Below are 223257 nucleotides of genomic sequence, written 5' to 3'. Positions count from 1 at the left end.
ATTCGGCGGTGCGGTCACGGCGCCAGCGCAGGATGCGGGGGAAGCGCACGGCCAGGCCGCTGCGGTGGCGGGAGGAGCGCTGCAGGCCCTCGAAGCCCAGGGTGAAGACCTGCAGCGGTTCGACGGCCCGCACCGGACCGAAGCGCTCGGTGGTGTGGCGGCGGATCCAGCGGTCCAGCTCGGTGATCTCGCCGTCGTCGAGCCCCGAATAGGCCTTGGCGAAGGTCACCAGGCGGCCTTCGCCGTCCCAGAGGCCGAAGGTGTAGTCGGTGTGGAGGTTGGCGCGGCGGCCGCTGCCGGCCTGGGCATAGAGCAGCACCGCATCCAGCTCCATCGGCTCCAGCTTGTGCTTCCACCACAGCCCGCGGCGCCGGCCGACGCCGTAGGCCGAATCGAGGGCCTTGAGCATCAGCCCCTCGGCGCCAACCGAGCGGGCCTGCTGCCGCAGGGTGTCCAGCTCCTCCCAGCTCCCCAGCGGCAGCACCGGGGAGAGGCGCAGGAGCCCGGCGGCGGGGGTGGAGACCGCCTCCGGCAGCCCCCGCACCAGATCCTCCAGGGCGGCGCGGCGCCGGCCCAGGGGCTCGGGGCGCAGGTCGCGGTCCCCCTGCTCCAGCAGGTCGTAGGCGACGAAGGCCGCGGGACACTCCCGCAGCAGGGCTCCGCCGGGTTTCTGCCGCCCCAGCCGCCGCTGCAGGGGGCCGAATCCGGCGGGCTGGCTCGCCCCAGCCGGCCAGACGGTCAGCTCCCCATCCAGCACCGTGCCCGGCCCCAGCAACGCGGCGACCCCCTCCAGCTCGGGGAAGCTGCCGTTGATCAGTTCCTCGCCCCGGCTCCAGAGAAAGGTCTGGCTGTCGCGGCGGATCAGCTGGGCCCTGATCCCGTCCCACTTCCACTCCACCTGCCAGCCGGCGGGGTCGGTGGCGGCGAGGCGCTCCGGCTCCAAAGGGGAAGCCAGGCAGAAGGGATAGGGCCGGCTGATCGGGGCGGCCGCGCCGGCCTCCAGCGGCGCCAGCAGGGCCTCCATCGTCTCCAGGGAGGGTTCGAAGCCGCCCATCAGCCGGTGGGCCAGCTCCGCCTCCTCCAGCCCTGCCACCTCCGCCAGGGCCCGCGTGACCAGGCCGGCCGCCACCCCCACCCGGAAGCCACCGGTGAGCAGCTTGTTGAACAGGAAGACCTGCCCCTCGGGGAGCCCCGCCCAGACCGCCAGCACCGCCTCGGCCTGCGCCTCGCCCTCCAGGGCGGCCAGGGCCGGCAACCGCGTGCCCATCCACGCGGCCAGGGGCAGCTCCAGGGGCGGGGCCGGCGGCAGGGCCAGCCGGGGGAGCAGCAGGGCGATGGTCTCGGCCGAATCCCCCACCTGGGCGTGGCAGGAATCGAACAGCCATTCGGGCAGACCGGAGCCCTCCAGAGCGATCTGCCGCAGCCGCCGGCCTGTGATCAGCCGCCGGCGCCGCTTGCCCAGCAGCAGGGCCAGGGCCCAGGCGCCATCGGCCGGATCGGCCACCCGGAAGAAGCCGGTCAAAGCGGCCACCCGGGCCCGGGTGCCGCTGCTGTGCTCCAGGGTTTCGATCAGCTCGGCAAACAGCTGCATGGCCTCAGCCCCAGGTTCAGAGGGCGACCACCCGGTGGCGGCCGGCGGCCTTGGCTGTGTACATGTTGCGGTCGGCCCGCCGGAGGAACAGATCCGCATCCTCCCCGGCCCCGTGCAGGGCGATGCCGATCGAGAACGAGGGCTCGAGGGTGGCGTCACTCCAGGTGATCGGCTCGCTGATGCTGGTCTGGAGGTCTTCGGCGAAGGCGATCGCATCCTCCAGATGCTCGATCCCCTCCAGCAGCAGCAGAAACTCATCACCGCCGATCCGGCCGGCATGGTCACCACGGCGGGTCCGGGCCTGGATCCTGCGGGCCACGGTTCTCAGCACCGCATCACCGCAGGCATGGCCATGGCGATCGTTGATGCCCTTGAAGCCGTCACAGTCGCAGAAGAGCAGGGCCAGGGGCTGGGCGCTGTGGGCTCGTTCATCCAGGAGCAGCCGCTCCAGCCGCTCGAGGATGGCGGCGCGGCTGCAGAGGCCCGTGAGGGGATCGGTGTTGGCGCGCTGCAGCAGCAGGCGTTCCTCCAGGACCTGCTCATCCACCGGCTGGAGCGTGATCACATAGCCATGGGCCAGGCTCAGGGGGGCCCCGACCGGATCCACCTCGCCACTGGTGTCGACCCCCTGGGTATCGAGGCTGCGCAGCTGGTCGCCGTCGAGCCTGCGGACGCTCAGCTGCACCCAGCTCCAGCCTCCGCCGGGATCGGCCAGCCGCAGACGGCCCTGGCGGATCGGGCCCGACTCCGCCAGCCACTGGTCGAGATCCACCGGCCCGGGTGGCTCCTCGGCGGAGGCGAACAGATCCCGGAACCTCCGGCCGTGCCACTGCTTCTGCTGCCAGCCCGTCATCGGCTGCAGCGACGGCGACACCCACACCACCTGCTGGTGGTGGTTCAGCAGCAGCATCACATCGACGATGTTGTCGGCGAGCAGTCGGTAGAGGGCCGCCACATCCGCCAGGCTGCGGGCGGCCTGGTCCTGCTCGGTCACATCCCGCCAGGTGACCGCGAGCATGCCGCGCTCCGGGGTGATCTCGATGTCGAACAGGCGACGGCCCGTGGCCATGGGCCCATCGGTGGCGGCAAAGCCACTGACGGCGGTGGGGACGTTGCGCATGGCGGCATCGCCATACAGATCGATCAGGCCCTTCTGGCCCATCGACGGGCTGATGGCCAGCAGGGTCTGGCCCAGGATCGCCTCGCGGTCCTGCTGCAGGTGGGAGCAGACGGCTCTGTTGACATCCAGAACCCGGAAGTCTTCGATACTGCCGTCATGGCGATGGACCGACTGCAGCAGCAGAAAGAAATCGCGGCTGGCGTCCACGGCCGTTCGCAGCAACGTGAGCTGCTCGAACGTGCCGGGCAGATGGGCCCCATCCGTCGGCAGGCTGGACGGGGCTTCGCTGCCCTGCGGCGCGCTCGACCAGCGCTCCGGGGGAGGCATCACGGCGGCGTCCGGATTCAGGAGCAGGGCCTCGAAGGCCTCCGGTTCCAGTGGAGGGCCGCACAGGAAGCCCTGGAAGCAGTCGCAGCCAATATCCTGCAGCATCCGGCGCTGCTCCTCGGTCTCCACCCCCTCGGCGGTGCATTCCATCCCCAGGCCATGGGCCAGGGCGATGGTGGTGGCCACGATGGTCTGATCGACGGGGGAGGTCGCCAGCGCCTGCACGAAGGTGCGATCGATCTTGAGCCGATGGACCGGCAGGGTCCGCAGCAGTTCCAGGGAGGAATAGCCGGTTCCGAAGTTGTCGATCGCGATCCGGAACCCCTGATCGGCCAGCACCCGCAGCTGTTCACGGGCCAGCAGGGGATTGCGGATCAACGCCGTTTCCGTGATCTCGAGTTCCAGCTGCTCCGGCCGCAGCTGGTGCTCCGCCAGGGTCTCCAGCATGGCGCCGATGAAGCGCCCGTCCGGCAGCTCCAGCTCCCGCGGGGAGACGTTCAGGGCCAGTCGCGGGGGGCGGAGGCCCGCCGCCTGCCAGTCGCTGATCCGCTGGGCGGTCTGACGCAGGACCCAGGGGGAGAGCTGCAGGATCAGACCGCTCTCCTCGGCCAGCGGCAGGAAATGGCTGGGCGGTACCGAGAGGCTCAGATGGTTGGTCCAGCGCAGCAGGATCTCTCCGCCGGCGAGCGCGTTGGATGGGGTTCGCTGCGGTTGAATCAGCAGCCGGAACTGTTCGCGATCCAGCGCCTGGGAGAGCTGCAGGCTCAGCTCCATGCGCTCCTGAATCTGGCGGCTGATCGTGCTGGAGTACGCACACACCTGAAGGCTTCCCTGGGCCTTCGCCTTCATCAGTGCCGTGTTGGCGCACTGGATCAGCGTCCGGCTCTCCTGGGCGTGCTCGGGATAGGTGGCGATGCCCACGGAAAAGGTCGGGTCGAGGGGCAGGTCCTTCAGTAACGGCTGCTGCTGGCCCCACGCCTGCTGCAGACGACGGGCGGCGCCCATGGCATCACCGATGGAGCGGACTCCCTCCTCCATGAGGATCAGAAACTGGTCGCTGCCCAGCCGCGCCAGCCAGTCGCCCGGGCCGATCAGATCCCGCAGCCGGCCGGCCATGGCGCGGAGCACCCGATCGCCGACATCGGATCCGAAGTGGTCGTTGATGTCCCCGAAACCATCCACATCCAGGCTCAGGACCGCCATCGACGCGTTGTAGCGGCGACCGCTCAGGCGTCGGTTCAGCTCCTCCAGGGTGGCGAGCTTGTTGGGAAGTCCGGTGAGGGGGTCGCAGGAGCGCTCGCCCGCCACAGCCTGCATCAGGGCCTGCTCGCCGGTGACATCCCTGAGGGTCCCCACCATGCGCGCCGGCGCTCCGCTGTGGTCGTAACTGAGGTGACCCACAGCCTCCACCATCACCTCCGTGCCGTCCCCGAAGCAGAGCCGATGGCAGCTGCGGAACACATCGCCCCGGGTGACGGCTCGCCGCACATCCATGTGCCAGCGGAGCCGGTCGTCGGGATGCACCAGGGCGCCGTAGTCCCGGAGCGAGGTGTGCTCACCGCTGCGCTGGCCTTTGCAGAGGCGCCGGGTCTGCTCCGACCAGCGCATGCGGCCGTCACTGAAGCGCAGATCCCAGACACCGATGCCGCTGATCGAGGATCCCTCCTCCAGCAGGGAGAGGGTGTCGGCGAGTTGGATTTCCCGATGGCGCTGCTGGGTTTCGTCGCTGACGCAGCTCACGATCAGTTGCTGCCCGTCGATCTCCAGGACACGGCTGCGGACGATGACATCGCGGATGGAGTCATCGCTGCAGCGATGACGGGTGTGCATGGTCCCGCCGCCGGCGGCGATCAGCTCGCGGCGACGCTCGGCCACCCAGGCAGCGTCGTGATCGGGATCGGCCTGGATCGCTTCCGGGGACAGGGCAAGCAGTTCCGGGATGCTGTACCCCAGATGGGTGTGGGCTGAATCATTGCAGGCGAGAAATTCGCCGCTCAGCGCATCGGAGGCGAGCAGGTCGGTGTCGGTGAGGTCGGCGATCAGGCAGAAATCGGCCAGGCGATCGTGGAGGGTCGCGATGTGGTCTGCCGATCCCCCACGTTCACCCATGACGCCACCGTCCCTTCCTGAAGAACGCTAAAGGCGAGCTGCCCCCGTCACCCCGGACCTTCAACAGTTATTGATTCCCTCGCCGCCCATACTGCGGTTCCATCGCGAACATTCAGTGGTCCTTGATCTCTTCAAGGCTTCAGGCCGGTAATGCTTCAGGCCGGTAAAGCTTCAGCCTGGCAAGGCTGCGGCCACCTCTCCCTCCTCGTTGCGCTGCCCCTCGAAGGCCCGCCCCAGGGGGTCCGCCGCCAGTCCCATCTCCTCGCGCAGGTAGCGGGCCAGTCCGTCGCTGTTGCCGTGGGTGACGTAGATCTGCCGGGCGCCGCAGTCGCGGACCGTGGCCAGCAGCCCGTCCCAGTCGGCGTGGTCGCTGAGGGCGAAGCCCCGCTCGAAGCCGCGCCGCCGCCGCGCGCCCCGCACCGCCATCCAGCCGCTGACGAAGGCGGTCTGGGGGGTCGTGAACCGCCGCATCCAGGGCGAGCGGTGGGCCGAGGGTGGCGCCAGCACCAGGCGCCCCGCCAGTGCGGTGTTGCGGGGGAGTTCGCTCAGCGGTCGCGTCGGCGGCAGCACCACGCCCTGGCTCCGGTAGGGCTCCATCAGCGCCTGCACCGCCCCGTGCAGCAGCACCTCCTCCTCCACCCCCAGCGCCGCCAGCTCCGCCAGCAGTCGCTGGGCCTTGCCGAAGGCGTAGGCGAACAGCACAGAGGGGCGGTGGGGTGCCCCGCGCCACCAGGCCAGGATCTCGGCGGCCACCCGGTGGCCGGGCCGCCAGCGGTAGATCGGCAGCCCGAAGGTGGCCTCGGTGATCAGCACGTCGGCGCTCACCGGCTCGAAGGGGTCGCAGCTGGGGTCGGCATCGCGCTTGTAGTCGCCGCTGATCAGCCAGGTTTCGCCGCCGGCGGTGATCCGGATCTGGGCCGAGCCCAGCACATGGCCGGCCGGATGGAACGACACCAGGGCCTCGCCGATGCGGCGCTCCTGGCCATAGGCCACCCCCGTCAGTTCGATGCCGGCCCCCAACCGCTGGCGCAGCACGCCCTCACCAGGGGTCGCCGCCCAGTAGGCGGCGCTGCCGGGCCTGGCGTGGTCGGCATGGCCGTGGGTGATCAGGGCCCGGCTCACCGGTCGCCAGGGGTCGATCCAGGCCGCCGCCGCCGGGCAGTAGAGCCCCTGGGGGGTGAGCTGGAGCAGGCCGTCGGGCGGCAGGGCCATGGCGCGCTGGTGCCGCTGCAGGGGGATGGCGGCATCCTGGCGGCCCCGGGCCCATTGACGGCGTGCGGGCTCACCACTAGCCATGGGGACAGCCGTCGCCCCTGGCCCGATGTCACTCGACACCCATCGCGAGGAGCTGGAGGCCACCGCGGCCGCCCTGGCCCGGCCGGGCACCGGCCTGCTGGCGGCGGACGAATCCACCGGCACGATCGGCAAGCGCTTCGCGGCGATCGGCGTCGAGAACAGCGAGGAGAACCGCCGCGCCTACCGCACCCTGCTGGCCACCACCCCCGGACTCGGAGAGACCATCAGCGGCGTGATCCTCTACGAGGAAACCCTCTACCAGGAGGCGGCCCCGATCCCGGGCCGGCCGGCCGGATCGATCGTCGATCTCTTCAAGGAGCAGGGGCTGGTGGTCGGGATCAAGCTGGATCTCGGTGTCGAGCCCCTGGCCGGAGGCCTGGCCGGCGAGACCTGGTGCACGGGCCTGCGGGGGCTGCAGGAGCGGGCGGCCCTGGCCTACGCCCGCGGTGCCCGCTTCGCCAAATGGCGGGCCGTGCTGCGCATCAGCGCTGACGGCTGCCCCTCGGAGCTGTGCGTGCGCGAGAACGCCTGGGGGCTGGCCCGCTACGCCCGCACGGCCCAGGAGGAGGGCCTGGTGCCGATCGTGGAGCCGGAGATCCTGATGGACGGCGACCACGACATCCTCACCACTGCGGCGGTGCAGGAATGGGTGCTGCGCAGCGTCTACGAGGCCCTTGGCCGCAACGGCGTGTTCCTGGAGGGCACCCTGCTCAAACCCTCGATGACCCTGCCAGGCGCCGAAGGCTCCGACCGTCCCGGCGCCGCCCAGGTGGCGGCCTACACCGTCCGCACCCTGCGCCGCAGCGTGCCCCCGGCCGTGCCGGCGATCCTGTTCCTCTCGGGGGGACTGGGGGAGGAGGAGGCCAGTGTCCTGCTCTCGGCCATCCATGCCGCCGACCCGGGCGCCCCCTGGCACCTGGGGTTCTCCTACGGCCGGGCCCTGCAGCATTCCTGCCTGAGTGAATGGAAGGGGAGCGACACGGCGGCGGGCCAGGCGGCCCTGCTGGCCCGCGCCCGGGCCAACGGCGCCGCGGCCCGCGGGGCCTATGTGGCCGGCTCCGAACCCTCCGGTGATGCCGGCTCGCTGTTCGTGGCCAACTACAGCTACTGAGCCGCTGCCGAGTCCAGGGGTCCGGGCCGGCCCCTCAGGCGCTCATCGCCAGCATGCGTTCGATCGGCACCAGAGCCCGCAAGCGGATCTCCTCGTCGAGCTCGATGGCCGGCGCCATGGTGTGGAGGCATTGCCACAGCTTCTCGAGGGTGTTCAGCCGCATGTAGGGGCAGGCGTTGCAGCTGCAGCCATCGGCCCCGGGCACCTCATGGAAGGTCTTCTCCGGTGCCCGCCGCCGCATCTGATGGAGGATGCCCGGCTCGGTGAGCACGATGAAGGAGGGGGCCGGGCTGGTCTGGGTGCGCTGCAGCAGCTTGCTGGTGGAGCCGATGAAGTCGGCCAGATCGAGCAGGTGCTGCTGACACTCCGGATGGGCGATCACCTCGGCCTCGGGGTGTTCCTGGCGCAGGCGCAGCAGGGCCTGCTCGCTGAAGGTCTCGTGGACGATGCAGCTGCCGGGCCAGAGGGTGAGCTCCCGGCCGCTCTGGCGGGCCACCCAGCGCCCCAGGTTCTGGTCGGGGGCGAACAGGATCGGGCGATCGGCCGGCAGCTGCTGCACCAGGTGGACCGCGTTGCTGCTGGTGCAGATCAGGTCGCTCTGGGCCTTCACCGCCGCGGAGCAGTTGATGTAGCTCACCACGACGTGGTCGGGGTGGTGCCGGCGGAAGTCGGCGAAGGCATCGGCCGGACAGGCGTCGGCGAGGCTGCAGCCGGCTTCCAGGTCGGGCAGCAGCACCGTGCGGCCAGGATTGAGGATCTTGGCGGTCTCCGCCATGAAGTGGACGCCGCAGAAGACGATCACCTCGGCGTCGGTGCTGGCGGCGCGGCGGGAGAGCTCGAGGGAATCGCCGATGAAATCGGCGCAGTCCTGGATGGCGTCGTCCTGGTAGTAGTGGGCCAGGATGATGGCGTTGCGCTCGTTCTTGAGCGTTTCGATCGCGGTGGCCAGCTCAGCACGGGGCGGGCAGGCCTCAGGGCTGGGTTGGGGCGTGTGGGTCAGCGTCTGCGTGAAGACCAACCGATGCCCCTTCTCATGCACGATGATCCCACTCTAGGAAGCGGTCGGTATTGGCTGAGCTGAACATCGCCATCGCGGGGGATCTGCACGACCAGTGGGATCGCAGTGACCACGACGTGCTGGATCGGATCCGTCCGGATGCCCTGCTGCTGGTGGGCGACCTCAGCGACGGCAAGTGCCGCATCCCCGAACTGCTCGCCACCCTGGAGCTGCCGATCGCCTGCGTGCTCGGCAACCACGATGCCGGCAAGGACGGCAGCGGCCGCACCCTGCGCCGCCAGCTGGAGTTGCTCGGCGAGCGGCACTGCGGCTGGGGTCTGAGGGAGCTGCGCCCTCCCGGGCTGGCGGTGGTGGGCGCCCGTCCCGGCACCGCCGGCGGCGGCTTCCACCTCTCGAAGGCGGTGCGATCGGTCTACGGACCGGTGGGCCTGCAGGAGTCCGCCGAGCGCATCAGCCGGGCGGCCCTGGCCGCCGATCCCCAGCTGCCGCTGATCCTGCTGGCCCATTCCGGCCCCAGCGGCCTGGGCACCCAGGTGGACGACCTCTGCGGCCGGGACTGGAAGGCACCCGCCTGCGACTGGGGGGATCAGGATCTGGCCCTGGCGGTGGACCAGATCCGCCGCCGCCGCCGCCTGCCCCTGGTGGTGTTCGGCCACATGCATCACGCCCTCTGCCATCACCAGGGGGAACGGCTCAGCTTCCGCCGCGACGCCCAGGGCACCGCCTTCCTCAACACCGCCTCTGTTCCCCGCCACGGCGTGGATCAGCAGGGACGGGCCCTGCGTCACTTCAGCTGGGTCGTCTTCTCAGACGGCGATCTGCGCCACATCAGCCACCGCTGGTACGGCATCAACGGCGCCCTCCATTACGAGCAGACCCTCTGGACGGCGTCCCTGCCGGCGGCGGGGGTGCTGAGTCCTTGCTGATCCACGCCTGCGTCAGCAGCCATGGCTTCGGCCACGGATCCCGCACGGTCTCGGTGCTCTCTGAACTGGCCGCCCTGAGGCCCGACTGGCGGCTGGTGGTCTCCACCGGGCTGCCCCAGGGGTTCCTGGAGCTGTCCTTCGGACGTGTGCCCTACGAGCTGCGCCCCTGCCGCTGGGACGTGGGGGTGATCCAGGCCGATGCCCTCGGAGCCGATGCCGTCGCCACCCTGGCCGCCCTCGAGCGGCTGGAGGAGGAGCTGCCGGCGCTGGTGGAGCGCGAGGCCCGCTGGCTGGAGGACCAGCGTCAGCCGGTCCTGGTGCTGGGGGATGTGCCTCCGGCGGCGGCCCTGCTGGCCCGTCGACTGCAAGTGCCGCTCGTGTGGCTGGCCAGCTTCGGCTGGGACGTGATCCATGCCCCCATGGGCCCGGCCTTCCGTCCCTGGGCCGATCGCCACCGGCAGCTCTACGGCCAGGGGGATCTGCTGCTCCATTGCCCCCTGTCCCTGCCGATGGACTGGGGGGTACCGGAGGTGCGGCTGGGCCTGACCTGCTCCCGGCCCCGGCTCGATGGCGAACGGCTGGCCCGGGAGCTGGACCTGCCGGCGGACCGGGAGCGGGTGGTACTGGTCAGCTTCGGGGGGCTCGGCATGGCGATCGACCCGGCGCTGCTGGCCCGCTGGCCCGAGCATGTGTTCATCGGGCCGGAGCCGCTGCTGGCCACGGTGCCCAATGGCCGTTGCCTGCCGCCGGGGGTGCGCCCCCTCGACCTGATGCCCCTGGCCGGACGGCTGATCACCAAGCCCGGCTACAGCAGTTTCTGCGAGGCCTTCAGCCAGGGGGTGGGCATCCATCTGGTGCACCGGAGCGGCTTCGCCGAGGCGCCGGTGCTGGAGGAGGACCTGCGCAACCACGGCTGGCACCGGCTGCTGAGCCAGGAGTCCTTCCGCCGCGGCGACTGGGAGCTGGACCAGCCCCTGATTCCCCCCCGGCGCGGCCCCCTGGCGGACGACGGGGCGTCCACCGCCGCACGGACGCTCGTGACCTGGCTGGAGGGACGATCAGCACTGCCTATGGGGCAGGCCTTCAGGATTTGATCATCTGTTCATCGAATCCGGGAGATATCAGTCCCTGGCTGTAACCGGAATGCAAAACGTCATTCTTGATACAAGTAGACAGTTGTTCGACCGTCACAAATAAGGAATCGATTCTGCTGATTCATCGGCAAATTACCGCCAAGTCTCGGCGGCATGAATTCAATTACTCTGCCACGGGATCACTGGTTCTTCCTGTTGTCGTTCTCCAGAAGACCTGGTCACACCAAGCGCATCAAGCCGGATTGACTCTGTTGTTACTGCAACGGGTCTTCCCCCACTTGTCCTTCACGACCTCTCCTCTTGCCGAACCTTCAGCGCACCCCCCTGCTTCTCGCCCTCGCCGGACTGGGTCTGAGCCTGGCCGGGCCAGTCAGGGCCGCCGAGGGCTCCCAGGGCTGGGGGGCCAGCAGCGCCGCCTCCGCCGGCCCCACGCGGGTCGCGATGCTGACGCCGCTGCCGGCCGCCCCCCGGGTCTTCGCCATCACCCCCGAGCGGCGCGCCCTGCTCAACACGATCCGCTACGCCGAGGGCACCTGGGCCAATGGCCATGAAATCGGCTACCGGATCCTCTTCGGCGGCAGCCTGTTCGACTCCCTCGAGCGCCATCCCAACCGCGTCATGCGCACGGCCCGCTACGCCAGTGCCGCCGCCGGCGCCTACCAGTTCATGCCCCCGACCTGGGACATGGTCACCCGGGCCCTCGGCGTGCGCGATTTCGGACCGGAGTCCCAGGACCAGGCCGCCCTGTTCCTGGTGCAGCGCCGCGGTGCCCTGCACCTGGCCGACCGCGGCGAGCTGAGCTCCGACCTGGTCGCCCGTCTCGCTCCCGAGTGGGCCTCCTTCCCCACCCTGGCCGGCCGCAGCTTCTACGGGCAGCCCGTGAAGCGCCTGAACGACCTGCGCCGCTTCTACGAGCAGAACCTGGCCCAGCTCCGTCGGGAAGCCGCCGCCGTCTGGGAGGACGTGGCCATCCGTCAGGTGCCCCCGGCCTGCAGCGACGAGAGCCTGTCCTGTCAGCTGGAGCGCGTCAGCACCCCCGCCACTTCCGCTCCCTGAGCACTCAGCCTTCCCCCTTGCCCTCCAGCCGCACCCCTCCGAGGGTCTTCTGGGCGATCAGGTAGGCCAGCACCGCCGCTCCGAGGAAGCCCAGCACGTTGCGCAGCAGCGGCAGCACGTCGTGGGTGCGCGTGATGATCGGTCCCATGCCCAGGGCGACGAACAGGATCACCCACAGGGGCGAGAGCAGCAGCACCCAGGTCCACTCCACCCGTCGACCCTCCTGGCGGGGGAAGGCGGCGAACCCCACGATCAGCCCGCCCAGGATCGAGGTGCATAGGGTCAGGATCCACTGCTCCTGGGGCAGGCCTGGCACCACCTGGCAGCCGCCGATCGCCAGGCACCCCTTCACGGCGTGGATGGCGGAGAGGATCGAGCCGTCCTCGCCGTGGTCCCGCACATAGAACTGGTTGCCGTAGCGGGTCTGGAGTTCCACCCAGAAGGTGCGGGGCATCAGGGCGAACAGGGCTTCGCCCACGTTGAAGTTCAGCAGGTTGCCGCCGCGGGGATCGGCCACCAGCAGCAGGCTGCGCTCGTCAAGGTCCCAGAAACCCTTGACGGCCAGGCCGGGCGTGCGCTCGTACTGGGTCAGCACCCGCAGCTTCCAGCCGCTGGTGGCTTCGAAATCCTCGAGTTCGCTCTCCAGGGCGCCCCGCTCGCCATCGGTGAGGGCCTTGGCCAGGTCGATCACCGGGGTGGGGTGATCGGGCAGCAGCTGGGGGTTGTCCGCCGCCACGGCGGGGCCGCCGCCGCCCGGCAGCAGCCAGGTGGCGAGCACGAGGCAGACCGTGGCCAGGGCGGCCCCGAGCCGCCGCCCCAGGGGGCCGCTTCGCGCGGGCCTGCGCCGTTGCGGTGCCTGAACCGTCTCCGCCGTCACCGCCACCGATCCCGCTGCCCCATCTGCCGCCATTCGCATCGTTCCGTCGTCCATCGGTCAGCATTCTCACCGAGTCCCCCTACGCCGCGTGACCACGTCCCACCCCGGCTCCCCGGCGGCTCCTGACTGGCTGGCCCAGCGCCTGCGGGCGGCGGGCGGCTCGGTGCCGTTCCTTGACTACATGGAGTGGGTCCTGCACGACCCGGACCATGGCGCCTACGGCAGTGGCAGGCTCCAGATCGGCCCGGGAGGCGATTTCGCCACGGCCCCTTCCCTGGGGGAGGAGTTTGCCCGCCTGCTGGCCCCCCAGGTGGCCCAGTGGCTGGCCCAGCTGCCCGCTGACGAACCCCTGGCCCTGGTGGAGACCGGACCGGGGGAGGGGCAGCTGGCCCTGCAGCTGGCCGAAGCGCTCCACAGCGGCTGGCCCTCCCTGGCCAGGCGCACCGAGCTGGTACTCGTCGAGCCGAATGCCGGCATGGCCGAGCGGCAGCGCCGGCGGCTCGCCGCCTGCCCCCTGCCCGTGCGCTGGGCCGACTTCCGCACCCTGGCGGACGCCCCGGTGCGCGGGGTGGTGCTGGCCCACGAGGTGCTCGACGCCCTGGCCGTGGAGCGGTTCGAGCGCCGGGGTGGGCGCTGGTGCCGCCAGCGGGTCGTCCTGGAGGGCGACGGCCTGCGCCTGGAGGCCGGCGAGCCCCTCTCAGGGGCCCTGCTGGAGCCCCTGGCCGACCTTGGACTGCTTCCCCTCGATGAACGCCGCCCCGAGGGCTGGTGCAGCGAGCTCCATCCCGGTCTGGCCCCCTGGCTGGCCGCCTGTGGTGAAGCGCTCGCCCAGGGCTGGCTGCTGGTGATCGACTACGCCCACCAGGCCTGCCGCTACTACGCGCCCCAGCGCAGCAACGGCACCCTGATGGCCTACCGGCGCCAGCGGGCCAGCGACGACCCGCTGCAGGAGCCGGGCCACTGGGACCTGACCGCCCACCTCTGCCTGGAGAGCCTGGAGGTGGCCTCCCGGGCCGGAGGCTGGCAGACCCTGGGCGTTTGCCGTCAGGGGGAGGCCCTGCTGGCCCTCGGGCTGGCCCAGCGTCTGCATGGCCTCCAGCAGCAGAGCGGCACGCCGCTGGCGGAGCTGCTGCAGCGCAGGGAGATCCTGCTGCGGCTGGTGGATCCCGCCGGGCTTGGTGAATTCCGCTGGATCGCCCTGCGCCGCGACGGTGAGCCGCCGACCCCGTTGACGGAGCCCCTGTTCCTGCTGCCACCCACGGTGTGAACCCAGGGTTCCAACGCAACTGAGCGTTACATCTCAACGCAGCGTTACAACTCAAGCCTTCAACACCTCAACCGCCGCCGTTACATCCCCTCACAAAGGATTGAGCATTCCTGCTCAATCCTTCAGGCGCCATCAGGCGATGAGGTTAGGTTGAAAAGACTTCCAGAGGAGCGGCCATGGACAGGGTTCTGGGTGATCGCGTGGCTGATCGGGCTGCCGTTCGGTCGGCGGATCAGCTTGCTGTCAATGGCACCTCGAACGACGATCCCGTCGAGCGTTACTTCGCCTGCATCACCACCTGCTCCCTCGACGACGGTGAGTGCATCACCATCTGCACCGAGGAGTTGCGGGAGAGCCACTGAGGCTCCTCAGAACCACTCCGACTGGGCCTCTTCGCGCGGATTGACGTTGGCGTGGGGGGTGGTGCGGCGGAACTCCATGGTGATGCTGCGCTTCTGCTCGCCATCGGCCGCCAGGGCCTCGATCGGGTAGAGCTGCTGGCCGTCACGGAAGGGGACCTGCAGGCGGAAGGTGCCATCGGCGGAGAGGGGAACGGCCTCACCGCCGATGCTGAGGCTCGCCGAGGGGTCGGTGGCGCCGTAGACGATCAGCTCGGCGTCGGCCACCAGCCAGAAGGAGCGCTGGCGGGGGGCCACCCCACCGATGCCGGAACCGCTGCGGCCGGAGGCCCAGGGGCCGGCGCCGGAGGCGGACAAGGCACCGCCTGCGGCGAGACCAGCGGCGGAATCCATCTCGTGGAAGGCCTCCGAGCCACGGCCGAGGCGACGCCAGGGGCTGGTGGCGCTCTGGTAGAGCCGCTCGTGCAGATCGTTGACGATCTCCCGACCCGGCATGGCTCCAGGAGCCGGCTCGGCGGCGGGCGGCATGGAGAAGGCCACGAAGGGATCGGGCGTCGTCAGGGCCGGTCCGTCCAGTTCCGGCACATGGGCGGTGGCGGAGAAGGCCATGGAGATCCAGCCGCCACTGCCCCCCTTGCGGAAGCCCAGTTCCACCCTGTAGTCGCGTCCGGAGAGGGGAACCGGCAGATACCACTCGCTGGCCTGGCTGTCGACGACCACCTCCTGCAGGGTGTGGGGATGGGTGGATCCCCCATCGAGGCCCGTGACGTCGGCGACGCGCAGGCACAGCTGGGTGGCCCCTTCGGCCTGGGCCCGCTGGCGGTCGGCCGGCTCGATGAACCAGCGCACCTGGGACCACTGGGGATCACGGGGCACGAAGGCCACCCAGCTGGCTCCACCGCCGGTCTCCTGGGGCGCGGGGTCAGGGGTGGAGGGCGCCTGGGCCGGAGCCGCCGCCGCCGGAGGCTCCGCCACGGGAGCGGCGGATGGGTCGGGCTCAGCGGTCTCTTCCTGGCCGCCGAGCCCGATGGTTCGGGCCAGGGCACCGAGTCGTCGCAGGGGCTGGCTCAGGAAGTTGTTGAACCGGCTGGGACGACTGCTCATGGGCCGTGGTGAATAAAACCTTCCGGTGATGGTCTCCGATCCGGGGGGATCGCGCCTTCCCTGTCAGCGAAAGACCACGATTGAACCCCTTCCCTGCGGGGCATGGCCGGCAGGAACCCCCCGGATCGGGCCGCCATGTCAGGGGGCGCCGATCGAACTGGCGACCGCCAGGGCGGCCCTGATGGTGGCGGGTTCGACGTCGTCGCGGATCGTGACCGAGCCCACACCGGTGGGCAGCACGAAACGCACCTTCCCCTGGCGCACCTTCTTGTCCGCCTGCAGGGAGGCCAGCACCGCCTCCGGATCGAGGGCCGGCCAGTCCATGGGCAGGCCGGCGGCGGCGATCAGGCGTCGCTGGCGGTCCTGATCCGCCTGGCTCCACAGACCCATGGCCACGGCGATGTCGCCGGCCGCCAGCATGCCCAGCCCCACGGCTTCGCCGTGCAGCCAGGTGCCGTAGCCGCTGAGGTTCTCCACCGCGTGGCCCAGGGTGTGTCCGTAATTGAGGATCGCCCGCAATCCCCCTTCCCGTTCGTCCGCCGCCACCACGCGGGCCTTGGCGGCTGCCGAGCGCTCCAGCAGCCGCTGCAGGAGCACGGGGCCGAGGGCTTCCCGGCTGGCCAGGCCTCCGCGGGGGTCCCGTTCGGCGGCCGTCTCCAGATCCCGGAAGAGGATCCCGTCGCCGATGACGGCGTACTTGATCACCTCCGCCATCCCGGCTCGGAACTCCCGTTCCGGAAGGGTCGCCAGCACCAGGGGGTCGATCAGCACCAGCTTCGGCTGGTGGAAGGCGCCGATCAGGTTCTTGCCACCGGGATGGTTCACCCCGGTCTTGCCGCCGATGGCCGCATCCACCATCGCCAGCAGTGTGGTGGGCACCTGCACCACGGCGATGCCCCGCAGCCAGGTGGCGGCGGCGTAGCCCGCCATGTCCCCCACCACACCGCCGCCGAGGGCGACGATCAGGGAGCTCCGCTCCAGGCGGTGGGCGAAGGCGGCGTCGTGGATGGCGGCCACGGTGGCGGGGTTTTTCTGTTCCTCCCCGGCCTCGATCACCAGCGTCTGAACCACAAAGCCGCTGGCCTCCAGGCTCTGCCGCGCCAGGGCGCCATGGAACCCCTCCACGTCGGGGTTGGTCACCATCAGCACCCGGGTGCCGCTCTGGATTCCTCTTTCGAGCAGGAAGGACCCGAGGCCCCCGAGCAGGCCTTCACCGATCAGGATCGGGTAGGGATCGGCAGCGAGGGACACCGTGATGGTGCGGTACTCCTGCAGCACGGAGGAAGGGGCGAGGGTGGCCCGAGGCTAGGCCTGGGGCGACTGGCGCCGGACCACCTCCAGCACCGCCTCCCCGTAGCTGGCCAGCTTGGCGTTGCCGATGCCGGTGAGACCGGCGAGTTCCTCAAGGCAGGCGGGGCGGCGTTCGGCGATGGCCACCAGGGTGCGGTCGTGAAAGACCACATAGGGAGGCAGGCGCTGCTGCCGGGCCTGCTCCAGCCGCCAGGCCTTCAGGGCCGCCAGGAGTTCCGGATCGGCGGACTCCGCGCTGGCCCCTGGTGTGGCGTTCCCGGAGGGGCGCCCCCCACGCCGCTCCCGGGCCGGAGGCGGCAGCCGGACCTCAAGCCGCGACTCCCCCCGCAGCAGCGGCCGCACCAGGTCATCGGGGCCGAACTGCAGGCCGCCGTGGCCATCGGCGGCCGCCACCAGGTAGCCCCTGGCGGTGAGCTGGCGGAACAGGCTGCGCCACTGCAGCCGGTCCAGTTCCCTGCCGATTCCGTACACCCCCAGCTGGTCATGGCCGAGGCTGCGGACCCGGGCGGTGTCGCCCCCCAGCAGCACGTCCACCAGATGGGCGGCCCCGAAGCGGCCGCCGGTCCGGTACACGGTCGAGAGGGCCTTGCGGGCCGGCTCGGTCACGTCCACGCCCTGGTTCGGCTCCAGGCAGACGTCGCAGTTGCCGCAGTCGGCGCTGCCCGTTTCGCCGAGATAGTCGAGCAGGATCCGGCGGCGGCAGCCGGAGGTCTCGGCGAAGCCGATCAGGGAGTCGAGCCGGCCATGCTCGATGCGCTTCTGGGCCGGTTCGGCGTCGGACTCCTCGATGAAGCGGCGCAGCGGCGGTACGTCGGCGGCGCCGTGCACCATCCAGGCGATGGCGGGCAGCCCATCGCGGCCCGCCCGGCCCGTCTCCTGGTAGTAGGCCTCCAGGCTCTTGGGCAGGTCCACATGGGCGACGAAGCGCACGTCCGGCTTGTCGATGCCCATGCCGAAGGCGATGGTCGCCACCACGATCACGCCGCTGCCATGGCGGAACCGCTCCAGGGCGGCGCTGCGTGTGTCCGCCGCCAGGCCGGCGTGGTACGGCAGGGCGTCATGCCCCTCGGCCGCCAGCAGGGTGGCGAACTCCTCCACCCGCTTGCGGGTGCGGGCGTAGACGATGCCGGCGTGGCCCCGCTGGCTGGCGAGAAACTCCAGCAGCTGGCGTTTCGGCTCGCTCTTGTCCCGCAGCAGGTAGCGGATGTTGGGCCGATCGAAGCTGGCCAGGAACACCGCTGCCTGCTGCAGGCCCAGGCGCGCCACGATCTCGGTCCGGGTGCGGGGATCGGCGGTGGCCGTGAGGGCGATGCGGGGTACGGCCCCGAAGCGCTCGGCGAGCACCGCCAGCTGCAGGTACTCGGGCCGGAAATCGTGGCCCCACTGGGAGACGCAGTGGGCTTCGTCGATGGCGAACAGGGCCAGGGGCAGATCGGCGAGCCGCTCGATCAGATCACCGTTCAGCAGCCGCTCCGGCGACACGTAGAGCAGATCCAGCCTCCCGGCCTGCAGCTCCCGCCAGGTGGCCGCCGCCGCCTCGCCGCTCTCGGCCGAGTGCAGGGCGGCCGCCCGCACGCCTGCCTGCCGCAGGGCCCCCACCTGGTCCTGCATCAGGGCGATCAGGGGCGACACCACCACGGCCGTGCCCGGCCGGCAGAGGGCCGGGATCTGATAGCAGAGCGACTTGCCGCCACCGGTGGGCATCAGCACCAGGGCCGATCCCCCCGCGCAGACGTGCTCGACGATGGCGGCCTGGGGGCCGCGGAAGGCGTCGTAGCCGAAGACCTCCCGCAGCACCTGCTTCGGCGTCGGCGTTGGGGTCATGGGGAAAGGGGTGGGGCGGCACCAAGGGGGCTCCTGCCTCGGTTCCGATTGTGCATCGCCCCGGCTCCGGCAGGATGCACCCATGGCCCCACCCACCCCCGCCGCACCGGCTGCCACCCGCTCCGCCTGGGCGTTCCTGACCCCCGCCCTGGTGCTGCTCGCCGTGTCGGTGCTGATCCCGGCGGCCATGGCCCTGGTGATCAGCTTCACCCGGACCGGGCTGGATGTGGGCGAGCCGCTCACCTTCGTGGGCCTGGCCAACTTCCGCCGCCTGCTGGCCGACCCGATGCTGCTGCGGGTCACGGGCACCACCTTTCTCTATCTGGTGGGGGTGGTGCCGCCGATCGTGCTCGGATCCCTGGCCCTGGCGGTGCTGGTCAACCGACAGCTGCCGGGCATCCACTGGTTCCGTGGCGCCTTCTATACCCCGGTGCTGGTGTCGCTGGTGGTGGCGGCGATCGCCTTCCGCTGGCTCTACGCCGAGAACGGCCTGGTCAACGGCTGGCTCGGTGCCCTGCTGGGGGATCGCTTCTCACCGATCGGCTTCCTCACCTCCACCGGCCTGGCCCTGCCCTCGGTGATGCTCGTGACCCTCTGGAAGGGCCTCGGCTATTACATGGTCATCTTCGTGGCCGGCCTGCAGGGGATCTCCGCCGATCTCTACGAGGCGGCGGCATTGGATGGCAGCGAGGGCTGGCGCCGCCATCTGGACATCACCCTGCCCCTGCTGAGGCCCTACATCACCCTGGTGGCGGTGATCTCGGCGATCGGGGCCACCAAGGTGTTCGAGGAGGTCTACCTGATGACCCAGGGGGGGCCGGCCGACAGCACCCGCACGATCGTCTATTACGTGTACGACCAGGCCTTTTCCGAGCTGGAGATCAGCTACGCCTGCACCGTCGGGCTGGCCCTTTTCCTGATCGTGCTCCTGCTCAGCCTGCTCCGTTACGCCTTCGCCGCCGAGAACCCGCTCCAGTGATCCCCCGCTGAGCTCCCGCCTGGGACCCCAGGCGAGAAGGCATCGACGCTGTAGTGGCAGGCTGGTTTCCGCTTCGAGCCACCAACCCCAGGGTGCAGATCATCGCGGACCCCCTTTCCCAGACCACGCCGGCACCGCTGGATGCCATCGGCATCGTCGGCGGCGGCCAGCTGGCCTGGATGCTGGCCGAGGCCGCCCGGGATCTCGGTGTCGCCCTTCACGTGCAGACGCCCGGCGCCGAGGATCCGGCCACCCGCGCCGCCGCCAGCGTGGTGCTGGCGCCGGTCGAAGACGTGAACGCCACCCAGGAGCTGGCCGGCCGCTGCGGCGCCATAAGTTTCGAGAACGAGTGGATCCCGCTCGAGGACCTGCGGGCCCTCGAGGGGCCCGCCCTGCAGTTCCTGCCGGGTCTCGACGCCCTCCAGCCCCTGGTCAGCAAGGCGGGCCAGCGGCGGCTGCTTGGCGACCTGCATCTGCCCGCCCCCCGCTGGTGCCCCCTGGCCGATGTGCTCCAGCCGGAGCCGCCCCTCACCCAGGCTCGCGACGCGGATGGGCTGCCGCTGGTGGCTCCCCCGCGTCCCTTGCAGGCGCCGGCCCTGCCGCGTCTCCCTGAAGGCTTCGCCTTTCCCCTGATGGCCAAGGCCAGCCGGGGGGGCTACGACGGCCGGGGCACGGTTCCGGTGGCCGACCTGGGGGCCCTCGAGGAGCTGCTCGAGCGCGTCGAGCCGGACGACTGGATCCTTGAGGAACTGGTGGGCTTCGAGCAGGAACTGGCACTCGTGGCCTGCCGTGACCGGCAGGGGCAGGTGGCCTGCTACCCCCTGGTGCAGACCCACCAGCACAGCCGTGTCTGCGACTGGGTGCTGTTCCCGGCACCGGTGGACCATCGGGTCGAGGTGTTCGCCCGCAATGTGGCCGCTTCCCTGCTCACCGCCCTCGACTACGTGGGGGTGCTGTCGATCGAGTTCTTCTACGGGCGCTCGGGGCTGCAGGTCAACGAGCTGGCCCCCCGCACCCACAACTCCGGCCATCTGACGATCGAGGCCTGCCGCACCAGCCAGTTCGCCCAGCAGGTGCGGATCGTCGCCGGGCTGCCGATGGGTTCCACCGATGCCGTCGTGCCCGGGGCGCTGATGGTCAACCTGCTGGCGCCGGAGACGGGCGATGACGAGCAGCTCGTGCGCCGGCGGGCGCTGGAGGCGCTTCCGGGCGCCCATCTGCACTGGTACGGCAAGCGGGGCGGTGGGGTGGGCCGCAAGCTGGGCCATCTGACCCTGCTCCTGGATGGCAGCACCGCGGAGGAGCGGGAGCTGCAGCGGCAGCGCCTGCTGGCCGAGGTGCGGGCCATCTGGCCGCTCCCGCCCCAACCCGCCTAGAATGTGATCGGACTGCTGTGTTGGTGACTGCCTTTCACAGTTTTCTGATCTGACTCCCTTTCGACATGGGGAGTCTTCAGCGACGGCAACGTAGACCGGCTTCATTGCCGGAAACGAAGCCCCGCCCCTGACTCCCCTTCTGGTTCATCCAGGTCGAACACTGGGGCAAGACGGCACGGCGGTCCACCCTTTTCAGCCCATCCCGATCACACCCGGCCCGGCATGCTGGGGAGACGCCCCCCCCCTGCCGCCGTGAACAGCGAGCCCTCGAGCTTCCTGCAGGCCTTCGAGCGCCTGCTCGCCCGCGCCCCGGGTCCGGTGTTTCCCAGAGCCCGGGCGCTGTACCTGCAGAAATACCCCCTGGAAGGCGAGTCCGGGGGCGATTTCCGCACCTTCCTGCTGGAGGAGGAGATCCAGGAAAGTCCCGCCGGCGCCCTGCGGATCCGCGCCCTGGCCCTGGCGATCGTGGCCTGGGGCCAGCCCCGCTTCGATGCGGCCGCTGCATCGGCCTACCTCGAGCAGCGCTGGGGACTGCACCCCAGCGATCTCCAGGTGGTGGAAGGGGCGAACTGGTTCCGCGACAGCGGCGCCTACGGCCGCTTCGGCACCCCGGCCGTCTACGAACGGGTGGCCCCCACCAGCCTGCTCAGTTCGTCAACCGATCCAGCTCCTCCTGCAGCTGATCCCGGCTCAGCCGGGTGACGACGAACACCTCCTGGGCCGTGCTGCCCCGGCGGGCCAGCAGCTTGTGGCCTCCGGTGATCGGGGTCGACACCCGCAGCCGCAGGCCGACGCTGCGGCCCCTGACCCGGGTGATCACCGCCGGGGTGATCGTGTCGATCTCCTTCAGGGTCGCCAGCCTTCGCAGCAGGGGGATCAGGCCCTCCACGTAGGTGCTGTGGGTGATCACCAGCCGGGCCATGGGTGCCGCTCAGCCGTGGCCCAGGGGCGCCATCGTCAGCCCTTCGGCGGAGAGCAGCTGGTGGTAAAGCTCCCCCTGCTCAAGCGGTCCGCTCCAGACCACCGCCGAACCCTCGCCATCGATCCGGTGGGCCAGCTCCCAGGCCCGGTCGGGCTGCATGCCGGGCAGGTGGCGCACGAGCACCGCCACCACGTGCTGGAAGGTGTTGACGTCGTCGTCGAGCACGATCACGTTGACGCTGGGGTAGCCCTCAGACCGGCGCTGGGCGATCGGGGCGGTACTTCTCGAGGGAGCGACGACCATGGGCCCACAGAGGCTGCCGGTCACCAGCGTAGGTAACATGCGCGCAGTCTTGAACCGGTCCCGATGTTGATCACCCTTGGTTGGTCCGCCCTGGCGGCCATCTTCAGCTTCTCGATCGCCATGGTCGTGTGGGGCCGCAACGGTGACAACAGCATCGGTTTCTGATCTGGCCTTCCCCACCACCACCCTGCTGGCGGGCCTCGCCTCCGCCCTGCTGCTCTTCGTGAGCGTGGGCGTGATCTATCTCTCCACCGTCGAATGGCGGGACAAGCGTCGGCGCCGCTCCAGTGAGGGCCGCAACCGCTGATGGGATCGCCCACGGCGGCTCTGGCCCTGCCGCGTCTGCCCCGCAGGCTTCCGCTGCCGCCCCTGCCGCTCACCACGGTCACGCTGCTGCTCCTGCTGCTCCTGCCGGGCCTGGCCCTGTGGCGCTGGCCCCGGCCCCGGGCCCAGGGGCTCGAGCAGCTGATGGCGGTGAGCAGCCTGCTGCAGAGCTTCCCCGCCAGTCCCGAGCGGCCGGTCCCGGCCCTGTGGAGCGAACGCCTCGGCGAGGCCACGGCTACCCGCCTGTGGCGCGAGCAGCGCCGCACCTGGTGGCAGTTCTGGGGACCCCACACCGATGGCGGTGCGTACCTGGTGGTGCAGGAAAACGCCGGAGCCGGAGCCGGTCGGCCCCTGCCTGCCGATGCCCTGCGGGTGGGCAACCTGCTGGTGGTGGCACCCGATCCCCTCTCCCGGCGCCTCCTGCAGGACCAGCTGCGACCGGACCAGCGGGCCGGCCGCGGGTTGTTCAGCGCCTGCCTCCCCCGGCTGGAGACCGGCCAGGGGGTGTTCTGGAACGCGTCCGGCCTCGGGGCGCTTGTGGGTCCCCTCGCCCCCCTGCTGGAGGCCTACCAGGAGGGCTGTCTGTCCCTGTCGCTGCAGTCCTCCGAGGTGCGCTGGCGCGGCGAAGCCTCCGACAGGCCCGCCGCCGTCGGCCCGGCCGGCAGCCTGAGATCCCCGGATCTGCCGGCCCCATCCAGGCCGCCCCTGCCGGCTGATCAGCTTCTGGAACTCCAGGGCTCCTCCCTTGAGCAGCTGTTCCGCGGGCTGCTGGCCCGCCAGCTGATCCGCGATCCCCTGGCGGCCCGCTACGGCATCGACACCAAGGGTCTGGCCCTGCTGCGGCGTTCCCCGTTCCGCCTGCGGCTCCAGCCCCAGGCCACCGGTCCCTTCCAGGCCTCACTCGAGCTCCAGGTGGCGGTGGGGCCCGATCGCCAGGGCTGGCGTCAGCTGCTGCTGGGCCTGGCCAAGGCCCTGCAGGCCCAGGGGCTGGAGGATGGCCCCGGCAGCACCACGACCTCCCAGGCGCAGGCCGCCACCTGGAGCCGGCAGGACGGCGTGGTGCTGGGGGGATGGCGCTGGATCGGCGAGAGCGGGCCTTCGCCCCAGCTGCTCCTGTTCCTCGGTCCGGTGCCAGGCCGGTGGCAGCCCATGGCGATCGCGGGGACGAGTGCCCCCGCCAGCGGCGAGCTCTGGTTGCGCGTCCGGCCCCGGGGCCTCGACCAGCTGGGCCTGCTGCCCGAGCCGATGCCGGAGCTGGTCCGGCGTGCCGACCAGCTGTGGATGGAGGCCGTTCCCGGTGAATCCGCCAGCGGCGGCGCTGGGCTCAGCTGGCTGAAGGGACGCCTTCAGGTGAGCCGCTGACGGCCTGACGCTCTCGCCGCCGCCGCTCGGCGGCCACGGTCTCCTCCATGAGCTCAACGGCCATGGACATCTTCTCCAGGTTGCTGGCGTAAAGGGCCAGGTCCTTGTCGAGCCGGTCGCGCAGCAGGCCCATCGACGCGCCGATCTCGTGGGCCAGCTGGCGCAGGGCCTGGGGCTCCATGGCGTCGTCGGCCAGGGCCTGCTCCAGCAGGGCCAGCAGGCCGACGGCCATCAGGCGGGAATAGTGGAAGTCGGGCCGGCGGATGCCGGCCAGGGCGGTGGCCACCGGCGGCGGAGCCCCCTCCCCCTGTGCCTCGATCCACTGGCGCACCTCGGCCTGGCTGTGGCGCCCCATGGCGGCCAGGGCGTCGTTGCACTGGCGACGCAGGTCGGGCCCGTCGAAGCCGGAGGAGGCGCACAGGGCCTCGAAGAGGGGGCCCTTCTGGGCCTCGGGGCGGTATCCCCGGGCAAAGCCATCGAAAACCTGCACGACCCCGACGGCGAACAGGGGATCAGCTTGGAAACCCTTCTGACGGCTCAGCAGGTGGAGCTCCACCAGCAATTCGTCGACCATGCGCCGGTAGAGGGGACCGATGACATGGGGGAAGGCGCCATGGAAGGCGCGTTTGCTGTCGGCGACGGTGAGAGCAGCGCTCACGCGGTTGGATTCTTCGTTGCTGCGACCTTAGCGCTGCAGGCACTCGACCCGATCGGCGGCTGGGTAGGATCGTTTCAATCGCCTGTCTGGAGCCCATGATCCCGATCGTCATCGAGGAGTCGGGTCGCGGTGAAAGAGCCTTCGACATCTATTCACGCCTGCTGCGCGAGAGGATCATCTTCCTCGGCGAACCGGTGACGGCGGAGTCCGCCAACCGCGTGGTGGCCCAGCTGCTGTTTCTGGAGGCCGAAGATCCTGAGAAGGATATCTTCCTCTATGTCAATTCCCCGGGCGGTTCGGTTTACGACGGCCTCGGCATCTTTGACACGATGCAGCACATCAAACCTGACGTCCAGACCGTCTGTGTCGGCCTGGCGGCCAGCATGGGTGCCTTCCTGCTCTGCGCCGGCGCCAAGGGCAAGCGCAGCAGCCTGAGCCACTCCCGGATCATGATCCACCAGCCCCTCGGCGGCGCCCGGGGCCAGGCCAGTGACATCCGCATCCAGGCCGATGAGATCCTCTATCTCAAGGACAAGCTCAACCGGGAACTGGCCGGCCGCACCGGTCAGGATCTCGAGCGGATCCAGATCGACACCGACCGGGACTTCTTCATGTCCCCGGCCGAAGCGATGGCCTACGGCCTGATCGACAAAGTGATCGAGAAGCGGCCCGTTCGCCCCGTCTGAGCCGAAAGCAAAGACAAAAAAAGGGCCTGCCGGAGCAGGCCTTTTTTCATGGCCAAGGGCCGGCCCTCAGGTGGCCTCGCTGGTCTCGGCGACGATGGCACCCTCATGCGAGGCAGCAGCCAGGTCGGCGGCCGTGAGCAGGGGAGAGAAACGATCCTTGTCAGGAATCGAGGCGAACTCGGAGACGATCAGGCGGAACTCATCGCCATCCAGGCTCTCCTTCTCGATCAGCAGTTCCACCAGCCGGTCCATGCAGGCACGGTGGTCGGCCACCAGCTTGACGGTGTCGGTGTAGCAGCTCTGGACGATCTGCCGGACGGCCTCGTCGATCTTGTGGGCGATGGCATCGGAGACATCGCTGCGGGTCATCAGGTCGCGGCCCAGGAACACCTCCTGATTGCCGGCCTCCAGTGACATCGGACCCAGGTCGCTCATGCCGAAGCGGGTCACCATCTGGCGGGCCATGGAGGCGACCTGCTGGATGTCGCCGCCGGCACCGGTGGTCACCTCGGCGTGGCCAAAGACAACGTCCTCGGCGGCCCGGCCCCCCAGGGCGCCCATGATCCGGGCCCGCAGCTGCGCACGGCTGACGAGCATCTGCTCCTCGTCGGGGGCGAACCAGGTGAGGCCCTGGGCCTGACCCCGGGGGATCAGGGTGACCTTCTGCACCGGGTCGTGCTGCTTAACAAGAGTGCCCACCAGGGCATGGCCCACTTCGTGGTAGGCGATCAGGCGCTTGCTGCGGCCATCGGTGAGGGGTTTGCCCTCCATGCCGGCGATGATCCGGTCGACGGCGTCGTCGATCTCGGCCAGGCCGGTGGCCTCCTTGCGCCGGCGGGCGGTGAGAATCGCCGCCTCATTAAGCAGGTTGGCCAGGTCGGCACCAGTGAAACCGGGGGTACGGCGGGCGATCATCTCCAGGGAGACGTCGTCGGCCAGTTTCTTGTTGCGGCTGTGGACCTTGAGGATCGAGAGCCGTCCCTTGATGTCGGGGGCGTCGACCTGCACCTGGCGGTCGAAGCGGCCGGGGCGCATCAGGGCCGAGTCAAGGACGTCGGGGCGGTTGGTGGCAGCGATGATGATGATGCCGCTGTTGCCCTCGAAGCCATCCATCTCGGTGAGCAGCTGGTTGAGGGTCTGCTCCCGCTCGTCGTTGCCGCCGCCGATGCCGGCGCCGCGCTGACGGCCGACGGCGTCGATCTCGTCGATGAAGATCAGGCAGGGGCTGTTCTCCTTGGCCCGCTTGAACAGGTCGCGGACCCGGCTGGCGCCGACACCGACGAACATCTCCACGAACTCCGAACCGGAGAGGGAGAAGAACGGCACACCGGCTTCACCGGCGATGGCCTTGGCCAGCAGGGTCTTGCCGGTGCCGGGGGGGCCCACCAGCAGCACGCCGCGGGGAATCTTGGCCCCCACCGAGGTGAATCGCTCGGGGGTCTTGAGGAAGGTGACCACCTCCTGCAGATCCTGCTTGGCCTCCTCCACCCCGGCCACGTCGTCGAACTTGACGCCGGTTTCAGCCTCCATGGCGAACCGTGCCTTGGACTTGCCGAACTGCATCGCCTGGCCGGGGCCGCCCGGCATGCCGGAGGAGCGCCGGGCCAGGAAGATCAGCGAGCCGATCAGCAGGAGCGGGAAGAGCAGGTTGCCCAGCAGGCCGAGGGCCGGAGGGGTGGACTTGGGCGGATGGACATCGAAGCTGATGCCCTGGTCCTTGAGTTTGTTGATCAGCTCCGGCGCCACGCCGGGCAGATCGACCCGCAGGCGCTGGACGCGGTTGTCGAGATCGGGATCCACCGCCTCGATCACTGCGGTGCGGCCCCCGTCAAAGATATCGACGGCGGTGACGCGTCCGGCTTCCACGTAATCAAGGAAGCGGCCGTAGCTCATGCGGGCCACCGCGGCATTGCGGGGCGCCGTGGTGTCGCCGCCGCTGTCGGCGGGGGCCAGACGCCCCCCGGAACTCAGCAGCTGCCAGCCCAGGAACAGGGCCACGGCGACCGGCAACAGCCACAGGGCAAGGACACGCCAGCGCTGATTCATGGTTGTGAAGCTTTCGGACAACCTTAAGAGCGCAGGGCCCGGAACCGGGAGCCCGGGACCCCCGGCGCGGAGGGCTCAGCCGGCCTGGAGCCAGGGATTGAGCTCAATGCCGCCGCCGGCGGCCTCCGGCACCGGCGCCGATTCCATGATCAGTTCGCGGGCCTCGATCGATTCGAGCAGCTCCGGACCGCCCAGGCCGTGTGTCCAGATCTCCACCTCGCTGCGCTCCGGACACTGAAAGGTCAGGAGTTCGAAAGGAAAGACGACCCGTTCGAGGAAGAAATGCTCCGGCCCGATGCAGCGCAGGATGACCATGCGGTCGGAGCCGTTCCGGTAACCGCAATCCACCTGTTCCGTCCTGGCCAGTTGATCCAACACCTTCATGCGGCGACGTCCATACCATCAAGCCATTGCGGCTGTGGGGATTCGGTGACGAAGGCGACGGATTGCCAGTCTTAATCTTTTCTTCTGTTCTCCCCGGACCAAGGCAAGGCTAAGGCCCGCAACCGGCCAGGCCGCCCTGGCCCCGCAGGGTCGTCCCCGGGGTCCGGCGGGTCCGCGAGCCCGAACGCCTTCAGAGACTCCTGAGGGCGGCGATCGGATCCAGCCGGGCGGCCCGGCGCGCCGGCACCACCCCGAAGAACAGACCGATCGAGCCGGACAGCCCCACCGTCAGCAGCACCGTGCCGGCCTCTATGGTGGCCGGCAGGGGGGTGAACGCCGCCACCAGGCCGACGGTGCCCAGGCCCAGGGCACTGCCGATCACCCCGCCGAGGCTGGCCAGCACCAGGGATTCCACCAGGAACTGGAGCAGGACGTCGCTGCTGCGGGCGCCGAGGGCCTTGCGCAGGCCGATCTCCTCGGTGCGTTCACTCACCGACACCAGCATGATGTTCATGATGCCGATCCCGCCCACCAGCAGGGACACGGCACCGATGGCGCCGAGCATCAGGGTGAGACCGCCCGTGATCGTTCCCACGATCGTGAGGGCATCCTTCTGGGAGCGCACGGCGAAGTCGTCCTCCCGCAGGATGCGGTGGCGCTGGCGCAGCAGGTTGGTGATCTGGAAGGCGGCGGCGCCTGTGCTGGCCTCATCCTTCGCCTCCACGCTGATGAAGGTGAGGCTGATGCCGAAGGTGGGATCCCGCCCGCTCAGCTGGCTCACCATGGTGGTGAGGGGGATGTAGGCGTTCTCGTCCTGGTTGGAGCCAAACACCGCCCCCTTCGAGGCCAGAACGCCGATCACCTCAAAGGACTTGTCCCGGATGCGCAGCTGGCGGCCCAGGGCCTCGCCGGTGGGCATCAGCTTCTTCTGCAGATCGGGCCCGATCACCACCACGTTGCGGGCCCCCTTGAGATCGCGCTCGTCGATGAAGCGGCCCCGGGTCACTTCGAAGCTGCGCACGGGCAGGAATTCCGGCGTCACCCCCGAGACCGAGACCGATGAGCTGAAGCCACCGGCCTGGGCGACTTCGTTGAGGGTGATCTGGGGGGCGACACGACGGACGCTCGGCACCTGCTCGGCGATCGCCTTGGCGTCCTCCAGCACCAGGGTCCGCGGCATCTCGATCCCCTGGCGTCGGGTGTCGTTGTTACCCGGCACCACGAACAGCACGTTGGCGCCCAGGGTGCTGAGCTGACTCTCGGCCAGGTTCTGGGCCCCGCGCCCGACCCCCACCAGGGTGATGACGGAGGCGTTGCCGATCACGATGCCGAGCATGGTGAGCAGGCTGCGCAGACGGTTGGAGCGCAGCGTCAGCAGCGCCATGGACACCGTTTCGCTCAGGGGCAGCTTGGAGGCCATGGCGGCGCAACCGGAGTGGCTTCGGTTCTAGAGGAACGAGGGCACCGACGAAGCGTGGGCACTGCGGGGGCCCCGGTGGACCACACCCTCCTGAATCTCGAGGGTGACCACCTCACCCATGCGCAGTTCGAGGGTGGCGTTGGCCACACCGACGATCACGGGCACGCCCAGACGCTCGGCGATCACGGCGGCGTGGCTCTGGCGGCCCTCCTCCTCGGCGATCACTCCGCGGGCCTTGCGGATCGCCTCCAGGTAGGCGGCGCTGGTCTCGCGGACCACCAGGATCTCGCCGGCCTCCAGGCGGGCCGCATCCTCGGGCGAGCTGGCCAGCCGCACCTTGCCGCTCACGGTGCCGCTGCCGATGCCGACACCGCGACCCATGACGGCCGAGACGATGCCCACCTTGACCAGGTCGGTGGAGCCGCTCACCCCCTCCAGGGTGCCGGCGGTCTGGACCACCAGATCACCGGCTCCCAGCAGGCCCAGCTGCTGGGCCGTGGCCATGGCGACGCTGAAGGTCCGGCTGCTGCTGGACTGGTCCTGGATCAGCAGCGGATTGACCCCCCACACCAGTTGCAGCTGGCGGGCCACCGTGACGTCGGAGGTGATGGCCAGGATCGGGGTGCTGGGGCGGAACTTGCTGACGTTGCGGGCCGTGGAGCCGGTCTTGGTCAGGGGCAGGATCGCGGCGGCGTTGAGCTGGCGGGCGATGCTGCTGACCGCCTGGCAGATGGCGTTGGGGATGGTGGTGGCCATGTGGCTGTCCAGCACCCGCTGGGGATAGTCGCGCTCGATGCGGCGGGCGATCTGGTCCATGGTGGCCACCGCCTCCACGGGGTAGTCGCCGACGGCCGTCTCGTTGGAGAGCATCACCGCGTCGGTGCCGTCCAGGATGGCGTTGGCCACATCGCTCACCTCGGCGCGGGTGGGCCGGGGGCAGGAGGCCATCGAATCCAGCATCTGGGTGGCCGTGATGATCGGGATGCCGAGGCTGTTGGCCTTGCGGATCAGCTCCTTCTGCAGCAGCGGCACCTCCTCGGCGGGCATTTCCACCCCGAGGTCGCCACGGGCCACCATCACCCCGTCGCAGAGGGGCAGGATCGCGTCGATGGCGTCGATGGCCTCGAACTTCTCGATCTTGGCCACCACGGGCGTGTCGTGACCGTGGCTGCGGATCAGCTCCCGGATCTCCAGCATGTCGGAGGGGTTGCGCACGAAGCTGAGGGCGACCCAGTCGACCCCCTGCTGCAGGCCGAAGGTCAGGTCGCGGCGGTCCTTGGGGGTCAGGGCCCGGATCGACAGCTGAACATCGGGGAAGTTCACCCCCTTGTTGTTGGAGAGCACCCCGCCGACGGTGACCTTGCACTTGAGGGTCTGTTCGGGGCCGTCCACCTCCACCACCACCATCTCGACGCGGCCGTCGTCCAGCAGGATGCGGCTGCCGCTGGTCACCTCGTCCGCCAGCCGGTCGTAGGTGACCGTGGCGATGGTGTTGTCGCAGTTGACGGCCCGGGAGGTCAGCGAGAAGGGATCCCCCTTGGCCAGGGTGATGGGACCGGCCTGGAAGCGGCCCAGGCGGATCTTGGGACCCTGCAGATCCTGGAGGATGCCGATGTGGACGCCCATTTCGTGGGCCACCTGGCGGATGGTGGCGATCCGATCGGCGTGATCGCTGTGATCGCCGTGGGAAAAGTTGAGACGGAAGGTGGTGGCGCCGGCGGTGATCAGCTGCCGCAGCACCTCGGGTGACTCGGTGGCGGGCCCGATCGTGGCCACGATCTTTGTGCGACGCATGAGATCGTGAGGGGCCATTGGACGACCTTGTACAAGGGCGGAAACTACCATCCGGGCTTGCCAGGAGCGCGCTTGAAATGGACTTTCAGGACTACCAGCAACGCTCCCGTGAGACGGCGCGCTACCCGGAGGCGGGTGCCAACATCCTCTACCCGACCCTGGGGCTCTGCGGCGAGGCCGGCGAGGTGGCCGACAAGGTGAAGAAGGTGCTGCGGGACCGGGGCGGCGTGTTCGGCCCCGAGGTCCGCGACGACCTGCGGCTGGAACTGGGCGATGTGCTCTGGTACGTGGCCCAGCTGGCCACGGAGCTGGGGCTCGACCTCGACGATGTGGCCGGCGCCAACCTGGCCAAGCTGGCCGACCGCGCGAACCGTAACGTGATCGCAGGCAGCGGCGACCGGCGGTGACTCAGCAAAGGACCGTCGTTCCAGGGCCAGGAATCTCGTCCAGGGCCTGGGGCCGGATCGGGCCCGCCAGCCTGGTGGTGGCGGGAGTCCGGCTGCTGGTGGGGCTGTCCCTGGTGCTGCTGGTGCTGGTCGGCGCCCCCGCCCTGGCGGGCGCCACCGACCTGAAGGTGTCGGAGGTGATGCTGGAGCCCTGCCCGGCCGAAGACCTGGGCACCCAGCCGACCCTGGCCCGCCCCAGCGGCGCCACCTGCTGGGCCCTGCGCGGCGTGGTGGTCAACCCGGGATCGAAGCCCGTCGTGGACACCGATGTCTTCGGCCTGATCCTCGATGCCAGCGGCGAGCCGGTGCTGCCCAACCGCACCAGGGTGGGATCCATCGGCGACGTGCCCCCCGGCCGCTCCAGCTTCGCCCTGCGGCTGGCGGTGCCCGCCGGCACCCCCGGCCCCCTGGGCACCCGCAGCGTCAAGGCCCGGGGCTTCAGTGCCCCGGTGCGCACCCGTGCCGGCGTCGACGACGAGCTGCTGCCCCTGGAGGAGGCCCTGGCGGCGTCCCCGGCCGCCGACCCTCAGTAGAGGCCGCCGGAGAGGGAGGCGATGGAGGCCCCCAGAAGGCTCTGGGCCAGCTGCAGGGCGATGAAGGCCACCAGGGCCGAGAGGTCGATGCCGCCGAGGGGCGGAATCAGGCCCCGGAAGGCGTTGAGATAGGGGTCGGTGATGGCGCTGACGCTGGAGAGCAACGGGTTGCTCCAGTCCAGGTTGGGGAACCAGCTGAGCAGCACCCGGACCAGCAGCACCAGCAGGTAGATGCTCAGGGTCTGGGCCAGCACCTGGAGCAGGAAGACGAGGATGCTCATGGAAGGGGTCGGGGGATGGGGCTGCAGGCTTGCGCCGTCACTTGGTCCAACTCTATGGATCCGCCTCTTCGTCGGGTGGTGGCGGGGTTCCGGCCGTCTCGGCGGCCGCCAGGCGTGAGCCCAGGGCGGCCAGATCATCGGCCTTCAGGGAGAAGGTGCGGTGGAACTTCTCGCTCAGGCTCAGCCAGTAGGAGCGGCCGTCGCTCTGGCGGCGGCGTTCGATGAAGTCCTGGGCCAGCAGCTCCCTGATGTGGTCGTAGGCCCCTGAGCCGCGCAGCTCCACCAGCTCCGACTGCAGCAGGCGCTTCTTGAGGGCGATGGTGGCCAGGGTCCGCAGGGCGGCGACAGAGAGGTCCACCGGCAGCAGGTTCTGGACCAGGTCCCCCAGGCCGGCACGCAGCTGCAGGGCGTAGTGCTGGCCCTCCTGGTGGATCTCCAGGGCGGTGTCGCGATGGGCGTAGTCGGCCATCAGGGTGATCAGGGCCAGCTCGGTCTCGTCCCGGCCGATGCCGGCGATGGCGGCCAGCTCACCCAGCTCCAGGGGCCGACCCTTCAGGTAGAGAATCGCCTCGAGCCGGGCCGGCAGGGACAGACCCGGGGTGGCCGCCACCGAGCGATCGCCTACGGGGGTCTCGCGTTCAGGAGGCTTGCCTTCGGGAGGTAGTGGGTCGGGTTCAGCCATGGGGACGTCCGGCACGGCGTGGCGGCAACGTATCGCAGGCCTCAGACCCCTACCAGCCCGCCGGGACTGGCCAGGGACCGTCCCACCTCACCCAGGAACAGCCGGTAGGCCGGATTGGACGTTTCCTCCCAATGCTGGTAAGGGAGATCAGCGAGGAAGGCCTGCCAGGCCTCCAGCTCCGCTGGCGGCACCTGCACCCCGACCACGATGCGGCCCACGTCGGCGCCGTGGTTGCGGTAATGAAAAATGCTGATATTCCAGTTGGGGTGCAGGGCGTTCACGAAGGCCATCAGGGCTCCGGGCCGCTCCGGGAACACGAAGCGATACAGCCGCTCCTCCCCCTGGTTCAGGGCCGCCCCCGCACTGGCCGGCAGCCGTCCGCCCACCATGTGACAGAGGTGGAGCTTGGCCAGCTCGTCGCCGCTCAGGTCGAGACAGGGAAATCCCTGGGCCTCGAGGGCGGCCATGAGTTGGCGGGTGTCCTGGTGGCCGCTGATCTGCACCCCCACGAAGATGTGGGCCAGCTGGGGATCGGCGAGGCGGTAGCTGAACTCGGTGAGGCTGCGCTGGCCGAGGACGGCGCAGAAGCGCGCCAGGCTGCCGGGCTTCTCCGGGATCTCGACCGCCAGCAGGGCTTCGCGCTCCTCCCCCAGCTCGGCCCGCTCGGCCACGAAGGCCAGCCGGTCGAAGTTCATGTTGGCGCCGCAGGCCACCGCCACCAGGGTGCGGTCCCGCAGCTGCCTCTGGGCCACGTCCTTCTTCATCCCCGCCACCGAGAGGGCGCCGGCCGGTTCCAGGATCGAGCGGGTGTCCTCGAAGACGTCCTTGATGGCGGCGCAGATCTCGTCGGTGTCCACCGTGACCATCCGGTCGACGCAGCGCTGGGCCAGGGCGAAGGTGTGCTCGCCCACCTGCCGCACGGCCACCCCGTCGGCGAACAGGCCCACCTGCTCCAGCCGCACCCGCTTCCCCGCCGCCAGTGAGCGGGTCATGGCGTCGGCATCGCTCGGCTCGACCCCGATCACCTCCACCCGGGGCCAGAGGCTCTTGACGTAGGCGCCGATCCCGGCGATCAGGCCGCCGCCGCCCACCGCCACGTAGATGGCATCGGGGGGATCGGAGCACTGGCGCAGGATCTCCAGGGCGACCGTGCCCTGGCCGGCGATCACGTCGGGATCGTCGAAGGGATGGATGAAGGTGAGCCCGCGCTGGCGCTGCAGGCGGTGGGCTTCCTCACAGGCCTCGTCGTAGGTGTCGCCGTGGAGCACCACCTCGGCCCCCCGCGCCGCCACCGACCGCACCTTCATCTCCGGCGTCGTGACCGGCATCACGATCACGGCGGTGCAGCCCAGCCGCTGGGCCGCCAGGGCCACCCCCTGGGCGTGGTTGCCGGCGCTGGCGGCGATCACCCCCCGGTCGAGCTCAGCGCGCTCCAGGCCCGCCATCTTGTTGTAGGCGCCGCGCAGCTTGAAGCTGAACACGGGCTGGAGATCCTCCCGTTTGAGCAGCACCTGGTTGTGCAGCCGGCGGGAGAGGTTGGGGGCGGGATCGAGGGGGGACTCGATCGCCACGTCGTACACCCGGGCCCGCAGGATCCGCTGCAGGTAGGCGGTCGCCCCGGGGAACGCGTCGTCGTCGGCCATGGTCATCGCTCCAGTGTCGCAACCCGACCCCGGAACGGTGGCGTCCGTCGCCGTGGGTCGGGGCGAACCCCGTAGATTGGCCACCTGGAAGCAAGGAAGGGCATGCATCTGAGCGAGCTGAGCCATCCGAATCAGCTGCACGGCCTGAGCACCGCAGAACTCGAGGCCATGGCTCGCCAGATCCGCGAGAAGCACCTGGAGGTGGTGGCCACCAGCGGCGGGCACCTGGGTCCGGGCCTGGGGGTCGTGGAACTCACCCTCGCCCTCTATCAGACCCTCGACCTGGAGCACGACCGGGTGGTGTGGGATGTGGGCCACCAGGCCTATCCCCACAAGCTGGTGACGGGCCGTTACAAGGATTTCCACACCCTGCGCCAGCAGGGCGGCGTGGCGGGTTACCTCAAGCGCAGCGAGAGCCGCTTCGACCACTTCGGCGCCGGCCACGCCTCCACCAGCATCTCGGCCGCCCTGGGCATGGCCCTGGCCCGCGACCGTCGCGGTGAAGATTTCAAATGCGTCGCCGTGATCGGTGACGGCGCCCTCACCGGCGGCATGGCCCTGGAGGCGATCAATCATGCCGGCCACCTGCCGCGCACCAAGCTGCTGGTGGTGCTGAACGACAACGACATGTCGATCTCACCGCCGGTGGGGGCCCTGTCCACCCACCTCAACCGCATGCGGCTCAGCAAGCCGGTGCAGTTCCTCTCCGGCAGCGCCGAGGAGGCGGTGAAGCACCTGCCCTTCCTGCACGGGGAGCTGCCCAACGAGCTCAAGACCCTCAAAGAGAGCATGAAGCGGCTGGCGGTGCCCAAGGTGGGGGCCGTGTTCGAGGAGCTGGGCTTCACCTACGTGGGCCCGATCGACGGCCACGACATCCCCGAGATGGTCCGCACCTTCCAGGCGGCCCACCGCTGCGAGGGCCCGGTGCTGGTGCACGTGGCCACCACCAAGGGCAAGGGCTACCCCTACGCCGAGGCCGACCAGGTCGGCTACCACGCCCAGTCGGCCTTCGACCTGGCCACCGGCAAGGCCTACCCCTCCAGCAAGCCCAAGCCCCCCAGCTGGAGCAAGGTTTTCGGCCAGACGCTGGTCAAGATCTGCGAGCAGGATTCCCGGGTGGTGGGCATCACCGCCGCCATGGCCACCGGCACGGGCCTGGATCTGCTGGAGAAGGCCCTGCCCCAGCAGTACTTCGACGTCGGCATCGCCGAGCAGCACGCCGTCACTATGGCGGCCGGCATGGCCTGTGAGGGCCTGCGGCCGGTGGTGGCGATCTACAGCACCTTCCTGCAGCGGGCCTACGACCAGCTCATCCACGACGTGGGCATCCAGAAGCTGCCGGTCACCTTCGTGCTCGACCGGGCCGGCATCGTCGGCGCCGACGGCCCCACCCACCAGGGCCAGTACGACATCAGCTACCTGCGGGCCGTGCCCAATTTCACGGTCATGGCCCCGAAGGATGAGGCCGAACTGCAGCGCATGCTCGTCACCTCGATCGCCCATGACGGCCCCTGTGCCATCCGGATTCCCCGCGGCGAAGGGGAGGGCGTGCCGCTGATGGACGAGGGCTGGCAGCCCCTGGAGATCGGCCGCGGTGAGCTGCTCACCGACGGCGATGACGTGCTCATCGTGGCCTACGGCGCCATGGTGGCTCCGGCGATGGCCACCGCCGGTCTGCTGCAGGAGAAGGGTCTGCGGGCGGCGGTGGTCAATGCCCGCTTCCTGCGGCCCCTCGACGAGGCGCTGATCCTGCCCCTGGCCCGCCGCATCGGCCGGGTCGTGACGATGGAGGAGGGGGCCCTGCCCGGTGGTTTCGGTGCCGCCGTGGTGGAATCCCTCAACGACCACGATCTGCCCGTGCCGGTCCTGCGTATCGGCATCCCCGATGTCCTGGTGGACCACGCCAGCCCCGACCAGAGCAAGGAGAAGCTGGGGCTGACCCCCTCCCAGATGGCCGATCGCATCCTCGAACGCTTCGGGCCCGTCTTCCGCGCCACCGTTCCCACCGCCCTTGCCGTCTGAGTCGTCCCTCCGCTGCCAGGTGCTGGTGGTGGGGGCCGGACCGTCCGGCGGTGACCTGGCCCGGCGTCTGGCCCTCCAGGGGGTGGATGTGGTGCTGGTCGACCGGCTCGACGACCTGAGCCGCTCCGCCTTCAGCAGCGCCGCCCTGCCGATCGAGACCATGACCAGCCTGGGCCTGCCGGCGGAGGTGGTGGGCAGCCGCTGGCGGGAATGGCAGCTGATCGGGCCCGGGGCCGCCACCCGGCGCTGGGCCGCCCCGCATCCCCTCGGGGTGGTGCTGGATTTCGGCGCCCTGCGCCGCTGGCAGGCCGAGCAGTGCCGCCGCTGGGGCGGCCGGGTGCACCTTGGCCTGCACGCCTGCTCCAGCCGCCAGGAGGGCGAGCAGGTGGTGACCATGCTGCGCCGCTCCGATGGCAGCACCCTTGAGGTCAGCAGCGAATGGACCGTGGATGCCAGCGGCCACGAGCGGGCCCTGCTGGGGGATCCGCCGGTGACGGACCGCCGCCGCGATGCTCTGGTGCGGGCCGCCGGCCTTGAGTGGCTGCTGCGAGTGTCCCCTTCCTGCTGGGAGCGCTGGGCCGACCGGCTCAGCTTCTGCCTGGGCAGCGACTGGGTGCCCCAGGGTTACGGCTGGATCTTTCCGATGCAGCCCGGGGTGCTGAAGCTCGGTGTCTGCCGGCTGGTGGATGGCCAGCGGCGCCAGCCGCCCCTGGGAGGTCTGATCGCCGACCTGGGCCGCCGGCTGTTGGCGGACGAAGGGGCGGGCGGCGAGCCCTTCGAGGTGCTCGACCGCCACGGCGGCCTGGTGCGCAGCACGATCCGGCGCCGGGAGCCACACCAGCGGGGCCGGCTGGTGGGGCTGGGGGATGCGGTCAGCACCGCCAACCTGCTCGGCGGCGAAGGGATTCGCCACGCCCTCACCAGCAGCGCCGTGCTGGCGCCCCTGCTGCAGCGGGCCCTTACGGCCCCGGAGCGTTCCTCCTCGGGGCAGCAGGCTCAGCGGGCCCTGCGGGACTACGCGCCGCAACTGCGTCGAGCCTTGGGCTGGCGCTGGTCGCTCAGCGGCCGGCTGGCACGGCGCACGTGGCTGGGCCTGAACAGCCCCGGGGCCGATGGCCGTCTGGACCGGGTGTTGCGGGGGCTGGAGAGCCGCAGGGCGGAGGATCTCTCAGCCCTGCTGTTCGGTTATCGGTTCGAGCGGTACGGCCTCAGGGCGCTGCCGTACCTGCTCGGCTGGCGCTGAGAGCTCAGAGGACGCCGCGGGAGGCCAGACCCAGGATCGCGCCCATGCCCAGGATGTGGCCCAGGCTGGTGGTGCCGAGCATGGCGCCATGGCTGAAGCCGCCGAAGAAGTTGTCGCTGGGCAGCTTGAGGCCCTCTTTCTGCTGCTGGATGGTGGCCTTGCCGATGGCGATGGCGATGACGTTGCAGACGATCATGACCAGGGCCACCTTCGGGGACCAGCTGATCGAAGCGGGAGCCATGGCCAGGAGAGGAGCGATCATGATGCACTTGCCGACGCCCCATCTTCCGGGTCAGGGCGACCTGTGCCCCGCCCACTTAAGACTTGTTGACCTGGGTGCCGGCAGAACCCGCCGCCGGGGGTTCCGCAGGGAGCAGCCGGAACCCCAGCAGCACCACCAGGTTGCTGAGGGTCAGGAAGGCTTCGGCACCGCCGTGCAGGGGATCGACGTCCGCCAGCTGCCGGCCGTAGACCTGCTGGGCCACCACCGCGGCGGCGATCGTGACCGCCACGAACAGCAGCGTCAGCTGGAATCCCCGCAGCGCCAGCCGGGGAAAGGCCCGCACCTGGCGGGCCCACCACAGGAAGGCCAGGTAAGGGAGCAGGGAGAGCACGAAGAACGGGGCCGGATCGATGGCGCCGAGGCCCTGGAACCAGGCGGCCAGGGGCAGGGTCACGAGGCTTCGTCCTCCGGGGAGAGCCGCTGCTGGCGCAGCAGGTTCCAGGCGGCCAGGGCCATGGCCCCGTTGCCAACGGCGGTGAGGGCGGCCTGCAGCACCACCAGGCCCCTGAGGGCCTCGCTGTTGTCGAACAGATGCCAGGTGCAGGCGGCCATGGCGCTCACCAGCGCCGGCACCATCGCCAGGGCCAGCCAGCGCCAGCCCCCCTCCCGCCGCCGGCTGCCGAAGGCCTGCACGGCCAGGATCGCCAGCATCCACTCCAGCACCGAGGTGATGTGGATCCACCAGGTGGGCAGCGACAGCGCGTGCATGGGCGGGGCCTGGTGCGATCCGTAATGTACGGAGCCGGAACCACCGCTGCGTCGGATGCGTGCTCTGATCTGCGGCTATTACGGAGAGCACAACCTCGGTGACGATGCCCTGCTGGAGGTGCTGCTGGGTCAGCTGCCGGCCGGTTGCCGTCCCCTGGTCACGGCCCATGACCAGGCCCTGGTGCGGGAGCGTTTCGGGGTGGAGACCACCGACCGCCGCCGCCTGAAAGGGGTCCTGGCCGCCCTGGGCCGTTGCGACGCCCTGGTGCTCGGCGGCGGCAGCCTGCTCCAGGACGCCACCAGCTTCCGCAGCCTCCTGTACTACGGCGCCCTGATGCTGGCCGCCCGGAGTCGGGGCAAGCCCGTGCTCCTCTGGGGCCAGGGGCTGGGCCCCCTGCGCCGTCGCCGCAGCCGGCTGCTGGTGCGGGGACTCCTGCCCCTGGCCACGGCGATCAGCTGGCGGGACCCGGCTTCCGCAGCCCAGGCGAGGGAATGGGGGGTGGCGGCCGGCGTGGGGAGCGATCCGGTCTGGGCCCTGCCCGCCAGGGTCTGGAACGGCAGGGGCGGGCCGATCGTGGTCTGCTTCCGGCCGGTGCGCCAGCTCGATGCCGCGGCCTGGCGGCCCTACCTGCAGGCCCTCGAGGGGCTGGTGGTGGCCGCCGACCGGCAGGTGCTCTGGCTGCCCTTCCACCAGGACCAGGACCGGGGACTGCTGGCCGACCTCAGCGGGCAGGGTCTGGTGGGGCCGGCCCTCGCCGCCCGCAGCCGGGAGCTGGCGGCCGCGACGCCGCAGGAGGCCATGGACGCTTTCGCCCAGGCGGGCCTGGTGCTGGCCATGCGGCTCCACGGCCTGATTCTGGCGGCCCTGGCGGGCAGCCCCTGCGCCGCCCTCAGCTACGACCCCAAGGTGGCCGCCGCGGCCGCCGGCATCGGTTGCCCCTGCCACGACCTGGAGGCTGCGCCGCCCCCAGGCCTCCAGCACAGCTGGGCCGCCGTGCTCGACCAGCCACCGGATCCGGCCGGCATCGCCGCCCTGCGTCAGGAGAGCCAGGTGCACCGGGCGGTGCTGGACACCCTGAAGGGCTGACGGCTCAGCCCGCCGTCTCCCCCTGCAGGCGGACCAGTTCGGCGAGCACCTCCTGGCTGTGGCCGGACGGTCGCACCGCCACCCAGCTGGCCCGCAGCACCCCGTCCGGGTCGATCAGAAACGTGTGACGCGCTGAGAACGGCGCCAGCCAGGAGCCGTAGCGGCGGCTGGTGGCCCCGCCCGCATCCGACAGCAGCGGGTAGGCCAGACCCTCGCTGCCGCAGAACGACAGGTGCGCGTCCGGGTCATCGGCACTCACCCCCACCACCTCGGCGTTGCGGGCATGGAATCCCTCCAGGTCCCTCTGGAAGCCGCGGGCTTCGAGGGTGCAGCCGCTGGTGAAGTCCTTGGGATAGAAGTACAGGGCCAGCCAGCGGCCCCGGAAGTCCGCCTGGCCCAGGTGCGTCGGCACGACCGTGCCGTCCACAGACGGGGCAACCCCGTCAAGGTCGAAGGCGGGGGCCGGCTGGCCGATCTCGGGAAGGGTGCCGCCCATGGCCTTGGCCCGGTCCGGCCGGACCAGCAGGCTGAGGGCGGCCAGCAGAGATCCCCCCAGAAACGTGCGGCGGTCCACAACCAGAGCTTCGATCAGGGCCGGACCCTAGCGGGGCCGGCCGGGGGATCCGTTCAGATCTTGGCCAGATTGACGCCGAGTTCCTTGGCGTAGGCGCCGAGACCCTTCTTCTGGATCGTCTTGAGGGCGCGGGTGGACACGCGCAGCTTCACGAAGCGGTTGCCCTCGGCCCACCACAGGCGTCGCTCCTGCAGATTCACCTGCTGCAGCTTCTTGGTGCGCACGTGGGAATGGCTGACGGCCATGCCGTTGTTGGCGCGCTTGCCGGTGAGCTGACAGACCCGGGACATGACGATGTGACGACGGTGGACGATGCAGGCCTGAGCCAGCCTGCGACTTTACCAAACGGGCCCCTGGCCATGGAGCCGGGCGCCGCTGAGGGGGTCGAACCAGAGTTCATGCTGCCGCTGCCAGCCCAGGCGCGGTTCCGTCGGCAGCGTCACCTCGGGGTCGCAGAGCACCCGCAGGGGACCCCAGCGGCTGTCGAGCCAGAGAAGCTGCTGGTGGCCCCACCATTCGCGCCGCAGCAGCCGGGCCGCCAACGGCCCGTCCTCGGCCAGGTGCAGGTGCTCGGGCCGCAGGCCCAGCTGGCGCCCGGGCGCGATCGCCAGCAGGTTGATCGCCGGCCGCCCCAGGAAGCAGGCCACGAAGCGGTTGGCCGGATCGGCGTAGAGCTCCCGCGGGCTGCCCACCTGCTGCAGCCGGCCGGCGTCGAGCAGGGCGATGCGGTCGGCCATGCCCACGGCCTCCTGCTGGTCGTGGGTGACGTAGATCACCGGCTGCTCCCGGCCGCACAGCAGCCGCCGCAGTTCCGGCCGCAGCTCCTCCCGCAGCTGGGCGTCGAGGTTGCTCATCGGCTCATCCAGCAGCATGATCCGCGGCTGGCGCAGCAGGGCCCGGGCCAGGGCCACCCGCTGGCGCTGACCGCCGGAGAGCTGGGCGGGCCGGCGCTGTCGCAGCTCCTCGAGCTGCAGCATCTCGAGCACGGCCCCGAGGCGCCGCTGGCGCTCGGCGCCGGCCACGCCGCGCACCTTCAGCCCCAGTTCCAGGTTGCCCTCCACGCTCAGGTGGGGGTAGAGGGCGTAGCTCTGGAACACCATCGCCACCTGCCGTTCGCCCGGGCTGAGGGCGCCCAGGTCCTGGCCGTCCAGGAGCACCTGGCCGGCACTGGCGGGATCCAGCCCCGCCACCAGACGCAGGGTGGTGGACTTGCCGCAGCCGCTCGGCCCGAGCAGGGCGAGGCATTCGCCGGGGGCGACGGCCAGGTCGAGCCGGTCCAGCAGCCGGCGCCCCCCCACCTCCCGGCACAGCTGGCGCAGCTCCAGACCGGCTCCGATGGCTGTGTTCATCCCTTCACCGCCCCGCGGGTCAGACCCGAGACGATCGGCCGCTGGGCCACCAGCACCAGCAGCAGCAGGGGCAGGCTGCCCAGCACCGTGGCGGCGGCGAAGGCGCCGTAGGGGATGGTGAACACCGAGCCGCCGCCGATCCGGGCGATGGCGATCGGCAGGGTGAGCAGGTCGTTGCGGCTGATCCAGGTGAGGGCGATGGCGTACTCGTTCCAGCTGGCCAGGAACACCAGGATGCCCGTGCTGGCCAGGGCCGGCCCCAGCAGGGGCAGCAGCACGTGCCGCAGCCGTTGGCCGAGGTCGAGCCCCTCCAGCCGGGCCGCGTCCTCCAGCTCGACGGGAAGGTCGGCGAAGGCGGCCCGCAGCAGCAGCACCGCCAGCGGCAGCGACAGGCCCGCGTAGGGCAGGCTCAGGGCCAGCAGGTCATTGGCCAGGCCGAAGCGGCGGGCGATCTCCAGCAGGGCCAGGAACAGCAGCACGGTGGGGAACATCGCCGCTCCCACAAGTCCCAGGCCGACGCCCCAGCGCAGCAGGCCGCGCTGCTGCTGCAGTCCGTAGGCGCAGGGCACCGCCAGCAGCAGGGTGAGCAGGGTGGTGGCCAGGGCCACCAGGGTGCTGTTGCCCAGGTAGCGCCAGAAGGGCGGGTCGCCGGAGAGCACCAGCTGGTAGTTGGCCAGCGTCCAGGGGTTCCCCTCCAGCAGCGGCGCCACCAGTGCCTCGGGGCGCAGCAGGGAGGTGCGCAGCTGCCAGAGCAGCGGCCCCAGGCTCCAGAGCAGCACCAGCAGCCTCATGCGGCCCGCTCCCGCCGCCACAGCAGCCAGCCGCCACCGAGCAGCACCAGGAGCAGCAGGAAGGTGGCGAGCATCACCGTGGCGGCATAGCCGAAGTCGAGGAAGCGCATGGCATTGAGGTAGGCGTAGAGGGCCAGGCTCTCGGTGCTGCCGGCCGGGCCGCCGCCGCTGAGCACCTGGATCAGGTCGAACACCCCCAGGGCCTGGGCCAGCCGGAACAGCAGGGCCAGGGTGAGGTAGGGCACCAGCAGCGGCAGGGTCAGGCGGCGCAGGATCTGCAGACGGCCGGCGCCCTCCAGCCGCAGGGCTTCCTCCAGATCCTCGGGAATGGTCTGGAGTCCGGCCAGGAGCAGCAGGGCCACGAACGGCAGGGTCTTCCAGACATCCGCCAGGACCACGAAGAACCAGGTGGTGGCAGGGGTGGAGAGGAAGCCGTAGCTGCTGCCGCCAAGGGAGCGGATGGCGGCGTTGAGGGGGCCGTGGGGATCATTGAGGATCCAGCGCCAGCCCAGGGCCATCACGGTGGTGGGCAGGGCCCAGGGCAGCAGGGTCAGGGCCCGGAGGGTCCCCCGGCCCCGCAGGGGGCGATGCAGCAGCAGGGCCAGCCCCAGGCCCCCGGCCAGTTCCAGCGCCACCGAGCAGACGGCGAAGCGCAGCGTCTGGAACGCATCCGTCCAAAAGCGGGCGTCATCGAGCAGCCGCCCCCAGTTGGCGCCCCCGTTCGGTACCGGCTCCAGCCCGGTGAGCACCGAACTGGCCTGGAAGCTCAGCCAGCCGTAGCGCAGCAGGGGGTAGACGAACACCGCCGCCAGCAGCAGCAGGGCGGGAGCCATCAGCAGCAGGCTGGCCGCGCGGGCTTTCATCGGTCCACGGCAGGGCGGCCCCCTGCACTCTCGCCTGCAGTGTCGCCCGCCGGTCCCGCCAGCGAGCGCAGCACCTGCAGGCTCTGGCGCTGGGCGGCCGCCATGGTCGGGCCGGGGCCCCCCTGGCCAGTGAGCATGCCGTTCACCTGCCGGGCCAGCAGATCGCTGAGCTGGGCATAGGCCGGCGTGGGCGGACGCAGCTGGGGATGCTGCAGGGCCTGGCGCTGCACCGTCAGCAGCGGGGCACGGCGCTGCAGGTCGGGATCGTCATAGAGCGTGCTCCAGGTGGGGGCATAGCCCTGCTCGATGGCGAGCTGGCGCTGCACGACCGGACCGGTGAGCCAGCGGATCGCCGCCACTGCTTCCTCGGGATGGGGGCTTCCCTTGATCAGGGAGAGGCCCCAGGTGCCCAGGGTGCCGCCCCCCTGCTCGCCAGGCGCCCCCACCATCGCCGTGACGCCCACCTTGCCCTTCACCAGGCCCCCACCCTTCTCGATCTCCCGCCAGGCGTAGGGCCAGTTGCGCAGAAAGGCGGCATCACCGGCGGCGAAGGACTGCAGGGCGTCGTTCTCGGCGTAGCTGGCCACCGCCGGTGGGCTTACCCCGTCCTGCAGCAGTGCCGCGAGCCACCTCGCCGCCGCCACGGCCTCAGGACTGTCCAGCTCCGTGCGCGCGGTGGAACCGTTCCACCAGCGGGCGCCGAAGCCGTGCAACACCTCCACCATCACGCAGCTCAGCCCCTCGTACTGGCGCCCCTGCCAGAGGTAGCCCCAGCGGACCCTGCCGCGGCGCTGCAGGTCCCGGGAGATCGCCACCAGCTCCTCGGTGTCGCGCGGGGGGCGCTCCATCAGATCGGTGCGCCAGTAGAGCAGGCCGGTGTCGCCGGTGAGGGGCATGCGCCAGAGGTGGCCGTCGAGGCCATTGCCCAGGCGGGCGCCGGGCTCCATCGCCGCCAGCACCTCCGGCCCGAACCAGCGCTCCAGGGGCTCGAACCAGCCGGCGGCCACGTACCTCGCCAGCCAGCTGACATCCACCAGCAGCAGGTCGAAGGGGGCCTCCCCCAGCAGCAGGCTGCCGGTGGCCAGATCGGAGATGGTCTCGGTGTCCAGGGGCCCGCGGATCACTTCCAGCGCAATGCCGGCACCGCTGGCGTTGAACTGGGCCACTGGAGCGGCCACCGCATCGGCCAGCGGAGCCGGCATCAGCACCCGGATGGTCACCGGCTCGGCGGCCGCCGCCGGGATGCCCGACTGACCCGCGCTGGGCAGCCCGGAGCTGGAGAGGCCGGATGCGGGCAGCAGCACCAGCAGGCACATCGCTGACAGCAGGGCCAGCAGGGCGTTCGTCAGCAGCTTCGGGAGCGACCGCCACCGCCGCAGACTCGAGAGGGGGGGGCGGGCCGCCATGGGGGCAGGTTAGGCGGGCTGCCCCGCCAGACCCGCCAGACCCGCCGGCCTCACAGGCCGCGCTGCATCAGCTGTCCCATCAGGTCGGCACTGCGCTGCTGGAAGCCTGCCAGCTGGTTGGGTTCCAGGCCCCCCACGGCCAGGCGTGCCATCTCGTAGACGTGGCGACTCAGATCCTCGGCCAGCTGGAGGCTGGGGGAACTGCCGCCGCCGGTGATCACGGCACCGGAGGACAGCTTCAGCAGGCCCTCCACAAGGGGATGACGGCGGTTGACCAGCAGCACGTGGTGGTCGGGCAGACCCGGCAGCCGCTGCTCCATCAAGGCCCCCATGTCGTTGAGGCGGCGCATCTGCTCAGGCAGCAGGATCAGGGCGGCCGGGGAACCCTCTCCCTTCAGCGACTGCACCTGGACGGTGATCTTGTCGTTGGCGAGGGCGGCCTTGAACAGACCCCGCAGCTTCTCGCCGTTGTCGACGCCGTCGGCATCCGCCAGCTCGCTCTCCGGCTCATGCAGGCTGTCATCGAGTTCGGCGTCGACCCGCTGGAAGCGGAGGTCACCGTGGCGGGCCTCCAGCCAGGGGATGAACTGGGAATCGATCAGGGTGTCGGCGAGCAGCACCTCGGCCCCCTGCCCCTTCCAGAGGGCCAGGGCCCCGGCCTGACCGGCCTCATCGGTGCAGTAGAGGATGCGGGTGGCGTTGTCGGCCGGCAGCCGGCTGCGGTAGCCGGCCAGGGTGGTGTAGGTGCGGCCGTCGGTGGCGACGGGATCGGGGGCCACCTCCGCCTCCCCCTCCGCCGACGGCTCGCTGGCCGCCGCGGTGGTGCCGAACAGGATCAGGTCGGCCACCTGGTCGGCGAACTTGTCGTCCTCCATGGCGCCGATCTTGATGAAGGGGGCCAGGGAATCCCAGATCTCGGCGTAGCGGGCCGGCTCGTCGCGGTGCAGTTCCTTGAGCCGGTCGCCCACCTTCTTGGCCACGAAGCCACCGATCGAGCGCACCCGGCGGTCGGTCTGCAGGGCGCTGCGGCTCACGTTGAGCGGGATGTCGGGCGAATCGATCACGCCGCGCAGGGGCAGCAGGTAGCGGGGCACCACCTCCTTGATCGAATCGCTGACGAACACCTGGTTGCAGTAGAGGCGGATCTCACCCTTCTCCCAGTCGGCCCGCCCGGTGATCCTGGGGAAATAGAGAATGCCCTGCAGGTTGTAGGGGTAGTCGGTGCTGAGATGCACCCAGAGCAGGGGATCCCCCTGGAAGGGGTAGAGATAGCGGTAGAGGGTGATGTAGTCGTCGTCGCCCAGATCCCGGGGGCTCTTGCGCCAGGGGGCCTCCCGCTTGTTGACGGTTTCGCCGTCCAGCTGCACCGCCACCGGCAGGAAGTCGCAGTAGGTGGTGATCAGGGTGCGGATCCTGGAGGGCTCGATGTACTCCAGCTCCTCCTCCATCAGATGCAGGATCACGTCGGTGCCGGGTTCGGACCGTTCCGCCCCTTCAAGACTGAAGTTGGGCGAGCCGTCACAGCTCCAGCGCACCGCCTCGGCCTGGGGCCTGGCGCTGAGGCTGACCAGCTCCACCCGGGAGGCCACCATGAAGCTGGAATAGAAGCCCAGGCCGAAGTGGCCGATGATGGCGTCGCTCTCGCTCTTGTATTTCTCGAGGAAGTCTTCGGCGCTGGAGAAGGCCACCTGGTTGATGTAGCGCTTCACCTCATCGGCGGTCATGCCGATGCCGTTGTCACTGATGGTGAGGGTCTTGGCTTCCCGGTCGATGCGGATGGAGATCGTTCCCTCATCCCCTTCGCTGCAGTCGCCGGCCATGGCGGCCATGCGCCGCTTGCTGATGGCATCGACGCCGTTGCTCACCAGTTCCCGGAGGAACACCTCATGGCCGGAATAGACGGCCTTCTTGATGATCGGGAAGATGTTCTCGGTGTGGATCTGAATCTGGCCCTGTTCCAGCACCGTCATGGCGAAAGAGAAGAATCGCCCTGAACCTAGGTGGGGGTGCCCGGCGGCTCAAGACCGGTGAGGGTGGGGTCCCCGAACCAGGGGGACATCAGCCGCCGGGCTTCTGCAGGTCGGGCCGCTCCTCGGGCAGGATCGCCCCCGCCACCGGACACACCTGCAGGCAGATGCCGCAGTCGATGCAGGTGTCGAAGTCGATCCAGTAGAAGGCCGTGCCCTTGCTGTTCGCACCCTGGCCGGGGTGGATGCAGGCCACAGGGCAGGCGTCGACGCAGTCGGCCACGCCCTCACAGACGTTGGTGACGATCGAATGGGCCATCGACGCGAAAGAGCGAGCGGCCGGATCCTAGGCAGCCAGCCACAGGGCACCGCGGCAGCCCCGTTCCGCCGCCAGCCGGTCCGCCGCCGCCTGGTCGGCGCAGGGCTGGGTGCAGAGTTCGGCGGCCTCGCCGCCGCCGTGCAGTTCCGCCATGCGGCGCAGGGCCGCCCCGAGGCCGGCGGCGGTGGCGCTGGCCACCAGCCACGGACCCGGGGGCTCCACGGCGGCCGTGGCGGTCGTCGCCGAATCGAGCAGATCCCGGATGGCTTCCACGTCGAAGCCGAAGCCGGTGCCGGCCGCCTGGGCGACGTCGCTGCAGAAGCGGCCCACCAGACCGTCGTAGCGGCCGCCGCTGGCGATCGCCACCGGGGCATCGCTGCCCTGGCAGACGAGCTTGAACACCAGCCCGTCGTAGAGATCGAAGTGGGGCTGGAAGGTGGGATCCAGCTGCACCCGCACCCCCAGGACGTCGGCCGGTTCCTGGACGCTGGCCAGGGTGGCGGCGAGGGACTCCAGCAGCGGCACCGGTCCGAGCCACTGCTCCAGCTGGTAGAGCACCCGCACCGGCTCACCCCGCAGGCCGATCAGGGCCATCAGCCGCTGGCGCTGGCTGTCGGGCAGGGAGAGGGCGGCGAGGGCGAGGGGATCGAAGTCGGTGAGGGCATGGCGGGCCGCGGAGCGCTGCTCCGCCGGCACCTGGCTCAGCAGGGCGCTGAGCAGGCCGTGGTGGCCCACCAGCAGGGTGGGGCGGTGCTCAGAGGCGAGCCCCAGGGTAGCCACGGCGGCCAGCAGCAGATGCAGCAGTTCCGTGTCGGCGGCAGGGGAGGGCTCGCCGAGCAGCTCCACCCCGCTCTGCAGCTGTTCGCTGATCCGCTGACCGCCGCCGTCGCCGATGAAGCTGCGGAAGGTGGTGCCGCTGGCCCAGAGCCGCAGGGGGCGGGGGCGGCCGAGCATGCGGGTGCTGGCGGCCCGGGCGATCGGAGCGGTGAGCTCCGGCCGCAGGCCGAGGGGCTCATCGGCCGCCAGCCGCACGAGCTCCCGTTCGGCAATGGCGCCGCCGGCCTCGAGGGTGTCGAGCCGCTCGATCGTGGGCGGTGCCACCTCCTGGTACCCCCAGAGGCGGTACACCGTGGCCAGCAGGTCGCAGAGTCGCCGGTTGCTGTCCACCTGACCCGGGTTCAGGTCCCGGGCGCCGGCGGCAGGTTGGAGGGCCATGGAGGGGAAAGCTCGGGCGGTGGGGTGGGGAGGGGCGGATCCTATGGAGCGTCGGCCGCGCCGCCGGCCGGGTCTCCGGCGGTGGCATCCAGCTCCGGGGCGCCGAAGCTGGCCCCGGTGAGGGGACGGCACTGGGCCAGTCCCTCGATCAGGGGCTGACGCAGGGCGGGGGTGCAGGCGATCACCCGTCCGTCGGCCAGGTCGAGGGGACCGCCGTCATAGGCGCAGACCTGCCCACCGGCCTCCTCCACCAGCACCACGCCGGCCACCAGGTCCCAGGGGGAGAGGCCCCGCTCCCAGTAGCCATCGACCCGGCCGGCGGCGACGAAGGCCAGATCGACCGCCGCTGCCCCTGCCCGGCGCACCCCGTGGCTGCGGTGGGTGAACCAGGCGAACTCGGCGTAGTTGTTGTCGAGGCGCCGCACCCGGTCGTACGAGAACCCGGTGGCGAGCAGGGAGTCGGCCAGGGCGCGGCAGTCACTGACGCTCAGCCGGCGGCCGTTGCACCAGGCCCCCCGACCCGGGGCGGCCCAGTAGTGCTCCTCCAGCACCGGCACCTCCAGGGCGCCGAGCAGGGGCAGGCCCCGCCAGCTCAGCCCCACGGAGGTGCCGAAGAACGGGAAGCCGTGGGCGTAGTTGGTGGTGCCGTCGAGGGGGTCGACGCACCAGAGCAGATCCCCCTGGCCGGCGAGCTGGCCACTTTCCTCCGCCAGCACGGCCACGGTGGGGCTTCCGGCCGCCAGGACCGCCAGCACGGCCGCCTCGGCCGCCAGATCCGCTTCGGTGACAAGGTTGCCCGCCGTGCCCTTCTCCTTCACCTGCTCCAGCCGGCCGAAGTGGCGCCGGAGTTCACGGCCGCCGGCTTCCGCTGCTTCACGGGCCACCTGCAGGAGCCGCTCCAGCTCGGGGGCATCAAGGCCGGACCCCTCCAGGGCCCGTTGGCAGAGGGAGCTCATTCGTCGTCCAGGGGCAGGCCGGGACGCACCAGACCGCGGGCGAAGAAACGGCCGAACTGGCGGTCGTAGACCTCGTCCTCGTCCTGGGTCTCCACCTCCAGGGGGCCGGTGGCCCGGGCCACGCACAGCAGGCCGTAGCCCTCCTCGCGCAGCTGCTTCGAGAGGCCGAGGGCCTCCCGCTGGTCGATGCTTCCATCCAGCACCCGCACGGCGCAGGCGGTGCAGCAGCCGTTGCGGCAGCTGAAGGGCAGCGGCTCTCCCTGGGCCTCGAAGCTGCGCAGGATGTACTCCCCTTCCGGAACGTCGAGACGGATGACACGGTTGGTCTGTCGCCAGTGGACCGTGATCGGGTGGGTGCGGGTCATGGGGCGCTGGGGGGCGTGGTGCAGCCCCTGCTACATTGCCATCTGCCCCATTTCGCCGCTGGAGAGGTGGCCGAGTGGTCGAAGGCGCAGCACTGGAAATGCTGTATAGGGGCAACTCTATCGAGGGTTCGAATCCCTCCCTCTCCGTTTGATGAAGCCGGTCCCCAGGGCCGGCTTTTTTTTCGCCCTTCGCTACAGGAGTCGACACAGGAAAATCCCGCCAGCCCTGGCAGCGAGCGGGATGTCTGGGTTGGTTTGCTGATGCCGCCTCCCCGCATCGGGGGTTCAGCCGAAGCGTCCGCTGACGTAGTCGAGGGTCGACTGCTGGCTGGGGGAGTTGAAGATGTTCTCGGTCTCGTTGAATTCCACCAGATAGCCCACCTTGCCGGTGCCACCTTCAACGGCCTCGGCATTGAAAAAGGCCGTCATGTCGGCGACACGCACCGCCTGCTGCATGTTGTGGGTGACGATCATGATGGTGTAGCTGCGCTTCAGTTCGTGCATCGTCTCCTCGATCTTGAGGGTCGAGATCGGATCGAGGGCCGAGCAGGGTTCGTCCATCAGGATCACCTCCGGTTCGGTGGCGATGGCCCGGGCGATGCAGAGGCGCTGCTGCTGGCCGCCGGAGAGGGAGAAACCGCTTTCCTTGAGCTTGTCCTTGCACTCGTCCCAGACGGCCGCCTTGCGCAGGGAACGCTCCACCAGTTCGTCCATGTCGCCCTTGTAGCCGTTGATCCGGGCACCGAAGGCGATGTTTTCGTAGATCGACTTGGGGAAGGGATTGGGTTTCTGGAAGACCATGCCGATGCGCCGTCTCACCTCCACCGGATCCACCCGCCTGTCGTAGAGATCGTGCTGATCGAAGATCACCCGGCCCTTGAGGCTGCAGCCTGGAATCAGGTCATTCATGCGGTTGAGAGCCCGCAGCACCGTGCTCTTGCCGCAGCCCGAGGGTCCGATGAAGGCGGTCACCTTGCCCTTGGGCAGATCCATGTAGACGTTCTTGACCGCCTCGAAGCTGCCGTAGGAGATGGTGACGTCCTGCAGGGACATGCAGACGTCGCTGGCCACGGTGGAGGAAGGGGAAGCAGTCATGTCAGGGATGGGGTGAGACGGAGCCGGAGGGGATGGGGAAGGAGAGGACGTCAGGTGCGCGACACCCGGCTGATCCAGCGGGCCAGCAGGTTGGCGCCGAGAATCATGATCACCAGCACGAAGGAGGCGGCCCAGGCCAGCTCGTTCTGGGCCTCATAGGGCATGATCGCGAAGTTGAAGATCAACACCGACATGGTGGCGATCGGATTGAACAGCCCCTCGGGCCAGAAGGGGGAGAACAGGGCGGTGAAGATCAGCGGAGCCGTTTCGCCGGCGGCCCTGGCGATCCCCAGCACCACCCCGGTGGCGATGGGGGTGAAGGCGGCCGGCAGGGTGATCCTGGTGATGGTCACGAAGCGGGAGGCGCCGACGCCGTAAGCCCCCCAGCGCAGTTCCTGCGGCACCAGCAGCAGGCCCTCGTAGGTGGTCTTGATCACGGTGGGAAGCATCAGCACCGAGAGGGCGATGCCGCCGGCCATGGCGCTGAAGCTCTGGTCGAAGAAGATCCGGGTGGCGACGATCAGGGAATAGATGAACACGCCGCAGATGATCGAGGGCACCCCGGCCAGCACGTCGTTGCCGAAGCGCACGAAGCGGGAGAACCAGCCGTTCTGGGCATATTCCGAGAGGTAGACACCGCCCCCCACCCCCACCGGAATGGCGATCAGGGAGGCGACCAGGGTCACCACGATGGTGCCCAGGATGGCGTTGCCGATGCCGCCGCCTTCAAGGCCGGGGGCCGGGGGCAGTTCCGTCAGCAGTTGAAGGCTGAGCAGCCGCCCCCCCTGGAACAACACGTAGATGATCACCAGGAACAGGGGAATCACCGCGACCACCGCGAAGAATCCGGCGATGGCGGTGGCGATCTGGTTGAAGCGGTTGCGCTTCAGGGACGGGTCGTAATGGAGGGTGAGCCGTTCCGTGAAGTGACGGGTCGTCGGCGGAGTCGAGACGGACATGGCCAGGGAACGTCGTGAACGCGGGTGGGTGGGATCGGAAGGGTTGCGGCTCAGTAGCGCAGGCTCAGGCGCCGCACGATCCACTGGGCCATCACGTTGACGACGAAGGTGAGGATCATCAGCACGACGGCCGCGTACATCAGGGCAGAGACCTGGATGCCATCCGCTTCGCCGAACTGGTTGGCCAGCATCGAGGAAATGGTGTTGCCCGGGGCCAGGAGCGAGACGCTGAAATTGAGGGAGTTGCCGATGATCATCGTCACCGCCATCGTCTCGCCCATGGCCCGGCCGAGGGAGAGCATCACGCCGCCCATGATGGAGGAGACGGCGGCCGGCAGGATGACGTTGAAGATGGCGCCCCAGCGGGTGGTGCCCACCCCATAGGCCCCCTGGCGCAGCTCGATCGGCACCTGGTTGAGGGCATCACGCGAGATGGCGGTGATGATCGGCAGCACCATCACCACCAGGATCAGGATCGCCGGCGCCGTGCCGGGACCCTGGGGTGCGGTGGCGAAGAACGGTGTCCAGCCCAGGGTGGAGTGGAGAAAGCCAAGGAAGGGGCGGATCGCCGGCTCCATCACGAAGATGGCCCACAGACCGAGCACCACCGAGGGAATGGCGGCAAGCAGTTCCACCATCAGGCCGATCAGATCCCTGACGCCACGGGGGAGCAGGTCCTCGGTGATGAAAATCGCCGTTCCCAGACCGATGGGCACGGCGATGAGCAGGGAGAGGATCGAAGTGACGAGGGTGCCGTAGATGGCGATCAGGGCCCCGTAGTCCTCGTTGACGGGGTCCCAGGCGGAGGTGGTCAGGAACCTGAGGCCGAAGGTGGCCATGGCCTCCTTGGCGCCGCTGAACACCGTCACGAAGATCGCCACAAGGACGACCCCCACCGAGGCGGCCAGCACGAGGGTGAGCTGGCGGAAGCCGATGTCGACCAGCTTCTCCTGGGGTGGCCGCCGTCTGAGGGTGAACGCGTCGGTGGAGGGGGTGCTCCTCATGCAGCAATGATGCCGGTCGGCATGGACGTTGCACCTGATCTCAGCACGAGTTTCAGTCGGCCCGTTTAAGCTCGGTTTAACGGTCGACGGGCTCCGGTAGCGTTGGGCCGCCATCAGGACTTCCATGGGGCGCATCGTCGGCATCGATCTGGGCACCACCAATTCGGTGGTGGCCGTGCTCGAAGGCGGCAGGCCCCAGGTCATCGCCAATGCGGAAGGGGGGCGCACCACCCCTTCGGTGGTGGGGTTCAGCCGTGACCAGGAGCTGCTGGTGGGCCAGCTGGCCCGGCGCCAGTTGGTGCTCAATCCCCGCAACACCTTCGCCAACCTCAAGCGCTTCGTCGGCCGCAGCTGGGACGAACTCGACGAGGGCAGCCTGGGCGTGCCCTACAGCGTGCGCGCCAACGACCAGGGCAACGTGCGTGTGATCTGCCCCGCCACGGAGCGGGAGTACGCCCCCGAGGAGCTGGTGGCCTCGATCCTGCGCAAGCTGGTCGACGACGCCACCACCTACCTGGGCGAAGCGGTGGAGGCGGCCGTGATCACGGTGCCGGCCTACTTCAACGATGCCCAGCGCCAGGCCACCCGCGACGCCGGTCGCCTGGCGGGCATCACGGTGGAGCGGATCCTCAACGAACCCACCGCGGCGGCGCTTGCCTACGGCTTCGATCGCAGCACGGTCAAGCGGGTGCTGGTGTTCGACCTGGGCGGTGGCACCTTCGATGTGTCCGTGCTGCGCATCGCCAACGGCGTCTTCGACGTGATGGCCACCAGCGGCGACACCCAGCTGGGCGGCAACGACTGGGACCGCCGCATCGTCGACTGGGTGGCCGAGGCCTTCCTCGCCGAGCACGGCATCGACCTGCGCCGCGACCGCCAGGCCCTGCAGCGGCTCACCGAGGCCGCCGAGAAGGCCAAGCAGGAGCTCTCGGGCGTGCAGAGCACGCCGCTGTCGCTGCCCTTCATCGCCACCGGACCCGACGGCCCCCTCCACATCGAGACCACCCTGGAGCGGGGCACGTTCGAAGGCCTCTGCCCCGACCTGCTCGACCGGCTGCTGCGCCCGGTCCAGCGGGCCCTGCGGGATTCGGGCCTGAGTGCCGACGCCATCGACGATGTCGTTCTCGTGGGCGGTTCCACCCGCATGCCGATGGTGCAGGAGATGGTGCGCACCCTGATTCCGCGGGAGCCCTGCCAGTCGGTCAACCCCGACGAGGTGGTGGCGATCGGCGCGGCGGTGCAGGCCGGCATCCTCACCGGCGAGCTGCGCGACCTGATGCTCAACGACGTCACCCCCCTCTCCCTCGGGCTGGAGACGATCGGTGGGGTCATGAAGGTGCTGATTCCCCGCAACACCCCGATTCCGGTGCGCAAGTCGGATCTGTTCAGCACCTCGGAGGCCAATCAGTCGTCGGTGGAGATCCATGTGCTGCAGGGGGAGCGGCAGATGGCTGCCGACAACAAGTCCCTCGGCCGCTTCCGCCTCTCCGGCATCCCGCCGGCCCCGCGCGGCGTGCCCCAGGTGCAGGTGTCCTTCGACATCGATGCCAACGGCCTGCTGCAGGTGTCCGCCACCGACCGCACCACCGGGCGCCAGCAGAGCGTCTCGATCCAGGGGGGCTCGAACCTCAGCGAGGAGGAGATCAACAAGTTGCTGGAGGAGGCGGAGCGCAAGTCGGTGGAGGATCGCCGCAAGCGGGCCGTCATCGACCGCCGCAACCGCGCCCAGACCCTGGTGGCCCAGGCCGAGCGGCGGCTGCGGGATGCCGCCCTGGAGCTGGGCCCCGCCGGTGCCGACCGCCAGCAGCGCGCCGTGGAGCTGTCCCTGCGCGATGTGCAGGACCTGCTGGCCCAGGAGGACCCCGCCGACCTCGAACTGGCCGTGAGCCAGCTGCAGGAGGCCCTGTTCGGCCTCAACAGGCGCCTGCTGGGGGAACGGCGGGCGGAGAGCGGCCCGCTCCAGGGTCTCAAGAACACCCTGGGGTCCCTCAAGGACGAACTCTTCTCCGACGACGACTGGGACGACTGGGGCGGATCGGGCCGCTCCGACCCCTGGTCGAGCCCGCCCCGGCCGCTGCAGCGGGATCCCTACCCCCTTGGCCGCTTCGCCGAGCGGGAGGCCGGCTACGACGACGACTCCCGCCGCTGGGACAACGGACGCTCCTGGGATCGTCAGGAGTCCTACGACCGTGAGGTCTCCGGCGAACGGCACCGCCCACGCCGCGGCGGCCGCTACGACCAGGACGATCCCTGGGCCGACGGCTGAGGGTCGTGAGCCAGTCCCCCACCTCGGACCCGGTGGCCAGCGCCGCCCGTGATCACTGGCAGGTGCTCGGCCTGGCACCGGGCGCCGACGCCGCCGGCATCAAGCGGGCCTTCCGCCAGCAGGCCCGCCGCTGGCACCCGGACCTCAACGGCAACGACCCGGTGGCGGAGGCCCGCTTCAAGGAGGTCAACGAGGCCTACGCGGTGCTCTCCGATCCGGTCCGCCGCCGGGCCTGGGAGGCCGGGGAGGGTCAGGACAGCGCCGGGCTCGACAGCGACCCCTTCGCCTCAGGCTTTCCCCGCTTCGAGGACTACCTGGCGGAGCTGTTCGGCCAGGAGCGCCGCAGCCCTCGCGACTGGGAGGAGGAGCCCGTCGAGGAGGAGCCCGCCGCGGCCGGCGAGGTGGCAACGGCGCCGGCCTCACCGCCACCGGTGATGGCCGCCACCGACGAGGAGACCCTCGTGACCCTCACCCCGGAGCAGGCCCTCAGCGGACAGCGGCTGGAGCTGGAGCTGCGCGACGGCACGGTGGTGGAGGTCTGGACGCCGCCTCTGGCGGGCGATGGCTGGCGGCTGCGGCTGGCCGGGGTGGCGGCCGGCGGGGCCGACCACTTCCTGCAGCTGCGGGTGCGCACCGAGGAGGGCCTGCGCATCGACGGCCTGCGGGTGCATTACCAGCTCGATCTCCACCCCGCCGATGCCGCCCTCGGCTGCCAGGCGGTGGTGCCCACCCTGGAGGGCCCCGTGCGGCTGCGGGTGCCTCCCGGATCCTCCAGCGGCCGGCTGCTGCGGCTGCGGCAGCGGGGGCAGCGCCAGGGGGACCAGCGGGGCGACCAGCTGGTGGAGGTGAGGATCCTCGTTCCGGAGCGGCCGACGGAGGCGGAGGAGGCCCTGTTCAGGCGCCTGCGGGAGCTGGACCGGGAGCAGAACGGCCCCAGGGACGGGGACTGAACCGCCCATCGACCGCCAACGGATGAGACACTGGCCTGCGCCCCACCCCTGACGATGTGACAGACGGCGGTCTCCCACCCAACCCGGTGCATGTCCTGCTGTTCGATCCGGGCAGTGACCAGGAAGGCATCCACTCGCTCGAGCTCGGCGGCCGCACGGTGGTTCTGTTGTTTGAGAACCCCGACGACGCTGAGCGCTACGCCGGGCTGCTTGAGGCCCAGGACTTTCCGGTGCCCTGCGTTGAGGCCCTCAATCGCCAGGATCTGGAGGATTTCTGCGCCGAGGCGGGCTACGAGGCCCGCTTCGTCCCCGCCGGCTTCATGCCCGAGAGCGAGGAGGAGCGTCTGCTGCTCGCCCCGCCCGAACGCAACATGGAAGTGACGGGCTGGAAGGAGGAGCCGACGGCCGCCGAGGTGGAGGACCCCCATGGCCCCGCCGGCGATGCGGAGCTGGAGGCCTTCCGCCGTCGCCTCGAAGGTCTGCTTTGAGCGGCACCGGCGACGACAGGGGCCACCTGCTCACCGAGCGGCCCAACCCCGCCAGCGAGACCCTCGACCAGCTGCCGACGGCAAGCCTGGTGGAGCTGTTCTGTGCCAACGACCTGCTGCCCCAGCAGGCGGTGGCCGCCGCCGCGCCGGCCCTGACGGCCGCCATCGACGCCATCGCGGCACGCCTGGCGCGGGGCGGGCGCCTCTTCTACCTGGGGGCGGGGACCTCGGGACGGCTCGGGGTGCTGGATGCGGCGGAGTGTCCGCCCACCTTCTGCAGTCCCCCGGAGCTGGTGCAGGGCGTGCTCGCGGGTGGAGCCGCGGCCCTGCTGCGCAGCTCCGAAGGGCTCGAAGACCTGCTGGAGGCGGGCCGCGACGACCTCATCCAGCGGGGCTTCGGCCCGCATGATGCCCTGGTGGGCATCGCCGCCGGCGGCACCACCCCCTACGTGCTGGGGGGACTGGCCCACGGCCAGGCGATCGGGGCCCTCACCGTGGCCATGGCCTGCGTGCCCGCCCAGCAGGTGCCGATGCCCTGCGACATCGACATCCGCCTGCTGACCGGGCCGGAACTGCTGACCGGCTCCACCCGGCTCAAGGCGGGCACCGCCACCAAGATGGCGCTCAACATCCTCTCCACCGGCGTGATGGTGCGCCTGGGCAAGGTCTTCGGTAACCGGATGGTGGATGTGGCCGTCACCAACAGCAAGCTGGAGGACCGGGCCCTGCGCATCCTGCGGGATCTGGCCGGCGTTCCCCGCGAGCAGGGACTGGGCCTGCTGGAGCAGGCCGGGGGGTCGGTGCGGCTGGCGCTGCTGATGGCCGCCTCCGGCCTGGAGACCGGGGCGGCCCGTGCGGCCCTGGAGAGCCACGGCCCCGGCCTGCGCCAGTGCCTCGAAGCCCTCGGGGTCAGCCTGCCGCCGTCGTCGCCCCCTCTTCGCTGAACGGTCCCCAGTAGGGGGCGGTGAACAGCTCGGTGCGGCGCCGGGTGGCCGGCGGCACCTGGGCGGCCGGCGTCATCAGGGCATCGCGCAGGGCCTGGTGGGCCGGGCTGGGGGGCCGCAGGGCCTGCACCCGTTCGGCGGCCAGCCGCACGATCTGCTGGGCGAGGGCCGCATTGGCCCGCAGGTTGTCGATCACCAGCTCGACGGTGACGGCGTCATGCATCGCATGCCAGCAGTCGTAGTCGGTGACCATCGCCAGGGTGGCGTAGGCCATCTCCGCCTCCCGGGCCAGCCGTGCCTCGGTGTGGTTGGTCATGCCGATCACCGTGCAGCCCCAGGAGCGGTAGAGCTCGGATTCCGCCCGGGTGGAGAAAGCCGGCCCCTCCATGCAGAGATAGGTGCCGCCGCGGTGGAGCTGGCGCCCCTCCGGCATCAGGCTGTCGCTGACGTCGCCGAGGACCCGGGAGAGCACGGCGCAGTAGGGGTCGGCATTACCGACGTGGGCCACCAGGCCCTCCCCGAAGAAGGTGAGCGGCCGCTGCATGGTGCGATCGATGAACTGATCGGGCACCACCATGTCGAGGGGCCGCACGTTCTCCTGGAGGGAACCCACGGCGGACACCGACAGGATCCAGCGAACGCCGAGGGAGCGCAGGGCCCAGAGGTTGGCCCGGTAGGGAACCTCGCTGGGGGTGAAGGTGTGGTGACGGCCGTGACGGGCCAGGAACACCACCTCCAGATCGCCGATCCGGCCGATCCGCAGGCTGTCGGAGGGGGCTCCGTAGGGGGTGTCGACCGTCAGTTCGCGCACGTCCTCGAGGCCCTCCATGGCATAGAGGCCGCTGCCACCGAGCACCCCGAGGCGGGCCCGGGAAAGGTCGGACGTCGGCAGACCGCTGGCCTGGGTCGATGGGGAAGGGGGCTCGGTGGTGGCCATGGATGCGGGGTGCCCTGGACGGATACAGTCGAAGTTTGCCTCCTCGACCGTGCCCAAGGCCCTGATGGACACCGACGCCGGACTGATCACCATCGATCTGTTCGACGCCGATGCCCCCGGTACCGTCGCGAACTTCGTGAAGCTCTCGAAGGACGGCTTCTATGACGGCCTGGCCTTCCACCGGGTGATCAACGGCTTCATGGCCCAGGGAGGTTGTCCCAACAGCCGCGAGGGTGCCCGCGGCATGGCCGGCACCGGTGGCCCCGGCTACACGATTCCCTGCGAGATCAACGCCCAGAAGCACAAGGCCGGCAGCCTGTCGATGGCCCATGCGGGCCGCAACACCGGTGGCAGCCAGTTCTTCCTGTGCCATGGTCCCCAGCCCCACCTGGATGGCCAGCACACCGTGTTCGGCCACACCGAGAACATCGATGTGGTGCTGGCCCTGAAGAACGGCAGCCGGATCCGCAAGGTGACGATCGAGGACTGATCGAGGACCAGGCCGCGCCAGGCCTCACCGATGCTGCGCGACTGCGTCGGCTGGCCTGGCGATCACGTTTTCTGATCGATGCGATGGCGCTGCAGGCGTCCAGGCCCCTGAGTCCGCCCTTCCCACCCCAGGGATCGGGCGCGGCAGGGGCTGTGGACGATTCAGGGGCATGGCGCCCCGGACCACGATGGCGGTCGGGACGGGGAGGATTGTCTGCTCCACGGGAGGGAGCACCGTCGACGCCGCCGGCGGTGGGTGATGAACGGCTGAATCAGTAACAACCAAGACAGATCAACCGATCTGCGGAGCCGCGACGCGGCCGGAGTCCAACTCCATTGGACGGCTGTGGCATGGCGTTCATGGGCTTCGGACGCTCCCCTCGGCTCTCGTGGGGGAGGGAAATGATGGCAGCTCGGGGGATAGATCCTGATTCGGCACATCTCCCTTTCCCTGATCACTACAACGCTGTTGAGAAGAGTCACGGCATGTTGAGATCATGCAGATCTGCAGCACATGCGCTAACTCGTAACTATTAGGCACATCATCTTCCGGGGTCGAGTAATGACAACGGTGGTAGGAATGAAGAGCGGCCCGGCTGAGCATCTCTGCCTTGCCCTCCTGGGATTACAGGACATAAAGACCCTTCATCCTCACGACTCATGACCGCCACCAACATCACCCGCACCGTCGGGATCGACAAATCCTCCATTGAAGTCGGCACCAGCACAACGGTGACGGCGTCGGCGGATTCCACCACACCCGCCATTGATGACGTCGTTTCCGGCGACGCCAGTGCCACGGCGGCCACCACGGCCCAGGCCGCCATCCTCAACAGCCGCATCAAGATCGGCACCGCCGGCACACTGAATGCCGTCGAGGAGGGAACGGTGGGGGCCGCAGCCACCACCACCAGCGGCAATGCCACGGCCAGCGCCAGCAACAACGGCCCCACCGGCGGGATCATCAACACCTGGCACCATCCCAACCAGATCCAGGTGGGCACCAATGCTGTGGTGTCGTCCACCGCCACCAATGACGCCCTCGCGGTCGCCGAAGCGGTGGACGGGGCCTCCAGCGCCTCGGCCAATGCCGGCAAGGTGTTCGGGATGAAGAACGTGGGACTCAATGCCGGCCAGGGCACGAGCCTGGCGGCCAGCGCCACCGGGACCAGCACCGCGGCGGCCGAATCGGTGGGACTGCCGCCGGGAACGGGAGCGTCCACCGCAACGGCCGGTGCCTACGACGCCAAGGTGGTGGGCATCTACGCCAGCGGTGCCAAAGGCGGCGAGGTGCCTCCCCCGACCGATGAGGACGCTGCGAGCGCGTCCTATGGCGGCGAGAAGAAGCCCCTGACGATCTCCTTCGGCAGCACCGGAACCGTCTCGGCCTTCGGCACGGGCGCCTTCGACGCCTCCGCCACCAGCGTGACCGGGGCGGCTGACGCCCAGAGCCGGGCCAAGCTCGTGGCCGGCATCGCCGTCGGCCGCGACCGGTTCTCCAACTCCAACGGCGCCAGCGAGAGCGAGAGCGCACCGGAGATGACGTCCCCGGGTGGTCTGGTGATGAGCTTCGGGGAGAACGGGGCGGTGGCCGCCCAGGGCTCCGTGGGCAACGGCGGTGTGGGTGCCAGAGCGACGGCTGAAACGGTGACCGGCCCGGCGGCCGCCACCGTGGGCATCAAGACCATCGGCGGCATCGTCGATGTCAACCGGCTGGGCAATCAGAGCCTCTCCAATGGCCCCGGCTCCAGCTCCATCCTCACCGTCGGCAAGGACGGTGACATCCAGGCCGCCGCCGTTGGCAACAGCGCCGCCTCCGCCAAGGCGGTGACCGCCCCTGCCAACGTCGACGTGTCGGCCACCACCAACCACAACAACGTGGTCGGCATCGCCATCGACAAACTGGCCATCGGCGAGAACGCCACCCGCCTGTTTGCCCAGGGCTTCAGCCAGCAGGCGGCCACGGCCCAGAGCACCACCTCCGGCGGTGATCCGATCGCCAGTGCCGCCAATGGCGACTTCGTCGCCGGCGTGCACGCCACCACGATCACCGTGGGCCGCAACGCCACCGACCCCGTGGCCGATGCCTCGCTCAACGCCAGCGCCACGGCCGGTGCCGTCACCACGACCGCCGGCAGCACCGCCCTGGCCGGCAACGGTTCCACGGTGGTGGGCTTCAACCAGAGCAGCCTCGCCATCGGCGAGAACGTGCTTGGAACCGGCGTCTTCAGGGCCACCGCCGCCTCCGATCTGGCTGCCGGCGCCACCGCCACCACCGGTGACACCACCGCCCGGGCCGGCGGCAGCGGCTCCAGTGTGATCGGCCTCAACGCCTCTCCGGTCACGATCGGCAAGGCCGGCAGTGTGGCGGGTTCCGCCAGCGGCACCGTGGGGGCCACCGCCGCCTCGGTGACCGGCGACGCCGTGGCGGAGGCCGCGCAGAAGGCGCGTGGGATCAAGGACAGCAAGATCGCCATCGGCACCGACGGCAACGCGACCGGCACCGCCGGCCTGACCGGTACGGCGTCGGCGACCACCACCACCGGTGACGCCGACGCCGCCACCGATCTGTCCGCCAAGGGGATCGACAACGACGTCACGATCGCCATCGGCAAGGCGGGCAACGTGACCGGCACCGCCACCGTCACCGACAGCCGCACCCTGGCCTCCGCGGTGACCGGCGCCACTGATGCCAGTTCCGACCTCAAGGCGATCGGCATCCACCTCGGCAACACCAAGGTCACGATCGGCACCACCGGCAACACCACCGGCACCGCCACGGCGGCCGCCCCCAGCGTCCTGTCCACCACCACCACCGGTGATGCCAGCGTCGGGGTCGAGCAGACCGCCATCGGCATCAAGGGCAGCGGCTACGACGGCATGGGAGCCCTCAGCAGCTCGGGCGGCAGCGCGATCAGCGCAGGCCTGGCCGGCAACGTCATCGGCCGGGGCACCGGCAGCGCCCTCGGCACCGCCAACACCATCACGGGCGACGCCCTGGCCGGTACCGAGGCCTTCATCGCCGGCATCAAGAAGGTCGACCTCTCCGCCGACAACGTGACCGCGGAAGCGCAGGGGACCTACGGGACCAATGCGATGGCTGTCACCGGTGATGCCACCGCCAGTTCCGACGTGAAGGTGGCAGGTCTGCTGGGGAACTGGAACAACGCCAGCCTCAACGGCGATCTCAGGGCCACGGCGCGTCTGGTGAACGAGGTGATGGCCTCGACCACCACCGGGATGGCCACCGCCACCGCCAACAGCGATGTGGTGGGCATGAGCGGCTACCAGATCAACATCCTCCAGAGCGGCAACATCACCGCCTCGGCGGTGAGCGAGACCCTGGCCCAGGCCTCCACCGTGACCGTCTGACGTCGCTGCGGAGCGATCTCTCCTCCGGGGCCGGATCCACCGATCCGGCCCCTTCCCCTGACTCCCTTCCGGTCCCTGCGCCCCGTTGCCCCATGGCGATTCCACCCATCACCACCGCCCTGTCGCGGGCCCTGGCCCTGCGGCTCGACCAGGGCAGCACCTATCTCGGCGGCAGCCTCCAGCTCACCATCGCACCCAGTGCCCAGGCCAGCAACCGGGTGCTCCTGCCGGCGCCGGAGCCGGTCGGCTCCATCGCCACAGCCCTTGGCCTGGGCCTCGGCTCCAGCCGGTTCCTGGCCAGTCCCGCCGACGCCGCCTTCTTCGACAGCCCCGGTCTGTCGATCGTCACCGGGGGCGGCGCGATCGCGGGAACGGCGGCCGCCACGGCCACCACGGTCGGCCGCAACACCAATCTCGCCGATGCCACGGCCACCAACATCGGCCTGGCCAACCTCGACGTGGTCACCCGCGGCGGCGGCGCCCTGCGGATCGGCACCCCCGCCGACCCCCTGCGGGCGGCGGCCTCGGCCGCGACCCGGTCCCTGCTGCCCGCCGGGGGCCTGCCGTCACTCACGGCCCAGCTGTCTGCCCTCGCCACGGTGCGGGGGCTGGAGGGTGCCCCGTCCGCCGATTCCCCCGCAACGGGCGCCCTCCCCACCTTCTTCGGCCAGCCCAACGCCGCGGTGCTGGCCTCCGCCACCCTTGACGCCGATCCGGGACCGACGACCAGCGCCGCCCGCGCCGTGGCCGATGCCAGGGGCATCGAGGGCTACCGGGTGATGGCCCTGCCGGCGGCGGCGCCGGGGTCCCCGGCCCAGATCAGCGGCATCGCGGCCGCCAGCCTCTCCCTGGCGGGCGCCCCACCCAGCGGGGCCCAGCCGGCCGAGCTCTCGGCGACGGCCATCGGCATCGATCACGCCGTCCTGCGGGGGCCTGTGACTGGAGCGGTGAGCGTTCAGGGATCGGGCCTGGCCCAGCTCGACACCGCCAGCACTCCGCCACCCGGCTCCCTGCGGCTGAACAGCCTGCAGGGCATCGGTCTGCTGGCCGTCGATCTCCAGAGCAACGGCGGTGCGCCCATCACCAACGAGGGGGCCACCGTGGTGGGCATGGGGGGCTTCGCGTCGCCCGGAGGCAGCGGATGGCTGCCGGCCATGGACGCGGCGGGCATTGATCGCTCCACGATCCTCACCGGCTCCGGGAACGACGTGGTGATGGGCCGCATCCACACCGAGCTGAGCTCGGGGCTGGACGCCGACGGTGACGGCGTTCAAGAAGCGGATGTGTTTCTGGATGCCTCCGCCCTGATCGGCGGGCCCGGTGGCTTCGACGGGATCCGCGACAGCCGGATCAACACCGGACTGGGGGACGATGTGGTGGTCGGCGCCGCCAGCCGCAGCCGGATCGAGGCCGGCGGCGGCGACGACGCGATCCTCCTCGACCGTGCCCGCAGCTCCTCCCTCGATGGCGGCTTCGGCGACGACGCCATCGCGGTGATGGGCCTGGCGCTCGCCAACAGCCTCCAGGGCGGTTTCGGCAACGACAGCCTGAAGGTGGCCGCCGGCGACGGCAACCGCCTGGACGGCGGCTTCGGCCAGGACCTCACGGTCGGCGGGACTGGCTCGAACACCTTCCTGCAGTCGAATGCGGGTTCGGCGCTCGATGCCTCCAGCAGCGACGCCTTCGCCCAGCGACTGGCGGATCCGGCGTTCTGGGGATCGCTGGGGAACCAGCAGAAGCAGGAGCTCTGGGAGCAGGGCGCCCTGGTGCAGGGCGGCCAGACGCTGGGACTCCTGGACACCATCAGCAACTTCGACGCTGCCCGGGGCGACGTCCTCGAACTCAGCAGCACCCTGGGCTCCCTCACCCAGTCCCTCTGGCAGAGCCAGGGGGCGATCTTCGGGATCCAGGGCGGCCAACTGGTGGTGCGTGACGGCCCCCAGAACAGCCAGATCGGCGTGGTGGTGGGAAGCCTGGCGGACATCCGCTCCCTCGGCATCGGCTCGCCCTCGCTGGCCTACGCCACCGACACCCGCCAGCTGCTGTTCGATGCCGACGGCGACTGGTCGAAGGGCAGCCGCAGCCTCGGCACCGTGACCATGGCCGATCCGGGCGCCCTCACCAAATCCAGCATCCAGTTCGGCGGCGGCGGCTGACCCGGGGCGATCGCGCCCGTTCCCATCCATCCCCGAGGGAGTGACCCATGCCTTCCGTTCCCCAGCTTCACCATGAGCTCGGCCGCGCCCTGGAGGCCATGGCCCGCCTCCCCCTCCACGATGTGCTTGAGCAGCGGGGGGTCCTGCGTGCCCTGGCCCGGGAGCTGGCGCTCGAAGGCCTCCGGCAGGAGGCCCGTTTCTCGTCGGATGAGGTGGGCGAGATGGGGGCGCAGCTGTGGGCGGGACTGCCCGGCGACGCCCCCAACGTCCCGGAGACCGACCTGGCGGGGGACTGGATCGGCAGCCTGCCCGAGGACGTGCGGGGGAGGGTCCGCCAGCGCTGGGACCATCTGCGCCTCCAGAAGGTTCTGGAGGATCGCTACGGAGAGCGGGTGGAGGCCCACTACCTCGAGCGGCGGGCGGATCTCGAGCAGGTGGTGCTGCGCCTGATGCGCCTGCCCCAGCAGGGGCTCGCCGAGGAGCTCTACCTGCGCCTGATCGACGACGGGGCCAGCTTCGGCGCACTCGCCAGTCGCCATTCCCTCGGCGACGAGAGCGTCACCCGGGGGATCGTCGGTCCGATCGAGCTCTCCCAGCTGCACCCCACCCTGCGCGGTGTGCTGGCTTCCCTGGCCCCCGGTGACATGCACCCTCCCTTTGTGCTCGAGGCGTCGATCCTGCTGGTCCGGCTGGAGCACCGCCGGCCCGCCAGCCTGAGCGAGGCCCTGCGACACCGGCTGCTGGAGGAACTCCTGCAGCCGGATCTGGAGAGCTGGCTGGACAGCGCCCTGGCGGAGCTGCGCCGCACCCACGCGGCGGCCCCGCTCCCGCCGGCTCCCGTACCAGCCCTGGCGGGAGCCTGAGCCATGACCACCGCCCCAACCCTCGACGACCTGCTGCGCTGCTTTCCCTTCCTGGCCGACCAGCCGCCGGAGCTGCTCGGGCGCCTCTCCGCCGAGGCCGAGCTGCAGCGCTTCCAGCAGGGCCAGCCCATCTGCCGCGTCGACCACCCGCCGGCCCGGATCTTTCTCCTTCTGGAGGGCACGGCCCGCTCGGTGGTGTTTTCCCGTCGTCTGGCCCGGGGCGTCAGCACCCTGCAGCGGCTCCAGCCGGGAGCGGTGCTGGGTTGGACCCTGATCAGCTGCGGCCGCTGCTGGGAGACCCTGATCGCCTCCACCGATCTGGTGGTGGTCGCCCTGCCCCACGAATCACTGCAACGGGAACTGGAGCACCATCCGCTCCTGGCGGAACGGGTGCGGGGCGGCGTCAGCCCGTCCGAGCTGTTCGCTGTCCTCGATGCCCACCTGCTGGACTACCCGCGGGCCCTCTCCCAGGAGGTTGTGGCGGCCGCGAACCAGCTGGCCGATGGCACGGAGGTGCGCACCTGGAATCCGGCGCAGCCGGCCGCCTTCGTGGCTGAGACCGAACGGCTGTGGCTGGTGGCGGCGGGGCCGCTGCCCCTGGGCACGGCTGTGGTGGACACGGAGCCCTCCGAGGCGCAGGAGCCCCTCCGTCTCCTCGGCATCGACCGCCAGGCCCTGGCGGCGATCCTGGAACCGACGCCGCCGGAGCAGGCCGAAGTCACCGGTGATGGCTGGCGAGCCAGGCTCCTCGCCCGCTGGGAGCGGCAGCGCCCGGGCCTGGAGCCCGCCGCGATCACGGCCGCCGAGCCGATCGACCTGACGGCGCCGGCCCCCGGGCGCGTGTCGGATCCCCAGGGCCCCGAGGCCTTTCCCTGGGTGCGGGGCACCGGTCCCCTGGAGTCGCCGATCGCGGCCTTCCAGATGCTCAGCCAGCATCTCGACCTGCCCTTCCGGCGCGAGATGCTGCGCCGGGTGTTCGGCGACCAGGTGCAGCGGCACGGCGAGGCGTCCCTGCCGCTGGCGGGTGCGGTGGCCGAATCGATGGGGCTGCAGACCCAGCTGCTGGAGATTCAGGTGGGTGCTCTGCCGCGGCTGACACCACCGTTGATGATCCGCTGGGGCAACGGTCTGGCGGTGATCTGGCGCTGCACCGGCCGGTCGGTGCTGCTGGGCATTCCGGCCGTCGGCAACCAGGAGCTCTCCCTGGCGGACTTCCGGGACCAGTTGGGCGAGGCCGGGGATGTGCTGACGCTGAGGGTCAACGATCTGACGCCGCGGCGCCGGTTCGGTTTCCGCTGGTTCCTGCCGGCCCTGCGGGAGCACCGCACCGTGCTCCTTGAGGTGCTGCTGGCCAGCTTCTTCGTGCAGCTCTTCGGCCTGGTGAACCCGCTGCTGATCCAGCAGGTGATCGACAAGGTGATCATCAACAACAGCCCCGGCGCCCTCGGCGTGCTCGGGGTGCTGCTGGTGGTCTTTGCCCTGTTCGAGGGGCTGCTGCTCTGCCTGCGCACTTTCCTGTTCGTGGACACCACGAACCGCATCGATCTGAGCCTGGGGACCCAGATCATCGATCACCTGCTGCGGCTGCCCCTCAGCTATTTCGATCGCCGACCGGTGGGGGAGGTGAGCAGCCGCATCGGCGAGCTGGAGAAGGTGCGCGGCTTCCTCACCGGCACCGCCCTGACCACCATCCTCGATGCCGTCTTCTCGGTGCTCTACATCGGGGTGATGCTGATCTACAGCTGGCAGCTCACCCTGCTGACCCTCGCCGTGGTGCCGTTCCTGGTGCTGCTGGTGCTGGTGGTCTCACCGATCGTGCAGGTCCAGCTGCAGAGAAGGGCCGTCGCCCATGCCCGCACCCAGAGCCACCTGGTGGAGGTGCTCAGCAGCATGATGACGGTGAAGGCCCAGAACATCGAACTGCGCAGCCGCTGGAAGTGGCAGGATCTCTACACCGACTACGTGGCCGATGGGTTCGATAACACCCTGGTGGGCACCACGGCCAGTTCGATCAGTGGATTCCTCAACAAACTCTCCGGTCTGATCGTCATCTGGGCCGGCGCCGGCATGGTGCTGTCGGGTGCCCTCAGCCTGGGGGAACTGATCGCCTTCCGCATCATCGCCGGCTACGTCACCGGGCCCTTGCTGCGCATGACGTCGATCTGGCAGTCCGTGCAGGAAACCGCCCTCTCCCTGGAGCGGCTCAGCGACGTCATCGATCACCCCCAGGAGGCCCCCGAGGACAACGCCAGGCGCCTGGTCATGCCACCCATCCAGGGGGAGATCCGCTTCCGCAACATCTCCTTCCGCTACCAGCCCTCCTCCCCCCTGCTGCTGAAGGGCCTGAACCTGACCATTCCCCACGGCACCTTCGTGGCGATCGTCGGCGCCAGCGGATCGGGCAAGAGCACCCTCACCAAGCTGCTGGCACGGCTGTACACCCCCGAAGAGGGCGTGGTGCTCGTTGATGGGATCGACGTGGCCAAGGTGGAGCTCCATTCGCTGCGCCGCCAGCTCGGCATCGTCCCCCAGGACACGGTCCTGTTCGATGGCTCCGTGGAGGAGAACATCACCCTCACCAACCCCGACGCCAGCACCGAGGAGGTGATCGAGGCCGCCCGGATCGCCGCCGCCCACGACTTCATCATGGACCTGCCGGCCGGTTACTCCACGGAAGTGGGGGAGCGGGGCAGCAGCCTCTCGGGTGGCCAGCGCCAGCGGATCGCCATCGCCCGCACAATCCTGCAGAAGCCGCGGCTGCTGATCATGGACGAAGCCACCTCCGCCCTCGACTACCAGACCGAGCGCGTGGTGAGCGAAAACCTGATGCAGGCCCTGGCGGGCTGCACAGTGCTGTTCATCACCCATCGCCTCTCCTCGATCGTGAAGGCGGACATGATCGTCTGCATGGGGCAGGGGGCTGTCCTGGAGGTGGGCCGCCACGACGAACTGATGCAGGCCCGCGGTCCGTACTACGCCCTCTTCCGCCAGCAGGGGCGTTCCTCCCCGACCCAGTCCCCCGAAGCCGTTGCCCCGCCCGTCGTGGCCATGCCGCCACAGGCCACGGAGCCGGTCATCGCCGCAGGAGGAATGGCACCATGACCCCTTTCGCCGACGGCACCACCAGCACCAACGGCCACGGCCTGGCCGCCGCCAACGGCCATGGCAACGGGCACGGCCCCACCGCCACGATGGCGCCCGGGCAGGCCCCCCCCGCTGAGCCGGCGCCGCCTCCGGTGCGTCTCTCCCGCCAGCGCCGCCGCACCCATCTGCCCCGCTCCACCAGAGGCTGGAGCCGGGCGATCATCTGGAGCCTGATCGGCCTGACAGGTTTCGGCGTCGTCTACGGCGCCGTGGCCCGCATTGATTCCTCGATCAGCACCACCGGCAAGCTGCGTCCCGTCGGTGGCAGCCTCGACGTCCTCCCGCCGTTCACGGCACCGATCCGCCAGGTTCCGGTCCGGGAAGGCCAGTCGGTCAGGGCCGGCCAGCTGCTGGTGGCGTTCGACGCCCGGGAAGCCTGGCGCGAACGGCGCGACCTGCTGCTGCAGGCGGATCTCTGGCGCCGGCAGGTGAACCAGGCGGCGCAGCCGCTGGGCCTGCCGTCCCTGCCGGGCGGAAGCCGGGAGGAGCGGCAGGTGCTGGCCCTCGATCGCCGGGACATCGAGCTGCGCCGGCGGGTGGCCCTGCAGCGACTGCGCCGCAGCCAGGCTGGCGAACGGGAGCAGACCGATGTGCTGGCGGCGCTGCGGGCCCGCTTCGCCCTCAACGCCAACATCCGCGAGCGGATGGCCCAGCTCGCCCGCGAGGGGGCGATCTCCCACCTCGAACTCGAGCGCCAGGACGAACGCCAGCTGGATCTGCTCAGCACCATCCGCCGCACGGAACAGCAGCGCGCCGCCGCCGGCAGCGGCGTGGTCGAGAGCCTGACGAACCAGGAGCAGGTGGGCACGGACAACGCCCGCCGCCTCTGGGATCGCTACGACGAGGCCCGCCATCGGCTGCTGGAGACGTCCACCCGCCTGGGCCAGGTGGAGGAACGGCTGCGACTCGGCCGGGTGGTCGCGCCGCGCGCCGGCAGGGTCTTCGATCTTCAGGCCAGGTCGGGGGAGATCTCCAGCCCGGGCCGTCCCCTGCTCCGGCTGGTCCCCCAGGGACCCCTGGAGGCGGAACTGGCGATCTCCAACCGGGACATCGCCTTCCTGCGGCCGGGGATGGCGGTTGATGTGCGGGTGACCTCCCTCCCCTTCACCGACTACGGCTCCCTCAAGGGGACCGTGGTGCGGGTGGGGGCGGATGCCCTTCCCCCCGACCCCCGCAGCGGCGAGGAAACCTTCCCCGTGCTGGTGCGCCTGGAGCAGAGGCCACTGGGACGGAACGGCCGCAGCTACCCCCTGCAGGCGGGCATGGCCGTCACGGGGCTCGTGCAGCTGGGCACCCGGCCGGTGCTGGCCCTGCTCAACGACCGGTTCGGCGGCGTCCTCGACGCCACCCGCACCATGCGCTGAGCCCCCTGCAGTGGCTCAGGCCGCCGCGGCGGCCCCCGGCACGGTGCCTGCGGCGGAACCGGGATCGGGTGAACGCAGGCCGGGGAGTTCGGCGATGGCGGTGACGCTTCTGTCGGACCCCAGCAGCACCAGCCGGCTGCCCAGGTCCCCGGTGGCGATCGCCAGCTGGTCCACTCCGGTGGGCCGGGTTCCCATGCCGCTGACCAGTTGCTCCAGGGGGGCGATCGGCAGCAGCCGGGGCTCGCCGATCCCCTCCAGACCCGCCGGCGTCAGGTCGACCGGAACCGGCTCCCCCGCCCGATCGGCGAGGAGGCCGCCCAGACGCCAGGCGATGGCATCGGTCAGGCCGATGCCGCCACCAGGGCTCCACTCCAGATCCGCCAGCACCGGCAGGGCACGGTCGTTGCCCTGGGCCCGCATCCGGATGGCCTCCATCCCGGCCAGCACGAAGCGATCGCGTCCTGCGCCGCCGCTGACGACCAGCGGTGGCGCGCCCGCTCCGGCGGGATCCTCCAGGGCCCCCAGATCCAGCTCGAACCGGTCGTCGCCGGCCCCGGTCCGCAGCGTGTCGAAGCCGCTGATCCCCCCGAGGATGCCGCTGGCCTCGCCACGGCCAAGATCGACCACCACCCCCTCCAGCCAGGCGCCGTAGTCGAGCCCGTCGCGGCCATCGCCACCCTGCAGGATCCCGTCGAGCCTGCCGGTGGCCCCCACCGTCACCAGGGCATCCCCATCGCCGAGGAACAGGTTCTCCCAGCCGCTGAAGTCGAGCGAGCCGATCGTTCCGCTCCCGATGGCCTCCAGGTGGACGGCCATCACCCCTTCCCCCCTGGCCACCCCTTCGTCCCCAGGGGCGTTCACCAGGGTGTCGAAGCCGCCGCCGCCGTCGAGGGAGCCGGCGAGCCGCGCCAGGGGAGCATCGATCCGGTCGTCCCCGCCCGCCGCCGCCAGCCTCAGCTGCGCCGGGGCCTCCCCCGCCAGATGGAGCGACAGGGTGTCGTCCCCCTCTCCGAGGCCGACGGCATTGCTGGAGTACGCCACAACCGTCAGCGTTGAGCCGGTCACGGGTCCGTCGAAGTCGAGCCGGTTGGTGCCAGGGCCCGCGGCGATGCGGGAGCCGGTCACGGCGCCCTCCACGCTAAGCCGGTCGTCCCCTTCCCCCAGGTCGACATCGGAATCCAGCAGGGCGACCCTCTCGGTGACGGCCTGCCAGGTCAGGTCGCGCCAGGGCTGATCGAGCCAGGTCCGGATGCTGACCACATCGTCGCCTCCGCCCACCTGCAGCCGGCTGTTCACCAACCCGAGGGCCCGGGCCCGCAGCTGCAGGGAAGCATCGGTTTCCGCCGGATCGGCGGCGGCCGGCAGGGTGATGCTCAAGCCCGGGCCACCACCCTGGGGATCCCGGAAGCCACTGGCGATCAGCACCCGGTCGTCCCCATCCCCCAGGAGGATGGCGCTGTCCTGCATGGCCTGGGCGAGCAGGTCGATGCCGATCTGACGCTTCACCGCGCTCGCCGGGGAGTGGAGCTGGAACCGGGCCAGGCTGCTGAGTTCCAGCGTGCCCCCTCCGCCCGCGTCCTCGAGGCGGCTGTCCAGCATGCCGATCAGGGACTGGAGAACCTGCCCCCGGGCCAGGCCGCCGGCCACCAGAGCCAGATCGATGGCGTCCGAGACCCGCAGAAGGATGTCGTTGGCCTCTGGCCCCAGCTGAAGACTGGCCCGGTTCATGCCGGTGGTGTGGGTCGCCAGGCTCAGGTCGGCATCGTCGAGCACCGAAAGGGCCAGGAGTGTCAGCTCGCGATCGGACCCCACCTGCACCCGGGGGGTGCGGATGTCGCGCAGATCGATCACCGTGTCGCGGAGGGCGTCGAGGGTCTGGTGGTAGCGGCTCTCGGCCCCCCCTTCCACCGATCGGCTGACGATGCTGCCGTCGCTGCGGACGACGACCCGGAACGTCGGGATCTCCGGCGGCGCCACAGACCTCGCCATCATCGGCTGTTCCGGGCCGTCCCCGGTCACGTCGCTGGTCGCCTCACTGGTCGCGTCGCTGGACTCCAGGGCAACGCTCCGCTGCTGGCGCCGGGCGGCAGCGGGGGAGCCGGTCCAGGGCAGCCCGGAGCCGGCGGCGACCGGTGAGCGGAATCCCGACAGCGGCCCCTCCTGGGCCCAGGTGTTGGCCATGGCCGCCGCTGCCGCCTGGCCAGGCGGCGAGAGGCCACGTTCCCCTGCGCTCACCGGGCCAGAAGGGTCGGCAGGGGCGAGCCCTCGATGGGCGCCACCGGATGCGGCCGAGCCGGGCTCCCACCCGGCCGGGGATCCTGCGTCAGCACCAACCCCACCGGCCGTGCCCGCCGCCCGAGCGCTGTCCTGGCCGGCAGCGCCTGCCCCCGGCCCGTTCTCCGGCGACGGCCCTCCCCCAGTGGCCGCCGCCATCGCCCCGTCCTGCATCAGATAGAGGAACGTCAGCCACAGGGCCGTTCCGGTCAGTCCGGTCTCCAGGGAGAGCCGGCCGGGATCGCTGCGCAGACTCATCGCCCTGCGGAACTGCTGGATGGCCTGACCCATCGACTCCCCTTCTCGCCGAGCGCTGCCTCACCACTAGCCCGGTTTCGATCGGCGCCGGACGCGGTGGTGCAATGACGCTGTGAACCTGCGACCCGGCGTCACCGTCCTTAAGGACGCCGCCCCGCCGGCGCCTCAGGACCAGACGATGAAGGCCCCGGGGGTGAGGTTGAGCAGGGGGCAGGTGAGGGTCAGCCCTGACTCCCCGCTGCCGCCCCCGTCCACCGGCCCGCCGCCATCCGCCGCCGACGGAACCAGGTCGGCCAGCTGGCGGCGCTCCGGCTCCAGGTCGATGCTCGGATGGCCCTTGCGGCGGGCATCGGGCGCCAGCAGCAGGTTGACGCCGGTGGTGCCCTGCCAGCGGGCCATCTCCATCAGCGGCCCGGCCAGGTCGGCGGCGGTGAGCTGGCGCGACTGGTGGGCCGCCAGCAACAGGGCCAGCCCGGGACCGTCGAGCAGGGCGAGCAGGCGGGGATCCTCCTCTCGCTCCAGCAGTAGCCCCTTGCGCCGGGCCCAGTCCCGCAGCACCTCCAGACGGTTCGCCACCAGCAAGGGATCCTGGGGGCCTTGCCAGCCCAGCACCGCCGTCAGGCCATGGGATTCGGTCTCCATCAGGTGGCCCAGCTTGGTGCGTTTCACCCGCAGGTAGGCAGCGTTGTGGAGGCCGGGGTCCATCACCAGGGGCACCCGGTCGACCACCTCGAGCCCGTAGCCGCCCAGACCGGCGATCTTGCGGGGGTTGTTGGTGATCAGGCGCAGCCGGCGCACGCCCAGATCGCTGAGGATCTGGGCCCCGACGCCGTAGTTGCGCAGGTCGGCGGCGAAGCCCAGGCGTTCGTTGGCCTCCACCGTGTCGAGGCCGCCGTCCTGGAGGCTGTAGGCCTTGAGCTTGTTGATCAGGCCGATGCCGCGCCCCTCCTGGCGCAGGTAGACCACCACCCCTTCCCCGGCTGACTCGATCATGCGCAGGGCCGCCTCCAGCTGGGGGCGGCAGTCGCAGCGGAGCGAGCCGAAGGCATCGCCGGTGAGGCATTCGGAGTGCACCCGCACCAGCACCGGGCCGGTGCCCCGTTCCGGGTACCCCTTGACGATGGCCACGTGCTCGCTGCCGTCGAGTTCGTTGCGGTAGCCGATCGCCCGGAACTGGCCGAAGCTGCTGGGCAGGGTGGCCTCCGCCTGGCGGGCCACGAACCGCTCGGTGTCGAGGCGGTAGCGGATCAGGTCGGCGATGCTGATCAGCCGCAGGCCGTGGTGCCGGGCGTAGTCGGCCAGCTGGGCCAGCCGGGCCATGGAGCCGTCGGGATTCTGGATCTCGCAGATCACACCGGCGGGGTACAGACCGGCCAGCCGCGCCAGGTCGACGGCCGCCTCCGTGTGACCCGCCCGCTGCAGCACCCCGCCCTGGCGGGCCCGCAGCGGGAAGATGTGGCCAGGCCGGCGCAGGTCGCCGGGCCGGGTGTCGGGATGGATCGCCACCTGGATCGTGCGGGCCCGGTCCTCCGCCGAGATACCCGTGCTCACCCCCCGCTCCGGGCCCGCATCCACGCTCACGGTGAAGGCGGTCTGGTTGCTGTCGGTGTTGCGATCCACCATCAGAGGCAGATCCAGGGCATCGAGCCGCTCGCCCTCCATCGCCAGGCAGATCAGGCCCCGGGCATCGGTGGCCATGAAGTTGATCTGCTGGGGGGTGGCGAACTGGGCCGCGCAGATCAGGTCGCCCTCGTTCTCCCGGTTTTCGTCATCGACCACCACGATCGATTCACCGTTGCGGATGGCCGCCAGGGCATCGGCGATGGCATCGAAGTGAATGCCCGTGGACTGGCGTGGGCCGGACAGGACGGTCAAGGGAACGTGATGGAAGGGGAAGTTCCGCGCCGGCTGCGGCGAAGAACGTGGCCGATCGCTGAAGGGATCGAACCTCATTTATAGGGTGCCGGTACGATCCAGCGTTCTTCTGCGTTCCGCATGGCTGGCAAGCGCGTTGCGGTGATCGGTGCCAGCGGCTACGGGGGACTGCAGACCCTCAGGCTGCTGCAGGGCCACCCGGATCTCACGGTGAGCTTTCTGGGCGGGGAGCGCAGCAGCGGCAGGCGCTGGAGCGAACTGGTGCCGTTCCTTCCCCTGCAGGACGACCTGGTGGTGCGCTCGCCGGATCCGGAGGCCATTGCCGCAGCCGCCGATCTGGCGGTGCTGAGCCTGCCGAACGGCCTGGCGGCTGGCCTTGTCCCCGAACTGCTGCAGCGTGGCGTGAAGGTGGTGGATCTCTCTGCCGATTACCGCTACCGCTCCCTGGCCCAGTGGGAAGAGGTCTATGCCGCCGAAGCCCGCCAGGCCGCCCGCCAGGATGACGATCTCTGCCGGGAAGCCGTCTACGGGCTGGTGGAGGTGGCGGAGGCACGGATCCGCGAGGCCCGCCTGGTGGCGGCCCCCGGCTGTTTTCCCACCGCCAGCCTGCTGGCCCTGCTGCCCTTCCTCGAGCAGGGGCTGATCGAGACGAGCGGCATCGTCATCGACGCCAAGACGGGCACCTCCGGCGGCGGCCGGGCCGCCAAGGAGAACCTGCTGCTGGCCGAAGCCGCCGAAGCCGTCGCTCCCTACGGGGTGGTGGGCCACCGCCACACCAGTGAGATCGAGCAGCTGGCGGGCCAGGCGGCGGGACAGGCGATCCAGCTGCAGTTCACGCCCCACCTGATGCCGATGGTGCGGGGCCTGCTGGCGACGGTGTACGGGCGCCTGCGGGACCCCGGCCTGACGGCGGAGGACTGCACAACCCTTCTCAAGGCCGCCTACCGCCACAGCCCCACGGTGCAGGTCCTGCCGGTCGGGGTCTATCCCTCCACCAAGTGGGTGCGCAACACCAACCGCTGTCTGTTGTCGGTCCAGGTGGACCCGCGCACCGGCCAGCTGATCGTCATGAGCGCCATCGATAACCTGGTCAAGGGCCAGGCCGGCCAGGGGGTGCAGTGCCTCAACCTGCTCAGCGGTCTGGAGGCGGGAACCGGTCTGCCGCTGCTGCCCTTCTACCCCTGAACCAGGCGCCGCGCGGCCAGGCTGACGGCCAGGGGCAGGATCCGGTGCTCCTGGCGCTGGATGCGGGCGTGGAGCCGGTCCCGGTCGTCATCCGGCAGCACCGGCACCGCCGCCTGGACCAGGATCGGCCCCGCATCCACCTGCTCGGTCACCAGGTGGGCGGTGCAGCCGGCCAGGGTGACCCCGGCCGCCAGGGCCTGCCCCACCCCGTCGGCGCCGCGGAAGCTGGGCAGCAGGGAGGGGTGGATGTTCACCAGACGCTCCGGGAAGGCCCCGATCAGCACCGGGGTGACGATGCGCATCCAGCCGGCCATCACCACCAGATCGACGCGGTGCGCCTCGAACAGGTTGATCAGGGCCCGGTCGAGGGCCTCCCGCGAGGGCTGGTGGCGGTGGTCGATCACCTCGCAGGGGATGCCGAGCCGTTCAGCCCGCTCCCGCGCCCCGCAGTCCGCCCGGTTCACCGCCAGAACGATCACCTGGCCGTGCAGCCGCCCATCGCCGCAGGCCTGCACCAGGGCTTCGAAGTTGCTGCCCGTGCCTGAGGCCATCACCGCCAGTCGCAGCCGGGCCTCGGCGGCCGGAGGCGGCTGTGGCAACGGCCACTGGAGAGACCCGCCGGGATCGCTATGGTCAGCGGAATCGGGCATTGCGTCCATGTCCCATCTCTCCATCCTGCCCACCGTTCTGCGGGATGCCGAGGCCTTGGCGGCCACCCTCGCCAGCCTCGGCCTCCCCTGGCGGTGGGGGGGTGAACTGGTCGGGTTCGCCGGCGAGCGCCAGGCCGTGACGCTCCAGCTGCGGCTCAAGGACGGCCAGGGCCTGGGCTGGGCCCTCCAGGACGATGGATCCCTCGCCCTGGTGGGCGATCTCCAGCGCATCAGCCGCAACACCGCCCTGCAGCGGCTGCTCGGCCGGATCACCCGGGCCTATGCCGCCCGGGCGGCCCTCCAGGAGGCTCGCCTGGCCGTCCCCACGGCGTCGATCGAGCTCCGTGTCTGACGACCCACCCCAACCCGACACGGCCGCCGGGCCGGTCGTCCAGCTCGACCTGCGTGAGCCCCACCGCCATCGGGTCCAGGTCACCCTCCATCTCACCCCCCGGTCTCTGCGGACGGAGCTTCAGCTGCCCGCCTGGACGCCGGGCTCCTACCTGATCCGGGACCACGTCCGCCACCTCGAGGCGCTGGAGGTGGTTCAGGGGGAGAGCCACGTCATCCCGACACGGGTGGCGGAGGCCCGCTGGTGCCTTTCCCTCACCAGCCTCGCCCCCCTCGTCGTCCGCTACCGCCTCCAGGCCACGGAGCTGAGCGTGCGCACCTGCCACCTCAACGCCGACCACGCCTTCCTGGCCCTGGCGGGTGTGGTGCTGGAAGCCACGGGCGAACGCTGGAACCCCCACCGTCTGGAGCTGCGGCTGCCCGAGGGCTGGCAGGCCTTCGTTCCCCTGCCAACCGCCGGCGACGGGTCCTGGATCGCTAGCGACTACGACCGTCTGATCGACGCGCCCCTGGAGGCCGGCCCCCATCCCAGCCACCGGTTCAGCGTCGCCGGGGTGCCGCACCGCTGGGTCACCTGGGGGGGCGATCTGCCCGTCGAGGATCCCGCCTGGCTGGCCGATGTGGAACGGATCGCCCTGGCCTGCTGCCGCCTGATGGGGGAGACCGCCCCCGCCAGCGACGACTATCTGTTCGTGCTGCACCTGCTGGAGGCGGGCTTCGGCGGACTGGAGCACGACCACGCCAGCGTTCTCCAGTACGGCCGCCGGGCCCTGGCGGCTCCCGGTGGTCGCCGCAAGCTGCTGCAGCTGGTGGCCCACGAGTACCTGCACCAGTGGAACGTGCGGCGCCTCAAGCCCGCCGAACTCACGCCGCTCGACTACGGCCGGGCCACGATCGTGTCCGGTCTCTGGTTCGCCGAGGGGGTGACCTCCTACCTCGACCTGCTGGTGCCCCTGGCGGCCGGCGTGGGAACGGAGGCCGACCTGCTCGAGGACCTGGGGGCGGACCTGAGCCGCTACCTGCTCACCCCCGGTCGCCGGGTCCAGGGGCTGCGGCAGAGCGCCGAGGAAGCCTGGGTGAAGCTGTACCGCCAGGATGCTTCCTCGGCCGACAGCCAGATCAGCTACTACCTCAAGGGGGCCGTGGTGGCCCTGGTCCTCGACCTGCACCTGCGGCGGCACGGCTCCAGCCTGGGGGTAGTGCTGCGGGGCCTGTGGCGCAGCCACGGAGCCGTGGGGCGCGGCTACACCAACGGTGATCTGATCGACGCCTTCGCCGGCCAGGCCCCCGACCTGGCGGAGCTGCTGCCCCACTGGCTGGAGAGCACCGACGATCCCGACCTCGACGCCTACCTGGCCGATGTCGGGCTGGCGCTGCGGCCGAAGCCCACCCAGGAGCCCTTCCTCGGCTGGCAGCTGGACGAGGCCGCGGGGGGCACCATGCGCCTGAAGCGGGTGCACCGGGACGGTCCGGCGGAGCGGGCGTGCCTGCAGGCGGGCGATGAGCTGCTGGCCCTCGATGACCTGCGCCTGCGCGGCCCGGAGGACCTGGCCCTGGCCCTCGCCATCCCCACGGCAGCGGCGGAACGGCAGCTGCTCTTCTGCCGGGAAGGCCGGGTGCGCAGCACCGGCCTGCAGCCCGATCCGCCGGCCATCGCCAGCTGGCAGCTGGTGATCGATCCCGACCGCGACAGCGCCCACACCCGCGACAACCGGCAGCGCTGGCTGTCGCTGCAGCCATGACCTCGTCCCTGCGCCCCCTGGTGCTGGCGGTGGCCGGTGCGGGTGTGATCAGCCTGGGGGGACTGACCTGGCTGGGTCGTGACCTGTTCGGCGCCCCGGGCAATGCCGGTGGCCGTGCCTCCCTTCTCGATCTGCTGGAGGAGGTGCGCCAGTCCCCCCCCGATGGGGGGACGTCGCCGCCACCGCCGGAGCAGGTCCTGCCACCGCCCCAGGCCGCCTGGCGTGCTCCCCTGGGGGGGGCCTGCCAGGCCGACCCCGCCCTGCGCGCCCGTCTGGCGGGCCTGGCGGAGCGACTTCGCTACGACACCGTCCGGCTGCGTATCGACCCAAGCAACTACGGCGAGCGTTTCCGCCGGGATGCTTTCGGCCAGACGCTCGACACCACCCCCCAGGTCGTCGTGCTGCACGAGACCGTCTTCGGCATCAACTCCGCGATCAACACGTTCATGACGCCCCACCCGCGGGACGAGGACCAGGTGAGTTACCACACCCTGATCGGCCTCGACGGCCAGGTGGTGGAGGCGCTGGACCCGGCCAAACGGGCCTTCGGTGCCGGCAATTCCGCCTTCAACGGCCGCTGGGTGGTGACCAACCCGGAGCTGGCCGGTTCGATCAACAATTTCGCCCTGCACCTCAGCCTGGAGACGCCCCTCGACGGGGAGAACCAGGGGGGCAGCCACAGCGGTTACACGGCCGCCCAGTACGACGCCCTCGCGGTCGTCCTGGCCCGCTGGATGCGCCGCTACGGCATTCCCCCCAGCAACATCACCACACACCAGCACGTGGATCTGGGCGGGGAGCGCATGGATCCGCGCAGCTTCGACTGGGGGGAACTTCAGGTGCGGCTGGCCGCCCTCGGGGTGCTCTGCTGATCGGGACGCGCTGGGCCCAGGCTCAGATCAGGGGGCCGGCTCAGATCAGGGGGCTGGTGATCGGTTTGCGGGTGCCGTAGAGCAGGGCGTGCAGCTCCGGGTCCTGCATGTAGCGGAGCACCCGTCCGGGGTAGTCCAGCTTGCCGTTGTGGAGGTAGGCCAGGGTGGCGATGGCCTTGGCATCGGCGGGGGAGGTGCTGGCCATCAGCAGGGCGTTGTCGGAGAGCCCCAGGGCTTGCTTCAGGCGAACGAACTTGCCCACCAGCAGCCGCACGTTGCGGTCGGGGTCGAGGAGCTCCATGCGCGCCTCATCGATCTGCTCCGGGGTGGCATCGGCGGGCAGGAGCCCCTGTTTGACGAGCTCGCCGACGCTGAGCTGGGCGGGGCCGTGGGTGCTGAACAGGCCGCTGCGGGCCGCCAGGGGCAGGTCTTCACCGGGCTTGGCGTGCTGCAGCTCATCGAAGAGCACGGCGGTGACCAGCATCGGATTGATGTGGTGGCGGCGGCTCTCGTTGAGGATCACCGGCCTGAGCTCCTCGAGCCGGCCGAGGGTGTGGCTGCGCAGGGGCTGGAGCTGGTCGATGCCCTCGGTGAACAGCTGGGCCAGCCTGGGCTGGGGGCCGTGGACGCCGAAGCGGCGGTTGAGCTCCCGCAGTTCCTCGGGACTGAAATCGACCGGATCGGGCCGCAGCCCTTCGCTGGTGGATGGACTGATCAGGGGGAAGGCCTTGTCGTCGCGCTCGCCATCGGTGAGCAGGAACGGGCTGCGGGATCGCACCTGGGGTTCCCGGCTCAGCGGGATCAGGGCCAGGCCGCCGGCCACCAGAAGCAGTCCCAGCTTCATAGCGTGGCCGTACAAGCCGCGTCGCAGTGCGTGGCTCCGCTGGCGAGCCTGGGGCGCGACCGCCGGCTGGTGGCCGGAGCGTCGTGGCTTAGTTCCGGCGAGGCGGGACAGCAAGCGGAATGGCGTTCTTTAGATCAATTGTAACGAACACGGCCGGATTCTTCCCGCTCCGGGGGCGCTCCGGTGGCCGGCCCCGTGGTGGAAAGCGCGCATCCGCCGATCCGCTTGCCGAACGTGGAGGCTGATGGATACGGTTCGGGGGCCCGTCACGGCGTCCCAGGAGCCATGTCCCCGCTGCCGCCGTTGAACGGCCAAGACTCCGCTGCCCTCTGGGAGCGATTCCGCCAGCTGCTCTGGCACGACCCTGATCTTGCCCTCTGGCTCGACGTCAGCCGGATGGCCCTGGAGGAGAAGGACCTGGAGGGCTTCGAAGCCCCCTTCGCCCGCGCCTTCGCTGCCATGGAGGCCCTCGAGGGCGGTGCCATCGCCAACGCCGACGAGGGACGGCAGGTGGGCCACTACTGGTTGCGGGCCCCGGAACTGGCCCCCGATCCGGCGGTGGCCGCCGCCATCGCCGCGGAGGTGGATCGGCTCGAAGCCTTCGGACACGAGGTGCTGGCTGGAACGGTCACGGCCCCCGGCGGACGGCCCTTCACCGACGTGCTCTGGATCGGCATCGGCGGTTCAGGCCTCGGCCCGCTGCTGATGCTCAGGGCCCTGGAGCGCCAGGGGGTGGGACTGCCGTTCCACTTCTTCGACAACGTCGACCCCGACGGCATGGCGCGCACCTTGGCCGCCCTGGCCGACCGTCTCACCACCACCCTGGTGATCGTGGTCAGCAAGTCGGGGGGCACCCCCGAACCCCACCTGGGCATGGTGCAGGCCCGGGCGCGGGTGCTGGCCGCCGGCGGCGACTGGAGCGCCCAGGCGGTGGCCATCACCATGGCGGGGAGCCACCTGGATCAGGAGGCCAAGGTGGCCGGCTGGCTGCGCCGTTTCGACATGTTCGACTGGGTGGGCGGACGCACCAGCATCACCAGTGCCGTCGGTCTGCTGCCCGCTGCCCTGATCGGCGCCGACCTGCGCGGCTTCCTGGACGGGGCCGCCGCCATGGACCGGCTGACCCGGGTGCCGGACCTGCGCACCAACCCCGCCGCCCTGCTGGCCGCCTCCTGGCACGTGGCCGGCGGCGGGCAGGGGCGTCGCGACATGGTGGTGCTCCCCTACCGGGACCGGCTGGAGGTGTTCAGCCGCTACCTGCAGCAGCTGGTGATGGAGTCGCTGGGCAAACGGCTCGACCGCGACGGCGTTGTGGTGCACCAGGGCCTCGCCGTCTACGGCAACAAGGGCTCCACCGACCAGCACGCCTACGTGCAACAGCTGCGGGACGGTCTCGACAACTTCTTCGTGACCTTCATCGAGGTGCTGGAGGACCCGGCGGAAATCCCCACGATCGACGGCGAGTGCCCCGCCGATTTCCTCGAGGGGTTCCTGCAGGGCACCCGGGCGGCACTGGCCGAACAGGCCCGCCAGAGCATCACCATCACCCTGCAGCGCTTCGACGCCCGGGCCCTCGGGGCCCTGATCGGCCTGTTCGAGCGGGCGGTGGGGCTCTACGGCGAACTGGTCAACATCAACGCCTACCACCAGCCCGGTGTGGAAGCTGGCAAGAAGGCGGCCGCCGGCATCCTGGGTCTGCAGAGTCGGGTGGAGGCCCTGCTCGCCGATGGCCAGGCCCGCTCCTTGGCCGCCATCGGGGCGGAGCTGGAGCTGGAGGCGGTGGAGCCGGTGTTCTGGCTGCTGCGCCACCTCTGTGCCAACGACCGCGGCTATGGGGCGAAAGGCGACTGGGGGCAGCCCGACGGACTGGTCTTCCAGCACACTTGAGGGGCCTTCTCCCTTAGCCATGGTCCGATCCCGCGCCGCGGTCGCCTGGGCCGCCGGTCAGCCCCTGGAGATCACCGAGATCGATGTGGAGGGCCCCCGGGCCGGTGAGGTGCTCCTGCGTGTAGTGGCCACCGGCGTGTGCCACACCGATGCCTTCACCCTCTCCGGCGCCGACCCCGAAGGGATCTTCCCGGCGGTGCTCGGCCACGAGGGCGGGGCGGTGGTGGTGGAGGTGGGCCCGGGCGTCACCTCGGTGACCGTTGGCGACCACGTGATTCCCCTCTACACGCCCGAGTGCCGCTCCTGCCGCTTCTGCCTCTCCGGCAAAACGAACCTCTGCCAGGCGATCCGCGGCACCCAGGGCAAGGGCCTGATGCCCGACGGCAGCAGCCGCTTCTCCCGGAACGGCGAACGGATCTTCCACTACATGGGCACCTCCACCTTCTCCGAGTACACGGTGGTGCCTGAGATCGCGGTCGCGAAGATCGCCCCGGAGGCGCCGCTGGAGAAGGTGTGCCTGCTGGGCTGCGGCGTCACCACCGGCATCGGCGCCGTGATCAACACCGCCAAGGTGGAACCGGGCAGCAGCGTGGCGGTCTTCGGCCTCGGCGGCATCGGTCTGGCGGTGATCATCGGGGCGGTGATGGCCGGGGCGGAGCGGATCATCGGCATCGACACCAACCCCGACAAGTTCGCCATCGCCGGCCAGCTCGGCGCCACTGAGTGCCTCGATCCCAGGGCCTTCGACGCCCCCATCCAGGAGGTGGTGATCGACCGCACCGACGGCGGCGTGGATTACTCCTTCGAGTGCATCGGCAACGTCCAGGTGATGCGCGCCGCCCTGGAGTGCTGCCACAAGGGCTGGGGTGAATCCACGATCATCGGCGTGGCCGGAGCGGGCCAGGAGATCGCCACCCGGCCGTTCCAACTCGTGACCGGGCGGGTGTGGCGGGGCTCCGCCTTCGGCGGGGTGCGTGGACGCACCGAACTGCCCGGGTATGTGGAGCGATTCCAGCAGGGGGAGATCCCCCTCGACACCTTCATCACCCACACCATGGGGCTGGAGGACATCAACCGGGCCTTCGACCTGATGCACGCCGGCCAGAGCATCCGCTCCGTGATCCACTTCTGACCCCCCTGCGACCCCGGAGGTCGGCGTCCCCATGCTCGAGCTGCTCAGCGAGAACCGCAGTTTCGGCGGCCTGCACCGCCGTTACAGGCACCCTTCCTCCGAGCTGAACGGGCCGGCGAATCTGGCGGTGTACCTGCCCCCCCAGGCCCTCGCCGGGGAGCGGGTGCCGGCCCTTTACTGGCTCTCAGGGCTCACCTGCACCGACGAGAACGTGATGCAGAAGGGCGGCGCCCATCGCCTCGCCGCCGAGCTCGGCCTGGCCCTGGTGGCCCCGGACACCAGCCCCAGGGGTGCGGAGGTGCCCACCGACCCCGATGGCGGCTGGGATCTGGGGCAGGGGGCCGGCTTCTACGTCGATGCCACCGAGGCCCCCTGGGACCGCCATTACCGGATGCACGCCTATGTGGCCGAGGAGCTGCCCGATCTGCTGGAAGCGGAGCTGCCCCTGAGCCAGGCCCGCGCCATCAGCGGTCATTCCATGGGGGGCCACGGCGCCCTGGTGACGGCCCTGCGGCACCCGGGCCGCTACCGCTCCGTGTCCGCCTTCGCCCCGATCTGCCACCCCTGCGCCTGTCCCTGGGGCCAGAAGGCCTTCGGGGCCTACCTGGGGGCGGATCCAGCGGCCTGGGCCGCCTGGGATGCCACGCTCCTGCTCGCCTCAGCGGTGGAGCGGCTGCCCCTGCTGGTGGACCAGGGCACGGCCGACCCCTTCCTCGAGACCCAGCTGCGGCCCGCCGACCTGGCGGCGGCGGCGGAGGCGGCGGGCCACCCCCTGCGGCTCCGTTACCAGGAGGGCTACGACCACAGCTACTTCTTCATCGCCAGCTTCATCGACGACCACCTGCGCCACCACGCCGCGGCCCTCAGGGCACCAGGTTGACCAGCTTGCCGGGCACCACGATCACCCGCCGGGGAGGCTGACCCTCAAGCCAGCGCTGGGCCACGTCGCTTTCCAGCGCCAGCTTCTCGAGGGTGGCCGCATCGGCGTCGGCGGGCACCTCGAGGCTGCCGCGCATCTTGCCCTTCACCTGGATCACCAGGGGGATGGTGTCGCGCACCAGTGCCGCCGGATCGACGGCGGGCCAGCGCTGGGCATGGACGCTCGCCCCGGCGCTGATGGGCTGCTCCTCCCCGTGGCCGCAGAGTTTCTGCCAGAGCTCCTCGGCCAGGTGGGGGGCGAACGGCGCCAGCAGGATCAGCAGGGTGGCCAGGGCCTCGGTGGCCACGGCCGGGCCGGCCGCCTCCAGATGGGCAGCCAGGGCGTTGCTGAGCTTCATCAGCTCGGAGACGGCGGTGTTGAGCTGCAGCTCTCCTTCGAGGTCTTCGCTGATGGCGGCGATGGCGGTGTGAACGGCCCGGCGCAGCTCCCTTTCGCCGTCGCTGAGGGAAGCGGCATCCGCCGCCGGATGGGGTGCGTCAGGTGCGGGCAGCCGCAGCCCGCGGCCATGGGCGCCGTCCACCAGGCGCCAGAGGCGCTGCAGGAAGCGGTACTGGCCTTCCACATCGGCGTCGTCCCACTCCAGATCCTTCTCCGGAGGGGCCTTGAACAGGATGAACATGCGGGCCGTGTCGGCCCCGTAGCGGTCGATCACCACCGCCGGATCCACGCCGTTGTGCTTCGACTTGGACATCTTTTCGTAGAACACCTCCAGCACCTCGCCGCTGATCGGATCGCGGGGGTCGCTGGGGTCGGCCACCTGGGCCGGGGCGACGTACTGCCCGGTCTGGGCGTTGCGGTAGGTGATGCCCTGCACCATGCCCTGGGTGAGCAGGCGGGCGAAGGGTTCCGAGAAGCCCAGCAGGCCCCGGTCCCGCAGCACCTTGGTGAAGAAGCGGGAATAGAGCAGGTGCAGGATGGCGTGCTCGATGCCGCCCACGTACTGATCCACGGGCAACCAGCGGTCGACGGCATCGCGGCCAAACGGGCGCTGGTCGTTGTGGGGATCGCTGTAGCGCAGGTAGTACCAGGACGAACACATGAAGGTGTCCATGGTGTCGGTCTCCCGCTTGGCGGGCGCACCGCAGCTCGGGCAGGGCACGTTCACCCACGACGCCAACTTGGCCAGGGGGGTGCCCCCCTTGCCGCTCAGGGGGATGTCGCGGGGCAGTTCCACCGGCAGCTGGTCGTCGGGGACCGGCACCACACCGCAACTGTCGCAGTGGATCACGGGAATGGGGCAACCCCAGTAGCGCTGGCGGGAGATCAGCCAGTCGCGCAGTCGGTACTGCACCCGTCCCTGGCCCCAACCCTGCTCCTCGGCCCAGGCGACGATGGCCGACTTGGCCTCGGTGGTGGTCAGGCCGTCGAAGGAACCGGAGCCGATCAGCACACCGCCTTCGGTCCAGGCCTGGCCTTCGTAGGCGTGGGGGTCGGACCCTTCCGGGATCACCACCCGGAGCACCGGCAGTTCGTACTGCCGGGCGAAGGCGAAGTCGCGCTGGTCGTGGGCCGGCACCCCCATCACGGCACCGGTGCCGTAGTCGGCCAGCACGTAGTCGGCGATCCAGACGGGAATGCGTTCACCGCTGGCGGGGTTGCGGGCCCAGGCGCCGATCGGCACGCCCCGCTTGGGCCGGTCCTCGGCCGTCCGCTCCTGCTCGCTCTGGCGGCTGACCAGATCGCAGAAGGCGGTCACCGAGAGGCGGCAGTCGTCCGTGGTCAGCTCGGCCACCAGGGGGTGGTCCGGAGCCAGCACCACGTAGGTGGCCCCGTGGATCGTGTCGGGTCGGGTGGTGAAGACGGTGATGGCGGCACCGCTCTCCGTGGTGAAGGTCAGCTCGGCCCCGAGGGAGCGGCCGATCCAGTTGGCCTGCATCGTGCGCACCCGCTCCGGCCAGCCCTCCAGGGAAGGCAGATCGTCGAGCAGGGCATCGGCGTAGGCGGTGATCTTCAGAAACCACTGGCGCAGCCGGCGCTTCTCCACCTGGGCACCGGAGCGCCAGGAGCGACCCTCCGCGTCCACCTGCTCATTGGCGAGCACCGTCTGGTCGATCGGGTCCCAGTTGACCGTCGCCTCCTTGCGGTAGGCCAGGCCGGCATCGAGGAACTGCAGGAACAGCCACTGGGTCCAGCGGTAGTAATCGGCGTGGCAGGTGGCCACCTCCCGGTCCCAGTCGATCGAGAGGCCGAGCCGTTTGAGCTGGTCCCGCATCTGGGCGATGTTGCGGTCGGTCCAGTCCCCCGGGTCGACGCCCCGCTCGATGGCGGCGTTCTCCGCCGGCAGTCCGAAGGCGTCCCAACCCATGGGATGGAGCACCTGCCGTCCCCGCAGACGGGCCGCCCGGGCGATCACGTCGGTGATGACGTAATTGCGGACGTGGCCCATGTGGAGGCTCCCCGACGGGTAGGGGAACATCGAGAGGGCGTAGTAGGGCTCGCCGGCGCCGTCCTGCGGCTCGGGGGTGACGTGCAGTCCCAGCTGCTCCCACTGCAGCTGCCAGCGTAGCTCGATCGCTTCGGGCCGGTAGCGGGAAGAGTCAGTCACGGGCCACAGGGAATGGGGGTGATCGTGTCACAGCCCACGGAGAGGCTCAGCTGAGGGCCCGCAGCGAAGCCACGGCGGCCAGGCTGATCAGCAGCAGCGGCGTGCCGGGTTCGGTGCTCATCGCCAGGAAATGGCTGTCCTGCCAGCGGATGATGCCATCGAACTCCTTGCCGGACAGCAGGACGACGTTCACTGGGGTGCGGATGCGGATCAGCTCCTGGACGTGCCGCACACTGGGCAGGGTCGTGTCGAGCCTGGGTCCCCGTTTTTCAAAGAAACTCTGCATAGGATCGACCCCAATCTCCAGGTCTCACGGAACGGTGCTACAGGTGCTCCAATTCAGTAAATACCAGGGTCTTGGAAATGACTTCTTGCTGCTGGACGGCCGCAGCTTAGAGGATCCTGAGGGCCTCTTCGGCCTGACTCCCGACCGGGTGCAGCGGCTCTGCGACCGCCGCTTCGGGGTCGGTGGCGATGGTGTGATCCTCGCCCTGCCGCCGAGGGAGGGCGGTGAGCTGCGGATGCGGATCTTCAACGCCGATGGCACCGAGCCGGAGATGTGCGGCAACGGCATCCGCTGTCTGGCCCGATTCCTGGCGGACAGTGACGGCGACGAGGCTCCCCGCAGCTGGGAGATCGAGACCCTCGCCGGTCGCATCGTGCCGGCCCTTGCTGAGGACGGTCGCATCCGCGTCGACATGGGCCCGCCGTTCCTGACCCCCGAGACCGTGCCCACCACCCTGGCGGTGGGGGAGCAGGGGCTGCCGGTGGGCGAGCTGGAGGTGCTGGGCCAGCGCCTGGCCGTGGCGGCCGCCGGCATGGGCAATCCCCACGCCGTCGTGCCCGTCGCCGACGTGGCGGCGATCGATCTGGAGGGCCTCGGTGCCGCCCTGGAGGTGCATGGGGCCTTCCCGGCCCGCACCAACGTCCACTTCGTCCAGGTGCTCGCTCCCGACCATCTGGTGATGCGGGTCTGGGAGCGGGGGGCGGGGCCCACCCTGGCCTGCGGCACCGGCGCCTGCGCCACCCTGGTGGCCTGCCATCGGCTCGGCCTGGCCGCCCGCCACGCCCGGCTCGACCTGCCCGGGGGGCCCCTGGAGATCCACTGGGACGAAGCCAGCGGCCACGTGTTCATGACCGGTCCGGCCGAGGCGGTGTTTGACGGAGTCGTGGCCCCGTCGCTGTTCGACGAAGACGCCGCCCTCCCTGCCGCCATGGCGGTGGCAGCGCCGTCCAGCGCCCCGGTGGAGAGCGGGAGCGCCCCCCGCGGTGGCGCAGGCGTTGCCGCCATCGATTGCGCCACCGCCTGCGTCAACGGCTGCCTGCGTCCGGAGGCCTGCCCCAGCGCCGAAGCCCGGGCCCGCGTCACGGCCCTGCTGGAGGGGCGCTCCCTCGACGATCTGGTGGCCCTGGCCGGCGAATCCCTGGAATCCCGCACCCGGGGCCGCCTCTCCCGCGATGCCCCCGCCCCCTGAGATCTACCTCGACGCCTGCGCCACCGCCCCTCCGGCGGCGGCGGTCCTGGAGACCATGGCCCGTGCCCACCGTGAGGCCTGGGCCAACCCCTCCAGCCTCCATGGCCACGGCCTGGCGGCGGCGGAGCGCCTGGAGCGTGACCGTCAGGCCCTCGCCGCCCGGCTCGGCTGCGGTGGGGATGAACTGGTGTTCGTTTCCGGGGGGAGCGAGGCGATCCACACCGCCCTGGTCGGCTCCGACGGTCCGCTGGAGCCGGGTCGGGTGCTGCTCTCGGCGGTGGAGCACCCCGCCAGCTATGCCGCCGCCGCCGCCCTGGCGCGCCGGGGTTGGGAGGTGCAGCTCCTGCCCGTGGACCGCCGCGGCGTGGTCGATCTGGAGGACCTGCAGCGCCTGCTGACGCCGCCGACCCGAATGGTGTCGGTCCTCTGGGGCCAGAGCGAGGTGGGAACGCTCCAGCCGATCGAGGCGATCGGTGCCCTCTGCCGCCAGGCCGGGGTGCGGTTCCACGTCGATGCGGTGCAGGTGGTGGGCCACCGCCCGGTCGATTTCAGCCGGCTGCCGGTGGACCTGCTGAGCTGCGCGGCCCACAAGCTGCAGGGCCCCCGCGGCGTGGGGGCCCTGCTGGTGCGGCGCGGGGTCCGGCTTGAGCCCCTGATCGGTGGGGCCCAGGAGGGGGGCCGTCGCGGCGGCACCGAGCCGGCTGGCGGCGCCGACCCCATGGCCTCGCTGCGCGATCCCCTCCTGGCCGACCTGCGTCGCCTGGAGGGCGTGCGGATGAGCGGCCCGGAGCCGGACGACCCCGCCGGGCGCCTGCCGCACCACATCAGCCTGCTGGTGGACGGGCCCGAGGGCCGGCCCCTGGGCGGTCGGCGTCTGGTGCGGGAGCTGGCCCGCCAGGGTTATGCCGTCAGCAGCGGTTCGGCCTGTGCCAGTGCCGGTGGCGCTGCGGGCACGGCCGGCACCAGTGCCGTGCTGCTCGCCATGGGCTATGGCCCCGCCGAGGCGGCCAGCGGCCTGCGGATCAGCCTGGGCCCCTGGCTCACCGCCGCCGATCTGGCCGGCCTGCCGGCGGCCCTGGAGTTGGCCCGGCGCAGGGTGGCGGAAGCGCCTGGGTAGGGTCCGATCAGCCCTGCCGCCAGCCGATGCTGCCCGCCGACCTGCGCACCGCCGAAGCCGAAGCCCTCCAGGCCCTCCAGGCGGCCCTGGCGGCCGGATCGGGGGGACGTTGGACCGTGGAGTTCCGCTTCGAAGGACTGCGCCTGATGCCGGTGGTGCTGCGTCTGCTGGAGGGGCTGATCGCGGAGCGACCAGGGGTGCGGCTGCTGTTTCCGGATGCCGGTGCCACCGCTCTGGCCCGACGGGATGCTCCGGCCCTGGCCGAGCACATCGGCAGCTTTTCCGACCAGCGGCGGCGCCAGCAGGAGGAACCCTCCAGCGGCGTGCTGCTGCTGGTGGGGGCGAGCCAGGCCGAATACGAGCTGGTGGAGGCGGTGTGCGGCCGCCACAGCGACGCCGTGGTGCTCGTCAATCCCGCCCTGGAGGATGCCGCCGTGGGCATCGGCAGCGTGGCGCGCCAGCGTCGCCGGGGCTTCCTGGCCGGCTGGCGGGCCGCCTATGCCCTGCTGCCCAAGGCCGACCGCGCCCTGCGCTGCGCCTACCCCGGCGAATGGGAGCTCTACCGGCTCGACCACGACGGCTTCCGGCTGGCGGGCAGTTTCGAGCAGAAGCCCGATGCGGAGCAGCAGGACCTGGCCCTCAGCGGCCGCGAGGAGGCCGGTCTGGGCAGCAACCTGCGGGCCCTGGGCCAGATGATCGAGGACCTGCAGAACTGAGACGCCGGTCCGGGAGGACCCCGACCGGGGCGGCTGGTGCATCCCGGAAAGGCTGCGTACACTTCGCGGGCTTTCCCATGCCCATGCCCAGCGAATCGCCCCGGTCCCGTTCCTTCAGCCTCGTCGACGTCGGCGCCGCCGTCGCCGCCCTGCTGGCGATCGGGGGCGTGATCTGGAGCCCCCGGCTCAGCGGGGCCGTGGCCCAGGCCACCGGCGCCCTCGAGCCCGTCACCGTGATGGTGGACGTGCGCGGTGCCCCTGCTGCTTCACCCGTGCAACTGCTGCAGCAGGCCCGCGCCGAGGGCAAGGTGGCCATCGTGATCCGCAACCAGCCCCACGGCAGCGTGGCGGTCAAGGAGATCGTCCCCTTCGACCGGATCATCTCCACCCTCACCCCCGACGGGAAGGTGGTGAGCGCCCCCGATCCCAACCAGAAGACCTTCAGCACCTTCGATGGACGTTTCGTGCTGGAGGGCCAGGGGCGGCGCACCGCCGGTGGTGTCGTCTTCGGCAACCAGACCATCAAGATCGGCGCCCCGGTCGAGTTGGAAGGCACCAACTACCGCTTCAACGGCACCGTCACGGACCTGAAACTCGGAACCTCCTGACATGACTGCGTCCGCCCGCCCCGGCCACCGCCTCCCCTGCACCGTCCAGCACCGCCTCCGCCGCCCCCTGAGGCTGGCGACCCTGCTGCTGGTCGTCGGCGGCACCTCCCCGGCGGGCCTGGCGGCGTGGGCCCAGACCGAGCCGGCCCTCCCCTCGGCCCGCAGCCAGCGACCTTTGCCAATGGCGGCCCTGCCGGTGGCTCCCCCCCCGGTGGGCATGCCGCGGCTGGCCACCGAAATCACCTGCCCCAGCCTGCAGCGCCAGGTCGCCCTGGTGCTGGGCGACGAGCGTTCCCGCTGGAGCGTCAGCGTCGCCGACGGCAGCGGCCGGCTTCTGGCCGACGTCAACGGGCGCCAGCCCCGGGTGCCGGCTTCCAACCAGAAGCTGGTGAGCAGCGCCTTCGCCCTCGATCGCCTCGGCCCCGACTACCGGCTCACCACCCAGCTGTGGCGGCTCCAGGACGGCACCCTGCGGCTCACGGGGCAGGGGGATCCCGACCTGGCCCTGCCCCAGCTGCAGCGTTTCGCCCAGCTGGCCATGGCCGCCGGGGCCAGCTCCCCGGTGGGAGGCGGTCCGGTCCGCCTGGAACTGGCGGAGGAAGCCTCCCAGAACTGGTGGCCCAGCGGCTGGCATGTGGCCGACCGGGCCTACGCCTACGGCGCCCCGATCACCCGCCTGGCGATCACCAGCAATGCCATCGACGATGCGGTGAGCAATCCCCCCTCCCGGCTCCAGACGCTGCTGCGTCGAGCCATGAACCAGGGCGGCGGCTCGCCCCTGCAGCTGACCCTGGTGTCCGCCCGCCAGCCCCTGCCCGCCGACGCCGTGCTGATCCACGAGGAGCCCTCCACCTCGATGCACGGCCTGATGAGCCTGGCCAACACCGAAAGCCACAACTTCACCGCCGAAGTGCTGCTGCGCCAGGCGGCCGGCACCTGGGACGTGGCCGAGGCCAGCCGCCTGAACACCCTCTGGCTGGTCGAACAGGGCCTGCCCATGGAGGGGGTCCGGGTGGCGGACGGCAGTGGCCTCGACCGCGCCAACCGGGTCACCAGCCGCTTCCTGGTGGCCCTGCTGCTGCGCATGGACCACCACCCCTACTCCCGGGACTACATCAGTTCCATGGCCATCGCCGGGCGCCGCGGCACCCTGCGCAACCTTTACAAGGGGACCAGCCTCGATGGCCGGTTCTTCGCCAAGACCGGCACCCTCACGGGGGTGCGCTCGATCAGCGGCGTTCTGCAGACGGCGGACGGGCCCCGTTACGTCAGTGCCGTGTCCGCCGGGGCAGGGGCTCCGAACACCACGATCGGCCGGGTCCTGCGGGAGGTGCAGGCCGTGGGGGCCTGCCCTTCTCCGATCTGAGGCGGCTCCGAGGCGAACGCCTCAGCTGGCCAGCCCCCGGCTGGCGGCACGGCGCAGACGGCCGGCGGCGCGACGGGCCCGGTCGACGGCGGCGTTCTCCAAAGGAATGGGGGCTTCGGGGGGACGGCTGGCGGCCTGGGTCTCCTGGGACTGCAGCCGCACCAGCTCCCGCCGGCCGCCGAGCACCACCTGGCTGAGCTCCTTGAGACGCACCTCCAGTTCCCCGAGCACCTGCTCGGCGTAACGGTTGGCGCCCTCCTGGATGGCGGCCGATTCCTGACGGGTGCGGGCGATCAGGGCATCGCACTGCTGCTGGGTCTGCTGACGGAACTGCAGGGCGTCGGCGTGGAGACGCTCCGCCTCCGCCTGGCTTTCCCGCTGGACCCGCAGACCCTCCTGGCGGATGCCCTCCAGTTCCTGCAGAGCCTGGGCCCGGCTGCGTTCGTGCTGCTCGACCAGCTGGCGGTTGCGCTCCGCCGCCTCCTGCTCCAGCTGCTGGCGCCGCTGCTGGGCCTCCTGCTCCAGCTGCTGCCGGCGGCCGGCGAACTGCTGCTCGAACTGGGCCATGCGGGCCTGGTGTTCCTGTTCCGTCTGGGCCACCTGCTGGCGGGCCTGCAGAACCATCTGCTCGCACTGCTGACGGGCCAGTTCCCGCTGTTCCGTCACCTGGCGCTCCGCCTCCTGGCGGATGGCGGCGGCGTTGATCAGCTGCTCCCGCTCGCGCCGCGCCTGGGTGACGATCTCCTCGGCCTGCACCCGGGCCTTCTCGATGAAGCCCTCCCGCTGCCGGATCAGGTCCTCCGCCTGGGAGATCTGGCCGGGCAGGGCCTCCCGGAGCGCATCCATCATCTCGATGGCGTCCTGCTCGTTCACCAGACGGCCGCCGCTGAAGGGGATCCGGCTGCCGTCGAGAACGATGTCCTCCAGCTGATCCAGCTGATCGAGGACGGTGAAACGGACCTCAGCCATATCGGGTTCCGGGAGCTGCCTGTCGATTAAAGAGCCTCTCCAGGTCGATCGCCACTCCCGGCGGGACCATATGACCCACGTCCCCGCCGAATCGGGCCACCTCCTTCACGACCGAGCTGCTGAGAAAGCTGTGGTGGGCTGCGGTGGCCATGAACAGGGTCTCGACCCTGGGGGCCAGGGTCCGGTTGGTGTGTGCGATCTGCAACTCGAACTCGAAGTCGCTCATCGCCCGCAGGCCCCGCAGGATCACCTGGGCGCCGCAGGCCTGGGCGTAGGTCACGGTGAGGCCGTCGAAGTGGCCCACCTCGATGCCGGCGATCCCCTCGGTGGCCAGGCGGATCTGCTCCAGCCGCCGCTCCAGGGGGAAGGCGGGCTGCTTGGAGGGGTTCATCAGCACCGCCACCACAACCCCGTCGAAGAGGCCGGCCGCCCGCTCGATCAGGTCGAGGTGGCCCAGGGTGAGGGGATCGAAACTGCCGGGATAGAGGGCTCGCATCCGACCAGCCTATGGAGACGGGCCCATGGCAGGTTCCCGACCCGGGCGGGTTCCTAGAGTCCAGCGATCCCTTCCGCCCACCCCATGACCGACGTTGCCCTGGACGCGGCCGCCAAGAAGACCCTGCTGCGCAAGATCCCCCACGGTGTGTTCATCTGCGGGGTGGCCGAGGGTGAGGAGGTCAACGGCTTCACCGCCAGCTGGGTCACCCAGGGCTCCTTCGAGCCTCCCCTGGTGGTGATGGCGGTGCGCGCCGACTCCACCAGCAACGGCATGATCCAGCGCAGCGGGCGCTTCTGCCTGAACGTGCTGGCGGCCGATCAGAAGGACCTGGCGGCGGTGTTCTTCAAGCCCCAGAAAGGCGTGGGGGGACGGTTCGATGCCGCCCCGTTCCACCTGGGGCCCCTCGGCCTGCCGGTGCTCGACGACGCCCTCGGGGCGGTGGAGTGCACGCTGGTGGGGCAGGTGGCCCACGGCGACCACACCGTCTTCGTGGGGGAGGTGAAGTCGGCGACCCTGCACCGCGACGCCGCCCCCCTGGAGCTGTCCGCCACGGGCTGGCAGTACGGCGGTTGAGGCCGGGCCATGGCTGAGCCGGGCGGCGATGTGGTCGGACCGCTGCTGCTCCAGCGCGAGCGGCTGTCGGCCCGGCTGCGGGAGCTGCCGGCGGAGCCGGGCTGTTACCTGATGCGGGATGCCAGCGACCGCATCCTCTACATCGGCAAGTCGAAGAGCCTGCGGGCCCGGGTGCGCAGCTACTTCCGCGACTCCCACGACATCAGTCCGCGCATCGCCCTGATGGTGCGCCAGGTCTGCGAGATCGAGTTCATCGTCACCGACAGCGAGGCGGAGGCGCTGGCGCTCGAGTCGAACCTGATCAAGAACCACCAGCCCCACTTCAACGTCCTGCTCAAGGACGACAAGAAGTACCCCTACCTCTGCATCACCTGGAGCGAGGCCTACCCGCGCATCTTCATCACCCGCCGCCGCCGGCTGCGCAGTCCCCTCGACCGCTTCTACGGGCCCTACGTGGACGTGGGCCTGTTGCGCCGCACCCTGGCCGTGGTCAAGCGGGTGTTTCCGCTGCGCCAGCGTCCCCAGCCCCTCTACCGCGACCGCACCTGCCTCAACTTCGACATCGGCCGCTGTCCGGGGGTCTGCCAGGAGAAGATCGGCTCCGACGACTACCACCGGATCCTGCGCAAGGTGGCGATGGTGTTCCAGGGCCGCAACGACGAGCTCCTGGATCTGCTGCGGCAGCAGATGGAGCGCTACGCCGAGCGGCTCGATTTCGAGGCCGCCGCCCGGGTCCGCGACCAGCTGCAAGGCCTCGACCTGCTCACCGCCGACCAGAAGATGAGCCTGGGGGACAGCTCCGTCAGCCGGGATGTGATCGCCCTGGCGGCCGATGATCGCGTGGCGGCCGTGCAGATCTTCCAGATGCGTGCCGGCAAGCTGGTCGGGCGTCTGGGATACACCGCCGATGCGGCCATCGCCACCCCGGCGGAGGTGCTGCAGCGGGTGATCGAGGAGCACTACAGCCAGGTGGAGCCGGTGGAGATTCCGCCGGAGCTGCTGCTGCAGCACCCCCTGCCCGCCCAGGATCTGATCAGCGACTGGCTGGCGGAGCGGCGGGGACGCAAGGTGCGTCTGGCCGTGCCCCAGCGGCGCCAGAAGGCGGATCTGATCGAGCTGGTGGAGCGCAACGCCGGTTTCGAGCTGGCCCGGGCCCAGCGGGGGGCGGAGCAGCAGTTGCTGGCCACCGAGGACCTGGCCCAGCTGCTGGAGCTGCCGGTGCCCCCCCGGCGAATCGAGGGCTACGACATCAGCCACATCCAGGGCAGCGATGCGGTGGCCTCCCAGGTGGTGTTCATCGACGGCCTGCCGGCCAAGCAGCACTACCGCAAATACCGGATCCAGAGCAGCAGCATCCGCGCCGGCCATTCCGACGACTTCATGGCCATGGCGGAGATCATGCGGCGGCGTTTCCGCCGCTGGTCCCAGGCGAAGGCGGAGGGGGCCGACCTGGCCGCCCTGCGCCGCGCCGGCGCCTCGGCCCTGCACACCGATGGCCTCAGCGACTGGCCGGACGTGGTGATGATCGACGGCGGCAAGGGCCAGCTGTCGGCGGTGATGGAGGCCTTGCGGGAGCTGGATCTGCACGAGGAACTGACGGTGTGTTCCCTGGCGAAGCAGCGGGAGGAGGTGTTCCTGCCCGGCGCCCGCGAGCCCCTCGACACCGAGGCCGACCAGCTGGGGGTGGTGCTGCTGCGGCGGCTGCGGGATGAGGCCCACCGCTTCGCCGTCAGCTTCCACCGCCAGCAGCGGGGTGAGCGGATGAAGCGCTCCCGCCTCAGCGACATCGCCGGTCTGGGTCCGAAGCGGGTCAAGGACCTGCTGGCCCACTTCCGCTCCATCGACGCCATCCAGCTGGCCAGCCCCGAGCAGATCGCGGCCGTCCCCGGCATGGGGCCGGCCCTGGCTCGCCAGGTGTGGGAGCACTTTCACCCCCCCATGGACACGGCCGACGCTGCCGAGGCCCGCCACGGGGAACCCCTGGAGCTGGCGGGATGAGGCCAGCCGTGCGGGCCTGGGGTCTGGGGGGTTGGGCTGGCCTGCTGCTGGCCCTGCTGCTGCTGGCGTTTGTCCCGGCGCCGGTGGCGGCGGCTCCGGGGCTCTGCGTCGGTCCGGTCTGCGGCGACGAGATCAGCCGCAGCGCCAAGCACCACTGGCAGCTGAGGCTCCGGGTCAGCGACCAGGAGAGCCGGCGGGAGCGGATCGTGGTGGATTGCCGCGATGGCGGCATCAGCCCGCGGCAGGGCCCCGTGGACCGGGCCTACAGCGCCGCCGTGGCCCGCCGCTGCTGCCGCCTGGTGGGGGAAGGCTGAGCCCGGCCCACCCGATGGCGATGAACCGCAGCACGGCGACTAACTTGGCGGTCCGTCGCCCATCGCCCTCCCCCGGGCCCTGACATGACGCTGCCGCTGTCCCTGCCCCTGACCCTGGCTGTGACCTTGCCCCCCGAGGCCTACCTCTGGTTCAAGACCCTCCACATCGTCGGGGTCGTGGTCTGGTTCGCCGGCCTGTTCTACCTGGTGCGCCTGTTCATCTACCACCGGGAGGCCGCCGAGCTGGAGCCGTCCCTGCGCCAGGCTTTCGAGGAGCAGTACGGCCTGATGGAGCGGCGCCTGGCCAACATCATCACCACCCCCGGCATGGTGGTGGCCGTGGCGATGGCGGTGGGCCTGCTGCTGGTGGAGCCCCTCTGGCTGAAGCAGGCCTGGATGCACGCCAAGCTGGCCGTCGTGGCGGGCCTGCTCGTCTACCACCACCTCTGCTACCGGCTGATGGGGCAGCTGCAGCGCGGTGAGTGCAACTGGAGCGGCCGCCAGCTGCGGGCCCTCAACGAACTGCCCACCCTGATGCTGGTGCTGGTGGTGATGCTGGTGGTCTTCAAGAACCAGTTCCCCACCGGTGCCGCCACCTGGTTCCTGGTGGCCCTGGTGGTGTTCATGGCCGCCTCGATCCAGTTCTATGCCCGCTGGCGGCGGCTGCGCGCCGAACGGCTGGCCCAGCAGGAGAGTGGCGGTGCTGCGGCCTGAGGCTCTCGCCCATCCCCTCACCCCGGTGTTGCGCCAGGTGCGGGCCGACAGCTGCCCGGAGCGGTTCAACTTCCACTGCCACACGATCTGCAGCGACGGCAGCCTCCACCCCGACGATCTGGCGGCCGAAGCGGTGGCCATCGGCCTGGAACACCTGGCCGTGACCGACCACCACGGCCTCGCCGCCCATGGCGCCATCAGCGCCGCCCTGGACGACCACCGCCGGCGGGGGGCAGCCACGCCGACCCTCTGGCGCGGGGTGGAGATCAGCTGTCTGCTGGAGGGCTGCCTGGTCCATGTGCTGGGGCTGGGCTTCGCCGCGGAGCACCCCTCCCTCCACCCCTACCTGCAGGGCACCTCGGTGGTGGGGCCGGCCCTGCGGGCCGAGGCGGTGGTGGCGGCGATCCGCGCGGCCGGGGGCCTGGTGCTGCTGGCCCACCCCGCCCGCTACCGGCTGCCCCACCAGCGCCTGATCGCGGCAGCGGCGGATCTGGGCTTCGATGGCGCCGAGGTCTGGTACGACTACGCCATGCAGAGCCGCTGGCAGCCCACGCCGCTGGTGTGCGAGGCGATGGCCGCCGATCTTGAGCGCCGGGGCCTTCTGATGAGTTGTGGTACGGATACCCATGGGCTGGTGCTCCGCGGCCGCTAGGGTTTGCTGACACGTTTCTCCTTGCGTCGATGGGCCTGCTCGATCGTCTGTTCGGTTCCCGTGCTGCCTCGGTGACCAAGCCTGAGGCTGCCGCCAAGGCCAAACCCAAGGCCGAGACCTTCTTCCTCGATCCCGAGGCCTCCACCAGCCTGGGCGATGTCAAGTTCATGAAGCGGTCCAACACGATCCGCCACACCTTCCCCGGCAACGCCGACAGCCCGGGTGAGAAGGAGATGGTGGCGGAGGTCGCCTCGATGGAGGCCCGGGTCGAGAAGATGACCCCCGGTCTGGCCGGCATCCAGCCCACCGAGAAGGGCGCGGTCAACCTCACCGGCGGCATCCCCAAGCCCGTCAAGAAAACCTTTGCTCAGCAGATGAGCGCCGCCGAACTGGGTCAACGCATCAAAGGCGCGGCCGTGACCCCCACCAACTTGCCGGGAGGTCCGGCGGCGGCCAAGCAGAAGAAGGAGGCCGAAGCCCAGGCCCAGCCGGCCAGCTCCCAGCAGGCGGCCAAGCCCGGCACCACCGATCCCTTCCGCTCCATGGTGAGGGATCTGGAGCTCTGATCCCGCTGGCGCCGGGAGCCTGGTTCAGCGCTGCTCCACCAGGCTCTCGCTCTCCAGCACCAGCTGCCGCAGCCGCTCCAGCCGCTCCGGATCGGCCCCGTCCCAGAGGCCGCGGTGGTGCGCCTCCAGGAGCCGTTCGGCCATGTCCCGCAGGGCCCAGGGGTTGGCGCGCCCCAGAAACTCCAGCACGGCCCCGTCCTCCAGCCAGGCGGCGCTGATGGCGCCGTAGCCCCAGTCGGGGACCCGCCCGGTGCTGGCGTCGTAGGCGAACAGATAATCGAGGCTGGCGGCCATCTCGAAGCCCCCCTTGTAGCCGTGCTCCTGCATGGCGGCGATCCAGCGGGGGTTGAGCAGCCGGGAGCGCAGCACCTTGTCGAATTCCCGCTCGAGCCGGTGCAGCCGGGGCCGCTGGCTGCGGGAGTGGTCGCCGAACCAGAGGGCCGGGGCCCGTCCCTGGAGCTTTTCAGCGGCGGCGCTCAGGCCCCCCTGGAACTGGTAGTAGTCGTCGGAATCGAGCAGGTCGTGCTCCCGGTTGTCCTGGTTGTGCAGCACCACCTGCACCTGGGCCAGGCGCCGTTCCAGGCCGGCCCGATCCGCCGTGGCCTCGATGGCGCCACCACTGGCGGCATCGCCAGGATCACCGTCGTAGCGCCAGGCGCTCCAGTTGAGGAAGGCGTCGCCGAGGTCGCCGCGCTCCTCCCAGTGGCCACTGTCGATCAGGCCCTGCAGCCCGGCCCCGTAGGCGCCGGGCGCTGAGCCGTAGATGCGACCCCCATGGCCCTCCTGCCGGGCCGAGGCCGCCAGGGGGTTGTCTTCGGGGGCCTCTTCGAGGCCGGCCACCAGGCGGGTGGCCCGGTTGAACCAGCCCACCAGCTGGGGGAAGGCATCGCGGAACAGGCCGGAGATGCGCAGGGTGACGTCCACCCGCGGCCGGCCGAGCAGGCGCAGGGGGATCACCTCCACGTCCACCAGCCGGCGGGTGGGGCCATCCCAGACGGGCCGCACCCCCATCAGGGCCAGGGCCTGGCCGATGTCCTCGCCGCCGTTGCGCATCGTGGCGGTCCCCCAGACCGAGAGGGCCAGGGTGCGCAGGTCGTCGCCCTCCTCCTGGAGATGGAGCTGCAGCAGCAGCTCGGCGCTGCGCCGCCCCAGGTCCCAGGCGGCCTCCGTCGGCAGGCCGCGCAGATCGACGCTGTAGAAGTTGCGCCCCGTCGGCAGCAGATCCGGCCGACCGCGGGTGGGCGCCCCCGAGGGCCCGGCGGCGATGCGGCCGCCGGCCAGGCCGGTGAGCAGGGCCTGGCGCTCCGCCTCGCCGCAGGCCAGCAGGGGCGGCAGCAGGGCACGGCGCAGGTGGCCAAGGGCGCGTTGGGTAGCCGCCCCCGCCCCCGGTCCCTCGGGCGTCTCCGGTGAAGCCGTCGGTGTTCCGGGGGCTCCACCCAGCACCTCCTCCACCAGGTCCAGGGCGAGGGCCTCCAGAAAGGCCACCCCGTCGCCGATGTGACGCAGCACGGGACCACTCGCCCTGAGGAGGCTGAGCCGCCCGTGGTCGCCGGCGGAGAGGGGGGCCTCCTCGGGATCGGACCAGGGGTCCAGATCCAGCCCCAGATCGAGGGCGAGGGCCTGGGTGAGCCCGGGCACCCCCGCCTGGGGAGGGCGGGCCAGGCACAGCAGCAGCTCGGCCAGCTTGGCCGGCGGCGGCAGGGTGCCGAAGGTGTGCAGCCCAAGGCGGATCTGGGCCTCCTTCAGCTCACAGAGGTAGCCGTCAGCGGCTTCCAGCTGGCCGTCCAGATCCGGCAGGGCCGTGGCGGGCAGCTGGAGCTCCTCCAGCCGCTGGCCGAGGCGCTCCCGCAGCAGCGGGGCCCGGGCGCTGCCCAGCTGGCGCGCCTCCCAGTACTCATCCAGCAGGGCCTCAAGGCCCTGCAGATCCCCATGCAGCCCGGCCCGTCCCAGGGGCGGGGTCAGGTGGTCGAGGATCACGGCCTGGGCGCGGCGCTTGGCCTGGCTGCCCTCGCCCGGGTCGTTGACGATGAAGGGATAGAGATGGGGCAGGGGCCCCAGGGCCCATTCGGGGAAGCAGTCCTGCGACAGCCCCAGCCCCTTGCCCGGCAGCCATTCCAGGTTGCCGTGCTTGCCCACATGCACCACCACCTGGGCGCCGAAGCTCTGGCGCAGCCAGAGGTACTGGGCCAGGTAGGCATGGGTGGGGGGCAGATCGGGACTGTGGTAACTGAGGCTGGGATCGCGGTCGTAGCCGCGCTCCGGCTGGATGAGCACGAGCACCCGGCCGAAGCGCAGCCCGCGCACCGGGAACGCCCGGCCGGTGCTCCCATCCGCCAGAGCCACCGGTTCCAGTCCCGCGTCAGTGTCGGGCGGCCCCCAGACCGCCTCCAGCCGCTGGCGCCCCTCCAACGGCAGGGTGGCGTACCAGGCCCGGTAGGTGTCCAGGGGCAGGTGGTCGAGGGGCGGGCGATGGCCGCTTTCCGGGTCGTTGCTGCGGCCCTCCAGCAGCCGGTGGATGAGGGCATCGCCATCGGCCGGCAGAGCAGCCGACGCCCCCAGGTCGTAGCCGGCCTCCGCCAGCCAGCCGAGCATCAGGGCGGCACTGGCCGGGGTGTCGAGGCCGACGCCGTTGGCCAGGCGGCTGTTGCGGTTGGGGTAGTTGGCCAGCACCAGGGCCACCCGACGCCCGGCGGCCGGCGTGCGGCGCAGGTCGATCCAGGCGCCGGTGAGGCGGGCGACCCAGTCGAGGCGCTCCCGGTCGGGCACATAGCGGTGCAGGGCCGTGGCCAGGCTGTCGCTGGTGGCGCTCCATTCCTTGAAGGCCCCCACCCGGGTGGTGAGGCGTCCGTCAAGCTCCGGCAGGGCCACCTGGAGGCTGAGGTCCATCGGTGCCAGGCCGATGCTGCTGGCGCGCCAGGCTTCGCGGCTGCGGCCGCTGCAGAGCACCTGCAGCACCGGCACCCCCAACCGTTCCCACAGGGGCGCCCCCAGCCCCGCCTCCTCGAACGACACCGAGGCGAAGCCCGTGCCGCAGAGCACGGCCTCCGCCCCCTCCCGGGCCAGCAGATCGGCCACCCCCCGCTGCACGGCCCCATCGCGCAGGCTGCTCACCCACAAGGCCCGCGGCGCCAGACCCTGGCCGCGCAGGGCCGCCAGCAGCGCCTCCATCAGGGCCAGATCCCCCGCCTGCCAGAGGGCCCGGTAGAGGATCACCCCCACCCGCGCGCCGGGCTCGTCGCGCCAGTCATGGGGGAGGGGATCGGCGGCCGGTACGGGCCACGGCGGCTCGGGATGCACCCCGGCCAGCAGGGCGGCCAGGGTGCGCAGCAGCAGGCGCAGGTTGGCCGGGCCCCCCTCCCGCAGGCAGGCCGCGCAGGCCGACGCCAGGGGCCCATCGAGGTTGCCGAGGCAGGCCAGGGCCTGCTCCTCCTCGGCGGTGCCGGCCAGCACAAGCAGCTGGCGGCCTGCCGCGGCGCCGGCCCACTGGCGCAGGCACTCCAGCCCATAGCTCCAGTGGCCGCGTCCCCCCAGCAGCCGCACCACCACCAGCCTGGTGCTGGCGAGGCTGCTGGCCACGTAGTGGTCGATCACCGCCGGGTGCTGCAGGGCCGAGAGGTTGAGGGCCCGCAGCTCCCCGGGCAGCAGGTCCGGCTCGGCCTCGAGCAGCTGGGCCACCGCCAGCAGGTCCGTGTCGGCACTGCTGAGCAGCACCACCGGGGCCGGTGGCTGCTCCACGAAGAGGCCGCCGTCGTCCTCCGTCCTGTCCCCGGCGATGGACGCGAGTCGATGCATCACCCCATCCTGCCGAACGCGATGAGAAGATCGCATCGTCGCCACCGCCTTCCATGCACCAGTTCCTGCCCTATGCCTGGTTCGGCGGACAATGCGTCCCCTTTGCCGAGGCCACCCTCTCGGTGGCCACCCATGCGCTGCATTACGGCACGGGCGCCTTCGGCGGCATGCGAGCCCTCCCCAACCCCGCCGACAACAACGAGATCCTGCTGTTCCGTGCCGATCGCCATGCCCGTCGCCTCAGCCAGAGCGCCCGGCTGCTGCTGACGGAACTGCCGGAGGAGACGATCCATAACGCCATCCATGCCTTTCTGCAGGCCAACCGGCCCACCTGCCCGATCTACCTGCGGCCGTTCGTCTACACCAGCGATCTCGGCATCGCCCCGCGGCTGCACAACATCCAGACCGACTTCCTCATCTACGGGATCGAGATGGGCGACTATCTCTCCCCCGAGGGTGTCAGCTGCCGGATCAGCAGCTGGTGCCGCCAGGAGGACCGCTCCCTGCCCCTGAGGGGCAAGATCAGCGGCGCCTACATCACCAGTTCGCTGGCCAAGACGGAAGCCGTCAAGAGCGGCTTCGATGAGGCCCTGCTGCTCAACAGCCGCGGCAAGGTGAGCGAGGCCAGTGGCATGAACCTGTTCATCGTCCGGGACGGCGTGCTGATCACCCCGGGGGTCGATCAGGACATCCTCGAAGGCATCACCCGGGCCAGCATCATGGAGCTGGCACGCTCGATGGACATCCCCGTGCTCGAGCGGGCCGTCGACAAGACCGAACTGATGATCGCCGACGAGGTGTTCCTCAGCGGCACCGCCGCCCGCGTCACCCCGGTGCGCCGGATCGAATCCACCGACCTCTCCAGCCACCGGCCCGTGATGGAGCGTCTGCGCGACCGCCTCACGGCGATCACGGAGGGCCGCGATCCCTCCTATGACCACTGGGTCACCCGCATCCGCATCGACGCCTGATGGTCGTCACCGCCGCCATCCACCACCCCACTGACCGCATCGGCTTCCTCGACTGGCTGCACGGTCCGACCCGGCCGGTGCTCGTCTTCGACGGCGCCACGGGCACCTCCCTGCAGGAGATGAACCTGACGGCGGAGGATTTCGGTGGTGCGGCCCTGGAGGGCTGCAACGAGAACCTGGTGTTCACCCGGCCCGATGCGGTCCAGGCGGTGCACCGCCAGTTCCTGGAGGTGGGTTGCGACGTGATCGAGACGGACACCTTCGGGGCCGCCTCGATCGTGCTGGCCGAATACGGACTGGAGGACCAGGCCTTCGCCATCAACCGCCGGGCCGCCGAACTGGCCCGCGAGATGGCCGCCGCCTACAGCACCCCCGACAAGCCCCGGTTCGTGGCCGGCTCGATGGGGCCCACCACCAAGCTGCCCACCCTCGGCCACATCGACTTCGACACGATGAAGGCCTCGTTCCGGGAGCAGGCCGCCGGCCTGATCGCCGGGGACGTCGACCTGTTCATCGTCGAGACCTGCCAGGACGTGCTGCAGATCAAGGCGGCCCTGCAGGGCATCGAGGAGGCCTTTAGCGCCGCAGGAGAGCGGCGGCCCCTGATGGTCTCGGTGACCATGGAAACCACCGGCACCATGCTGGTCGGCTCCGACATCGCCGCCGTGGTGGCGATCCTGGAGCCGTTCCCGATCGACGTGCTCGGCCTCAACTGCGCCACCGGCCCGGAGCAGATGAAGGAGCACATCCGCTATCTGAGCCAGCACAGTCCCTTCGTGGTGAGCTGCATCCCCAACGCGGGGCTGCCGGAGAACATCGGCGGGGTGGCCCACTACCGGCTCACCCCCACCGAGATGCGGATGCAGCTGATGCACTTCGTCGAGGATCTCGGGGTCCAGGTGATCGGTGGCTGCTGCGGCACCACCCCCGCCCATATCGGCGCCCTGGCGGACCTCGCCGCTGGCCTGAAGCCCGCCCCCCGCGAGGTGCGGCAGCCCCGGCAGCGGCTGGAGCGGCCGCCGCTCCACTACGAGCCGGCGGTGGCCTCGATCTATGGCGTCACCCCCTACTTCCAGGACAACTCCTTCCTGATCATCGGCGAGCGGCTCAATGCCAGCGGCTCCAAGAAGGTGCGCGAGCTGCTCAACGCCGAGGACTGGGATGGCCTGGTGGCAGTGGCCCGGGGCCAGGTGAAGGAGAACGCCCACGTGCTCGATGTGAACGTCGACTACGTGGGGCGCGATGGGGTGAAGGACATGCACGATCTGGTGAGCCGGCTGGTCACCAACGTGAACCTGCCGCTGATGCTCGATTCCACCGAGTGGCAGAAGATGGAGGCGGGCCTCAAGGTGGCCGGAGGTAAATGCATCCTCAATTCCACCAACTACGAGGACGGCGACGAGCGCTTCTTCAAGGTGCTCGAACTGGCCCGTGACTACGGCGCCGGCGTGGTGGTGGGCACGATCGACGAGGAGGGCATGGCCCGCACCGCCGATCGCAAGTTCGCCATCGCCCAGCGGGCCTACCGGGATGCGCTCGAGTTCGGCCTGCCGGCCCACGAGATCTTCTACGACCCGCTCGCCCTGCCCATCTCCACCGGCATCGAGGAGGACCGGGCCAACGCGGCGGCCACGATCGAGGCCATCCGCCGCATCCGCCAGGATCTTCCCGGCGTGCATGTGGTGCTGGGGGTCAGCAACGTCAGCTTCGGGCTGTCCCCGGCCGCCCGCATCGTGCTCAACTCGGTGTTCCTGCACGACTGCTGCGCCGCCGGCATGGATGCGGCGATCGTCAGCCCGGCGAAGATTCTCCCCCTGGCGAAGATCAGCGAGGAGCATCAGCTGATCTGCCGCGATCTGATCCACGACCGGCGGCGGTTCGAGGACGGCATCTGTGTCCACGATCCCCTCACCCTGCTGACCACCGAGTTTGAGGGCGTCAGCGCCAAGGAGGCCCGGGCCTCAGGGCCTTCGCTGGCCGATCTGCCCCTGGAGGAGCGGCTCAAGCAGCACATCATCGACGGGGAGCGCATCGGCCTGGAAGCTGCCCTGCAGGAGGCCCTGGCGGAGCATCCACCGCTGAAGATCATCAACACCTTCCTGCTGGATGGCATGAAGGTGGTGGGCGAACTGTTCGGCTCGGGCCAGATGCAGCTGCCCTTCGTGCTGCAGAGCGCCGAAACCATGAAGGCGGCCGTCGCCTTTCTCGAGCCGCACATGGAGCGCAAGGAAGGTGAATCCAGCAGCAAGGGCAAGTTCCTGATCGCCACCGTCAAGGGGGACGTTCACGACATCGGCAAAAACCTGGTGGACATCATCCTCACCAACAATGGCTATGAGGTGGTGAATCTGGGCATCAAGCAGAGCGTCGACGCGATTGTTGAGGCCCAGCGCCAGCACGGGGCCGACTGCATCGCCATGAGCGGCCTGCTGGTGAAATCCACCGCCTTCATGAAGGACAACCTTGAAACCTTCAATGACGTCGGCATCTCCGTACCCGTCATCCTCGGCGGGGCGGCGCTGACGCCGCGGTTCGTCAACGGCGACTGCCGCGCGGCCTACCGGGGCCAGGTGATCTACGGCCGGGACGCCTTCGCCGACCTGCGCTTCATGGACGCCCTGATGGACGCCAAGGCGGCCGGCCGCTGGGACGACCTCCAGGGTTTCCTCGACGGCGCTCCCGAGGGCCTGGGGCTGGGCGAGAACGCAGCTTCCGCGACGCCCGCCGATTCGGGCGAGGCGCACGCCGAGCCTGGGGAGACTCCGGCACCGGTCGAGCCTGTGGCGGCGGGCAGCGACGAGCGCTCCGCGGCGGTGCCGGCCGAGCCGGCCATCGCGCCCCCGTTCTGGGGCACCCGGGTGCTCACCGAGGCGGAGATCGACCTCGACGAGGTGTTCGCCTACCTGGATCGCAACGCCCTCTTCGCCGGCCAGTGGCAGCTGCGCAAGACCCAGCAGCAGAGCCGGGAGGACTACGAGGCCATGCTCGCCGAGAAGGCGGAGCCGGTGCTGCAGGAATGGCTCGGACGCTGCCGCCAGGAGGGTCTGCTCACCCCCCGGGTGGCCTATGGCTACTTCCCCTGCGGCCGCGCCGGCAACTCCCTGGTGGTGTTCGATCCCGGAGCGATGGCCGATGGGGCAGCGCCCGCCAGCGGCGGCGGCGAGCTGGGGCGCTTCGCCCTGCCGCGCCAGCGCAGCGGCAACCGCTACTGCATCACCGACTTCTACCGCGACCTGGAGCCGGGCCCGGACGGCGCCCTGAGGCCGACGGATGTGCTGCCCATGCAGGCGGTCACCATGGGCGAGGGGGCCACCAGCTTCGCCCAGGAGCTCTTCCGGGCCGACCGCTACAGCGACTACCTCTATTTCCATGGCCTGGCGGTCCAGATGGCCGAGGCCCTGGCCGAATGGACCCACGCCCGCATCCGCCGGGAGATGGGGTTCGCCGCCGGCGAGCCGGCCGCCCTGCGGGACGTGCTGGCCCAGCGCTACCGGGGCAGCCGCTACTCCTTCGGCTACCCCGCCTGCCCCAATGTGGCCGACTCCCGCCAGCAGCTCGCCTGGCTGGGCACCGACCGCATCGGCCTGACGATGGACGAAAGCGACCAGCTGGAGCCGGAGCAGAGCACCACCGCCCTGGTGGCCCTGCACAGCCAGGCCAGGTATTTCAGCGCCTGAGGCCCGCCCCCCGGCCATGGCAGGCTTTGCTCACCCTTCGCATCCCTGGCCATGGCCATCGCAGGACCCGGCGGCGTTGATGACGCCATCGCCGCGGGCGTGGATCTGGACGGCTCCCCGATCCCGGCCGCCATGCTTGCCCTCTACGGCGAAGTGATGGAACTGGAGAGCCGCCGGGCCCGCAGCGGGGTGAAGAAGTCGATGCGCAACCGCATCGTCCGCACCGGAGCCAAGCATCTCGATCGGCTCACCCTCGACCAGCGCCTGCGGGAAGCCGGCTGGGAGGGCCTCAAGGACAAGGAGATCGCCTTCTTCTACGGCTGAGCCCTCCCGACGGACCCAGCGCCGGAGGGGCTCAGCTGCAGAGCTCCTCCAGGCTGTCGATCACGTCCTGCTGGAAGGCATCGAGAGCGTCGGAGTCGCTCAGGTCGATCCCCTCACCGGCGGCGTTCTGGGTGAGCTCCTGGAAGTGGAAGGCACCCTCGCCATGGGCCAGAAACTCCATGGCGGAGGGCTCACCGCTTTCCTTGTAGGCGTCGCAGAGGGCCAGGAAGGCCGCATCCTCGGTGAAATCCCAGCTCATGAAGGGGGTCGTGCTGAAAGACCTTTAACCCCTCTCCCCCGGAATTCGTCAACCTCCTGGGGGCAAATTGTGCCAGTCCTCCGTCAGACTCTCCCCGTTCCTGCACCGCCCCGGCCTTGGTCGCCTCCCCCCTGCAGCCCCCTGCCGAAAGCCGCAATGTGCTGGGAGAACCACTGCAGGAGTGTGGGTGTGCGCCGCTCACCGGTTGGTTCAGGGATGGCTACTGCCATGCCGATCCCGGTGATTTCGGCCGCCACACGGTCTGCTGCGTGGTGAACGAGTCGTTTCTGAGCTACAGCCGCGCCCAGGGCAACGACCTCTCGACCCCGATGCCCGCCTACAACTTCCCCGGCCTGCGCCCCGGCGACCACTGGTGCGTCTGCGCCGCCCGCTGGCTGGAGGCCTATGAGGACGGCATGGCCCCGCCGGTGCGGCTGGAGAGCTGCGCCTTCTCGACCCTCGAGGTGATTCCCCTGGAGGTCCTGCGCAGCCACGCCGCCTGAGCGGCGCCCGGTATCCCCCGCCTCACCAGGGCACCGGCGAGCCGTCCCAGGCGAGGAAGGCACCGCTGCCGCCGGCCGTCTGGCCCTCCAGCACATCGAGCAGGTGAGAGGCGGCCCGCTCCGGGCTGAACAGGGCCGTGGGAGGCACGGAGCGGCCGAAGGGGGCCGAGAGCGTGGTGGCGGTGGTGCCGGGATGGAGCAGGGTCACGCAGGCCAAAGGGAGCCGGCGCTGCCATTCGATCGCCAGGGTGCGCAAGAGCTGGTTCTGGGCCGCCTTGGCCGCCCGATAGGCGTACCAGCCGCCGAGGCGGTTGTCGCCGATGCTGCCCACCCGGGCCGAAAGGCTGGCGAAATGCACCGGGAGGTCCCTTGGCAGGGCGGCTTCGATCGCCTGGGCCAGCAGCAGGGGGCCGAAGGCGTTGACGGCGAAGCTGCGCTCCAGGGCCTGGCGGTTCACCTGGGAGAGGCGCTTCTCCGGCTGCAGGGGGCCGTCGTGCAGCAGCCCGGCGGTGTTGATGACGACCCGGAGGGGCGCGAGCTCACCGGCGGCACGGGCAGCCAGCGCGGCAAGACTCGGGTCATCGGCGAGATCGAGCGGGATCTCCGCCCCACGGCGGCCGGCGGTGCGGATCCGCAGCCCGGGTGCCCGCCGGGCCAGCTCGGCCGCCAGCGCCAGGCCGATGCCCCCCGGGCCCACGATCAGGGCCTGACCGTCCCAGTCCTGCCAGTAGGGGTTGGTGGGGGTCGGCATGGCGGACACGGGGATGGCGCATGATGGCGGTTCCTTCCGGGGAACCGCCCCGCGCGTCGGTCCATGAGTCTGCGCATCACCGTGCTGGGTCGGGGTGCCTGGGGCGGCACGTTGCTGCGGCTCTGGGAGCGCCAGGGTCACCATCTGCGCAGCTGGTCGCGCCGGGATGGGTCAGACCCGGCGGCCGTGCTGCAGGACTGCGACCTGGTGGTGGTGGCCGTGTCGATGGTGGGGGTCGCCCCCCTGGGCCTGAGCCTGCGGGGGCGCTGGCCGGAGGGCCTGCCGCTGCTGAGCTGCAGCAAGGGCATCGATCTGGACAGCCTCTGCACGGCCAGTCAGCTCTGGCGGCGCCACCTGCCGGCGGTGCCGCTGGCGGTGCTGAGCGGCCCGAATCTGGCGGAGGAACTCGACCGGGGCCTGCCGGCGGCCAGTGTGCTCAGCAGCGACGACCCCGGGCTGGCCCGCCGGCTGCAGGAACAGCTGCGGACCCCACACCTGCGGCTGTACACGAATGCGGACCCCATCGGCACCGAGGCGGCCGGGGCCCTCAAGAACGTCATCGCCCTGGCGGCCGGCATCAGTGACGGCCTGGGCCTGGGGGCGAACGCCAAGGCCTCGCTGCTTTGCCGGGGCCTGGCGGAGATCGCCGTCGTTCTCCAGGCCCTCGGCGGCCAGTCGACCACCCTCTACGGCCTGGCCGGCCTGGGGGACCTGCTGGCCACGGCCAACAGCAGCCTCAGCCGCAACTACCGCTTCGGCAGCCTGCTGGCTGAGGGCTGTGACGAAGCCACCGCCCTCGGCCGGATCGGCGCCACCGTGGAGGGGCCCCGCACCGCCCGCGCCACCCTCGCCCTGGCCGAGAGGGAGGGCTGGCAACTGCCCATCTGCGGCCAGGTGGTGCGCCTGCTGGCGGGCGAGCTGGAGGCCCGCCAGGCCGTCCAGGAGCTCATGCAGCGCGACCTGCGAGCCGAAGCGGCGCCCTGAGCCGAGACGCCTGTCCCGGTGTGGCGGCACGGTGCAATGGGGCGACCGTCCTGCGCCGGGCGGCGAGGGAGCCGGATTCTCCGGCATGATCCTCTCAATCCTTTGTGAATCCTTGCCGTGAGCCGGCACGTCAAGGCCGCCATCACCGCCCTCCGGGCCATGGGCCGGCGCCTGCTCCACGGTTGCCGCCGCCATCCGATCCTGCTCACCGCTCCCCTGGCCGTCTTGGCGGTGGGGGCCGGTTTCGCCGCCCAGGAGCTGATCCCGGCGGGGGCCTCCCGCTCGGATCCCGATCTCCTCGAAGCCCTGATCGCCCAGCCCCGGGAGGTCTCCCAGCAGGCCGCGGACTCCAGCGAAGCCCCCGACAAGGATCTGCTGGCGGCGGCCTCCCTGCAGGCCCAGCGCACCAGCCTCAGCCATCCCGACCCGGCGCTGGTGGAACCGGAGGCCGGGGCGGAGGTCCCCCTCGAGATCCGGGTGGCCCTGCTAGGCGCCTCCCCCTCACCCCGACTGGGCGCCAGCGGCTACTGGCGACTGGTGGACCGGGACGGACGCCCCGTTCAGGAGGGCGGCCCCGCTGACGCGCCTGACCTGGCGACGGCCATGGCCGGACGGGCCGAGGTCTGGATGGAGACGGGGTCCGACCATGTCCTGCAGGTGGACGGGCGCCCCTACGAAGGCCGCCTGAGGGTGCTGCGCGGATCCCAGGGCCTCCAGGTCGTGAACCACGTCTCCCTGGAGCGCTACATCAGCTCGGTGGTGGGTGCCGAAATGCCCAGCAGCTGGAACATGGAGGCCCTCAAGGCCCAGGCCGTGGCGGCCCGGTCCTACGCCATGGCCCACATGGCCCGTCCGGCCAGTGCCCACTGGCACCTGGGCGACACCACCCGCTGGCAGGCCTACCGGGGCCTGGGCAGCGTCACCGCCCGCACCCGCCAGGCCACCGCCAGCACCTCCGGGGTGATCCTCAGCTACCAGGGGGGCATCGTTGAAAGCCTCTATGCAGCCACCACCCGCATCACCCAGGAGGCCCACGGTCACCTGGGGGCCAGCATGAGCCAGCACGGCGCCCAGGATCTGGCGGAGCAGGGCCTGCGGTACAACGAGATCCTCGGGCGCTACTACCGGGGCGCCTCCCTGGCCCGACTGCAGGCCGGTGCGAGCTGAGCGCCATTGGCAACGGGCCCGTGAGGTCTCGGAGCTGGCCCGCCGCCAGGGAGCCCTGGTGCCCCTCGACACGCGCATCCTGCCGGACCCCGGCATGGAGCCTTTCGTTCTCCGCGAGCTGCTGTCCTCCACGCCCCGCCATCTGCGCCAGGGAGGGCCCCGGCCCAATCCCTTCCTGCCCTGGGACAGGCCCCTGCAGGTGGACCTGCTCGAGCCTGCCCATGTGCTGCTGCTGAACAAGTACCCGGTGCAGGAGGCCCACCTGCTGGTGATCACCCGTAACTGGCGCCCCCAGGGCGGCTGGATCGAGACCTTCGACTGGCAGGCGGTGGCGCAGGTGGGCCGGGACACCGGCGGCCTGTGGTTCTTCAACAGCGGCGCCCGCTCCGGCGCCAGCCAGCCCCATCGCCATCTGCAGCTGCTGCCACGCCGGCCCGGTGAGCCCAGCTGCCCCCTGGCGCCGCTGTTCCTGGAGCAGCTGGAGACGGGGGAGCACGCCTGGAGCTGGGCCTACCGCATCAGCCGGCGCAGCGATCCGCTGGGTGGGTCCGATCTGGAGGGGCTGTACCACGCCCATGCCCGGGCCTTGGAGCTGGGGGAACCGGGCCGCGACGGCGAGCCCCTGCACCCCTACAACCTGCTGTTCGACGACGACTGGTTCCTCACCGTGCGCCGGGTGCGGGAGCACGGGGCCGGATTCAGCGTCAACGCCCTGGGCTTCGCGGGCTTCCTGCTGATCACCAAGGGCTCCGACAGGGGCTGGCTGGAGCGCCACGGTCCCTGGGCCCTGCTGAAGGACGTGGCGGCCCCCCGGGCCTGAGGCTTCGCATCCGGGGGCCGGGTCCTGGATCGGGAAACTTCCGTGGTTCCACGGTTGTGCGTTCCGGTCCTCCTGGCCCTCTCTGGAAAAAGAGCGCACCGCCAGCCGTCAATGGCGCCGCGGCACGCCCTGCTTCCACGACATCGACGACCCAGGCCCCACGACCATGGCCCCCTCCCCCACCAGCCGCCAGACGCTTCCCTCCAGCGCCGCCCGCCGCAACCGGCGCGTGGAGCAGTACCGGGCGGTGGTACGCCCCCTGGCGCTCCACTATTCCCGCTGCAGCCGTGAATCCTTCGAGGATCTGCTCCAGGTGGGCCTGATGGGCCTGATCCGGGCCGCCGAGCTCTACAGCGAGGATCGCCGGACACCGTTCGAGGCCTTCGCCCGGCCCCACATCCGCGGAGCGATCCTCCATTACCTGCGGGATGCCGCCCCGATCGTGCGGCTGCCGCGCCGACAGGCCGAGCTTCAGGAGCGCTTCAACCGCCTCAGCCGTCACCCCGTCCTGCTGGAGGATCCCGGCCGGGCGACCACGCAGCTGAGCCGGACCCTGGGGGTCACCACGACTGAATGGCGCCGGCTGGAGGTGCAGCGGCTGCTGGCCAGGCCCGCCAACCTCGACGATCCGGCACTGGTCGAGGCCGTGGCCGCCAGCACCGCCAGTGAGCCCTGCCGCCAGGAGGAGCCGGGTCCTTCGGTGGCCATGCTGCTGGCCCTGCTGGAGCCCCGCCAGCAACTGGTGGTGCGCCAGGTGGTTCTGGCCGGCTGGAGCTACCGGCGCCTCGGGCGCCAGATGGAGGTCAGCCCGATGACGGTGAAACGCCTGCTGCACAAAGGCCTGGAGCAGCTGCGACTGGAGCTGGATGCCCGCGGGCTCAGCCCTGCGGATCGGCCTGATCGCGGTGCATCTGCTGTTCCAGGGTGCTGATGGCGGCGTTCATCGCGGCCAGCTGCCGCTCGATGCCATCGCGCCAGAAGCTGAGCAGGCGCAGCTTGCGTTCCTGATACCGCCGCAGGGCGCTGGCTCCGGACTCCGACCCGGAGCAGTACCCGAAGGGAGGAATCATGACAAAATCTGCAGAGTGGGTCCGTTCTAGCGAGCCCGTCGTTCCATCCGGGGCTGCCCAGGTCCACGCACCCCCTAACGGTTGGGACGGTCGCATCCCGCCTTACCGTCCTCTGGCCACCCACACCACCAGCCTGTCGCAATTTGAGATCAGTCCCCTCCATTGGTCCCATCGGTGTCTGGCTGACGCTGGGTCTGGGCCTGGTGCTGGCACAGCCCGCCCACGCCTACGTGGCCCTGATGGCCGGTCAGAAAGCCCGGCCCCTGAACGGCACCTTCAACAGCGTGCCGGTGCTGCACTCCAACCAGCCGGAGGAGGTGGAGGGGCCGGGGATCCTGATCAACACGGCGCCCGGCTACGCCTATGCCGCCGAGACGGGCCAGGCCCTGCGCAATGCCGAGTACACCTTCAACGGGGAATTCGGCATGCACCTGCACCACAAGTACTTCCCACCCAACCGGCGCTCCATCGCCCCCGGCAGCCGCCGCGCGGAGCTCACCCTGGCGGCGGTCCTGATCAATCCGGGGGTGCGCCCTGTCCACATCCGCTTCTCCAAGGGGGCGGTGCGCAACAGCTTCGAGGCCCCTTACCTGGCCAACAACCTGATGGGGGTCAAGCCGCTCGGTCCCCGGCCCTGGAACACCGGCCCCGGGGACGCCACCGCGGTGCAGATGCTCCGCGGCCGGCTGGACAGCCGCCTGACCGACGAGATCACGATTCCGGCCCGCAGCCGCATCGTGCTCTTCCAGACCCAGCTGCCGGCCCTGGGGATCGCCAACGCCCTGCTGCGCGGCCGCAGTGACGGCCCCTTCCAGATCGCCGTGGTGGCCGCCAAGGCGGAGGACTCCTACAGCCAGGTGCTGGCGGTGCTGGATGAGGGCCGCCTGGCCCCGGGGAGGGTCTATCTGAGTCGCATCAACGACATCCACAACCGGCGGATATTCTCCCGGGTGGGCGGCGTGGCCCTTGGCGATGCGTACCAGGCCTCGATCACCCACGATCTCGACGCCAAAGGGCCGCTGCACGTGCCCTTCACCAGCACCGACCGGCACCATTTCGGCACCCGGGACGTGCAGGTCAACGCCCTGGCCACTCGCATGGTCGATTCCTCCCTCGACAACGTCGGCACCTACGGGGTGCGCTTCGACATCGACCTGAACCTCAAGGGCAACGGCCCCTACGAGCTGGTGATGAGCCACCCCACCCTGATCGGCGGCCAGCCCTTCACGGCCTTCCGGGGCTCCATCCAGATCCAGACCCCCGCCGGCCTGCGGGAGGTGCATGTGGGGCTGCGCTCGGGGCAGAGCCTGTCCCTGGGCCAGATCGATCTCACTCCAGGGGTCGTGAACCCCGTGCGGGTCAGCCTCGTCTACCCGGCCGATGCCACCCCGGGCCATCTGCTGAGCGTGGTGAGCGCCAGCCAGCTGGCCATGGTCCAGGAACGGGAACGGCAGCTGGAACTGGCCCGGGCCGGTGCCAGCGTCCGGCCGGCCCCGCCGCCCGTCGCCCCTCCGGCGCTCACCGTCCTGCCGCCGGCCGCCACCATCACCCCGACGCCGACGGGGGGCGGCACCGGTCCCCTGGTGCCGCCGTCCCAGATGCTCCGTCCGGCGCCGGCCCCGGGCTGGCTGACGCCGCCACCGCCGCTGCCCTCAACCAACCGGGGCGTCCTGGCCCCGTCCCCCATGATCACGCCGATGCGCAGCCGCTCCGGCACCGCCGCGGGCGGCGGATCGCTGGTCGATCGCTACAGGGAGGCCGTGGAGGCCCAGCAACAGTTCCTGCGGGATCAGCGGGGACCCTGACCAGCCGTCCGATGCCAGCGAACCCAGCACCGATGGAGGGCTGCCGTGGCTGAGAAGTCGAACGACGCCCGACAGCGGATCAGCCTCGACCTCACCAGGGAGCTGGTGGCCCACCTGGATCACCTGCGGCGGGAGTGGGGCATCCGCAGCCGGGGCGATGTGCTCGAGCGTCTGCTCGACGATCTGTTCGGCTCCGGTGAGGAGGGGGACGGTGAGGCTGACGGCGATGGCCTTGGTGTTGGCGATGCCGGTGGGGGCCTTGGTCAGGCGCCGGAGGGCCGGTCAACCCAGCGTCACGACGATGACGAGCGGGACCTGGAGGAGCAGGGGGCCCTGGTGCTGGTGGGCCGGGGGGCGATGGACACCCTGCAGGCGGAATTCGAGTGGGAAGCGCCGGCAGAGCATGCCCCGCGGCCCCAGCCCGCTGGCGGGGGCATCGATCTGCCCGGGTTCGTGCGTCGCCGCTCCGATGTCCTCAAGCGCAGCCTGCGGCCCACGGCACGGCAGAGCGCCGGGCCCCTGCCCCTGACCCCCCTGCCGCCCCTCGGCGGGGAGGTGGTGCAGCAGGCGATGGAGGAGGCCGGCAACCACTGGCGCACCCTCTATGGGTCGCCGGCCAACGAAGCGGTGCTGGAGGCGGCCATGCTGTGGCTGGCCCAGGACATCTGGCCCCAGTCGGACCAGAGTGATGGGCGGACGTTCACCTGGTCCGGCGCCTGCCAGGTGATGCAGCAGTTCGTTCCCGGCTGGAGCGATGGCCCGCCGACGTTCGAGCGGGTGATGGTCACCGCCGGTGTGCTGGAAGACCCCTTCAGTGGTTCGACCCTGAGCCTGCGGATCCCGACCCTGATCCGGCGCTTCGTGCACCGCTTCCGCCGCCGCCGCCGCGGCACGTCCTTCCAGACGCTGGAGCACACCATGACCCTGCACGGCGCCCTGCGGCTGCTGCAGTTGCCCACCGATCCCGGCCAGCGCCTGACCCTTGCCCAGATCCGCGAGGCCTACCGGGACATGGCCCAGAGCCACCATCCTGACGCCGGCGGGTCGGTTGAGGCGATGCGACGCCTCAACGAGGCCTATCAACTGCTCAAGGAGCTCTATCGGCAGGGCGCTGCGAGCGACCGCTGATCTCACCGCGCGCACCGATCAGGGGCGTCGTGAGTTGCCCAGGCATCTCGGATGAGACAAGGACCTGGTCTAACACTGTGTCCCAGGTAGGCAGCATGGGATTGAGGGCTCCCCATCCCCATGACGCTTGCATCTCAGGCGACCCAGATAAGACCAGCTGCGTGTCTCGGCACTGGACTCGCACGCTATCCGCAAGACCGTGATTTTTCGTCGATTTCATTTGTGGCGACCGACCTCCTTCACCTTGTGACCTCTGCCGACAGTCGACGACCGATGGATCGCAGGCGCAGTGGCTGTCCAGGGGTGCCTGCCCAGGCCGATGGCCATGTCCATGGTTTGGACACCGCCTGAAAAGCCTTGGAACTACTTGGTTGCGAATCCTGGCGTATCTGTCTTTGCCACAGATACGCAAACTGAACCGATGGCCCGAAGCGACCGATCCCGCGGAAACCGCTCGAAGACCCCCAGATGGAGAGCCATCTTCAAAGGCTGGTCCATCCACACGCACAGACCCTGCAGCATGCTCATCAGAAGTCTCAGCTGAGTGTTGTCATAGGACTGGTCATGGGTCCCATGTGCGACAACTGAGGAGCTTCCGCTGGATCCGCTTCCCACGCGCCATGGCGGCCCCATCTCCGACCAGGCCATCGCCTTGCGGACCAGGCATGCCGTCCAGCACCTGGACCACGAACCGCCAACCCATGAAGCAGCCAGCACCGCCGGCGCCCCAGATGTCGCATCTGGGCGGTACGGGTCTCAGTACGGGACAAGGAGCGAGTCCCGCATGAGAACCATGGTTCACCCTTGCCGCTGCCCAGGTGATCGTCCGTGCCACCGGCGGGCATCGCTCCCATCGCAGAAGGCCATACAAAAACCCCGTCACGAACGTGGCGGGGCGAATGGCTCGAAGGCTTACGGGAATTTGGTTGATCGTCTCATGTCGGACCCACTGTCAGACCAGTGATTGGACCAGAGTGAGACGATCGGGCCGCTCAGGTGGAGGTCTGGAGTCCCTGGATCAGGTAATCGAAGTAGGGGCCGGCCAGAGTGGCTTCATCAGCACCCAGCAGCACCAGGGCCGCCTCCTTGAGGGTGCGCATCGCCTCCACCATGCCGGGGAGGGGAACGCCCAGGCTGTTGTACATCTCGCGGGCACCCACCACGCCGATCTGCTGAATCAGCTCGGTGCTGCCGGCCAGGATTCCGTAGGTGACCAGCCGCAGGTACCAGCTGTAATCACGCAGGCACTGGGCCCGTTGCTTCTGGCCGAAAGCATTGCCTCCGGGGGCCACGTAGTCCGGCTTGCGCAGGAAGAGCTGTTTGGACGCTTCGGCGATGATCTTTTTCTCGTTGTCCGTCAGCACCCTGACGACACTCAGCCGGCGGGCTCCACCGCTGAGGAACTCCACCATCGTGCGCAGCTCGCCGCCGGTGGGGTAGCGGAGCTGATCATCGGCCTGGAGGATCAGATCGCGAACGACGCTCATAGCAGCGACCACAGTCCGGCGAATCCTATCGAGCCCGAAGCCTCCGCCAGGGCTCCTGGCGCAAGGTGTAACGCCCCTTTGCACGACCCCCGATAGGGTCGCTGCAGTGCTGCGGAATCCAGATGGCCTCGGTGGGCGACAGGCTCGAGCTGGAGATCATCGACCTGGGCCATGACGGGCAGGGGGTGGGGCGCCACGACGGGCTGGTGGTGTTCGTCAGCGGCGCCCTGCCCGGCGACACCGTGCAGGTGCGCCTGCAGGCGGTGGCGCGGCGCCATCTGGTGGGTCAGCTGCTGCGGGTGCTGACACCCTCTGGCGACCGCCGCCGGCCCCCCTGCATCCTCGCTGACAACTGCGGTGGCTGCAGCCTCCAGCCCCTGGCGGACGGGGCCCAGGCCGCCTGGAAGCAGCGCAGCCTCGAGCAGACCCTGCAGCGCATCGGCGGCCTGAGCGCCCCTGTGCGGCCGCTGCTGGTGGCCGATCCGACCCTCGGCTACCGCAACCGCGCCCTGATTCCGCTGGAGCGCCGGGCCGATGGCCGCCTGCGCGCCGGCTACTACCGCCGGGGCTCGCACCAGATCGTCAACATGGCCCGCTGCCCGGTGCTCGACCCGCGCATCGACGCCCTGATCGCCCCCCTCAAGGCCGACATCGAAGCCAGCGACTGGCCGATCGATCGCCACGGCAACGACCCCGAGGCCGTGGAGGGTCCCGGCCTGCGTCACCTGGGCCTGCGGGTGGGGGCGGCCACCGGGGAGCTGCTCATCACCCTGATCAGCAGCCATGACGACCTGCCCGGCCTTGAGGCCCTGGCCGACGCCTGGTGCGAACGCTGGCCCGAACTGGTGGGTGTCTGCCTCAACCTCCAGCCCCTGCCCACCAATCGCCTGATGGGCGACGAGACCCGGGTGATCCGCGGCCGGGAGTGGATCCATGAAGGCTTCGCCGGCCTGCGCTTCCGTATCGCCGCCGACACCTTCTTCCAGGTCAACACCCGCCAGGCCGAACGGCTGGTTCCCCATCTGATCGAAGCTCTCGGCCCGGCCCCCGCCGGCGGCTGCCTGCTCGATGCCTACTGCGGCATCGGCACCTACAGCCTGCCCCTGGCCGCCGCCGGCTGGCAGGTCAGCGGACTGGAGCTGCACCCCGGTGCCGTGACCATGGCCCGGCTGAATGCCTCCGCCAACGGCCTGGAGGATCGGGCGAGCTTCGAGCAGGCCGACGTGCCCCAGGTGCTGGAGGAGCGCCTCCAGGGCCAGCAGGCCCTGGTGCTGGATCCGCCCCGCAAGGGGCTGAACCCCTTCGCCACCGCCGCGATCCTGGCGGCGCGACCGGAGCGCATCGCCTACGTGAGCTGTGATCCGGCGGCCCTGGCCCGCGACCTGGCCCAGCTGTGCGGCTCAGGGGTCTACCGGCTGAACTGGGTGCAGCCGGTGGACTTCTTCCCCAACACCAGCCACGTGGAGGCCCTGGCGGCCCTGGAGAGGCTCTAGCGGCGCTGTTCGGCGCCGAAGCGGCGCTCCAGGGCCTCGCGCACCCGCCCATGGGCCACCTCCACCTCCTCGTCGGTGAGGGTGCGGGCGCTGTCGCGGTAGCGCAGGCGGAAGGCCTGGCTGCAGCGGCCGGCCTCCACCTGGGCGCCCTCGTAGCGGTCGATCAGCTCGGCCTGCTCCAGCAGCGGCTTGCCCGCCTTGCGGATCGCCGCCAGCAGGTCGGCGGCCGTGGTGTCGGCGGCAACGACAAGGGCCAGATCGCGTTCCGAGGCCGGCACGGTGGGGTAGGCGCGGAAGCTGGGCTGCCAGCGGTTGCGGCGGGTGCCGGCGCTGAGCAGGGGCTCCAGTTCGAGCTGAAACACATAGGTGGCGGCCGGCAGGTCGAGGGCGTCGGCCTCGGCCGGGTGGAGCTGGCCGAACCAGCCGGCGGGCTTGCCTTCCACCAGCAGCTGGGCGGCGCGGCCGGGGTGCAGCAGCGGGGCGTCGGTCAGGGGGCGGTCCTCCAGGGGCAGGCGCAGGGGCTCCAGACCGGCCTGCAGCACGCCGCGGGCCTGGAAGTAGTCCGGGGGGGCGGGCTTGCCGGAGCTGCGCCAGCGTTCGGCGCGCCGCTCGCCGGCGATCACCCCCACCAGCAGGGTGCGTTCCCCATGGCGCGCCTCACCGCTGGCCCCACCACCCGGGAACACCCGGCCGATCTCGAAGCCCCAGAAGCCCCCCAGGGAGGCCTGCAGGTTGCGGCGGGCGGCCTGGAGCAGCTCCTGGTGCAGGTTGTCGCGCAGGTGGCCGTAGTCGGCCAGGAGCGGATTGGCCAGGGGCACCCGGCCTGGTGCCGCCGCCACCAGCGACAGGGAGACGATCTCCTGCAGGCCGGCGGCGCAGAGCGAGCGGCGCAGGCGGCGTTCCAGCTGCTGGGCCGGCTCCAGGCCGCCGGGGATCAGGGGATCGGGCAGGTGGGCGGCGAAGTGGTCGTAGCCCACCAGCCGGGCCACCTCCTCGATCAGGTCGACTTCACGCCTGAGGTCCATGGCCCGCTCGGGCGGCACCCGCACCTGCCAGCCCTCCTCGTCCTCCTCCAGGACGCAGCCGAGGGCCTCGAGGGTGGCGGTGATGCGTGCGTCGTCCAGGTCCTGGGCCTCGCCTTCCACCAGCACCGGCCCCAGCAGGTTGTGGAGGGCGTCGCGGCGCAGGGCAAGGGGCGGCTGGGGAGACGGGGACCGCTGGTGCAGCCAGCGGCCCGCCACGCTGGCTCCGGCCAGCTCCTGCAGCAGGGCCACGGCCCGGTCGGCGGCGGCCAGGGTGATCTCCCGCGGCACCCCCTTCTCGAAGCGGCTGCTGGCCTCGGTGCGCAGCCCGACGCTGCGGGCGGAGCGGCGCACCGCCTGGGGGGCGAAGACGGCCGCCTCGAGCCAGATGGCGGTGGTGGCTTCGGTGACGGCCTCGGCGAGACCCCCCATCACCCCGGCCAGGGCAATGGGGTGGCCCGCGCAGGTGACCACCAGGGCCTCCTCGCTCAAGGTGCGCTCCTGGCCGTCGAGGGCCACGAAGGCTTCCCCGGGGCGGCCCTGCCGCAGGCCGATGCTGGCCGGCTCGGGGGTGCCGCCCGTGAGCACCCCCAGGCGATCCCGGTCGAAGGCATGCAGGGGCTGGCCCGTCTCCAGCATCACCAGGTTGGTGATGTCCACCACGTTGTTGATGGGGCGCACACCGGCCCGCTCCAGGCGCTGGCGCAGCCAGTCCGGGGAGGGACCGACTTTCAGGCCGTCGAGGGCGGTGAGGCTGAACAGCCCCCCCGCCTCGATGGCCTCGCGGTCGGCCGCCGCGGCGGCCAGGGTCTGGGCGGCCACCACGGGCGCCGCCGCGGGGAAGGTGGTGCTGCCGCCGCTGAGGGCCGCCACCTCGCGGGCGATGCCGCGCATCGACAGGCCATCGGGGCGGTTGGCGGTGATCGCCAGTTCCAGCACCTGATCATCCAGGCCCAGCAGGGGGCCCACGGGCGTCCCCAGGGGGGGCACGCTGGTCAGCAACTGGTCGAGTTCGGCGATGCCATCGCTGCCGTCGTCGAGGCCCAGCTCCCGCAGGGAGCAGATCATGCCGCTGCTGGCCACCCCCCGCAGTTCGGCCGGCTTGATCGTCAGCCCCACCGCCGGCAGGGTGCTGCCCACCAGGGCCACGGGCACGTGCAGGCCCTGGCGCACATTCGGGGCACCGCAGACGATCTGCAGGGGCTCGCCAGCCCCCACATCCACCTTGCAGACACTGAGCTTGTCGGCATTGGGATGGGGATCGCGCTGCACCACATGGCCCACCACCACCCCGGCCGCCCGGGCCGCCAGATCCTCGATGGCCTCCACCTCGAAACCGGCGATCGAGAGGCGCTCCGCCAGGTGCTCAGGCACGAGAGCGGCCGGTTCCACGCTGACCAGCTCCCGGAGCCATTGGAGCGAAACCAGCATCGGAGGGTTGCACAGCAGCCGCCCACATTAGGAAGCGATCAGGGCCCTCCCCATCGGGAGGTAAGGTGCAGGATCGTCTCTCTGCAACGCATCCGCGGCGCAACGTCCTTCCATGGCCAAGAACAAGGGCGTCCGGCTGGTGATCACCCTCGAGTGCACCGAATGCCGGTCCAACCCCGCCAAGCGGTCCCCTGGCGTGTCCCGTTACACGACCCAGAAGAACCGCCGCAACACCACCGAACGGATCGAACTCAAGAAGTTCTGCCCCCACTGCAACGCCTCCACCGTCCACAAGGAGATCAAGTGAGGCTGGATTCCCTGCGGAATCCCATCCCCTGATCGTCCCGCGGCCCCTGCAGCGGCAGTTATCTCCTTTCGTTCCCCCACTCCGTTCCCATGTCCAGTTCCTTCTTCAAGAAGCGCCTGTCGCCGATCAAGCCCGGTGATCCGATCGACTACAAGGACGTCGATCTGCTCAAGAAGTTCATCACCGAGCGCGGCAAGATCCTGCCCCGCCGCCTCACCGGCCTGACCGCCAAGCAGCAGCGCGACCTCACCAATGCCGTCAAGCGGGCCCGGATTGTGGCCCTGCTGCCCTTCGTGAATCCCGAAGGCTGAGTTGCCCTCCGCCTCGCGTCGCTTCACGGCGGGTGACCTGGTCGGCCTCCACGACGACAGCCGCAGTCTGCTGGCGGTCGTCGTGGCCGAGAAAGGTACGCGCCTCGATCTCAAGGTGGGTTTCGAGGCCAAGGCCGTCCAGCGGGGGGTCCGGCAGCTCGATCTGCTGGCCGCCCTCCCCGGCGATCAACCGCCCCCCACACGCCTGTCCCAGCCCCCCTGGGGTCTGAGTCCGGAGGCGTTGCAGCAGGCCGCCCCCAGCCCCCGGGAGCTGGGTGCCGCTTGGCTGTTGCTGCTGGACGACCCGTCGTCCCTCGAGCTGGGGGACTTCGTTGACCTGATCGGCGACGGCGGCAATCCCATCCAGCGGGCCGCCTGCTGGCTGTGGCTGCAGGGCCCCCAGACCCTGTTCCGCTGGCGCCAGCAGCAGGTGGAGCCCCGGCCGCTGGTGGATGTGCGCCGGCTGCGGCGGGACGCCCGCCGCGAGCAGCTGGCCGAGCAGCGCCGTCGCCAGTGGCAGGACGCCCTGCGCCAGCGCCGCCCGATCGATCCCCAGCAGCTCGATCCCGAACAGCGCCAGCACCTGGCCCTGCTGCGGGAGTGGGCCAGCGGCGAGACCAGCCGTCCCCTGCCCGACGACCTGCACCGCGCCCTGCAGGCGGCCCACTGCGCGATGGAGTCGGCGCCGATCCGGCACCTGCTGGTGGACCTGGGCCTATGGGAGCGGCACCATCTGCCCTCGCTGGAGAACACCACCTGGCAGGCGGGCTTCAGCGAGGAGCTCGAAGCTGAGGCCCGGCGGCTGGTGACGCTGGCCGCCACGGAGCTTCCCGGTGACGGGCGCCGCCGCGACCTCACCGGCCTGCACACCGTCACGATCGACGATGCGGACACCCGCGACATCGACGACGGCCTCTCCCTGGAGCAGGGGCCCGATGGCACACCGCGGCTGTGGATCCACATCGCCGACCCGGGCCGGCTGGTGGCAGCGGACAGCCCCCTCGACAGCGAAGCCCGGCGCCGGGCCAGCAGCCTCTACCTGGCCCGGGGGCCACTGCCGATGTTCCCCGAGGTGCTCAGCACCGGCCCGATGAGCCTGCGCATGGGTCAGCGCTGCCCGGCCCTGAGCCTGTGGGTGGAGCTGGCCGATGACGGCGCCGTGGCCGCCCATGGGCTGGAGTCCAGCTGGGTGCGGCCCGCCTACCGCCTGAGTTATGCCGATGCCGATGAGCTGATCGAGCTGGCCCCGCCCCAGGAGCGCTATCTCGAAGAGATTCATGCCTTGATGAAGCGGCGGCGGCGCTGGCGGCTGGCCCGGGGGGCCCTCGATCTGGACCAGCCCGAGGGCCGGATCCGCTGCAACGAGCTGGGGGCCCAGCTGGAGATCACTGAGCCGTCCCCGTCGCGCACCCTGGTGGCCGAGGCCATGATCCTGGCCGGAGCCGTGATCGCCCGACACGGCCAGGAGCAGGGTCTGGCCCTGCCCTATCGCAGCCAGCTGACGGCGGAGTTGCCGCCTGAGGCGGAACTGGCGAGCCTCCCGGCGGGTCCGGTGCGCCATGCCGCCATCAAGCGCTGCCTCAGCCGGGGCCATCTGGGCACCACTCCGGCCCCCCACTTTTCCCTGGGCCTGCCCTGCTACGTGCAGGCCACCTCACCGATCCGCCGTTACAACGACCTGCTGGTGCAACGCCAGCTGCTGGCCCATCAGCAGGGGCAGCCGGTGCTGGAGGAGGCGGAGCTGGGGGCGCTGCTGGCGGAGCTGGAGGGGGCCATCCGCCAGGGACTGCAGATCGCCCGGGAGGACCAACGCCACTGGCAGCAGGTGTGGTTCGAGGCCCAGGAGCAGCACCAGTGGCCGGGGCTGTTTCTGCGCTGGCTGCGGCCCCAGGACCGGCTCGGCCTGGTGCACCTGCCCGATCTGGCCATGGATCTGGCCGCCGAGTGCCATGGCGACCCCGGTCCCGGCGACGCCCTGCTGGTGCGGCTGCAGCAGGTGGATTCCCTGCGGGACCTGCTGCGCTTCACGGCCGCGGGCTGACCCCGGCGGCCTCAGGGGCTGAGGTTGTACTTGCCCATCGCCTGCTGCTTGCAGATGGTTTCGGCCTGGGCAATGGAGGCTCGGGCGTTGACCTGCTGGGCGACGCAGGTGCACGTGTCCTTCGCCAGGCCGGCCGGCACCGGCTTGCCCGCCTTGGTGAAATCGGCATTCACCGCCAGGGTGCAGTAATGGATGATCAGCTGGTCGCGCATGTTGTTGAGGCCCTGGGCCCGGGCCGGCAGGGCGGCCAGCAGCAGCGCCGAACCCGCCACCGAGAGCAGCACGGGCAGGGGCCGGAGGGCGGATCCTGGGTTGGTGGAAACCATGGGGCAACGGCGCTGATCAGCCCATCCTGACCGAACTCAGGCCGGCTGGCCCAGGCGCTGCAGGCGGCGTCGCCGCCAGAGCAGGAGCACCACCACCCCCACGCAGGCCAGGCCCACCGCCGCCGGGAACAGGGCCGTGGTCAGCGTCAGCCGCTCTAGGGAGAGCAGCACCAGCAGGTTGCGCAGCACGAACAGGCTGAAAAAGCCGATCCGTTCCTGCTCCGGGTGGCTCCAGGCGCGCCGCAGGGTGGGGCCGAAGCCCAGCAGATCCACCAAAGTGAGCACCACCACGGCCCCGAGCGGGTCGGCGGTGAGGAACCAGAAGGGCAGGGCCGAGGCGGCGCCGGCCAGAAACAGCCAATCGCTTGTTGTGATCGCCCGATCGGCGCCATGGGTGAAGGCCAGCCAGGCGATGGAGAAGGTGATCAGGGCCGACACGCCGGTGGGCCAGGCCCCGACCCCGCCGCCGGCGGCCCAGGTGGCCAGGAACACCAGCAGCGTGGTGACCCCCCAGATCAGCCAGGAGAACACATGGGGGCGGGTGCGGCCGGCCCGTATTGAGACGATGTAAGGGAGGAAGGCCGCGAAGGTGAGGGCGATGGCGGCGCCACTGAACAGCAGCTTCACGTCACGAGCCTTGACACCCGCAGCCAGGGGCCCCAGGGGTTGGCACAGCCGATCAGGGCCACAGGGGTGGGGCGATCGAGGCTAAGGAGCCAGTGGTGCAGGGCCGGCTCCAGGGTGATCACCGGCCAGGCCCCCGCCTCGCCGTGGAGCACGTAGCCGCCCTGGCCGTCGGGCACCAGCTCCCCGCGCCAGAGGCGCTCTCCCGGCTCCGGCGGCGGCGCCCAGCCCGACAGTGCCGCCAGCTCCGCCGCCTCCAGTTGGCCGTGGCGATCCAGACGCTCCGGGGCCTCCAGCACCTCCCGCTGCCGCTCGCGCCAGCGGGAGTGGTGCCAGGGGGTATCCCACAGCGGCACCACACCGGCCGGAGCCAGCGGATCGCCGATCAGGGCCTCCTGCAGACGCCGCACCGGCAGGGCGGCCGGCTCCACTCCATCGAGCACACACAGGGCCGCCGCCAGCCCGGCGGCCTGGCCGATGTTGAGCACCAGGGGCTGGAGCCGGGTGGCTCCGTTGGCCATGTGGCTGACGCCGAAACCCTTGTCGGCCGCCAGCAAGTTGGTCACCCCCTCACTCACCAGGGCGCCGTAGGGGATGGTGAACGGGGTGCCGCTCCAGCGGCCGCCCCAGCGGCAGCTCTTGGGGGCCAGGGGCCAGTCGCCGCCGGGGTAGTGGTGGTCGTTGGCGTAGTTGCCCACGGCGATGCAGGTCAAGGCCCCATCGGCGGCGCGGCTGAGGGGGGCGATGCAGGCACCCTCCCCCTGGGGCAGCAGGTGTTGCTCCAGCACCAGCTCCCGGGCCACCAGCCGGCGGCCCTCCCGCCAGTAGGGCATCAGGGCCAGGGATCCGGCGCCGCTGAGCCGCCCGGCCCTGGCCTCCTCGGGTGTAGGAAACACCGCTGCGGGGCCCAGCCAGCCGCCGCTGGCCTGGCACAGGGCTGCGGCGAAGGCCTCGCTGTGGTCGCGCATCGCTGCGAGCAGCTCCCCTTCGACCGCAGCGACGTCGGCGGCGGCACCTCCGGCGAAGCATTCCGGAAAAGCCCGCTCCAGACCTTGGTGCCAGTCGTTGCCATGCAGGGGCCAGTTCAGCATCACCAGGCCCCCGGGCAGGCGGCCGTAGGTGAGGGTGCGCTCCAGGCCGAAGGACTCGGTGGCCGCCGCGAAGGGCTCCGGCAGGGGAGGGGGGCTGCGGCGCCAGGCCTCCCTATCGGGGGCCACCGGTCCCCCCCTCTCGTCCAGCTGGCCCAGGCACACCCAGGTGGGCGACTGCACCGGCTGCCGCTGGAAGAAGGGGTCGTTCCCGAGGCGCTCGGCCGTGGGGGCGCTGGGTTCCTGCCAGAGCTCCCTGGCCTCCCAGCCGAAGCGGAAGGGGGCGCCGGCCAGGGGATAGAGCTCGCCCCGGTCGCTGCCATCGATCACCACCGTGGGCCGCAGGCGCCGCTGGATGCCCCTGTGCTGCACCGTCACGGCGCCGATGCGGTCGCCGTCGCGCTCCACCGCCTCCAGCCGCACGCCGGACCACCACTCCAGCCGTTCCTCGGCCGCCACCCAGCGGCGCAGGATCCGCTCGGCACTGGCGGGGCGGTAGCCGAAGCAGCTCACCCAGTTCTGATCCAGACCCTCCGGCTCGATCCATTGCAGGGCCCGCAGCAGGGCCCCCCACAGGCCGCTCTGCCAGGGGCTCAGCTCGTTGCCGTCGGGGGCGCACACCCCGGCCGCGCTCACCATGCCGCCCAGCCACGGCCCGGGCGTGAGCAGCAGGGTGTCGGCGCCGGAGCGGGCGGCCTGCAGCGCCGCGGCGACACCACCGCTGCCGCCGCCCCACACGAGCACGTCCGCCCTGCGATCGAATCCCGTGCGCATCGGGGAGAAGGGGCCGGGGTCAGGGGGCCAGCATCCCATCCCAAGGCCATGGGTAGGATCCGGGCCCCGGGCCTGGGCCCTAGGGCGTCACGGGGGCCGTCACGGGACACCCACCTGCCGCCGGCGGATCCGGCCGACGTCGCCTGCCGATGACCTATACCCTCACCACCCCCCTCTATTACGTCAACGACCGCGCCCACCTGGGCAGCACCTACACCACCCTCGCCTGCGACAGCATTGCCCGCTTCCGACGGCTGCAGGGTGAGCGGGTCACCTTCATCACCGGCTGCGACGAGCACGGCCTGAAGATCCAGCGCTCGGCCGAAGCGGCCGGCCTCACCCCCCAGGCCCACTGCGATGCCATCAGCGGCGAGTACCGCGACCTGTGGCGCCGCTGGGGCATCAGCAACGACCGCTTCATCCGCACCACCGACCCGCGCCACCGGGCGATCGTGGAGCAGTTCTTCGCCCGGGTCGAGGCCAGCGGCGATGTGGTGGAAGGTCGCCAGCAGGGCTGGTATTGCGTCGCCTGCGAGGAGTTCAAGGAGGAATCGCCGGCGGCCACCGAGCCCCACTGCCCCATCCACCTGCGTCCCCTGGAGTGGCGCGACGAGCTCAACCTCTTCTTCCGCCTCTCCCGCTACCAGGAGCCGATCGAGCAGCTGGTGGCCAGTGACGGCTTCATCGCGCCGCGCTCCCGGCGCCGGGAGGTGGAGAACTTCGTCGCCGGTGGCCTGCGGGACTTCTCCATCTCCCGGCTCGATCTGCCCTGGGGCATTCCCGTGCCCGGCTATGACGGCCATACCTTCTATGTGTGGTTCGACGCCCTGCTGGGCTACCTCTCAGCCCTGCTGGAGCCGGACGATCCCGCCGACCTGAGCCTGCTGGCGAAGCGGGGCTGGCCCGCCCAGCTGCACGTGATCGGCAAGGACATCCTGCGTTTTCACGCCGTCTACTGGCCGGCGATGCTTCTGTCGGCGGGGCTGCCCCTGCCGGAGAAGGTCTTCGGCCACGGCTTCCTCACCCGGGAGGGCCAGAAGATGGGCAAGTCGCTCGGCAACGTGCTCGATCCCGACGTCCTGCTGGAGCGCTGCGGCACCGATGCGGTGCGCTGGTACCTGCTGCGGGACATCCCCTTCGGCGATGACGGCGATTTCCAGCAGCAGCGCTTCAGCGATCTGGTCAACAACGACCTGGCCAACACGATCGGCAACCTGCTCAACCGCACCTCCTCGATGGCGCGCCGCTGGTTCGACGGCGGCGTGCCGCCGGCCGGCGCCGCCGCCACCCCAGACCATCCCCTGGCCCTGCGCTGCCTGGCCTGTGCCCAGACCGTCGACGGGGCCCTCGAGGGGCTGGATTTCCGCACGGCAGCCGCCGCGATCTTGGAGCTGGCCGAGGCGGCCAACGGCTTCCTCAACGATCGCGCCCCCTGGAAGGCGATCAAGGCCGAGGAGGGCCGCGACGGTGTGGCCGAAGACCTCTATGCCGTGCTGGAGACGAGCCGCTGGGTGGCCGTGCTGCTGGCCCCGCTGCTGCCGGATCTCTCCGGGCGCATGCTCGAGCAGCTGGCCCAGCCGCCACTGGTGGCCGACAGCGGCTGGACGGCGGCCCGACACTGGGGGAAGCTGGCCAGTGGTCTGGCCCTGCCCGAACCGACGCCGGTGATGCACCGACTGGAACTGGATTCCCCCCTTTGACGCTTTCCCTCCCCGCGCGACCCTGGCGCCTGTCTGCTCTGCTGGTGCTGCTGCTCGCCGGCTGCGGCCGCGGCGACGTCGCCCGCGAGACGGCGCCCACCCCCTTCGTGTTCCGTTCCCTGGATCTGCGCCAGCAGGACGTGTTCGGACGCCCCAACTGGGAACTCACCAGCCCCGAGGCCCGCTACGACCTGCGTCGCCGGGTGGCCCGGGCCCTCCAGCCCCGCGGCGTGATCTACAGCGACGGGAAGCCGGCCTACCGGGTGGAGGCCTCCACCGGCACCGTGATCAACGACGGGGCCGTGATCCTGCTGGAGGGGCGGATCCGGCTGCAGCGCCTCGGGAAGGAGCCGGTGATGATCCAGGGCTCCCGGGTGCGCTGGCTTCCCTCCCGCAACCTGATGGAGATCGACCGCCATCCGGAAGGGTTCGACCCCCATACCCGGCTCTCCGCCGAGCGGGCCACCTTCCGCCTCGATAAGGACACCCTGGAGCTGCAGGGCAAGCCCCAGCTGCAGCGCTGGGCCCAGGCGTTCGATCCCTTCAGGGCCAACCCCGTCGGCGACCCCCAGATCCTGGTGACCGTGACCTCGGTGCTCTGGCAACCGGGCAGCGGTGCCCTCACCGCCCGCGGCCCCGTGCTGGGGGAACGGCGGCCGCCGGGCTCGGCCTCCACCCGCCCGCTCCAGACCCTCACCGCCACCTCTCTGGTCGGCAACACCCAGACCCAGCTGTTCAATCTCGGACCGCCGGTGCTGTTCAGCGACCCGGCGGTGGCCGGCGGCGCCAGCGCCCGGGGCAAGGCCCTGCAGGTGGATGCTGGTCAGCATCTGGTGCGGATCCCCTCGGGCTGCTTCCTCCAGCAGGACGGTGCCAGCCTCGAAGCTCAGAGCTGCTCCTGGAACTGGCAGACCCAGGCGGTCACCGCCGATGGCTCGGTGCTGCTGCAGCGGCCCGCCAGCCGCCAGCTCACCCGCGGCAGCGTGCTGCGGGGCCAGCTGGGCAACAAGGGGACCGTGGTGGTGACCAACCCGGGAGGCCGGGTGTTCAGCCAGTTCCAGGTGCCGCCGTCGACGACACCTCCGCGGCCGGTGGCGCCGCGCCCGAAACCCGAGCCAATTCGCCTGTGAGCCTGCGGGCCCAGCCCTCGACCCACACCAGATCGCTGCGGCTGAAGCAGCGGGGCGACCAGCCGCCCAGCACCAGCACCCCCTCGCTGCCGAGGGGCTGGACCACCACCGCCGGCAGGCCCGTGGGCAGGCTGCTGAACTCGTCCCTACCGGGGTAGAGCTTCAGGTCCACCAGGGATATCGCCTTGCCGCTGGCCATGCTGCGGGCGCAGATCGCCCCGGGGAGGAAGTCGCCTCTGCCCAGCACGCCCCGCTCCAGCAGGGTGTGGCCGCGCCAGTGCAGCAGCACCACCGCCGCCGGCGTCGCCGTCAGCAGCATGGTGCTGCCCCAGCCCAGCTCCTCGGCCAGGGAAGCCTCGAGATCCGGCGCCAAGCGCAGCCCTTCGGGGCCCTCCAGCGCCACCCGCTCCGGAGCCACGGGCTCCACCCTCTGCCAGAGCAGGGCCACCAGCAGCAACAGCACCGCCAGGATGCTGGCCAGCACCGAGGCCCGCTCCAGGGGCGGCTCCAGGCTCGGGGCCGTCATCTGATTGAGCACGGCCAGGGCCAGGCCCGTGGCGCCGCAGGCCAGGACGACGCGGGTGGGGGCGGACATCGTCATCGTGGCGTCCGGCTCCGAAGCTGCCTTCAGGATGCCGGAACGGAGCCGCAACGGCAGACTGGTGGCGTCTTGCACGATGGCCTTGGCTTCAGTGACGCCTTCGGTGGCGGCAGTCCACCCCGGCCCCACCCGCCGCTCCGGGCTGCTCCGCTCCCTGCTCTCCCTGGTGCTGGCCATCGGCCTGGTGCTGGCGGCTCCGGTCGCGGCCGCCCGGGCCCTGTCGGCGTCGGATCTGCCCGCCCGTCCACCGGCCGAGCACGTGCTCGACGGCGCCGACGTGCTCAGCCGGGCGGGCAAGGCCGAGATCGAGCGCCAGTTGCAGGCCTTCAGCGCCGAACGGGTCGATGCCCGCCTGATCACCCTCACCCGGCTCGACTACGGCCTTGACCTCAACACCCTCGCCGGACAGCTGCTGGAGCGCTGGACGGCCGATCCCCCGGCCGGCAGCAGTCCCGATCCCTTGCTGCTGCTGCTGATCGATACCCAGACCCGGGCCACGGCGATTGCGGCCCAGCCCCCCCTCGACCGCCAGCTGCCCAGCGAGCTGCTGAAGAGCACCGCGGCCACCACGATGGCCCAGCCGCTGCGCAGCGGCGACCGCTACCGACAGTCGGCCGTCGACGCCCTGCAACGTCTTGCCACCGTTCTCCAGGGCGGGGAAGATTCCGGCGAACCTGTCATCGAGGAGACGGCCGCCGTCGTCAGCAACATCCCCACCCGGGAGGAGACCTCCAGCAGCAATGCCTTCACCTGGGTGATCGTCCTGCTGGTGGTGGGCACCGTGGTGCCGATGCTCACCTGGTGGGTCTTCTCCCGCTGATCCCCCCGCTACCCGCCTCCCCATGGGACTGACGAACTGGATGGGTACCTTCGGGCGGGCCCGCTCCCTCGACCTGAGCTCCGATCTTGAACGCGGCTATGAAGCCGCCCTGCTCATCCAGAGCATCGAGATGGAGCACTACAACGACCGGCCGGTGCGTCCCGAACTGGAGCTGAGCATCCCGCGGGCGATGCAGTCCCAGGTGCTGCGCCGCTTCCGGGCGGCCCTGCAGGTCTGCCGCCAGTCCAGGGGCGTGCTGGCCCCGTACCGGCAGGAGCTCTCCGGCCAGGAACTGCGCCAGTACCAGCTGATCGACACGGTCACCGCCCGCTATGCCGTGGCCCGGGAGGAGCTGCCGGCCCTGAGCCGCACCCCGGAGATGCTGCCCCGCAGCCTGGTGAGCGTGGTCGACCAGGTGCGCCGCCAGCTCGACCCGGAGGCGGAGGCCAGCGTGGTGGCGGGCTTCCGACGCCGCCGCGATTCCACCCTGGTGTCGCTGCGGATCCTGCTGCTGCTGGTGCTGGTGCCGGTGCTGGTGCAGCAGGTGAGCCGCACCTACGTGGTGTCGCCCCTGGTGGATCGCTTCGCCCCCGACAACGCCTTCCTCGCCTACCCGAAACCCCACCTGGAGGAGCGGGCCGTCGAGAAGCTGCGGGTGTACCAGGCGGAGATCGAATTCGACGCCCTGCTGGCGGGCAAGGCCCTGCCCAGCCGCGAGGACCTGCAGACGGAGCTGGCCAAGCGGGCCCAGGAGCTCAAGGAGGAGGCCGACCAGGAGAGCACCCATGCCATCAAGAACGTCCTGGCCGATGTCTGCGGTTTCATCGGCTTCGTGGCGGTGGCCATCGCCGGACGGCGCGACATCCAGGTGCTGCGGGGCTTCATCGACGAAATGGTGTATGGCCTGAGCGACAGCGCCAAGGCCTTCGCCATCATCCTGTTCACGGACATCTTCGTGGGATTCCACAGTCCGGAGGGCTGGACGGTGCTGCTCGATGGTGTCGCCCACCATCTGGGATTACCGGCCCAGGAGAATTTCGTGATGCTCTTCATCGCCACCTTCCCGGTGGTCCTGGCCACGATCTTCAAGTACTGGATCTTCCGTTACCTCAACCGCGTCTCGCCGTCCTCGGTGGCCACCCTGCGCAACATGAATGGTGGCGGCTGAGGTGGCGGCTGAGCCCCCGACCGGGGTCCAGCGCCATCCGCGCCTCACCCTGGTCAGTGGACCTTCGCGGGGCGGCAAGAGCCGCTGGGCCGAGCATCTGGCCGGCGCCAGCGGCCTGGCGGTGATCTACCTGGCCACCGGGCCCTCCCTGCCCGACGACGACGCCTGGCAGGAGCGGCTGCGGCGCCACCGCCTCCGGCGTCCCCCTGAATGGGGCTGCCGCGAGGTGGGCGGTGAGCTGGCCGCCGAGCTGGAACGTCTGCAGGTCGGGCAGCTGGGGCTGGTGGATTCGCTCGGAACCTGGGTGGCCGCCCACCTGGAGCTGGAGGCGCCTGACTGGCGGCTCCGCTGCGACGAGCTGCTCGGGGCCATCGGCGCCTGCCCGGCGCCCCTGGTACTGGTCTGCGAGGAGACCGGCTGGGGGGTGGTGCCGGCCACGGCGGCCGGATCCCGCTTCCGCGACCGGCTCGGGACGATGCAGCAGACCCTCCAGGCCCACAGCGAGGCGGCCTGGCTCGTCCTGCAGGGGCGTGCCATCGACCTGCTGGCCCTGAGCCAGCCCGTGCCTCCCGGCTCCTGAGGACCGCCCCGGATGCCCCGCGTCGTTCTCTACCAGCCCCAGATCCCGCCGAACACCGGCAACGTGGCCCGCACCTGCGCCGCCACCGGCTGCGAACTGCATCTGATCGAACCCCTGGGCTTCACGATCAGCGACCGCCATCTGCGCCGGGCCGGCCTGGATTACTGGCCCTGGGTGTCGCTGCACCGCCACGGCGACCTGGAGCGCTTCCAGGCGGAGCGACGGCGGCGGGGTGGCCGTCTGGTGGCCCTCAGCAGCCAGGCGGAGGCGTCCTACACCGATTTCCGCTTCCATCCCGACGACTGGCTGCTGTTCGGACGGGAGACGGACGGATTACCGAACGACCTGCAGGCGTCGGCCGAGGCGCGGCTCACCATCCCGATGGCCTGCCGGGCCCGGGACGGCCAGGGGGGCGTCCGCAGCCTGAATCTCTCGGTGTCCGTTGGCATCGTGCTGTTCGAGGCCCTGCGCCAGATCGGGCCGGCCGCAGGCAGCGACTCCTGAGACCCAAGGGGGACCGTCCCGATGTCCCGACCGAGTTGTGCCTGAGGAACCTTGCCGCCTGTGGTTCATAGCGCTACTCTCTGCCGGACCCGCAGATGTTGGCTTCTCTGCTGGGTTTTGTCCGCTGGATGTGAAATGCATGAAGCCTTTCCGCTTGATTCTTCCCTTTCTGCTCTCCACACCGGCCGTCGTGCCGCTCGTGGCCGTTCTCGCTGACGATTCCCCCAGCACGGTGTCCACCGAGACCCTGCTGGCCTCCCTGCCTTCCGCCACCGACCGGCTCTGGGTCAAGGTGCGCCGTCCGGTGTCCATCGAGGAGCTCTCCACCGCCCTCGACCTCGATGAGAGCCGCCTGGCCCGCCTCAATGATGTCGATGAAGACCACCGCTTCGGCAACGGCGACTGGCTCGTGGTGCCGTCCCGGGGCAAGGAGCGCATCGGCCGCATCGCCTCCCTTGACGCCTCTGCCCAGCGCCAGAGCCCCCCTGTCTCCACCCCTCCGCCAGTAGAACGGGATGGCGTCGTCCGCTTCGGCGACACGGTGCTCAAGCTGGCCCAGCGCTACGGCCTGAGCGTGGCCGAACTGGTGCGCCTCAATCCGGGCCTGGAAACCGCCCGCCTGGTGGTGGGCAGCCAGGTGCGACTGGCCCAGTCGGCACCGGGCCGTTCCCGCATGCTGCTGGGCCTGAAGCCCTCCGTGAGCGGCGGCATCAGCTGGCCCGAGCTCCCCGAGTTCGGCGACCCCCAGCCCCCCTTCGAGGGTGGCACCACGGCCCCCTCCACCAGCTGGATCTGGCCCACCCGCGGGGTGTTCACCTCCGGGTTCGGCTGGCGCTGGGGCCGGATGCACAAGGGCATCGATGTGGCCAACAACGTCGGCACCCCGATCATGGCCGCCAGGGAGGGCCAGGTCGTCTTCGCCGGCTGGCATGACGGCGGCTACGGCTTCCTGGTGGAGATCGCCCACCCCGACGGCAGCCGCAGCCTCTACGCCCACAACAGCCGCCTGCTGGTGGCCAGGGGCGAGACGGTGACCCAGGGTCAGGTGATCAGCCAGATGGGCAGCACCGGCCGCAGCACCGGTCCCCACCTGCACTTCGAGATCCACCCCCCCGGCCGCGGCGCGGTCAACCCACTGCAGATGCTCCCCCCCCGGGCCTGACCCGGCCGGGGGCCGAGCAGGCCATCGTCTAAAGTCAGATGGATTGGCTCGGTAGCTCAGCTGGTTAGAGCGTGGGATTCATAACCCCAAGGTCGGGAGTTCAAGTCTCCCCCGAGCCACTTTTCCCTGGGTCATTCGTCCCTCAATCCTTGTAACCAGGGTGGAGACATTCCCCCCTGGTTACAGCAACGTTGACGCCCTCTCGACGCTGCGGGTTCAGCGCATCTCGATGGCGTTGAGCCGTTCACGGAAGCTGCGGGCATTGGCCGCCTCCTGGCTTTCCACACTCTCGACCGGGGCCGGCAGCGGAGCGATCACGGGCAGGGCAGGCGCGGCGGTGACGACGACGGGCTGGGAGCTCTGGACCGAGCGGCGGCTGCGGCCGTAACCCCCGGACTGGGAACGGTTCTGCAGGGCACGGGTGAGGCTCTTGCTGCGGTTGGCGGCGCCCACGGTTTCCCCATCCTTGGGGCGGATCAGGGGATTGCCCTTGAGTTCGGAGCGCAGCTGATTGATGAGCCGGAAGTGGCCGGTGGTGTTGTATTTCCGCAGAACGGTTGGATCCCAACCCATGGCAGAGGCATCGCTACTTTGGACAGCATCGTAGGGCCAGACCCACCATGACCAGCAGCGGCAGGCTCGTGGGCCTCGAAGCCCCTGACTTTCGCGCCACCGCGGTGGTGGATCAGGAGTTCCGGGAGGTGTCGCTGCGCGACTATCGCGGCAGGGATGTGGTGCTGTTCTTCTATCCCCTCAATTTCACCTTCGTCTGTCCCACGGAGATCACGGCCTTCAGTGATCGCCACGGGGAATTCGCCCGCCTCGGCGCCGCCATCCTGGCCGTGTCTATCGACAGTCCCTATAGCCATCTGGCCTGGGTACAGACCGAACGAAAGAGCGGGGGGCTCGGGGATGTGGCCTACCCCCTGGTGTCGGATCTCAACAAGGAGATCGCCAGGGCCTACCACGTGCTGGACGAGGAGGCCGGCACGGCCCTGCGGGGACTGTTCCTGATCGACCCCGATGGGGTGATCCGCCACAGCACCGTCAACGATGTGGCCGTCGGCCGCAGTGTGGACGAAACCCTGCGGGTGCTGCAGGCGTTCCAGCACGTGCGGAACCAGCCGGGCCAGGTCTGTCCCGCCGACTGGACGCCCGGGGCCCGCACCCTGGCCCCCGATCCCCGTGGCAGTCGCGACTACTTCGCAGCCCTGGACTGAGCCTCAGCCCAGCAGCGATTGCAGCAGGCGCCGGCCGTCGAGGCCGCCGGTGACCGGATCACAGGCCCGCTCCGGATGGGGCATCAGGCCGAGCACATTGCCGGCGGGATTGGTCAGGCCGGCCACGTCGCCCCGTGATCCATTCGGATTGGCGACGTAGCGCAGCACCACACAGCCCTGATCATCGAGGCGCTCCAGCTCCTGGGGCTCCACCTGGTAGCGCCCTTCCCCGTGGGCGATCGGCAGGCTGATGCGCTCGCCGGCGCCGTAGGCGCCCAGCCACCGGCAGGCCCCGGGCTGCACCTCCAGGGGGCTGCTTTGGCAGAGGAAGTGCAGATCCCGGTTGCGGGTGAGGGCTCCGGGCAGCAGGCCCATCTCCGTGAGCACCTGGAAGCCGTTGCAGATGCCGAGCACGGGCCCACCGCGCTCCGCGAAGCTGCGCACTTCCTCCAGCACGGGGGCGAAGCGGGCGATGGCGCCGCAGCGCAGGTAGTCGCCGTAGCTGAACCCCCCCGGCAGCACGACGGCCTCGAGGCCGGAAAGGTCGCGCTCCTCATGCCAGAGGAAACGAACGGGGATGCCCAGGCAGCCCTCCAGGGCCCAGGCCACGTCCCGGTCGCAGTTGGAGCCGGGAAACACAACAATGCCGACGGTCATCGATCCGCTCCCCTCAACCCGCTTCGGCCAGATCCAGTGACCAGTCCTCGATCACCGGATTGGCCAGCAGGCGGTCGCTGAGCAGCTCGAGCCGGGCCTGGGCGGTGGCCCGGTCCGGCGCCTCCAGGTCCAGCTCGATCGCCTTGCCGATCCGCAGGCGCTTCACGCCCTCCACCCCGAGCCGGGCGGCGGCGGCCCGGGTGGCCTCCCCGGCGGGGTCCAGCACGGAGGGGCGCAGGGAAACCTGAACGCGGGCGTTGAAGAGCGGCACCGGGGGCACGGACGTTTGTTAAATCTTGGCAGCACGCCCCACCACCCCCCCGGCGCAGCACCAGCCTGGAGTTGATGCTCCGCACCGCTGGTCGTGGTGCCCTCCCTGCGACGGTTTCTGCTGGATCCGCTGGGGCCCGGATTGCTGGCCTGGCTGGCGGGCCTGGCCCTGGCCTGCACGGCCCTGCAGGCCCACTCCCTGCCGGGGCTGGTGTCGCTGCAGTGCCGCGTTGCCGATGGTCCCTGGCAGGAGTGCCAGATGCAGGTCGAGGAGCTCGGCCTCCACTGGTTCCTGCTGGTGGGGGGCCAGAGGATCGAGTTCCGCCATGACGGTCGGGGCCGGGTGACGATGCTCAAACCCTCCGGCAGCTGGCAGCCGGTGAACAGCCGCTGGGTGGAGAACACCGATCTCTGCTGGGATGGGATCTGCGCCCGGGGTGACATCCCCCTCGACTGACGCTGGCCTGGTTCCTCAGAGGCGATCGAGGGCGTCGCGCAGGGGGCCGGCGGCGCCGGCGGTGGCCAGCAGCACCAGCTCCAGGCCGTCGGGGCCATCGCCCTCGGCGGGGGCGGCGGCAGGGGCCATCCCCTCCCGCTCCTCGTACCAGCAGTCGAGGCGACGGCCGACCCCCTGGATCTGCAGCGGCAGGCGCTTGCCGTCCTGACGCAGCCGCCCCTTGAGCCGCACGACGGGATGGTCGATCAGCAGTTGCTGCAGCTGGGCCTCCAGGGCGGCTCGCCCCCATTGGCCGGCCCGTCGCACGACGATCGACTCCATCGCCACGTGGGCATGGTCGTGGTGGTCGTGATCGTGATCGTGGTCGTCGTGGTGGTGATCGTGGTCGTCATGGTCATGGTCGTGGTCGTGGTCGTGATCACGGCCGGGACCATCCAGCACCAGGGAGGGATCGAGACGGCCCCGGGCCATGGGCAGCACGACGGTGCCGGGGCGCAGGTCGGCGCGCAGCGCTTCGGTCACCCGGGCCAGGGCCTCCGGCTCCAGCCGGTCGGCCCGGCTCACCAGCACCAGGTCGGCCGCACCGAGCTGGTCGGCGAACAGGTCCTCGATGGCGCTGATGTGGTCGAGGCTGGGGTCGGCCCGGCGCTGGGCCTCCACCGCCTCGGCGTCTCCCACCACGTGGCCGGCGGCCATCGCCTCGCCATCCACCACCGTGACCACCCCGTGCACCCGGGTGCGGCTGCGGATCTCCGGCCAGCCGAAGGCGGCCACCAGGGGCTCGGGCAGGGCCAGGCCGCTGGTTTCCACGACGATGCCGTCGAGCCGGTCGGCCCGCTCCAGCAGCCGCTGCATGGTGGGCAGGAACTCATCCTGGACGGTGCAGCAGAGACAGCCATTGGCCAGCTCCACCAGCCGGTCGTCCAGCTCCTCCTCGGGGCAGAAGCCGCAGGAGGCGATCAGATCGCCGTCGATGCCCACCTCGCCGAACTCGTTGACAAGGACGGCCAGCCGCAGTCCGCTCTCCAGCAGCAGGTGGCGCAGCAGGGTGGTCTTGCCGGCCCCCAGAAATCCGGTCACCACCGTGACCGGCAGCCGTCGGGTGCTGGTGGCGGTCATCGGGGACAGGGCAGGGGGAACCGAAACCTAGGGGAGGCGCCGCCGGCCGGGGTCAGCGGCAGCCCAGGCTCTCCCGCGTGTCGACGCCGGTGAGGGGATGGCTGCCGGCGGCACGGGCGCAGAGGGCCTTCTGCTCCGGCAGATCGAGAACCGCGTCGCTGAAGTCCGCCCCGTCGATGCGGGCATCCCGGAAGCGGCTCTGCATCAGCATGGCGTTGCGGAACTGGGCGCCCCGCAGGTCGGCCCCGTCGAAGCGGGTGGCGAAGGCCACCACGTCCTCCAGGTCGGCGCCGCGCAGGTCGGCCTGGCGCAGGTCGGTGGAGTTGAACACGGCCCCGCGCAGGTCGGCGTCCCGCAGATCGAAGCCCTCCATCGAGGCCTTGAGGAACTCCTGCTGCTGCAGGTTCCGGCCTCGCAGGTCGGGGTCGAGGTCCTGGAAGGAGCGCTGGGCGCGCAGCTCGGGGGCGGTGATCGCCTGGGCCGGCGCCACCGGCAGCACGGTCCAGACGAGCAGCAGGCCGAGCACCATCCCCAGCACGCCCCCCAGGACGGACCCCAGCAGGTCGGCCAGCGGGGCCCTGGGCCGCCGGACGATCACGGAGGAGGGAAGGGAGCTGGGGACCATGCCACACCGGTACGCTGCCGGATCAAGCTAGGCAGACGCAGCCCGTCATGAGCATGTCCCTGCGGGTGGTGGTCCCCCCCCATCCCCTGATCGGCCACTGGCTCACCCTGCTGCGCGACGGGGCCACCCCCTCGCCCCTGTTCGCCACCGCCATGGCGGAGCTGGGCCGCTGGCTCACCTATGAGGCCCTGCGCGACTGGCTGCCCCATCGGCCGGTGTCGATCACCACGCCCCTGGGCCACTGCGATGGCCAGGTGGTCGATCCGGAGGTGCCCCTGCTGGTGATCCCGGTGCTGCGGGGGGGACTGGGGCTCTGGCAGGGGGCCCAGTCGGTGCTGCCGTCGGCCCAGCTGGCCCATGTGGGCATCGAGCCCTGCGGGCCCGATCACAAGCCCCACTGGTTCCTCGACGACCTGCCGGCCACCATCGATCCCCGCAGCGGCGTGCTGGTGTTCCTGCCCGTCCTCGCCAGCGGCTCGATCCTGCTGGCCCTGCTCGACCGTCTGGCGGGCCTGGGGGTGGAGGGCCAGCGGCTGCGGGTGATCACCACCCTGGCCGCGAGCCCCGGGCTGAAGGTTGTCGGCGAACACCACAGCCAGCTCACCATCTACTGCGCCGGCATCGACCCCGAGGTGGACAGCCGCCACCGCGTCGTTCCGGGTTTCGGCGAGGTGAGCGAGCGGCTGTATGGAATCGCCGCCGCCACTGCCTAGGCTGAGCCCCTCAGGTCCCGATGCCCCTTCCTTTGCAGGTTCATGGCTGATTCCCGGCAGCAATCGTCCGCCAGCGGCAGTCTGGTTCTGCTGGCCGGGGCCGCCGGGGCGGTGATGGGCGCCGCCGGGCTGGCGGTCTGGCTGCTGCGCCGGGCCGATCGTCACCGGCTCGCCCAGCGCCAGCTGCGGATGCTGCGCGTCTCCCGCCTCAGCGAAGCCTTCGAGGAGCCGCCGGTGAGCAGCGACCAGCTGCACGACCGCGTCCAGAAACTCAACCAGGCGATCGACGAGGTGCGCCGCCAGCTCGAGCAGCTGCAGCCCCAGGCCTGAGGGCGCAGGCCCCTCGGTAAGTTGCTGCAGACCCGTTCCTCCCCGGCCATGCTGCGCTCCGACGCCATCACCAAGGGCCTCCAACGCTCCCCCAACCGGGCCATGCTGCGGGCCGTCGGTTTCGGCGACGGGGACTTCGGCAAGCCGATCATCGGCATCGCCAACGGCTACAGCACGATCACCCCCTGCAACATCGGCCTCAACGATCTGGCCCGGCGGGCCGAGCAGGCCGCCCATGGGGCCGGAGCCATGCCCCAGATGTTCGGCACCATCACCGTCAGCGACGGCATCTCGATGGGGACCGAGGGGATGAAGTACTCCCTGGTGTCGCGGGAGGTGATTGCCGATTCGATCGAAACCGCCTGCAACGCCCAGAGCATGGATGGCCTGCTGGCCATCGGCGGCTGCGACAAGAACATGCCCGGCGCCATGCTCGCCATGGCCCGCATGAACATCCCGGCGATCTTCGTCTACGGGGGCACGATCAAGCCGGGCAAACTCGGTCCCTGTGATCTCACCGTGGTGAGTGCCTTCGAGGCGGTGGGGCAGCTTTCCGGTGGCCGGATCGACGAGGCGGAGCTGCTGGCGATCGAGAAGAACGCCTGCCCCGGCGCCGGCAGCTGCGGCGGCATGTTCACCGCCAACACGATGAGTTCGGCCTTCGAGGCCTTCGGGCTGAGCCTGCCCTACAGCTCCACCATGGCGGCGGAGGACCCGGAGAAGGCCGAGAGTGCCGCTCGCTCGGCCGAGGTGCTGGTGCAGGCGATCGCGGCCGGCATCCGCCCCCGGGACCTGCTGACCCGGGAGGCCTTCGAGAACGCCATCGCCGTGATCATGGCGGTGGGCGGCTCCACCAACTCGGTGCTGCACCTGCTGGCGATCGCCCGCACCGCGGGCGTGCCGCTGACGATCGACGACTTCGAGACGATCCGCCAGAAGGTGCCCGTGATCTGCGACCTCAAGCCCAGCGGCCGCTACGTGACCGTGGACCTGCACCGGGCCGGCGGCATCCCCCAGGTGATGAAGCTGCTGCTCGACGGCGGCCTGCTGCACGGCGACTGCCGCACGATCGAGGGGCGCACCCTTAAGGAGGTGCTCGCCGACGTGCCCTCCGAACCTCCGGCCGGTCAGGACGTGATCCGGCCCCTGTCGAACCCCCTCTACGCCCAGGGCCACCTGGCGATCCTGCGGGGCAACCTGGCCGAGGAGGGCAGCGTGGCCAAGATCAGTGGCGTCAAGAACCCGGTGATGACCGGCCCGGCCCGGGTGTTCGAGAGTGAGGAGGACGCCCTGGCCGCCATCCTCGCCAAGCGCATCAGCGCCGGCGATGTGGTGGTGATCCGGTACGAGGGTCCGGTGGGCGGCCCCGGCATGCGCGAGATGCTCGCCCCCACCGCCGCGATCATCGGTGAGGGGCTGGGGGATTCGGTGGCCCTGATCACCGACGGCCGCTTCTCCGGCGGCACCTACGGCATGGTGGTGGGCCACGTGGCCCCGGAAGCCGCCGTGGGCGGCACCATCGCCCTGGTGCAGGAGGGCGACAGCATCACGGTGGATGCGAAGCAGCGGCTGATCCAGCTCAACGTGGCCGAGGAGGAGCTGGCCCGGCGCCGTAGCGCCTGGACGAAGCCCGCCCCCCGCTACCGCACCGGGGTGCTCGGCAAGTACGCCCGGCTGGTGAGCAGCAGCAGCCTGGGGGCCGTCACGGACCTGTACCCGGACTGAAGCGCGGGCCTTCATCCCGATTTCAGAAACGTGCAATTTGCGCAGGGCGATGCAGGCCTGCACTGACGGCGCAGGCACCCTGCTGCTGACCGCAGCAGGGTGAATCGCCGGCCAGCACTGGCATCTGGTCCACGGAGGGGCTCCGGCGCTTCATGAAGCATCTGGCCACCGATCACAAAATCGGGCTTAGAGCATAGGAAGTCACCCCCTGGACCCATGCGAAGCCACTCCGAACCCGGTCCCTTCCTGCGGCCGGTGCGCGTCACGATCACCGTCCCCTACAACGCCTACCAGGCCCTGGTGGAGCGCAGCAACGTCCAGGGGCGCTCCCTCTCCAACCTGGCCGCCTACCTGCTGGAGTCGGCCCTGCAGGGCGGGCAGGCAGGCGAGCACAACCCGGGCCGCATGGAGTCGGCGGATGGGTTCCGACGCCGGGCCTGAACGCTGCGGGAGTCCCGGCTACTCCGGCCGGGACTCCCGCAGCAGCTGGGACGGCTTGACGTGGAACCGCTGCTGGAAATCCACGCTGAACAGTCCCAGGGAGCGATAGCCGCACTCGCGGGCGATGCTCCCCACCGAGTCGTTCAGATTCGGCCGCTCCAGCCGTTGCCGGGCACGGTCAAGACGCTGCATCTTGATCCACTTGGTGGCGGTGCAGCCCATGCGCTCGGCGAAGGCATACTGCAGGGCCCTGCGGGAGTAATGGCTCCTTGATTCCAGGTCAGTGAGGGTGAGCGGCTCCCCCAGATTCTGCTTGATGTAATCGATCAGTTCGTCAAAGGAATCGCGGCCCTGCCGCTGCCGGTGCAGGAGCCGATCCAGGGTCTTGTCCTGGCGGATCTCCGGCAGCAGCATCGCCACGATCAGCCGATAGATCTGGTCGTCAAACTGCAGCCGATCGAGCAGACCCCGGCCATACCCTGAGAGCTGCCCCGCCATGGCGATGGTCTGCTGTAGGGCAGTAAGCAGGGAAGGGGCGACAGGATTCCGGGGCGGGCTCCAGCCGTGGGCCTGGCAGACATTCTCCTCCCAGCCTTTCGGTTTCTGCTGATAGCCCCCCATTGCCATCGCCGTCTCCAGAAGTCGATCCCGCGTCAGGGAAAAAGCCACCGCGGATGACAGGGTGCTCTCCATCGTGCAGGCCGCATTGGCCATCAGCACACACCCTCCCCTGGCACAGGGCCAGGTGGTGGAGCCCTGTCGCAGCCGGTGTTCTCCGCCGTAGCCCAGCACGACAATGTGCTCCTGGCGTTCGGAAAAGGCCATGCGCATCGGCCTCGCAGTCCACGCCGTCGCCACGAGGCTGCCGAGGTGGAGATTGGCGCCGTAACACCACCAGGAGGCCTCCGTTTCCAGCGGAATGATTTCCACCAGCGGCAGGGCCTCCTGCAACATCGCGGTGCAGGAATGGGAGGTGCAGGAATGGGGAGCCTCACCCAGCTGATGCTGAAGCAGCAGGGGGTTGGAGAAATGGGCAACTTCAGGGTGCCATTGGCTGGGGAAGCAAGGCTCGCTGCACATACGAACTCCCACCTCCTCACTTTCACCATTCGTTCAGGGTATCACACAATGAGCATGAATTCCTTAGAGCCAGTCACCTGTGCGCTGATCGAGACGTCGTGCCTACAAGCCTCAACATCTGCCACGACAGAAGTGTGCTGTTGATTGCAGTTCATGATGATTCCCTGCAGTGATCAGAACGGATGCAATCCCATGCGAGTACCGCATGCGGCTGGACCCCATCACGGTCATCGAAGCGGGCATGCGATGCGGTCCGGCATCACCGTCAGGCCTCACAGTTATGGGTCGCCTCAGCGGCGGATCGTTCCTTCACACCATGAAGGTCAGGACGGCAGTGGCGGTTTACATTGAGTGCACACGTTCATGGTGCCGATGTCAAAGGAAGAATCCAGTGACGCGGAGTCTTCCCCGGCGCCATCCACGTCCCCCGGTTCACAGGCCGGCATGCATCTGGTGGCTATCGGGGCCTCGGCCGGCGGCCTGGAGGCCCTGCAGACCCTTCTGGGCAACCTTGCCCCCGGCGGCAGCGTGGCCTATGTGGTGGCCCAGCACCTCTCGCCCGACCACGGCAGCCTGATGGTCGAGCTGCTGGCGCGGGTCACGGCGCTGCAGGTGGTCGAGGCGGTCGACGGGGCCGCCTTGCTGCCGGACACGGTCAGCGTCTGCCCCCCCAACCACGACATCAGTGTGGAAGGGAAACGGTTAAGGCTGGTGGCGCCCGAACCCCGCTTCGGCCCCAGCCCCAGCGTTGACCGGCTGTTCGATTCGGTCGCCGAGCACTGGAACGGCCATGGGGCCGCCGTGGTGCTCTCGGGCACCGGCTCCGACGGGGCCCGCGGCCTGCGGGCCGTGCGGGCCGCCGGTGGGCTCACGATCGCCCAGACGCCCGAGAGCGCCCGGTTCGCCGCCATGCCCACCGCCGCCGTTGCCCTGGGTGGGGCCGACCTCGTCCTCGAGCCGGCCGCCATCGCCCATCACATCACCGGGCTGATGGGCTCGGCCGGCGACTGGGTGGAGCTGAACACTCCCGACCTCAGGGGCCTCAACGTCTCCAGTGCCCTGGAGCTGCTGCTGCACAACAGCGGCATCGACTTCGGCCAGTACAAGGCGTCCACCCTGCAGCGTCAGCTGGCACGCCGCATGGCGATCCGCCAGATGGAGAGCATGGAGGAGTACCTGCGGCTGCTGGCGGCGGACAGCAGGGAGGTCTCGGCCCTGGTCCACAACCTGCTGGTCACCGTGACCTCCTTCTTCCGCGACCCGGAGTCGTTCGCGGTCCTCGGCGAGCTCCTGAAGGACTATGTGGCCCAGCGCACCCGCAAGGACCGCCTGAGGGTGTGGGTGCCGGGCTGCGCCACCGGCGAAGAGGTCTATTCCATCGGCATGCTGTTCAGCGAGGCGCTCGGCCACCCCCAGGACCTGACCCATCACCTCAAGATCTTCGGCACCGATCTCGACGAGGACAGCCTGGCCGTGGCGCGCCGGGCCACCTATCCCGCCGCCTCCAGCCTGGCCATCCCGGAGTCGCTGCGGGAACGCTTCGTGCTGCCGTTCAACGGCGAGGTCCAGATCTGTGAGGCCCTGCGCAACTGCGTGGTCTTCGCCCGTCACAACGTGGCCGTCGACCCGCCCTTCCCGCGTCTGGACCTGATCTCCAGCCGCAACACCCTCATCTACTTCACCCAGCCCCTGCAGGACCGGGTACTGACGCAGTTCCGCTTCGGCCTGCTGCCCTCGGGTCTGCTGTTCCTCGGCCGCACGGAGTCGCTGGGCCACAGGACCGAGGGCTTCGATGTGGCCAACGCCGAGCACCGCATCTTCCATCGCACCGCGGAACACCAGTTCAGCCGCTACACCCCGGCCATCCAGCCCTCCCAGCGCCAACCGACCCTGTTCAGCCCGGTCGGGAGGATCTCGATCCTGCGGGAGACCGTGGTCGAGGAGCATGTCGCCACCCTCGAAGCGCTGGTCCGCACCACCTGCGCTCCCTGCGTGATCCTCGATGAGAACCACGGACTGGTGGAGGTGATCGGCGATGTCAGTCCCTTCTGCCGGCTCACCGAGGGCCGGATCTCCACCGCCGCCACCACCTTCCTGCTGCCGGAACTGCAGGCCGAGGCCCGCGCCCTGCTGCTGATCGTGCGGACCGACCGCCAACCGGTCCGCAGCCGGCTGCTGCACCTGCCGGACTTCGCCATCAACCTGCGGCTGGAGGTCCGGCCCCTCCAGGTCAACGAGCGGGTGCTGACCCTGCTCAGCTTCCTGCGGGAACCCCCCGACGGCGCCGATCAGGCCTCCACAGATATTCCGCTGATCCGCGACCAGGACTTCGACCAGCAGATCGCCAGGCTGGAGAAAGAGCTGCTCACCAGCCACGACACCCTGCGTCGTTCCCTCTCGGATCTGGAGGAGGCCAACGAGGAGCTGGAGGCTTCGGCCGAGGAACTGCAGGCTTCCTCGGAGGAGCTGCAATCCTCCAACGAAGAACTGGAATCCTCCAACGAGGAGCTGCAGGCCACCAACGAGGAACTGGCGACCCTCAACCAGGAGCTGCGGGCCAGAAGCTCCGACCTGCAGGCGCTCAGCACCGACCTGGAGAACATCCAGAACTCCCTCAACCAGGGCATGGTCATCGTCGACCGGGAGCTGTGCATCACCCGGTTCACCCCCCTGGCGGTGCGGGTCTTCGCCCTGGTGGAGGATGACATCGGACGGCCCCTGCTGGGCATTCCCACCACGGTGCCCCTGCCGGGACTGCGGTCGGCCCTGGCGGAGGTGGTCGGCGGTGCTCCCCGGCGCAACATCGAAGCGGTCAACGAGGACATCGCCTACCTGGCCCAGGTGCTGCCCTACCAGGAACGGGAGGGGCAGCGGCTCGGAGCGATCGTCACCCTCACCGACGTGTCGGAACTGCTGGCCCTGCGACGGGCCGCTGAGGACTCGCTCGATTCCTTCTCCAGCCTCACCGATGCCCTGGAAGAGGCGGTGTGGAAGCGGGACGCCGACCTCCACCGGCTGCTCTATGCCAGCCAGCGCATCCTGCCCCTGACGGGCTGGAGCCCGGCCGAGCTGTTCGCCCGTCCGGAGCTGCTCGACGACGCCATCTTTCCGGAGGACCGGGATCGGGTCTGGGCCAGCCGTGACCCGGCCCAGGGGGGCTGGTCGGTGCAGTACCGGATCATCCGCCGCGATGGCGAGCAGCGCTGGGTGACGGAGAACGCCAAGGTGCTCACCGAGGAGATGGATCGCTATGTGGTCGGCACCCTCTCCGACATCACCCAGCAGCGCCAGGCCCAGGAACATAGCCGCGACCTCTCGGTCCTGTTCGAGACCCTGATCCGCAGTCCCAGCTTCTCGGTGGCGGTGTTCGATGGCAACCAGCGGGTGGTGATGGTCAACGCCAGCCTGTGCCGCCGGATCGGCTTCGAGCGCGACACCCTGGTGGGGTCACCCGCCTCCCTGTTCTGCCAGCTGCCGGAGGAGGCGACGACCCCCGTGGTCAGCGATGCGCCCGCCGATGGGCCGCTGTTCGTGAGTGACTCCTTTTCCCTCCGCCATCGGGATGGCCGCACCCTGGAGGCCAGGGTCGAGCTCTGGCCGCTGCCCTCCACGATGGGGACCGGCTCGCTGCTGATGGTGCTGCCCTCGCCTCAGCCCTGATCGGGCCGCAGCAGGGCCCGCAGGCGGCGGGCCAGGGCCTCCAGCGGCCCCCCCTGGGGTGGGCAGCTGCAGCGCAGCCCCGTGGCCCCATCCATCCAGACCGGATGGCTGCCCTGCCACAGCAGGGGGTGGTCCTCCCCCTGGCGCCAGGCCAGGGTGAGGTTGAGATCCTCACCGCTGCGGTAGATCTCCAGCTCCAGATCCTCCGCCGGCACCCGTTCGCCCTCGGGTGTGCGGGCCTCCAGCCGCAGGCAGAGATCCAGGCTGTCCCCGTGCACTGCCCCCACCACTGCATGGCGCAGGGGCTTGCGGCAGAGATCGGCCGCCGCCGCCACCAGCTGGCAGAGGTCGGTGTTGGCGCTGCCGATGGAGGACTCAGGCGACGGCATCGATCGCCATCACCTCCAGGCTGAGCGGACCGGCCCGGAAGCCCGGGTTGGCGGAGCCGTCGTCGCCGAACTTCGAATGCAGGATCTGCAGCCGGGTGATCCGCTCGGCGTCGAAGCGCAGGGGCAGGCCGAGGGGCAGGGCCTCGATAGGCTTGGCCCGGATCGAGGCCCGCAGCTGGGCGAAGGGGATCCGCACCCGGCAGGGGCCATCGGGATCGGTGGCGAAGTTCGCCACCCAGCGCACACCGCCGGGGATCATCTCGGTGAGACCCGCCACCCCATCGGCGCAGGCCACCGCCAGCTTGTAGTGGCGGCCGTCGCCGTGCAGCTCCAGCTCGAAGGCGGCCTGCTCCGAGAGATCGAGGGGAGGGGAAAAGATGGGCGAGCGGCAGCTGACGAAACCACCGCCCTGCTCCACCACCTCCGCCTCCAGCCGCAGCCCGCGACTGCTGACCGTGCACAGCCCCGAACTGCGCCCCCCCATGACGGTGTCGTTGAGGGCATGCCAACCACTGAAGCCATCGCCGCGGATCACCTGCATGGGAGTCCTCAGGCGCCGGGGAGGTCGGCGGCGGCGGCGGCATCGGCCAGGATCACCACCACGCCGGCCGGCCGCACCAGCCGGGCGGGGGTGCGCTCGGCGGGCTCACTCGGGTCGAGCAGCCGGGCGAGCGCCTGGCGCTTGCCGGCGCCGCTGACCAGGAAGATCACCCGGCGGGCGGCCGAGAGCACCGGCGCGGTGAGGGTGATGCGGGGCAGGCCCTTGCCCTCGCCGATGGTGACCGGGCGATCGCTGACACCGGGGGCCGCCGTGCCGGGGAACAGGGAGGCGGTGTGGCCGTCGTCGCCCAGGCCCAGCAGCAGCACGTCGAAGCGGGGCAGGACGCCGGGACAGAGGACCGCCAGCTCGGAGGCGTAGGCCTCGGCGCTGGCCTGCGGGGTGGGGCGGTCGGTGGGCACCGGGTGGAAACGGGCACGGCTGGCCGGCGATTGGGCCAGCAGGGTTTCCCGCAGCATGCGGGCATTGCTGGAGGGGTCGTCGGCCGGCACCCAGCGCTCATCCCCCAGCAGCACATCGACCCGCTCCCAGGGCAGGTGTTCCTCGGCCAGCCGGGCGTAGGCCGCCCGGGGGGTCTCCCCCCCGGCCAGGGCGATCTGGGCCCGGTCCCGCTCCGCCAGGGCCAGATCGATGCCGGAAGCGATCTGCTCCGCCGCCTGGCGGGCCAGATCTTCCGGGCTGGTGGCGACGATCAGCTGATAGCGCGTGCTGGGTTCGGTCAAACGAGCCACTCGGTGTGGAACGCGCCGGGGCGGTCCGTGCGCTCATAAGTATGGGAGCCGAAGCAGTCGCGCATGGCCTGCACCAGGTTCTGGGGCAGGCGGCCGGTGCGGTAGCTGTCGATGTAGTCGAGGGTGCTGCTGAGGCAGGGCACGGGGATGCCCGCCAGGGCGGCCCCAGCCACCACCTGGCGCAGGCCGGCCAGGCGCTGGTTGACCTGGGCGGCGAACCAGGGATCGAGCATCAGGTTGGGCAGGGAGGGATCGGCGCCGTAGGCGTCCTGGATGCGTTGCAGCAGCCGGGCCCGGATGATGCAGCCCCCCTTCCAGATCTGGCCGATGGCCGAGAAGTCGAGGTTGTAGTCGTGGAGTTTGGAGGCCTCCTGCAGCAGGGCCATGCCCTGGCCGTAGCTGGCGATGCAGGCCAGGATGCAGGCATCCCGCAGCGGCGCCATGCCGGTGGCCGGCTCCCCGAGGGGGAAGCTGTGGGGGGCGGGGGCGTGCAGCACCGCTTCGGCGGCCATCCGCTCGCTGCGCAGGGAGCTCAGCACGCGGGCGTTGAGGGCGGCGTAGATGGTGGGCACGGGCACCCCCATCTCCAGGGCGCTGACCACGGTCCACAGGCCGGTGCCCTTCTGGCCGGCGGCATCGACGATCAGCTCCACCAGGTCACCGCCGCTTTCGGGATCCTTGGTGCGCAGGCACACCTCGGTGATCTCCACCAGGAAGGAGGCCAGCTCTTCGGTCTGGTTCCAGCCCCCCAGCACGTCGGCCATGGCGTCGCCATCGAGGCCGCCGATGCGCTTCATCAGGTCGTAGGCCTCGGCCAGGATCTGCTCGATGCCGTACTCGATGCCGTTATGGACGGTCTTGACGAAGTGGCCGGCGCCGCCGGGGCCGATGTAGGTGACGCAGGGGCCGTCCTCCACCTGGGCGGCCATCTTGGTGACCAGGCTCTCGATGGCGTCGTAGGCCGCCTTGGTGCCGCCGGGCATCATGCTCGGCCCCTCCAGGGCCCCCTTGGCGCCACCGGAGACGCCCATGCCGATGTAGCCGAAGCTCTTGCTCTCCAACTCCTTCACCCGTCGCTCGGTGTCGGTGTAGAGGGAGTTGCCGCCGTCGATCAGCAGATCGCCTTCCTCGAGCAGCGGCGAGATGCTGGCGATGGTGGCATCCACCGGATCGCCCGCCTTCACCATCATCAGGATGCGGCGGGGCCGCTCCAGCGCCGCCACGAACTCCTCGAGGCTGGCCGCTCCCACGATGTCCTTGCCGGCGCCGCGTCCGGCAAGGAACTCCTCGGTCTTGGCGTAGGTCCGGTTGTAGACGACGCTCGAGAAGCCGTTTCTCTCGGCGTTGAGGACCAGATTCTCACCCATCACGCCGAGGCCGATGAGTCCGAAATGCGCCTTGCCCATAGGAGCGTGGATGTCTTGCTTCCTCGCCACTGTGGCCAGCGGTCGGCGGAGCGTCGGTGTCCCGGGGGGGGATGTCAGCAACTGCTGGCCCAGCCCTCCCCCGGGGCGGGCCTCAGATGACGGTGCCGTCGGCGATGGTGCCGTTCTTCACCACCACGACGATGCCGTTGCGGATATAGAAGTTGAGCTCCGGCCGGTCGGCCTCCTCCACCCGGTCCTTGTTGACGATGGTGACGTCGCGGCCGATGCGCACGTTCTTGTCGAGGATCGCCCCCTTCACCGTGGTGCCCCGGCCCACGCCGATCGGGGTGCCGCCCCGCTCGCGCAGCACCAGCCGTTCCTCGGAGGATTCGAAGAAGTCGGCCCCCATCAGCAGGGTGTCCTGGAGCACCACCTCGTCTTCGACCCGGGAGCGCACGCCAAGCACGCAGTGGTGGATGCTGCAGGCCTTGAGCAGGGATCCTTCGCCGATGATCGACTGGGTCACCTGGGCGTCCTGCAGCTTGCTGGGGGGCAGGTAGCGGGGCCGGGTGTAGATGGGGAACTTCTCGTCGTAGAAGGAGAAGGCCGGGTTGGGCTGGTCGGTGAGGGCCAGGTTGGCCTCGTAGAACGCCCCGATCGTGCCGATGTCCTCCCAGTAGTCGTCGAAGAGGAAGGTCTGCAGGTGGTCCCCCCGGCCGAGGGAGGCGGGGATGATCTCCTTGCCGAAATCGGTGGCCTCCGGATGGCTGGCCAGCAGGTCGAACAGGGTGTTGCGGTTGAAGACGTAGATCCCCATCGACGCGAGATAGGGCCGCTTGGCGGCCTCCTCGGCGGAGAGGCCGAGGCTCTCGGTGTTGACCCGCATGGCCTCCAGGGCGTCGCCCTTGGGCTTCTCGCTGAACTCCAGGATCCGGCCGTCGGAGGAGGTGCGCATCAGTCCGAAGCCCTCAGCCTGGGCCGCATCCACCGGCAGGGCACCCACGGTCAGTTGGGCGCCGCAGTCGATGTGGTGCTGGACGAACTTGCTGTAGTCCATCCGGTAGAGCTGGTCACCGGAGAGGATCAGGACGTGGTCCACGTCCCACTCCTGGAACAGCCACTGGTACTTGCGCACCGCATCAGCGGTGCCTTCGAACCAGCTGGGGCTGTCGGGGGTCTGCTGGGCGGCCAGCACCTCCACGAAGCCCTGGCCGAAGCCGGAGGAGAGGTTGTAGCTCATCGTCAGGTGACGGTTGAGCGAGGCGCTGTTGAACTGCGTCAGCACGTAGATCTTGTTGATCTCCGAGTTGATGCAGTTGCTGATGGGAATATCGATCAGTCGGTATTTCCCGGCGAGGGGAACGGCGGGCTTCGCCCGCATCTTGGTGAGGGGGTAGAGACGCGTTCCCGCACCGCCTCCCAGGATGATGGCCAGAACGCGTTTCATGAGCCCAGTCCTCGGTCCTTGGCTGGCCAGACCGTACTGGAGCGTGGTGACGCGGAGCGCCGCGCTGCTGCTTCTCGGTTCATGTTCCGTTGCAGTGAAATGGGGTGCTGGAGCCGGTGAAGCGGGGACCCTCCCGGGGGGCGGGGCTCAGGCCTCCGGCGGGTCGTCGTGAAGCTCGAAGAGGTCCTGCAGCACCCCCATGGCCGCGCGCCGCTGCTGGCGGGGCTGGGGGGCGCGCAGCCGGGTGACGGGCGTGTGCAGGATCTTGTTGATGATCCCCTTGCTGAGGGCTTCGACCACCTTCCGCTCCCGGGCGGAAAGGTCCGGGCCCATGCGGCTGAGGGCCTTCTGCAGCTCCTGCTCCCGGATGTCCTCCAGCTGGAGACGCAGCCGGTTGACCAGGGGCACCGCCTCGAGGCCATCCCACCATTCCAGGAACAGCCTGGCCTCCTCGGCCAGCAGCCCCTCGGCCTCGGCGGCCATCTCCCGGCGGGCCTCCTGGTTGCGGGCCACCACCTCCTGGAGATCGTCGACGTCGAAACTGTCGACACCCTGGAGTTCGGCCGCATCGGCGCTGATGTTGCGGGGCACACCGATATCGATGAGCATCAGGCTGGAGCGGCGGTTGAGCCCCTCCAGCCGCCGGGCCGTGATGATCGGCTCCTCGGCGCCGGTGCTGGTGAAGACCAGCGAGCAGGTGCTCAGGCAGTGGTCGAGGTCGTCCAGGGGACGGCACTGCACGGGCAGGGCGGGGAAATCGGCCGCCAGGGCCTCGGCCCGGGCGACGGTGCGGTTGAGCACCACCACCCCCCGGCAGCCCTTGGCCTGCAGGTGCTGCAGCAGCAGCCGGGCCATGCGGCCCGCCCCCACCACCGCCACCTGCTCCTGGTCGAGCGGCACCAGATCATCGGTGCCCCGGGCCTGGCCCACCTTCAGCTGGGCCAGCTCGACGGCCGCCGAGCTGATCGACACCGCCCCGGTGCCCAGGTTGGTCTCGGTGCGCACCCGCTTGCCGGTGCTCACCGCCTGGTTGAGCAGGCGGTTGAGGATCGGGCCCACGGAGCGGTGCTCCTGGCCGAGGCGCACCATCTTCTTCACCTGGGAGAGGATCTGACCCTCCCCCAGCACCAGGCTGTCGAGCCCGGCGGCCACCCGCAGCAGGTGGCCCACGGCCTCCTCGTGGTGGTAGGTGAACAGATGGGGACGCAGCTCCTCCACCGCCAGGCCGGACTGCCGGCTGAGGAAGTCGCCGACGGCCGTGATGCCCTGTTCGGGATGGCGCAGGAGCGTGTAGATCTCCAGCCGGTTGCAGGTGCTCAGGATCGAGGCCTCGATCACCTGCTCATCCGCCCGCAGCCGCTGGAGGGAATCCTCCATGGTCTGCTCGGGGATGCTCAGGCGCTCGCGGATTTCCACCGGAGCCGTGCGATGGCTCAGACCGACGACGGCGATGTGCATGGAGGCGGGCTCCGAGGTCCGGACTCTGGTGGGATCAGCGCAGGGCGATGCTCTTGGCGCCCTCCTTGATATGCACCGTATCGGTGAAGCGGGCGCTGCGGTCGAGGGTGCTGATGATCAGGCTGCTGGTGCGGGTGCAGTCGGCCTCGAAGACCACGCCCTTGAACAGCAGGCCGGGGGTGATGCCGCTGCCGGCGAAGACCACGTTCTCGCCGGAGGCGAGCTCCTCGGCCTCATAGACCTTGTCGACGTCGGTGATGCCCATCTCGTTGAGGCGGGCGATGTTGCCCTCCTTGGTGTAGTCGGCCCACTCGCTGGTCTGGGCGATGGCGGGGTCGTACACCAGCTGGCCCTGGAAGTGGCCGCCGAGGGCCCGCAGGGCGGCGGCGGAGATCACACCCTCGGGGGCGGCGCCGATGCCCATCAGGCAGTGGGTGCCGGTGCCGGCGAAGCCGCAGGCGATGGCGGCCTGCACGTCACCGTCGCTGATCGGCTTGACGCGGGCGCCGGTGGCGCGGATCTCGGCGATCAGGGCCTTGTGGCGGGCGCGGTCCATCACCACGATGGTGAGGTCGCTGGCGGGGATGCCGAGGCACTCGCTCAGGATGGCGATGTTCTCGGTGGCGCTCTTGCGGATGTCCACCTTGCCCTTGGCGGCCGGCGGCGCCGCCAGCTTCTTCATGTAGAAGTCGGGGGCATAGAACAGGCCGCCGCGGTCGCTGGCGGCCAGCACGGCCATCGAGCCGTCCTGGGCGTTGGCACAGAGGTTGGTGCCTTCGCAGGGGTCGACGGCGAAGTCGACGCCGGGGCCGGTGCCGCTGCCGACTTCCTCGCCGATGTAAAGCATGGGGGCTTCATCGCGCTCCCCTTCCCCGATGACGATCCGGCCCTGCATGGCAATGCTGCCCATGCGGGTGCGCATCGCCTCGACGGCGGCCGCATCGGCTTCGTCCTTCTTGCCGAGCCCGGTCAGGCGGGCAGAGGCGATGGCGGCCTGCTCGACGACTTCGAGCAGTTCCTGGATAAGAGTGCGATCCACAACGGTCCGGCAGGGGGAGGGGCCTCAACGAGGGGCCGGCACGCCGGAGGCGGACCGCAGGCAAAGCGGGGAAAGATCCAGCCGCTGCAAGGCCTCTCGGAGTCGAAGCGGGGCCATCGTATCAGCGCGCCCGGGAGCACCCCGGGAGACCCATGGTGGGCCGCTCCTTACAATCCCTTCATTCTTCCGCTGCGGTGGCCGTCCATGAGCACCAAGCCCCTGGTGATCTCCCCGTCGATCCTTTCGGCCGACTTCTCCCGCCTCGGCGACGACGTGCGGGCCGTCGACGCCGCCGGTGCCGACTGGATCCACGTGGACGTGATGGACGGCCGCTTCGTGCCCAACATCACCATCGGCCCGCTGATCGTCGAGGCCCTGCGCCCGGTGACGACCAAGCCCCTGGACGTGCACCTGATGATCGTCGAGCCCGAGAAGTACGTGGCCGATTTCGCCAAGGCCGGCGCCGACATCATCAGCGTCCAGGTGGAGGCCTGCCCCCACCTGCACCGCAACCTCAGCCAGATCAAGGACCTGGGCAAGATGGCCGGTGCCGTGCTCAACCCCAGCACCCCCCTCGACACCCTCGAGTACTGCCTGGAGCTCTGTGATCTGGTGCTGATCATGAGCGTCAACCCCGGCTTCGGCGGTCAGAGCTTCATCCCCTCCCAGGTGGAGAAGATCCGCCAGCTGCGCCGCCTCTGTGATGAGCGGGGTCTGGATCCCTGGATCGAGGTCGACGGCGGCATCAAGGCCGGCAACGCCTGGCAGGTGATCGAGGCCGGTGCCAACGCGATCGTCAGCGGTTCGGGGGTCTTCGGCCACGCCGACTACGCCGAGGCCATCACCGGCATCCGCAACAGCCGCCGCCCCGAACCGGCCCTGGTCTGAGGGTCGGGAGGCCGCCCATGGCTGGCGGCCTTCTGATGGGCAGAGGCTTGAGAGGGGGGCCCGTGACGAACGGGCCCTTTCTTGTTGCGCCGCTGCTCAGCTGCCCAGGAACCAGCCGTAGCTGTGCAGGCCGATGCCGAGCAGATTCACGCCGATGTAGCAGACGGCGATCACCACCAGGCCGGCCGACGCCACGATCGCCGGTCGGCGCCCCTGCCAGCCCCGGATCAGACGGGTGTGCAGGTAGGCGGCGTAGACCAGCCAGCAGATCAGGGCCCAGGTCTCCTTGGGATCCCAGCTCCACCAGCTGCCCCAGGCCTCATTGGCCCACACCGCGCCGCTCACCAGTCCGACGGACAGGAGCAGGAAGCCCACCGTGATGGTGCGGTAGCTGAGGCTGTCGAGCTGCTCGCTGATGCGGAAGCTGCTGCTGCTGAGCGCCATGGCACCGGGGCCGTCACTGGCCAGCTGGGCCTGGCGGAAGCCGCCGCTGCCGATCGAGCTGCTGCGCAGCTCCAGATCCTGGTTGCGGTCGACGAACAGCACGGCCACCGACAGCAGGGAGCCCACCAGCAGGGCGGCATAGCTGACCATGATCACGCTGACATGCATCACCAGCCAGCTGGAGCGCAGCGCCGGCACCAGGGGCGAGGCCTCCTGGAGGCGATCCGGCAGGGCGAAGCTGGCGAAGGCCACGCAGCCCAGGCCCATGGGCGTGGCCGCCGCCGCCACCAGCGGGTTGGGCCAGCTGCGCTCCACCAGCAGCTGGGTGAGGGTGCAGGCCCAGGCCAGGAAGCAGAGCGACTCGTAGAGGTTGCTGATCGGGAAGTGGCCCGACTCCCACCAGCGCAGCACCAGCTGGGCGGTGAGGCAGAGATTGGCCGAGGCCACCAGGATCCTGACCACCGGGTTGCTGTGACCGCCGCTGACGGACCAGAAGGCGATGGGCAGCACCAGCAGGAGCAGGGCGAAGGCCGCGAGGCCGAGGCCGATGACCGGATCGTTCACCAAAGGAGCGGATCGAAACCGATCCACTTTGCCGTGCCGTCCCCCCGATGGGGCCTCAGCGGCTCGCCTGACGCAACAGCCAGAGTCCTCCGGCCAGGCCGATGACCACCGGCAGCCAGGCCGCCATGAAGGGCATCAGGGTGCCCGTGATCCCCAGGGAGCTGAAGATGAAGGACATCAGGTAGTAACCGAAGATCAGCAGCACGCTGATGCCGAACCCCTGGCTGCGGCTGGTGCGCGAATTGGGCCGCACCCCCAGGCTGCTGCCGATCAGGCCGAACACCAGGCAGATGGCCGGGAAGGCGAACTTCTCCTGGATGCGCACGCGCAGGCGTCGGGCTTCCTTGGTGTTGTTGGCCTCCAGCAGCAGCCGCTCCGCCGTCAGGGCCTGGCCCACGGTCATGGTGCTGGCGTCGGTGGGCAGCTGGGCCACCTCGATCGGGTCGCGGGTGAAGGGGTAGAGGTAGCGGTCGAAACTGGCGGAAGTGGTGGTGCCGGTGGCCACATCGATGTTGGTGATGCGGCCCTTGTTGAACTCCCACATGCCCTCCGCCTCGTTCCACTTGCCGGTGAGGGCCGTGAGCATCTGCCGGTAGCCGTGGCGCGAGAAGTCGAGCAGGGTGACATCGAGCATGACCCCCTTGCGGAACTGGCGGGCATGGAAGATGTGGGTCAGCCACTTCACCGATTCGCCGTTGGGCAGCTTGACGTCGGTGAAGCGGGAATAGAGGGCGTTGTCGCTCTGCTCGGTGGCGATGGCCTTGCCCAGGGCCCGCTCGAGGCTGTTGGTGGCTTCCAGATTCGCCCGCGGCACGATCGCGTCGTTGAAGACGAAGGTGAGCAGGGTCATCACCAGGGCCAGGGCCATGGCCGGCAGCACCATGCGCCGGGTGCTCACGCCCACGCTGCGCAGGGCGGTCAGCTCGCTGCTTCCCGACAGGCGGCTGTAGGCCAGCAGGGTGGCCATCAGGGTGGCCATCGGGAAGGACAGCACCAGGAAGGAGGGCAGCCTCAGCAGCAGCACCTTCATCGCCGCCAGCACCGGCAGGCCGGACTCGGCCACCCGGCGCACCAGCTCGAACACCGCCCCCACCGAAAGGGACACGGCCGTGAAGGCGGCGATGCCGAACAGCAGCGGGCCCAGCAGTTCCTGCAGCAGCCAGCGGTCGAGCAGGGGCAGATCCCGCCAGCGCGGCACCCGCTTCCAGTCACGCAGCCGTTGGCCGCCCGGCAGCTGCAGCCAGGTGGGGCGCTTCTCGAGCAGGGCCCCCTTCAAAGCTGGAAGCCCTCGCCGAGGTAGTGACGCCGCACCAGGGGATCGTTGGCCACGGAATGGGAGGCACCGGAGGCAAGGATCCTGCCATCGGCCAGGATGTAGGCCCGGTCGGTGATCGCCAGGGTCTCCCGCACGTTGTGATCGGTGATCAGCACGCCCATGCCCCGGCCCCGCAGGCTGTCGATCAGGGCCTGGAGATCGGCGACGGCCATCGGATCCACCCCCGCGAAGGGTTCGTCGAGCAGCAGGTAGCGGGGGCCCTGGTCGCCCACGGCGAGGGCCCGGGCCACCTCGCAGCGGCGCCGCTCACCGCCGGAGAGCTGGTAGCCGCGGCGGTGCTGGAAGCCGCCCAGATGGAAATCCTCGATCAGCACCTCCAGGCGTCGGCGGCGCCCGGCCGGATCCGAACCGCTCTCCTGCAGGGCGAGCATCAGGTTGTCGCGGACGCTGAGCTGGCGGAACACGCTCGCTTCCTGGGGGAGGTAGCCGATGCCGAGACGGGCGCGGCGGGGCATGGGAAGGTGGGCCACCGACTCACCATCCAGCAGCACCTCACCGCAGTCGGGGCGCAGCAGGCCGGTGACCAGGTTGAAGGTGGTGGTCTTGCCGGCCCCGTTGGGTCCCAGCAGCCCGACCACCTCCCCGGGGTGGAGATCCAGGCTTACGTCGGTCACCAGGGGGCGGCCGGCGAGGGTGATCGCCACCCTCTCCAGAACCAGGCTCACGGCTTGGGGGTGGCAGGCTTGGCTGCGTCAGGCTTGGACGTGCCCTGCTGCTGCAGGCGGAACTTGCTGAAGACCTGCTTGCCGGCCGGCGGCTCGGCCAGCATGCGCTCGCTGTCGAGCTGATACACCAACCGCTCCGCCCGCAGCCGCTGGCCATCGGTGTCGATCACGTCGACATCGCCGGTGAGCACCAGGCGCCCCTCATTGCTGAAATATTGGGCCTGCCGCGAGGTGGCCGTCATGCCGCGATCGGCATAGACGATGCGCACGTTGCCCGTGGCGGTGACGATGCCGTTCTGATTGTCGGCCTGCTGCACGTCGGACTCGATCGTGACCATGCCGGTGGCGGGCGTCTTCGGCCGCTGGGTCTGGGCCGTGGCGGCCGGCGCCTGGGCCGCGACGGGGCGGGACGGGAGCACCAGCAGGGCGGCGCCCACGAACCCCGCGGCGAGCACGAACAACAGTGGGCGGGGGGGCAGGGTCAAGGTGGAAATCGTGGAGGCCTTGAGTGTGCTCAATGTACCGGCGCCGTGCCCGTTCCCCGCGCCAGTTCCAGGCGCGGCAGGGGCAGGCCGCTGAGGTCGGCCTGCTGCTGGAGGGCCTCCAGCCGCTGGGCGGCCAGGAGCCGGACCGGCCCCAGGGCCAGGCCCAGGGCCTCGTCGCCGCAGCCCCGCAGCCGGCCCAGCCCCTCGCCCATCAGCACCGTGGCGCCGCGGCGGTTGTCGCGCTCGAGGTGCAGTTCGGCCACGGCGATCTGCAGCAGTCCCTGGAGCACGGGCCGCATCGGTCCCTGGGTCTCGTGCCAGAGCTCCTCGAAGCCGTCGTGGCAGGCATACCACTCGGCCGCGTTGAAGTGTTCGATCGCCTGCTGCAGGCGAGGGTCCGCCTGCAGCAGGGTTTCCTCATCGGCGGATGGGGCGCCGGGACTCAACGCTTGGCGGGCTTCTTCACCGGCATCTTGCGCAGCCGGATCGACTCGGGGGTGACCTCCAGCATCTCGTCGGGGCCGATGTACTCGAGGGCCCGCTCCAGGGTCATCTGGATCGGCGACTGGAGGGTGTCGAGCACCTCAGCGCCGGCCGAGCGGATGTTGGTGACCTGCTTGGCCTTGCAGACGTTGAGTTCGAGATCGGGCGGACGGTTGTGCTCGCCGACGATCATCCCCTTGTAGACCTTGGTGCCGGGGGTGATGAAGAACTGGCCGCGGTCCTCGGCGCCCTTGAGGGCGTAGAAGGTGGCCGTGCCCTCCTCGAAGGCGATCAGGACGCCGTTGCGGCGGGCGTCGAAGTCGCCCTGCATCGGCCGGTAGTCGAGGAAGGAGTGGCTCATGATCCCCTCGCCGCGGCTGGCGCGGATGAACTCGCCCCGGAAGCCGATCAGACCCCGGGAGGGCACCACGAACTCCAGCTGGGTGCGGCCGTCGCTGGTGGCCTCCATGTTCTGCATCTCGCCCTTGCGGATGCCCAGCTTCTCGATGCAGCTGCCCACCGCCTCCTCGGGCACGTCCATCACCAGGGTCTCGAACGGCTCGTGGGGCGTGCCGTCGATGGTGCGGAAGATCACCTGGGGCTGGGACACCTGGAACTCGAAGCCCTCGCGACGCATCGTCTCGATCAGGATGCCGAGGTGCAGCTCACCGCGGCCGCAGACCGAGAAGCGGTCGGGGGAGTCGGTGTCCTCGACCCGCAGGGCCACGTTGGTGAGCAGTTCCCGCTGCAGGCGATCACGCAGCTGGCGGCTGGTGACGAACTTGCCTTCCTTGCCGGCGAAGGGGGAGTCGTTGACGACGAAGGTCATCTGAAGGGTGGGTTCGTCCACCTTGATCAGCGGCAGGGCCTCGGGATGGTCGGGGCAGGCGATGGTCTCGCCGATGTTGACCTCATCGAAACCGGCGACGGCCACCAGATCGCCAGCCCGGGCTTCGGGGATCTCCACCCGCTGCAGCCCCTGGAAGCCGAGCAGCTTGCTGATGCGACCGCGCTTGATGCTGCCGTCATCGCGGATCAGGGCGACGTTCTGTCCGCCGGCGATCGTGCCGTTGTGGACACGGCCGATCATGATCCGGCCGAGGAAATCGGAGTAGTCGAGGGTGGTGACCTGCATCTGCAGGGGCTTGGTGGGATCACCCACCGGCGGCGGAACATGCCGCAGGATGGCGTCGAAGAGCGGCTTCATGTTGTCGCTCTCAGTGGCCATGTCCGGCTTGGCGTAACCGCCCATGCCGCTGCCGAAGAGATAGGTGAAATCGCACTGGTCGTCATCGGCGCCGAGCTCGATGAACAGATCGAGCACCTTGTCGACGGCCTGCTCGGGATCCACACGGGCCCGGTCGATCTTGTTGACGAAGACGATCGGCCGCAGGCCCTTCTCCAGGGCCTTCTTGAGCACGAAGCGCGTCTGGGGCATGGGGCCTTCGTTGGCGTCCACGATCAGCAGACAGCCATCCACCATGCCCAGCACCCGCTCCACCTCACCGCCGAAGTCGGAGTGACCGGGGGTGTCGACGATGTTGATGCGGATGCCGTTGTAATCCACGGCGGTGTTCTTGGAGAGGATCGTGATCCCCCTCTCCCGCTCCAGATCGTTGGAATCGAGCACACAGGTGGGCACCGCTTCACCTTCGCGGAAGATGCCGGACTGCTCGAGCAGGGCATCCACCAGGGTGGTCTTGCCGTGGTCGACGTGGGCAATGATCGCGATATTGCGTATCGGGGCGCCTTTGATGTCGCCGCTCATGGGGATGTCGTCCTGCGAAGGTGAGGGAAGGGGTTCGACGGAATCGAATCGACGGTGGTCGTTTCCAGGGAAACGGGGCGTTGATGGCGAGACGAAGAAGACATGTCGCTGCCAACGTTGCGTTCAGCCAGGCGTTCAGGTGGGCGGAATGGGGGATTCAGGGCCCTGAACGGGGACCAACCAGCGCTCTGACGCTTCGTCAGGGTTTTCGGGGAACCCTGCCGCGCCGGCCCGGTGGGACATGTGGCGAACGTTGAAGCGAATCTTTATCCTACTCCCACCCCCTCCCGCGGCACCGGCGGCGGGTCCCCGAACCTGCCGGTTCAGCGGGCCAGGCGCTGGGCGGGCTCGAACATCTCCAGGGCTTCGGTGGAGCCTTCGAAGCGCCAGTGCCAGGGTTCGTAGCTCACCCCCTGGCGGTTGCCCCTGGGGAAGGAACGCACGAAATGGAACCGGGCCGCGTAGCGATCGAGCCAGCGGTAGGCGTCGGTGGTCTCGAAACTCTCCATCAGATTGGTGGCCGGCAGGCGACCGTCCCCCAGGTCCACGGCAAAGCCGGTGCTGTGTTCGGAGAAGCCCGGCGGCGCACTGACCCGGGCCCGGTCGGCGGAGGTCTGGTTGCGCTCGGCCTTGACATCGAAGAACAGCTGCTTCTGCAGATCAACGCTGCGCCAGGCACTCAGCACGGTCAGGACGACACCGTCGGCATCGGCGGCGGCGCGCATGTCCTCGAGGGCACGGGCCGCGTCCGGCCGCAGGCGCAGGCCGGGAGCGATGGCCACCAGGTCGGCGGGCGCGGCCTCGGGGTAGGGAAAGTGGCCGAGGAGCCGACCGTCCGGCCCGAGGCGGGCCGACAGACCCGGAACGGGCGTGGGGGTGATCCAGGTGCGCAGGGGGCCGATCAGCAGCAGAACGGCCCCACCGGCCAGCAGGGCGCCGGTGAGCCCCACCTGGGCCATCCGCCTGGGGAGGGAGGCCGGCCGGCGCGGGCGGGGCGTGGTGCGCCGGGCCAGCGGGATGTCGTCACCGAGGGGCATCACCGAGGGGCATCACCGAGGAGCATCACGGATGCGGGGCGGAGACGGCCTCTGCTCCGGGCCTGACCGATCCTAGTTGGGGGTCATTTCATAGGTTTCTCTACCGGGCGGTTACCCGCACGGCGGTGTTAGCTTCCAACCCACATCCCAATGGCGGAGCAGGTTTCAAGATGTTGCGAGTGGCAGTCGTGGGCGGCGGCCCCAGCGGTTCCTGTGCTGCGGAAGTTCTCGCCAAGGCCGGCATCGAGACCTGGCTGTTCGAGCGCAAGCTCGACAACGCCAAGCCCTGCGGTGGGGCGATCCCCTTGTGCATGGTCGAGGAATTCGACCTGCCGGAATCGATCATCGACCGCAAGGTGCGGAACATGCGGATGATCTCTCCCTCCAACCGGGAGGTGGACATCCACCTGGAGAACAGCAACGAATACATCGGCATGTGCCGCCGGGAGGTCCTCGACGGCTTCCTGCGCAACCGGGCCGCCGAACTGGGCGCCCACCTGGTCAACGGGCTGGTGCAGAGCATCGACACCGGCAGCCAGCGCCAGGGTCCCTACACCCTCCACTACGCCGACTACTCCTCCGGCGGCCCCACCGGTGAACTCAAGACCCTCGAGGTGGATCTGATCGTCGGCGCCGACGGGGCCAACAGCCGGGTGGCCAAGGCCATGGACGCCGGGGACTACAACGTGGCGATCGCCTTCCAGGAGCGGATCCGGCTCCCCGCCGAGGAGATGGCCTACTACGAGGACCTGGCCGAGATGTACGTCGGCACCGACGTCTCGCCCGACTTCTATGCCTGGGTCTTCCCCAAGTACGACCACGTGGCGGTGGGCACCGGCACCATGCAGGCCAACCAGTCCCTGATCAAGGGGCTCCAGAAGGGCATCCGCGAGCGGGCCAGCCGCCGGCTGCTGCGCGGCGAGGTGATCAAGGTGGAGGCCCACCCGATCCCCGAGCATCCCCGCCCCCGGCGGGTGGTGGGCCGCATGGCCCTGGTGGGCGACGCGGCCGGTTACGTCACCAAGAGCTCCGGCGAAGGCATCTACTTCGCCGCCAAGAGCGGCCGCATGTGTGCCGAGGAGATCGTCGCCGCCAGCGCCTCCGGCAGCCGCATCCCCACCGAGAAGGACCTCAAGGTCTACATCCGCAAGTGGGACCGCAAGTACGGCGCCACCTACAAGGTGCTGGAGCTGCTCCAGAACATTTTCTACAGCAACGATGCCGCCCGTGAGGCGTTCGTCGAGATGTGCGATGACAAGGACGTGCAGCGCCTCACCTTCGACAGCTACCTCTACAAGCGGGTGGTGGCGATGAACCCCTGGCAGCAGATCAAGCTCACCGTGCTCACCCTGGGCGCCGTGCTGCGGGGTCAGGCCCTGGCTCCCGCCGGCTACAAGCCGGTCCCCAGCGCCGTGCGCTCAGCCGAGGAAGCCGAAGCGATCCTGGCCGCCGCCGAGCCCCGCTCCTCGATGAAGCCCGCCGGCGTCCATGCCGTCACGCCGCCCGTGGATCCCGATCCCGACGCCGTCAAGGAGCCCGTGCTGGTCGCCAAGTGAGAAGGGGTCTGCCTGAGACAAGCCGGCCTGAGGACATCCTCAGGCCGGTTCCTTTTCGATCCGGCTGACCAGCAGCTTGTCGACCCGGTTGCCGTCCATGTCGACGACCTCGACCCTCAGGCCGTCCCACTCGAAACAGTCGCCGGCCTTGGGAATGTGCTCGAGGTAGTGCATCACGAAGCCCCCCAGGGTCTGGTAACCACCGCGGTCCTCCTCAGGGAGCCGGCCCTTCCCCACCAGATCCTTGAAATCAGCGATGTCCAGGGCGCCATCGAGGAGCCAGGAACCGTCCTGACGAACGATGATCATCGGGTCCTCCAGGTCCTGGCCTGAGGAGAGATCACCGACGATCGCCTCCATCATGTCGTTGAGGGTCACCAGCCCTTCGATGCCGCCGAATTCGTCGGTGACCAGGGCGATGTGGACCCCCGAGCTGCGGAACTGCTCGATCAGCTTCAGGGCCCGGGTGCTTTCGCCCACGTAGAGGGGCGGCTGCAGCAGGGCCTCGATGTCCCGGGGTCCGTCGCCGAGCTGGGCCGCCAGCAGGGTGCGGCCGCGGACCACGCCGACGCAGGCGTCGAGGCTGCCGCGGGCCACCGGGAACAGGGAGTGGTTCACCTCCATCACCCGCTGCAGATGGGTCTGGGGCGATTCGGCCAGGTCCAGCCAGCAGATGTCGGTGCGCGGCGTCATGATCGCCTTGACCGGTCGGTCGGCCAGCCGGAACACCCGCTCCACCATGGCGTGCTCGGCCACCTCGAACAGGCCGGATTCCGTTCCCCGTCGCAGCAGGGTCCTGATCTCCTCCTCGGTGATCTCCGGCTCACCGGTCTCGCCGATGCCCATGAGGCTGAGGAGGCGATCGGTGGACGCCCCCAGCAGGTGAGCGAGGGGGGCCATCCAGCGCGACAGGGCCCGCATCGGGGGCGCCACGGCACAGGCGATGCGTTCCGGGTCGTTGAGGGCGATGCGCTTCGGCACCAGCTCCCCCAGCACCAGGGAGAGGAAGGTGATGGCGGTGACCACGATCCCCAGGGCGAGGGGTTCGGCCCAGGGGCGCAGCGCTGGCACCGCCTCGAGCAGCGGCTGCAGCGACTGGGCCACCCGGGAGCCACCGAGGGCGCCGCTGAGGATGCCGATCAGGGTGATGCCGATCTGAACAGTGGAGAGGAAGTCGTTGGGGGAGCGGATCAGCTGCAGGGCCACCCGCGCGGGATGGTGGCCCCGCTCCGCCTCCTGCTCCAGGCGCAGGCGACGGGCCGACATCATGGCCAGCTCGGATCCCGACAGGACCCCGTTGAGCAGGATCAGCACGCCGATCACCAGGCCTTCCAGCAGCAGCGACGACAGGGACGACGACGGCGAAGGAGACGGCAACGGTGTGACGGGCACGGATGACGACAGTAAGCAGGACGGCGACAGGGGGGCCGGAGGGCCTGCGTCTCAGCCCCCCAGACGGCTGAAGTCGGCGAGCACCGAGGCCTGGTTGCGCAGCACCGCCAGCAGCCGCAGGCGGTTGCGGCGCACCTCCGGCTCGTCGCAGAGCACCATGACGCTGTCGGGGCCGTCGAAGAAGGCGGCCAGGGTGGCGCCGCTCTCCCCCAGCAGCCGGGCCAGCGGTTCGTAGCGGGCGGTTCCGCTGGCGGCGGCATGGACCGCCAGCCGCTCCAGCACCGCCAGCACGGCGGCCTCGCTGGGGGAACCGAACAGATCCGGGTCCACCACCCCATCGGGGCTGACCAGATCCGCCGCCAGGTCGGCCTGTTCGGCCAGGCGCGAGGCCCGCTGCACCACCGCCTGCACCAGGGGCAGGCTGCCTTCGCTGCGCAGACGTCGCAGCAGCTCCACCCGGGCCCGGGCATCGGCCGGATCCCGCAGCAGCCGCTCAAGGGAGACGCCATCGCCGGCCACGGCCTGGACCAGATCGGAGCTGGAGCCCTCCTCCTCCAGCAGGCTGGCCAGGCGCTGGCGCAGGAAGTCGAGCAGGTCGGCGGCCAGGGCCAGCGGCTGCACCGCCAGATCGGGCAGCAGCCGCTGCCAGTGGGCGGTGGCCTCGGCCATCAGGCCCACCAGGTCGAGCGACCAGGCCCGATCCCAGAGGATCTGGAGCAGGCCGTTGCCCGCCCGGCGCAGGGCGTAGGGATCGGAGGAGCCGCTGGGCCGCTCCCCCCTGGCGAAGATGCTGAGCAGCAGCTCCAGCCGTTCGGCCAGGGCCAGCACCGCCCCCGCCTCGGAACCCGGCAGGGCGTCGCCGGCGCCGCGGGGCTGGTAGTGCTCCAGCACCGCCAGGGCCACGGCGCGGGTCTCGCCCTCCGCCAGCAGGTACTTGGCCCCCATCACCCCCTGCAGCTCCGGGAATTCCCCCACCATCTGGCTGACCAGGTCGTGCTTGCACAGGGGAGCGGCCCTCCGCGCGGCGACGGCGGCGGCATCGCCCACCGGCAGGCGACAGCAGACCAGATCCGCCAGCCAGGCCAGGCGCTGGCTGCGATCGGCCAGGCTGCCGAGCCCCTCGGCGAAGGTGACCCGCTCGAGGGCCTCGACCCGCTCGGCGCTGCTCTGACGGCGATCCGCCGCCAGGAAGAAGGCCGCGTCCGCCAGCCGGGCCCGCAGCACCCGCTCGTTGCCGCGCCGGATCGTGTCGGCCGCGCCGGCCAGGCCGTTGGACAGGCAAAGGAACCGGGGCATCAGGGCCTCCCCGGCCACCAGGGCCAGGGGATCGGCCGGGGCGTCCGCCAGGCGCAGGGGCACGTAGCGCTGGTGGGAGCGCATCACGGTGCTGAGCACCTCCGGGGGCAGGGCCAGGTAGTCGGCGTCGATGGAGCCCTCGATCAGCCGGGGGGACTCCACCAGGTCGACCAGCTCGTCGAACAGGGCTTCCGGCAGATCCAGCTCGGCCCCCGCCGCTGTCGCTGCCGCCTCCAGGGCGGTGCGGATCGCGGCGCCCCTGGCCTGCCGGTCGACCTGGACATCGGCGGCCTCCAGGGCGGCGGCATAACCCGCGGCGGAGGGGATCGTCACCGCTCCGTCATGGAGACGGTGGCCGCGGCTGAGGCGATCGCTGGCCAGGGGCGGATCCACGTCGGTGAGCGCCACCGGCACCACCGCCTCGTCGAGCAGCGCCACCAGCCAGCGCAGGGGCCGGCTGAAGCGGCCATCACCGGCACCCCAGCGCATGAAGCGCCGCCCCTGCAGGGAACGGATCCAGCCGGGAATGCAGCCGGCCAGCACCTCGGCGGTGGGGCGGCCGGCCTCGGTGGTGCGGGCGAACACGAAGGGGCCCTTGTCGGTCTCGCGGATTTCCAGCTGGTCGGGGCTGCAGCCGCAGCGCCGGGCGAATCCAATGGCGGCCTGGGTGGGCTGGCCATCGCGGAACGCCTGCTGGGCCGGCGGACCCTTGCGATCCTCGACCAGGTCCTCCTGCTCCCGGGGCAGGCCGGTGACGGTCACGGCCAGTCGCCGGGGGGTGCCGCCGGTGCTGATCGTGTCGCAGGCGAGGCGGGCCTCCCGCAGGTCGCGGGCCACGATCGCCTCCAGCTGGGGCTGGGCCAGGCGCACGAAATCGGCCGGCAGTTCCTCGGTTCCGATCTCCAGAAGAAAGGTGGCCATGCAGGGGAGCGGGCAGAACGCGACTGTATGCAAAGGAGGGAAACGGCCGGAACCTCCGGCGGTGCGCCACGTCCCGTTCGCTAGTTTCAGTTCAGATACCGTTCCGCATGCCGATGTCCTCGACGACGGTCGCCGACAGCACGTCGCTCCCATCGGCTCCCCCCGCCAAGCCCCCCACCAAGCAGGAGGCGCTCAAGGCCGGCAGCGGCCACCTGCATGATCCCCTGGCGGGCGAACTGGGCAACGATCTGCCCAGCTTCACGGATCCCGCCGTCCAGATCCTCAAGTTCCACGGCAGTTACCAGCAGGACGACCGGGACAAACGCCGCAAGGGCGCCGACAAGGACTGGCAGATGATGCTGCGGCTGCGCAACCCCGGCGGGCGCATCCCCACCTCCCTTTACCTGGCGCTGGATTCCCTCGCCGATCGGCTGGGCAACGGCACCCTGCGGATCACGACGCGCCAGGCCTTCCAGATGCACGGCGTCCAGAAGACCGACCTCAAGGAGGTGATCGGCGGCATCGTGCGGGCCCTGGGCTCCACCCTGTCGGCCTGCGGGGACATCAACCGCAACGTGATGGCCCCGGCCGCCCCCTTCGAGCGCGATGGCTACCCGGAGGCCCGCCTGCTGGCCGATCGCATCGCCGACCTGCTGGCCCCCCAGGCCGCCGAGGGCTCCTACCTCGACCTCTGGGTCGACGGCGACCTGAGCTATCGCATCAAGCCCAAGGGCCCCGTGAAGAAGGCGCGCCGTCTGCAGGAGAGCGGAGCCGTGTTCAGCGGTGACGCGGCCGAACCCCTCTACGGCTCCACCTACCTGCCGCGCAAGTTCAAGGTGGCCGTCACCGTCCCCGGGGACAACTCGGTGGACCTGCTGACCCAGGACATCGGCCTGGTGCTGTTCAGCGACCCCTCCGGCCGGCCGCTGGGCTGCAACGTCTATGTGGGCGGTGGCATGGGGCGCACCCACAACAAGGACGAGACCTTCGCCCGCACCGCCGATCCCCTCGGCTACGTCGGCGCCGCCCATGTGCTGGAGCTGGTGCAGGCGATCGTCGCCCTGCAGCGGGACCACGGCGACCGGGAGCAGCGCCGCCACGCCCGGATGAAATATCTGATCCACGACCGGGGGGTGGACTGGTTCCGCACCGAACTGGGCCGGTACTTCCCCCATCCGATCAAGGGGATGCGCCGGGAGCCCCCCGCCGTCCTCACCGACTACCTGGGCTGGCATCGCCAGTCCCCGGGCCTGTGGTTCGTGGGCCTGCCGGTGCTGTGCGGACGCCTGCAGGGGGAGCTGAAGAGCGGCCTGCGCCGTCTCGTCGAGACCTACCAGCTGGAGGTGCGGCTCACCCCCAACCAGGACCTGCTGCTCTGCAACATCGGCAGCGCCCAGCGGGCGTCGGTGCGGGAGGGTCTGGCGGCCCTCGGCCTCACCGCCCCCGAGGCGCCGGCCCCCCTGGCCCGCCATGCCCTGGCCTGCCCGGCCCTGCCCCTGTGCGGCCTGGCGATCACCGAAGCCGAACGGATCCTCCCCGAGGTGCTCAACCGCCTCGAGGCCCTGCTGGAGCGGCTGGAGATCCGCAAACCGCTGCTGGTGCGCATGACGGGCTGCCCCAATGGCTGCGCCCGCCCCTACATGGCCGAGATCGGTCTGGTGGGCAGCGCCGTGGACGCCTACCAGCTGTGGCTCGGCGGCAGCCACGGCCTGACGCGGCTGGCCAGCCCCTACCTGGAGAAGATGCCTCTGGAGAAGCTCGAGGCCACCCTGGAGCCCCTGCTGGTGGCCTGGCGCGACGAGGGCGGCCCCCGCAGCCGCTTCGGCGACTTCATCGAGCGGATCGGGGCCGAGCGGGTCACCGGGCTGCTCGCCGCTTCCTGATGGGCCGCCCCACCGCCGGCCCCGTCCAGCCCCTTCTGGGCGCCCTCCTTGGCATGGTGCTGGCGGGGCTGCTGCCTTGCTCAGGGCGGACCAGTGAGGCGGCGGAGCGGCCGCGGGCGCCCGAGGCCCCGGTGCAGTACTTCCAGTCCGATCCCCTGGCCTGCCAGCCGGACGCCATCAGGGCCGCCTACAAGACCCATCTGCAGCCCTTCGCCGACCAGAGTCCGGCGGTGCTGGCCCAGCTGCGCCGCGTGCAGGACGACATGACCCTGGCCAGCCTCAAGCGCTGCGTCCAGAAGGGACTGCTGACCCGCCCCCAGGCCAGCGTGCTGTTCCGGGAACTGGGCCTGACCCTGCCGGGCACCGTGATCCCGGTCACCAGCAGCCCGGCACCCGCCACCGCTCAGCCGGCACCGTCCCCGGCACCGGCAACAGCGCCGTAGAGGGCCCGCGGTTCGCCGCGGCGCCAGGCCCAGAGCTGGTCGCCGTGGCTGAAATGCCACCACTCGTTGGGGTGCTGGGCGAAACCGGCCTCCTCCATCACCGCCGCCAGCAGCCGGCGCCGCTGGTGCCACTCGGCGGCCTCGCTGCCGGGGGCGGCACCGGCGTGGTGGTCGGGCTCGGAGATGGCGCCGATCGCATCGATCTCCCCGCCCATGGCCAGGGGGCGGCCGCTGGCCTCGGCCAGGGTGAGATCCACCGCGGCGCCGGTGCTGTGGGGGGGCGGGGTGGCCGGATCGGCACTCGGCGGGGCCCAGAAGCGATCCACCTCCGCCGCCACGGCCTGCTGGGGGAGGCCGAAGGCGTCGGGGTCGAGGCCCCTCTCGCGGCAGGCCTCACGGAAGGACTGGCGCACCATGAACGCCTGAACGGCGATGGGGCGCCAGGCGTCGAAGATGGCCAGCCGCCACTCGGGCCGGCGCTGCTGCAGCCGCTCCTGGGCCCGCTCCAGCCGATCGATCACCCCGCGGCGCAGCCGGAAGGGACTGGCGCCGGCGCCATAGGGCGCCCCCAGGGCCTGATAGGGGTGGGGCTCCAGACGCCACAGGCTCGGCGGCAGGTCGCCCAGGGGCTCGCCCCCATCGGCGATGGGGATCGGACTCCAGGGGCGCAGGGGCGGCATGGGGGCGGCGGGTCCGGCTCGGGCCGGTGTCTGGCTCAATTCAACTGGGCCGCCTCCACCGAGCGGCGCCGCTGGGCTTCGAGGGCCCCGCTCAGATGCGGATGGCGGGCCAGGTCCGGATCCTCCGCCAGGATCCGCCGCGCCGCCAGCCGCGCCTCCTCCAGCACGGCGCCGTCGTCGCTGAGGCTGGCCAGGGCCAGGTCCGGCAGGCCCGACTGGCGGGTGCCGAGCACCTGGCCGGGTCCCCGCAGCCGCAGGTCCATCTCGGCGATCTCGAAGCCGTCGCTGCTGCGGGCCAGCAGCTCCAGCCGCTGGCGGGCCATGGCGTTGTCGCCCTCGTGCAGCAGCAGGCAATGGGAGGCGGCGGCCCCCCGGCCCACCCGGCCCCGCAGCTGGTGCAGCTGGGCCAGACCGAAGCGCTCGGCATGTTCGATCACCATCACACTCGCCTCCGGCACGTCCACTCCCACCTCCACCACCGTCGTGGACACCAGCACCTGGGAGCGCCCCTCCTGGAAAGCGCCGATGGCCCGCTGCTTCTCCTCACCGGTCATCCGGCCGTGCAGCAACCCCACCGTGAGCTCAGGGAACACCTCCTCGTCGAGGTGGCGGTGCACCTCCACGGCGGAGCGGAGATCGAGCTTCTCCGATTCCTCCACCAGGGGCAGCACCACGTAGGCCCGCTGCCCCTTGGCCACCTCCTGGCGCACCAGCTCCCAGGCACCGGCGCGCTCGGATCCCCGCAGCAGCCTGGTGCGGATCGGCGTGCGGCCCGGGGGCAGTTCATCGATCTGGCTGAGGTCCAGATCGCCATGGATCGAGAGGGCCAGGGTGCGGGGGATGGGGGTGGCGGTCATGGTGAGCAGATGGGGCTGGAGCCCCTTGGCCAGCAGCCGGTTGCGCTGCCGCACGCCGAAGCGGTGCTGCTCATCCACCACCACCAGCCCGAGGCGGTCGAACTGGACCGGATCCTCCAGCAGGGCGTGAGTGCCCACCAGCAGCTTCACCTGGCCGTTGACCAGGTCCTGCAGCACCTGGCGGCGGCGGCGGGCGGGGGTGGAGCCGGTGAGCAGCTCGATGCTGACGTCGAGCTGGGGCAGCCAGCCGGCCAGCTTGTGGAAATGCTGGGCCGCCAGCACCTCGGTGGGCGCCATCAGGGCCCCCTGACAGCCGGCGGCGATGGCCCCCAGCAGGGCCGCCAGGGCCACCACCGTCTTGCCGCTGCCCACGTCCCCCTGGACCAGCCGGGCCATGGGCTGGGGGCGCTCCATGTCGGCGCGGATCTCCGCCAGTACGCGGCTCTGGGCGCCGGTGAGGGGAAAGGGCAGCAGGTCGAGGAAGCGGCTCACCAGGTCTTCGCCGCCGCTGGGCAGGAGCAGCGGCGGGGCCGGAGAGCGGCGCAGGCGCTCGCGCCGCTGCCCCAGGGCCAGCTGCAGCAGCAGGAACTCATCGAAGACCAGGCGCCGGCGGCAGCGCTGCAGCTCGTCGCGGTCGGCGGGGCGATGCAGCCCCAGCAGCGCCTCGCCACGGCCCGTCAGGCCCAGCTCCAGGCGCAGGGACTCCGGCAGGGGATCGGGCCAGCGGCTCGCCGCCGGCAGCACCGCGGCGATGACCCGGGCGAGGGCCTCGCCACTGAGGCCCTCGGTGAGGGCATACACGGGCACGAACCGTCCGATCCGCTCCGACCGCACCGGCGCGCCGGGGGCCTCCAGCACCTCCAGCAGGGGATCGCCGAAGCAGGGGCCATAGGGGCTGTCCTTCACCAGCCCGCTGACGGCCACCGTGGCCCCAATCGGATACAGGCGCTGCTGGGCCTTGAGCCAGCCGGGACTGCTGAAGCGGCGACCCGCAAAGAACCGCGTCACCTTGAGGCGGCCCGTCACGTCCTGCAGCTGCAGCTCCAGGATCGCCAGGTTGGGGTTGCGGGGGCTGCCGAAGGCATGGCAGCGGCGCACCGTCGCCACGATGGTGGCGGTCCGCCCAGGCTCCAGGGCCGCGATCCGCACCAGATGGGCGTAATCGAGGTAGTCGCGGGGGTAGTGGTGCACCAGATCGCGCACCACCAGCAGGCCGAGGGCGGCGAGGCGGGTGGCGGTCTTCGGGCCGATCCCGGGCACCTCCGCCAGGGGGGTCTGGGGATCGAGCCGCCGGGGAGCGCCGGCGGTTGGCCCCACCGCAGGATCAGGGGGCCCCAGCCGCAGGCGTGGGGGTCCCACGGGCCGGACCTCCTGCCGGCGGCGGCGCAGCTCATGCAGCGCCTGCCGCAGGCGCCGCACCAGCGACTGGCGGCCCGCCAGCGCCAGGGCGCCGTAGCCGGCGAAGTCCCGGGACAGGGCGGCCAGCTGCTGGCGCTCGGCGGCCTCGAGCCCCTCCGGCGCCGCCGCCAGGGAACTGCCGATGAAGCCGCTGAAGCGATCGCGGCGCCCCTGGAGATCAGCGAAGCCGGCTTCGGCCTCGAGGCGGCAGGCCAGCTGCAGGGGCGTGCACCAGCGCTCCAGGGTCTGCTCCAGGGCTTCGGACACGGACGCGGCCGGACCTTCCACGGAGGGGGTGCCGTTCAGTCGGTCGGAATCGATGGGGGGCGGATGTCCTGCAGCCAAAGCTGTTCGGCCTGATGGATCCGTAGCCGCCGTTGCAGGCGACGGAACTGCTGGGCCATTCTGCGAACCTCCTGGCGATGCTGCTGCAGCCGCCGCCGGCAGGTGCGCAGGCGGGGTTCCTCCAGCTCCAGATCGGTGGGCCGCAGCAGCACCGCCAGCGTCTGGGCCTGGGGGCCGCGGGCTCCCGGGAAGGGCAGGGGCAAGCGCATCAGGTTGGCGGGGGCGGCCATGGTCTCCAGCTGGCCGGCCAGCACCGCATCCAGCAGGCTCACCGGCAGCAGGCTGCGGCTCACACCACCACGCAGCAGCTCCACATTGATGGCATGGGAGAGGTTGCGCAGGCGCCGGGCCAGGGCCAGCTCCATGCCGTCCATCCAGCGCAGCACCCGCTCGGGATCGTCGGGAAGCCGCCCCGCCTGCCAGAGGGAATCCTCCAGCTCCTCCAGTTCGGACCGCCCCTTCGTCTCGTCCGAGGGTCCTTCCTCGGGGCCCTCCTCGGAATCCTCGTCAGGGTCGTCGAACTGGGCGTCATCCGGATCGTCCCGCTCCCCTTCGTCGGGGTCCGGCGGGGGGGCTTCCCCATGGCCGAGCGCACCCCAGAGGAAGGATCCGCCAGCCAGGGGCGGTGCGAAGGCGATCTGCACCGATCCGGGCGGCAGGGGCTCCGGTTCTCCGCCCCCGCTCTCCCCCTCCCAGGTGAGTTCCTCCAGCAGCTGCTCCCGGTCGTGACGGTCGCGGCGCTGGCGCTCCCGGGAGATCTGGGCCGCCAGGATCACCAGGTGCTCCACCGTGAGCAGGCTGCAGCAGCGCCCCACCAGCTCCTGGATCTGGCCGTGCAGGAGCTGCCGGCGCTCGAGCGGGAGTTCGGTGTAGCGCTGGGGGTGGACCTGGGTGGCGAGATGGAAGCAGGCCTGGCGGACCTGCTGGGGCAGCGCCTGGCGCAGCACCTGGAGGTACAGGGCGACGTGGCGGTAGAGCTCCGGGTTCGACTGCGTCAGCCGCCGGTTCAGGGCCTGGAGCTGACCCGGCAGATCGATCGAATCGGACGGGTCGCTCAACGGCTCCGGCTCAGGCCGCCTTGCCCATCGCCGCCACTTCAGCGGCGAAATCCGACTGCTCCACCTCAATGCCCTCACCGAGGGTGTAGCGGGTGAAGCGGCGCACCCGGATGTTCTCACCGGTCTTGCCGGCGGCCGACTTGACCATCTCACCGACGGTCACGGTGTTGTCGCGGATGAAGGGCTGGTCCATCAGGGCCAGTTCCTTGAGGCGCTTGCCGATGCGCCCCGCCACGATCTTGACCTTCATCTCCTCCTTCTTGCCGGCGAGATCGTCGCGACCCATCTCGATGGACTTCTCGCGCTCCGCCACTTCGGGGGGGATGTCGTCGGTGCTGACGTATTCCACGTTGGGGCAGGCGGCGATCTGCATCGCCACGTTGCGCACCAGCTCCTGGAAGAGTTCGCCGCGGGCCACGAAGTCGGTCTCGCAGTTCACCTCCACCAGCACGCCGACGCGGGCACCGGTGTGGATGTAGCTGCCGACGGCCCCTTCGGCCGCCGTACGGCCGGCCTTCTTCTCGGCGGTGGCGATGCCCTTCTGGCGCAGCCATTCGGCGGCCTTGGTGGCATCCCCACCGGACTCGGTGAGGGCCTTCTTGCAGTCCATCATGCCGGCGCCGGTCTTGTCGCGCAGTTCCTTGACGAGCTTCGCTGTGATCTCAGCCATGGGTCGGGAGGGAGGGAGGTCGGGAGGGAGAGAACGGCTCAGGCGTCGTCGTCGCCGCCGCGCTGATCCTGCGCTCCATGGCGGCCTTCATTGATGGCATCCGCCAGCCGGCCCAGCACCAGTTGCACGGAACGCACGGCGTCGTCGTTGCAGGGGATGGGAACGTCGCAGAGATCGGGATCGCAGTTGGTGTCAAGCATCGACACCAGGGGGATGTCGAGCTTGCGGCACTCGAGCACGGCGTTGGTCTCGCGGCGCTGATCCACCAGCACCACCACATCGGGCAGGCGGCGCATGTTCTTGAGGCCGCCCAGATACTTCTGCAGACGGTCGAGCTCACGCCGCAGCACGGCGGCTTCCTTCTTGGGCCGCATGGCGATGGCACCGGAGGACTCCATGCGCTCCAGGTCCTTGAGGCGGTCGATGCGGGCCCGCATCGTGCTCCAGTTGGTGAGCATGCCGCCCAGCCATCGCTGGTTGACGTAGGAAGCGCCGCAGCGGGCGGCTTCCTGGGCGATGACCTCGGAGGCCTGCTTCTTGGTGCCGACGAACAGGAAGCGCTTGCCGCTGCGAGCGGCACTGCGGGTCCATTTGTAGGCGTTGTTCATGCAGACGGCGGTCTGCACGAGATCGATGATGTGGACTCCGTTGCGCGCGCAATAGATGTAGCGCGACATCTTGGGATTCCAGCGACGGGTCTGGTGTCCGAAGTGGGCACCAGCTTCCATCATCTCGGCGAGAGTGACGACAGCCATTGGGGTTGTGGGGTTTCGGGTTGGCCTCCACCTGCCAGGGATGCCGCTCCCAGGAAAGGGGGGCGGATCACCCGAAACGTGCAGGTGTGCGGTGTTGGTGTGACCGGGTCAACCTACCAAATGGCCCTGCTGGCGGGCTTCGGCATGGAGGGCCCTCACCCCGAAGCGGTTGAGGGGCAGCCGCAGCAGCTCCATCGCCAGCCCCGCCTTGCCGTGGCGGATCAGCCAGCGCAGCAGGGGCCGCAGGGTCCGTTCATTGATCAGGCCGCCGAGGGTGAGCAGCTCCCAGAGCGCCAGATGCAGCCAGGTGTACTGGATGATGAAGCGCACCCGCCGGGTGGGGTGCTTGCGGTAAAAGACCAGGCCCATCTTGGCCCGTTCCCGCTCCACCCGCACCAGATCGGGGATCTGCTCGAGGCTCAGGGGCGGGTGCCAGTGGTAGCCCACGGCCTCGGGGCAGCGCACCAGCCGCACGCCCATGCGGCGCAGCCGTTCCCCGAGCTCCAGATCCTCCCAGCCGTAGAGGCGGAAGCCGGTGTCGAACAGGCCCGACTGCTCCAGCACCCGGCGGTCGATCGCCACGTTGCCGGTGGCGAAGTAGGCCCAGGAGAGATCCCGCAGTTTGTGGGGCTCCGACGTGGGCGCTTCGAAGTTGTGGGTGTTGATCACGGCGCCGTAGGTGAAGCAGAGCCGGTCGCCGCTCTCCTGCCAGGCCCGCGCTAGGGCCGTGGCGTGGTGCAGCAGGAACCGCTCCGTCACCACCAGATCACTGTCGATGAAGACGATCACATCGCCACGGGCCTCCTCCACGCCGCGGTTGCGCCCCTCGGCGGGGCCGCCGTGGTCCTGGCGGATCAGGCGCAGATGGGGGAAGGCGGTGGCATGGGCATCCAGCCAGCGCACCGTGTCGTCGGTGGAGCCGTCGTCCACCAGCACCACCTCGTAGGCCTGCAGGGGGCCGTCGATCTCCTGGAGCTCCAGGGCCTGCAGGCACTGGCGCAGGATCGGCAGACGGTTGTAGGTGGGGATGACGACGCTGATGAACATCGGGTGACGGTGGAGGAACCACGGTGCGGGGACCACGGTGGAGGGGCCATGAAAAAGGGGGGATCCGCAGCGAATCCCCCCGGTGCCTTGGCCGGATCGCGCCGGTCAGTCGGCGGCGCCGCCGTTGTTGGCCGTGCCGGTCACGCCGTTGCCGGCCCCTTCACCGCGGCCGTCGTTACGCAGCTTGCGCTTCTTGAACTTGCGGGCGTAGGCCCGGTTGCGCTCCTGCTTTTCCTTCTTGAGGTTCCTGCGTTTCGACATAGGTGATGCGAGCCTTGAAAAGACTGTGAGGTTCCACCCTACTCACCCGACCACGGCCTCACCGGCCCACAGCCGGCCATCCTCCATCCGCACCAGGCGGTCGGCCACATCGAGGATGCGGGGGTCGTGGGTGACCATCAGCACGCCGCAGCCCTCGTCCCGGGCCAGGCGCTGGAGCAGTTCCACCACCTCCCGGCCGGTGCGGCTGTCCAGGGCGGCGGTGGGTTCGTCGGCCAGGAGCAGGCGGGGGTGGGCGGCGAGGGCCCGGGCGATCGCCACCCGTTGCTTCTGTCCGCCGGAGAGGTCGTGGGGGAGCTTGCCGAGGTGGTCGGAGAGGCCCACGGCCCGCAGCCACTCGCGGGAGAGGTCGCGACGGGCGCGGTAGCCCAGATCCGGCAGCAGGTCGGCCCCCATCTGCACGTTCTGCTCGGCGGTGAGGCACCGGAGCAGGTTGTGGCCCTGGAAGATCATGCCGACGTTGCGGCGCAGCAGCTGGCGCTCATGGCGGCTGGAGCCGTTCAGCTCGCAGCCCAGAACCCGCACCGACCCCTCCATCACCTGGCGCAGGGCCCCCACCAGGGTGAGCAGGGTGGTCTTGCCGCAGCCGGAGGGCCCCGTGAGCAGCACCACTTCGCCGGGGTGGATCTCCAGATCGATGCCCTGGAGCACCTGGCGCCGCATCGCGCCGGAGCCGTACCAGTGGCTGAGACCCCTCACCGACACCGTGGCGAGGCCATCGGCCGTGCCGGCGACGGGCGGGGCGGAACCGGTGTGGAGCGTGGTCATCGGCTCAGGAAGGAATGGCTCAGAAAATGTCGGCCGGATCGGCGTCGCCCAGCTTGCGCATCGCCATCGCCGCCGACCCCATGCACATCACCAGGATCATCAGGAAGACGGTCATGGACCGGTCACCGGCCATCGCCACCGGCAGCTTGGTGGCGGCATGGATGGCGGCATACAGCACCTGGCCGGCGAGGTAGGCGGGCACGTAGCCGAAGATCGCCAGCAGCAGCCCCTCGCGCGCCACAACCCCCAGAAGGGTGAGCAGGCTGTAGCCCATGGCCATCAGGGTGGCGTACTCCGGCAGGTGGTCGCTGACGTCGGAGTAGAGGATCTGATAGACGATCACGCAGCCCACCACGAAGCCCATGGCGGCGCCAAGGGTGAAGATGAAGCCGATGGCGGTGCTGGTGCGCCAGTAGTCCATCTCCAGATCCAGGAAGCCCTGCTTGGTGAGCACGGTCACGTCTTCCGGCAGCAGGCGGCGCAAGCGGTCCACCACCTGGGCGGGGTCGGCCCCGGGGCGGAGCCGGATCAGACCCAGTTCGATGCTGCCGGGCGGGTTGTTCGGCACCAGGCTCAGCAGGGTTTCCCGGCTGGTGAGGAGGTTGCCGTCGGCACCGAAGGAGGGCCCTGAACTGAACAGGCCCGCCACCCGCAGCCGCTTGCCCGCCACCTCGCTCTCGACGGTTCGGCCCTCCCGGAACCATTTCGCCACCGGTCCGAACTCGTCACGGGAGAGGTCGTCGAAAAGCACCCGGCCCTTCTGGGTGAGGCGGGGCGCCATGGCGGTGACGGCCGGATCGAGGAACAGGGGATCCCCCGGTTCAAAACCCAGGGCCAGGATCGAGCGCGTGCCCTTGGTCTGGGGGTTGCGCCAGAGCAGCAGGTTCCAGTGCACTGGGGTGATGCCGGTCACGTCCGGATCGGCCTTGGCCTGCACCAGCCGTCGCTCGGGGAAGCCGGTCATGCTGATCGAGCTCTTGCTGCGGGGGCTGAGCAGCACCAGATCGGTGTCGAACAGCTTGTGCACCGTGACGCTGGAGTCGAACAGGGCGTCGCGGAAGCCCAGCTGCATGAACATCAGGATCCCGGCGAAGGTGATCCCGGCCAGGGCCACCGCCAGGCGCATCGGCTGGCGGGTGAGCAGCAGCCAGGCCAGCGGGATGCGGCGTCCCTGCCAGAGGCTCATGGCTGCATGCGGGCGATGACCTTGAGGCCGCTGAGGTCGGCGACCTTCGCCCCATCCTGGGGATCGAGCCGCACCCGCACCTCGACGACGCGGGCATCGGCATCGCCGGTGGGATCGGTGGAGAGCACCTCCCGCTGGCGGACCTGGGGACTGATGCGCCGCACGGTGCCCCGGAGGGTGCCGTCGAAGCCGCCGTTCTCACTGGTGAGGGTGACGGCCTGGCCGACCCGCACCCGATCGATGTCGCTTTCGTAGACCTCGATCGAGGCTTCCATGCGATCGCTGGCCCCCAGCTCGAGGATGCCCTTGTCGCCGGGCCGTTCGCCGACGCGGGACTGGATGCGCAGCACCGTTCCGTCGATCGGGGCCCGCAGTTCGGTGTTGACCAGGTCGGTGCTGGCCTTGACCAGGGAGGCCCTGGCCTCCTGCAGCTGCCCCTGGAGCTCCAGGGTGCGCTGCTCAAGCACATCCAGATCGGCGGCGGAATAGGCGCCGTCGCTGGCCAGCTTGCGATAGCGCGCCAGGTCGCGGGTCTGGATGGTGAGCCGGCGGCTGAGGTTGGCGATCCGGGTGCGGATCAGCTCGAGTTCCGCCCGCTGAAGGGGCTGGTTGTCGAAACGGGCCAGCAGCTGGCCCGCCCGCACCCGGTCACCCTCGGCCACCAGGAGCTCGGTGATGCGGGGACTGCCGCCGATGCCCGTGATCGGCGCCGCCAGGATGCGCACGTCGCCGTCGGGCTCCAGCTGGCCCAGGGCCGCGACGGCCTCCACCGGGGCCGGCGGACGGGCGACAGCGGCGGCCGGAGGCTTGGCGGGCTGCAGGCGCTGGTACAAGACGACACCGCCCACCAGCAGACCCGCCACGCCGGCGACGATCAGGCCGTTGCGCCAGGGACCGGTGGGTCGTCGAAGAGCAGGTCCTCGATGTAGCGGTCCGCCCACTGGGGGTTGAACGCCTTCTCCAGCACCCTCCGGGTCTTGTCGTTTTGTTTCTGTTGCTTGCAATACCTCAGCTGCCCGCGCCATCGCGCAACCGTAGCCGGATCGTCATGGGCTTGGGAAGGGCTCGCCGCCGCCGCTGTGGCCAGCACGCCGAGGAACGTCGCCACCTCCTCGACGAACCCCTTTTCCTCCGCCTCCGACTCCGGCCGCACGAAGAGCACGTGGGGGGAGAAGATCGATCCCCAGGGGGGCAGATCGCGCACCTGGGCGAAGGCGGGCCGCTCCCGGCCGGCCAGGGCCTCCGCGATGGATTCCGGCAGGGTCTCCCCAACGGGGGAGAGATCGACGATGGCGGCGCTGACCCCGGCCTTGCCGGCGACGATGTCGGCGCCGAAGACCGGCAGGTCGTGGCGGGGATCGGGGAAGAAGACGCAGTGGAGGATCTGCAGCCCGGCCCCGAGGCGCGCCGTCTCCAGGTGCAGCTTGCGCAGCCCGCGGCAGCGGTGCACCTCGTTGCGGATGAACAGGGCATCCCCGTCCAGGCTGCCGCTGATCGCCTCCAGTTCCGGGTCGATGGCCAGGGGGGCCAGATCCGGCAGAGCATGGCGACAGAGCCGGATCCGCTCCGCCAGGGAATCCACCAGGGGATGGATGCCACCGTCAACGGCCGGTGCGACCTCACCCATGGACACGTCGTCACAGCAGAATGCGGATCCTGCCATGCATCCGTGAGCGATTCCCTGGGTTGTTGCGGGTCCTTGCTGCCCGGTCTGGCCGTCCCCGTCAGCCACACCCTCGCCAACGGGGTCGAACTGGTGCAGCTCGACCTGGAGGACGCCCCCCTGGTCTGCCTCGATTTCTGGTGCCGGGCCGGCAGCGCCTTCGAGACGCCCGCGGAGAGCGGCCTGGCCCACTTCCTCGAGCACATGGTGTTCAAGGGCAGTGACGGGCTTGCGGCCGGGGAGTTCGATCGCCGCATCGAGGCCCTGGGGGGCAGCAGCAATGCCGCCACCGGCTTCGACGACGTCCACTTCCACGCCCTGATGCCCCCGGAGGGGGGGGCCGAGGCCCTTGATCTGCTGATGGATCTGGTGCTGCAGCCCCGGCTCGACCCCGACAGCTTCGCCATGGAGCGGCAGGTGGTGCTGGAGGAGCTGGCCCAGAGTGAGGACCAGCCCGAGGAGGTGGCCCTGCAGCGGCTGCTGTCCCTGGCCTGTCCCGACCACCCCTACGGTCTGCCGATCCTGGGGCGGCGCCAGGCCCTGCTCGACCATGACCCGGCCGCCATGGCGGCCTTCCACAACCGCCAGTACGCCGCCGGCCGCTGCGTCCTGTCCCTCGCCGGTGCCGTCGGCGATGGCGCCCTGATGGATCGGGCCGCCAGCGGCCCCCTCGCGGCCCTGGCGGCCAGCGGCGCGCCGATGGTGCCGGCGGAGCTGAGCGTCACCCCGGGGGTGCACCGGCTGGCGGTGCCGCGGCTCGAGGCCGCCCGCCTGCTGATGCTGTGGTGGCTGCCGCCCGCCGCCGATCTGGAGGCCATGGCCGGGGCCGACCTGGGCACCACCGTGCTGGCGGAAGGACGCCGCAGCCGTCTGGTGGAGCGGCTGCGGGAGCAGCTGCAGATCGTGGAGAGCATCGATCTGGACCTGCATGCCATGGAGGGCGGCAGCATCGCCCTGCTGGAGGCCGTCTGCGATCCCGAGGAGCTGGGCGAGGTGCGGCAGGCCATCGACCAGGTGTGGCAGGAGCTCCGCCAGGACTCCCTGGATGAACAGGAGTGGGGACGGGCCCGGCGCCTCGTCGCCAACGGCTACCGCTTCTCCCTGGAATCCCCCGGCGGCGTGGCCTCCCTGATCGGCAGCAGCCGCCTCTGGGGCCGGCCCCAGCCCCTCGGCCATCCCCTGGAACTGCTGGAGCGCTGGTCGCCCCAGCGGCTCCAGGAGCAGACGCTGCCCCTGCTGGATCCGGCCCGGGCCTGCGTGCTCGAGGCGGTGCCGGCATGAGCATCGCGCCACCCCCCGGCAGCCAATCCCCCGGCAGCCACCCGTCCGGCAGCGAAGACAGCCGCGTCCTGGAGGGCGGCCTGCCCCTGCGGATCCTGCACCGGCCCGGGCCGGCGATCCTGGCGGCCCGCCTCGCCATCCCCGGCGGCAGCGGCCGCGACCCCGCCGGTGCCCGCGGCGCCCACCAGCTGCTGGCCGGCACCATGACGCGGGGCTGCGGGGACCTCGATGCCGAGGCCCTCGCCGACTGTGTCGAGGGGGCCGGTGCCGCCCTGCGGGTGGAGGCCCACGAGGATGGCCTGGTGCTGGCCCTGAAGTGCGCCGCCGACGACGCCACCACCCTGGTGCCCCTGCTGCTGGCGATGGCCCGGCGGCCCCGGCTGGAGGCCGACCAGGTGGCGATCGAGCGCCAGCTCAACCTGCAGATGCTGCAGCGCCAGAAGGAGGACCCCTTCCAGCTGGCCCACGACCAGCTGCGCCGGTTGCTCTACGGCGACGGGCCCTACGGCCATGACCCCCTCGGGATCGAAGCGGAACTGGCCGGCCTCGGGCCGGACGATCTGCGCCCCCTGGTGGAACGGCTCGGCAGCGACGGCGCCGTCCTGGTTCTCTGCGGCGACGCCCCCGCCGCCCTGGGGGAGGTGCTGGAACGGGAACTGGCGGCGTCCCCCTGGAACACCCACGCCCCGGTGACCCAGCCCTTCGCCGGTCCGCCGCCGGCCACCGGTCACCTGGGCCAGCAGGTGCAGGACACCGAACAGGTGGTGCTGATGCTGGGGGCCGCCACCGTTCCCCTGGCCCACCACGACGCCCTGGCCCTGCGGTTGCTGCAGGCGCACCTGGGCCTCGGCATGTCCAGCCGCCTGTTCATCACGATGCGGGAGGAGCGTGGTCTGGCCTACGACGTCGGTGTGCACCTGCCGGCCCATGCCGGCGGAGCGCCGTTCGTCATGCACCTGTCCACCTCGGCCGAGCGGGTGGCGGAAGCCACCACCTGCCTGCTGGACGAGTGGCAGCGGCTCCTGGAGGAGCCGCTGGACGAGGGCTCACGGCTGCTGGCCCTGGCGAAGTTCCAGGGGCAGGACGCCATGGGGCGCCAGACCTGCTCCCAGATCGCCGAGCGTCTGGCGCTGGTGCTCAGCCAGGGCCTGCCCGCCGACCATGTGCGCCGGGTACTGGAGCGGGCCCCTGGCCTCGGCGCCGGGGATCTGCGATCGGCCGCCTGCCGCTGGCTCGCCTCCCCGTCCCTGAGCCTGGTGGGGCCGGCCCCGGCCCTGGCGCAGGCGCAGCTGGCCTGGCAGAACCACGGCCTCAGCCGTCGGCCGGGGCGGGTTCCAGATCCGTCGCGTTGATCAGGAAGGTGCCGCGGCGGAAGCGGATGGCCCGCAGATCCAGGGCCCGGATCTCCACCACGCGGCCCACCTCCCCCGGATCCACCAGGTCCGGCGGGCGCAGCATCGGCATCGGGTCGGCGGTCTTGAGGTAGCGCAGCGGCTGGCGCAGCCGCACCGCATCCCCCAGGTGGATCTCCACCGGCGGAACCGTCGGCGCCATCTCCTCGGCGGCGGGCGGGTCGGTGGGGGTTGAATCCGGCATCGGTACGGGGTCCGGCGGTAGGGGGCTCCGGAGGTAAGGGTGCCCGGCGGGCGGGCTGGGGGCCCTTCTCAGCCGAACCTAGCTGCAGCAGGATGGGCGCCAGCCATGGACGGTTCATTGCGGGCCCTTGCCACCTGGAGCGGAGCGATCGCCGGCCTTCTCCTGATACTCGTCGGCGGTCTGGTGCCGGCGGCCTTCCCGGTCCACGAGGCGGCGGGCTGGGCCGTGCGTCCGCTCGGCATCACCCTGCAGGTGCCGGCCCTGCTCCTGACGGCCCTGGTCTGCGGTCCCCGCAGTGCCACGCTGGCGGCTGTGGCCTATCTCAGTGTCGGTCTGTTCCAGCTGCCGGTGTTCCATGAAGGGGGCGGCGTCGGCTACCTGCTCGATCCGGGCTTCGGCTACCTGGCGGGCTTCCTGCCGGCCGCCTGGATCACCGGCAAGCTGGCGCGCCAGCCGGGCATGGACGATCCCCTGACCCTCGCCGGCGCCGCCGCCATCGGCCTGGTGGTGCTGCATCTCTGCGGCCTCGCCAACCTCCTCCTGGGCAGCCTGGCCGGCCGCTGGGGCGGCGACACCCTCACCCTGGTGGTGGGCTACAGCCTGGCCCTGCTGCCCCAGCTGCTGCTCTGCTGCGCCGCCGGTGTCCTGGCCTGGCTGCTGCGCCGTCTGCTGCTGGTGCCCTCGTGATGACACGAACACTGCGCCAGCGGCTGACCCCCCTGTTGCTGGCGGCCGTCGCCGTGGGGCTGGATCAGCTCAGCAAGCGCTGGGCCGTCGAGAACCTGGCCAGCGGCAGCATTGAGCCCCTGCTGCCCGGCCTGCTGCAGCTGCAGCGCGTCAGCAACACCGGGGCGGCCTTCAGCCTCTTCGCCGGGGCGCCGAACCAGCTGGGCCTGGTGAGCGCCCTGGTGAGCCTCGGCCTGCTGTTCTGGATCCTGTGGCGTCCTCCCGCCGGCCTCTGGAACGTGCTGGCCCTGGGACTGCTGCTCGGGGGCGCCGTCGGCAACGGCATCGACCGCTGGCGCCATGGGGCCGTGGTGGACTTCCTGGAGTTCGTCCCGATCCATTTCCCGATCTTCAACCTCGCCGACGTCGCCATCAACCTGGCCGTGGCCTGCTTCCTCATCGACCTGCTGCGACCCCATGCCGACCGCCATCCTTGAAGGGCTGGAGCAGCGGCTGCGGCCCCGGGCTCCCGGCCCCCGGCTCACGGTGCAGCGGCCGGGCCTGCCGGATCTGGAGCAGCCCCTGCACGGCAGCCTGTATCGGATCGGCCGCGCCGCCGACAACGCCATCGTCATCGACCACACGGCGGTCAGCCGCCACCACGCCCTGCTGGAGAACCACGGCGGGCATTGGCTGCTGAGCGACGCCGGCTCCACCAACGGGCTGTGGTGGCGGGGCCGGAGGGTGCGGGAGCTGGTGCTGCGCGAGGGGGACCGGGTGCGCTTCGGGCCCGCCGATCAGGCGGATCTGCCCACGCTGCTGTTCGAGCGCGACGGCAGCACCCGCCTCGACCGGATCGGCCGCTGGGGGGCGCGGGCCGCGGCGGCCGTGGCCGGCGGCGGCAGCCTGCTGCTGGCCCTGTCCCTGCTCCAGGTGCCCACCCGCGGCAGCCTGGCGACGGTGCGGGGCCCCCTGCTCCTCTACGACCGCCAGGATCGACCGGTGGCCTCCGTGGCCGATCGCAAGCGCCGCGAGCTTGCCGAGCTCGGCGCCTACCCCCCGGTGCTGATCGATGCCCTGCTGGCCAGTGAGGACAATCGCTTCTGGTGGCACCCCGGCGTGGACCCGATCGGCACCGCCCGGGCCCTGGTCACCAACCTGCTGGGGGGCCGGGTGCTCGAAGGCGGCAGCACCCTCACCCAGCAGATCGCCCGCAGCCTGTACCCGGAGCAGGTGGGGCAGGGGGAGACCCTGGGGCGCAAGTGGCGGGAGCTGCTGGTGGCCCTGCAGCTGGAGGCCCGCTTCAGCAAGGAGGAGCTGCTGCTCAGCTACCTCAACCGGGTCTATCTGGGGGCCGTCTGGGGGTTCGAGGACGCCTCCCGGCGCTTCTTCAACCGTCCGGCCTCGGCGCTGAAGCTCGAGGAGGCCGCCCTGCTGGTGGGCCTGCTCCCCTCCCCGAACGGCTACGACCCCTGCGTCGATCCCGCGGCGGCCCTCGCCTCCCGCAACCAGGTGCTCGACAAGATGGCGGCCACCAACCGCATCTCCGCCGACCAGGCCCGGCGGGCCCGGCGCCAGTCGATCCGCCTGGCCGCGGATGCCTGCCGCTCCGCCCAGCAGCGCGGGGCGCCCTTCTACACCGACCAGGTGCGCCGCGACCTGGAGAACCAGGTGGGCAAAGCGGTGGCCGCCGAGGGCAATTTCCTGATCGACACCCACCTCGATCCGCTGCTGCAGGAGCGGGTCGAGCTGCTGCTGCGCCAGCGCATCGACGCCAGCCGATCCCTGGGGGTGAGCCAGGGGGCGGTGGTGATTCTCGACAGCCGCACCGGAGGCATCCGCGCCATCGCCGGCGGCCGGGATTATCTGCAGAGCCAGTTCAACCGCGCCTCGATGGCCCTGCGCCAGCCCGGCAGCACCTTCAAGCTGGTGCCCTACGTCGTCGCCCTGGAGCGGGGCGCCCGGCCCGGGGACCGGATCGGCTGCGGACCGCTGGACTGGGGCGGCCAGCACTTCAGCAGCGGCTGCGGCGGCAGCCTCAGCCTGCGCCAGGCCATGGCGATCAGCAGCAACACCGCCGCCCTGCGGCTGGCCCGCCGGGATGGCCTCGACGCCGTGGTGGGCAAGGGCCGGGACCTGGGGTTCACCAGCCCCCTGGCCCCGGTGCCGGGCCTGGCCCTGGGCCAGAGCGAGGTGACCCTGCTGGAGCTCACGGCGGCCTATGCGGCCGTCGCCGCCGACGGGCTCTGGCGTGCCCCGACCACGATCCGGCGGCTCACCGATGCCGAGGCCTGCGGCGCCTCCCAGGCGCCGGGGGAACGGGGCGGGGCCGATTGCCGGGCCTCCGCCGGCAGCTCCAGGACCATCAGCAACCCCGGGAGGCGGGTGATGAGTCCCGCCACCGCCAAGGCGATGCGGACGCTGCTGGAGGCGGTGGTCAGCGGCGGCACCGGCAGCGCCGCCTATGTGGGCGCCGGCAGCTGGGGCAAGACCGGCACCACCAACGAGGGCCGGGACCTGCTGTTCGTGGGCTATGCCCCCAGGCGCCAGTGGGTGATCGGCATCTGGCTGGGCAACGATGACAACAGCCCCACCACCGCCAGCAGCTCCCTGGCCGCCTCCCTGTTCGGCGAGATCGTGCGCTCCGCACCGCCGGGACCGTGAAGCTGCCGCAGCGGCTCTGGATCTGGGTCTTTCTGGGTCTGCTGGCGCTGGTGGTGCTGGGCATGGTGCTGCAGGCGATCCAGCAGCTGCAATGGACCCTGAGCACCTGGCTGCCCTACTGGATGGTGGGGCCGCTGATGCTGATCATGCTGGCGGCCCTGGTGGTGGCCCTGGCCCAGGTGGGCTGGCCCTGGCTGCGCCGGCTGCGGCAGGGCGGGACGATGGGCCCCGGGAAATCCGCCCCCGCTGCGGTGCCCTCCAGCCGCCGGGAGGCGGCCCAGCGGAACCTGGGCTCCATCGACCGCACCCTGGCCCAGGTGCGCGACGCGGTGGAGCGGGAGGCCCTGCGTCAGGAACGGCAGCGGATGGAGGCGGAGCTGGAGCGGGGCGACCTGGTGATCGTTGTCTTCGGCACCGGCTCGACCGGCAAGACCTCCCTGATCCGCGCCCTGCTGCAGGAGCTGGTGGGGGAGGTGGGGGCGCCGATGGGCTCGACCACGGCCGCCACCCGCTACCGGCTGCGGCTGAAGGATCTGCCCCGGGCCGTGATCCTGGAGGACACCCCGGGGATTCTCGAAGCGGGGCGCGAGGGCCGCGAGCGGGAGCGCGTGGCCCGGGAACTGGCCGCCCGGGCCGACCTGCTGCTGCTGGTGCTGGACGGGGACCTGCGGGCCAGCGAGCTGGAGGTGTTCGAAGCCCTGGCGGGGCTGGGCAAGCGGCTGCTGCTGGTGCTCAACAAATGCGACCTGCGCGGCGAAGAGGAGGAGCGTCGCCTGCTGGCACTGCTGCGGCAGCGTTGCGCCGCACGCCTCGGCCCGGAGGATGTGATCCCCGCCAGCGCCGCCCCCCAGAGCGTGCCAATGCCGGGGGGCAAGCCGCTGCAGCCGGCGCCGGAGGTGGAGGCCCTGCTGCGCCGCATCGCCGCCGTCCTGCATGCCGACGGGGAGGAGCTGATCGCCGACAACCTGCTGCTGCAGTGCCGTCGCCTCAGCCAGGCCAGCCAGGATCTGCTCGACCGCCAACGCCGCAGCGATGCCGGCACGATCGTCGACCGTTACATGTGGATCGGCGCCGGGGTGGTGATGGTGACGCCGCTGCCGGGCATCGACCTGCTGGCCACCGCGGCGGTGAACGCCCAGATGGTGGTGGAGATCGGCCGCGTCTACGGCGTCAGCCTCAGCCGCGAGAACGCCCAGGACCTGGCGCTCTCCGTGGGCCGCACCCTGGCGGGCCTCGGCCTGATCAAGGGGGGGGTGGGCCTGATCACCTCGGCCCTGAGCCTCAGCCTTCCGGCCCTGGTGGTCAGCCGGGCGGTACAGGCGGTGAGCGCGGCCTGGCTCACCCGGGTGGCGGGCCGCAGCTTCATCACCTACTTCCGCCAGAACCAGGACTGGGGGGATGGCGGGCTGCAGGAAGTGCTGCAGCGCGAGTACGACCTCAACCAGCGGGAGGGGATGCTGCGCCGTTTCCTGGAGACGGCCCTCAGCCGGGTGGTGGAACCGCTGCAGCAGCGGCAGGCGCGGCGGCTGCCGCCACGCCCAGGGCCTCGGGGGGCGGGGGCTGGAGAGGACCGCGGGAATCCAGGACGGTGATCAGCACCAGATAGGCCACCCCGATCAGGATCGAGAGGGCACCGGTGAGGATCGCCACCCAGTGGCCGCGGCGGTCGTTGGCGGGGCGCTGGGGCGCCACCGGCTCCGGCTTCGGTTCAGCCATCGGCCGCCTCCGCCAGGCTCCGCTGCACCACCAGGGCCAGGCGCTCCAGGTGCTCGCTGCCCGTGTGGGGGTTGCCCAGCACCGCCTTGAGGTGGTGGAGCCCCCGGTAGACGGGCCGCGACAGCATCAGCTGCTCCCCCAGCAGGGCCGCCCGGGTGGCCGCACTCCAGCGTTCGGCGCCGGCGGCGCCTGAGCGCTCGGGGCGGAAGGCAAGCAGGTGCAGGGGACCGCTGCAGAGGGTCAGGCCACCGATCGCCCGCAGCCGCCGCTCCAGCTCGCTGCGGCGCTGGACGGCCGCCTCGATCAGGGCGGCCATGCCGTCGAGGCCGAGCTGGCGCAGCCCCAGCCAGAGCTTGAGGATCTCCCCCGGCCGGGTGCCCTGCAGGCCCGACTCCCCCTGGTGGCCGCCGCCCCAGCTGGGCTCCATGTAGGGCAGGCCGGTGCTGAAGGCCCGCTGCAGGTGGCGGGGGTCGGCCAGCAGCAGCAGGGAGGAGGTCTTGGTGATGCCGAGCAGCTTCTGGGGGTTGACCGTGATGGAATCGGCCAGCCCCAGGCCGCCCAGCAGGGGCCGGAGTCGTTCGCTGAAGGCGAAGATCGCCCCGATGGCCCCGTCCACGTGCAGCCAGTGGCCGTAGCGACGGCAGAGGGCGGCGATGGGCTCCAGGGGATCGAGGGCGCCCCGGACGGTGGTGCCGGAGGTGGCCACCACGGCGATCACGGGGATGCCGGCCCGATCGAGCCGGGCCAGCCGCTCCTCAAGGGCCAGGGGGTCGAGGTCGCCGGCAGCGGTCACCGGCAGCCGCACCAGGGCCTCGGCCGGCAGGCCCATCACGGCGACGGCCTTGATCAGCGAGACGTGGGCCTCCTCGCTGCAGAGCACCACCGCGTCGGACCGGGTCGCCAGGCCCCGCTGGTGGCGGGCGGTGACCAGGGCCATCAGGTTGCTGAGGCTACCGCCGCTGGCGGCCACCCCGCCGGAACCCTCGGGCAGGCCGAAACGCGCCGCCATCCAGGCGCACAGGGCCCGCTCCAGGCGGCTCAGGCTGGGGGAGAGCTCCTCGGCCAGCAGGTTGTTGTTCAGCCCGGCGCAGACCAGATCGGCCACGATCGAGGCCGACAGGGGCGGCGGGTCGAGGTGGGCCAGGGCGCCGGGGTGGTTGGGGTTGTAGGCCCCCTCCATCACCAGCTGGAGATCGGCCAGCAGCCGCTCGCTGCCCAGGCCTTCGGCCTCCGGCTCCACCGCCGGCAGCACGCTCAGACCAGGCAGGGGGGTGCCGTGGCCGGCCTCACCCAGCCAGCGGCACAGCAGGGTCGACGCCTGGTGCAGAAAAGCCTCGAGGGCCGGATCCACCTGGAACGGATCCACAAAGGAGCCGCACTCCGTGGGGGGCGGCGCATGCCGCTGGGCGGGGGGGACGCTGGCCAACGGCGACGGTGGGGGCTTCGGCATTCTGCCGCTTGCCCCTCCGGAGGCATGGCTAGAAGAAGTCCATGCTGCATGACGCGTCCATGCTGAATGACGCCGCCAGCCAGCTCTGGATGGACCGGCTCCTGCGCCTCGCCGACGCGGTCGGGGCCGGCGGGGAGATCCCGGTGGCGGCGGCCCTGCTGGATGAGGCCGGCCGCTGTGTGGGCTGGGGCAGCAACCGGCGCCACCGGCGGGCGGACCCGCTGGGGCACGCCGAGCTGCTGGCCCTGCGCCGGGCGGCGGCGGCCCGGGGCGACTGGCGCTTCAACGGCTGCACCCTGCTGGTGACCCTCGAGCCCTGTCCGATGTGCGCCGGCGCCCTGATCCAGGCGCGGGTGGGCACGGTGATCTACGGGGCGGCCGATCCGAAGCGGGGCGGCCTCGGCGGCAGCCTGGATCTCTCCTGCCACCCCAGTGCCCACCACCACATGGTGGTGAGGGGGGGCGTGCTGGGGGAGCGGGCCGGGGAACAGCTGGAGACCTGGTTCCGCCAGCGGCGCCGGGCCCATCAGGAGCACCGGGCCGGGGGAGAGGGCCAGGCCTGACTCAGGCGATGGCGGCCGCGACGGCCGCGGGCGACGGCCGGAAGGCGGGCAGTTCGCTCTCGAAGATGGCGAGCAGGCGATCGACGTTCTCCGGGGTGCTGTTGTAGCCCATCAGGCCGATGCGCCACACCTTGCCGGCCAAATCCCCGAGCCCGCCGCCCACCTCGATGCCGAAGCGGTCGAGCAGATGGCGGCTGAAGGCCTTGCCGTCGACTCCCTCGGGAATCCGGACCGTGGTGAGGGTGGCCAGCCGCAGGGGCTCGCTGACATGCAGCTCAAGCCCCAGCCGCTCCAGGCCGGCCCAGAGGCGCTCGGCGTTGCTACGGTGGCGCGCCCAGGCGGCCTCCAGCCCTTCTTCGGCCAGAAGCCGCAGGGCTTCCCGCATGCCGAAGTTCATGTTGACCGGGGCGGTGTGGTGGTACACCCGGTCGCTGCCCCAGTACTTGTTGAGCAGGGAGACATCGAGGTACCAGTTGGGCACCTTGCCGGAACGGGCGGCCAGCTTGGCCTCGGCCCGGGGGCCCATGGTGAAGGGGCCCAGGCCGGGGGGGCAGCTGAGGCCCTTCTGGCTGCAGCTGTAGGCCAGGTCCACCTTCCAGGCATCGATGTGCAGCGGCACGGCCCCCAGGGAGGTGACCGTGTCCAGCAGCAGCAGGCAGTCGTGCTGCCGGCAGAGGTCGCCGATGCCCTCCATCGGCTGGCAGACGCCGGTGGAGGTCTCGGCGTGCACCATCGCCAGGATGGTGGGCTTGTGGGCGGTCAGGGCGGCTTCGAGTTCGGCCAGATCGAAGGACTCTCCCCAGGGCCGCTCGATCGTGACCACCTCGGCCCGGTAGCGGCCGGCCATGTCGACCAGGCGCTGGCCGAAATAGCCCATCACCGCCACCAGCACCTTGTCGCCGGGTTCGATGGTGTTGGCCAGCGTCGCCTCCATGGCGGCGCTGCCGGTGCCGCTCATCGGGATGGTGAGCCGGTTGTCGGTCTGCCAGGCGTAGCGGAGCAGTTCCTGCACCTCACCCATCAGGTCGATGTAGAGGGGGTCCAGGTGGCCGATCGGCATCCGGGCCAGGGCCTGCAGCACCGTGGGGTGGGCATTGGACGGTCCTGGACCCAGCAGCAGACGCTCGGGGGTGGCGATGGGGTCCAGGGCGAGCCGGTGGGCGCTGCTGACGGATGGAGGCACTGGGAGAGAAGGCAAGACCTGGCGGGGAGGCAGTAGTGAACTGAGATTAGGGAACGGTCGCCTCAGCGGGCCCGGACGTTGCTGGAGGAGAGGCCGCGGCAGAGGTGCTCAAAGGGGGCCCGCACAAGGGCGGTATCCACCATGCCGGCATCGGCCAGCATCTCGGCGATCACCTCACCGAGCAGGGCGATGCTGCGGACGGTGGGACCGGTGGGCACCCCCAGGCTCTTGTAGGTGTCGTCGAGACCGTTCAGCACCCGCTCGTCGAGGATGGTGAAGTCGTCAGCCACCAGGGCGTAGCTGGCGTAGCGCAGGAAGTAATCCATGTCCCGCAGGCAGGCCGCCAGACGCCGGGTGGTGTAGGCGTTGCCGCCGGGGAGCAGCAGTTCCGGGTCCTCCAGCCAGAGGCGCTGGGCCGCCTCCCGGACGATGGTGGCGGCTTCCCGGTTGATCAGCTCGACCGCGGCCAGCCGCAACTCCGCCTGACCGAAATAGGAATCGATCCGATCGATCGCGGAGCGATCGAAATAGCGGCCCAGCTGGTCGTAGCGACCGATCAGACCGGTGATGGCATCTCGCATGGACGAAACGGATCGACGCACCTGAAGCGGAAGGTAGCACTCGCAATCCGCCAGATTCCTGTGCTGCGGCTGGTTCTGGGGAATCTGACAGAAACGGTTACGCGGCCACCGGCGGATCGGGGGGGCACCATCGTGGCGGCAGCCTTCCCACCCGCCCCCCGCCATGGCCCCCTCCGCCCAGGACGTTCTGCGCCGCCTCGGTGACGACGGCATCGAGCGCCTCGACTTCAAGGTGACGGACCTGGCGGGGCGCTGGCAGTCGATCGGCCTGGATGCGCATCGTCTCGGGGAGGGAGCCTTCCACCACGGCCTGGCCCTCGACGGCCTGGTGCTGCATCCGGACCCGGCCACCGCCTGGATCGACCCTTTCCTCGCCCCCCGGAGCCTGAGCCTGATCGCCGCGGTCGAGGGGCCACCCGACGGCGCTGGGCGCCTCCGCCACTGCCCGCGCACCCTGGCGGCCCGTGCCCTGGCCCTGCTGGCGGGCAGCGGACTGGCGGATGCCGCCCGCTTCGGCACCGAGTCGGGCTACTTCCTGTTCCAGGAGCTCACCTCCGGGGCCGACGAGCTCGGCTGCGGTTACCGCATCGCCCTCGGGGCCGCTCCGCCGGAGGCTCTGCACAGCGAGCTGGCGCTGACCCTGGCGGCCCTGGGGATCCGGGCCCGGCTGCCGCTCCAGCCGGCGGCCGGTCCCCTGCAGCACCTCACGCTGGCCAGCGACGATCCGCTGCGGGCCGCCGACGCGCTGATGGTGAGCCGCTACGTGGTGCGGAACGTGGCCCGCCGCCACGGCTGGAGCGCCACCTTCCTGCCCAGGCCCACCCTGGAGGGCGCCTGCGCCGGCCTGGCGGTGCACCAGAGCCTGTGGAAGGCGGGCCATCCCCTGTTTGCCGGCGAAGGCACCTACGGCGACCTCTCCCAGACGGCCCGCTGGTACCTGGGGGGGCTGCTGCGCCATGGCCCCTCGCTGGCCGCCTTCACCAACCCCGGCACCAACAGCTACCGGCGGCTGGGGAGCAGGCCCCAGGCGCCGACCCGCCTGGCCTATGCCCGCCACGACTCCGCCACCGTGGTGGCCGTTCCCGAGCCGGACAGCGATCCCGGCCGGCGGCGGCTGGTGCTGCGCCAGGGCGACGGGCTCGCCAATCCCTACCTGGCCTTCAGCGCCATGCTGCTGGCGGGCCTCGATGGGGTGCGCCACCAGATCGATCCCGGCCCCCCTGCTGATCGGGAGCCCGCCCCATCGTCTGCCACCTTGCCCACCGACCTGCGCGCCGCCATGGCGGCCCTGGACGACGACCACGACTACCTGCTGGCCGGCGATGTCTTCGGCCGGGAGCTTCTCGATGACTGGACCGCCCTGAAGCGCCGTGAGGTGGAGGCCCTGGAGCAGCGACCCCATCCGCTCGAGTTCGTCGGCGAAGCCGACGCCTGAATCAGGGCCTGAGCAACCAGGCCAGCAGCAGCCCGAGCCCCCCCCAGCGCAGGGCCGTCCAGAAGCGGTCGCTTTGGCGCCCGCGTGGCAGCAGGGCCTCCGGGAGCGGATCCAGCAGCCGCTGGGCCAGCTCCAGCCGCTGGCGCCGGCGGCGCAGGCTGACACCGCTGGCGGCGACCGCCCCGGAGCGACCGGCCAGGCTCAGCACCGCCGCCAGATGGTGGAGCACTCCGGGGGACGGGGAGCGGCGGGGGCGCTGGGGACGTCTCATGGCGGCGCGATCGACAGGGCGTGACCTGGAGCGACAGGATGGATCCACTTCGGTCCGATCGTCCAGTGGAAGCCCCCGCCGCTCCAGCCGGATCGCCTTCCACGGCCGGCGCCACCGTCCCGGCGAGCCGCTCCTGGCCCGCCGACGCCCTGCCCCTGGCCGAGCGCCTGCACCGCCAGCTCAGCATCGGCGACCGGGAGTGGCACGCCCTGAAGCGTCAGCGGCCCCGGCGGGCTGCCGAACAGGTGGCGGCGGCGCTGGTGCAGCTGCTCGCCGCCGATGACCCCGGCGCCAGTGCAGCCACCGACGGCCGCCTGCGCGCCATCGCCCTGCTGGAGAACGCCCAGGCCTGGCTGCGGGCCGAGATCAGCGATCCGGGCTGTCCTGCCCACGGGCGCTGACCGCCGCCCGACGGGCCGCCAGCTGCAGACGGTTGCCGCGACCGCTCCAGCGCACGTCGTCGAAGCAGTGGTGGATGAGAAACAGCCCTCGGCCGGAAGGGGCATCCTCCTGGCAGGGCAGGCAGGCCTGGCGAGCGTGGGCCGGCAGGCCGGGCCCCTCGTCCTGCACCTGCCAGATCACCCAGCGCGGCGTGACGATCCGTCGGACCCTCAGGCACTTGCCCGGATCGCAGCCGTTGCCGTGTCGCACCGCATTGACCAGGGCCTCCTGGAGACCGAGCTGAAGCTCCGCCTGGCGCAGAGCGCAGCCGATGGGTTCAAGGAGCAACTCCACCAGCGGCGCCAGCTGCAGGGTGGAGGGGGTGATGTAGTCGGCCCAGCGGAGCTGCATGAAGCAGGTAGTCCCATTCGCCTGACCGGAACCTAACGCGGGCGCCCTGCCGCTGCCTCCTCCAGGCGCGCCTGGATCGCGGGATGTTGCAGAAGGGCATCCATGAGGCGCACGCCCCGGAGCTGGTTGATCAGGGGCATGTGGCCCTCCGGGGCCTCGATCGACCACTGGAAGGAGCCTGGGTAGCGGGTCCAGGTGCCTTCGGTCTTCCAGGCCAGACGGGGCCAGAGGCGCTCCCACTGCCCCTGGCAGGCCTGCAGCAGCCTGGCCTGGGCCGAGAAGCCGAAGCGTCCCTGGGAGTAGCAGGTCCAGAGGCGGTCGAGGCTGGTGAGATCGGTGGCGGGCATGCCAGCCACCTCGCTGTAATAGACGTAGCCGCGGCGCACGGCCCCCTCGCCGGCCAGCTGGCGCAGGTGCTCGCTGGTGAGCCGGTCGGCCTCCTCGAACGCCTGCCGCATCAGGTGCAACTGCAGCGGCGCGTAGTCGAGTCCGGCGACGCTGGTGACGGCGAGCCAGCCCTGGGGATGGCGGGCCAGCAGGGCCTCCTGGCGGGCGCTGTCACCGGAGGCCAGCAGCAGCTGGATCAGGTGGCCGGCGGCCCAGTCGTCTCCGGTGGCATCGAGGAGGTCGAGACGGTCCGGGATCAGATCCAGCAGGGCCGACCCGGCCTGTCCAAGGGTGCCCAGCAGGCTGCGGCGCTGACGGGCCGAGCCCGTGAGGAAACGCTCCAGCAGCTGATCGGCATCGACGGTGCTGGAAACCGGAGGACCGGAGAGCATGGGGGAGACGACCGGCCGGAAAGGCAGCAGGGTGGGACCCACTATGTCAGGAGCGATGGGCACTGGCCTGGTGCCGGGGGTCCGGCCGTGAAGCCCCGCAAAGAGCCGTGACGGGCTCTGCCTAAAGTCACCTTTTGAGCGAGTGCCATGGCCGCCGCCATTCAGTTCTTCCGCGGGGTGGACGAGACGGTCGTGCCCGACATCCGCCTGACCCGTTCACGGGATGGCCGCACCGGCCAGGCCACCTTCGTGTTCGAGGAGCCCGAAGCCCTGGCCCCCCAGTCGATGGGGGACATCACCGGCATGTTCATGCTCGATGAGGAAGGCGAGATGGTGACCCGGGAGGTGAAGGCCCGCTTCGTCAACGGCAAGGCAAGCGCCCTGGAAGCCACCTACACCTGGAAGAGCACCGCCGACTTCGAGCGTTTCATGCGCTTCGCCCAGCGTTACGCCGACGGCCATGGCCTGGGCTTTGCCGGCCAGGGCGATGAGTCGGCCGAGGAGGCGCAGGAGGACGTTTGAAATTCGGCCAGTGGCTGGGCCTGATCGCCCTGCTGGCGGCGCTCGTTCTGCTGTGGAGCCTGCGTGACGCCCTGATCCTCCTGTTCGCCGCCGTGGTGCTTGCCATGGCCCTCTGCACCCTGGTGGGCGCCATCCGGGAGCGGATCGGCGTCGCCCGCCCCGTCGCCCTGCTGCTGGCCCTGCTGCTGGTCAGCCTGGTGGTGCTGGTGGTCGCCACGGTGGTGATCCCACCCTTCATCGCCGAGTTCCGCGAACTGTTGCTGCAGGTGCCGCGGGCCTGGGCCGAGCTGCTCAAGCTGCTGCGCCAGGCCCTTGAGGGGGCGTCCCAGATGGTGTACGGCCGCCGGGACGGCAGCCTGGACTGGCTGAAATCGACCCTCCAGATTCCCGCCACCCTGCCCCCCGACCTGCTGGGCCGGCTGGGCGGCGGCGCGATCGGCCTGGTGGGGGTGGCCGGCAACCTCGGCGCCGGGCTGCTGCAGACCCTGTTCGTGGTGGCCGTCTCCCTGATGGTGGCCGCCCAGCCCACCGGCTATCGGGAGGCCCTGCTGCTGCTGGCGCCCTCCTTCTACCGGCGGCGGCTGCGGCAGGTGCTGGTGGCCTGCGGCACCGCGCTCAGCAGCTGGATGGTGGGGGTGCTGATCAGCTCCGTCTGCGTGGGCCTGCTGGCGGCCATCGGCCTGTCCCTGCTGGGGGTGAAGCTGGTGGCGGCCAATGCCCTGCTGGCGGGCCTGCTCAACATCATCCCCAACGTGGGACCCACCCTGAGCACGGTCTTTCCGATGTCGGTGGCCCTGCTGGATGCCCCCTGGAAGGCCCTGGCCGTCCTGGTGACCTACGTGATCATTCAGAACCTGGAGAGCTACGTCATCACCCCCTCGGTGATGCACCACCAGCTGCAGCTGCTGCCCGGCCTGACCCTCACGGCCCAGCTCTTGTTCACCCTGTTGTTCGGCCCCCTCGGCCTGCTGCTGGCCCTGCCCCTGGCGGTGTGCCTCCAGGTGCTGCTGCGGGATGTGCTGATCCATGACATCCTCGACCCCTGGAAGCGGGAACGGCGGCAGACATGAAGGCACGCACCCTGCTCGGGGCCCTGGCCCTGGTAGCGCTGTTCCTGCTGCTCTGGGAACTGCGCTGGGTGCTGCTGATCCTCTTCGGCGCCGTGGTGCTGGCGGTGGCCCTCGATGTGCCCACCAGCCTGCTGCGCAGACTCACGCCGCTGAACCGGGGGGCGGCCCTGTCGCTGGTGCTGCTGGTCCTGCTGGTGATCGGCTGGGTGCTCGCCAATCTGCTGCTGCCGGAACTGATCGACCAGGTCCGCCAGTTCAGCCAGCTGGTCCCCGAACTGCTGGATCGGCTCGGGGATGTGGTTCCCAAGACCCCCCTGCTGCGCGACCTCGACCGGCAGCTGGCCGAGGGGACGCTCTGGGACCGGCTGCAGCCCCTGGGCGGCCAGCTGCTGGGGGTGGCCGGGGGTGCAGCCAACAGCACCATCCAGCTGCTGCTGATGCTGCTGCTGGCGATCCTGATGGCGCTCGATCCGGCCAGCCACCAGCGGCTCCTGATCGCTGCCACGCCGCGGTTCTACCGCCCTCGCATGCAACAGCTGCTGGGGGAATGCCGCGAGGCCCTCGGGGGCTGGCTGGCGGGCATGACCATCTCGGGCACGGTGGTGTTCGTCACCACCTGGGCGGGCCTGGCCCTGCTGCAGGTGCCGCTGGCCCTGCTCAGCGGCCTGGTCTGCGGCCTGCTCACCTTCGTGCCCACCATCGGTCCCACGGCCGCCACCCTGCTGCCGCTGGCGGTCGCCCTGCTGATCTCCCCGGCCAAGGTGGTCCAGGTGCTGGTGCTGCGGCTGCTGCTCCAGAACGGCGAAGCCTTCCTGCTCACCCCGCTGCTGCTGAGCCGCACCGTCAACCTGCTGCCCACCGTGGCCCTGATGGCCCAGCTGAGTCTGGGGGCCCTGCTGGGACTTCCCGGACTGCTGCTGGCCCTGCCCCTGGTGGTGGTCCTGCAGGTGGCTTGCGAAGAGGTGCTCGTCCGGGACGTGATGGATCGCTGGGATCGGACCTGATCACCGGATCGGACCTGATCGCGGGAACGGCCGGGGGCCGGGGCTGGCCGTCTCAGCCGCGGACGCGTCGGTAGTGGTGCCAGAGGGAGGGCTGGGCCACCAGCACCGTGACGGCCAGGAGGTGGGAGCGCACGGCGGCGGTGAGGGAGGTCAGGGTGAGGTGGTCCCAGAGCAGGATCAGCTCGACCCGCAGGTCGATCAGGGCCAGCACCAGCAGCACCACCGGCAGCAGGGGCCAGCCGCCGCGCCGGATCGGCTCGCTGCGGTCGGGGCCCCTCATCGCTTCGAGAACACCGGCAGCAGGGTGGGCGCCAGGCCGATGCTCGACCAGCTGCCGACGGCGATGCCCACTGTGAGCGCCACGGCAAACCAGAACAGAGTGCTGCCGCCGAAGAAGATCAGGGCCACCAGGGGCAGCAGGGTGGTGAACGAGGTGTAAAGCGATCGGGTGAGGGTGGCATCCACGGCCACATCCACCTGATCCACCAGGGGAAGATCAGCCAGGTTGCGGCGCTGCTCGCGGATCCGGTCATAGACCACCACCGTGTCGTTGACCGAATAGCCGGCGATCGTGATCAGGGAGACGGCGAACAGGGAATCCACCTCGATCCCCTGGAGCAGCCCCAGCCAGGCGAACAGCCCGCAGGTGATCAGCACGTCGTGGGCCAGGCACAGCAGGGCCAGCACGGCGAAGATGCCGCTGTAGCTGAAGGAGATATAGACGGAGATGGCCACGAAGCTCACCAGCAGGGAGATGAGGCTGCCGCGCAGCAGTCGCGAGCCCAGGGTGGGGCCGATCGTGTTGACCGAGGTGCCGCTGGAGCGCAGCGGTCCGAACCGCTTGCCCAGGTCATCGATGAGGGCCGTGCTCTGGTCGGCGTCGAGGGCCGGCAGTCGCAGCAGCAGGGAGCGGCCGCCGTCCAGCACCTGCACCGAGGCGCTGCCCAGGCTCGGGGGCCGCTCCCCTTCCGGGGACGGCAGGGTCAGGCGGCTGAGGCCCTCCCGCACCTCGACGGGGGTGACCGGCTTGCAGGGGGCACAGTCCCGCTCCACCTGCACCTGGGTGCCGCCGGTGAAATCGAGGCCGGGCCGCAGGGGCGCATGGATGGCCGGGTTCAGCCAGCAGAGGGCCAGCCCCAGCAGGCTGAGGCCGCAGGCCAGCCCCGAGCCCAGCCAGGCCAGCCGCCGGTGACGGTTGATGCGGAAGCGGGGGGAGGGGACGGAGGTCATGGCAGTGATTCAGGCCGCGCCCGCCGGGGCCGCGCCGGCCCGGAGAGGGGGCAGCTGGCGGGCGGGGAGGAAGTAGGTGGGGCGCCGCAGGGTCGGGTAGCTCATCAGCAGCCGCAGCAGGGTGCGGGTGCAGGTGAGGGCGGTGAACAGGCTGAGCAGCAGGCCGATCGCCAGGGTGACGGCAAAGCCCTTGACCAGGCCGGTGCCCAGGAAGAACAGGGCAGCGCAGCTGATCAGGCCGGTGACGTGGCCGTCGATGATCGAGGACAGGGCCAGGGAGAAGCCCGTGTCGATGGAGCGGATCAGGGTGTTGCCGGCCCGCAGCTCCTCCTTGATCCGCTCGAAGATCAGCACGTTGGCATCCACGGCCATGCCCATGGAGAGGATGAAACCGGCGATGCCCGGCAGGGTGAGGGTGACGGGAATCAGGGCATAGATGGCCAGGTTGAACAGGGCGTAGAGGCTCAGGGCCACCACCGCCACCATCCCGGGCAGGCGGTAGACCACCGCCATGAACACCGCCACCAGGGCCAGGCCGGAGAGGCCGGCCACCAGGCTGGAGCGGATGTTCTCGGCCCCCAGGGACGGACCGACCGTGCGCACTTCAACGATCTTCACCGGCAGGGGCAGGGAGCCGCCCCGCAGCTGGACCTCCAGGTCACGGGCCTCCTCGGCGCTGAAGTTGCCGGTGATCGAAGCGGATCCGCCGGTGATGCCGGCCACCTTGAACTGCTCGCCGACGCTGGCCTCGCTGATCGACCGCCCATCGAGGACGATGCCGAGCACCCGGTTGGTGCCGGCGATCGACTGTGTGAGGGCGGCGAACTTCTCACCCCCTTCCCGGTTGAAGCCCAGGGTCACCTCCCAGCCGGATCCGGTGGCCTGCTGCTGGCGGCCGGCACTGGTGAGGTCCTTGCCGGTGATCAGGGGAGGGCCGTAGAGGGCAAGGATGCGGCGATTGGTCTCCCGCAGCAGCAGCTCCAGCTGGTCGACCTCACTGGCGCCGGCGGGAACCTTGATTCCGAGGGAGGTGAGCGCCTTGGCCAGATCCTCCGGCGACAGGGAGGACGGTGGCGGCGGCGGTGTGGCCGTGGGGTCATCGAGGGCGGAGGGGGGCCGCTTGGAGCGCAGCACCGACTCCGCCTGGCGCTTGAGGCCCAGCAGGCCTTGCATCTCCTGCTCGGTGCCGGGCTTCTGGGCGCGGAACTCCAGCAGGGCCGTGCTGCCCAGCACCCGGGCCGCCTGGCTGGGATCCTGCTCGCCCGGAAGCTGCAGCACCAGCTGGTCGCTGCCCACGGCCTGGAGGGTGGATTCGGCCACACCCAGGCCGTTGATGCGGCGCTCCAGCACGTCCTTGACCGCCTCGAGCTGTTCGGTGTCCACCCGGGTGATGGCCCCGGCGGGCATCACCTGGAGGGTGAGCTGGCTGCCGCCGCGGAGATCGAGGCCCAGCTGCAGGCCGTAGTTGGCCAGCAGGGCCCCGGAGGCGATCGTGAGGGCGAGGATGAGGGCGAACCAGCCCTGTTGACGTCCCATCTCAGCGACGACCCGCCTTCAGATCGTGCGCCGCGGCAACGATCTGGTGGGGCTGAATGATGGTGAGGTTCTCCAGATTGCCGTTGTAGGGGGTGGGGATGTCCTGGGAGGAGAGGCGCACCGGCCGGGCGTCGAGGTCGTCGAAGCAGTGCTCGGTGATCAGGGCGATCAGTTCGGCCCCGATGCCGCCGGTCTTCATGCACTCCTCCACCACCACCACCTTGTGGGTCTTGCGGATCGAGCGGGCGATGGTCTCCATGTCGAAGGGCTTGAGGCTGATCAGGTCGATCAGCTCGACGTCGACCCCCTCGGCCTCCAGCTGCTCCACCGCCTTGAGGCAGTGGTGGCGCATGCGCGAATAGGTGAGCATCGTGACGTCCTTGCCTTCACGCACGACCTCGGCCTGGTCGAGGGCACAGATGTAGTCGCCCTCGGGGATGTCCTCGCTGAGGTTGTAGAGAAGAACGTGCTCGAAGAAGAGCACCGGATTGTTGTCGCGGATGGCGGCCTTCATCAGGCCCTTGGCATTGGTGGGGGTGCTCACCGCCACGATCTTGATGCCCGGCACGGCATGGAAGTAGGCCTCGAGGCGCTGGCTGTGCTCGGCACCGAGCTGGCGGCCGACGCCGCCGGGTCCGCGCACCACCGCCGGGATCGTGTAGTTGCCGCCGCTGGTGTAACGCAGCATCCCCATGTTGTTGGAGATCTGGTTGAAGGCGAGAAGCAGAAAGCCCATGTTCATGCCCTCCACGATCGGCCGCAGGCCGGTCATGGCGGCACCGACGGCCATGCCGGTGAAGCTGTTCTCGGCGATGGGGGTGTCCAGCACCCGCAGTTCGCCGTACTTCTCGCAGAGGTCCTTGGTGACCTTGTAGGAGCCGCCGTAATGGCCCACGTCCTCTCCCATGACACACACATGGGGGTCGCGGGCCATCTCCTCGTCGATGGCTTCGCGCAGGGCGTTGAACAGGAGAGTTTCAGCCACGGAGCAGGGGCCTGTGCGCGGCCAACCTATCTCAGCCGCCGGCGGCGAAGGTGCTGAGCAGCAGGACCGACAGGAGCATGCCCGGCAGCAGCAGGACCACCAGCAGACCCAGATCGTGGGGTGTCATCGGGGGGAGGGGCGGCTGGGAGGCAGCTTAGGAAGGGGATTCGGCCTCGGCCGGCCAAAGGCTGCGGATGAACACCAGGAACAGCCCCAGGCCGATGAAGGCGAAGGTGAAGGTGGCCAGGAAGCACATGCCCACCATCAGGGTCTTCATGGCGGTGGCGATGCTCTGGGCGAAGGCCGAGTCGAAGTGGGGCGGATGGGTCACGTACCAGCCCACCACCCGCTGGCTCACCCCCAGGCTCAGCCAGGCCAGCAAGCCGCTGGTGAGGGCGCCGGACAGGAAGCTGAGGGGTCCCTTGCGCGGCGGCGGGGCGGGTCGTTCGTCGGTCATGGCGCGGATCCATCCGTCACCAGGCTGACACCGGATCCGCCGCAGCGGCAGCACCAGGCGTCGAAGCCCAGCGCCGCCAGGGGCTCCGCCAGGGCATCGCGGGCCGCCTCGGCCGTGGCCAGATCCGGGTGGAGCGCGAACAGACTCGGCCCCGAGCCGCTCATCGCCACGGCCAGGCCCCCCGGGCCACGGCGCAGCAGGTCGAGGCCGGCGCGGATGCTCTCCACCTCCGGCTCCACCACCGCCTGCAGGTCGTTGCGCAGGTGGGGCAGGGGGCCCCGGCCGGCCAGGGCCGCCACCAGGGGACCCTGGCGCAGGGCCTGGCGCCGCTGCTCGAAGTCCTCCTCGGCGTCGAGATAGAAATCGCCGCGCAGGTCCCGGCAGCGGCCGTAGGCCCAGGGGGTGGAGACGCTGGCCTCGGGATGCTTGATCAGCAGCACGGCCTGTCCAGGCGCCCCGGCGGCCGTCACGGGCTCGAGCCGCTCACCGCGGCCGAAGCAGAGCTGGGTGCCGCCCTCCAGGCAGAACGGCATGTCGGATCCCAGCTCGGCCGCCAGCCCGTGCAGCCGCGCCGAGCCCAGGCTCAGGCCCCAGAGGGCATCGAGGCCCACCAGGGCAGCGGCCCCATCGCTCGAGCCCCCCGCCAGACCGGCGCCGATGGGTATGCGCTTCTGCAGGGTGATGTCCACGCCCAGCTCCGGCAGGCCGACCCGGGAGCGCAGCAGCTCCGCCGCCCTGACGATCAGGTTGGTGCCGTCACTGGGCAGCTCCGCGCTGTCGCTGCGCAGCCGGATCGTGGCGTCGGCGGTGGAGCGCAGCACCAGGGTGTCGGCCAGGTCGATGCTCTGCATCACCATCGCCAGCTCGTGGTAGCCGTCCGGCCGCAGGCCCAGCACCTCCAGGTGCAGGTTGATCTTGGCGGGGGCCCGCACCGTCACATCTGCCATCGGGATCACGCTCCGCCGGGATCGGCGCTCGATGCCCGATTCAAGCCGGTGGCGAGCGCCAGCCAGCGATCGGGTGCCAGCTCCTGGGGCCGCTGCTGCAGATCGACGCCGGCGGCGGCGGCCACCTCCAGCAGGGCCGACGCCGGCAGCAGTCCCGCCAGGGTGGTGCGCAGCATCTTGCGCCGTCCCGCGAAGCAGCGTGTCAGCAGCCGCTCCACCGCCAGGGCCTGGTCCAGCGGCGGCAGGGACTCCGGCGGGACGGGCTCGATCACGATCACCTCCGAGGTGACCTTCGGCGGCGGGGAGAAGCAGCGGGCCGGCACCGGGCAGACGCTGCTGCAGCGGGCCAGCAGCTGCAGGCGCACGCTGAGGGCCGAAAAGGCGCTGCTGCCCGGCCGGGCCCGGATCCGCTGGCCCACCTCCTGCTGCACCAGCAGCACCAGGCGCTCGAAGCGGCAGGGGGCGAGCCGGCCCAGGCGCCCCACCAGCAGCTCCAGCAGCGGTCCGGTGATGTTGTACGGGATGTTGGCGACCACCTTGGTGGGCGCGGGACGGTCGGGGAAGGGCAGCGCCAGCTCCAGCACGTCCCCCTCGATCAGGGTGAAGCGCCCGTCGCCCCCGAACCGCTGCCGCAGGCCCGCCACCAGGTCCCGGTCCAGTTCCACCGCCAGCAGCGAGGCCGCCGGCGACGCCAGCAGCCGTTCGGTCAGGGCGCCCCGGCCCGGGCCGACCTCCAGAACATGGTCGTCGCCCCGCAGGTCGGCGGCCGCCACGATGCGATCGAGGATCTGGCCATCGGTGAGCCAGTGCTGCCCGAAGCGCTTGCGGGCCCGGTGGCCGCTGAAGGTCATGGAAGCGCCGGCAGGTCTCCCCAGATTGCAGCGCCGTCAGGCCTGGCTAGAGCTGGAGCAGCGTTTCGCCCTCCCTGCCATGGCACGTGGTTTCCGACTGAGCGCCGCCGGGCTGAGCGGCGCCCTGCTGGCCGGCGGCCTTGCCCTGCTGGCGGTCCCTGCCCGGGCCGGCAGCGTCACCGCCGAATCGATCTTCGACCGTCAGGCGACCCGCCAGCAGGCCAGGAGCCAGGTGCCCAAGGGCGCCACGGTCACCCGCACCGTCTGCGAGGACCTGGAGGTGGGCCTGGACAACACCCGCTACCGCTGCACCGTGTACTACACGATGACGCCAACCCCGGCGGCCACGCCGGCCCCTTCCGCCCCGGCCACCGGCCAGCCCTGAGTCGCCCGCTTCCCCTCTCCTGGGGCGCACCTCGGCGGAGGATCGCTTCAGTCGCCCAGCCGGATCCAGCGCACCGGCGCCCGGGAGGGCGGCAGCGGCACCAGGGCCGCCACCTGCTCCACCGGCGTCCGCTCCCAGCGCGGATGGGCCGCCAGCCAGCAGTCCCAGGCCCGCGCCAGCCGCTGGCGCTTTGACCAGCGCAGGGCCGCCGCCCCGCCGCCATCCAGGCCACCGCTGCGGCGCCCCTTCACCTCCACCAGCAGCAGCCGTCCCGGCTTGTGGAGCACCAGGTCCAGTTCGCCCCAGCGGCAGCGCCAGTTGCGCTCCAGCAGCTGCCAGCCGCGCAGCCGCAGCAGCCGCAGCACCCGCTGCTCCGCCCAGGCTCCCTGTCGCTGGGCGGGGCTGGGGGGCATGGCCGGTGGGGATGGCTGATCCATGGTTCCCCGCAGCCGCCCCACCCAGGAGCGGCGGAGGGCCGCCGGGGCTCAGTAGTACCGGCGCGGGTTCTGGCTGATGGCCAGCTGCACCTCCAACAGGAACAGCAGCAGACCCACGATCATGGCGCCCATGGCCGCCACGAACAGGGGCACCACGATGGCGGTGACATCAAGGGCCGCCACCGCGCTGATGAACAGCACCGCCACCACGGCGGCCACCAGCAGGGCGGTGACGGTGACCGCCAGGATCGCCCGGTTGATCAGGAAGGTGCGTCGCCGCTGCACCGCCAGCACCTGCTCCAGCCGGTCCCCGTCCTCGGGATCGGGATCCGGCTGCGCCCGGCTCTTCGCCAGGGCCTCCTGCAGGACCCGGGTGCGGTCGATGATCCGGGCCAGCCGGGAGCTGAACAGGCTCAGCAGACCGGTGACACCGGTGAACAGGAACACCGGCGCCACCGACAGCTGGATCGCCTTGGAGAGCCCCGCCACGGAGCGCCCATCGCCGATGTCGATGGACAGCAGCAGGGGGAGGCTCCAGGCCATCCGGGGATTCCCTCAGGCCTCCGGTGTGATCTGGCTCTGGAGCAGGGCCTCCAGCTCCTGTTCGGAAAGCGGGGCCGAGAGCTGGTACCCCTGGCCGTGGCGACAGCCGAGGGTGAGCAGCATCTGCCGCTGGCGGGAGCGTTCCACCCCCTCCACCACCACCATGATCCCGGTGGCGTCACTAAGCCGAATCACGGCGCTGAGCATGGCCTGCTGCAGCTGGTCGTAGTCGATCGCGGAGATCAGGCTCCGGTCGATCTTGACTTCGCTGAAGGGCAGCTCGGTGAGCCGCTGCAGGCCGGAATAGCCGGTGCCGAAATCATCCATGGCCAGCGCGAACCCCTGCCGCCTCAGATCCCGCAGCTGGTCGGCCACATGGGTCGACATCTCCAGGATGCTGCCTTCGGTGAGCTCCAGGACAATGCGATCGGGCGTCAGCTGGTGGCGTTCCAGGGCCATCAGCAGGTCGCTGCTCCAGGTCGGATCCTGCACCTGGAGCGGCGAGACGTTCACGCAGATCCTGCCCAGCTGCAGCCCGGCGAGGTCCCAGCGGCGGAGGGCCTCGAACGCCCGCTCCATCACCCAGCGCCCCAGGGAGGAGATCTGGGCCGTGGCCTCGGCCACGTCGATGAAGTCGGCGGGGGACTGGCGTCCCAGCACCGGGTCGTCCCAGCGGCAGAGCACCTCGGCGGCGATCACCCGGCCGGATTCCAGCTCGATGATCGGCTGGAAGGCCAGCTCCAGCTGCTCCTGCTCGATCGCCAGGGCGAGCGGACGGGCCAGCAGTTCCTGCAGCTGGACCGACCGCTCCACCGGCGCCGCGATGCAGCAGCTGGGAAAGGGCTGGCGGTGGGTTTCCTCCAGCGCCCGGGTGGCGGCATCCAGGAGCACCGAGAACTCGCTGCCGTCGTCGGGGGCCCGGCTGATGCCCACGTTCAGCGATGGCTCGATGACGTGCTCCAGGACCGTGGTGGGGCTCTCCAGGCTGGTCAGCAGCTCGCCGGCCATGTCGCGCACCGCGTCGATGCCCATCGCTCCCGGCACCAGGGCCAGCAGGCGGTCCCCCCCCTGGCGGGAGAAGAAGCCACCGGCCGGAAGGGCCGCCTCCAGGCGGTGGGCGATCTCCTCGATCAGGGCCTCGCAGGCGGCGATGCCCAGCCGGCCGCGCACCAGGTCGAGCTGCAGCACCTGCAGATGCAGCAGCACGGCACCGGCCCCGTAGCGGTCCGTCACCAGGCCATCCAGATCCGCCAGGTTCACCCGCTGGTCGAGCAGCTCCAGCAGGCACCAGACCGCCCCCGGCCCGGCGTTGGCGGGCAGGCGGCTGAGCGACAGGGGAATCGCCCCATCGATCTGAGGCCCACCGACCAGATCACTGCGCAGGCTCGCCACGGTCCCCGCCAGCAGCGGCGCCACGTCGGCGGCACAGAGCTCCTGCAGGGACCGCTGGCGCAGCACCGCCAGCTCCAGCCCCGAACGCCGGCAGAAGGCCCCGTTCGCCGCCAGGATCACCCCCTGTCCATCGGCCAGGGCCGCCGGCCGCTCGATCTTCTGCAGCAGGCCCTCGATCGCTCCGGCCCCTGGCTCCCCTGCCTCGGCGACACGGCTCACCATCGTTGTTCCGTGGTGTGGGGTTCCGTGGTGTGGGGCCAGCGGCCGGCCCCTGATCGCCGGAAGGCCCTGGGCTGGAAGTCCCTGGTCATCAATGGTTGCGGAGATCGAACGGGCCGCCGATGCGGTCCTGCATCACGCTAGTCGCCCTCTCCCCATCGGCATCCCTCACCGGGCCTCGGAGCGCCGTGGAGCCCTTGCCTAGGCTGACCTTCTCCGCTTCATCGCCGATGACGCGCCCCCTCTCCCCGCCGCCCACCGTGCCCCGGTTCCCGGCCCTGCTGCTGGCCCTGCTCCTGGCCCTGCTGCTGGATGGACTGCTGCTGCTGGCCCGCCCCATGCCGGTGGCGGCGGCGATGGACTACGCCAAACAGGTGCTGATCGGGGCCGATTTCCACGGTGCCGACCTGCGCGGTGTCACCTTCAACCTCACCAACCTGCGCGACGCCGATCTCTCGGGGGCCGACCTGCGCGGCGCCAGCCTGTTCGGCGCCAAGCTCCAGGACGCCGACCTGAGCGGCAGCGACCTGCGGGACGCCACCCTGGATTCGGCCGTGTTCGAGGGCACCGACCTGCGCAACGCCCGCCTCGACGACGCCTTCGCCTTCAACACCAAGTTCCGTGGGGTGCTCATCGACGGCGCCGACTTCACCAACGTGCCCCTGCGCGGTGATGCCCTCACCAGCCTCTGTGCCGCCGCCAGCGGCACCAATCCCGTCAGTGGCCGCCTCACCCGCGACACACTGAACTGCAGCTGAGCCCGCCCCGATGAGCTTCGATGCCCGCAGCCGCGAGCGGCTGGAGGCCCTCGGCCGCCAGCTGCCCCGCCCGCTGCCCGCCCCGCCGCCTCCCACCCCGGCCGCCGGCGCTCCGGCCCCCGGGTCATCGGCGCTCGAGCGTCGCCATCCGGTGGAAACCGAGCAGGACCCCCAGAAGCTCTTCCGCGCCCTGATGAACGTCAGCGCCGACGGCAGCGTGCCGCCCCATCTGCTGGAGCGCCTGCGGCAGCTGGAGACACCTCCCACCTCCGCCGGCAGCCCCCCTGCCGGCAGCCCCCGCCCGGTCCCCAGTGGTGGCCCAAGTGGCGACCCGAGCGGCCCTGGCGCCTCCCCCGGGGCCACCACCCGGCGTCGCACCCCGACCCCCCGGACCGGGGCGAACCGGCGCCCCCCGGCCGACGACAGCGAACGGGAGCTCTACACCGCCTTTCAACAGCTGCTGCTCGAAGACGGGGACTGACCAGTACATTCGTACTAAGGTGAAGTCTGTCGCCCGGGGCCCGTGCCCGATCCCCCTCACCCCGATCCCCGTCACCCCGATCCCGGCCCGGGGGTCGACCTCAACACCCAGCTGAACCTCCACCCCGAGCGCACCCTGCTGCTGCGCGTCTGCGGCGATTCGATGGTCGGCGCCGGCATCCGCCACGGCGACCTGCTCGTCGTGGACCGGGGGGTCGCTCCCCGCTCCGGCCGCATCGTGGTGGCCCTGCTGGAGGGGGGCTTCACCCTCAAGCGCCTGGTGCGCCGGGGGCCGCGCTGGTGGCTGGAGGCGGCCAACCCCGCCTACCCGCCCCTGGCCCTCGGCGGCAGCGACGACGACCGCCTCTGGGGCGTGGCCCTGCACGTGATCCGTTCGCTGCCGGGAGGTCGATGGCCCAGGCCACAGTCCTGATCGACGGCAACAACTTCTATGCCTCCTGCGAGGCGGCCCTCGATCCCGCCGTGATCGGCAAGCCCCTGGTGGTGCTCTCCAACAACGACGGCTGCATCGTCTCCCGCAGTGCCGAGGCCCGCGCCATGGGCATTCCCATGGGCACCCCCTGGTTCCAGGTGCGCCACGACCTGGAACGCCGCGGTGTGATCGTGCGCAGTTCCAACTACAGCCTCTACGCCGACATGAGCCAGCGGCTGATGGCCAGCCTCGAAGCCTGGGTGGAGGAGCTGGAGGTCTATTCCATCGACGAGGCCTTCGGTCGCCTGCACCGCCCGCCCGGCGACGGCGACCTCAGCGCCTGGGGGACAGACCTGCGCCGCCAGGTGCGCCGCCAGCTGGGCCTGCCGGTGGCGGTGGGCATCGCCCCCACCAAGGTGCTGGCCAAGATCGCCAACCGCATCGCCAAGCGCGACCCCTCCCATGGCGGCGTCTTCGACCTGGGCCAGGCGGGGGATCCGGGCCCCTGGCTGGAGGCCATCGCCATCGAGGACGTCTGGGGCATCGGCCGCAAGCTGTCCCGCTGGTGCCGGCTGCGGGGCATCGCCAACGCCCGGGCCCTGCGCGACATGCCGAGCGGCGAGCTGCGGCACCGCTGCGGCGTCGTGGGGGTGCGTCTGCAGCAGGAGCTGCGCGGCCACAGCTGCCTGCCCCTGGTGGCGGTGCCGCCGGCGAAGCAGGAAACCTGCGTCAGCCGCAGCTTCAGCGAGCCGGTCACCAGCCTCGAGGGCCTGCGGCAGGCGATCGCCACCTACCTCAGCCGGGCCGGCGAGAAGCTGCGCCGCCAGGGGCAGCGGGCGGGCAGCGTCACGGTGTTCGTGCGCAGCAGCCCCTTCAACGGCACCCGCTTCTACGCCAACGCCGCCACCGTCGCCCTGCCCCTGCCCAGCAACGACACCGCCGTGCTGCTCGCCGCCGCCCTGCCCCTGGCCGAGCGGCTGTTCCGGCCCCACAAGCCACTGCAGAAGGCGGGGGTGCTGCTGCAGGATCTGCAGCCGGTGACGCTGCTGCAGCACCATCTGCTGGTGCCGCTGCCGCCGGAGCAGCAGCGGCGGCGCGAGGCCCTGATGGCCGCCGTCGACGGCCTCAACCGCCGCTACGGCAGCGGCACGGTGCAGTGGGCCGCCTGCGGCCTGCGGCCCCGCTGGACGATGCGCCGCTCGCGCCTGTCCCGGGCGGCCACCACCCGCCTGAGCGATGTGCCGGTGGTGCGGGCCTGAGGCCCTCAGGGGCGCTCGAAGAGGCTGGCGACCTGGTCGCGGCCGTTGCCCTTGGCCAGCTCAAGGGCCCGCTCGGCCCGCAGGATCAGGTCGGGGAAGGCGTGATCCTGGGAGGCCAGGGCGGTGAGGCCGCCGCTGATGTGCAGGCGGAAGTCGGAATGGGTGTGCACCCCGGACATGTGGGTGACGGCGGTGCGGAGGGCCTCGGCCAGGGCCATCGCCCGATCCGCGTCGATGCCCACCAGCAGCAGGGCGAACTCCCCATCCCCCAGGCGGGCGGCGAAGTCCTGCTCCTGCAGGAAGGTGCGGGCCAGCTGGACCAGATCGGCCAGCACCCGGTCGCCGGCGGCGTGGCCCCAGCGGTTGTTGATCAGCCGCAGATTGTCGACATCGAACAGCAGCAGCGACAGGGGATGGTGATCGCGGCTGGCACGGGCGAACTCCCGCTCGCCGATGGTCAGGAAGGTGTGGCGGGTGGGCAGGCCGGTGACCGGGCAGAGGTGGGCGAGGCGCCGCAGGTCCAGTTCACGCATGGCCAGCTGGGCCAGGCGGTGCAGCACGGCGCGCTGCTCGGCGCTGAGGTCCCGGGGCTCCCGGTCGATGACGCAGAGGGTGCCGAGGTTGTGACCCTCCGGCGTCTGCAGGGGCGCGCCGGCATAGAAGCGGATGTGGGGATCGGCGAAGACCAGGGGGTTGCTGCGGAAGCGTTCGTCGGCGCGGGCATCGGGCACCACCATCACGTCGTCGTGGACGATGGCGTGGGCGCAGAAGGCCATCTCACGGGGGGTTTCGCGCACGTCGAGGCCCCGCTTGGCCAGGAACCACTGCCGGTCGGCCTCCACCAGGGACAGGGCCACGATGGGCGTCCGGAAGATGGCGGCGGCCAGATCCAGGATCCGGTCGAAGTGCTCGTCGCTGTCGGCTTCGAACAGCCCGTAGCGCTCCAGGTCGCGGAGCCGCTGGTCCTCATCGGCGGGGACGGGAAAGGCCGGATATGACGCCATGGGACCTTGCCTCCACAGAAACTGTAGGCAGAACGGAAGGCGGCGAGCGGATCCCGGCGTCAGGCGGCCGGGGCCGTGAGGGTCTCCTCGTAGCCGGCACGGCGGCCGTCATCCAGCTGATTCAGATAACGGCGTTCGGCGTAGTAGGCCTCCTGGAAGCGCAGGGCGTCGCCGTTGAGCGCGTCGAAGAGGTCGTGGATGCGGGTCTCCATGTCGAGGCCGGCGCCGGTGACCGGGGGGGCGGCCGCCGCAGGGGGGGCGTCGCGCTCCTCCTCCAGCAGCCGGGCGATGCAGTGCTCCAGGGTCTGGAGGCGCTGGCTCGACCAGGCATCGAGCAGGTGGCGGCAGCGGCGCAGCACCCGCTGGCGCTCCAGTGACGCCGTGGCCCCCCGCAGCTGCAGCGGTGGGTGGGCCAGGGCCAGCCGCTGCACCTCACTGGGCTCCAGCAGGGGGGTGAGGCGGCTGAGCAGGGCGCTCTGCTCCACCAGCAGCCGGTCGCCCAGCAGGCGGGGCAGATCGAGGTCGGCCAGGTCCAGGCCGGGGTCGGTGCCCCGGTTGATGGCCTCGAGCCGGCCGGCCCCGAGGTTGTCCTCCTCCAGTTCACCGATGGCGGCCCAGAGCTGGCGGTGGTGCTGGAGGGCGAAGTCATCGAGCTCCCGGCGGCGCAGCTCGGCGCGGATCACGCCGCGCCAGGCGGGGCAGTGAAGGTAGAGACGCAGGATCTCCGCCTCGGCCCGCTCCCGGTGGCCCACCTCCCCGGGTTGCTCCCATTTCGCCGAACGGCCGTGCCAGCGCTGGCCCTTGACCTGCTGGCGCAGGTCCTCCTCCAGCTGGATGGCCAGCCGGGCCTGGCCGCCGGAGAGGCGCTCGGCCACCTGCTGCAGGTAGTGACTGCGCACGGCCGACTGGGGCAGCTTGCCCAGCAGTTGCACCAGCCCCGAGACGGCCTGCTGGAACTGGTCGGCCCGGGCCAGATCCTTGCCTTCGAGCACCTGCTCGATCTGCCAGTCGAGCCAGAGGGGGGCCTGGTCCAGCAGGGAGCGGTACTCCCCCGGGCCGTGCTGCTGCAGGAACTCGTCCGGGTCCTTGCCGGCGGGCAGGTGCAGCACCCGCAGCTCCAGCTGGCCCTGCAGCGCCAGCTGCTCCACCTCGCCGATGGCCCGCTGGGCGGCGCGGATGCCCGCCCCGTCGCTGTCGAAGTTGAGGATCAGGCGCCGGCTGTCGCAGCAGCGGCACAGCTGGGTGATCTGGCTGGAGCTGAGGGCCGTGCCGAGGGCTGCCACCGCATTGGTGATGCCGGCGGCGTGCAGGGCGATCACATCGAAGTAGCCCTCCACCACCACGGCCCGGTCGTCGCGGCGGATGGGGTCGGCGGCCCGATCCAGCCCGAACAGGTGCTTGCCCTTCTCGAACACCTCCGTTTCCGGGGAGTTGAGGTACTTCGGCTCGGCCCCGTCCAGCCCCCGGCCACCGAAGCCGATCACCCGGCCCTGGCGGTCCCGGATCGGCACCATCACCCGGTCGCGGAAGCGGTCGTAGAAGCCACCGCCCCCCTTGCGGGCCACCACCAGGCCGGCCGCCTCCAGCAGGTCGGGGCCCAGGCCCTCCACCTGCTGCAGGTGCTGCAGCAGGCCGTCCCAGCCGGCCGGGGCATAGCCCAGCTGGAACGCTTCCAGGGTGGTTTCGGAGAGGCCGCGGGTCTGGCGCAGGTAGGTGAGGGCCGCCGCCCCCTCCGGTGCGCGCAGCTGGCCCTGGAACCAGCCCGCCGCCAGGGCCAGCACCCGGTGCAGCCGGTCGCGGCGGGAGAGCTGCTGGCGCAGCCGCTCCTGCTGGGGACCATCGAGGGTCTCGACCGGCAGCTGGTATTTGCGGGCCAGATCCAGCACCACCTCGCTGAAGCTGGTGCGCTGCAGCTCCATCAGGAACTTGATGGCGTTGCCGCCGGCCCCACAGGAGAAGCAGTAATAGAACTGCTTGGCGGGCGACACCGTCATCGACGGGGATTTGTCGTCATGGAACGGGCAGATCCCGACGAATTCCCGGCCCTTCTTCTTGAGCACCACGTGCTCCCCCACCACATCAACGATGTCGGCCCGCTCCTTGACGGCCTCGATCGTGCGGGGGTGGAGACGGGGAAGGCTCAAGGGTGAAGGCTCAAGGGTGCAGGCTCAAGGGGAAGGGCTTGTGAGGTAAGGAGTGGAGCAACGGGCGCCACGCCCCCCAGCGGTGGTGGTCGGACTGGCGCCATTCTGGGGCCTGCCACCACCGCTGGAGATCGCCGGGTGAACCGAATCAGCCCCGTCGGCGGCGCTGGTGCCCTCCCGGCCGGGGCCTGGATGGTGCTGAGCGCCCTCGCCTTCAGCCTGATGGTGGTGGGGGTCAAGCAGGTGGGCGACCGTCTCCCCCTGGCCGAGGTGGTGCTGGCCCGGGCCCTGGTGAGCCTGGCCCTGAGCTACGCGATGGTCCGCCGGATCGGCGTGGATCCCTGGGGGCAGCGCCGGGGGCTGCTGGTGGTGCGGGGTCTGGTGGGCAGTGCCGCCCTGTTCTGCGTCTATGCCGCCGTTGTGCACCTGCCTCTGGCCGCCGCCACGGTGCTCCAGTACCTCTACCCCACCTTCACGGCGCTGCTGGCCTGGCTGCTGCTGGGCGAACGGCTGGGGCGGCGCGTGCTGGCGGCCATGGGGCTGGGCTGGCTGGGGGTGCTGCTGGTGGCCAGGCCCACGGCCGGCGCCCCCCTGCCGGCGCTCTGGGTGCTGGTGGCGGTGGCCGGCGCCCTGCTCACCGCCGTGGCCTACGTGAGCGTGCGGCGCCTGGCGGAAAGCGAGCATCCGGCCGTGATCATCCTCTACTTTCCGCTCGTGGCCGTGCCCCTGAGCCTGCCGGCGGTGCTGCTGGATCCGGTGCTGCCCACACCGCCCGAGCTGCTCTGGCTGGTGGCGATCGGGGTGTTCACCCAGCTGGGCCAGGTGGGGCTCACCCAGGCCCTCACCCAGCTGCCGGCGGCCCGGGCGACGGCGATCAGCTACGTGCAGGTGGGATTCGCCGCCCTCTGGGGCTGGTGGATCTTCGGGGAAGCCATCGATCTGCCCACGGCGGCTGGGGCGGGCCTGATCCTGGTGGCCACATTGATCTGCCTGGGCAAGCCTCCGGGTGTCGCCGGGGCGGTGCCATCGACGCAGAAGCCGCCCGTACGATGACGCCGCCGGATTGGGTCCCTCTGCTGTCCCCGCCATTCCCCGTTGGGCTCCATTGCTGGCTGGCCACGGTGGTGGCGGGCTTCAGTCAGGGAGCGGAGACGCCACTGATCAGGCCGCCGATCGCGCCCGGCATCGTCCCCCTGCCGCTGATGATGCTGACCATCGGCGGCATCTTTCTCGGCACCCTGGCGATCAGTCGCTTTTCGCTCAAGATCGGAGTGCCGGCGATTCTCGGCGTTCTGTTGTTCGGCCTGCTGATCAACCCCTCCGTCACCCTGTTCAGCCATGACACGATCCTGCGACTGCAGGTTCTGAGTCTGTCGATCCTGCTGTTCAACGCCGGACTGGAAACCGATATCCGCTCGATTCGCGGCTTTCTGGAATACGGCATCATCCTGGCGGTGGGAGGGGTAATCATCTCCAGCCTGATGCTGGGTCTGATCATCTGGTTTGTGGCCTCCCCCGATGCGGCCGGCATCGAACTCGGTTTCCGGCAGGTGCCGCTGGCCGTGGCGATGCTGATCGCCGCCTGTCTGGGGTCGACCGACGCCGGGGCCACGATGAATGTGCTGCAGCTGGTGGAGCGGGCGATCCCACGGCGGCTGGCGGCCCTGGTGCAGTTCGAATCCTCCGTCAACGATCCCACCGGCATCCTGTTTCTGGGCGTGGTGATCGGCCTGACGACCCTGGAGGGGGCCAGCGGCGGGCAGCAGGTCGTGGTGGTGGAGCAGCTGCAGACCTTCCTGCAGAAGATCGGCTCCGGTCTGCTGATCGGGGTCTGCGTGAGCTATCTGGGGCGCTTCAGCCTCAACCGGCTGGTGCGGGAGAGCAACCAGTTGCTGATCCTGGGCATCGCCATCAGCCTGATCTCCTACGGCGTGGCGGAGCTGATGGGTGGATCCGGCTTCATCAGCGCCTACGTGGCGGGCCTGATGCTGCGCAACCACACCTACAGCAACGAACGGATCACACCGGAGGCCCTGCAGCAGACCCTGCTGCCGTTCAACAACATGACCGAGATCACCGTCTTCCTGATCTTCGGTCTGAGCGTCCATCCGCTCGAACTTCTGCCGGCGCTGCCCGAGGGCATCGTTGTCGCCCTCGCCATGATGCTGGTGGCCAGGCCGGCGAGTGTGCTGCTGCTGCAGCGCTTCTCCCCCTTCACTCTGCGGGATTCGCTCCTGGTGTCCTGGTGCGGTCTGCGGGGGGCCGTTCCCCTGGCCCTGAGTTTCGAGATGGTCGACGCCATCCCCAGGGTGCGCGGCATCGACCCGGCCGCGGTGCCGTCCCTGGTGCAGAACGCCGGCGGCATCGTCTTCTGCGTCGTGGTGATCAACCTGCTGGTGCAGGGCCTCACCCTGCCGCACGTGGCCCGCTGGCTGCGGCTCTCCGACGGGGAGCCTTCAGCCGCGTGAGCGCAGGGGCAGGGGATCGGTGATCCAGTCCTGGCTGCTGCCGTCGCTGCTGCCGCTGGGGCGGGCCAGTCGCCAGCTCTCCCCCCTGGAGCCCGGCTGCAGGTAGAGCTCGAAGGGGCTGTCGACCCGGATGGCATCCCCCGGCAGCCGCCAGTCGAAGCGACCGGTGAGGTGCAGGCCGCGGTCCGCCCCGATGGCAACGGCATCCTGGGCATCGACCCGCACCCGGCTCACCTCAGGCAGGCCGTCCGCCTGGAGATCGAGGGCCTGGGCGATGGCCCCCTGGGTGAGCTGGATCTGCAGGGAAAGGGCGTCCAGCAGCACGCTCCTGGGGGGCTGGCCGACCCTGCCGCAGCCCCCCAGCAGCAGCAGCACGGCCAGCAGCCCCGCCAGCAGCAGCGCCGGCACCGGGGCCGGCAGCGAGGGGAGGCGAGCCGGGGGGCTTGGCAGGAGGGGCAGCATGGGGGCTGACGCACGTCTCACCATGATCGGCTGGCTGCAGGGGCGACTGGCCGAACCATGGCAGCAGGCTCACCGTTGCGGGGCGCTGCTGATCTGCCAGGGGGTGGGTTACGAGGTGCAGCTCACCCTGCGGCAGTGGCGCCGCCTGCCGGAGGAGGGCAGCGAACTGGTCCTGCACATCCACCACAGCATCCGCGACGACGGCTGGACCCTCTACGGCTTCCCCGATCGGCGTGAGCGGGACCTGTTCCGCGAACTGGTGGCCGTGAGCGGCGTGGGCCCCCAGATGGCCCTGGGCCTGCTCGGGGCGCTGGAGGTGCCCGATCTCGTGCGCGCCATCGTCCACGCCGACCTGCGCAGCCTCTGCCTGGCTCCGGGGGTGGGCAAGCGCACGGCCGAGCGCCTGTCGGTGGAGCTGCGAGCCCGCCTGCAGGAGCGCTTCAGCGGCCTGGTGGATCCCCTGGAGGACGACGGGGAGCCTGGCGATGGGGTCGACGGCGTCCCTTCGGCCCCATGCCGCGAGGAGGTGCAGATCACCCTGGTGGCCCTCGGCTACGAGCCCCTGGAAATCCACCGGGCCCTGCGGGCCGTAGCCGCGGGGATCGATGGGTCCGCCGGCGCCGACGACTGGATCCGGGAAAGTCTGCGCTGGCTGTCCCGCGCCGTGGCCTGAATCGGGTCGGTCCTGGGGAGGGTCAACGGGCCGCACGTTAAGGTGTTGGTTTGCACCGTTCGGGCTCAGATCCGCCCATGCCGCTCACCACCACCCAGAAACAGGAACTGATCAATTCCCATCAGGCCCACGGCACCGACACCGGCTCGGTGGAAGTGCAGGTCGCGATGTTGAGCGAGCGGATCCAGCAACTCAGTGGCCACCTGCAGAAGAACATCCACGACTTCTCCTCGCGCCAGGGGCTGCTCAAGATGATCGGCCGCCGCAAGCGCCTGCTCGGCTACCTCCGCGCCCAGAGCGAGACCCGCTACGCCGAACTGATCAAGAAGCTCGGCATCCGCGGCTGAGGACGGATCCATGGCCCGTCGGCCGAAGCCGAAATCCTTCGGGGCGGACCGCCCCGTGCCGACCCCGGCCAGGGCGCCCCGCCAGCAGGTGATCCCGGATGCGGTGGCCAACCGCATGGTGCGGCGCATCGCCATCGCCACCGGCACCCCCACGGTGCTCGGCATGGGGGTGTTCGTCGCCAGCTACCTGCTGGTGAGCCGCGGGGTGCTCGACATCCCCCCCGGCCTCACCCTGGTGGGCTCCGGGGCCTTCTTCCTGCTCGGCCTGCTGGGCCTCAGCTACGGCGTGCTTTCGGCCAGCTGGGAGGACGCTCCCGGCAGCCTGCTGGGCTTCGAGCAGATCGGCGTCAACATCGGCCGGGTGCGGGCGTCGGTGCGGGCGATGCGCCAGGGCGCTTCGGGCACCGGTTCAGGATCAGGCACTCCCCAGGGGTGAGCGCAGCCAGGCCCTGAAGTCGGCCGAGGCCAGGGTCTGCACGGCCGCAGGCGCGTCGGCGACGCAGAACTGACCCCCCAGGCGCACGAAGCGGGTTTCGTCCTGGTGCTTCACCAGCGCCACCACCGGCACCCGCACCCCCGCCTCGTCCTGGCCAGGCCGGTGGCGGGTGAGGCATTCCCGCAGGCGGTGCTGGACGGCGATGTCACCGGCCTGCTCAGGCGCCAGTTCCACCATCACCAGCTGCAGGTCCTCGATGCTGCGGCAGTCATCCACGAGCAGCTGCACCCGGTCGTCGCGGCGGTCGACGCCGGCCCAGAGCAGCAGGCGGGCATCCACCATCAGGTGGTCGGCCAGGCGGGCGTAGCTCTTGGGGAACACCACCGCCTCGCAGGAGCCGGTGAGGTCCTCCAGCTGCAGCACGGCCATGCGGTCCCCCTTGCGGGTGGTCACCTGGCGGATCTCGCTCACCATCACCACCACGCTCACCTTGGCCTTGTCGGCCATCTCCTCGAGATTGGCCAGGCCGATCGGGGTCAGCAGCCGCACCTGGGACGCCAGCTGGCGCAGGGGGTGGTCGGAGATGTAGAAGCCCAGCAGCTCCTTCTCCAGCTTCAGCTTCTCGGTGGGGGGGTAATCGGGCACCGGAGCGGCCTTCGGCGGGGCGGGGGCCTCCACGGCAGCGGCGCCCTCCGAAGCCCCGGCAGCCCCGCCGCCGAACAGATCGAACAGGTTGCCCTGGCCGCTGGCCCGGTCGCGGGCCCGGGAGCTGGCCCAGTCGAGCACCAGATCGAGGTCCGCCATCAACTGAGCCCGGTTGGCCTTGGGCTCCAGGCCATCGAGGGCGCCGCAGTGGATCAGCGACTCGAGCGCCCGGCGGTTGAGCTGCTGGCCCGGGATCCGGTCGCAGAGATCGGCGAGGTGCAGGAAGGGGCCGCCGCTGGCGCGGGCCTCGATCAACTGGCGGATGGCGCCATCGCCCAGGTTGCGGATGGCGGAGAGGCCGAAGAGGATCTTCTTGCCCACGGGGGTGAAGTCGATGCCGGAAGCATTGACGTCCGGCGGCATCACCTCGATGCCCATCGCCTGGCAGTTGGCGATGTAGCGCTGCACCTTGTCGGTGGTGCCGGCATTCACCGTGAGCAGGGCCGCCATGTAGGCCACCGGATGGTGGGCCTTGAGGTAGGCGGTCTGGTAGGTGACGGCGCCGTAGGCGGTGGAGTGGCTCTTGTTGAAGCAGTACTCGGCGAACAGCACCATCTGGTCGAACAGCGCGTCGGCGATGGCGGCCTCCACACCCCGTTCGCTGGCGCCGGTGACGAACTGGTGGCGGTGCTTCTGCATCTCCGACACCTTCTTCTTGCCCATCGCCCGCCGCAGCAGGTCGGCCTCACCGAGGGAGTAGCCCGCCAGATCCTGGGCGATCCGCATGATCTGCTCCTGGTAGACCATGATCCCGTAGGTCTCCTTCAGGATCGGCTCCAGCTTGGCGTGGGCCACATCGATGGCCTCGCGGCCATGCTTGCGGTTGATGAACTTGGGGATTAGGCCCGCATCGAGGGGGCCCGGCCGATAAAGGGCCAGGATCGAGGAGATGTCCTCCAGGGAGGATGGCTTGAGATCGCGGACGATCTGGCGCATGCCGCTGGATTCGAGCTGGAAGATGCCCTCCAGATCGCCCCGGGCCAGCAGGGCGTAGGTGCCCGGATCGTTGGCCGGCAGGGCATCGGGGTCGAGCCGTTCCCCCTCGGCCTGGGCCACCAGCTCGATCGTCTTCTCGATCATGGTGAGGTTCTTGAGGCCCAGGAAGTCCATCTTCAGCAGGCCCATCGCTTCGACGTCCTCCATGAAGTACTGGGTGATCACCTGGCCGTCGTTGTTGCGCTGCAGGGGCACCAGTTCGTCGAGGGGTTCGGCGGCGATCACCACGCCGGCGGCGTGGACACCGAAGGTCTTGTTGGTGCCCTCGATGCGGCGGGCCAGGTCGACCCAGTGGCGCACCTTCGGGTCGTTTTCGTACTTCTCGCGGAACTCCGGCACCGGCGACTCGGCGCCGATCATCTCGGCGAGCTTGGCGGGCTTGCCCCGGGCCACGGGAATCAGCTTGGCCAAACGGTCGGCTTCGCCGTAGGGGATGTCGAGCACCCGGGCCACGTCCTTGAGCACCGCCTTGGAGGTCATCCGGTTGAAGGTGATGATCTGGGCGACCTTGTCCTCGCCGTAGCGCTGCGTCACGTACTCGATCACCTCACCGCGGCGCTCGATGCAGAAGTCGGTGTCGATGTCAGGCATCGACTTGCGTTCCGGGTTGAGGAAGCGCTCGAACAGCAGGCCGTGCTCCACCGGATCGATGTTGGTGATGCCGAGGGAATAGGCCACCAGCGAGCCGGCGGCCGAGCCCCGGCCCGGCCCCACCGGGATGCCGTTCTCGCGGGCGAAGCGGATGTAGTCCCAGACCACCAGGAAGTAGGTGGGGAAGCCCATCTGCTCCATCACCTGCAGCTCGAACGCCAGCCGCTCCCCGTAGGCCGGATCGATGGCGGCACCGGCAGCGATCCCCAGCCGGTCCCGCAGGCCCTGGTGGGCCACCTCGCTGAGGTAGCTCACCGCGGTGTGGCCCTCGGGGATCGGGAAGCGGGGCATCTGGTAGCGCCCCAGGATGTCGTAGTCCTCCACCTTTTCGGCCACCCGGGCGGTGTTGGCGATGGCGTCGGCGATCACCTCCGGCTCGAGGTGGTCGGCGAAGAGCCGGGCCATCTCCGCCTCGCTCTTGATGTATTCGGTGCCGGTGTAGCGCAGGCGCTTCTCGTCGCTGATCAGCTTGCCGGTGAGCACGCACAGCAGGGCGTCGTGGGCCTCGACGTCGTTGCTGGTGAGGTAATGGGCGTCGTTGGTGGCGATCAGGGGGATGCCCAGCTCGGCGCTGATCCGCGCCATCTCGACGTTGACGATGCGGTCCTCGAGGCCGCCGTGGTCCTGGATCTCCAGGTAGAAGTCGTCACCGAACACCTCCCGGTACCAGCTCGCCACCTCCCGGGCCACCTCCGGGCGACCGCGCAGGATCGCCTGGGGAATCTCACCGCCCAGACAGGCGGTGGCCACCATCAGCCCTTCGCTGTACTGCCGCAGCAGGGCTTTATCGATGCAGGCCCGCGAGAAGATCCCCCGGCCACGCATGCCGCGCAGGTGGCTGATGCTGGTGAGCTTGACCAGGTTGCGGTAGCCGACGGCATTCTTGGCCAGCACCACCAGGTGGTAGCGACGCTCCTTCTTCGGCTGCGGATCCTCGATCGAGCCGTTGATGACGTACATCTCATTGCCGATGATCGGCTTGATGCCCGCCTTGGTGCAGAGCTTCAGCAGCTCGATGGCGCCGTACATCACCCCGTGGTCGGTGAGGGCCAGGGCCGGCATGCCCAGCTCCACGGCCCGGTGCACCATCGCGGGCAGCTGGGAGGCCCCGTCCAGCAGGCTGTAGTCGCTGTGGTTGTGGAGCGGGACGAAGGCCACGGCGTCGGCGGGCAGCGCCACCACATGAGGTGCCCACATTACCGGGGGAAACACCAGATCTGGTGCCCCGGCGGAATCAGCTCGCCATGGACGGCCTAGGGCGGTGCCCAGCTGCAGCGGCCGACCTCCAGGACATCGGCATCATCGACGAATCTGACGATCCTTCCATCGTTGTCGATGTAATGGAAATCATCGAGCAGAGCGCCTTGGTTGGTGTAGACAAAGCGCCCTGCGGAAGCCGGGGCCGTCACTTCCATCCACTGCGTCTCGAACTCCGATGGCCTTCCCCCTTCGACCCGCCTGAGCTCGGTCACCTTCAACAGTTTCAGGGGGATGGGGCCGGGACTCCCCTGGTAGAGGGCGTAGGCGCTGGAATCACTGTTGGCTCGAAGGCCGAACTGAAGTCTCTGAAGAGGCTCCACCCCGATGGATCGCAGACAGCGGACATTGTCCTGATCAGCCCGGACAGGCGAGGCTGCGGTGAACAGGACCAGCAGGACGGCCAGGCAGCGCTTCCTCTGGATCTCGATGGCGGCTCGCACGATCAATCAGCCTCTTTCGATCGGTTTGGAGACGTGCTGGTGGGCAACCTTCCATTGCCCATCACCCTTGCGCAGGCAGAACGTGATGCGGACGGTATCGCTGAACGTCTGTCCGTCCGGGAGTGTCCCCCCGCATTGGAGCAGACCAAAGGCATAACCCACATCAGCTCCCGCCTCGACAGCGAGATCCTGCAACGCGAAGGTCAGGGGGCCCAGGGCGTCGGGCTGCCAGGACTCCCAGCTGTCCCGGTATTGCGCCGCCGAGGTGTACCGCAGCGGCGACAGGACATCGAAGATCACCAGATCGTCCTGATGATGGGCAAGAACCTCGTCCTGCCGACCTTCGCGGGTGGCCTCGGCCCACCGATCCAGCACGTTTCGGATCGCCGCTTCGTCCGGGTTCATCGCCGGCGACACCCGATCAAGACAGCAACCTTACGGTCGCGTCCCCTGGCCCATCCAGCAGGGTGGGGATGCTGCCTCCCGCTCAGGCCACCAGCGCCGCCGCGGGCCGGGCGTCCATCACCCGGGCCGCCTGCTCGTACTGATGGGCCACCCGCAGCAGCTTGGGCTCCTCCAGCACGCCGGTGATCAGCTGCAGGCCGATCGGCAGGCCCTGGGCGTCGAAGCCGCAGGGCACGCTGATGGCCGGCAGGCCGGCCAGGTTGGCGGGGATGGTGAGCAGATCGGCCAGGTACATGGCCAGGGGATCGCCGGCGTGGGCGCCGCTGGGGAAGGCGGTGGTGGGCGAGGTGGGGGTCAGCAGCACGTCGACGGTCTCGAAGGCGCGGTCGAAATCGCGACGGATGAGGGTGCGCACCTGCTGGGCCTTGCGGTAGTAAGCATCCACGTAGCCGGCGGAGAGGGCATAGGTGCCGATCAGGATGCGCCGCTGCACCTCCTCGCCGAAGCCCTCGGCCCGGCTGCGGGCGGTCATCGCCGCCAGCCCATCGCTGCCGGGCTCGCCGGGAGCGGCCCGGAAGCCGTACTTGACGCCGTCGTAGCGGGCCAGGTTGGCGGACGCCTCCGAGGGGGCGATCACGTAGTAGGTGGCGATGCCGTCGTTGAAACGGGGGCAGCTCACATCCACCAGCTCACAGCCCAGGGCCTCCAGCTGGGCGGCGGCCGCCAGCACCGAGGCCTTCACAGCAGGGTCCAGCCCCTCCTGGTCGAAGCACTCACGGATCAGCCCCACCCGCAGGCCCTTGATGGGCGTCTCCAGCTCGGCCGCGTAGTCGGGCACCGGCGCCCGCAGACAGGTGGCATCGCGCGGGTCCTCCCCGGCGATCACCTGCAGCAGCTCGGCGGCATCGGCCACGCTGCTGCTGAACGGGCCCACCTGGTCGAGGGAGGAGGCGAAGGCCACCAGACCCCAGCGGCTCACCCGGCCGTAGGTGGGCTTGAGGCCCACCACCCCGCAGAAGCTGGCGGGCTGGCGGATCGAACCGCCGGTGTCGGAGCCCAGCGAGCCGATGCATTCACCGGCGGCGACGGCGGCCGCACTGCCGCCGGAGCTGCCGCCGGGCACCCGGTCCGGATTCCAGGGGTTGCGGCTGGCACCGAAGGCCGAGGTCTCGGTGGAGCTGCCCATGGCGAACTCGTCGAGGTTTGTCTTGCCCAGGAGCACCGCACCGGCCCGCCAGAGCCGATCGGTCACCGTGGATTCGTAGGGGGGAACGAAGTTCTCCAGCATGCGGCTGGAGCAGGTCGTGCGGATCCCCTTGGTGCAGAGGTTGTCCTTGATGGCCAGGGGAATGCCGGCCAGGGGGGGCAGGGCCTCACCGGCCGCCCGTGCCGCATCGATGCGATCGGCATCGGCCCGCGCCCGCTCGGCGGTGACCTCCAGAAAGGCATGCACGGTGGGATCAACCGCCGCGATGCGTGCCAGGTGGCGATCCGTGAGCTCCCGGGCCGACACCTCGCCCCGCTGAAGCTGCTCCCGCCATTCGGCGATGCCCATCCAACCGCTAGCCAGCTGCGATGGACGCTATCAGTCGGCCAGAATCAGCCGGCCAGATCGGAAAATTCGGTGAACGGCTCGCTGCGACCGGTGCGCAGGCACTGGTGCTCCAGGGAAGCCGGTGACTCCGCCCGAAGGTCGTCCAGGAAGGCGGGCAGCGCCTGCTCCAGCGTCCGCCGACGCACGAAGGGCCCGAACCAGTACACCGCGTCGGGGGAGTGGGTCTCCACCCGCGCCCACCAGGCCAGGCCCAACCCATTGGCGATGCCGCGCGTGGGCCAGAGCAGTGGGTTCATGAAGGGGAGGGGGAGGCGAGGTGGCCATTCTGGGGGGCGGCTGGGCCGCCCCCTCCGGTGCCATCAGAGGCGGATGTCACCGTCGAAGCCCGGCTGGGCCGATGGCAGGTAGGGCAAGGGCTCCAGGGGGTTCGCCTGGGGCTCGGCGAGCGGCGCAGCCGTCGCTTCCGGCAGCACCGGGAGGTCTTCCGGGTCGGGTTCGGCGGCGGTCGGTTCGGCCAGCTCGGCGGCGGCCGGTTCGGGCGACTCGGTGGCTACCGGTTCGGCCTCAGCCTCCTGGTGGCTCCAGGCAGGGCCGTTGTCACCATCGAGCTCCTCGTCGAGCTCCTCAGCCGCTGCTTCGTCCAGGAACGGGGCATCCAGTTCGGCCATGACCTCCGCGTCCGGGGCACCCTCCACGTCCGGCATGGCCTCCGTCTCCGGCAGCACCACAGCTTCGGGCCGGGTCTCCGGCTCGGGGTCGGGGGGCGCCGGCATCGAGGGCCGCACGATCCTGGGGGCGGGGGCGGTGCCCGTCAGGCCCCGCATCCAGCCGCGCCGGGCCACTTCGTAGAGCAGCAGCGCCGTGGCCACGGAGGCATTGAGGCTCGGAGTGGCGCCCCGCAGGGGAATGCGCACCAGCTGGTCACAGGAGCGGCGGGTGAGCAGCGACAGGCCGTCCCCCTCCGAACCGGTGACCACCACCAGCGGCCCCTCCAGGTCCACCTCCTCCAGGCTGACCGTGCCCTCCTCGGCCAGACCCACCACCCGGTAGCCCTCCTGCTTGAGGGTGTCGAGGGAGCGGTTGAGGTTCACCACCCGCGCCACCGGCAGGTGCTCGAGGGCGCCGGCCGCCACCTTCGCCACCGAGCCGGTCAGGCCGGCATTGCGTCGCTGGGGCAGGACCATGCCATGGGCCCCCAGGGCCTCGGCGCTGCGGACGATGGCGCCGAGGTTGTGGGGATCGGTGAGGCCGTCCACCGCGATCAGCAGGGGTGCTTCACCGATGCTGCGGCAGCCTTCGATCAGGCTGGTCAGGTCGAGGGTCTCGGCGGCGGCGGGCTGGAGCACGATGCCCTGGTGCACGGCCCCGCCGGTGAGCTGGCCCAGGCGCGCCCAGGTCACCTCCTCCACCAGCACGCCGGAGGCCTTGGCCTCCCGCAGCAGCTGCAGGAACCGGGGGTTGAAGCGCATCTCGGGCGTGCACCACACCCGGTGGATCGGCCGGCCGCTCTCCAGGGTGGCCTGGGTGGTGTGACGGCCCCAGATCAGGTCGGTGGGGGCGGAGGCGGCGAAGGCCTCCGCCGCGCCACGGAAATCGACATCGGAGCCGTCGGACTCCGGCCGCTCGGGGCCGCTGCGGCCCTGGAAGGGGCGCGGGGCGCGGTCAGCGTCCCGGAACAGGGCCGGGCCGCGGCGGGCCGGCCCCGTCCGCGACGGGATGGGA

Annotated in this window: 213 protein-coding genes, 2 tRNA genes and 1 other RNA gene (1 of these 216 only partly in view); 103 read left to right on the top strand and 113 right to left on the bottom strand. The window is 70.6% G+C overall.

The features are described from left to right. The 3 genes from CJZ86_RS04070 to CJZ86_RS04060 all read right to left on the bottom strand — a co-directional run. On the bottom strand, positions 1–1591 hold the 5' portion of the coding sequence (locus tag CJZ86_RS04070; RefSeq protein ID WP_094584662.1) for an ATP-dependent DNA ligase. Its footprint begins 86 nt before the window's first position; the window shows 1591 of its 1677 coding nt (coding positions 1–1591); the start codon lies at positions 1589–1591; its stop codon lies off the left edge, out of view. Positions 1592–1607: 16 nt separating this feature from the next. Next, complete coding sequence (locus CJZ86_RS04065; protein WP_094584661.1) at positions 1608–5147, bottom strand: bifunctional diguanylate cyclase/phosphodiesterase; 3540 nt, start codon at positions 5145–5147, stop codon at positions 1608–1610. Between the two features lie 171 nt (positions 5148–5318). After that, entirely contained in the window at positions 5319–6359 is a 1041-nt protein-coding gene (locus tag CJZ86_RS04060) for a ligase-associated DNA damage response exonuclease (protein ID WP_198960069.1), read from the bottom strand. A 109-nt stretch (positions 6360–6468) separates the two neighbouring features. Between CJZ86_RS04060 and CJZ86_RS04055 the strand changes: the two genes are divergently transcribed. After that, positions 6469–7554, top strand: a complete 1086-nt coding sequence (locus CJZ86_RS04055; RefSeq protein WP_094584659.1) for a class I fructose-bisphosphate aldolase — start codon at positions 6469–6471, stop codon at positions 7552–7554. A gap of 34 nt (positions 7555–7588) precedes the next feature. Here the strand turns inward: CJZ86_RS04055 and nadA are convergent, their stop codons facing one another. Beyond that, entirely contained in the window at positions 7589–8554 is a 966-nt protein-coding gene (nadA, locus tag CJZ86_RS04050) for a quinolinate synthase NadA (RefSeq protein ID WP_502690416.1), read from the bottom strand. Positions 8555–8622: 68 nt separating this feature from the next. On the opposite strand from nadA, the gene CJZ86_RS04045 reads away from it, so the two are divergent. The 3 genes from CJZ86_RS04045 (at position 8623) to CJZ86_RS04035 (ending at position 11648) form a co-directional block, all read left to right on the top strand. After that, complete coding sequence (locus CJZ86_RS04045) at positions 8623–9498, top strand: TIGR04168 family protein (protein ID WP_094584657.1); 876 nt, start codon at positions 8623–8625, stop codon at positions 9496–9498. Next, entirely contained in the window at positions 9492–10592 is a 1101-nt protein-coding gene (locus CJZ86_RS04040) for a hypothetical protein (protein WP_094584655.1), read from the top strand. The genes CJZ86_RS04045 and CJZ86_RS04040 overlap by 7 nt, the downstream gene beginning before the upstream one ends. Before the next feature lie 300 nt (positions 10593–10892). Beyond that, on the top strand, positions 10893–11648 hold the full coding sequence (locus CJZ86_RS04035; RefSeq protein ID WP_094584654.1) for a glycoside hydrolase family 24 protein: 756 nt from the start codon (positions 10893–10895) through the stop codon (positions 11646–11648). Positions 11649–11652: 4 nt separating this feature from the next. Here CJZ86_RS04035 and CJZ86_RS04030 read toward each other — a convergent pair whose 3' ends face one another. After that, entirely contained in the window at positions 11653–12558 is a 906-nt protein-coding gene (locus CJZ86_RS04030) for a TPM domain-containing protein (RefSeq protein ID WP_233133825.1), read from the bottom strand. 55 nt (positions 12559–12613) lie between these two features. Between CJZ86_RS04030 and CJZ86_RS04025 the strand changes: the two genes are divergently transcribed. Together CJZ86_RS04025 and CJZ86_RS04020 are read left to right on the top strand one after the other, a co-directional pair. After that, on the top strand, positions 12614–13792 hold the full coding sequence (locus CJZ86_RS04025) for a class I SAM-dependent methyltransferase (RefSeq protein ID WP_094584652.1): 1179 nt from the start codon (positions 12614–12616) through the stop codon (positions 13790–13792). A gap of 200 nt (positions 13793–13992) precedes the next feature. Next, the gene (locus CJZ86_RS04020; protein ID WP_233133824.1) at positions 13993–14154 is read left to right on the top strand and encodes a DUF8642 family protein; all 162 of its coding nucleotides are present in this window, start codon (positions 13993–13995) and stop codon (positions 14152–14154) included. 6 nt (positions 14155–14160) lie between these two features. On the opposite strand, the gene CJZ86_RS04015 is transcribed toward CJZ86_RS04020, so the two are convergent. From CJZ86_RS04015 to recQ, 3 genes are all read right to left on the bottom strand, one after another. Then, entirely contained in the window at positions 14161–15255 is a 1095-nt protein-coding gene (locus tag CJZ86_RS04015) for a DUF4912 domain-containing protein (RefSeq protein WP_094584649.1), read from the bottom strand. A 138-nt stretch (positions 15256–15393) separates the two neighbouring features. Beyond that, the gene (aroB, locus tag CJZ86_RS04010) at positions 15394–16533 is read right to left on the bottom strand and encodes a 3-dehydroquinate synthase (protein ID WP_094584647.1); all 1140 of its coding nucleotides are present in this window, start codon (positions 16531–16533) and stop codon (positions 15394–15396) included. A 27-nt stretch (positions 16534–16560) separates the two neighbouring features. Beyond that, entirely contained in the window at positions 16561–18390 is a 1830-nt protein-coding gene (gene recQ / locus CJZ86_RS04005) for a DNA helicase RecQ (protein WP_094584645.1), read from the bottom strand. 82 nt (positions 18391–18472) lie between these two features. On the opposite strand from recQ, the gene CJZ86_RS04000 reads away from it, so the two are divergent. The 4 genes from CJZ86_RS04000 (at position 18473) to CJZ86_RS16465 (ending at position 21447) form a co-directional block, all read left to right on the top strand. Beyond that, entirely contained in the window at positions 18473–19369 is an 897-nt protein-coding gene (locus CJZ86_RS04000) for a carbohydrate ABC transporter permease (protein WP_094584644.1), read from the top strand. 92 nt (positions 19370–19461) lie between these two features. After that, positions 19462–20745 carry an ATP-grasp domain-containing protein gene (locus CJZ86_RS03995; protein ID WP_353615209.1) on the top strand — a complete coding sequence of 428 codons (1284 nt, stop codon included), beginning with the start codon at positions 19462–19464 and terminating at the stop codon, positions 20743–20745. Between the two features lie 6 nt (positions 20746–20751). Continuing rightward, a non-coding RNA gene (gene ssrS / locus CJZ86_RS03990) (6S RNA) lies at positions 20752–20934 on the top strand. Positions 20935–20997: 63 nt separating this feature from the next. Further along, positions 20998–21447: a hypothetical protein gene (locus tag CJZ86_RS16465; protein WP_143594026.1), complete on the top strand. Its 450-nt coding sequence runs from the start codon at positions 20998–21000 to the stop codon at positions 21445–21447. On the opposite strand, the gene CJZ86_RS03985 is transcribed toward CJZ86_RS16465, so the two are convergent. Together CJZ86_RS03985 and clpS are read right to left on the bottom strand one after the other, a co-directional pair. Continuing rightward, positions 21392–21667, bottom strand: coding sequence for a DUF2103 domain-containing protein (locus CJZ86_RS03985; RefSeq protein WP_094584642.1), 276 nt, complete (start codon positions 21665–21667; stop codon positions 21392–21394). The genes CJZ86_RS16465 and CJZ86_RS03985 overlap by 56 nt on opposite strands. Before the next feature lie 9 nt (positions 21668–21676). Then, positions 21677–21970 (bottom strand): ATP-dependent Clp protease adapter ClpS, encoded by a 294-nt coding sequence (gene clpS / locus CJZ86_RS03980; protein WP_094584641.1) that lies wholly within the window; start codon positions 21968–21970, stop codon positions 21677–21679. 63 nt (positions 21971–22033) lie between these two features. Between clpS and petN the strand changes: the two genes are divergently transcribed. Genes petN through CJZ86_RS03970 form a run of 3 tightly spaced genes read left to right on the top strand, consistent with a single transcriptional unit; the run spans position 22034 to position 23656 of the window. Next, a complete protein-coding gene (petN, locus tag CJZ86_RS03975) occupies positions 22034–22135 on the top strand; it encodes a cytochrome b6-f complex subunit PetN (RefSeq protein ID WP_094584640.1) in 102 nt (33 codons plus the stop codon). Continuing rightward, positions 22113–22277 (top strand): hypothetical protein, encoded by a 165-nt coding sequence (locus CJZ86_RS16905; RefSeq protein ID WP_015108282.1) that lies wholly within the window; start codon positions 22113–22115, stop codon positions 22275–22277. Before petN ends, CJZ86_RS16905 begins: the two co-directional genes overlap by 23 nt. Continuing rightward, a complete protein-coding gene (locus CJZ86_RS03970; protein ID WP_094584639.1) occupies positions 22277–23656 on the top strand; it encodes a hypothetical protein in 1380 nt (459 codons plus the stop codon). Before CJZ86_RS16905 ends, CJZ86_RS03970 begins: the two co-directional genes overlap by 1 nt. On the opposite strand, the gene psb29 is transcribed toward CJZ86_RS03970, so the two are convergent. Further along, positions 23619–24314 carry a photosystem II biogenesis protein Psp29 gene (gene psb29, locus CJZ86_RS03965; protein ID WP_094584638.1) on the bottom strand — a complete coding sequence of 232 codons (696 nt, stop codon included), beginning with the start codon at positions 24312–24314 and terminating at the stop codon, positions 23619–23621. The two genes, CJZ86_RS03970 and psb29, sit on opposite strands and share 38 nt — an antisense overlap. Before the next feature lie 95 nt (positions 24315–24409). On the opposite strand from psb29, the gene clpP reads away from it, so the two are divergent. Further along, entirely contained in the window at positions 24410–25000 is a 591-nt protein-coding gene (gene clpP / locus CJZ86_RS03960) for an ATP-dependent Clp endopeptidase proteolytic subunit ClpP (protein ID WP_094584637.1), read from the top strand. Between the two features lie 66 nt (positions 25001–25066). On the opposite strand, the gene ftsH is transcribed toward clpP, so the two are convergent. The 4 genes from ftsH to pyk form a co-directional block, all read right to left on the bottom strand. Beyond that, complete coding sequence (ftsH, locus tag CJZ86_RS03955; protein ID WP_094584636.1) at positions 25067–27046, bottom strand: ATP-dependent zinc metalloprotease FtsH; 1980 nt, start codon at positions 27044–27046, stop codon at positions 25067–25069. A gap of 75 nt (positions 27047–27121) precedes the next feature. Beyond that, a complete protein-coding gene (locus CJZ86_RS03950) occupies positions 27122–27430 on the bottom strand; it encodes a DUF1830 domain-containing protein (RefSeq protein WP_094584635.1) in 309 nt (102 codons plus the stop codon). A 190-nt stretch (positions 27431–27620) separates the two neighbouring features. Continuing rightward, positions 27621–28850: an ABC transporter permease gene (locus CJZ86_RS03945; RefSeq protein WP_094584634.1), complete on the bottom strand. Its 1230-nt coding sequence runs from the start codon at positions 28848–28850 to the stop codon at positions 27621–27623. 27 nt (positions 28851–28877) lie between these two features. Then, on the bottom strand, positions 28878–30662 hold the full coding sequence (pyk, locus tag CJZ86_RS03940; RefSeq protein WP_094584633.1) for a pyruvate kinase: 1785 nt from the start codon (positions 30660–30662) through the stop codon (positions 28878–28880). 59 nt (positions 30663–30721) lie between these two features. On the opposite strand from pyk, the gene CJZ86_RS03935 reads away from it, so the two are divergent. Next, positions 30722–31051, top strand: a complete 330-nt coding sequence (locus CJZ86_RS03935) for a nucleoside triphosphate pyrophosphohydrolase family protein (protein ID WP_094584632.1) — start codon at positions 30722–30724, stop codon at positions 31049–31051. A 71-nt stretch (positions 31052–31122) separates the two neighbouring features. Then, positions 31123–31623 carry a hypothetical protein gene (locus tag CJZ86_RS03930; protein WP_233133829.1) on the top strand — a complete coding sequence of 167 codons (501 nt, stop codon included), beginning with the start codon at positions 31123–31125 and terminating at the stop codon, positions 31621–31623. Here the strand turns inward: CJZ86_RS03930 and CJZ86_RS03925 are convergent. The 3 genes from CJZ86_RS03925 to ilvA are packed head-to-tail and all read right to left on the bottom strand — an operon-like array spanning position 31617 to position 34235. Next, on the bottom strand, positions 31617–31904 hold the full coding sequence (locus CJZ86_RS03925; RefSeq protein ID WP_094584631.1) for a YggT family protein: 288 nt from the start codon (positions 31902–31904) through the stop codon (positions 31617–31619). The two genes, CJZ86_RS03930 and CJZ86_RS03925, sit on opposite strands and share 7 nt — an antisense overlap. A 52-nt stretch (positions 31905–31956) precedes the next feature. Beyond that, the gene (gene scpB / locus CJZ86_RS03920) at positions 31957–32586 is read right to left on the bottom strand and encodes an SMC-Scp complex subunit ScpB (protein WP_094584630.1); all 630 of its coding nucleotides are present in this window, start codon (positions 32584–32586) and stop codon (positions 31957–31959) included. A 41-nt stretch (positions 32587–32627) separates the two neighbouring features. Continuing rightward, complete coding sequence (gene ilvA / locus CJZ86_RS03915; protein WP_094584629.1) at positions 32628–34235, bottom strand: threonine ammonia-lyase, biosynthetic; 1608 nt, start codon at positions 34233–34235, stop codon at positions 32628–32630. A gap of 96 nt (positions 34236–34331) precedes the next feature. On the opposite strand from ilvA, the gene dxs reads away from it, so the two are divergent. Further along, the gene (dxs, locus tag CJZ86_RS03910; protein WP_094584628.1) at positions 34332–36251 is read left to right on the top strand and encodes a 1-deoxy-D-xylulose-5-phosphate synthase; all 1920 of its coding nucleotides are present in this window, start codon (positions 34332–34334) and stop codon (positions 36249–36251) included. Then, positions 36241–37494 carry an NAD(P)/FAD-dependent oxidoreductase gene (locus CJZ86_RS03905; RefSeq protein WP_094584627.1) on the top strand — a complete coding sequence of 418 codons (1254 nt, stop codon included), beginning with the start codon at positions 36241–36243 and terminating at the stop codon, positions 37492–37494. Before dxs ends, CJZ86_RS03905 begins: the two co-directional genes overlap by 11 nt. Before the next feature lie 4 nt (positions 37495–37498). Here CJZ86_RS03905 and psaK read toward each other — a convergent pair whose 3' ends face one another. The 3 genes from psaK to CJZ86_RS03890 are packed head-to-tail and all read right to left on the bottom strand — an operon-like array spanning position 37499 to position 38485. Then, positions 37499–37756: a photosystem I reaction center subunit PsaK gene (gene psaK / locus CJZ86_RS03900; RefSeq protein ID WP_094584626.1), complete on the bottom strand. Its 258-nt coding sequence runs from the start codon at positions 37754–37756 to the stop codon at positions 37499–37501. 55 nt (positions 37757–37811) lie between these two features. Next, a complete protein-coding gene (locus tag CJZ86_RS03895) occupies positions 37812–38171 on the bottom strand; it encodes a DUF3593 domain-containing protein (RefSeq protein ID WP_094584625.1) in 360 nt (119 codons plus the stop codon). Then, a complete protein-coding gene (locus CJZ86_RS03890) occupies positions 38168–38485 on the bottom strand; it encodes a DUF2499 domain-containing protein (protein WP_094584624.1) in 318 nt (105 codons plus the stop codon). The genes CJZ86_RS03895 and CJZ86_RS03890 overlap by 4 nt, the downstream gene beginning before the upstream one ends. A 55-nt stretch (positions 38486–38540) precedes the next feature. Here CJZ86_RS03890 and csaB point away from each other — a divergent pair, with 55 nt between their 5' ends. Beyond that, positions 38541–39572, top strand: a complete 1032-nt coding sequence (gene csaB / locus CJZ86_RS03885) for a polysaccharide pyruvyl transferase CsaB (protein WP_094584623.1) — start codon at positions 38541–38543, stop codon at positions 39570–39572. A gap of 4 nt (positions 39573–39576) precedes the next feature. On the opposite strand, the gene CJZ86_RS03880 is transcribed toward csaB, so the two are convergent. From CJZ86_RS03880 to CJZ86_RS03830, 11 genes are all read right to left on the bottom strand, one after another. Next, positions 39577–40146, bottom strand: coding sequence for a peroxiredoxin (locus CJZ86_RS03880; protein ID WP_094584622.1), 570 nt, complete (start codon positions 40144–40146; stop codon positions 39577–39579). A gap of 53 nt (positions 40147–40199) precedes the next feature. Further along, a complete protein-coding gene (gene rpmB / locus CJZ86_RS03875; protein ID WP_015108262.1) occupies positions 40200–40436 on the bottom strand; it encodes a 50S ribosomal protein L28 in 237 nt (78 codons plus the stop codon). Between the two features lie 48 nt (positions 40437–40484). Then, entirely contained in the window at positions 40485–41495 is a 1011-nt protein-coding gene (locus CJZ86_RS03870; protein WP_094584621.1) for an ABC transporter ATP-binding protein, read from the bottom strand. Beyond that, on the bottom strand, positions 41492–42286 hold the full coding sequence (locus CJZ86_RS03865; protein WP_094584620.1) for a carbohydrate ABC transporter permease: 795 nt from the start codon (positions 42284–42286) through the stop codon (positions 41492–41494). The genes CJZ86_RS03870 and CJZ86_RS03865 overlap by 4 nt, the downstream gene beginning before the upstream one ends. Further along, complete coding sequence (locus CJZ86_RS03860; RefSeq protein WP_094584619.1) at positions 42283–43149, bottom strand: carbohydrate ABC transporter permease; 867 nt, start codon at positions 43147–43149, stop codon at positions 42283–42285. The genes CJZ86_RS03865 and CJZ86_RS03860 overlap by 4 nt, the downstream gene beginning before the upstream one ends. Beyond that, entirely contained in the window at positions 43146–44555 is a 1410-nt protein-coding gene (locus CJZ86_RS03855; RefSeq protein ID WP_094584618.1) for an extracellular solute-binding protein, read from the bottom strand. The genes CJZ86_RS03860 and CJZ86_RS03855 overlap by 4 nt, the downstream gene beginning before the upstream one ends. A 50-nt stretch (positions 44556–44605) precedes the next feature. Further along, complete coding sequence (htpG, locus tag CJZ86_RS03850; RefSeq protein WP_094584617.1) at positions 44606–46525, bottom strand: molecular chaperone HtpG; 1920 nt, start codon at positions 46523–46525, stop codon at positions 44606–44608. Between the two features lie 88 nt (positions 46526–46613). Then, entirely contained in the window at positions 46614–46841 is a 228-nt protein-coding gene (locus CJZ86_RS03845; protein ID WP_094584616.1) for a ferredoxin family protein, read from the bottom strand. Positions 46842–46868: 27 nt separating this feature from the next. After that, positions 46869–48056 carry an ATP phosphoribosyltransferase regulatory subunit gene (locus CJZ86_RS03840; RefSeq protein WP_094584615.1) on the bottom strand — a complete coding sequence of 396 codons (1188 nt, stop codon included), beginning with the start codon at positions 48054–48056 and terminating at the stop codon, positions 46869–46871. Between the two features lie 41 nt (positions 48057–48097). Further along, on the bottom strand, positions 48098–49012 hold the full coding sequence (locus tag CJZ86_RS03835; RefSeq protein WP_094584613.1) for an inositol monophosphatase family protein: 915 nt from the start codon (positions 49010–49012) through the stop codon (positions 48098–48100). Beyond that, on the bottom strand, positions 49009–49377 hold the full coding sequence (locus CJZ86_RS03830) for a 2Fe-2S iron-sulfur cluster-binding protein (RefSeq protein ID WP_094584612.1): 369 nt from the start codon (positions 49375–49377) through the stop codon (positions 49009–49011). Before CJZ86_RS03830 ends, CJZ86_RS03835 begins: the two co-directional genes overlap by 4 nt. Before the next feature lie 60 nt (positions 49378–49437). Here CJZ86_RS03830 and CJZ86_RS03825 point away from each other — a divergent pair. Beyond that, positions 49438–49524: transfer RNA gene (locus tag CJZ86_RS03825), tRNA-Ser, on the top strand. Positions 49525–49662: 138 nt separating this feature from the next. On the opposite strand, the gene pstB is transcribed toward CJZ86_RS03825, so the two are convergent. From pstB to pstC, 3 genes are read right to left on the bottom strand one after another with little or no spacing between them, the layout of a single operon-like run. Beyond that, positions 49663–50472 carry a phosphate ABC transporter ATP-binding protein PstB gene (gene pstB, locus CJZ86_RS03820; protein ID WP_094584610.1) on the bottom strand — a complete coding sequence of 270 codons (810 nt, stop codon included), beginning with the start codon at positions 50470–50472 and terminating at the stop codon, positions 49663–49665. Between the two features lie 50 nt (positions 50473–50522). Next, entirely contained in the window at positions 50523–51431 is a 909-nt protein-coding gene (pstA, locus tag CJZ86_RS03815) for a phosphate ABC transporter permease PstA (protein ID WP_094584609.1), read from the bottom strand. Positions 51432–51481: 50 nt separating this feature from the next. Continuing rightward, on the bottom strand, positions 51482–52435 hold the full coding sequence (pstC, locus tag CJZ86_RS03810) for a phosphate ABC transporter permease subunit PstC (RefSeq protein WP_094584608.1): 954 nt from the start codon (positions 52433–52435) through the stop codon (positions 51482–51484). A gap of 124 nt (positions 52436–52559) precedes the next feature. Here pstC and dnaK point away from each other — a divergent pair, with 124 nt between their 5' ends. The 4 genes from dnaK to murQ are packed head-to-tail and all read left to right on the top strand — an operon-like array spanning position 52560 to position 57083. Further along, complete coding sequence (gene dnaK, locus CJZ86_RS03805; RefSeq protein WP_094584606.1) at positions 52560–54701, top strand: molecular chaperone DnaK; 2142 nt, start codon at positions 52560–52562, stop codon at positions 54699–54701. 5 nt (positions 54702–54706) lie between these two features. Continuing rightward, the gene (locus tag CJZ86_RS03800; protein ID WP_094584605.1) at positions 54707–55651 is read left to right on the top strand and encodes a DnaJ domain-containing protein; all 945 of its coding nucleotides are present in this window, start codon (positions 54707–54709) and stop codon (positions 55649–55651) included. A 56-nt stretch (positions 55652–55707) separates the two neighbouring features. Beyond that, positions 55708–56139: a DUF3110 domain-containing protein gene (locus CJZ86_RS03795; protein WP_233133822.1), complete on the top strand. Its 432-nt coding sequence runs from the start codon at positions 55708–55710 to the stop codon at positions 56137–56139. Continuing rightward, on the top strand, positions 56136–57083 hold the full coding sequence (murQ, locus tag CJZ86_RS03790; protein ID WP_094584603.1) for an N-acetylmuramic acid 6-phosphate etherase: 948 nt from the start codon (positions 56136–56138) through the stop codon (positions 57081–57083). The genes CJZ86_RS03795 and murQ overlap by 4 nt, the downstream gene beginning before the upstream one ends. Here murQ and mtnP read toward each other — a convergent pair. Further along, the gene (gene mtnP, locus CJZ86_RS03785) at positions 57049–58020 is read right to left on the bottom strand and encodes an S-methyl-5'-thioadenosine phosphorylase (protein ID WP_094584602.1); all 972 of its coding nucleotides are present in this window, start codon (positions 58018–58020) and stop codon (positions 57049–57051) included. The genes murQ and mtnP overlap by 35 nt on opposite strands. A 49-nt stretch (positions 58021–58069) precedes the next feature. Between mtnP and CJZ86_RS03780 the strand changes: the two genes are divergently transcribed. The 6 genes from CJZ86_RS03780 to CJZ86_RS03755 all read left to right on the top strand — a co-directional run bounded on the left by CJZ86_RS03780 (position 58070) and on the right by CJZ86_RS03755 (position 69408). Continuing rightward, entirely contained in the window at positions 58070–58510 is a 441-nt protein-coding gene (locus CJZ86_RS03780) for a peptidylprolyl isomerase (RefSeq protein ID WP_094584601.1), read from the top strand. 659 nt (positions 58511–59169) lie between these two features. Then, entirely contained in the window at positions 59170–61881 is a 2712-nt protein-coding gene (locus CJZ86_RS03775) for a beta strand repeat-containing protein (protein ID WP_094584600.1), read from the top strand. A 92-nt stretch (positions 61882–61973) separates the two neighbouring features. Beyond that, positions 61974–64037: a hypothetical protein gene (locus CJZ86_RS03770; protein WP_094584599.1), complete on the top strand. Its 2064-nt coding sequence runs from the start codon at positions 61974–61976 to the stop codon at positions 64035–64037. Between the two features lie 47 nt (positions 64038–64084). After that, positions 64085–64900 (top strand): peptidylprolyl isomerase, encoded by an 816-nt coding sequence (locus CJZ86_RS03765; protein WP_094584598.1) that lies wholly within the window; start codon positions 64085–64087, stop codon positions 64898–64900. A 3-nt stretch (positions 64901–64903) separates the two neighbouring features. Further along, positions 64904–68002, top strand: a complete 3099-nt coding sequence (locus CJZ86_RS03760) for a peptidase domain-containing ABC transporter (RefSeq protein ID WP_094584597.1) — start codon at positions 64904–64906, stop codon at positions 68000–68002. Next, positions 67999–69408, top strand: coding sequence for a beta-barrel domain-containing protein (locus CJZ86_RS03755; RefSeq protein WP_094584596.1), 1410 nt, complete (start codon positions 67999–68001; stop codon positions 69406–69408). Before CJZ86_RS03760 ends, CJZ86_RS03755 begins: the two co-directional genes overlap by 4 nt. Before the next feature lie 15 nt (positions 69409–69423). Here the strand turns inward: CJZ86_RS03755 and CJZ86_RS03750 are convergent, their stop codons facing one another. Next, positions 69424–71973, bottom strand: a complete 2550-nt coding sequence (locus CJZ86_RS03750) for a hypothetical protein (RefSeq protein ID WP_143594025.1) — start codon at positions 71971–71973, stop codon at positions 69424–69426. Between the two features lie 132 nt (positions 71974–72105). Further along, entirely contained in the window at positions 72106–73815 is a 1710-nt protein-coding gene (ribBA, locus tag CJZ86_RS03745) for a bifunctional 3,4-dihydroxy-2-butanone-4-phosphate synthase/GTP cyclohydrolase II (RefSeq protein ID WP_233133821.1), read from the bottom strand. Positions 73816–73935: 120 nt separating this feature from the next. Here ribBA and argC point away from each other — a divergent pair, with 120 nt between their 5' ends. Then, positions 73936–75000, top strand: coding sequence for an N-acetyl-gamma-glutamyl-phosphate reductase (gene argC, locus CJZ86_RS03740; RefSeq protein WP_094584594.1), 1065 nt, complete (start codon positions 73936–73938; stop codon positions 74998–75000). Here argC and purN read toward each other — a convergent pair. After that, positions 74991–75650, bottom strand: a complete 660-nt coding sequence (purN, locus tag CJZ86_RS03735) for a phosphoribosylglycinamide formyltransferase (protein WP_094584593.1) — start codon at positions 75648–75650, stop codon at positions 74991–74993. The two genes, argC and purN, sit on opposite strands and share 10 nt — an antisense overlap. Before the next feature lie 7 nt (positions 75651–75657). Here purN and CJZ86_RS03730 point away from each other — a divergent pair, with 7 nt between their 5' ends. From CJZ86_RS03730 to CJZ86_RS03720, 3 genes are read left to right on the top strand one after another with little or no spacing between them, the layout of a single operon-like run. Then, positions 75658–76002: a DUF1257 domain-containing protein gene (locus CJZ86_RS03730; protein ID WP_094584592.1), complete on the top strand. Its 345-nt coding sequence runs from the start codon at positions 75658–75660 to the stop codon at positions 76000–76002. Then, positions 75995–77743 (top strand): M61 family metallopeptidase, encoded by a 1749-nt coding sequence (locus tag CJZ86_RS03725; RefSeq protein ID WP_094584591.1) that lies wholly within the window; start codon positions 75995–75997, stop codon positions 77741–77743. Before CJZ86_RS03730 ends, CJZ86_RS03725 begins: the two co-directional genes overlap by 8 nt. Beyond that, positions 77740–78615 (top strand): N-acetylmuramoyl-L-alanine amidase, encoded by an 876-nt coding sequence (locus CJZ86_RS03720; RefSeq protein WP_094584590.1) that lies wholly within the window; start codon positions 77740–77742, stop codon positions 78613–78615. Before CJZ86_RS03725 ends, CJZ86_RS03720 begins: the two co-directional genes overlap by 4 nt. Before the next feature lie 40 nt (positions 78616–78655). Here the strand turns inward: CJZ86_RS03720 and CJZ86_RS03715 are convergent, their stop codons facing one another. Beyond that, positions 78656–79459, bottom strand: coding sequence for a helicase DnaB (locus CJZ86_RS03715; RefSeq protein WP_094584589.1), 804 nt, complete (start codon positions 79457–79459; stop codon positions 78656–78658). A gap of 285 nt (positions 79460–79744) precedes the next feature. Between CJZ86_RS03715 and CJZ86_RS03710 the strand changes: the two genes are divergently transcribed. Genes CJZ86_RS03710 through fghA form a run of 3 tightly spaced genes read left to right on the top strand, consistent with a single transcriptional unit; the run spans position 79745 to position 83358 of the window. Next, positions 79745–81346 (top strand): glucose-6-phosphate isomerase, encoded by a 1602-nt coding sequence (locus tag CJZ86_RS03710; protein ID WP_094584588.1) that lies wholly within the window; start codon positions 79745–79747, stop codon positions 81344–81346. A gap of 19 nt (positions 81347–81365) precedes the next feature. Next, the gene (locus tag CJZ86_RS03705) at positions 81366–82478 is read left to right on the top strand and encodes an S-(hydroxymethyl)glutathione dehydrogenase/class III alcohol dehydrogenase (RefSeq protein ID WP_094584587.1); all 1113 of its coding nucleotides are present in this window, start codon (positions 81366–81368) and stop codon (positions 82476–82478) included. Positions 82479–82509: 31 nt separating this feature from the next. After that, a complete protein-coding gene (fghA, locus tag CJZ86_RS03700) occupies positions 82510–83358 on the top strand; it encodes an S-formylglutathione hydrolase (protein WP_094584586.1) in 849 nt (282 codons plus the stop codon). On the opposite strand, the gene leuS is transcribed toward fghA, so the two are convergent. Together leuS and CJZ86_RS03690 are read right to left on the bottom strand one after the other, a co-directional pair. Next, positions 83342–85963, bottom strand: coding sequence for a leucine--tRNA ligase (gene leuS / locus CJZ86_RS03695; RefSeq protein ID WP_094584585.1), 2622 nt, complete (start codon positions 85961–85963; stop codon positions 83342–83344). The two genes, fghA and leuS, sit on opposite strands and share 17 nt — an antisense overlap. 46 nt (positions 85964–86009) lie before the next feature. Continuing rightward, the gene (locus tag CJZ86_RS03690; RefSeq protein WP_094584584.1) at positions 86010–86249 is read right to left on the bottom strand and encodes an Hfq-related RNA-binding protein; all 240 of its coding nucleotides are present in this window, start codon (positions 86247–86249) and stop codon (positions 86010–86012) included. 85 nt (positions 86250–86334) lie between these two features. Between CJZ86_RS03690 and dapF the strand changes: the two genes are divergently transcribed. The 5 genes from dapF (at position 86335) to CJZ86_RS03665 (ending at position 91245) form a co-directional block, all read left to right on the top strand. Then, the gene (gene dapF, locus CJZ86_RS03685) at positions 86335–87438 is read left to right on the top strand and encodes a diaminopimelate epimerase (protein ID WP_502690415.1); all 1104 of its coding nucleotides are present in this window, start codon (positions 86335–86337) and stop codon (positions 87436–87438) included. Then, positions 87422–88555 carry a cysteine desulfurase family protein gene (locus CJZ86_RS03680; protein ID WP_094584582.1) on the top strand — a complete coding sequence of 378 codons (1134 nt, stop codon included), beginning with the start codon at positions 87422–87424 and terminating at the stop codon, positions 88553–88555. The genes dapF and CJZ86_RS03680 overlap by 17 nt, the downstream gene beginning before the upstream one ends. Before the next feature lie 26 nt (positions 88556–88581). Continuing rightward, positions 88582–89271: a DUF1995 family protein gene (locus CJZ86_RS03675; protein WP_094584581.1), complete on the top strand. Its 690-nt coding sequence runs from the start codon at positions 88582–88584 to the stop codon at positions 89269–89271. A gap of 77 nt (positions 89272–89348) precedes the next feature. Then, on the top strand, positions 89349–89879 hold the full coding sequence (locus tag CJZ86_RS03670) for a DUF4330 domain-containing protein (RefSeq protein WP_094584580.1): 531 nt from the start codon (positions 89349–89351) through the stop codon (positions 89877–89879). A 1-nt stretch (position 89880) separates the two neighbouring features. Then, a complete protein-coding gene (locus tag CJZ86_RS03665; RefSeq protein ID WP_094584579.1) occupies positions 89881–91245 on the top strand; it encodes a D-alanyl-D-alanine carboxypeptidase/D-alanyl-D-alanine-endopeptidase in 1365 nt (454 codons plus the stop codon). 21 nt (positions 91246–91266) lie between these two features. Here CJZ86_RS03665 and CJZ86_RS03660 read toward each other — a convergent pair whose 3' ends face one another. Both CJZ86_RS03660 and coaD read right to left on the bottom strand, forming a co-directional pair. Then, positions 91267–92214 carry a coiled-coil domain-containing protein gene (locus CJZ86_RS03660; RefSeq protein ID WP_094584578.1) on the bottom strand — a complete coding sequence of 316 codons (948 nt, stop codon included), beginning with the start codon at positions 92212–92214 and terminating at the stop codon, positions 91267–91269. Further along, positions 92207–92710: a pantetheine-phosphate adenylyltransferase gene (coaD, locus tag CJZ86_RS03655; protein WP_094584577.1), complete on the bottom strand. Its 504-nt coding sequence runs from the start codon at positions 92708–92710 to the stop codon at positions 92207–92209. The genes CJZ86_RS03660 and coaD overlap by 8 nt, the downstream gene beginning before the upstream one ends. An 84-nt stretch (positions 92711–92794) precedes the next feature. Here coaD and CJZ86_RS03650 point away from each other — a divergent pair, with 84 nt between their 5' ends. From CJZ86_RS03650 to CJZ86_RS03625, 6 genes are all read left to right on the top strand, one after another. Then, positions 92795–93286: a flavin reductase family protein gene (locus CJZ86_RS03650; protein ID WP_094584576.1), complete on the top strand. Its 492-nt coding sequence runs from the start codon at positions 92795–92797 to the stop codon at positions 93284–93286. Between the two features lie 9 nt (positions 93287–93295). Continuing rightward, the gene (uvrC, locus tag CJZ86_RS03645; protein WP_094584575.1) at positions 93296–95284 is read left to right on the top strand and encodes an excinuclease ABC subunit UvrC; all 1989 of its coding nucleotides are present in this window, start codon (positions 93296–93298) and stop codon (positions 95282–95284) included. Beyond that, positions 95281–95598: a hypothetical protein gene (locus tag CJZ86_RS03640; protein WP_094584574.1), complete on the top strand. Its 318-nt coding sequence runs from the start codon at positions 95281–95283 to the stop codon at positions 95596–95598. The genes uvrC and CJZ86_RS03640 overlap by 4 nt, the downstream gene beginning before the upstream one ends. An 84-nt stretch (positions 95599–95682) precedes the next feature. After that, complete coding sequence (hemJ, locus tag CJZ86_RS03635) at positions 95683–96312, top strand: protoporphyrinogen oxidase HemJ (protein WP_233133820.1); 630 nt, start codon at positions 95683–95685, stop codon at positions 96310–96312. Beyond that, positions 96299–96964 carry a PHP domain-containing protein gene (locus tag CJZ86_RS03630; protein WP_094584729.1) on the top strand — a complete coding sequence of 222 codons (666 nt, stop codon included), beginning with the start codon at positions 96299–96301 and terminating at the stop codon, positions 96962–96964. Before hemJ ends, CJZ86_RS03630 begins: the two co-directional genes overlap by 14 nt. A gap of 71 nt (positions 96965–97035) precedes the next feature. Then, complete coding sequence (locus CJZ86_RS03625; protein WP_353615208.1) at positions 97036–97530, top strand: hypothetical protein; 495 nt, start codon at positions 97036–97038, stop codon at positions 97528–97530. A gap of 24 nt (positions 97531–97554) precedes the next feature. On the opposite strand, the gene cobN is transcribed toward CJZ86_RS03625, so the two are convergent. Then, entirely contained in the window at positions 97555–101322 is a 3768-nt protein-coding gene (gene cobN / locus CJZ86_RS03620) for a cobaltochelatase subunit CobN (RefSeq protein ID WP_094584572.1), read from the bottom strand. A 53-nt stretch (positions 101323–101375) separates the two neighbouring features. Between cobN and CJZ86_RS03615 the strand changes: the two genes are divergently transcribed. Genes CJZ86_RS03615 through CJZ86_RS03605 form a run of 3 tightly spaced genes read left to right on the top strand, consistent with a single transcriptional unit; the run spans position 101376 to position 106294 of the window. Beyond that, the gene (locus tag CJZ86_RS03615) at positions 101376–102293 is read left to right on the top strand and encodes a branched-chain amino acid transaminase (protein WP_094584571.1); all 918 of its coding nucleotides are present in this window, start codon (positions 101376–101378) and stop codon (positions 102291–102293) included. Then, on the top strand, positions 102293–105970 hold the full coding sequence (gene metH, locus CJZ86_RS03610) for a methionine synthase (RefSeq protein WP_094584570.1): 3678 nt from the start codon (positions 102293–102295) through the stop codon (positions 105968–105970). The genes CJZ86_RS03615 and metH overlap by 1 nt, the downstream gene beginning before the upstream one ends. A 51-nt stretch (positions 105971–106021) precedes the next feature. Beyond that, positions 106022–106294 carry a small RNA NsiR4-regulated ssr1528 family protein gene (locus tag CJZ86_RS03605; RefSeq protein ID WP_094584569.1) on the top strand — a complete coding sequence of 91 codons (273 nt, stop codon included), beginning with the start codon at positions 106022–106024 and terminating at the stop codon, positions 106292–106294. A gap of 31 nt (positions 106295–106325) precedes the next feature. Here CJZ86_RS03605 and CJZ86_RS03600 read toward each other — a convergent pair whose 3' ends face one another. After that, positions 106326–106553, bottom strand: a complete 228-nt coding sequence (locus CJZ86_RS03600) for a DUF8667 family protein (protein WP_015108208.1) — start codon at positions 106551–106553, stop codon at positions 106326–106328. 116 nt (positions 106554–106669) lie between these two features. Here CJZ86_RS03600 and CJZ86_RS03595 point away from each other — a divergent pair, with 116 nt between their 5' ends. After that, on the top strand, positions 106670–107056 hold the full coding sequence (locus CJZ86_RS03595; RefSeq protein ID WP_094584568.1) for a DUF2237 family protein: 387 nt from the start codon (positions 106670–106672) through the stop codon (positions 107054–107056). A gap of 22 nt (positions 107057–107078) precedes the next feature. On the opposite strand, the gene CJZ86_RS03590 is transcribed toward CJZ86_RS03595, so the two are convergent. Then, the gene (locus CJZ86_RS03590) at positions 107079–107807 is read right to left on the bottom strand and encodes an SDR family NAD(P)-dependent oxidoreductase (protein WP_094584567.1); all 729 of its coding nucleotides are present in this window, start codon (positions 107805–107807) and stop codon (positions 107079–107081) included. A gap of 63 nt (positions 107808–107870) precedes the next feature. Between CJZ86_RS03590 and CJZ86_RS03585 the strand changes: the two genes are divergently transcribed. The 4 genes from CJZ86_RS03585 to CJZ86_RS03570 all read left to right on the top strand — a co-directional run bounded on the left by CJZ86_RS03585 (position 107871) and on the right by CJZ86_RS03570 (position 111709). Then, positions 107871–108791, top strand: a complete 921-nt coding sequence (locus CJZ86_RS03585) for an NAD(P)H-dependent glycerol-3-phosphate dehydrogenase (protein ID WP_094584566.1) — start codon at positions 107871–107873, stop codon at positions 108789–108791. Positions 108792–108908: 117 nt separating this feature from the next. Next, the gene (locus tag CJZ86_RS03580; protein WP_233133819.1) at positions 108909–109958 is read left to right on the top strand and encodes a SpoIID/LytB domain-containing protein; all 1050 of its coding nucleotides are present in this window, start codon (positions 108909–108911) and stop codon (positions 109956–109958) included. Continuing rightward, positions 109948–110778, top strand: a complete 831-nt coding sequence (locus CJZ86_RS03575) for an ATP adenylyltransferase family protein (RefSeq protein WP_094584565.1) — start codon at positions 109948–109950, stop codon at positions 110776–110778. The genes CJZ86_RS03580 and CJZ86_RS03575 overlap by 11 nt, the downstream gene beginning before the upstream one ends. 166 nt (positions 110779–110944) lie before the next feature. Continuing rightward, positions 110945–111709: a sigma-70 family RNA polymerase sigma factor gene (locus tag CJZ86_RS03570; RefSeq protein ID WP_094584564.1), complete on the top strand. Its 765-nt coding sequence runs from the start codon at positions 110945–110947 to the stop codon at positions 111707–111709. Here CJZ86_RS03570 and CJZ86_RS03565 read toward each other — a convergent pair. Next, positions 111657–111848: a sigma factor SigF gene (locus tag CJZ86_RS03565; RefSeq protein ID WP_094584563.1), complete on the bottom strand. Its 192-nt coding sequence runs from the start codon at positions 111846–111848 to the stop codon at positions 111657–111659. The two genes, CJZ86_RS03570 and CJZ86_RS03565, sit on opposite strands and share 53 nt — an antisense overlap. Positions 111849–111991: 143 nt before the next feature. Here CJZ86_RS03565 and CJZ86_RS03560 point away from each other — a divergent pair, with 143 nt between their 5' ends. Both CJZ86_RS03560 and CJZ86_RS03555 read left to right on the top strand, forming a co-directional pair. Next, entirely contained in the window at positions 111992–113653 is a 1662-nt protein-coding gene (locus CJZ86_RS03560) for a DUF3370 family protein (protein WP_094584562.1), read from the top strand. 45 nt (positions 113654–113698) lie between these two features. Continuing rightward, positions 113699–114781, top strand: coding sequence for a J domain-containing protein (locus CJZ86_RS03555; protein ID WP_094584561.1), 1083 nt, complete (start codon positions 113699–113701; stop codon positions 114779–114781). Positions 114782–115773: 992 nt separating this feature from the next. On the opposite strand, the gene CJZ86_RS03550 is transcribed toward CJZ86_RS03555, so the two are convergent. Further along, on the bottom strand, positions 115774–116268 hold the full coding sequence (locus CJZ86_RS03550; RefSeq protein ID WP_094584560.1) for an allophycocyanin subunit alpha-B: 495 nt from the start codon (positions 116266–116268) through the stop codon (positions 115774–115776). A gap of 122 nt (positions 116269–116390) precedes the next feature. On the opposite strand from CJZ86_RS03550, the gene rlmD reads away from it, so the two are divergent. Further along, complete coding sequence (gene rlmD, locus CJZ86_RS03545; RefSeq protein ID WP_094584559.1) at positions 116391–117761, top strand: 23S rRNA (uracil(1939)-C(5))-methyltransferase RlmD; 1371 nt, start codon at positions 116391–116393, stop codon at positions 117759–117761. On the opposite strand, the gene pheT is transcribed toward rlmD, so the two are convergent. Continuing rightward, positions 117758–120214: a phenylalanine--tRNA ligase subunit beta gene (gene pheT, locus CJZ86_RS03540; RefSeq protein WP_094584558.1), complete on the bottom strand. Its 2457-nt coding sequence runs from the start codon at positions 120212–120214 to the stop codon at positions 117758–117760. The genes rlmD and pheT overlap by 4 nt on opposite strands. A gap of 112 nt (positions 120215–120326) precedes the next feature. Here pheT and rpmG point away from each other — a divergent pair, with 112 nt between their 5' ends. The 3 genes from rpmG (at position 120327) to CJZ86_RS03525 (ending at position 122873) form a co-directional block, all read left to right on the top strand. Further along, the gene (gene rpmG, locus CJZ86_RS03535; protein ID WP_015108195.1) at positions 120327–120521 is read left to right on the top strand and encodes a 50S ribosomal protein L33; all 195 of its coding nucleotides are present in this window, start codon (positions 120327–120329) and stop codon (positions 120519–120521) included. Positions 120522–120610: 89 nt separating this feature from the next. Next, positions 120611–120832: a 30S ribosomal protein S18 gene (gene rpsR, locus CJZ86_RS03530; RefSeq protein WP_006041316.1), complete on the top strand. Its 222-nt coding sequence runs from the start codon at positions 120611–120613 to the stop codon at positions 120830–120832. 1 nt (position 120833) lies between these two features. After that, positions 120834–122873, top strand: a complete 2040-nt coding sequence (locus CJZ86_RS03525) for an RNB domain-containing ribonuclease (RefSeq protein WP_094584557.1) — start codon at positions 120834–120836, stop codon at positions 122871–122873. A gap of 11 nt (positions 122874–122884) precedes the next feature. Here the strand turns inward: CJZ86_RS03525 and CJZ86_RS03520 are convergent, their stop codons facing one another. Genes CJZ86_RS03520 through CJZ86_RS03510 form a run of 3 tightly spaced genes read right to left on the bottom strand, consistent with a single transcriptional unit; the run spans position 122885 to position 125685 of the window. After that, positions 122885–123199: a hypothetical protein gene (locus CJZ86_RS03520; RefSeq protein ID WP_233133818.1), complete on the bottom strand. Its 315-nt coding sequence runs from the start codon at positions 123197–123199 to the stop codon at positions 122885–122887. A 36-nt stretch (positions 123200–123235) separates the two neighbouring features. Further along, complete coding sequence (locus CJZ86_RS03515; RefSeq protein ID WP_094584556.1) at positions 123236–123826, bottom strand: hypothetical protein; 591 nt, start codon at positions 123824–123826, stop codon at positions 123236–123238. Further along, on the bottom strand, positions 123823–125685 hold the full coding sequence (locus CJZ86_RS03510; RefSeq protein WP_094584555.1) for an FAD-dependent oxidoreductase: 1863 nt from the start codon (positions 125683–125685) through the stop codon (positions 123823–123825). Before CJZ86_RS03510 ends, CJZ86_RS03515 begins: the two co-directional genes overlap by 4 nt. Positions 125686–125834: 149 nt before the next feature. Here CJZ86_RS03510 and metG point away from each other — a divergent pair, with 149 nt between their 5' ends. Together metG and lptC are read left to right on the top strand one after the other, a co-directional pair. After that, positions 125835–127385, top strand: coding sequence for a methionine--tRNA ligase (gene metG / locus CJZ86_RS03505; RefSeq protein WP_094584554.1), 1551 nt, complete (start codon positions 125835–125837; stop codon positions 127383–127385). Continuing rightward, the gene (gene lptC, locus CJZ86_RS03500; RefSeq protein ID WP_158219496.1) at positions 127382–128515 is read left to right on the top strand and encodes an LPS export ABC transporter periplasmic protein LptC; all 1134 of its coding nucleotides are present in this window, start codon (positions 127382–127384) and stop codon (positions 128513–128515) included. The genes metG and lptC overlap by 4 nt, the downstream gene beginning before the upstream one ends. Here the strand turns inward: lptC and CJZ86_RS03495 are convergent. Then, positions 128433–129110 (bottom strand): cofactor assembly of complex C subunit B, encoded by a 678-nt coding sequence (locus tag CJZ86_RS03495; RefSeq protein WP_158219495.1) that lies wholly within the window; start codon positions 129108–129110, stop codon positions 128433–128435. The two genes, lptC and CJZ86_RS03495, sit on opposite strands and share 83 nt — an antisense overlap. Positions 129111–129147: 37 nt before the next feature. Between CJZ86_RS03495 and psb32 the strand changes: the two genes are divergently transcribed. The 6 genes from psb32 to CJZ86_RS03465 all read left to right on the top strand — a co-directional run bounded on the left by psb32 (position 129148) and on the right by CJZ86_RS03465 (position 133469). Then, a complete protein-coding gene (gene psb32, locus CJZ86_RS03490) occupies positions 129148–129936 on the top strand; it encodes a photosystem II repair protein Psb32 (protein ID WP_094584725.1) in 789 nt (262 codons plus the stop codon). 22 nt (positions 129937–129958) lie between these two features. After that, complete coding sequence (pxcA, locus tag CJZ86_RS03485) at positions 129959–131104, top strand: proton extrusion protein PcxA (RefSeq protein WP_094584551.1); 1146 nt, start codon at positions 129959–129961, stop codon at positions 131102–131104. Next, positions 131091–131684 (top strand): bifunctional adenosylcobinamide kinase/adenosylcobinamide-phosphate guanylyltransferase, encoded by a 594-nt coding sequence (locus tag CJZ86_RS03480; RefSeq protein ID WP_198960066.1) that lies wholly within the window; start codon positions 131091–131093, stop codon positions 131682–131684. Before pxcA ends, CJZ86_RS03480 begins: the two co-directional genes overlap by 14 nt. A gap of 12 nt (positions 131685–131696) precedes the next feature. Continuing rightward, entirely contained in the window at positions 131697–132188 is a 492-nt protein-coding gene (locus CJZ86_RS03475; RefSeq protein ID WP_094584550.1) for a tRNA (cytidine(34)-2'-O)-methyltransferase, read from the top strand. A 154-nt stretch (positions 132189–132342) separates the two neighbouring features. Beyond that, a complete protein-coding gene (locus CJZ86_RS03470; RefSeq protein WP_233133817.1) occupies positions 132343–133350 on the top strand; it encodes a LysM peptidoglycan-binding domain-containing M23 family metallopeptidase in 1008 nt (335 codons plus the stop codon). A 45-nt stretch (positions 133351–133395) separates the two neighbouring features. Beyond that, a tRNA-Met gene (locus CJZ86_RS03465) sits at positions 133396–133469 on the top strand. 97 nt (positions 133470–133566) lie between these two features. Here the strand turns inward: CJZ86_RS03465 and CJZ86_RS03460 are convergent. Continuing rightward, on the bottom strand, positions 133567–133923 hold the full coding sequence (locus CJZ86_RS03460; protein ID WP_094584548.1) for a hypothetical protein: 357 nt from the start codon (positions 133921–133923) through the stop codon (positions 133567–133569). A gap of 47 nt (positions 133924–133970) precedes the next feature. Here CJZ86_RS03460 and CJZ86_RS03455 point away from each other — a divergent pair, with 47 nt between their 5' ends. Further along, positions 133971–134570 (top strand): peroxiredoxin, encoded by a 600-nt coding sequence (locus CJZ86_RS03455; protein WP_094584547.1) that lies wholly within the window; start codon positions 133971–133973, stop codon positions 134568–134570. A 3-nt stretch (positions 134571–134573) separates the two neighbouring features. Here CJZ86_RS03455 and purQ read toward each other — a convergent pair whose 3' ends face one another. Next, entirely contained in the window at positions 134574–135227 is a 654-nt protein-coding gene (purQ, locus tag CJZ86_RS03450; RefSeq protein WP_094584546.1) for a phosphoribosylformylglycinamidine synthase subunit PurQ, read from the bottom strand. A 13-nt stretch (positions 135228–135240) separates the two neighbouring features. Further along, positions 135241–135498 carry a phosphoribosylformylglycinamidine synthase subunit PurS gene (gene purS / locus CJZ86_RS03445; protein ID WP_094584545.1) on the bottom strand — a complete coding sequence of 86 codons (258 nt, stop codon included), beginning with the start codon at positions 135496–135498 and terminating at the stop codon, positions 135241–135243. Between the two features lie 93 nt (positions 135499–135591). On the opposite strand from purS, the gene CJZ86_RS03440 reads away from it, so the two are divergent. Continuing rightward, positions 135592–135954 (top strand): hypothetical protein, encoded by a 363-nt coding sequence (locus tag CJZ86_RS03440; RefSeq protein WP_233133816.1) that lies wholly within the window; start codon positions 135592–135594, stop codon positions 135952–135954. Between the two features lie 15 nt (positions 135955–135969). Here the strand turns inward: CJZ86_RS03440 and cobW are convergent, their stop codons facing one another. Both cobW and CJZ86_RS03430 read right to left on the bottom strand, forming a co-directional pair. After that, complete coding sequence (gene cobW / locus CJZ86_RS03435; RefSeq protein ID WP_094584544.1) at positions 135970–137073, bottom strand: cobalamin biosynthesis protein CobW; 1104 nt, start codon at positions 137071–137073, stop codon at positions 135970–135972. A gap of 52 nt (positions 137074–137125) precedes the next feature. After that, a complete protein-coding gene (locus CJZ86_RS03430; RefSeq protein WP_198960065.1) occupies positions 137126–137698 on the bottom strand; it encodes a pentapeptide repeat-containing protein in 573 nt (190 codons plus the stop codon). Positions 137699–137745: 47 nt separating this feature from the next. Here CJZ86_RS03430 and upp point away from each other — a divergent pair, with 47 nt between their 5' ends. The 4 genes from upp (at position 137746) to CJZ86_RS03410 (ending at position 140907) form a co-directional block, all read left to right on the top strand. Next, the gene (gene upp, locus CJZ86_RS03425; protein ID WP_094584543.1) at positions 137746–138411 is read left to right on the top strand and encodes a uracil phosphoribosyltransferase; all 666 of its coding nucleotides are present in this window, start codon (positions 137746–137748) and stop codon (positions 138409–138411) included. Between the two features lie 42 nt (positions 138412–138453). After that, positions 138454–138741 (top strand): hypothetical protein, encoded by a 288-nt coding sequence (locus tag CJZ86_RS03420; RefSeq protein ID WP_094584542.1) that lies wholly within the window; start codon positions 138454–138456, stop codon positions 138739–138741. A 48-nt stretch (positions 138742–138789) separates the two neighbouring features. Then, on the top strand, positions 138790–140466 hold the full coding sequence (ilvD, locus tag CJZ86_RS03415) for a dihydroxy-acid dehydratase (protein WP_094584541.1): 1677 nt from the start codon (positions 138790–138792) through the stop codon (positions 140464–140466). Positions 140467–140682: 216 nt separating this feature from the next. Then, the gene (locus tag CJZ86_RS03410; RefSeq protein WP_094584540.1) at positions 140683–140907 is read left to right on the top strand and encodes a ribbon-helix-helix domain-containing protein; all 225 of its coding nucleotides are present in this window, start codon (positions 140683–140685) and stop codon (positions 140905–140907) included. An 18-nt stretch (positions 140908–140925) separates the two neighbouring features. On the opposite strand, the gene CJZ86_RS03405 is transcribed toward CJZ86_RS03410, so the two are convergent. Then, positions 140926–141861, bottom strand: a complete 936-nt coding sequence (locus CJZ86_RS03405) for a helix-turn-helix transcriptional regulator (RefSeq protein WP_158219494.1) — start codon at positions 141859–141861, stop codon at positions 140926–140928. Between the two features lie 570 nt (positions 141862–142431). On the opposite strand from CJZ86_RS03405, the gene CJZ86_RS03400 reads away from it, so the two are divergent. Next, complete coding sequence (locus CJZ86_RS03400; protein ID WP_094584538.1) at positions 142432–145647, top strand: chemotaxis protein CheB; 3216 nt, start codon at positions 142432–142434, stop codon at positions 145645–145647. Here the strand turns inward: CJZ86_RS03400 and CJZ86_RS03395 are convergent. The 7 genes from CJZ86_RS03395 to glpX all read right to left on the bottom strand — a co-directional run bounded on the left by CJZ86_RS03395 (position 145638) and on the right by glpX (position 152637). After that, positions 145638–146036, bottom strand: coding sequence for a DUF8659 family protein (locus CJZ86_RS03395; RefSeq protein ID WP_094584537.1), 399 nt, complete (start codon positions 146034–146036; stop codon positions 145638–145640). The genes CJZ86_RS03400 and CJZ86_RS03395 overlap by 10 nt on opposite strands. Then, positions 146023–146577, bottom strand: a complete 555-nt coding sequence (locus tag CJZ86_RS03390; protein WP_094584536.1) for a CIA30 family protein — start codon at positions 146575–146577, stop codon at positions 146023–146025. The genes CJZ86_RS03395 and CJZ86_RS03390 overlap by 14 nt, the downstream gene beginning before the upstream one ends. Before the next feature lie 8 nt (positions 146578–146585). After that, positions 146586–147317, bottom strand: coding sequence for a 6-phosphogluconolactonase (gene pgl, locus CJZ86_RS03385; RefSeq protein WP_094584535.1), 732 nt, complete (start codon positions 147315–147317; stop codon positions 146586–146588). Next, a complete protein-coding gene (gene gnd, locus CJZ86_RS03380; protein ID WP_094584534.1) occupies positions 147314–148732 on the bottom strand; it encodes an NADP-dependent phosphogluconate dehydrogenase in 1419 nt (472 codons plus the stop codon). Before gnd ends, pgl begins: the two co-directional genes overlap by 4 nt. Positions 148733–148844: 112 nt before the next feature. After that, a complete protein-coding gene (locus CJZ86_RS03375; protein WP_094584533.1) occupies positions 148845–150140 on the bottom strand; it encodes a glucose-1-phosphate adenylyltransferase in 1296 nt (431 codons plus the stop codon). A gap of 147 nt (positions 150141–150287) precedes the next feature. Continuing rightward, positions 150288–151598, bottom strand: a complete 1311-nt coding sequence (locus CJZ86_RS03370) for a glutamyl-tRNA reductase (RefSeq protein WP_094584532.1) — start codon at positions 151596–151598, stop codon at positions 150288–150290. A 34-nt stretch (positions 151599–151632) separates the two neighbouring features. Continuing rightward, positions 151633–152637: a class II fructose-bisphosphatase gene (gene glpX, locus CJZ86_RS03365; protein ID WP_094584531.1), complete on the bottom strand. Its 1005-nt coding sequence runs from the start codon at positions 152635–152637 to the stop codon at positions 151633–151635. A 204-nt stretch (positions 152638–152841) separates the two neighbouring features. Here glpX and rpe point away from each other — a divergent pair, with 204 nt between their 5' ends. Further along, positions 152842–153525 (top strand): ribulose-phosphate 3-epimerase, encoded by a 684-nt coding sequence (rpe, locus tag CJZ86_RS03360; protein ID WP_015108162.1) that lies wholly within the window; start codon positions 152842–152844, stop codon positions 153523–153525. Between the two features lie 96 nt (positions 153526–153621). On the opposite strand, the gene ccsB is transcribed toward rpe, so the two are convergent. From ccsB to CJZ86_RS03325, 7 genes are all read right to left on the bottom strand, one after another. After that, positions 153622–154533, bottom strand: a complete 912-nt coding sequence (gene ccsB / locus CJZ86_RS03355) for a c-type cytochrome biogenesis protein CcsB (RefSeq protein ID WP_094584721.1) — start codon at positions 154531–154533, stop codon at positions 153622–153624. Positions 154534–154588: 55 nt separating this feature from the next. Then, on the bottom strand, positions 154589–155749 hold the full coding sequence (locus tag CJZ86_RS03350) for an LptF/LptG family permease (protein WP_190609841.1): 1161 nt from the start codon (positions 155747–155749) through the stop codon (positions 154589–154591). Between the two features lie 56 nt (positions 155750–155805). After that, entirely contained in the window at positions 155806–156534 is a 729-nt protein-coding gene (gene lptB, locus CJZ86_RS03345; RefSeq protein ID WP_094584529.1) for an LPS export ABC transporter ATP-binding protein, read from the bottom strand. Then, positions 156531–157019: an LptA/OstA family protein gene (locus CJZ86_RS03340; protein ID WP_233133815.1), complete on the bottom strand. Its 489-nt coding sequence runs from the start codon at positions 157017–157019 to the stop codon at positions 156531–156533. Before CJZ86_RS03340 ends, lptB begins: the two co-directional genes overlap by 4 nt. Positions 157020–157048: 29 nt before the next feature. After that, on the bottom strand, positions 157049–157465 hold the full coding sequence (locus tag CJZ86_RS03335; protein WP_094584527.1) for a DUF309 domain-containing protein: 417 nt from the start codon (positions 157463–157465) through the stop codon (positions 157049–157051). Then, entirely contained in the window at positions 157462–159270 is a 1809-nt protein-coding gene (typA, locus tag CJZ86_RS03330; protein WP_015108155.1) for a translational GTPase TypA, read from the bottom strand. Before typA ends, CJZ86_RS03335 begins: the two co-directional genes overlap by 4 nt. Before the next feature lie 323 nt (positions 159271–159593). After that, on the bottom strand, positions 159594–160307 hold the full coding sequence (locus CJZ86_RS03325) for a M15 family metallopeptidase (RefSeq protein WP_094584526.1): 714 nt from the start codon (positions 160305–160307) through the stop codon (positions 159594–159596). Positions 160308–160477: 170 nt separating this feature from the next. On the opposite strand from CJZ86_RS03325, the gene chlP reads away from it, so the two are divergent. Next, positions 160478–161863 (top strand): geranylgeranyl reductase, encoded by a 1386-nt coding sequence (gene chlP / locus CJZ86_RS03320; protein WP_094584525.1) that lies wholly within the window; start codon positions 160478–160480, stop codon positions 161861–161863. 39 nt (positions 161864–161902) lie between these two features. On the opposite strand, the gene CJZ86_RS03315 is transcribed toward chlP, so the two are convergent. Together CJZ86_RS03315 and glyS are read right to left on the bottom strand one after the other, a co-directional pair. Then, a complete protein-coding gene (locus CJZ86_RS03315; protein ID WP_233133814.1) occupies positions 161903–163240 on the bottom strand; it encodes a hemolysin family protein in 1338 nt (445 codons plus the stop codon). 66 nt (positions 163241–163306) lie between these two features. After that, positions 163307–165472 carry a glycine--tRNA ligase subunit beta gene (gene glyS, locus CJZ86_RS03310; protein WP_094584524.1) on the bottom strand — a complete coding sequence of 722 codons (2166 nt, stop codon included), beginning with the start codon at positions 165470–165472 and terminating at the stop codon, positions 163307–163309. Positions 165473–165585: 113 nt separating this feature from the next. On the opposite strand from glyS, the gene sir reads away from it, so the two are divergent. Together sir and CJZ86_RS03300 are read left to right on the top strand one after the other, a co-directional pair. Then, positions 165586–167355 (top strand): sulfite reductase, ferredoxin dependent, encoded by a 1770-nt coding sequence (gene sir / locus CJZ86_RS03305; protein ID WP_094584523.1) that lies wholly within the window; start codon positions 165586–165588, stop codon positions 167353–167355. Continuing rightward, a complete protein-coding gene (locus CJZ86_RS03300) occupies positions 167355–167798 on the top strand; it encodes a hypothetical protein (protein WP_094584522.1) in 444 nt (147 codons plus the stop codon). The genes sir and CJZ86_RS03300 overlap by 1 nt, the downstream gene beginning before the upstream one ends. Here CJZ86_RS03300 and CJZ86_RS03295 read toward each other — a convergent pair. The 11 genes from CJZ86_RS03295 to CJZ86_RS03245 form a co-directional block, all read right to left on the bottom strand. Then, entirely contained in the window at positions 167759–168478 is a 720-nt protein-coding gene (locus CJZ86_RS03295) for a M15 family metallopeptidase (RefSeq protein WP_190609357.1), read from the bottom strand. The genes CJZ86_RS03300 and CJZ86_RS03295 overlap by 40 nt on opposite strands. A 35-nt stretch (positions 168479–168513) precedes the next feature. Beyond that, on the bottom strand, positions 168514–171000 hold the full coding sequence (gene recG / locus CJZ86_RS03290; protein WP_233133813.1) for an ATP-dependent DNA helicase RecG: 2487 nt from the start codon (positions 170998–171000) through the stop codon (positions 168514–168516). A gap of 35 nt (positions 171001–171035) precedes the next feature. Next, positions 171036–172136 (bottom strand): hypothetical protein, encoded by a 1101-nt coding sequence (locus CJZ86_RS03285; RefSeq protein ID WP_233133812.1) that lies wholly within the window; start codon positions 172134–172136, stop codon positions 171036–171038. Positions 172137–172146: 10 nt separating this feature from the next. After that, a complete protein-coding gene (gene tsf, locus CJZ86_RS03280) occupies positions 172147–172806 on the bottom strand; it encodes a translation elongation factor Ts (RefSeq protein WP_094584521.1) in 660 nt (219 codons plus the stop codon). Between the two features lie 38 nt (positions 172807–172844). Then, positions 172845–173561, bottom strand: coding sequence for a 30S ribosomal protein S2 (gene rpsB, locus CJZ86_RS03275; protein ID WP_094584520.1), 717 nt, complete (start codon positions 173559–173561; stop codon positions 172845–172847). 108 nt (positions 173562–173669) lie between these two features. Next, positions 173670–174608 carry a glycosyltransferase family 2 protein gene (locus CJZ86_RS03270; protein WP_094584519.1) on the bottom strand — a complete coding sequence of 313 codons (939 nt, stop codon included), beginning with the start codon at positions 174606–174608 and terminating at the stop codon, positions 173670–173672. A gap of 105 nt (positions 174609–174713) precedes the next feature. After that, positions 174714–174869 (bottom strand): Asl3888 family RNA-binding protein, encoded by a 156-nt coding sequence (locus CJZ86_RS03265; protein WP_011293689.1) that lies wholly within the window; start codon positions 174867–174869, stop codon positions 174714–174716. Between the two features lie 42 nt (positions 174870–174911). Continuing rightward, positions 174912–175655 carry a DevA family ABC transporter ATP-binding protein gene (locus CJZ86_RS03260; protein WP_094584518.1) on the bottom strand — a complete coding sequence of 248 codons (744 nt, stop codon included), beginning with the start codon at positions 175653–175655 and terminating at the stop codon, positions 174912–174914. Positions 175656–175674: 19 nt separating this feature from the next. Then, positions 175675–176841: an ABC transporter permease DevC gene (gene devC / locus CJZ86_RS03255; RefSeq protein WP_094584517.1), complete on the bottom strand. Its 1167-nt coding sequence runs from the start codon at positions 176839–176841 to the stop codon at positions 175675–175677. Beyond that, on the bottom strand, positions 176838–177704 hold the full coding sequence (locus CJZ86_RS03250) for an efflux RND transporter periplasmic adaptor subunit (RefSeq protein WP_094584516.1): 867 nt from the start codon (positions 177702–177704) through the stop codon (positions 176838–176840). Before CJZ86_RS03250 ends, devC begins: the two co-directional genes overlap by 4 nt. Positions 177705–177715: 11 nt before the next feature. Further along, positions 177716–178468 (bottom strand): phycocyanobilin:ferredoxin oxidoreductase, encoded by a 753-nt coding sequence (locus CJZ86_RS03245; protein WP_094584515.1) that lies wholly within the window; start codon positions 178466–178468, stop codon positions 177716–177718. 42 nt (positions 178469–178510) lie between these two features. On the opposite strand from CJZ86_RS03245, the gene CJZ86_RS03240 reads away from it, so the two are divergent. Beyond that, complete coding sequence (locus CJZ86_RS03240; protein WP_094584514.1) at positions 178511–179785, top strand: M16 family metallopeptidase; 1275 nt, start codon at positions 178511–178513, stop codon at positions 179783–179785. Continuing rightward, positions 179782–181137, top strand: a complete 1356-nt coding sequence (locus CJZ86_RS03235) for a M16 family metallopeptidase (RefSeq protein WP_094584513.1) — start codon at positions 179782–179784, stop codon at positions 181135–181137. The genes CJZ86_RS03240 and CJZ86_RS03235 overlap by 4 nt, the downstream gene beginning before the upstream one ends. Here the strand turns inward: CJZ86_RS03235 and CJZ86_RS03230 are convergent. Continuing rightward, positions 181097–181381: an NAD(P)H dehydrogenase assembly family protein gene (locus CJZ86_RS03230; RefSeq protein ID WP_353615206.1), complete on the bottom strand. Its 285-nt coding sequence runs from the start codon at positions 181379–181381 to the stop codon at positions 181097–181099. The genes CJZ86_RS03235 and CJZ86_RS03230 overlap by 41 nt on opposite strands. Before the next feature lie 105 nt (positions 181382–181486). Between CJZ86_RS03230 and CJZ86_RS03225 the strand changes: the two genes are divergently transcribed. From CJZ86_RS03225 to CJZ86_RS03210, 4 genes are read left to right on the top strand one after another with little or no spacing between them, the layout of a single operon-like run. Then, positions 181487–182068 (top strand): biotin transporter BioY, encoded by a 582-nt coding sequence (locus CJZ86_RS03225; protein ID WP_233133811.1) that lies wholly within the window; start codon positions 181487–181489, stop codon positions 182066–182068. Then, positions 182068–182544: a signal peptidase II gene (lspA, locus tag CJZ86_RS03220; RefSeq protein WP_094584511.1), complete on the top strand. Its 477-nt coding sequence runs from the start codon at positions 182068–182070 to the stop codon at positions 182542–182544. Before CJZ86_RS03225 ends, lspA begins: the two co-directional genes overlap by 1 nt. Further along, positions 182525–184711 carry a transglycosylase domain-containing protein gene (locus CJZ86_RS03215; RefSeq protein ID WP_094584510.1) on the top strand — a complete coding sequence of 729 codons (2187 nt, stop codon included), beginning with the start codon at positions 182525–182527 and terminating at the stop codon, positions 184709–184711. Before lspA ends, CJZ86_RS03215 begins: the two co-directional genes overlap by 20 nt. Beyond that, complete coding sequence (locus CJZ86_RS03210; RefSeq protein ID WP_094584509.1) at positions 184708–186303, top strand: YcjF family protein; 1596 nt, start codon at positions 184708–184710, stop codon at positions 186301–186303. The genes CJZ86_RS03215 and CJZ86_RS03210 overlap by 4 nt, the downstream gene beginning before the upstream one ends. Before the next feature lie 116 nt (positions 186304–186419). On the opposite strand, the gene CJZ86_RS03200 is transcribed toward CJZ86_RS03210, so the two are convergent. Further along, positions 186420–187853, bottom strand: coding sequence for a pyridoxal phosphate-dependent decarboxylase family protein (locus CJZ86_RS03200; RefSeq protein ID WP_198960064.1), 1434 nt, complete (start codon positions 187851–187853; stop codon positions 186420–186422). An 83-nt stretch (positions 187854–187936) separates the two neighbouring features. Here CJZ86_RS03200 and CJZ86_RS03195 point away from each other — a divergent pair, with 83 nt between their 5' ends. Further along, positions 187937–188440 carry a nucleoside deaminase gene (locus CJZ86_RS03195; protein ID WP_094584714.1) on the top strand — a complete coding sequence of 168 codons (504 nt, stop codon included), beginning with the start codon at positions 187937–187939 and terminating at the stop codon, positions 188438–188440. A gap of 1 nt (position 188441) precedes the next feature. On the opposite strand, the gene CJZ86_RS03190 is transcribed toward CJZ86_RS03195, so the two are convergent. Then, positions 188442–189623: a pyridoxal-phosphate-dependent aminotransferase family protein gene (locus tag CJZ86_RS03190; RefSeq protein WP_233133810.1), complete on the bottom strand. Its 1182-nt coding sequence runs from the start codon at positions 189621–189623 to the stop codon at positions 188442–188444. Between the two features lie 62 nt (positions 189624–189685). Continuing rightward, positions 189686–190204, bottom strand: a complete 519-nt coding sequence (locus CJZ86_RS03185; protein ID WP_094584506.1) for an allophycocyanin subunit beta — start codon at positions 190202–190204, stop codon at positions 189686–189688. A gap of 163 nt (positions 190205–190367) precedes the next feature. Here CJZ86_RS03185 and CJZ86_RS03180 point away from each other — a divergent pair, with 163 nt between their 5' ends. Further along, a complete protein-coding gene (locus tag CJZ86_RS03180) occupies positions 190368–191639 on the top strand; it encodes a glutamine synthetase family protein (RefSeq protein ID WP_094584505.1) in 1272 nt (423 codons plus the stop codon). Between the two features lies 1 nt (position 191640). On the opposite strand, the gene CJZ86_RS03175 is transcribed toward CJZ86_RS03180, so the two are convergent. Beyond that, positions 191641–191910 carry a hypothetical protein gene (locus tag CJZ86_RS03175; protein ID WP_143594024.1) on the bottom strand — a complete coding sequence of 90 codons (270 nt, stop codon included), beginning with the start codon at positions 191908–191910 and terminating at the stop codon, positions 191641–191643. Between the two features lie 38 nt (positions 191911–191948). Here CJZ86_RS03175 and CJZ86_RS03170 point away from each other — a divergent pair, with 38 nt between their 5' ends. Further along, the gene (locus tag CJZ86_RS03170; protein WP_190609334.1) at positions 191949–192311 is read left to right on the top strand and encodes a DUF6439 family protein; all 363 of its coding nucleotides are present in this window, start codon (positions 191949–191951) and stop codon (positions 192309–192311) included. Here the strand turns inward: CJZ86_RS03170 and CJZ86_RS03165 are convergent. Together CJZ86_RS03165 and CJZ86_RS03160 are read right to left on the bottom strand one after the other, a co-directional pair. Beyond that, complete coding sequence (locus CJZ86_RS03165) at positions 192277–192702, bottom strand: ATP-binding protein (protein ID WP_094584503.1); 426 nt, start codon at positions 192700–192702, stop codon at positions 192277–192279. The two genes, CJZ86_RS03170 and CJZ86_RS03165, sit on opposite strands and share 35 nt — an antisense overlap. A gap of 32 nt (positions 192703–192734) precedes the next feature. After that, on the bottom strand, positions 192735–193481 hold the full coding sequence (locus CJZ86_RS03160) for a GUN4 domain-containing protein (protein WP_094584712.1): 747 nt from the start codon (positions 193479–193481) through the stop codon (positions 192735–192737). A gap of 147 nt (positions 193482–193628) precedes the next feature. Between CJZ86_RS03160 and psb28 the strand changes: the two genes are divergently transcribed. Genes psb28 through CJZ86_RS03145 form a run of 3 tightly spaced genes read left to right on the top strand, consistent with a single transcriptional unit; the run spans position 193629 to position 196077 of the window. Continuing rightward, entirely contained in the window at positions 193629–194003 is a 375-nt protein-coding gene (gene psb28, locus CJZ86_RS03155; protein WP_094584502.1) for a photosystem II reaction center protein Psb28, read from the top strand. Further along, positions 194000–195073: an AI-2E family transporter gene (locus CJZ86_RS03150; RefSeq protein WP_094584501.1), complete on the top strand. Its 1074-nt coding sequence runs from the start codon at positions 194000–194002 to the stop codon at positions 195071–195073. Before psb28 ends, CJZ86_RS03150 begins: the two co-directional genes overlap by 4 nt. Further along, complete coding sequence (locus tag CJZ86_RS03145; RefSeq protein WP_094584500.1) at positions 195070–196077, top strand: AI-2E family transporter; 1008 nt, start codon at positions 195070–195072, stop codon at positions 196075–196077. Before CJZ86_RS03150 ends, CJZ86_RS03145 begins: the two co-directional genes overlap by 4 nt. A 52-nt stretch (positions 196078–196129) precedes the next feature. Here CJZ86_RS03145 and CJZ86_RS03140 read toward each other — a convergent pair whose 3' ends face one another. From CJZ86_RS03140 to rsmA, 7 genes are all read right to left on the bottom strand, one after another. Beyond that, positions 196130–196357, bottom strand: coding sequence for a hypothetical protein (locus CJZ86_RS03140; protein ID WP_094584499.1), 228 nt, complete (start codon positions 196355–196357; stop codon positions 196130–196132). Next, positions 196354–197307, bottom strand: a complete 954-nt coding sequence (secF, locus tag CJZ86_RS03135; protein WP_094584498.1) for a protein translocase subunit SecF — start codon at positions 197305–197307, stop codon at positions 196354–196356. The genes CJZ86_RS03140 and secF overlap by 4 nt, the downstream gene beginning before the upstream one ends. A gap of 9 nt (positions 197308–197316) precedes the next feature. Then, positions 197317–198843, bottom strand: coding sequence for a protein translocase subunit SecD (secD, locus tag CJZ86_RS03130; protein WP_094584497.1), 1527 nt, complete (start codon positions 198841–198843; stop codon positions 197317–197319). Position 198844: 1 nt separating this feature from the next. Then, complete coding sequence (locus tag CJZ86_RS03125; RefSeq protein ID WP_094584496.1) at positions 198845–199828, bottom strand: pyruvate dehydrogenase complex E1 component subunit beta; 984 nt, start codon at positions 199826–199828, stop codon at positions 198845–198847. A 154-nt stretch (positions 199829–199982) separates the two neighbouring features. Then, entirely contained in the window at positions 199983–200285 is a 303-nt protein-coding gene (locus CJZ86_RS03120) for a DUF3082 domain-containing protein (protein ID WP_094584495.1), read from the bottom strand. Next, positions 200282–201232 carry a 4-(cytidine 5'-diphospho)-2-C-methyl-D-erythritol kinase gene (gene ispE, locus CJZ86_RS03115; RefSeq protein ID WP_094584711.1) on the bottom strand — a complete coding sequence of 317 codons (951 nt, stop codon included), beginning with the start codon at positions 201230–201232 and terminating at the stop codon, positions 200282–200284. Before ispE ends, CJZ86_RS03120 begins: the two co-directional genes overlap by 4 nt. Positions 201233–201237: 5 nt before the next feature. After that, positions 201238–202083 (bottom strand): 16S rRNA (adenine(1518)-N(6)/adenine(1519)-N(6))-dimethyltransferase RsmA, encoded by an 846-nt coding sequence (gene rsmA, locus CJZ86_RS03110; protein WP_094584494.1) that lies wholly within the window; start codon positions 202081–202083, stop codon positions 201238–201240. 79 nt (positions 202084–202162) lie between these two features. On the opposite strand from rsmA, the gene CJZ86_RS03105 reads away from it, so the two are divergent. Further along, a complete protein-coding gene (locus tag CJZ86_RS03105; protein ID WP_198960063.1) occupies positions 202163–202468 on the top strand; it encodes a hypothetical protein in 306 nt (101 codons plus the stop codon). A gap of 47 nt (positions 202469–202515) precedes the next feature. Here CJZ86_RS03105 and CJZ86_RS03100 read toward each other — a convergent pair whose 3' ends face one another. The 3 genes from CJZ86_RS03100 to CJZ86_RS03090 form a co-directional block, all read right to left on the bottom strand. Next, positions 202516–202881: a YraN family protein gene (locus CJZ86_RS03100; protein WP_094584493.1), complete on the bottom strand. Its 366-nt coding sequence runs from the start codon at positions 202879–202881 to the stop codon at positions 202516–202518. A 72-nt stretch (positions 202882–202953) separates the two neighbouring features. Beyond that, on the bottom strand, positions 202954–203448 hold the full coding sequence (locus CJZ86_RS03095; RefSeq protein ID WP_094584492.1) for a DUF2721 domain-containing protein: 495 nt from the start codon (positions 203446–203448) through the stop codon (positions 202954–202956). 12 nt (positions 203449–203460) lie between these two features. Continuing rightward, positions 203461–205062 carry a putative bifunctional diguanylate cyclase/phosphodiesterase gene (locus tag CJZ86_RS03090; RefSeq protein WP_094584491.1) on the bottom strand — a complete coding sequence of 534 codons (1602 nt, stop codon included), beginning with the start codon at positions 205060–205062 and terminating at the stop codon, positions 203461–203463. A gap of 227 nt (positions 205063–205289) precedes the next feature. On the opposite strand from CJZ86_RS03090, the gene CJZ86_RS03085 reads away from it, so the two are divergent. From CJZ86_RS03085 to CJZ86_RS03070, 4 genes are read left to right on the top strand one after another with little or no spacing between them, the layout of a single operon-like run. Further along, positions 205290–205817, top strand: coding sequence for a pentapeptide repeat-containing protein (locus tag CJZ86_RS03085; protein ID WP_094584490.1), 528 nt, complete (start codon positions 205290–205292; stop codon positions 205815–205817). 10 nt (positions 205818–205827) lie between these two features. Next, a complete protein-coding gene (locus CJZ86_RS03080; RefSeq protein ID WP_094584489.1) occupies positions 205828–206298 on the top strand; it encodes a hypothetical protein in 471 nt (156 codons plus the stop codon). 42 nt (positions 206299–206340) lie between these two features. Next, positions 206341–206730 (top strand): LexA family protein, encoded by a 390-nt coding sequence (locus tag CJZ86_RS03075; RefSeq protein WP_233133809.1) that lies wholly within the window; start codon positions 206341–206343, stop codon positions 206728–206730. Further along, positions 206709–207989, top strand: coding sequence for a Y-family DNA polymerase (locus CJZ86_RS03070; RefSeq protein ID WP_094584488.1), 1281 nt, complete (start codon positions 206709–206711; stop codon positions 207987–207989). The genes CJZ86_RS03075 and CJZ86_RS03070 overlap by 22 nt, the downstream gene beginning before the upstream one ends. Before the next feature lie 5 nt (positions 207990–207994). Here CJZ86_RS03070 and CJZ86_RS03065 read toward each other — a convergent pair whose 3' ends face one another. Both CJZ86_RS03065 and dnaG read right to left on the bottom strand, forming a co-directional pair. Continuing rightward, a complete protein-coding gene (locus CJZ86_RS03065; RefSeq protein WP_094584487.1) occupies positions 207995–208993 on the bottom strand; it encodes a GGDEF domain-containing protein in 999 nt (332 codons plus the stop codon). Positions 208994–209052: 59 nt separating this feature from the next. Further along, positions 209053–211137: a DNA primase gene (dnaG, locus tag CJZ86_RS03060; RefSeq protein ID WP_094584486.1), complete on the bottom strand. Its 2085-nt coding sequence runs from the start codon at positions 211135–211137 to the stop codon at positions 209053–209055. Positions 211138–211275: 138 nt separating this feature from the next. On the opposite strand from dnaG, the gene CJZ86_RS03055 reads away from it, so the two are divergent. Continuing rightward, complete coding sequence (locus CJZ86_RS03055) at positions 211276–212190, top strand: DMT family transporter (protein WP_353615205.1); 915 nt, start codon at positions 211276–211278, stop codon at positions 212188–212190. Continuing rightward, on the top strand, positions 212187–213605 hold the full coding sequence (locus CJZ86_RS03050; protein ID WP_094584485.1) for a cation:proton antiporter domain-containing protein: 1419 nt from the start codon (positions 212187–212189) through the stop codon (positions 213603–213605). The genes CJZ86_RS03055 and CJZ86_RS03050 overlap by 4 nt, the downstream gene beginning before the upstream one ends. Here the strand turns inward: CJZ86_RS03050 and CJZ86_RS03045 are convergent. Next, positions 213594–214067: a hypothetical protein gene (locus CJZ86_RS03045; protein ID WP_094584484.1), complete on the bottom strand. Its 474-nt coding sequence runs from the start codon at positions 214065–214067 to the stop codon at positions 213594–213596. The genes CJZ86_RS03050 and CJZ86_RS03045 overlap by 12 nt on opposite strands. 22 nt (positions 214068–214089) lie before the next feature. On the opposite strand from CJZ86_RS03045, the gene ruvA reads away from it, so the two are divergent. The 3 genes from ruvA (at position 214090) to CJZ86_RS03030 (ending at position 215523) form a co-directional block, all read left to right on the top strand. Further along, a complete protein-coding gene (gene ruvA, locus CJZ86_RS03040) occupies positions 214090–214740 on the top strand; it encodes a Holliday junction branch migration protein RuvA (protein WP_094584483.1) in 651 nt (216 codons plus the stop codon). Positions 214741–214817: 77 nt separating this feature from the next. Further along, positions 214818–215087 carry a 30S ribosomal protein S15 gene (rpsO, locus tag CJZ86_RS03035; RefSeq protein ID WP_015108092.1) on the top strand — a complete coding sequence of 90 codons (270 nt, stop codon included), beginning with the start codon at positions 214818–214820 and terminating at the stop codon, positions 215085–215087. A gap of 10 nt (positions 215088–215097) precedes the next feature. After that, a complete protein-coding gene (locus CJZ86_RS03030) occupies positions 215098–215523 on the top strand; it encodes a PAM68 family protein (protein ID WP_094584482.1) in 426 nt (141 codons plus the stop codon). On the opposite strand, the gene CJZ86_RS03025 is transcribed toward CJZ86_RS03030, so the two are convergent. From CJZ86_RS03025 to rlmB, 6 genes are all read right to left on the bottom strand, one after another. Next, positions 215503–219033: a DNA polymerase III subunit alpha gene (locus CJZ86_RS03025; RefSeq protein WP_094584709.1), complete on the bottom strand. Its 3531-nt coding sequence runs from the start codon at positions 219031–219033 to the stop codon at positions 215503–215505. The two genes, CJZ86_RS03030 and CJZ86_RS03025, sit on opposite strands and share 21 nt — an antisense overlap. A 95-nt stretch (positions 219034–219128) precedes the next feature. Then, positions 219129–219575 (bottom strand): hypothetical protein, encoded by a 447-nt coding sequence (locus tag CJZ86_RS03020; protein ID WP_143594023.1) that lies wholly within the window; start codon positions 219573–219575, stop codon positions 219129–219131. Between the two features lie 6 nt (positions 219576–219581). After that, positions 219582–219980: a YybH family protein gene (locus CJZ86_RS03015; RefSeq protein WP_094584480.1), complete on the bottom strand. Its 399-nt coding sequence runs from the start codon at positions 219978–219980 to the stop codon at positions 219582–219584. Between the two features lie 82 nt (positions 219981–220062). Then, on the bottom strand, positions 220063–221535 hold the full coding sequence (gene gatA, locus CJZ86_RS03010; protein WP_094584479.1) for an Asp-tRNA(Asn)/Glu-tRNA(Gln) amidotransferase subunit GatA: 1473 nt from the start codon (positions 221533–221535) through the stop codon (positions 220063–220065). Positions 221536–221579: 44 nt separating this feature from the next. Further along, positions 221580–221831, bottom strand: coding sequence for a DUF1816 domain-containing protein (locus CJZ86_RS03005; protein ID WP_094584478.1), 252 nt, complete (start codon positions 221829–221831; stop codon positions 221580–221582). A 63-nt stretch (positions 221832–221894) separates the two neighbouring features. Then, positions 221895–223257: 23S rRNA (guanosine(2251)-2'-O)-methyltransferase RlmB (gene rlmB / locus CJZ86_RS03000; protein ID WP_233133808.1), on the bottom strand; the 1363-nt coding region annotated here is incomplete at its 5' end.

It is taken from the genome of Synechococcus sp. BO 8801 (genome assembly GCF_002252675.1).
Taxonomy (GTDB): domain Bacteria; phylum Cyanobacteriota; class Cyanobacteriia; order PCC-6307; family Cyanobiaceae; genus Cyanobium.
Note: the sequence above shows the minus strand (reverse complement) of the source record. Positions and strands in the feature narration are given on the sequence as shown.

Bases quoted from the DNA above. Each gene is read 5' to 3' on its own strand.
- CJZ86_RS04065 (WP_094584661.1), bottom strand. From the start codon at position 5,147: ATGGGTGAACGTGGGGGATCGGCAGACCACATCGCGACCCTCCACGAT.
- CJZ86_RS04060 (WP_198960069.1), bottom strand. From the start codon at position 6,359: ATGGCCCTGCCGCCCGACGGCCTGCTCCAGCTCACCCCCCAGGGGCTC.
- CJZ86_RS04055 (WP_094584659.1), top strand. From the start codon at position 6,469: ATGTCACTCGACACCCATCGCGAGGAGCTGGAGGCCACCGCGGCCGCC.
- CJZ86_RS04030 (WP_233133825.1), bottom strand. From the start codon at position 12,558: ATGGCGGCAGATGGGGCAGCGGGATCGGTGGCGGTGACGGCGGAGACG.
- CJZ86_RS04015 (WP_094584649.1), bottom strand. From the start codon at position 15,255: ATGAGCAGTCGTCCCAGCCGGTTCAACAACTTCCTGAGCCAGCCCCTG.
- recQ (WP_094584645.1), bottom strand. From the start codon at position 18,390: ATGACCCCAACGCCGACGCCGAAGCAGGTGCTGCGGGAGGTCTTCGGC.
- CJZ86_RS04000 (WP_094584644.1), top strand. From the start codon at position 18,473: ATGGCCCCACCCACCCCCGCCGCACCGGCTGCCACCCGCTCCGCCTGG.
- CJZ86_RS03985 (WP_094584642.1), bottom strand. From the start codon at position 21,667: ATGGCCCGGCTGGTGATCACCCACAGCACCTACGTGGAGGGCCTGATC.
- clpS (WP_094584641.1), bottom strand. From the start codon at position 21,970: ATGGTCGTCGCTCCCTCGAGAAGTACCGCCCCGATCGCCCAGCGCCGG.
- petN (WP_094584640.1), top strand. From the start codon at position 22,034: ATGTTGATCACCCTTGGTTGGTCCGCCCTGGCGGCCATCTTCAGCTTC.
- CJZ86_RS03970 (WP_094584639.1), top strand. From the start codon at position 22,277: ATGGGATCGCCCACGGCGGCTCTGGCCCTGCCGCGTCTGCCCCGCAGG.
- clpP (WP_094584637.1), top strand. From the start codon at position 24,410: ATGATCCCGATCGTCATCGAGGAGTCGGGTCGCGGTGAAAGAGCCTTC.
- ftsH (WP_094584636.1), bottom strand. From the start codon at position 27,046: ATGAATCAGCGCTGGCGTGTCCTTGCCCTGTGGCTGTTGCCGGTCGCC.
- CJZ86_RS03950 (WP_094584635.1), bottom strand. From the start codon at position 27,430: ATGAAGGTGTTGGATCAACTGGCCAGGACGGAACAGGTGGATTGCGGT.
- CJZ86_RS03945 (WP_094584634.1), bottom strand. From the start codon at position 28,850: ATGGCCTCCAAGCTGCCCCTGAGCGAAACGGTGTCCATGGCGCTGCTG.
- pyk (WP_094584633.1), bottom strand. From the start codon at position 30,662: ATGGCCCCTCACGATCTCATGCGTCGCACAAAGATCGTGGCCACGATC.
- CJZ86_RS03935 (WP_094584632.1), top strand. From the start codon at position 30,722: ATGGACTTTCAGGACTACCAGCAACGCTCCCGTGAGACGGCGCGCTAC.
- CJZ86_RS03925 (WP_094584631.1), bottom strand. From the start codon at position 31,904: ATGAGCATCCTCGTCTTCCTGCTCCAGGTGCTGGCCCAGACCCTGAGC.
- scpB (WP_094584630.1), bottom strand. From the start codon at position 32,586: ATGGCTGAACCCGACCCACTACCTCCCGAAGGCAAGCCTCCTGAACGC.
- ilvA (WP_094584629.1), bottom strand. From the start codon at position 34,235: ATGACCATGGCCGACGACGACGCGTTCCCCGGGGCGACCGCCTACCTG.
- dxs (WP_094584628.1), top strand. From the start codon at position 34,332: ATGCATCTGAGCGAGCTGAGCCATCCGAATCAGCTGCACGGCCTGAGC.
- psaK (WP_094584626.1), bottom strand. From the start codon at position 37,756: ATGATCGCTCCTCTCCTGGCCATGGCTCCCGCTTCGATCAGCTGGTCC.
- CJZ86_RS03890 (WP_094584624.1), bottom strand. From the start codon at position 38,485: ATGCACGCGCTGTCGCTGCCCACCTGGTGGATCCACATCACCTCGGTG.
- csaB (WP_094584623.1), top strand. From the start codon at position 38,541: ATGCGTGCTCTGATCTGCGGCTATTACGGAGAGCACAACCTCGGTGAC.
- rpmB (WP_015108262.1), bottom strand. From the start codon at position 40,436: ATGTCCCGGGTCTGTCAGCTCACCGGCAAGCGCGCCAACAACGGCATG.
- CJZ86_RS03870 (WP_094584621.1), bottom strand. From the start codon at position 41,495: ATGAACACAGCCATCGGAGCCGGTCTGGAGCTGCGCCAGCTGTGCCGG.
- CJZ86_RS03865 (WP_094584620.1), bottom strand. From the start codon at position 42,286: ATGAGGCTGCTGGTGCTGCTCTGGAGCCTGGGGCCGCTGCTCTGGCAG.
- CJZ86_RS03860 (WP_094584619.1), bottom strand. From the start codon at position 43,149: ATGAAAGCCCGCGCGGCCAGCCTGCTGCTGATGGCTCCCGCCCTGCTG.
- CJZ86_RS03855 (WP_094584618.1), bottom strand. From the start codon at position 44,555: ATGGCGGCCCGCCCCCCCCTCTCGAGTCTGCGGCGGTGGCGGTCGCTC.
- htpG (WP_094584617.1), bottom strand. From the start codon at position 46,525: ATGACGGTGCTGGAACAGGGCCAGATTCAGATCCACACCGAGAACATC.
- CJZ86_RS03845 (WP_094584616.1), bottom strand. From the start codon at position 46,841: ATGGCCCATTCGATCGTCACCAACGTCTGTGAGGGCGTGGCCGACTGC.
- CJZ86_RS03840 (WP_094584615.1), bottom strand. From the start codon at position 48,056: ATGGCCCTCCAACCTGCCGCCGGCGCCCGGGACCTGAACCCGGGTCAG.
- CJZ86_RS03835 (WP_094584613.1), bottom strand. From the start codon at position 49,012: ATGAGCTCCCTCTGCCAACGGGCCCTGGAGGGGTCCGGCCTTGATGCC.
- CJZ86_RS03830 (WP_094584612.1), bottom strand. From the start codon at position 49,377: ATGACCCGCACCCACCCGATCACGGTCCACTGGCGACAGACCAACCGT.
- pstB (WP_094584610.1), bottom strand. From the start codon at position 50,472: ATGACTGCTTCCCCTTCCTCCACCGTGGCCAGCGACGTCTGCATGTCC.
- pstA (WP_094584609.1), bottom strand. From the start codon at position 51,431: ATGTCCGTCTCGACTCCGCCGACGACCCGTCACTTCACGGAACGGCTC.
- pstC (WP_094584608.1), bottom strand. From the start codon at position 52,435: ATGAGGAGCACCCCCTCCACCGACGCGTTCACCCTCAGACGGCGGCCA.
- dnaK (WP_094584606.1), top strand. From the start codon at position 52,560: ATGGGGCGCATCGTCGGCATCGATCTGGGCACCACCAATTCGGTGGTG.
- mtnP (WP_094584602.1), bottom strand. From the start codon at position 58,020: ATGGCCACCACCGAGCCCCCTTCCCCATCGACCCAGGCCAGCGGTCTG.
- CJZ86_RS03775 (WP_094584600.1), top strand. From the start codon at position 59,170: ATGACCGCCACCAACATCACCCGCACCGTCGGGATCGACAAATCCTCC.
- CJZ86_RS03770 (WP_094584599.1), top strand. From the start codon at position 61,974: ATGGCGATTCCACCCATCACCACCGCCCTGTCGCGGGCCCTGGCCCTG.
- CJZ86_RS03765 (WP_094584598.1), top strand. From the start codon at position 64,085: ATGCCTTCCGTTCCCCAGCTTCACCATGAGCTCGGCCGCGCCCTGGAG.
- CJZ86_RS03760 (WP_094584597.1), top strand. From the start codon at position 64,904: ATGACCACCGCCCCAACCCTCGACGACCTGCTGCGCTGCTTTCCCTTC.
- CJZ86_RS03755 (WP_094584596.1), top strand. From the start codon at position 67,999: ATGACCCCTTTCGCCGACGGCACCACCAGCACCAACGGCCACGGCCTG.
- CJZ86_RS03750 (WP_143594025.1), bottom strand. From the start codon at position 71,973: ATGGGTCAGGCCATCCAGCAGTTCCGCAGGGCGATGAGTCTGCGCAGC.
- argC (WP_094584594.1), top strand. From the start codon at position 73,936: ATGGCTGGCAAGCGCGTTGCGGTGATCGGTGCCAGCGGCTACGGGGGA.
- purN (WP_094584593.1), bottom strand. From the start codon at position 75,650: ATGCCCGATTCCGCTGACCATAGCGATCCCGGCGGGTCTCTCCAGTGG.
- CJZ86_RS03730 (WP_094584592.1), top strand. From the start codon at position 75,658: ATGTCCCATCTCTCCATCCTGCCCACCGTTCTGCGGGATGCCGAGGCC.
- CJZ86_RS03720 (WP_094584590.1), top strand. From the start codon at position 77,740: ATGACCTCGTCCCTGCGCCCCCTGGTGCTGGCGGTGGCCGGTGCGGGT.
- CJZ86_RS03715 (WP_094584589.1), bottom strand. From the start codon at position 79,459: ATGAAGCTGGGACTGCTTCTGGTGGCCGGCGGCCTGGCCCTGATCCCG.
- CJZ86_RS03710 (WP_094584588.1), top strand. From the start codon at position 79,745: ATGTCCCCGCTGCCGCCGTTGAACGGCCAAGACTCCGCTGCCCTCTGG.
- CJZ86_RS03705 (WP_094584587.1), top strand. From the start codon at position 81,366: ATGGTCCGATCCCGCGCCGCGGTCGCCTGGGCCGCCGGTCAGCCCCTG.
- fghA (WP_094584586.1), top strand. From the start codon at position 82,510: ATGCTCGAGCTGCTCAGCGAGAACCGCAGTTTCGGCGGCCTGCACCGC.
- CJZ86_RS03690 (WP_094584584.1), bottom strand. From the start codon at position 86,249: ATGCAGAGTTTCTTTGAAAAACGGGGACCCAGGCTCGACACGACCCTG.
- CJZ86_RS03680 (WP_094584582.1), top strand. From the start codon at position 87,422: ATGCCCCCGCCCCCTGAGATCTACCTCGACGCCTGCGCCACCGCCCCT.
- CJZ86_RS03675 (WP_094584581.1), top strand. From the start codon at position 88,582: ATGCTGCCCGCCGACCTGCGCACCGCCGAAGCCGAAGCCCTCCAGGCC.
- CJZ86_RS03670 (WP_094584580.1), top strand. From the start codon at position 89,349: ATGCCCATGCCCAGCGAATCGCCCCGGTCCCGTTCCTTCAGCCTCGTC.
- CJZ86_RS03665 (WP_094584579.1), top strand. From the start codon at position 89,881: ATGACTGCGTCCGCCCGCCCCGGCCACCGCCTCCCCTGCACCGTCCAG.
- CJZ86_RS03660 (WP_094584578.1), bottom strand. From the start codon at position 92,214: ATGGCTGAGGTCCGTTTCACCGTCCTCGATCAGCTGGATCAGCTGGAG.
- coaD (WP_094584577.1), bottom strand. From the start codon at position 92,710: ATGCGAGCCCTCTATCCCGGCAGTTTCGATCCCCTCACCCTGGGCCAC.
- CJZ86_RS03650 (WP_094584576.1), top strand. From the start codon at position 92,795: ATGACCGACGTTGCCCTGGACGCGGCCGCCAAGAAGACCCTGCTGCGC.
- uvrC (WP_094584575.1), top strand. From the start codon at position 93,296: ATGGCTGAGCCGGGCGGCGATGTGGTCGGACCGCTGCTGCTCCAGCGC.
- CJZ86_RS03640 (WP_094584574.1), top strand. From the start codon at position 95,281: ATGAGGCCAGCCGTGCGGGCCTGGGGTCTGGGGGGTTGGGCTGGCCTG.
- hemJ (WP_233133820.1), top strand. From the start codon at position 95,683: ATGACGCTGCCGCTGTCCCTGCCCCTGACCCTGGCTGTGACCTTGCCC.
- cobN (WP_094584572.1), bottom strand. From the start codon at position 101,322: ATGCATCGACTCGCGTCCATCGCCGGGGACAGGACGGAGGACGACGGC.
- CJZ86_RS03615 (WP_094584571.1), top strand. From the start codon at position 101,376: ATGCACCAGTTCCTGCCCTATGCCTGGTTCGGCGGACAATGCGTCCCC.
- metH (WP_094584570.1), top strand. From the start codon at position 102,293: ATGGTCGTCACCGCCGCCATCCACCACCCCACTGACCGCATCGGCTTC.
- CJZ86_RS03605 (WP_094584569.1), top strand. From the start codon at position 106,022: ATGGCCATCGCAGGACCCGGCGGCGTTGATGACGCCATCGCCGCGGGC.
- CJZ86_RS03600 (WP_015108208.1), bottom strand. From the start codon at position 106,553: ATGAGCTGGGATTTCACCGAGGATGCGGCCTTCCTGGCCCTCTGCGAC.
- CJZ86_RS03590 (WP_094584567.1), bottom strand. From the start codon at position 107,807: ATGCCGACCCCCACCAACCCCTACTGGCAGGACTGGGACGGTCAGGCC.
- CJZ86_RS03585 (WP_094584566.1), top strand. From the start codon at position 107,871: ATGAGTCTGCGCATCACCGTGCTGGGTCGGGGTGCCTGGGGCGGCACG.
- CJZ86_RS03570 (WP_094584564.1), top strand. From the start codon at position 110,945: ATGGCCCCCTCCCCCACCAGCCGCCAGACGCTTCCCTCCAGCGCCGCC.
- CJZ86_RS03565 (WP_094584563.1), bottom strand. From the start codon at position 111,848: ATGATTCCTCCCTTCGGGTACTGCTCCGGGTCGGAGTCCGGAGCCAGC.
- CJZ86_RS03550 (WP_094584560.1), bottom strand. From the start codon at position 116,268: ATGAGCGTCGTTCGCGATCTGATCCTCCAGGCCGATGATCAGCTCCGC.
- rlmD (WP_094584559.1), top strand. From the start codon at position 116,391: ATGGCCTCGGTGGGCGACAGGCTCGAGCTGGAGATCATCGACCTGGGC.
- pheT (WP_094584558.1), bottom strand. From the start codon at position 120,214: ATGCTGGTTTCGCTCCAATGGCTCCGGGAGCTGGTCAGCGTGGAACCG.
- rpmG (WP_015108195.1), top strand. From the start codon at position 120,327: ATGGCCAAGAACAAGGGCGTCCGGCTGGTGATCACCCTCGAGTGCACC.
- rpsR (WP_006041316.1), top strand. From the start codon at position 120,611: ATGTCCAGTTCCTTCTTCAAGAAGCGCCTGTCGCCGATCAAGCCCGGT.
- CJZ86_RS03520 (WP_233133818.1), bottom strand. From the start codon at position 123,199: ATGGTTTCCACCAACCCAGGATCCGCCCTCCGGCCCCTGCCCGTGCTG.
- CJZ86_RS03510 (WP_094584555.1), bottom strand. From the start codon at position 125,685: ATGCGCACGGGATTCGATCGCAGGGCGGACGTGCTCGTGTGGGGCGGC.
- metG (WP_094584554.1), top strand. From the start codon at position 125,835: ATGACCTATACCCTCACCACCCCCCTCTATTACGTCAACGACCGCGCC.
- CJZ86_RS03495 (WP_158219495.1), bottom strand. From the start codon at position 129,110: ATGTCCGCCCCCACCCGCGTCGTCCTGGCCTGCGGCGCCACGGGCCTG.
- psb32 (WP_094584725.1), top strand. From the start codon at position 129,148: ATGCCGGAACGGAGCCGCAACGGCAGACTGGTGGCGTCTTGCACGATG.
- pxcA (WP_094584551.1), top strand. From the start codon at position 129,959: ATGGGACTGACGAACTGGATGGGTACCTTCGGGCGGGCCCGCTCCCTC.
- CJZ86_RS03480 (WP_198960066.1), top strand. From the start codon at position 131,091: ATGGTGGCGGCTGAGGTGGCGGCTGAGCCCCCGACCGGGGTCCAGCGC.
- CJZ86_RS03475 (WP_094584550.1), top strand. From the start codon at position 131,697: ATGCCCCGCGTCGTTCTCTACCAGCCCCAGATCCCGCCGAACACCGGC.
- CJZ86_RS03460 (WP_094584548.1), bottom strand. From the start codon at position 133,923: ATGGGTTGGGATCCAACCGTTCTGCGGAAATACAACACCACCGGCCAC.
- CJZ86_RS03455 (WP_094584547.1), top strand. From the start codon at position 133,971: ATGACCAGCAGCGGCAGGCTCGTGGGCCTCGAAGCCCCTGACTTTCGC.
- purQ (WP_094584546.1), bottom strand. From the start codon at position 135,227: ATGACCGTCGGCATTGTTGTGTTTCCCGGCTCCAACTGCGACCGGGAC.
- cobW (WP_094584544.1), bottom strand. From the start codon at position 137,073: ATGACCGCCACCAGCACCCGACGGCTGCCGGTCACGGTGGTGACCGGA.
- CJZ86_RS03430 (WP_198960065.1), bottom strand. From the start codon at position 137,698: ATGGTCCCCAGCTCCCTTCCCTCCTCCGTGATCGTCCGGCGGCCCAGG.
- upp (WP_094584543.1), top strand. From the start codon at position 137,746: ATGAGCATGTCCCTGCGGGTGGTGGTCCCCCCCCATCCCCTGATCGGC.
- CJZ86_RS03420 (WP_094584542.1), top strand. From the start codon at position 138,454: ATGGCTGATTCCCGGCAGCAATCGTCCGCCAGCGGCAGTCTGGTTCTG.
- ilvD (WP_094584541.1), top strand. From the start codon at position 138,790: ATGCTGCGCTCCGACGCCATCACCAAGGGCCTCCAACGCTCCCCCAAC.
- CJZ86_RS03410 (WP_094584540.1), top strand. From the start codon at position 140,683: ATGCGAAGCCACTCCGAACCCGGTCCCTTCCTGCGGCCGGTGCGCGTC.
- CJZ86_RS03405 (WP_158219494.1), bottom strand. From the start codon at position 141,861: ATGTTGCAGGAGGCCCTGCCGCTGGTGGAAATCATTCCGCTGGAAACG.
- CJZ86_RS03400 (WP_094584538.1), top strand. From the start codon at position 142,432: ATGCATCTGGTGGCTATCGGGGCCTCGGCCGGCGGCCTGGAGGCCCTG.
- CJZ86_RS03395 (WP_094584537.1), bottom strand. From the start codon at position 146,036: ATGCCGTCGCCTGAGTCCTCCATCGGCAGCGCCAACACCGACCTCTGC.
- CJZ86_RS03390 (WP_094584536.1), bottom strand. From the start codon at position 146,577: ATGCAGGTGATCCGCGGCGATGGCTTCAGTGGTTGGCATGCCCTCAAC.
- gnd (WP_094584534.1), bottom strand. From the start codon at position 148,732: ATGGGCAAGGCGCATTTCGGACTCATCGGCCTCGGCGTGATGGGTGAG.
- CJZ86_RS03375 (WP_094584533.1), bottom strand. From the start codon at position 150,140: ATGAAACGCGTTCTGGCCATCATCCTGGGAGGCGGTGCGGGAACGCGT.
- CJZ86_RS03370 (WP_094584532.1), bottom strand. From the start codon at position 151,598: ATGCACATCGCCGTCGTCGGTCTGAGCCATCGCACGGCTCCGGTGGAA.
- rpe (WP_015108162.1), top strand. From the start codon at position 152,842: ATGAGCACCAAGCCCCTGGTGATCTCCCCGTCGATCCTTTCGGCCGAC.
- typA (WP_015108155.1), bottom strand. From the start codon at position 159,270: ATGAGCGGCGACATCAAAGGCGCCCCGATACGCAATATCGCGATCATT.
- CJZ86_RS03325 (WP_094584526.1), bottom strand. From the start codon at position 160,307: ATGCCCCTCGGTGACGACATCCCGCTGGCCCGGCGCACCACGCCCCGC.
- chlP (WP_094584525.1), top strand. From the start codon at position 160,478: ATGTTGCGAGTGGCAGTCGTGGGCGGCGGCCCCAGCGGTTCCTGTGCT.
- glyS (WP_094584524.1), bottom strand. From the start codon at position 165,472: ATGGCCACCTTTCTTCTGGAGATCGGAACCGAGGAACTGCCGGCCGAT.
- sir (WP_094584523.1), top strand. From the start codon at position 165,586: ATGTCCTCGACGACGGTCGCCGACAGCACGTCGCTCCCATCGGCTCCC.
- CJZ86_RS03300 (WP_094584522.1), top strand. From the start codon at position 167,355: ATGGGCCGCCCCACCGCCGGCCCCGTCCAGCCCCTTCTGGGCGCCCTC.
- CJZ86_RS03295 (WP_190609357.1), bottom strand. From the start codon at position 168,478: ATGCCGCCCCTGCGCCCCTGGAGTCCGATCCCCATCGCCGATGGGGGC.
- tsf (WP_094584521.1), bottom strand. From the start codon at position 172,806: ATGGCTGAGATCACAGCGAAGCTCGTCAAGGAACTGCGCGACAAGACC.
- rpsB (WP_094584520.1), bottom strand. From the start codon at position 173,561: ATGGCTGTCGTCACTCTCGCCGAGATGATGGAAGCTGGTGCCCACTTC.
- CJZ86_RS03270 (WP_094584519.1), bottom strand. From the start codon at position 174,608: ATGTTCATCAGCGTCGTCATCCCCACCTACAACCGTCTGCCGATCCTG.
- CJZ86_RS03265 (WP_011293689.1), bottom strand. From the start codon at position 174,869: ATGTCGAAACGCAGGAACCTCAAGAAGGAAAAGCAGGAGCGCAACCGG.
- CJZ86_RS03260 (WP_094584518.1), bottom strand. From the start codon at position 175,655: ATGACCACGCTCCACACCGGTTCCGCCCCGCCCGTCGCCGGCACGGCC.
- devC (WP_094584517.1), bottom strand. From the start codon at position 176,841: ATGAGCCTCTGGCAGGGACGCCGCATCCCGCTGGCCTGGCTGCTGCTC.
- CJZ86_RS03245 (WP_094584515.1), bottom strand. From the start codon at position 178,468: ATGGGTGAGGTCGCACCGGCCGTTGACGGTGGCATCCATCCCCTGGTG.
- CJZ86_RS03235 (WP_094584513.1), top strand. From the start codon at position 179,782: ATGAGCATCGCGCCACCCCCCGGCAGCCAATCCCCCGGCAGCCACCCG.
- CJZ86_RS03230 (WP_353615206.1), bottom strand. From the start codon at position 181,381: ATGCCGGATTCAACCCCCACCGACCCGCCCGCCGCCGAGGAGATGGCG.
- CJZ86_RS03225 (WP_233133811.1), top strand. From the start codon at position 181,487: ATGGACGGTTCATTGCGGGCCCTTGCCACCTGGAGCGGAGCGATCGCC.
- lspA (WP_094584511.1), top strand. From the start codon at position 182,068: ATGACACGAACACTGCGCCAGCGGCTGACCCCCCTGTTGCTGGCGGCC.
- CJZ86_RS03215 (WP_094584510.1), top strand. From the start codon at position 182,525: ATGCCGACCGCCATCCTTGAAGGGCTGGAGCAGCGGCTGCGGCCCCGG.
- CJZ86_RS03195 (WP_094584714.1), top strand. From the start codon at position 187,937: ATGCTGAATGACGCCGCCAGCCAGCTCTGGATGGACCGGCTCCTGCGC.
- CJZ86_RS03185 (WP_094584506.1), bottom strand. From the start codon at position 190,204: ATGCGAGATGCCATCACCGGTCTGATCGGTCGCTACGACCAGCTGGGC.
- CJZ86_RS03180 (WP_094584505.1), top strand. From the start codon at position 190,368: ATGGCCCCCTCCGCCCAGGACGTTCTGCGCCGCCTCGGTGACGACGGC.
- CJZ86_RS03175 (WP_143594024.1), bottom strand. From the start codon at position 191,910: ATGAGACGTCCCCAGCGCCCCCGCCGCTCCCCGTCCCCCGGAGTGCTC.
- CJZ86_RS03170 (WP_190609334.1), top strand. From the start codon at position 191,949: ATGGATCCACTTCGGTCCGATCGTCCAGTGGAAGCCCCCGCCGCTCCA.
- CJZ86_RS03165 (WP_094584503.1), bottom strand. From the start codon at position 192,702: ATGCAGCTCCGCTGGGCCGACTACATCACCCCCTCCACCCTGCAGCTG.
- CJZ86_RS03160 (WP_094584712.1), bottom strand. From the start codon at position 193,481: ATGCTCTCCGGTCCTCCGGTTTCCAGCACCGTCGATGCCGATCAGCTG.
- psb28 (WP_094584502.1), top strand. From the start codon at position 193,629: ATGGCCGCCGCCATTCAGTTCTTCCGCGGGGTGGACGAGACGGTCGTG.
- CJZ86_RS03145 (WP_094584500.1), top strand. From the start codon at position 195,070: ATGAAGGCACGCACCCTGCTCGGGGCCCTGGCCCTGGTAGCGCTGTTC.
- CJZ86_RS03140 (WP_094584499.1), bottom strand. From the start codon at position 196,357: ATGAGGGGCCCCGACCGCAGCGAGCCGATCCGGCGCGGCGGCTGGCCC.
- secF (WP_094584498.1), bottom strand. From the start codon at position 197,307: ATGACCTCCGTCCCCTCCCCCCGCTTCCGCATCAACCGTCACCGGCGG.
- secD (WP_094584497.1), bottom strand. From the start codon at position 198,843: ATGGGACGTCAACAGGGCTGGTTCGCCCTCATCCTCGCCCTCACGATC.
- CJZ86_RS03120 (WP_094584495.1), bottom strand. From the start codon at position 200,285: ATGACCGACGAACGACCCGCCCCGCCGCCGCGCAAGGGACCCCTCAGC.
- ispE (WP_094584711.1), bottom strand. From the start codon at position 201,232: ATGGCAGATGTGACGGTGCGGGCCCCCGCCAAGATCAACCTGCACCTG.
- rsmA (WP_094584494.1), bottom strand. From the start codon at position 202,083: ATGACCTTCAGCGGCCACCGGGCCCGCAAGCGCTTCGGGCAGCACTGG.
- CJZ86_RS03105 (WP_198960063.1), top strand. From the start codon at position 202,163: ATGGCACGTGGTTTCCGACTGAGCGCCGCCGGGCTGAGCGGCGCCCTG.
- CJZ86_RS03100 (WP_094584493.1), bottom strand. From the start codon at position 202,881: ATGCCCCCCAGCCCCGCCCAGCGACAGGGAGCCTGGGCGGAGCAGCGG.
- CJZ86_RS03095 (WP_094584492.1), bottom strand. From the start codon at position 203,448: ATGGCCTGGAGCCTCCCCCTGCTGCTGTCCATCGACATCGGCGATGGG.
- CJZ86_RS03090 (WP_094584491.1), bottom strand. From the start codon at position 205,062: ATGGTGAGCCGTGTCGCCGAGGCAGGGGAGCCAGGGGCCGGAGCGATC.
- CJZ86_RS03085 (WP_094584490.1), top strand. From the start codon at position 205,290: ATGACGCGCCCCCTCTCCCCGCCGCCCACCGTGCCCCGGTTCCCGGCC.
- CJZ86_RS03080 (WP_094584489.1), top strand. From the start codon at position 205,828: ATGAGCTTCGATGCCCGCAGCCGCGAGCGGCTGGAGGCCCTCGGCCGC.
- CJZ86_RS03070 (WP_094584488.1), top strand. From the start codon at position 206,709: ATGGCCCAGGCCACAGTCCTGATCGACGGCAACAACTTCTATGCCTCC.
- CJZ86_RS03065 (WP_094584487.1), bottom strand. From the start codon at position 208,993: ATGGCGTCATATCCGGCCTTTCCCGTCCCCGCCGATGAGGACCAGCGG.
- CJZ86_RS03050 (WP_094584485.1), top strand. From the start codon at position 212,187: ATGACGCCGCCGGATTGGGTCCCTCTGCTGTCCCCGCCATTCCCCGTT.
- CJZ86_RS03045 (WP_094584484.1), bottom strand. From the start codon at position 214,067: ATGCTGCCCCTCCTGCCAAGCCCCCCGGCTCGCCTCCCCTCGCTGCCG.
- ruvA (WP_094584483.1), top strand. From the start codon at position 214,090: ATGATCGGCTGGCTGCAGGGGCGACTGGCCGAACCATGGCAGCAGGCT.
- rpsO (WP_015108092.1), top strand. From the start codon at position 214,818: ATGCCGCTCACCACCACCCAGAAACAGGAACTGATCAATTCCCATCAG.
- CJZ86_RS03030 (WP_094584482.1), top strand. From the start codon at position 215,098: ATGGCCCGTCGGCCGAAGCCGAAATCCTTCGGGGCGGACCGCCCCGTG.
- CJZ86_RS03015 (WP_094584480.1), bottom strand. From the start codon at position 219,980: ATGAACCCGGACGAAGCGGCGATCCGAAACGTGCTGGATCGGTGGGCC.
- gatA (WP_094584479.1), bottom strand. From the start codon at position 221,535: ATGGGCATCGCCGAATGGCGGGAGCAGCTTCAGCGGGGCGAGGTGTCG.
- CJZ86_RS03005 (WP_094584478.1), bottom strand. From the start codon at position 221,831: ATGAACCCACTGCTCTGGCCCACGCGCGGCATCGCCAATGGGTTGGGC.